Source organism: Streptomyces sp. NPDC033174 (assembly GCF_055577795.1).
In genome coordinates this window covers 113993-343032 of the sequence record NZ_JBVIPQ010000001.1, presented here as the reverse complement: position 1 = coordinate 343032, position 229040 = coordinate 113993, and the positions used below count along the sequence as shown (strand labels likewise).

At 71.5% G+C, this 229040-nt stretch carries 202 protein-coding genes, 2 tRNA genes and 3 pseudogenes (1 of these 207 cut by a window edge); 129 read left to right on the top strand and 78 right to left on the bottom strand.

The genetic code is table 11. The features are described 5' to 3' along the window. The 13 genes from ACZ5VC_RS01605 to ACZ5VC_RS01545 form a co-directional block, all read left to right on the top strand. Positions 1 to 150 carry the final stretch of a UDP-N-acetylmuramoyl-L-alanyl-D-glutamate--2,6-diaminopimelate ligase gene (locus ACZ5VC_RS01605; RefSeq protein WP_469118120.1) on the top strand. It extends 1539 nt beyond the left edge of the window, so only the last 150 of its 1689 coding nucleotides appear in the window; the start codon falls outside the window, past its left edge; it ends in the stop codon at positions 148 to 150. A gap of 3 nt (positions 151 to 153) precedes the next feature. Next, positions 154 to 1599, top strand: a complete 1446-nt coding sequence (locus ACZ5VC_RS01600) for a UDP-N-acetylmuramoyl-tripeptide--D-alanyl-D-alanine ligase (RefSeq protein ID WP_469118119.1) — start codon at positions 154 to 156, stop codon at positions 1597 to 1599. Then, positions 1596 to 2666, top strand: coding sequence for a phospho-N-acetylmuramoyl-pentapeptide-transferase (mraY, locus tag ACZ5VC_RS01595; RefSeq protein WP_468704928.1), 1071 nt, complete (start codon positions 1596 to 1598; stop codon positions 2664 to 2666). Before ACZ5VC_RS01600 ends, mraY begins: the two co-directional genes overlap by 4 nt. After that, positions 2663 to 4081 carry a UDP-N-acetylmuramoyl-L-alanine--D-glutamate ligase gene (gene murD / locus ACZ5VC_RS01590; protein WP_469118118.1) on the top strand — a complete coding sequence of 473 codons (1419 nt, stop codon included), beginning with the start codon at positions 2663 to 2665 and terminating at the stop codon, positions 4079 to 4081. Before mraY ends, murD begins: the two co-directional genes overlap by 4 nt. Before the next feature lie 50 nt (positions 4082 to 4131). Next, positions 4132 to 5694, top strand: coding sequence for a putative lipid II flippase FtsW (ftsW, locus tag ACZ5VC_RS01585; RefSeq protein ID WP_469118117.1), 1563 nt, complete (start codon positions 4132 to 4134; stop codon positions 5692 to 5694). A 6-nt stretch (positions 5695 to 5700) separates the two neighbouring features. After that, positions 5701 to 6795: an undecaprenyldiphospho-muramoylpentapeptide beta-N-acetylglucosaminyltransferase gene (murG, locus tag ACZ5VC_RS01580; protein WP_469118116.1), complete on the top strand. Its 1095-nt coding sequence runs from the start codon at positions 5701 to 5703 to the stop codon at positions 6793 to 6795. A 13-nt stretch (positions 6796 to 6808) separates the two neighbouring features. Further along, on the top strand, positions 6809 to 7606 hold the full coding sequence (locus ACZ5VC_RS01575; RefSeq protein WP_469118115.1) for a cell division protein FtsQ/DivIB: 798 nt from the start codon (positions 6809 to 6811) through the stop codon (positions 7604 to 7606). A gap of 279 nt (positions 7607 to 7885) precedes the next feature. Next, entirely contained in the window at positions 7886 to 9085 is a 1200-nt protein-coding gene (gene ftsZ / locus ACZ5VC_RS01570) for a cell division protein FtsZ (protein WP_468704917.1), read from the top strand. 17 nt (positions 9086 to 9102) lie between these two features. Beyond that, a complete protein-coding gene (gene pgeF / locus ACZ5VC_RS01565; RefSeq protein ID WP_469118114.1) occupies positions 9103 to 9819 on the top strand; it encodes a peptidoglycan editing factor PgeF in 717 nt (238 codons plus the stop codon). A gap of 6 nt (positions 9820 to 9825) precedes the next feature. Further along, complete coding sequence (locus ACZ5VC_RS01560) at positions 9826 to 10545, top strand: YggS family pyridoxal phosphate-dependent enzyme (RefSeq protein WP_469118113.1); 720 nt, start codon at positions 9826 to 9828, stop codon at positions 10543 to 10545. Positions 10546 to 10669: 124 nt separating this feature from the next. Beyond that, positions 10670 to 11293, top strand: coding sequence for a cell division protein SepF (locus tag ACZ5VC_RS01555; protein WP_469118112.1), 624 nt, complete (start codon positions 10670 to 10672; stop codon positions 11291 to 11293). A gap of 69 nt (positions 11294 to 11362) precedes the next feature. Continuing rightward, positions 11363 to 11653: a YggT family protein gene (locus tag ACZ5VC_RS01550; protein WP_469118111.1), complete on the top strand. Its 291-nt coding sequence runs from the start codon at positions 11363 to 11365 to the stop codon at positions 11651 to 11653. Positions 11654 to 11708: 55 nt separating this feature from the next. Next, complete coding sequence (locus tag ACZ5VC_RS01545; RefSeq protein WP_469118110.1) at positions 11709 to 12842, top strand: DivIVA domain-containing protein; 1134 nt, start codon at positions 11709 to 11711, stop codon at positions 12840 to 12842. A gap of 453 nt (positions 12843 to 13295) precedes the next feature. On the opposite strand, the gene ileS is transcribed toward ACZ5VC_RS01545, so the two are convergent. Then, the gene (gene ileS, locus ACZ5VC_RS01540; protein ID WP_469118109.1) at positions 13296 to 16436 is read right to left on the bottom strand and encodes an isoleucine--tRNA ligase; all 3141 of its coding nucleotides are present in this window, start codon (positions 16434 to 16436) and stop codon (positions 13296 to 13298) included. 563 nt (positions 16437 to 16999) lie between these two features. Here ileS and ACZ5VC_RS01535 point away from each other — a divergent pair. The 5 genes from ACZ5VC_RS01535 to ACZ5VC_RS01515 all read left to right on the top strand — a co-directional run bounded on the left by ACZ5VC_RS01535 (position 17000) and on the right by ACZ5VC_RS01515 (position 22178). Further along, entirely contained in the window at positions 17000 to 18352 is a 1353-nt protein-coding gene (locus ACZ5VC_RS01535; RefSeq protein ID WP_469118108.1) for a TraR/DksA family transcriptional regulator, read from the top strand. A 79-nt stretch (positions 18353 to 18431) separates the two neighbouring features. Further along, the gene (gene lspA, locus ACZ5VC_RS01530) at positions 18432 to 18998 is read left to right on the top strand and encodes a signal peptidase II (protein ID WP_469118107.1); all 567 of its coding nucleotides are present in this window, start codon (positions 18432 to 18434) and stop codon (positions 18996 to 18998) included. A 30-nt stretch (positions 18999 to 19028) separates the two neighbouring features. Then, on the top strand, positions 19029 to 19970 hold the full coding sequence (locus tag ACZ5VC_RS01525; protein ID WP_469118106.1) for an RluA family pseudouridine synthase: 942 nt from the start codon (positions 19029 to 19031) through the stop codon (positions 19968 to 19970). Positions 19971 to 19972: 2 nt separating this feature from the next. After that, positions 19973 to 20467, top strand: a complete 495-nt coding sequence (locus ACZ5VC_RS01520; RefSeq protein WP_469118105.1) for a GNAT family N-acetyltransferase — start codon at positions 19973 to 19975, stop codon at positions 20465 to 20467. Between the two features lie 124 nt (positions 20468 to 20591). Beyond that, positions 20592 to 22178 (top strand): Na+/H+ antiporter, encoded by a 1587-nt coding sequence (locus ACZ5VC_RS01515; RefSeq protein WP_469118104.1) that lies wholly within the window; start codon positions 20592 to 20594, stop codon positions 22176 to 22178. 9 nt (positions 22179 to 22187) lie between these two features. On the opposite strand, the gene ACZ5VC_RS01510 is transcribed toward ACZ5VC_RS01515, so the two are convergent. Further along, positions 22188 to 23357: a mechanosensitive ion channel family protein gene (locus ACZ5VC_RS01510; protein ID WP_469118103.1), complete on the bottom strand. Its 1170-nt coding sequence runs from the start codon at positions 23355 to 23357 to the stop codon at positions 22188 to 22190. Positions 23358 to 23388: 31 nt separating this feature from the next. Here ACZ5VC_RS01510 and ACZ5VC_RS01505 point away from each other — a divergent pair, with 31 nt between their 5' ends. Then, on the top strand, positions 23389 to 23958 hold the full coding sequence (locus ACZ5VC_RS01505; RefSeq protein ID WP_469118900.1) for a dienelactone hydrolase family protein: 570 nt from the start codon (positions 23389 to 23391) through the stop codon (positions 23956 to 23958). Positions 23959 to 23981: 23 nt separating this feature from the next. Here ACZ5VC_RS01505 and ACZ5VC_RS01500 read toward each other — a convergent pair whose 3' ends face one another. The 5 genes from ACZ5VC_RS01500 to ACZ5VC_RS01480 form a co-directional block, all read right to left on the bottom strand. Then, positions 23982 to 24977: a zinc metalloprotease gene (locus ACZ5VC_RS01500; RefSeq protein WP_469118102.1), complete on the bottom strand. Its 996-nt coding sequence runs from the start codon at positions 24975 to 24977 to the stop codon at positions 23982 to 23984. A gap of 325 nt (positions 24978 to 25302) precedes the next feature. After that, a complete protein-coding gene (locus ACZ5VC_RS01495) occupies positions 25303 to 26982 on the bottom strand; it encodes an alkaline phosphatase D family protein (RefSeq protein WP_469118101.1) in 1680 nt (559 codons plus the stop codon). 143 nt (positions 26983 to 27125) lie between these two features. Then, complete coding sequence (locus ACZ5VC_RS01490) at positions 27126 to 27941, bottom strand: DsbA family protein (RefSeq protein WP_469118100.1); 816 nt, start codon at positions 27939 to 27941, stop codon at positions 27126 to 27128. Positions 27942 to 28017: 76 nt separating this feature from the next. After that, positions 28018 to 28701, bottom strand: a complete 684-nt coding sequence (locus ACZ5VC_RS01485; RefSeq protein WP_469118099.1) for a hypothetical protein — start codon at positions 28699 to 28701, stop codon at positions 28018 to 28020. 83 nt (positions 28702 to 28784) lie between these two features. Then, positions 28785 to 30110, bottom strand: coding sequence for a DUF2252 domain-containing protein (locus tag ACZ5VC_RS01480; protein ID WP_469118098.1), 1326 nt, complete (start codon positions 30108 to 30110; stop codon positions 28785 to 28787). Positions 30111 to 30278: 168 nt separating this feature from the next. Between ACZ5VC_RS01480 and dnaE the strand changes: the two genes are divergently transcribed. Further along, the gene (gene dnaE / locus ACZ5VC_RS01475) at positions 30279 to 33818 is read left to right on the top strand and encodes a DNA polymerase III subunit alpha (RefSeq protein WP_469118097.1); all 3540 of its coding nucleotides are present in this window, start codon (positions 30279 to 30281) and stop codon (positions 33816 to 33818) included. Positions 33819 to 33928: 110 nt separating this feature from the next. Here dnaE and ACZ5VC_RS01470 read toward each other — a convergent pair whose 3' ends face one another. Further along, entirely contained in the window at positions 33929 to 34099 is a 171-nt protein-coding gene (locus tag ACZ5VC_RS01470; RefSeq protein WP_468710977.1) for a hypothetical protein, read from the bottom strand. 232 nt (positions 34100 to 34331) lie between these two features. Between ACZ5VC_RS01470 and ACZ5VC_RS01465 the strand changes: the two genes are divergently transcribed. The 4 genes from ACZ5VC_RS01465 (at position 34332) to ACZ5VC_RS01450 (ending at position 38243) form a co-directional block, all read left to right on the top strand. Continuing rightward, positions 34332 to 35594, top strand: a complete 1263-nt coding sequence (locus ACZ5VC_RS01465; protein WP_469118096.1) for an NYN domain-containing protein — start codon at positions 34332 to 34334, stop codon at positions 35592 to 35594. 28 nt (positions 35595 to 35622) lie between these two features. Further along, positions 35623 to 36594 carry an ABC transporter ATP-binding protein gene (locus ACZ5VC_RS01460; protein WP_469118899.1) on the top strand — a complete coding sequence of 324 codons (972 nt, stop codon included), beginning with the start codon at positions 35623 to 35625 and terminating at the stop codon, positions 36592 to 36594. Positions 36595 to 36748: 154 nt separating this feature from the next. Then, positions 36749 to 37564: an ABC transporter permease gene (locus tag ACZ5VC_RS01455; RefSeq protein WP_469118898.1), complete on the top strand. Its 816-nt coding sequence runs from the start codon at positions 36749 to 36751 to the stop codon at positions 37562 to 37564. A gap of 43 nt (positions 37565 to 37607) precedes the next feature. Beyond that, entirely contained in the window at positions 37608 to 38243 is a 636-nt protein-coding gene (locus ACZ5VC_RS01450) for a DUF2567 domain-containing protein (protein ID WP_469118095.1), read from the top strand. A gap of 545 nt (positions 38244 to 38788) precedes the next feature. Here the strand turns inward: ACZ5VC_RS01450 and ybaK are convergent. The 4 genes from ybaK to ACZ5VC_RS01430 all read right to left on the bottom strand — a co-directional run bounded on the left by ybaK (position 38789) and on the right by ACZ5VC_RS01430 (position 42930). Further along, positions 38789 to 39286: a Cys-tRNA(Pro) deacylase gene (gene ybaK, locus ACZ5VC_RS01445; protein WP_468710980.1), complete on the bottom strand. Its 498-nt coding sequence runs from the start codon at positions 39284 to 39286 to the stop codon at positions 38789 to 38791. A gap of 23 nt (positions 39287 to 39309) precedes the next feature. Beyond that, positions 39310 to 40050, bottom strand: coding sequence for an LON peptidase substrate-binding domain-containing protein (locus ACZ5VC_RS01440; RefSeq protein ID WP_469118094.1), 741 nt, complete (start codon positions 40048 to 40050; stop codon positions 39310 to 39312). Positions 40051 to 40061: 11 nt separating this feature from the next. After that, the gene (locus ACZ5VC_RS01435; RefSeq protein WP_469118093.1) at positions 40062 to 41105 is read right to left on the bottom strand and encodes a hypothetical protein; all 1044 of its coding nucleotides are present in this window, start codon (positions 41103 to 41105) and stop codon (positions 40062 to 40064) included. 220 nt (positions 41106 to 41325) lie between these two features. Then, positions 41326 to 42930, bottom strand: coding sequence for an oxidoreductase (locus ACZ5VC_RS01430; protein ID WP_469118092.1), 1605 nt, complete (start codon positions 42928 to 42930; stop codon positions 41326 to 41328). Between the two features lie 150 nt (positions 42931 to 43080). On the opposite strand from ACZ5VC_RS01430, the gene hisD reads away from it, so the two are divergent. From hisD to ACZ5VC_RS01380, 10 genes are all read left to right on the top strand, one after another. After that, on the top strand, positions 43081 to 44412 hold the full coding sequence (gene hisD, locus ACZ5VC_RS01425; RefSeq protein WP_469118091.1) for a histidinol dehydrogenase: 1332 nt from the start codon (positions 43081 to 43083) through the stop codon (positions 44410 to 44412). Continuing rightward, positions 44409 to 45521 carry a histidinol-phosphate transaminase gene (locus tag ACZ5VC_RS01420; protein ID WP_469118090.1) on the top strand — a complete coding sequence of 371 codons (1113 nt, stop codon included), beginning with the start codon at positions 44409 to 44411 and terminating at the stop codon, positions 45519 to 45521. The genes hisD and ACZ5VC_RS01420 overlap by 4 nt, the downstream gene beginning before the upstream one ends. Then, a complete protein-coding gene (gene hisB, locus ACZ5VC_RS01415) occupies positions 45518 to 46111 on the top strand; it encodes an imidazoleglycerol-phosphate dehydratase HisB (protein ID WP_468710987.1) in 594 nt (197 codons plus the stop codon). Before ACZ5VC_RS01420 ends, hisB begins: the two co-directional genes overlap by 4 nt. 2 nt (positions 46112 to 46113) lie before the next feature. Beyond that, positions 46114 to 46281 (top strand): hypothetical protein, encoded by a 168-nt coding sequence (locus tag ACZ5VC_RS01410; RefSeq protein ID WP_215074345.1) that lies wholly within the window; start codon positions 46114 to 46116, stop codon positions 46279 to 46281. Continuing rightward, positions 46278 to 46925, top strand: coding sequence for an imidazole glycerol phosphate synthase subunit HisH (hisH, locus tag ACZ5VC_RS01405; protein ID WP_469118089.1), 648 nt, complete (start codon positions 46278 to 46280; stop codon positions 46923 to 46925). Before ACZ5VC_RS01410 ends, hisH begins: the two co-directional genes overlap by 4 nt. Then, entirely contained in the window at positions 46925 to 47650 is a 726-nt protein-coding gene (gene priA / locus ACZ5VC_RS01400; protein ID WP_469118088.1) for a bifunctional 1-(5-phosphoribosyl)-5-((5-phosphoribosylamino)methylideneamino)imidazole-4-carboxamide isomerase/phosphoribosylanthranilate isomerase PriA, read from the top strand. Before hisH ends, priA begins: the two co-directional genes overlap by 1 nt. Then, positions 47647 to 48045 (top strand): RidA family protein, encoded by a 399-nt coding sequence (locus tag ACZ5VC_RS01395; protein WP_469118087.1) that lies wholly within the window; start codon positions 47647 to 47649, stop codon positions 48043 to 48045. Before priA ends, ACZ5VC_RS01395 begins: the two co-directional genes overlap by 4 nt. Continuing rightward, complete coding sequence (gene hisF / locus ACZ5VC_RS01390; RefSeq protein ID WP_469118086.1) at positions 48042 to 48797, top strand: imidazole glycerol phosphate synthase subunit HisF; 756 nt, start codon at positions 48042 to 48044, stop codon at positions 48795 to 48797. Before ACZ5VC_RS01395 ends, hisF begins: the two co-directional genes overlap by 4 nt. A gap of 122 nt (positions 48798 to 48919) precedes the next feature. Then, positions 48920 to 49507, top strand: coding sequence for a helix-turn-helix domain-containing protein (locus ACZ5VC_RS01385; RefSeq protein WP_469118085.1), 588 nt, complete (start codon positions 48920 to 48922; stop codon positions 49505 to 49507). After that, positions 49504 to 50745, top strand: a complete 1242-nt coding sequence (locus tag ACZ5VC_RS01380) for an MFS transporter (RefSeq protein WP_469118084.1) — start codon at positions 49504 to 49506, stop codon at positions 50743 to 50745. Before ACZ5VC_RS01385 ends, ACZ5VC_RS01380 begins: the two co-directional genes overlap by 4 nt. On the opposite strand, the gene ACZ5VC_RS01375 is transcribed toward ACZ5VC_RS01380, so the two are convergent. Next, positions 50742 to 51377, bottom strand: a complete 636-nt coding sequence (locus ACZ5VC_RS01375) for a TIGR03085 family metal-binding protein (RefSeq protein WP_469118083.1) — start codon at positions 51375 to 51377, stop codon at positions 50742 to 50744. The two genes, ACZ5VC_RS01380 and ACZ5VC_RS01375, sit on opposite strands and share 4 nt — an antisense overlap. A gap of 84 nt (positions 51378 to 51461) precedes the next feature. Between ACZ5VC_RS01375 and hisI the strand changes: the two genes are divergently transcribed. From hisI to lgt, 11 genes and pseudogenes are all read left to right on the top strand, one after another. Then, positions 51462 to 51821, top strand: a complete 360-nt coding sequence (gene hisI / locus ACZ5VC_RS01370; RefSeq protein WP_469118082.1) for a phosphoribosyl-AMP cyclohydrolase — start codon at positions 51462 to 51464, stop codon at positions 51819 to 51821. Positions 51822 to 51832: 11 nt separating this feature from the next. Further along, on the top strand, positions 51833 to 53320 hold the full coding sequence (locus tag ACZ5VC_RS01365) for an anthranilate synthase component I (RefSeq protein ID WP_469118081.1): 1488 nt from the start codon (positions 51833 to 51835) through the stop codon (positions 53318 to 53320). Positions 53321 to 53334: 14 nt separating this feature from the next. Continuing rightward, complete coding sequence (locus ACZ5VC_RS01360) at positions 53335 to 53988, top strand: TIGR02234 family membrane protein (protein WP_469118080.1); 654 nt, start codon at positions 53335 to 53337, stop codon at positions 53986 to 53988. A gap of 118 nt (positions 53989 to 54106) precedes the next feature. After that, on the top strand, positions 54107 to 54358 hold the full coding sequence (locus ACZ5VC_RS01355) for an HGxxPAAW family protein (protein WP_469118079.1): 252 nt from the start codon (positions 54107 to 54109) through the stop codon (positions 54356 to 54358). A gap of 134 nt (positions 54359 to 54492) precedes the next feature. Further along, positions 54493 to 54930, top strand: coding sequence for a DUF2752 domain-containing protein (locus ACZ5VC_RS01350; protein ID WP_469118897.1), 438 nt, complete (start codon positions 54493 to 54495; stop codon positions 54928 to 54930). Positions 54931 to 55065: 135 nt separating this feature from the next. Then, the gene (gene trpC / locus ACZ5VC_RS01345) at positions 55066 to 55875 is read left to right on the top strand and encodes an indole-3-glycerol phosphate synthase TrpC (protein ID WP_468711011.1); all 810 of its coding nucleotides are present in this window, start codon (positions 55066 to 55068) and stop codon (positions 55873 to 55875) included. 147 nt (positions 55876 to 56022) lie between these two features. Beyond that, complete coding sequence (trpM, locus tag ACZ5VC_RS01340; protein ID WP_469118896.1) at positions 56023 to 56280, top strand: tryptophan biosynthesis modulator TrpM; 258 nt, start codon at positions 56023 to 56025, stop codon at positions 56278 to 56280. Between the two features lie 339 nt (positions 56281 to 56619). Further along, complete coding sequence (gene trpB / locus ACZ5VC_RS01335) at positions 56620 to 57858, top strand: tryptophan synthase subunit beta (RefSeq protein ID WP_469118078.1); 1239 nt, start codon at positions 56620 to 56622, stop codon at positions 57856 to 57858. Next, entirely contained in the window at positions 57855 to 58670 is an 816-nt protein-coding gene (gene trpA, locus ACZ5VC_RS01330; RefSeq protein ID WP_469118077.1) for a tryptophan synthase subunit alpha, read from the top strand. The genes trpB and trpA overlap by 4 nt, the downstream gene beginning before the upstream one ends. Positions 58671 to 58707: 37 nt before the next feature. Further along, positions 58708 to 59543 (top strand): annotated as a pseudogene (locus ACZ5VC_RS01325) (DsbA family protein); the annotation flags it as partial. A 312-nt stretch (positions 59544 to 59855) separates the two neighbouring features. Beyond that, a complete protein-coding gene (gene lgt, locus ACZ5VC_RS01320; RefSeq protein WP_469118076.1) occupies positions 59856 to 60875 on the top strand; it encodes a prolipoprotein diacylglyceryl transferase in 1020 nt (339 codons plus the stop codon). Between the two features lie 120 nt (positions 60876 to 60995). Here the strand turns inward: lgt and ACZ5VC_RS01315 are convergent, their stop codons facing one another. The 7 genes from ACZ5VC_RS01315 to ACZ5VC_RS01285 form a co-directional block, all read right to left on the bottom strand. Beyond that, on the bottom strand, positions 60996 to 61790 hold the full coding sequence (locus ACZ5VC_RS01315; RefSeq protein WP_469118075.1) for an HpcH/HpaI aldolase/citrate lyase family protein: 795 nt from the start codon (positions 61788 to 61790) through the stop codon (positions 60996 to 60998). Further along, the gene (locus ACZ5VC_RS01310; protein WP_469118074.1) at positions 61787 to 63022 is read right to left on the bottom strand and encodes a CaiB/BaiF CoA transferase family protein; all 1236 of its coding nucleotides are present in this window, start codon (positions 63020 to 63022) and stop codon (positions 61787 to 61789) included. Before ACZ5VC_RS01310 ends, ACZ5VC_RS01315 begins: the two co-directional genes overlap by 4 nt. Further along, positions 63019 to 63927: a ribokinase gene (rbsK, locus tag ACZ5VC_RS01305; protein ID WP_469118073.1), complete on the bottom strand. Its 909-nt coding sequence runs from the start codon at positions 63925 to 63927 to the stop codon at positions 63019 to 63021. The genes ACZ5VC_RS01310 and rbsK overlap by 4 nt, the downstream gene beginning before the upstream one ends. Beyond that, positions 63924 to 65393: an ADP-ribosylglycohydrolase family protein gene (locus tag ACZ5VC_RS01300; protein WP_469118072.1), complete on the bottom strand. Its 1470-nt coding sequence runs from the start codon at positions 65391 to 65393 to the stop codon at positions 63924 to 63926. Before ACZ5VC_RS01300 ends, rbsK begins: the two co-directional genes overlap by 4 nt. 4 nt (positions 65394 to 65397) lie before the next feature. Beyond that, positions 65398 to 66564, bottom strand: a complete 1167-nt coding sequence (locus ACZ5VC_RS01295) for an ADP-ribosylglycohydrolase family protein (protein WP_469118071.1) — start codon at positions 66562 to 66564, stop codon at positions 65398 to 65400. Positions 66565 to 66671: 107 nt separating this feature from the next. Beyond that, entirely contained in the window at positions 66672 to 68117 is a 1446-nt protein-coding gene (locus tag ACZ5VC_RS01290) for an ADP-ribosylglycohydrolase family protein (RefSeq protein WP_469118070.1), read from the bottom strand. Continuing rightward, on the bottom strand, positions 68114 to 69127 hold the full coding sequence (locus ACZ5VC_RS01285; RefSeq protein ID WP_469118069.1) for an ADP-ribosylglycohydrolase family protein: 1014 nt from the start codon (positions 69125 to 69127) through the stop codon (positions 68114 to 68116). Before ACZ5VC_RS01285 ends, ACZ5VC_RS01290 begins: the two co-directional genes overlap by 4 nt. A gap of 260 nt (positions 69128 to 69387) precedes the next feature. Between ACZ5VC_RS01285 and ACZ5VC_RS01280 the strand changes: the two genes are divergently transcribed. The 3 genes from ACZ5VC_RS01280 to ACZ5VC_RS01270 all read left to right on the top strand — a co-directional run bounded on the left by ACZ5VC_RS01280 (position 69388) and on the right by ACZ5VC_RS01270 (position 76534). Then, on the top strand, positions 69388 to 70116 hold the full coding sequence (locus ACZ5VC_RS01280; protein WP_468711039.1) for a VIT1/CCC1 transporter family protein: 729 nt from the start codon (positions 69388 to 69390) through the stop codon (positions 70114 to 70116). Positions 70117 to 70521: 405 nt separating this feature from the next. Further along, the gene (gene gltB, locus ACZ5VC_RS01275; protein ID WP_469118068.1) at positions 70522 to 75081 is read left to right on the top strand and encodes a glutamate synthase large subunit; all 4560 of its coding nucleotides are present in this window, start codon (positions 70522 to 70524) and stop codon (positions 75079 to 75081) included. Beyond that, complete coding sequence (locus ACZ5VC_RS01270) at positions 75074 to 76534, top strand: glutamate synthase subunit beta (protein WP_468711044.1); 1461 nt, start codon at positions 75074 to 75076, stop codon at positions 76532 to 76534. Before gltB ends, ACZ5VC_RS01270 begins: the two co-directional genes overlap by 8 nt. A 119-nt stretch (positions 76535 to 76653) precedes the next feature. On the opposite strand, the gene ACZ5VC_RS01265 is transcribed toward ACZ5VC_RS01270, so the two are convergent. The 3 genes from ACZ5VC_RS01265 to ACZ5VC_RS01255 are packed head-to-tail and all read right to left on the bottom strand — an operon-like array spanning position 76654 to position 82630. Further along, positions 76654 to 77106 (bottom strand): hypothetical protein, encoded by a 453-nt coding sequence (locus ACZ5VC_RS01265; protein ID WP_469118067.1) that lies wholly within the window; start codon positions 77104 to 77106, stop codon positions 76654 to 76656. Beyond that, positions 77103 to 77432, bottom strand: coding sequence for a hypothetical protein (locus ACZ5VC_RS01260; protein ID WP_469118066.1), 330 nt, complete (start codon positions 77430 to 77432; stop codon positions 77103 to 77105). The genes ACZ5VC_RS01265 and ACZ5VC_RS01260 overlap by 4 nt, the downstream gene beginning before the upstream one ends. Next, a complete protein-coding gene (locus tag ACZ5VC_RS01255; RefSeq protein WP_469118065.1) occupies positions 77429 to 82630 on the bottom strand; it encodes an HD domain-containing protein in 5202 nt (1733 codons plus the stop codon). Before ACZ5VC_RS01255 ends, ACZ5VC_RS01260 begins: the two co-directional genes overlap by 4 nt. A 179-nt stretch (positions 82631 to 82809) precedes the next feature. Here ACZ5VC_RS01255 and ACZ5VC_RS01250 point away from each other — a divergent pair, with 179 nt between their 5' ends. Continuing rightward, on the top strand, positions 82810 to 83028 hold the full coding sequence (locus tag ACZ5VC_RS01250) for a hypothetical protein (protein WP_469118064.1): 219 nt from the start codon (positions 82810 to 82812) through the stop codon (positions 83026 to 83028). After that, complete coding sequence (locus ACZ5VC_RS01245; protein WP_469118063.1) at positions 83025 to 84182, top strand: hypothetical protein; 1158 nt, start codon at positions 83025 to 83027, stop codon at positions 84180 to 84182. Before ACZ5VC_RS01250 ends, ACZ5VC_RS01245 begins: the two co-directional genes overlap by 4 nt. 100 nt (positions 84183 to 84282) lie before the next feature. Here ACZ5VC_RS01245 and ACZ5VC_RS01240 read toward each other — a convergent pair whose 3' ends face one another. Beyond that, positions 84283 to 85008 (bottom strand): SDR family NAD(P)-dependent oxidoreductase, encoded by a 726-nt coding sequence (locus ACZ5VC_RS01240; protein WP_469118062.1) that lies wholly within the window; start codon positions 85006 to 85008, stop codon positions 84283 to 84285. A gap of 159 nt (positions 85009 to 85167) precedes the next feature. Here ACZ5VC_RS01240 and ACZ5VC_RS01235 point away from each other — a divergent pair, with 159 nt between their 5' ends. From ACZ5VC_RS01235 to ACZ5VC_RS01220, 4 genes are read left to right on the top strand one after another with little or no spacing between them, the layout of a single operon-like run. Further along, positions 85168 to 85887 carry a vWA domain-containing protein gene (locus ACZ5VC_RS01235; protein ID WP_469118061.1) on the top strand — a complete coding sequence of 240 codons (720 nt, stop codon included), beginning with the start codon at positions 85168 to 85170 and terminating at the stop codon, positions 85885 to 85887. Then, positions 85884 to 86456, top strand: coding sequence for a HutD/Ves family protein (locus tag ACZ5VC_RS01230; RefSeq protein ID WP_469118060.1), 573 nt, complete (start codon positions 85884 to 85886; stop codon positions 86454 to 86456). Before ACZ5VC_RS01235 ends, ACZ5VC_RS01230 begins: the two co-directional genes overlap by 4 nt. Before the next feature lie 57 nt (positions 86457 to 86513). Then, complete coding sequence (locus tag ACZ5VC_RS01225) at positions 86514 to 86894, top strand: VOC family protein (protein WP_469118059.1); 381 nt, start codon at positions 86514 to 86516, stop codon at positions 86892 to 86894. A 42-nt stretch (positions 86895 to 86936) separates the two neighbouring features. Next, positions 86937 to 87476, top strand: a complete 540-nt coding sequence (locus ACZ5VC_RS01220) for a pyridoxamine 5'-phosphate oxidase family protein (protein ID WP_469118058.1) — start codon at positions 86937 to 86939, stop codon at positions 87474 to 87476. 44 nt (positions 87477 to 87520) lie between these two features. Here ACZ5VC_RS01220 and ACZ5VC_RS01215 read toward each other — a convergent pair whose 3' ends face one another. Both ACZ5VC_RS01215 and ACZ5VC_RS01210 read right to left on the bottom strand, forming a co-directional pair. Next, entirely contained in the window at positions 87521 to 88519 is a 999-nt protein-coding gene (locus ACZ5VC_RS01215; protein ID WP_469118057.1) for an acyl-CoA dehydrogenase family protein, read from the bottom strand. Then, positions 88519 to 89658 (bottom strand): acyl-CoA dehydrogenase family protein, encoded by a 1140-nt coding sequence (locus tag ACZ5VC_RS01210; protein ID WP_469118056.1) that lies wholly within the window; start codon positions 89656 to 89658, stop codon positions 88519 to 88521. Before ACZ5VC_RS01210 ends, ACZ5VC_RS01215 begins: the two co-directional genes overlap by 1 nt. 55 nt (positions 89659 to 89713) lie before the next feature. Here ACZ5VC_RS01210 and ACZ5VC_RS01205 point away from each other — a divergent pair, with 55 nt between their 5' ends. The 3 genes from ACZ5VC_RS01205 to ACZ5VC_RS01195 are packed head-to-tail and all read left to right on the top strand — an operon-like array spanning position 89714 to position 92308. Then, positions 89714 to 90502 carry an SDR family oxidoreductase gene (locus tag ACZ5VC_RS01205; protein ID WP_469118055.1) on the top strand — a complete coding sequence of 263 codons (789 nt, stop codon included), beginning with the start codon at positions 89714 to 89716 and terminating at the stop codon, positions 90500 to 90502. Between the two features lie 15 nt (positions 90503 to 90517). After that, the gene (locus tag ACZ5VC_RS01200; RefSeq protein ID WP_469118054.1) at positions 90518 to 91132 is read left to right on the top strand and encodes a TetR/AcrR family transcriptional regulator; all 615 of its coding nucleotides are present in this window, start codon (positions 90518 to 90520) and stop codon (positions 91130 to 91132) included. An 18-nt stretch (positions 91133 to 91150) separates the two neighbouring features. Beyond that, positions 91151 to 92308, top strand: a complete 1158-nt coding sequence (locus ACZ5VC_RS01195; protein ID WP_469118053.1) for an acetyl-CoA C-acetyltransferase — start codon at positions 91151 to 91153, stop codon at positions 92306 to 92308. Between the two features lie 61 nt (positions 92309 to 92369). Here the strand turns inward: ACZ5VC_RS01195 and ACZ5VC_RS01190 are convergent, their stop codons facing one another. Then, on the bottom strand, positions 92370 to 93224 hold the full coding sequence (locus ACZ5VC_RS01190) for an SCO6745 family protein (RefSeq protein ID WP_469118052.1): 855 nt from the start codon (positions 93222 to 93224) through the stop codon (positions 92370 to 92372). Positions 93225 to 93381: 157 nt separating this feature from the next. On the opposite strand from ACZ5VC_RS01190, the gene ACZ5VC_RS01185 reads away from it, so the two are divergent. Further along, positions 93382 to 93585, top strand: a complete 204-nt coding sequence (locus ACZ5VC_RS01185) for a cold-shock protein (protein ID WP_005318814.1) — start codon at positions 93382 to 93384, stop codon at positions 93583 to 93585. Between the two features lie 91 nt (positions 93586 to 93676). After that, the gene (locus ACZ5VC_RS01180) at positions 93677 to 95284 is read left to right on the top strand and encodes a DEAD/DEAH box helicase (RefSeq protein ID WP_469118051.1); all 1608 of its coding nucleotides are present in this window, start codon (positions 93677 to 93679) and stop codon (positions 95282 to 95284) included. A 36-nt stretch (positions 95285 to 95320) separates the two neighbouring features. Here the strand turns inward: ACZ5VC_RS01180 and ACZ5VC_RS01175 are convergent, their stop codons facing one another. From ACZ5VC_RS01175 to ACZ5VC_RS01155, 5 genes are read right to left on the bottom strand one after another with little or no spacing between them, the layout of a single operon-like run. Continuing rightward, a complete protein-coding gene (locus ACZ5VC_RS01175) occupies positions 95321 to 96211 on the bottom strand; it encodes a tyrosine-protein phosphatase (protein ID WP_469118050.1) in 891 nt (296 codons plus the stop codon). A gap of 33 nt (positions 96212 to 96244) precedes the next feature. Further along, positions 96245 to 97294, bottom strand: a complete 1050-nt coding sequence (locus ACZ5VC_RS01170) for an NAD(P)H-dependent flavin oxidoreductase (protein WP_469118049.1) — start codon at positions 97292 to 97294, stop codon at positions 96245 to 96247. Beyond that, positions 97294 to 98019 carry a CoA-transferase subunit beta gene (locus ACZ5VC_RS01165; RefSeq protein ID WP_469118048.1) on the bottom strand — a complete coding sequence of 242 codons (726 nt, stop codon included), beginning with the start codon at positions 98017 to 98019 and terminating at the stop codon, positions 97294 to 97296. Before ACZ5VC_RS01165 ends, ACZ5VC_RS01170 begins: the two co-directional genes overlap by 1 nt. Beyond that, the gene (locus tag ACZ5VC_RS01160; protein WP_469118047.1) at positions 98016 to 98867 is read right to left on the bottom strand and encodes a CoA transferase subunit A; all 852 of its coding nucleotides are present in this window, start codon (positions 98865 to 98867) and stop codon (positions 98016 to 98018) included. The genes ACZ5VC_RS01165 and ACZ5VC_RS01160 overlap by 4 nt, the downstream gene beginning before the upstream one ends. Beyond that, positions 98864 to 99613, bottom strand: coding sequence for an enoyl-CoA hydratase family protein (locus ACZ5VC_RS01155; RefSeq protein WP_469118046.1), 750 nt, complete (start codon positions 99611 to 99613; stop codon positions 98864 to 98866). The genes ACZ5VC_RS01160 and ACZ5VC_RS01155 overlap by 4 nt, the downstream gene beginning before the upstream one ends. 67 nt (positions 99614 to 99680) lie before the next feature. Here ACZ5VC_RS01155 and ACZ5VC_RS01150 point away from each other — a divergent pair, with 67 nt between their 5' ends. Further along, entirely contained in the window at positions 99681 to 100445 is a 765-nt protein-coding gene (locus ACZ5VC_RS01150; RefSeq protein WP_469118045.1) for an SDR family oxidoreductase, read from the top strand. Position 100446: 1 nt separating this feature from the next. After that, positions 100447 to 101328, top strand: coding sequence for an SDR family oxidoreductase (locus ACZ5VC_RS01145; protein ID WP_469118044.1), 882 nt, complete (start codon positions 100447 to 100449; stop codon positions 101326 to 101328). A 115-nt stretch (positions 101329 to 101443) separates the two neighbouring features. Here the strand turns inward: ACZ5VC_RS01145 and ACZ5VC_RS01140 are convergent, their stop codons facing one another. Next, positions 101444 to 101926: a MarR family winged helix-turn-helix transcriptional regulator gene (locus ACZ5VC_RS01140; protein ID WP_469118043.1), complete on the bottom strand. Its 483-nt coding sequence runs from the start codon at positions 101924 to 101926 to the stop codon at positions 101444 to 101446. Between the two features lie 110 nt (positions 101927 to 102036). Here ACZ5VC_RS01140 and ACZ5VC_RS01135 point away from each other — a divergent pair, with 110 nt between their 5' ends. Continuing rightward, positions 102037 to 103473, top strand: a complete 1437-nt coding sequence (locus tag ACZ5VC_RS01135) for an MFS transporter (protein WP_469118042.1) — start codon at positions 102037 to 102039, stop codon at positions 103471 to 103473. Positions 103474 to 103963: 490 nt separating this feature from the next. Here the strand turns inward: ACZ5VC_RS01135 and ACZ5VC_RS01130 are convergent, their stop codons facing one another. Both ACZ5VC_RS01130 and ACZ5VC_RS01125 read right to left on the bottom strand, forming a co-directional pair. Then, positions 103964 to 105448 (bottom strand): HEAT repeat domain-containing protein, encoded by a 1485-nt coding sequence (locus ACZ5VC_RS01130; protein WP_469118041.1) that lies wholly within the window; start codon positions 105446 to 105448, stop codon positions 103964 to 103966. A 23-nt stretch (positions 105449 to 105471) separates the two neighbouring features. Then, the gene (locus ACZ5VC_RS01125; RefSeq protein ID WP_469118895.1) at positions 105472 to 106383 is read right to left on the bottom strand and encodes a hypothetical protein; all 912 of its coding nucleotides are present in this window, start codon (positions 106381 to 106383) and stop codon (positions 105472 to 105474) included. A 240-nt stretch (positions 106384 to 106623) separates the two neighbouring features. On the opposite strand from ACZ5VC_RS01125, the gene ACZ5VC_RS01120 reads away from it, so the two are divergent. Continuing rightward, positions 106624 to 107397 carry a S1 family peptidase gene (locus ACZ5VC_RS01120; RefSeq protein WP_469118040.1) on the top strand — a complete coding sequence of 258 codons (774 nt, stop codon included), beginning with the start codon at positions 106624 to 106626 and terminating at the stop codon, positions 107395 to 107397. Positions 107398 to 107501: 104 nt separating this feature from the next. On the opposite strand, the gene ACZ5VC_RS01115 is transcribed toward ACZ5VC_RS01120, so the two are convergent. Continuing rightward, a complete protein-coding gene (locus tag ACZ5VC_RS01115) occupies positions 107502 to 109277 on the bottom strand; it encodes a glycoside hydrolase family 35 protein (protein ID WP_469118039.1) in 1776 nt (591 codons plus the stop codon). Positions 109278 to 109389: 112 nt separating this feature from the next. On the opposite strand from ACZ5VC_RS01115, the gene ACZ5VC_RS01110 reads away from it, so the two are divergent. From ACZ5VC_RS01110 to ACZ5VC_RS01080, 7 genes are all read left to right on the top strand, one after another. Next, positions 109390 to 110268, top strand: a complete 879-nt coding sequence (locus tag ACZ5VC_RS01110; RefSeq protein WP_469118038.1) for a helix-turn-helix transcriptional regulator — start codon at positions 109390 to 109392, stop codon at positions 110266 to 110268. Positions 110269 to 110288: 20 nt separating this feature from the next. Continuing rightward, positions 110289 to 110618 (top strand): chorismate mutase, encoded by a 330-nt coding sequence (locus tag ACZ5VC_RS01105; RefSeq protein ID WP_469118037.1) that lies wholly within the window; start codon positions 110289 to 110291, stop codon positions 110616 to 110618. 109 nt (positions 110619 to 110727) lie between these two features. Next, positions 110728 to 110796 (top strand) — tRNA-OTHER (locus ACZ5VC_RS01100). An 88-nt stretch (positions 110797 to 110884) separates the two neighbouring features. Continuing rightward, positions 110885 to 111886 (top strand): asparaginase, encoded by a 1002-nt coding sequence (locus ACZ5VC_RS01095; RefSeq protein ID WP_469118036.1) that lies wholly within the window; start codon positions 110885 to 110887, stop codon positions 111884 to 111886. A 166-nt stretch (positions 111887 to 112052) separates the two neighbouring features. Further along, the gene (pepN, locus tag ACZ5VC_RS01090; RefSeq protein WP_469118035.1) at positions 112053 to 114545 is read left to right on the top strand and encodes an aminopeptidase N; all 2493 of its coding nucleotides are present in this window, start codon (positions 112053 to 112055) and stop codon (positions 114543 to 114545) included. 136 nt (positions 114546 to 114681) lie between these two features. Next, the gene (locus tag ACZ5VC_RS01085; protein ID WP_469118034.1) at positions 114682 to 116055 is read left to right on the top strand and encodes a pyridoxal phosphate-dependent decarboxylase family protein; all 1374 of its coding nucleotides are present in this window, start codon (positions 114682 to 114684) and stop codon (positions 116053 to 116055) included. Continuing rightward, positions 116052 to 117464, top strand: a complete 1413-nt coding sequence (locus ACZ5VC_RS01080) for a lysine N(6)-hydroxylase/L-ornithine N(5)-oxygenase family protein (protein WP_469118033.1) — start codon at positions 116052 to 116054, stop codon at positions 117462 to 117464. Before ACZ5VC_RS01085 ends, ACZ5VC_RS01080 begins: the two co-directional genes overlap by 4 nt. Positions 117465 to 117482: 18 nt before the next feature. Here ACZ5VC_RS01080 and ACZ5VC_RS01075 read toward each other — a convergent pair whose 3' ends face one another. Then, complete coding sequence (locus ACZ5VC_RS01075; protein ID WP_469118032.1) at positions 117483 to 119288, bottom strand: bifunctional metallophosphatase/5'-nucleotidase; 1806 nt, start codon at positions 119286 to 119288, stop codon at positions 117483 to 117485. 144 nt (positions 119289 to 119432) lie between these two features. Between ACZ5VC_RS01075 and ACZ5VC_RS01070 the strand changes: the two genes are divergently transcribed. After that, complete coding sequence (locus tag ACZ5VC_RS01070) at positions 119433 to 120146, top strand: SIMPL domain-containing protein (protein WP_469118031.1); 714 nt, start codon at positions 119433 to 119435, stop codon at positions 120144 to 120146. Positions 120147 to 120384: 238 nt separating this feature from the next. Here the strand turns inward: ACZ5VC_RS01070 and ACZ5VC_RS01065 are convergent, their stop codons facing one another. Further along, positions 120385 to 120984 (bottom strand): TetR/AcrR family transcriptional regulator, encoded by a 600-nt coding sequence (locus ACZ5VC_RS01065; RefSeq protein ID WP_469118030.1) that lies wholly within the window; start codon positions 120982 to 120984, stop codon positions 120385 to 120387. A 148-nt stretch (positions 120985 to 121132) separates the two neighbouring features. Here ACZ5VC_RS01065 and ACZ5VC_RS01060 point away from each other — a divergent pair. After that, a pseudogene (locus ACZ5VC_RS01060) lies at positions 121133 to 122029 on the top strand (RNA polymerase sigma factor); the annotation flags it as partial. A 139-nt stretch (positions 122030 to 122168) separates the two neighbouring features. Next, positions 122169 to 123602: a pyruvate kinase gene (gene pyk, locus ACZ5VC_RS01055; RefSeq protein WP_469118029.1), complete on the top strand. Its 1434-nt coding sequence runs from the start codon at positions 122169 to 122171 to the stop codon at positions 123600 to 123602. A gap of 99 nt (positions 123603 to 123701) precedes the next feature. On the opposite strand, the gene ACZ5VC_RS01050 is transcribed toward pyk, so the two are convergent. Next, positions 123702 to 123776 (bottom strand) — tRNA-Leu (locus ACZ5VC_RS01050). Positions 123777 to 123875: 99 nt separating this feature from the next. On the opposite strand from ACZ5VC_RS01050, the gene ACZ5VC_RS01045 reads away from it, so the two are divergent. Continuing rightward, positions 123876 to 124529, top strand: a complete 654-nt coding sequence (locus ACZ5VC_RS01045; RefSeq protein ID WP_469118028.1) for an ANTAR domain-containing response regulator — start codon at positions 123876 to 123878, stop codon at positions 124527 to 124529. 77 nt (positions 124530 to 124606) lie between these two features. On the opposite strand, the gene ACZ5VC_RS01040 is transcribed toward ACZ5VC_RS01045, so the two are convergent. The 9 genes from ACZ5VC_RS01040 to ACZ5VC_RS01000 form a co-directional block, all read right to left on the bottom strand. Further along, a complete protein-coding gene (locus ACZ5VC_RS01040) occupies positions 124607 to 125323 on the bottom strand; it encodes an ABC transporter ATP-binding protein (RefSeq protein ID WP_469118027.1) in 717 nt (238 codons plus the stop codon). Further along, positions 125320 to 126369 carry an ABC transporter ATP-binding protein gene (locus tag ACZ5VC_RS01035; RefSeq protein WP_469118894.1) on the bottom strand — a complete coding sequence of 350 codons (1050 nt, stop codon included), beginning with the start codon at positions 126367 to 126369 and terminating at the stop codon, positions 125320 to 125322. The genes ACZ5VC_RS01040 and ACZ5VC_RS01035 overlap by 4 nt, the downstream gene beginning before the upstream one ends. A 5-nt stretch (positions 126370 to 126374) precedes the next feature. Then, positions 126375 to 128111, bottom strand: a complete 1737-nt coding sequence (locus ACZ5VC_RS01030; protein WP_469118893.1) for a branched-chain amino acid ABC transporter permease — start codon at positions 128109 to 128111, stop codon at positions 126375 to 126377. 5 nt (positions 128112 to 128116) lie between these two features. Further along, on the bottom strand, positions 128117 to 129049 hold the full coding sequence (locus tag ACZ5VC_RS01025; protein WP_469118026.1) for a branched-chain amino acid ABC transporter permease: 933 nt from the start codon (positions 129047 to 129049) through the stop codon (positions 128117 to 128119). A gap of 100 nt (positions 129050 to 129149) precedes the next feature. After that, entirely contained in the window at positions 129150 to 130382 is a 1233-nt protein-coding gene (locus ACZ5VC_RS01020; RefSeq protein ID WP_469118025.1) for a branched-chain amino acid ABC transporter substrate-binding protein, read from the bottom strand. Between the two features lie 292 nt (positions 130383 to 130674). Further along, on the bottom strand, positions 130675 to 131232 hold the full coding sequence (locus ACZ5VC_RS01015) for a hypothetical protein (RefSeq protein WP_469118024.1): 558 nt from the start codon (positions 131230 to 131232) through the stop codon (positions 130675 to 130677). A 47-nt stretch (positions 131233 to 131279) separates the two neighbouring features. Then, positions 131280 to 132164, bottom strand: coding sequence for a trypsin-like serine protease (locus tag ACZ5VC_RS01010; RefSeq protein WP_469118023.1), 885 nt, complete (start codon positions 132162 to 132164; stop codon positions 131280 to 131282). Positions 132165 to 132361: 197 nt separating this feature from the next. Beyond that, positions 132362 to 132853, bottom strand: coding sequence for a PaaI family thioesterase (locus ACZ5VC_RS01005; RefSeq protein ID WP_469118022.1), 492 nt, complete (start codon positions 132851 to 132853; stop codon positions 132362 to 132364). A gap of 57 nt (positions 132854 to 132910) precedes the next feature. After that, a complete protein-coding gene (locus tag ACZ5VC_RS01000) occupies positions 132911 to 135190 on the bottom strand; it encodes an FdhF/YdeP family oxidoreductase (protein WP_469118021.1) in 2280 nt (759 codons plus the stop codon). Between the two features lie 178 nt (positions 135191 to 135368). Here ACZ5VC_RS01000 and polA point away from each other — a divergent pair, with 178 nt between their 5' ends. Further along, the gene (gene polA, locus ACZ5VC_RS00995) at positions 135369 to 138023 is read left to right on the top strand and encodes a DNA polymerase I (RefSeq protein WP_469118892.1); all 2655 of its coding nucleotides are present in this window, start codon (positions 135369 to 135371) and stop codon (positions 138021 to 138023) included. A gap of 49 nt (positions 138024 to 138072) precedes the next feature. Here polA and ACZ5VC_RS00990 read toward each other — a convergent pair whose 3' ends face one another. After that, entirely contained in the window at positions 138073 to 138945 is an 873-nt protein-coding gene (locus tag ACZ5VC_RS00990; protein ID WP_469118020.1) for a DUF4184 family protein, read from the bottom strand. Between the two features lie 248 nt (positions 138946 to 139193). Between ACZ5VC_RS00990 and ACZ5VC_RS00985 the strand changes: the two genes are divergently transcribed. The 3 genes from ACZ5VC_RS00985 to pgfA all read left to right on the top strand — a co-directional run bounded on the left by ACZ5VC_RS00985 (position 139194) and on the right by pgfA (position 142170). Continuing rightward, on the top strand, positions 139194 to 140879 hold the full coding sequence (locus tag ACZ5VC_RS00985) for a lytic transglycosylase domain-containing protein (RefSeq protein WP_469118019.1): 1686 nt from the start codon (positions 139194 to 139196) through the stop codon (positions 140877 to 140879). Positions 140880 to 141028: 149 nt separating this feature from the next. After that, the gene (locus ACZ5VC_RS00980; RefSeq protein WP_469118018.1) at positions 141029 to 141166 is read left to right on the top strand and encodes an SPW_0924 family protein; all 138 of its coding nucleotides are present in this window, start codon (positions 141029 to 141031) and stop codon (positions 141164 to 141166) included. A gap of 14 nt (positions 141167 to 141180) precedes the next feature. Next, a complete protein-coding gene (pgfA, locus tag ACZ5VC_RS00975) occupies positions 141181 to 142170 on the top strand; it encodes a cell envelope lipid trafficking protein PgfA (RefSeq protein WP_469118017.1) in 990 nt (329 codons plus the stop codon). Here pgfA and hrpB read toward each other — a convergent pair. Then, entirely contained in the window at positions 142160 to 144658 is a 2499-nt protein-coding gene (hrpB, locus tag ACZ5VC_RS00970; RefSeq protein WP_469118016.1) for an ATP-dependent helicase HrpB, read from the bottom strand. The two genes, pgfA and hrpB, sit on opposite strands and share 11 nt — an antisense overlap. A 280-nt stretch (positions 144659 to 144938) precedes the next feature. Then, a complete protein-coding gene (locus tag ACZ5VC_RS00965) occupies positions 144939 to 145742 on the bottom strand; it encodes a class I SAM-dependent methyltransferase (RefSeq protein ID WP_469118015.1) in 804 nt (267 codons plus the stop codon). A gap of 366 nt (positions 145743 to 146108) precedes the next feature. Between ACZ5VC_RS00965 and rpsA the strand changes: the two genes are divergently transcribed. Then, entirely contained in the window at positions 146109 to 147611 is a 1503-nt protein-coding gene (gene rpsA, locus ACZ5VC_RS00960) for a 30S ribosomal protein S1 (protein WP_019885395.1), read from the top strand. 138 nt (positions 147612 to 147749) lie between these two features. Here the strand turns inward: rpsA and ACZ5VC_RS00955 are convergent, their stop codons facing one another. Then, the gene (locus ACZ5VC_RS00955; protein WP_469118014.1) at positions 147750 to 148721 is read right to left on the bottom strand and encodes a right-handed parallel beta-helix repeat-containing protein; all 972 of its coding nucleotides are present in this window, start codon (positions 148719 to 148721) and stop codon (positions 147750 to 147752) included. A 244-nt stretch (positions 148722 to 148965) separates the two neighbouring features. Between ACZ5VC_RS00955 and ACZ5VC_RS00950 the strand changes: the two genes are divergently transcribed. The 3 genes from ACZ5VC_RS00950 (at position 148966) to ACZ5VC_RS00940 (ending at position 151060) form a co-directional block, all read left to right on the top strand. Then, complete coding sequence (locus tag ACZ5VC_RS00950; protein WP_469118013.1) at positions 148966 to 149904, top strand: PAC2 family protein; 939 nt, start codon at positions 148966 to 148968, stop codon at positions 149902 to 149904. A gap of 24 nt (positions 149905 to 149928) precedes the next feature. Beyond that, complete coding sequence (gene coaE / locus ACZ5VC_RS00945) at positions 149929 to 150534, top strand: dephospho-CoA kinase (RefSeq protein ID WP_469118012.1); 606 nt, start codon at positions 149929 to 149931, stop codon at positions 150532 to 150534. 163 nt (positions 150535 to 150697) lie between these two features. After that, entirely contained in the window at positions 150698 to 151060 is a 363-nt protein-coding gene (locus ACZ5VC_RS00940) for a tetratricopeptide repeat protein (RefSeq protein WP_469118011.1), read from the top strand. 26 nt (positions 151061 to 151086) lie between these two features. On the opposite strand, the gene ACZ5VC_RS00935 is transcribed toward ACZ5VC_RS00940, so the two are convergent. Both ACZ5VC_RS00935 and ACZ5VC_RS00930 read right to left on the bottom strand, forming a co-directional pair. After that, on the bottom strand, positions 151087 to 151356 hold the full coding sequence (locus ACZ5VC_RS00935) for a DUF6343 family protein (protein WP_469118010.1): 270 nt from the start codon (positions 151354 to 151356) through the stop codon (positions 151087 to 151089). 222 nt (positions 151357 to 151578) lie between these two features. Next, positions 151579 to 151941, bottom strand: a complete 363-nt coding sequence (locus tag ACZ5VC_RS00930) for a hypothetical protein (protein ID WP_469118009.1) — start codon at positions 151939 to 151941, stop codon at positions 151579 to 151581. A gap of 254 nt (positions 151942 to 152195) precedes the next feature. Between ACZ5VC_RS00930 and ACZ5VC_RS00925 the strand changes: the two genes are divergently transcribed. From ACZ5VC_RS00925 to ACZ5VC_RS00915, 3 genes are all read left to right on the top strand, one after another. Next, positions 152196 to 155072 (top strand): DEAD/DEAH box helicase, encoded by a 2877-nt coding sequence (locus ACZ5VC_RS00925; protein ID WP_469118008.1) that lies wholly within the window; start codon positions 152196 to 152198, stop codon positions 155070 to 155072. Then, positions 155069 to 156388: an SWIM zinc finger family protein gene (locus tag ACZ5VC_RS00920; RefSeq protein ID WP_469118007.1), complete on the top strand. Its 1320-nt coding sequence runs from the start codon at positions 155069 to 155071 to the stop codon at positions 156386 to 156388. Before ACZ5VC_RS00925 ends, ACZ5VC_RS00920 begins: the two co-directional genes overlap by 4 nt. A 169-nt stretch (positions 156389 to 156557) precedes the next feature. Continuing rightward, the gene (locus ACZ5VC_RS00915; RefSeq protein WP_469118006.1) at positions 156558 to 157313 is read left to right on the top strand and encodes a chaplin; all 756 of its coding nucleotides are present in this window, start codon (positions 156558 to 156560) and stop codon (positions 157311 to 157313) included. 37 nt (positions 157314 to 157350) lie between these two features. Here ACZ5VC_RS00915 and ACZ5VC_RS00910 read toward each other — a convergent pair whose 3' ends face one another. Both ACZ5VC_RS00910 and ACZ5VC_RS00905 read right to left on the bottom strand, forming a co-directional pair. After that, positions 157351 to 158007 (bottom strand): DUF2293 domain-containing protein, encoded by a 657-nt coding sequence (locus tag ACZ5VC_RS00910; protein ID WP_469118005.1) that lies wholly within the window; start codon positions 158005 to 158007, stop codon positions 157351 to 157353. A 1-nt stretch (position 158008) separates the two neighbouring features. After that, entirely contained in the window at positions 158009 to 158470 is a 462-nt protein-coding gene (locus ACZ5VC_RS00905) for a hypothetical protein (protein WP_469118004.1), read from the bottom strand. A 171-nt stretch (positions 158471 to 158641) separates the two neighbouring features. Between ACZ5VC_RS00905 and ACZ5VC_RS00900 the strand changes: the two genes are divergently transcribed. Both ACZ5VC_RS00900 and ACZ5VC_RS00895 read left to right on the top strand, forming a co-directional pair. Next, on the top strand, positions 158642 to 159109 hold the full coding sequence (locus ACZ5VC_RS00900; protein WP_469118003.1) for a cupin domain-containing protein: 468 nt from the start codon (positions 158642 to 158644) through the stop codon (positions 159107 to 159109). Between the two features lie 73 nt (positions 159110 to 159182). Further along, positions 159183 to 159827 carry a nucleoside/nucleotide kinase family protein gene (locus tag ACZ5VC_RS00895; protein ID WP_469118002.1) on the top strand — a complete coding sequence of 215 codons (645 nt, stop codon included), beginning with the start codon at positions 159183 to 159185 and terminating at the stop codon, positions 159825 to 159827. 48 nt (positions 159828 to 159875) lie between these two features. Here the strand turns inward: ACZ5VC_RS00895 and ACZ5VC_RS00890 are convergent, their stop codons facing one another. From ACZ5VC_RS00890 to ACZ5VC_RS00875, 4 genes are all read right to left on the bottom strand, one after another. Further along, a complete protein-coding gene (locus ACZ5VC_RS00890; protein WP_469118891.1) occupies positions 159876 to 160766 on the bottom strand; it encodes a carbohydrate kinase family protein in 891 nt (296 codons plus the stop codon). Between the two features lie 131 nt (positions 160767 to 160897). Continuing rightward, positions 160898 to 161806, bottom strand: a complete 909-nt coding sequence (locus ACZ5VC_RS00885) for a pseudouridine-5'-phosphate glycosidase (protein WP_469118001.1) — start codon at positions 161804 to 161806, stop codon at positions 160898 to 160900. A 100-nt stretch (positions 161807 to 161906) separates the two neighbouring features. Then, the gene (locus tag ACZ5VC_RS00880) at positions 161907 to 163166 is read right to left on the bottom strand and encodes a serine/threonine-protein kinase (protein WP_469118000.1); all 1260 of its coding nucleotides are present in this window, start codon (positions 163164 to 163166) and stop codon (positions 161907 to 161909) included. A 76-nt stretch (positions 163167 to 163242) separates the two neighbouring features. After that, positions 163243 to 164106, bottom strand: a complete 864-nt coding sequence (locus ACZ5VC_RS00875) for a hypothetical protein (RefSeq protein ID WP_469117999.1) — start codon at positions 164104 to 164106, stop codon at positions 163243 to 163245. A 311-nt stretch (positions 164107 to 164417) separates the two neighbouring features. Here ACZ5VC_RS00875 and ACZ5VC_RS00870 point away from each other — a divergent pair, with 311 nt between their 5' ends. Both ACZ5VC_RS00870 and ACZ5VC_RS00865 read left to right on the top strand, forming a co-directional pair. After that, positions 164418 to 164774, top strand: a complete 357-nt coding sequence (locus tag ACZ5VC_RS00870) for a cupin domain-containing protein (RefSeq protein ID WP_469117998.1) — start codon at positions 164418 to 164420, stop codon at positions 164772 to 164774. A gap of 259 nt (positions 164775 to 165033) precedes the next feature. Further along, positions 165034 to 165462 (top strand): annotated as a pseudogene (locus ACZ5VC_RS00865) (discoidin domain-containing protein); the annotation flags it as partial. Positions 165463 to 165509: 47 nt separating this feature from the next. Here the strand turns inward: ACZ5VC_RS00865 and ACZ5VC_RS00860 are convergent. Further along, positions 165510 to 165671, bottom strand: coding sequence for a hypothetical protein (locus ACZ5VC_RS00860; protein ID WP_469118956.1), 162 nt, complete (start codon positions 165669 to 165671; stop codon positions 165510 to 165512). Between the two features lie 215 nt (positions 165672 to 165886). Here ACZ5VC_RS00860 and ACZ5VC_RS00855 point away from each other — a divergent pair, with 215 nt between their 5' ends. Beyond that, the gene (locus tag ACZ5VC_RS00855; protein WP_469118890.1) at positions 165887 to 166837 is read left to right on the top strand and encodes a hypothetical protein; all 951 of its coding nucleotides are present in this window, start codon (positions 165887 to 165889) and stop codon (positions 166835 to 166837) included. Positions 166838 to 166940: 103 nt separating this feature from the next. Here the strand turns inward: ACZ5VC_RS00855 and ACZ5VC_RS00850 are convergent, their stop codons facing one another. The 3 genes from ACZ5VC_RS00850 to ACZ5VC_RS00840 form a co-directional block, all read right to left on the bottom strand. Next, positions 166941 to 168233: an MFS transporter gene (locus ACZ5VC_RS00850; protein ID WP_469118889.1), complete on the bottom strand. Its 1293-nt coding sequence runs from the start codon at positions 168231 to 168233 to the stop codon at positions 166941 to 166943. A 302-nt stretch (positions 168234 to 168535) separates the two neighbouring features. Beyond that, complete coding sequence (locus ACZ5VC_RS00845) at positions 168536 to 169066, bottom strand: methylated-DNA--[protein]-cysteine S-methyltransferase (RefSeq protein WP_469117997.1); 531 nt, start codon at positions 169064 to 169066, stop codon at positions 168536 to 168538. 56 nt (positions 169067 to 169122) lie between these two features. After that, the gene (locus tag ACZ5VC_RS00840) at positions 169123 to 170043 is read right to left on the bottom strand and encodes a glycerophosphodiester phosphodiesterase (protein ID WP_469118888.1); all 921 of its coding nucleotides are present in this window, start codon (positions 170041 to 170043) and stop codon (positions 169123 to 169125) included. Positions 170044 to 170334: 291 nt separating this feature from the next. Here ACZ5VC_RS00840 and ACZ5VC_RS00835 point away from each other — a divergent pair, with 291 nt between their 5' ends. The 5 genes from ACZ5VC_RS00835 (at position 170335) to ACZ5VC_RS00815 (ending at position 177454) form a co-directional block, all read left to right on the top strand. Continuing rightward, positions 170335 to 171237 (top strand): MHYT domain-containing protein, encoded by a 903-nt coding sequence (locus tag ACZ5VC_RS00835; protein WP_469117996.1) that lies wholly within the window; start codon positions 170335 to 170337, stop codon positions 171235 to 171237. Positions 171238 to 171328: 91 nt separating this feature from the next. After that, positions 171329 to 173458 (top strand): excinuclease ABC subunit UvrB, encoded by a 2130-nt coding sequence (uvrB, locus tag ACZ5VC_RS00830; RefSeq protein ID WP_469117995.1) that lies wholly within the window; start codon positions 171329 to 171331, stop codon positions 173456 to 173458. A 140-nt stretch (positions 173459 to 173598) separates the two neighbouring features. Then, the gene (locus ACZ5VC_RS00825; protein ID WP_468711160.1) at positions 173599 to 174177 is read left to right on the top strand and encodes a TerD family protein; all 579 of its coding nucleotides are present in this window, start codon (positions 173599 to 173601) and stop codon (positions 174175 to 174177) included. Between the two features lie 88 nt (positions 174178 to 174265). Continuing rightward, positions 174266 to 176248: a TerD family protein gene (locus ACZ5VC_RS00820; RefSeq protein ID WP_469117994.1), complete on the top strand. Its 1983-nt coding sequence runs from the start codon at positions 174266 to 174268 to the stop codon at positions 176246 to 176248. Positions 176249 to 176464: 216 nt separating this feature from the next. Further along, positions 176465 to 177454 carry a TerC/Alx family metal homeostasis membrane protein gene (locus tag ACZ5VC_RS00815; RefSeq protein WP_469117993.1) on the top strand — a complete coding sequence of 330 codons (990 nt, stop codon included), beginning with the start codon at positions 176465 to 176467 and terminating at the stop codon, positions 177452 to 177454. An 83-nt stretch (positions 177455 to 177537) separates the two neighbouring features. Here the strand turns inward: ACZ5VC_RS00815 and ACZ5VC_RS00810 are convergent, their stop codons facing one another. The 3 genes from ACZ5VC_RS00810 to ACZ5VC_RS00800 all read right to left on the bottom strand — a co-directional run bounded on the left by ACZ5VC_RS00810 (position 177538) and on the right by ACZ5VC_RS00800 (position 180308). Continuing rightward, complete coding sequence (locus tag ACZ5VC_RS00810; RefSeq protein WP_469117992.1) at positions 177538 to 178821, bottom strand: MFS transporter; 1284 nt, start codon at positions 178819 to 178821, stop codon at positions 177538 to 177540. A 119-nt stretch (positions 178822 to 178940) separates the two neighbouring features. Beyond that, positions 178941 to 179597: an MBL fold metallo-hydrolase gene (locus ACZ5VC_RS00805; protein ID WP_469117991.1), complete on the bottom strand. Its 657-nt coding sequence runs from the start codon at positions 179595 to 179597 to the stop codon at positions 178941 to 178943. A 21-nt stretch (positions 179598 to 179618) separates the two neighbouring features. Next, positions 179619 to 180308, bottom strand: a complete 690-nt coding sequence (locus ACZ5VC_RS00800; protein WP_469118887.1) for a maleylpyruvate isomerase family mycothiol-dependent enzyme — start codon at positions 180306 to 180308, stop codon at positions 179619 to 179621. Positions 180309 to 180527: 219 nt separating this feature from the next. On the opposite strand from ACZ5VC_RS00800, the gene uvrA reads away from it, so the two are divergent. Next, positions 180528 to 183536 carry an excinuclease ABC subunit UvrA gene (uvrA, locus tag ACZ5VC_RS00795; protein WP_469117990.1) on the top strand — a complete coding sequence of 1003 codons (3009 nt, stop codon included), beginning with the start codon at positions 180528 to 180530 and terminating at the stop codon, positions 183534 to 183536. A gap of 162 nt (positions 183537 to 183698) precedes the next feature. Here uvrA and ACZ5VC_RS00790 read toward each other — a convergent pair whose 3' ends face one another. Further along, positions 183699 to 184592, bottom strand: a complete 894-nt coding sequence (locus ACZ5VC_RS00790; protein WP_469117989.1) for a carbohydrate kinase family protein — start codon at positions 184590 to 184592, stop codon at positions 183699 to 183701. Positions 184593 to 184742: 150 nt separating this feature from the next. Between ACZ5VC_RS00790 and ACZ5VC_RS00785 the strand changes: the two genes are divergently transcribed. Next, positions 184743 to 185171 carry a Rieske (2Fe-2S) protein gene (locus tag ACZ5VC_RS00785; RefSeq protein WP_468711170.1) on the top strand — a complete coding sequence of 143 codons (429 nt, stop codon included), beginning with the start codon at positions 184743 to 184745 and terminating at the stop codon, positions 185169 to 185171. 94 nt (positions 185172 to 185265) lie between these two features. On the opposite strand, the gene ACZ5VC_RS00780 is transcribed toward ACZ5VC_RS00785, so the two are convergent. Further along, on the bottom strand, positions 185266 to 186192 hold the full coding sequence (locus ACZ5VC_RS00780; protein ID WP_469117988.1) for a hypothetical protein: 927 nt from the start codon (positions 186190 to 186192) through the stop codon (positions 185266 to 185268). A 228-nt stretch (positions 186193 to 186420) separates the two neighbouring features. Here ACZ5VC_RS00780 and ACZ5VC_RS00775 point away from each other — a divergent pair, with 228 nt between their 5' ends. The 16 genes from ACZ5VC_RS00775 to ACZ5VC_RS00700 all read left to right on the top strand — a co-directional run bounded on the left by ACZ5VC_RS00775 (position 186421) and on the right by ACZ5VC_RS00700 (position 205491). Next, complete coding sequence (locus tag ACZ5VC_RS00775) at positions 186421 to 187107, top strand: papain-like cysteine protease family protein (protein ID WP_469117987.1); 687 nt, start codon at positions 186421 to 186423, stop codon at positions 187105 to 187107. Further along, a complete protein-coding gene (locus ACZ5VC_RS00770) occupies positions 187104 to 187871 on the top strand; it encodes a hypothetical protein (protein ID WP_469117986.1) in 768 nt (255 codons plus the stop codon). The genes ACZ5VC_RS00775 and ACZ5VC_RS00770 overlap by 4 nt, the downstream gene beginning before the upstream one ends. A gap of 199 nt (positions 187872 to 188070) precedes the next feature. Next, on the top strand, positions 188071 to 190113 hold the full coding sequence (gene uvrC, locus ACZ5VC_RS00765) for an excinuclease ABC subunit UvrC (RefSeq protein ID WP_469117985.1): 2043 nt from the start codon (positions 188071 to 188073) through the stop codon (positions 190111 to 190113). Continuing rightward, complete coding sequence (gene rapZ / locus ACZ5VC_RS00760; protein ID WP_468711179.1) at positions 190110 to 191048, top strand: RNase adapter RapZ; 939 nt, start codon at positions 190110 to 190112, stop codon at positions 191046 to 191048. The genes uvrC and rapZ overlap by 4 nt, the downstream gene beginning before the upstream one ends. Then, positions 191045 to 192067, top strand: coding sequence for a gluconeogenesis factor YvcK family protein (locus ACZ5VC_RS00755; RefSeq protein WP_469117984.1), 1023 nt, complete (start codon positions 191045 to 191047; stop codon positions 192065 to 192067). Before rapZ ends, ACZ5VC_RS00755 begins: the two co-directional genes overlap by 4 nt. Beyond that, entirely contained in the window at positions 192058 to 193047 is a 990-nt protein-coding gene (gene whiA / locus ACZ5VC_RS00750) for a DNA-binding protein WhiA (RefSeq protein WP_468711181.1), read from the top strand. The genes ACZ5VC_RS00755 and whiA overlap by 10 nt, the downstream gene beginning before the upstream one ends. A gap of 233 nt (positions 193048 to 193280) precedes the next feature. After that, positions 193281 to 196232, top strand: coding sequence for a M14 family metallopeptidase (locus ACZ5VC_RS00745; RefSeq protein ID WP_469117983.1), 2952 nt, complete (start codon positions 193281 to 193283; stop codon positions 196230 to 196232). 198 nt (positions 196233 to 196430) lie between these two features. Further along, on the top strand, positions 196431 to 197438 hold the full coding sequence (gene gap, locus ACZ5VC_RS00740; RefSeq protein ID WP_469117982.1) for a type I glyceraldehyde-3-phosphate dehydrogenase: 1008 nt from the start codon (positions 196431 to 196433) through the stop codon (positions 197436 to 197438). A 113-nt stretch (positions 197439 to 197551) separates the two neighbouring features. After that, entirely contained in the window at positions 197552 to 198763 is a 1212-nt protein-coding gene (locus ACZ5VC_RS00735; protein WP_469117981.1) for a phosphoglycerate kinase, read from the top strand. Positions 198764 to 198802: 39 nt separating this feature from the next. After that, complete coding sequence (tpiA, locus tag ACZ5VC_RS00730) at positions 198803 to 199558, top strand: triose-phosphate isomerase (protein WP_469118886.1); 756 nt, start codon at positions 198803 to 198805, stop codon at positions 199556 to 199558. Positions 199559 to 199703: 145 nt separating this feature from the next. Next, on the top strand, positions 199704 to 199934 hold the full coding sequence (secG, locus tag ACZ5VC_RS00725; RefSeq protein WP_468711331.1) for a preprotein translocase subunit SecG: 231 nt from the start codon (positions 199704 to 199706) through the stop codon (positions 199932 to 199934). 110 nt (positions 199935 to 200044) lie between these two features. After that, entirely contained in the window at positions 200045 to 200380 is a 336-nt protein-coding gene (locus ACZ5VC_RS00720; RefSeq protein ID WP_003976875.1) for an RNA polymerase-binding protein RbpA, read from the top strand. A 166-nt stretch (positions 200381 to 200546) separates the two neighbouring features. Next, positions 200547 to 202208 (top strand): glucose-6-phosphate isomerase, encoded by a 1662-nt coding sequence (gene pgi, locus ACZ5VC_RS00715; protein WP_469117980.1) that lies wholly within the window; start codon positions 200547 to 200549, stop codon positions 202206 to 202208. A 4-nt stretch (positions 202209 to 202212) separates the two neighbouring features. Continuing rightward, a complete protein-coding gene (locus tag ACZ5VC_RS00710) occupies positions 202213 to 202713 on the top strand; it encodes a PH domain-containing protein (protein ID WP_469117979.1) in 501 nt (166 codons plus the stop codon). Further along, positions 202710 to 204290 (top strand): PH domain-containing protein, encoded by a 1581-nt coding sequence (locus ACZ5VC_RS00705; RefSeq protein WP_469117978.1) that lies wholly within the window; start codon positions 202710 to 202712, stop codon positions 204288 to 204290. Before ACZ5VC_RS00710 ends, ACZ5VC_RS00705 begins: the two co-directional genes overlap by 4 nt. Before the next feature lie 109 nt (positions 204291 to 204399). Continuing rightward, positions 204400 to 205491 (top strand): acyltransferase family protein, encoded by a 1092-nt coding sequence (locus tag ACZ5VC_RS00700; protein WP_469117977.1) that lies wholly within the window; start codon positions 204400 to 204402, stop codon positions 205489 to 205491. A gap of 67 nt (positions 205492 to 205558) precedes the next feature. Here ACZ5VC_RS00700 and pgl read toward each other — a convergent pair whose 3' ends face one another. The 5 genes from pgl to tkt are packed head-to-tail and all read right to left on the bottom strand — an operon-like array spanning position 205559 to position 212144. Beyond that, on the bottom strand, positions 205559 to 206341 hold the full coding sequence (gene pgl / locus ACZ5VC_RS00695; RefSeq protein WP_469117976.1) for a 6-phosphogluconolactonase: 783 nt from the start codon (positions 206339 to 206341) through the stop codon (positions 205559 to 205561). Then, entirely contained in the window at positions 206338 to 207366 is a 1029-nt protein-coding gene (gene opcA / locus ACZ5VC_RS00690) for a glucose-6-phosphate dehydrogenase assembly protein OpcA (protein WP_469117975.1), read from the bottom strand. Before opcA ends, pgl begins: the two co-directional genes overlap by 4 nt. Beyond that, a complete protein-coding gene (gene zwf, locus ACZ5VC_RS00685) occupies positions 207363 to 208886 on the bottom strand; it encodes a glucose-6-phosphate dehydrogenase (protein ID WP_469117974.1) in 1524 nt (507 codons plus the stop codon). Before zwf ends, opcA begins: the two co-directional genes overlap by 4 nt. Before the next feature lie 4 nt (positions 208887 to 208890). After that, the gene (gene tal / locus ACZ5VC_RS00680) at positions 208891 to 210009 is read right to left on the bottom strand and encodes a transaldolase (RefSeq protein WP_469117973.1); all 1119 of its coding nucleotides are present in this window, start codon (positions 210007 to 210009) and stop codon (positions 208891 to 208893) included. 32 nt (positions 210010 to 210041) lie between these two features. After that, positions 210042 to 212144, bottom strand: coding sequence for a transketolase (gene tkt, locus ACZ5VC_RS00675; RefSeq protein ID WP_469117972.1), 2103 nt, complete (start codon positions 212142 to 212144; stop codon positions 210042 to 210044). A 342-nt stretch (positions 212145 to 212486) separates the two neighbouring features. Here tkt and ACZ5VC_RS00670 point away from each other — a divergent pair, with 342 nt between their 5' ends. From ACZ5VC_RS00670 to ACZ5VC_RS00660, 3 genes are all read left to right on the top strand, one after another. Then, the gene (locus ACZ5VC_RS00670) at positions 212487 to 213434 is read left to right on the top strand and encodes a heme o synthase (RefSeq protein WP_469117971.1); all 948 of its coding nucleotides are present in this window, start codon (positions 212487 to 212489) and stop codon (positions 213432 to 213434) included. A gap of 103 nt (positions 213435 to 213537) precedes the next feature. Further along, positions 213538 to 213858, top strand: a complete 321-nt coding sequence (locus ACZ5VC_RS00665) for a hypothetical protein (protein ID WP_469117970.1) — start codon at positions 213538 to 213540, stop codon at positions 213856 to 213858. Between the two features lie 68 nt (positions 213859 to 213926). Continuing rightward, complete coding sequence (locus ACZ5VC_RS00660; RefSeq protein WP_469117969.1) at positions 213927 to 215027, top strand: amidohydrolase family protein; 1101 nt, start codon at positions 213927 to 213929, stop codon at positions 215025 to 215027. A 1-nt stretch (position 215028) separates the two neighbouring features. On the opposite strand, the gene ACZ5VC_RS00655 is transcribed toward ACZ5VC_RS00660, so the two are convergent. From ACZ5VC_RS00655 to ACZ5VC_RS00645, 3 genes are read right to left on the bottom strand one after another with little or no spacing between them, the layout of a single operon-like run. Beyond that, a complete protein-coding gene (locus ACZ5VC_RS00655) occupies positions 215029 to 216018 on the bottom strand; it encodes a COX15/CtaA family protein (RefSeq protein WP_469117968.1) in 990 nt (329 codons plus the stop codon). 47 nt (positions 216019 to 216065) lie between these two features. After that, positions 216066 to 216833, bottom strand: a complete 768-nt coding sequence (locus ACZ5VC_RS00650) for an ABC transporter permease (protein WP_469117967.1) — start codon at positions 216831 to 216833, stop codon at positions 216066 to 216068. Then, positions 216830 to 217756, bottom strand: a complete 927-nt coding sequence (locus ACZ5VC_RS00645; protein ID WP_469117966.1) for an ABC transporter ATP-binding protein — start codon at positions 217754 to 217756, stop codon at positions 216830 to 216832. The genes ACZ5VC_RS00650 and ACZ5VC_RS00645 overlap by 4 nt, the downstream gene beginning before the upstream one ends. Positions 217757 to 218169: 413 nt before the next feature. On the opposite strand from ACZ5VC_RS00645, the gene ACZ5VC_RS00640 reads away from it, so the two are divergent. From ACZ5VC_RS00640 to ACZ5VC_RS00600, 9 genes are all read left to right on the top strand, one after another. Then, positions 218170 to 218898: a helix-turn-helix transcriptional regulator gene (locus ACZ5VC_RS00640; protein ID WP_469117965.1), complete on the top strand. Its 729-nt coding sequence runs from the start codon at positions 218170 to 218172 to the stop codon at positions 218896 to 218898. Continuing rightward, positions 218895 to 220310, top strand: a complete 1416-nt coding sequence (gene sufB, locus ACZ5VC_RS00635) for a Fe-S cluster assembly protein SufB (RefSeq protein ID WP_469117964.1) — start codon at positions 218895 to 218897, stop codon at positions 220308 to 220310. Before ACZ5VC_RS00640 ends, sufB begins: the two co-directional genes overlap by 4 nt. Before the next feature lie 162 nt (positions 220311 to 220472). After that, positions 220473 to 221654, top strand: a complete 1182-nt coding sequence (gene sufD / locus ACZ5VC_RS00630) for a Fe-S cluster assembly protein SufD (RefSeq protein WP_469117963.1) — start codon at positions 220473 to 220475, stop codon at positions 221652 to 221654. Then, positions 221654 to 221971 (top strand): bifunctional 3-phenylpropionate/cinnamic acid dioxygenase ferredoxin subunit, encoded by a 318-nt coding sequence (locus ACZ5VC_RS00625; protein WP_469117962.1) that lies wholly within the window; start codon positions 221654 to 221656, stop codon positions 221969 to 221971. Before sufD ends, ACZ5VC_RS00625 begins: the two co-directional genes overlap by 1 nt. A gap of 7 nt (positions 221972 to 221978) precedes the next feature. Next, the gene (sufC, locus tag ACZ5VC_RS00620; RefSeq protein WP_468711213.1) at positions 221979 to 222743 is read left to right on the top strand and encodes a Fe-S cluster assembly ATPase SufC; all 765 of its coding nucleotides are present in this window, start codon (positions 221979 to 221981) and stop codon (positions 222741 to 222743) included. After that, positions 222740 to 223996, top strand: coding sequence for a cysteine desulfurase (locus ACZ5VC_RS00615; protein WP_469117961.1), 1257 nt, complete (start codon positions 222740 to 222742; stop codon positions 223994 to 223996). The genes sufC and ACZ5VC_RS00615 overlap by 4 nt, the downstream gene beginning before the upstream one ends. Positions 223997 to 224010: 14 nt before the next feature. Beyond that, positions 224011 to 224484, top strand: coding sequence for a Fe-S cluster assembly sulfur transfer protein SufU (sufU, locus tag ACZ5VC_RS00610; protein WP_469117960.1), 474 nt, complete (start codon positions 224011 to 224013; stop codon positions 224482 to 224484). Next, positions 224481 to 224819: a metal-sulfur cluster assembly factor gene (locus ACZ5VC_RS00605; protein ID WP_046907888.1), complete on the top strand. Its 339-nt coding sequence runs from the start codon at positions 224481 to 224483 to the stop codon at positions 224817 to 224819. Before sufU ends, ACZ5VC_RS00605 begins: the two co-directional genes overlap by 4 nt. 63 nt (positions 224820 to 224882) lie before the next feature. Further along, complete coding sequence (locus ACZ5VC_RS00600) at positions 224883 to 225248, top strand: VOC family protein (RefSeq protein ID WP_469117959.1); 366 nt, start codon at positions 224883 to 224885, stop codon at positions 225246 to 225248. Here the strand turns inward: ACZ5VC_RS00600 and ACZ5VC_RS00595 are convergent. After that, positions 225238 to 226311 carry an oxidoreductase gene (locus ACZ5VC_RS00595; RefSeq protein ID WP_469117958.1) on the bottom strand — a complete coding sequence of 358 codons (1074 nt, stop codon included), beginning with the start codon at positions 226309 to 226311 and terminating at the stop codon, positions 225238 to 225240. The genes ACZ5VC_RS00600 and ACZ5VC_RS00595 overlap by 11 nt on opposite strands. A 52-nt stretch (positions 226312 to 226363) precedes the next feature. On the opposite strand from ACZ5VC_RS00595, the gene ACZ5VC_RS00590 reads away from it, so the two are divergent. The 4 genes from ACZ5VC_RS00590 (at position 226364) to ACZ5VC_RS00575 (ending at position 228889) form a co-directional block, all read left to right on the top strand. Beyond that, positions 226364 to 226684, top strand: coding sequence for a DMT family transporter (locus tag ACZ5VC_RS00590; RefSeq protein WP_469117957.1), 321 nt, complete (start codon positions 226364 to 226366; stop codon positions 226682 to 226684). After that, positions 226684 to 227220, top strand: coding sequence for a TetR/AcrR family transcriptional regulator (locus ACZ5VC_RS00585; RefSeq protein WP_469117956.1), 537 nt, complete (start codon positions 226684 to 226686; stop codon positions 227218 to 227220). Before ACZ5VC_RS00590 ends, ACZ5VC_RS00585 begins: the two co-directional genes overlap by 1 nt. Before the next feature lie 84 nt (positions 227221 to 227304). After that, positions 227305 to 227907 carry an RNA polymerase sigma factor gene (locus ACZ5VC_RS00580; RefSeq protein WP_469117955.1) on the top strand — a complete coding sequence of 201 codons (603 nt, stop codon included), beginning with the start codon at positions 227305 to 227307 and terminating at the stop codon, positions 227905 to 227907. Beyond that, a complete protein-coding gene (locus ACZ5VC_RS00575; RefSeq protein ID WP_469117954.1) occupies positions 227900 to 228889 on the top strand; it encodes a CU044_5270 family protein in 990 nt (329 codons plus the stop codon). The genes ACZ5VC_RS00580 and ACZ5VC_RS00575 overlap by 8 nt, the downstream gene beginning before the upstream one ends. Positions 228890 to 229040 lie beyond the last annotated feature (151 nt).

Below are 229040 nucleotides of genomic sequence, written 5' to 3'. Positions count from 1 at the left end.
GGCAAGGGCCATGAACAGGGCCAGGACATCCACGGGGTGGTACGCCCCTTCGACGACCGCCAGGTCCTGCGCGAGGCCATCGTGGCGCGCGCCGCCGGCACGGAACACCCGGCGGAGCGTGCCCATCGACCCGAGAACAGTCAGGGATAAGTTGTGATCGCCCTCTCCCTCGCCGAGATCGCCGCCATCGTCGGCGGGCAGTCGTACGACATACCGGATGAGACCGTCCAGGTCACCGGGCCCGTCGTCATCGACTCCCGTGAGGTGGAGACCGGCAGCCTCTTCGCCGCCTTCGTCGGTGAACAGGTCGACGGCCACGACTACGCGCGACGCGCCTTCGACGCGGGCGCCGTGGCCGTCCTGGCCGCCCGGCCCGTCGGCGTCCCGGCCCTCGTCGTCGACGACGTCCAGCGGGCGCTCGGCGCCCTCGCGCGCGCCGTCGTGGAACGCCTGGGCACCGACGTCGTCGCCCTCACCGGCTCGGCGGGCAAGACCTCCACCAAGGACCTGATCGCCCAGGTCCTGCAGCGCCACGCCCCGACCGTGTGGACGCCCGGCTCCCTCAACAACGAGATCGGGCTGCCCCTCACGGCGCTGCGCGCGACCGGGGAGACCCGGCACCTCGTCCTGGAGATGGGCGCGCGCGGCATCGGCCACATCCGCTACCTCACCGGTCTGACGCCCCCGCGGATCGGTGTCGTGCTCAACGTGGGGACCGCGCACATCGGCGAGTTCGGCGGCCGTGAGCAGATCGCCGTGGCCAAGGGCGAGCTCGTCGAGTCCCTGCCGTCGGCGGAGGAGGGCGGTGTGGCGGTCCTCAACGCCGACGACCCGCTCGTCCGCGCCATGGCGGCGCGGACGAAGGCGCGCGTGGTCCTCTTCGGGGAGGCCGACGAGGCCGCCGTACGTGCCGAGAATGTCCGTCTCACAGAGAATGGACAGCCTGCTTTCAAGCTTCACACACCCACCGGGTGCAGCGACGTGACCTTGCGCCTGTACGGTGAGCACCACGTGTCGAACGCGCTCGCCGCGGCCGCCGTCGCCCATGAGCTGGGCATGTCCGTCGACGAGATCGCCACCGCGCTCTCCGAGGCGGACACCCTCTCCCGCTGGCGCATGGAGGTCACCGAGCGTGCGGACGGCGTGAAGGTCGTCAACGACGCCTACAACGCGAACCCCGAGTCCATGCGAGCCGCCCTGCGCGCGCTCGCGGCCATGGGCAAGGCCGCTGAGGCCCGAGGGGGTCGTACGTGGGCGGTGCTCGGTCCGATGGCCGAGCTCGGCGACTCTTCGCTCGCCGAGCACGACGCGGTCGGGCGGCTCGCCGTCCGGCTCAACGTCAGCAAGCTCGTCGCAGTCGGGGGCAGGGAAGCGTCCTGGCTGCAACTGGGCGCATATAACGAGGGTTCGTGGGGTGAGGAGTCGGTGCACGTGTCCGACGCGCGGGCGGCGGTCGACCTGTTGCGCAGTGAGCTGCGCCCGGGAGACGTCGTGCTGGTGAAGGCTTCCAGGTCGGTCGGGCTCGAGCGGGTCGCCCTGGCACTGCTCGAGAACACTGCGGCGTCCTCCGACAGCAGCGGAAAGGTCGCCGGACGATGAGGCAGATCCTCTTCGCGGGGGCCATCGGCCTCTTCCTGACCCTGGTCGGCACTCCGCTGCTGATCAAACTCCTGGCCCGCAAGGGGTACGGGCAGTTCATCCGGGACGACGGCCCGCGCAGCCACGGCAGCAAGAAGGGCACGCCCACCATGGGCGGTATCTCCTTCATCCTGGCCACGCTGATCGCGTACGCGCTCGCCAAGGTCATCACCGGTGAGGACCCGACCTTCTCGGGCGTCCTGGTGCTCTTCCTGATGGCGGGCATGGGACTGGTCGGCTTCCTCGACGACTACATCAAGATCGTCAAGCAGCGGTCGCTGGGCCTGCGGGCCAAGGCGAAGATGGCCGGCCAGCTGATCGTCGGCATCGCCTTCGCGGTGCTGTCCCTCCAGTTCGCCGACCTCCGCGGCCTCACCCCCGCCTCCACCAAGCTCTCCTTCATCACGGACTTCGGCTGGGCGATCGGGCCGGTGCTGTTCGTCGTGTGGGCGCTGTTCATGATTCTCGCCATGTCGAACGGCGTGAACCTGACGGACGGTCTGGACGGCCTGGCCACCGGCGCGTCGGTGATGGTCTTCGGCGCCTACACCTTCATCGGGCTGTGGCAGTTCCAGGAGTCCTGCGCCAACGCGGTGACCCTGACCAACCCCAACGCCTGCTTCGAAGTACGCGATCCGCTGGACCTGGCCGTCGTCGCCTCCGCGCTGATGGGTGCCTGCTTCGGCTTCCTGTGGTGGAACACCTCCCCCGCCAAGATCTTCATGGGCGACACCGGCTCGCTGGCCCTCGGCGGCGCGCTCGCCGGCCTCGCCATCTGCTCCCGTACGGAGCTGCTGCTCGCCCTGCTCGGCGGCCTCTTCGTGATGATCACCATGTCCGTGGTCATCCAGGTCGGCTCGTTCAAGATGACCGGCAAGCGGGTCTTCCGAATGGCCCCACTCCAGCACCACTTCGAACTCAAGGGATGGTCCGAAGTCCTCGTGGTGGTCCGGTTCTGGATCATCCAGGGCATGTGCGTGATCGTCGGCCTCGGTCTCTTCTACGCGGGATGGGCAGCGGACAAGTGAGTACGCCGGACTGGCAGGGCAAGAAGGTCACCGTCGCCGGACTCGGGGTCAGCGGTATCCCCGCCGCCCGCGTCCTGCACGGCCTCGGCGCGATCGTCACCGTCGTCAACGACGGCGACGACGAACGCTCCCGGGCCCAGGCGGCGGAGCTGGAGGCCGAGGGGATCACCGTCCGCCTCGGCGACGGCGCCACCCTGCCGGCCGGCACCGAACTGATCGTCACCACCCCGGGCTGGCAGCCCGGCAAGCCGCTCTTCGCGGCCGCCGCGGAGGCGGGCGTCGAGGTGTGGGGCGACGTCGAACTGGCCTGGCGGCTCAGGGGACCCGACGCGGCGCCCTGGCTCGCGGTCACCGGGACCAACGGCAAGACCACGACCGTGCGGATGCTCGCCTCGATCCTCGAGGCGGCCGGCCTGCGGACCGCGGCCGTCGGCAACATCGGCGTCTCGCTCCTCGACGCCGTCCTGGGCGAGGAGACCTACGACGTCCTCGCCGTCGAACTCTCCAGCTACCAGCTGCACTGGGCGCCCTCCCTGCGCGCCCACTCCGGGGCCGTGCTCAACCTTGCCCCCGACCACCTCGACTGGCACGGCTCCATGGAGGCGTACGCCGCCGACAAGGGCCGGATCTACGAAGGCAACACGGTCGCCTGCGTCTACAACGTCGCCGACAGCGCCACCGAGGACCTGGTCCGCGAGGCCGACGTCGAGGAGGGCTGCCGCGCGATCGGCTTCACCCTCGGCACACCCGGACCCTCCCAGCTCGGAGTCGTCGACGGCATCCTGGTCGACCGCGCCTTCGTCGAGAACCGGCAGAAGCAGGCCCAGGAACTCGCCGAGACCGGGGACGTCAACCCGCCGGCCCCGCACAACATCGCCAACGCGCTCGCCGCGGCCGCCCTGGCACGCGCCTTCGGCGTCACGCCGGCCGCCGTACGGGACGGACTGCGGGCCTTCCGCCCGGACCCGCACCGCATCGAGCACGTCGAGGAGATCGACGGCGTCAACTACATCGACGACTCCAAGGCCACCAACACGCACGCGGCCGAGGCCTCCCTGGCGGCCTACGACCCGATCGTCTGGATCGCCGGAGGCCTCGCCAAGGGCGCGACCTTCGACGAGATCGTCGAGAAGGCGGCGAAGCGTCTGCGCGGTGTCGTCCTGATCGGCGCCGACCGGGCCCTGATCCGGGAAGCCCTGGCGCGACACGCGCCCGAGGTCCCGGTCGTCGACCTCGACCGGACCGACACTGGGGCGATGTCCGCGGCGGTCCAGGAAGCGGCACGTCTCGCCCGGCCCGGAGACACGGTGCTGCTGGCCCCGGCCTGTGCCTCGATGGACATGTTCGTCAACTACAACAAGCGAGGCGAGGCGTTCGCGGACGCGGTCCGCGCTCTCGCCGCCACGCGCGGCTGACCAGCCATCAGGTCCGGCCGCGCCGGGCACGACTGGAGGGGACAGCGACCATGCCGCCGGACGACACCGCCCAAGGCCCCGCCGGTGGGCGTCCGCACGCCCCCGGGCCCATCCCGGCCGCCGGCCGGCCGGCGGCCCTCCAGGCCGCCACGACGAGCGCCACGGACGCGGTACGCGCCGGCGCCCGCGCACTCGCCGACCGGGCGGCCGCGGCCCTCCGGGCCCTCGTCCCCGCCCCCGTCCCCGCGCTCGCCGGCGCGCCCGGCCTCGCTCTGCGCAGCGGCACCGCGGGCACCGGCAGGCCGCCCGCCGCACGCGGCGGCGCACGCGGCACCGGCGGCTCCTCCGGCGGGCCGCGCGGCAGCGGCATCCGGCGCGCCTACGAGCAGGCGCGCCGGGCCTGGGACCGGCCCCTGACCGCGTACTACGTGATCCTCGGCGCCGGCCTCCTCATCACCGCCCTGGGCCTGGTGATGGTCTACTCCGCGTCCATGATCAAGGCGCTGGAACTGGCCAAGCCCGCCACCTACTTCTTCCGCAAGCAGTTCCTGGCCGCCGTCATCGGCACCGGACTGCTGCTCCTCGCCTCCCGGATGCCGGTCAAACTGCACCGCGCGCTCGCCTACCCCCTGCTGATGGGCACCGTCTTCCTGATGATCCTGGTGCAGATCCCCGGGATAGGAATGTCCGTCAACGGCAACCAGAACTGGATCTACCTGGGCGGTCCGTTCCAGCTCCAGCCCAGTGAGTTCGGCAAGCTCGCCCTGATCCTGTGGGGAGCCGATCTGCTCGCCCGCAAGCAGGCCAGACGGCTGCTGACCCAGTGGAAGCACATGCTGGTACCGCTCGTCCCCGTCGCCTTCCTGCTCCTCGGGCTCATCATGCTCGGCGGCGACATGGGCACGGCGATCATCCTCACCGCGATCCTCTTCGGTCTCCTGTGGCTGGCGGGGGCGCCCACCCGGCTCTTCGCCGGGGTGCTCGCGATCGCCGGTGTGGTCGGTGTGCTGCTCATCAAGACGAACGCCAACCGGATGTCCCGGCTCGGCTGCGTCGGCGCCATCGACCTCGGACCCAAGGGCGAGTGCTGGCAGGCCGTGCACGGCATCTATGCTCTGGCGTCGGGCGGATGGTTCGGTTCCGGTCTGGGTGCCAGTGTGGAAAAATGGGGCCAACTGCCGGAACCGCACACCGACTTCATCTTCGCCATCACCGGGGAGGAACTGGGTCTGGCGGGGACGCTGTCGGTACTCGCCCTGTTCGCGGCTCTAGGCTATGCGGGTATCCGCGTGGCCGGACGCACGGAGGATCCCTTCGTCAGGTATGCCGCGGGAGGCGTGACCACCTGGATCACGGCCCAGGCCGTGGTCAACATTGGTGCGGTGCTCGGTCTGCTGCCGATCGCCGGTGTCCCGCTCCCGCTGTTCTCCTACGGCGGATCGGCCCTGCTGCCGACCATGTTCGCCGTCGGGCTGCTGATCGCCTTCGCGCGAGAGGAGCCCGCCGCGAAAGCGGCCCTGGCCATGCGCCGGCCCGGAATGGGCAGGCGAGCCGGGATGAGATGGAAGTCGATGCGACGGCGCGTCAAGAAGCGTCCGTCCGGAGAGCGGTGAATTTCGGTGCATGTCGTACTCGCTGGTGGGGGGACCGCCGGCCACATCGAGCCGGCGCTCGCCCTCGCCGATGCCCTGCGCAGGCAGGACCCCAGTGTGGGAATCACGGCCCTCGGGACGGAGAAGGGGCTGGAGACCCGGCTGGTGCCCGAGCGGGGCTACGAGTTGGCGCTCATCCCCGCCGTACCGCTGCCCCGTAAGCCCACCCCCGAGCTGATCACCGTGCCCGGACGGCTGCGCGGCACCATCAAGGCCGCCGAGCAGATCCTGGAGCGCACCAAGGCCGACTGCGTCGTCGGCTTCGGCGGCTATGTGGCCCTGCCCGGTTATCTCGCCGCCAAGCGGCTCGGAGTGCCGATCGTCGTCCACGAGGCCAACGCCCGGCCCGGACTCGCCAACAAGATCGGTTCGCGCTACGCGGCCGGGGTGGCCGTCGCCACGCCGGACAGCAAGCTGCGCAACGCCCGCTACATCGGCATCCCGCTGCGCCACTCCATCGCCACGCTGGACCGCGCCCGGGTCCGCCCCGAGGCACGTGCCGCCTTCGGCCTCGACCCCGGTCTGCCGACGCTGCTCGTCTCCGGCGGCTCGCAGGGCGCCCGGCGCCTCAACGAGGTCGTCCAGCAGATCGCTCCGGTGCTCCAGCGCTCCGGGATCCAGATCCTGCACGCGGTCGGCCCGAAGAACGAACTGCCGCGCGTCGACAACATGCCCGGGATGCCGCCCTACATCCCGGTACCGTACGTGGACCGGATGGACCTCGCGTACGCGGCGGCCGACATGATGCTCTGCCGCGCGGGCGCGATGACCGTCGCCGAACTCTCCGCCGTGGGCCTGCCCGCCGCATACGTCCCGCTGCCGATCGGCAACGGCGAACAGCGGCTCAACGCCCAGCCGGTGGTCAAGGCCGGCGGCGGACTGCTGGTCGACGACGCGGAGCTGACCCCGCAGTGGGTCCAGGGCAATGTCCTGCCCGTGCTCGCCGATCCGCACCGGCTGTACGAGATGTCCCGCGCCGCCGCCGAGTTCGGCCGCCGGGACGCCGACGATCTGCTGGTCGGCATGGTGTACGAGGCGATTGCGGCACGCCGGCAGGCGTGAGAAGGCAGGGAGCATGGCCGGACCGACGACCGCCGAGCGGGGCGCACGGACACCGAAGGGCTCGTCGGCCCGGCCACCGCGTCAGGCGGCGCCGCCCCACCGCCCCCTGCTGCCCGCCGGCCGTGCGCTGCTGCTGACGGCGATCGCGATCGCGCTCGCCGCCGGCGGAATCTGGTTGCTGTACGGCTCCTCGTGGCTCCGGGTGGAGCACGTGGAGACCACCGGCGTAGAGGTTCTGACGCCGGATGAGGTCGAGAGCGTCGCGGCGGTCCCGATCGGCGCGCCGCTGATTTCCGTCGACACGGGTGCGATTGAGGAACGTCTGCGGGAGAAATTGCCCCGTATCGACTCGGTCGACGTCGTCCGTTCCTGGCCGACCGGTATCGGCCTGAAGGTGACCGAGAGAAAGCCGGTTCTCCTTGTTGAAAAGGGCGGAAAGTTCATCGAAGTGGACGCGAAGGGTGTGCGTTTCGCCACGGTGGACAAAGCCCCGCAAGGCGTGGCGCTGCTCCGGATGGCGGCCGACGGGTCCCCGAGTCTGCGCCGCTTCGACACCGCCCGGCTGCTGCGTGAGGCAGTAGGCGTGACGGGCGAACTCCCCGAGAAAATCGCGAAGGACACCCGTGTCGTCAGGGTGGTCTCGTACGACTCCATCACCCTGGAGCTCGGCGGCGGGCGCACGGTGTTCTGGGGCAGTGGTGAGGACGGCGAGGCCAAGGCCCAGGTCCTGACCGCCCTGATGAAGGCGGTGCCCAAAGCGGGGCACTTCGACGTCAGCGCTCCGAGTGCCCCTGCGGCGTCGGGGAGTTGACGCGCATCGCCGCTGGCCAGCACCCTGGTTGGTCAGCGCTATGGGTGATCACATAGGGTGAAAAGAAAAACGGGAGGTTCGGCGTGTTCGTTGAACGTGCGCCACTTGTCGACTTAGTGTCCTGTTCGGAAGAGTCCAGCGAACAGACACACTGGTAACCCTAAACTTCAACGTTAGGGTTTGGGTCGGCGTTTCGGACCGTCCCATCGGCATCCGTCGTCGCGACGCGACTAGCACCGCGCAGCGACGACACGTAACTCGAGGCGAGAGGCCTTCGACGTGGCAGCACCGCAGAACTACCTCGCAGTCATCAAGGTCATCGGTGTCGGCGGCGGTGGTGTCAATGCCATCAACCGAATGATCGAGGTCGGCCTCAAGGGCGTCGAGTTCATCGCGATCAACACCGATGCGCAAGCTCTGTTGATGAGCGACGCCGACGTCAAGCTCGACGTCGGCCGTGAACTGACCCGTGGCCTCGGCGCCGGGGCCAACCCCGCAGTCGGTCGCAAGGCGGCAGAGGACCACCGTGAGGAGATCGAGGAGGTCCTCAAGGGGGCCGACATGGTCTTCGTCACCGCCGGCGAAGGCGGCGGCACCGGCACCGGCGGCGCACCCGTCGTCGCCAACATCGCGCGCTCGCTCGGCGCCCTGACGATCGGTGTGGTCACCCGCCCGTTCACCTTCGAGGGCCGGCGTCGCGCCAACCAGGCGGAGGACGGCATCGCCGAGCTCCGCGAAGAGGTCGACACCCTCATCGTCATCCCGAACGACCGACTGCTGTCGATCTCGGACCGCCAGGTGAGCGTGCTCGACGCGTTCAAGTCGGCGGACCAGGTCCTGCTGTCCGGTGTTCAGGGCATCACCGACCTCATCACCACCCCGGGTCTGATCAACCTCGACTTCGCCGACGTCAAGTCGGTCATGTCCGAGGCCGGATCGGCGCTCATGGGGATCGGCTCCGCCCGCGGGGACGACCGCGCGGTGGCCGCCGCGGAGATGGCGATCTCCTCGCCGCTCCTGGAGGCGTCCATCGACGGCGCCCGCGGTGTCCTGCTCTCCATCTCGGGTGGCTCGGACCTCGGTCTCTTCGAGATCAACGAGGCAGCCCAGCTGGTGAGCGAGGCCGCCCACCCCGAGGCGAACATCATCTTCGGCGCGGTCATCGACGACGCGCTCGGCGACGAGGTGCGGGTCACCGTCATCGCGGCCGGCTTCGACGGCGGACAGCCGCCGGCCCGCCGGGACAACGTCCTGAGCTCCACCTCCACCAAGCGCGAGGAGCCGGCCCCCGCGTCGCGCACCGAGTCGCGCTCCCTCGGACTCGGCTCGGTCACCCGCGACGAGCCGGTTCAGGCCGAGCCCGTCCCGGCGGCGAGCGACAGCTCGCTTCCGCCGGCCGTCCCGCCGGTGGTCCCGCCGGCCCGTCCGTACCCGGACACCCAGGCCGAAGAGCTGGATGTCCCGGACTTCTTGAAGTGATAGAGCAGCGCCCGCGCGTGGGCACTGCGAGCGGCGCGCACTTCGCCTTCACCGACAGGTGGGGCGGGGTGAGCGCCGTTCCGTACGAGGAGCTCAATCTCGGGGGAGCCGTGGGCGACGACCCGGCGGCCGTACGCGTCAATCGCGAGCGCGCCGCCGCGTCCCTGGGCATCGACCCGGCGCTGGTCGTCTGGATGAACCAGGTCCACGGCCGGGACGTCGCGGTGGTGGACGGGCCGTGGGGCACGGGGGACATTCCGTCCGTGGACGCGGTGGTGACCGCGAGACGCGGACTTCCGCTCGCCGTCCTCACCGCGGACTGCACCCCGGTTCTCCTCGCGGACCCGGTCGCGGGGGTGGTCGCTGCGGCCCACGCCGGCCGGCCGGGCATGGTCGCGGGAGTCGTCCCGGCCGCCGTCGGGGCGATGGTCTCGCTCGGTGCCGAACCGTCCCGCATCACCGCCCGGACCGGGCCCGCCGTCTGCGGACGCTGCTACGAGGTCCCGGCGCAGATGCGGGACGAGGTCGCGGCCGTCGAGCCGGCGGCCTGGTCGGAGACCAGCTGGGGCACCCCGGCCGTCGACGTCACCGCCGCGGTCCACGCCCAGCTCGAAGCGCTCGGCGTGCGGGACCGGCAGGCGTCCGAGGTCTGCACGCTGGAATCGCGCGACCACTACTCGTACCGCAGGGACCGCACCACGGGGCGGCTCGCGGGATATGTCTGGTTGGACTGATAGGTGATGACGGATCGCAGGACTCAACTCGCCGAGAACCTCGCGCGGGTGGAGGAACGTATCGCCGCCGCGTGCGCGGCCGCCGGTCGCAAGCGGGCGGAAGTGACCCTGATCGTGGTCACCAAGACCTACCCGGCGAGCGACGTCCGGCTGCTGCACGAGCTCGGGGTGCGGCACGTCGCCGAGAACCGGGACCAGGACGCGGCACCGAAGGCCGCCGCGTGCGCGGATCTGGATCTCACTTGGCACTTTGTGGGTCAGTTGCAGACCAACAAAGTCCGGTCCGTGGTGGGTTATGCCGATGTGGTGCAGTCTGTCGACCGGATCAAGCTCGTCACCGCACTGTCCGGCGCGGTGGTGAAGGCGGAGCGGGAGCTCGGCTGTCTGATCCAGGTGGCGCTCGACGCGGAGTCGGGCGAGCGGGGCGAGCGGGGCGGCGTCGCGCCCGACGGCATCGAGGAGTTGGCCGTGGCGATCGACGACGCGCCCGGTCTGAGACTTGACGGGCTGATGACGGTGGCGCCGCTCGCGGGCCCCTATGCGGGCCGCCAACGTGCGGCGTTCGAGCGGTTGATGGAATTCTCATCCGGCCTGCGCACGACTCGTCCGGCTGCGAACATGGTGTCGGCGGGGATGAGCGCGGATCTGGAAGAGGCCGTGGCGGCCGGAGCGACACATGTGCGCATCGGTACGGCGGTACTCGGAGACCGACCCCGCCTCGGGTAACGTCGCCAAACAAGTCGGACCACAGCAGAAAATATGGTCATTCCCGCCGGAAGGTGGGCAGACCGAGTGGATCGCGGGCACTTGGTGACGAGGCCGATCCACCACAGAGCGGAGGACTCAGAGAATGGCCGGCGCGATGCGCAAGATGGCGGTCTACCTCGGCCTCGTGGAGGACGATGGGTACGACGGCCGGGGATTCGACCCCGACGACGACTTCGAACCCGAGCTGGAGCCGGAGCCCGAGCGGGACCGGCGACGCCACCAGCCCCCGCATCAGGTCGAGCGGGAGGAACCGGTACGAGTCGTACAGCCTCCGGCCCCGCGTGAGTCGGTGCCGCACGCCGCCCCGGTACCCGTGGAAAGCGGACGTCCGGCGCGAATCGCCCCCGTGGCATCCATCACACCCGAACGCCCGAGCCTGGAGAAGAACGCACCGGTGATCATGCCCAAGGTCGTGTCCGAGCGGGAGCCCTACCGCATCACCACGCTGCACCCGCGGACCTACAACGAAGCCCGTACCATCGGGGAACACTTCCGCGAGGGCACCCCTGTGATCATGAACCTCACCGAGATGGACGACACCGATGCGAAGCGACTTGTCGACTTTGCCGCGGGACTCGTCTTCGGCCTGCATGGCAGCATTGAGCGAGTGACGCAGAAGGTGTTCCTGTTGTCGCCTGCTAACGTCGATGTCACGGCGGAGGACAAGGCCCGCATCGCAGAGGGCGGATTCTTCAACCAGAGCTGAGAACAGACACCGGGAACAGCCCGGCCGTGAGGCCGGTGAGACGAGAGCCAGGGGAGAGGGAAGCACGGGATGGGCGTGGCACTGCAAGTGGTCTACATCGTGCTGATGTGCTTCCTCGTCGTGTTGATCTTCCGGCTGGTCATGGACTACGTCTTCCAGTTCGCCCGCGCATGGGAACCTGGCAAGGCGATGGTGGTCGTTCTCGAGGCCACCTACACTGTCACCGATCCACCGCTCAAGCTTCTGCGGCGGTTCATTCCGCCGCTGCGTCTCGGGGGCGTGGCACTCGACCTGTCCTTCTTCGTTCTGATGATCATCGTCTACATCCTGATCTCCATCGTGAGCGGCTTCGCGAGGTGAATGTGGACGATACGGTCTTGCCGACTGCCGACGACTACGTAGAGGTGAAGAAGAGATGCCGCTGAGCCCCGAGGACGTGCGGAACAAGCAGTTCACGACCGTCCGCCTCCGAGAAGGCTATGACGAGGACGAGGTCGATGCCTTCCTCGACGAGGTCGAGGCCGAACTGACCCGCCTGCTCCGCGAGAACGAGGACCTGCGCGCCAAGCTGGCCGCCGCGACCCGTGCCGCGGCGCAGAACCAGCAGCAGGGTATGCGTAAGCCGCCCGAGCAGCAGGACCGTCCCGTCGGTCCGGGTTCTCCCGTGCCTGCCGCCATATCCGGACCGCCGGTCCAGCAGCAGCCCCCGCAGATGGGCCCGCCGCAGCTGCCGTCCGGTGCTCCGCAGCTGCCGGCCGGTCCCGGTCACGGTCCCGGCCCGATGCAGGGCGGCCCGCAGGGCCCGCACGGCCCCGGCCCCATGCAGGGCGGCCCGATGGGTGGCCCGATGGGCGGACCCATGGGCGGCACGATGGGTGGCCAGATGGGCCACGCGCCGCAGATGCAGCAGCAGCAAATGCAGCAGCAGCAGATGCAGCAGCCCGGTCAGGGCCCCGGTGGCGACAGCGCCGCGCGTGTCCTCTCGCTGGCCCAGCAGACCGCCGACCAGGCGATCGCCGAGGCCCGCTCCGAGGCGAACAAGATCGTCGGTGAGGCGCGCTCGCGCGCCGAGGGCCTGGAGCGGGACGCCCGCGCCAAGGCGGACGCGCTGGAGCGGGACGCGCAGGAGAAGCACCGCGTCGCGATGGGCTCCCTGGAGTCCGCCCGCGCCACGCTGGAGCGCAAGGTCGAGGACCTGCGGGGCTTCGAGCGCGAGTACCGCACGCGTCTGAAGTCGTACCTGGAGAGCCAGCTGCGTCAGCTGGAGACCCAGGCCGACGACTCGCTTGCCCCGCCGCGGACGCCGGCCACCGCGTCGCTGCCGCCGTCGCCGTCCATGGCGTCGGCCGGTGCGAGCGGGCCGTCGTACGGCGGCAACCAGACGATGGGCGGAGGCCCCTCGATGGGTGGCCCCTCGTACGGGAACCAGCAGCAGATGTCGCCGGCGATGACCCAGCCGATGGCACCGGTCCGGCCGCAGGCGCCGCAGCCGATGCAGCAGGCACCGTCGCCGATGCGGGGCTTCCTGATCGACGAGGACGACAACTGACGGGGGCGGGGCGCGCGTCGAGCGCGTAGCCGTCGGCAGGCTGAGGGCCGGGCCCGGGACACTTGTCCCGGGCCCGGCCCTTTTGGTGGCGGGGGCGGCCCCTGCGGCGGGCTGTCCCCCACCCCGCCCCTTCCCGAAACCGGGCTCCGCCCAGACCCGAGGGGGCGGCGGCTTCGCCCGCGGGGGCGGGGGCCAGGTGCCCGCTGTCGGGCTCGTGGCTCCCCGGGGCGCGGGTGCCCGCTGTCGGTTTCGCGGTTCCCCGGGGCGCGGGTGCCCGCTGTCGGGCTCGCGGCTGCCCGGGCACAAGGCGCCCGTGGCTCCCGGGGGCGCAGGGCGCCGCGCCTCCCCCCACGTCTCGCGCCGCCGCCGCCCTCGCAGAGTTCCGGGAAGGGGCGGGGTGGGGGAAAGAGAAAGGCCCGGCCCCTCTCGGGGGCCGGGCCTTTCAGGAGCGTGTTACGCCTTGCGGAGGTGGAACGTCAGGGACAGGGACTCGTCCGTGAAGGCCGGGCCGTAGGTGGAGTCGGCCGGGCCGGTGGCGTAGTCCGTGGAGAGGACCTCGTCCGCGATCAGGGACGCGTGGGCCGTCAGGGCCTCCGTGGTCTCCGGGGAGTCCGAGGACCAGCGCAGGGCGATGCGGTCCGCGACGTCCAGGCCGCTGTTCTTGCGGGCCTCCTGGATCAGGCGGATCGCGTCACGAGCCAGGCCCGCCTTCCGGAGCTCCGGGGTGATCTCCAGGTCGAGTGCGACCGTCGCGCCCGAGTCGGAGGCGACCGACCAGCCCTCGCGCGGGGTCTCGGTGATGATGACCTCCTCGGGAGAGAGGGTCACCTCCTCACCGTTCACCGACACCGTCGCGGTCCCGGAGCGCAGCGCCAGGGAGAGCGCCGCCGCGTCTGCCGCGGCGACCGCCTTCGCGACGTCCTGCACGCCCTTGCCGAAGCGCTTGCCCAGCGCCCGGAAGTTCGCCTTCGCCGTCGTGTCGACGAGCGAGCCGCCCACTTCCGACAGCGACGCCAGCGAGGAGACGTTCAGCTCCTCCGTGATCTGTGCGTGGAGCTCCGTGGAGAGGGACTCGAAGCCCGCCGCCGCCACCAGCGCCCTGGAGAGCGGCTGGCGCGTCTTCACGCCCGACTCCGCACGCGTCGCCCGGCCCAGCTCCACCAGACGGCGTACCAGGGCCATCTGGGACGAGAGCGCCGGGTCGATGGCGTCCAGGTCGGCCGTCGGCCAGGTGGAGAGGTGGACGGACTCCGGGGCGCCCGGCGTCACCGGCACCACCAGGTCCTGCCAGACCCGCTCCGTGATGAAGGGGGTCAGCGGGGCCATCAGACGGGTCACTGTCTCGATGACCTCGTGCAGCGTCCGCAGCGCCGCCTTGTCGCCCTGCCAGAACCGGCGGCGCGAGCGCCGCACGTACCAGTTCGACAGGTCGTCGACGAACGCCGACAGCAGCTTGCCGGCCCGCTGGGTGTCGTACCCCTCCAGCGCCTGCGTCACCTGGTCCACCAGCGCGTGCAGCTCGCTCAGCAGCCAGCGGTCCAGCACGGGACGATCGGCCGGCGCCGGGTCCGCCTCCGACGGGGACCAGCCCGCCGTACGGGCGTACAGGGCCTGGAAGGCCACCGTGTTCCAGTACGTGAGAAGCGTCTTGCGGACCACTTCCTGGATGGTGCCGTGGCCCACCCGCCGCGCCGCCCAGGGGGAGCCGCCCGCCGCCATGAACCACCTCACGGCGTCCGCGCCGTGCTGGTCCATGAGCGGGATCGGCTGCAGGATGTTGCCCAGGTGCTTGGACATCTTGCGGCCGTCCTCGGCGAGGATGTGGCCCAGGCAGACCACGTTCTCGTACGACGACTTGTCGAAGACGAGCGTGCCGACCGCCATCAGCGTGTAGAACCAGCCACGCGTCTGGTCGATCGCCTCGGAGATGAACTGCGCCGGGTACCGGCTCTCGAACAGCTCCTTGTTCTTGTACGGGTAGCCCCACTGGGCGAACGGCATCGAGCCCGAGTCGTACCAGGCGTCGATGACCTCCGGAACGCGCGTCGCCGTCTCCTGGCACGTCGGGCACGGGAACGTCACGTCGTCGATGTACGGGCGGTGCGGGTCAAGCGACGACTGGTCCTCGCCCGTCAGCTCGGTCAGCTCCGCGCGTGAGCCGACGCAGGTGAGGTGGTTCTCCTCGCAGCGCCAGATCGGCAGCGGCGTGCCCCAGTAGCGGTTCCGGGAGAGCGCCCAGTCGATGTTGTTGTTCAGCCAGTCGCCGAAGCGGCCGTGCTTGACCGAGTCCGGGAACCAGTTGGTGTTCTCGTTCTCCTCGAGGAGCCGGTCCTTCACCGCGGTCGTACGGATGTACCAGGACGGCTGCGCGTAGTAGAGCAGCGCCGTGTGGCAGCGCCAGCAGTGCGGGTAGCTGTGCTCGTACGGGACGTGCCTGAAGAGCAGGCCCCGGGCGTCCAGGTCCGCGGTCAGCTGCTCGTCGGCCTTCTTGAAGAAGACCCCGCCCACCAGCGGCACGTCCTCCTCGAAGGTGCCGTCGGGGCGGACCGGGTTCACGACCGGCAGGCCGTACGCGCGGCAGACCTTGAGGTCGTCCTCGCCGAAGGCGGGGGACTGGTGGACCAGGCCCGTACCGTCCTCCGTCGTCACGTACTCGGCGTTGACGACGTAGTGGGCCGGTGCCGGGAACTCGACGAGCGAGAAGGGGCGTTCGTACGTCCAGCGCTCCATCTCGGCGCCCGTGAACGACTGGCCGGTGGCCTCCCAGCCCTCGCCCAGCGCCTTCTCCAGCAGCGGCTGCGCGACGACCAGCTTCTCCCCGCCCTCCTCGCCGGCGCGGCGGGCGACGACATAGGTGACCTCGGGGTGGGCCGCCACGGCGGTGTTGGAGACCAGGGTCCAGGGGGTCGTCGTCCAGACCAGCAGCGCCGCCTCGCCCGCCAGCGGGCCGGAGGTCAGCGGGAAGCGGACGAAGACCGACGGATCGACGACCGTCTCGTAGCCCTGCGCCAGCTCGTGGTCCGACAGGCCGGTGCCGCAGCGGGGGCACCAGGGGGCGACGCGGTGGTCCTGGACGAGCAGGCCCTTGTTGAAGATCTCCTTCAGGGACCACCACACGGACTCGATGTACGAGGGGTCCATCGTCCGGTACGCGTCGTCGAGGTCGACCCAGTAGCCCATACGGGTCGTGAGCTCGGCGAACGCGTCCGTGTGCCGGGTCACCGACTCGCGGCACTTGTCGTTGAACTCGGCGATGCCGTACGCCTCGATGTCCTTCTTGCCGGCGAAGCCGAGCTCCTTCTCGACGGCGAGCTCCACGGGCAGGCCGTGGCAGTCCCAGCCGGCCTTGCGGGCCACGTGGTAGCCCCGCATGGTCCGGAAGCGCGGGAAGACGTCCTTGAAGACGCGGGCCTCGATGTGGTGCGCGCCGGGCATGCCGTTGGCGGTCGGCGGCCCTTCGTAGAACACCCACTCGGGGCGGCCCTCGGACTGCTCGAGGCTCTTGGCGAAGACCTTGCTCTCGCGCCAGAAATCGAGCACGGCGTGCTCGAGCGCGGGCAGGTCGACCTGGGCGGGCACCTGGCGGTACGTCATCGATCTTCCTCCGGCGGATGCTTCTCGTTCCGTCCGGAGGGACGAGAGCGCCGTGCTGCGCGGCTCCCGCGGTACCACCCTCCTTGGCCCAGGACGCATGGCCCCGAACCCCCTCATTGGGGCGCGATGCCGGGTCTACTGGCCGCGGGGGCGTCCCCGTGACGTTCTTCCGGCGGCTCCGGGGTGATGCTTCACATCGGGCTCGCCCCCGGGCTCTCACCGTCCCCGGGTCGCTCATGGCTGCGTACGACGCTACTCGTCCCCATCCAAGCCTTTCGCTGGGCCCAGTGTACGGGCCCGGGCGGGGGTCGGCCGACCGTATATCGGCGGGGCGCCCCCGGGTCCCGGCGTGACCCGAATGGTCATACGGGCGAGGGTGGGCTCCAGGGGGCCGGTGGGGCGGATTACAGGGCGGGGAGCTGGGCACAACGGATGCAGGCTCGCCCGACCGGGGCAGAGGCGGGCCCCGACCGGCGGCGTGCCCCGTTGCCGCGGGGCTGGGGTCGATTTATCGTCCCAGCACGATGCGCGAGCAAGATCACAAAATGTGAAGGGGCCGCGACATGGTGGCGAAGAAGACCGCCGCGAAGAGGACGCCCGCCGGGTCCACCGCGGCGGGCGCGACGGCCAAGGACGTGACCGGCAAGAAGAGCACGGTCGCGAAGAAGGCCGCCGCGAAGAAGACCGCGGCTCCGAAGAAGACGTCGGTGGCGCGGGAGCGCGTCGCGAAGAAGACCACCTCCACGAAGCGCGCGGCGGCCGGGAAGGCCTCCGCGGGGGCGGACGCCGCCGACGGCGCGGTCGGGGGGACTGGGGCGGCGCCCCCGGCCGGAAAGTCGCCTCCGGACTCTCCGTCACACCGGGAGAAGAGTGCGGAGAAGACCCAAGGGAAGAAGGCCACGGGGAAGAAGTCCGCGAAGAAGGCGGTGGCGAAGAAGGCGGTGGCGAAGAAGGGCGCCGCGAAGAAGGCCACGGCGAAGGCGCCCGCCAAGTCCGCCGAGAAGAAGTCCGTTGAGAAGGCTGCCTCCGGGAAGGCCACCGGGAAGAAGACCACCGCGAAGGTCACGGCCAAGAAGGCCGCAGCCAAGAAGACCGTGCCCGCCGCCGCCTCGGCGAAGAAGGGCCCGTCCGACAGGACGCCGGCCGAGAAGGAAGTGTTCGAGAAGGTCACGGCCGAGGGATCACCCGGCGGGGCCCCGGCCAAGAAGTCCGCCGCCGGGAAAACGCCAAGAACGCCAACAACGCCAACAAAGAAGCCCGCAGCGAAAACGACCGCAGCTAAGAAGACCGCAGCAAAGAAGACCGCAACAAAGCAGACCGCAGCGAAGAAGTCCGCGGCCAAGAAGTCCGCCGCCAGTAAGACCGCCGAGAAGGCCGCGCCTGCGGCCGTGGAGCAGACGGGAGCCAGCACGGTGGCAGCGAAGAAGACCGTGGACGTGACCACGACAGCCGACCTCGACGCCGAGGGGGGCGCGGCGGCGAGTGCCGTGCCGCTTGTCCGCGGCGTCGGGGCCGATCCCGGAGAGCTCGCCGTACGCCCGGGCGAGGAGCCATGGACCCCCGAGGAGGTCGCCGAGGCGAGGGCCGAGCTGGAGGGTGAGGCGACGAGGCTCAGCAATGAGATCGCCGCGTCCGAGGCCGCGCTGACGGGCCTCATGCGGGACTCCGGGGACGGCGCGGGCGACGACCAGGCCGACACCGGCGCCAAGAACATCACGCGCGAGCACGAGATCGCGCTGGCCGCCAACGCCCGCGAGATGCTGGAGCAGACCGAGCACGCGCTCCAGCGGCTCGAAGCGGGTACGTACGGACTGTGCGAAATCTGCGGGAAGCCGATCGGCAAGGCCAGGATGCAGGCCTTCCCGAGGGCCACCCTCTGTGTCGAGGACAAGCAGAAGCAGGAGCGGCGGGGCTGAGAGATCCCGGGCCGGGCCCGGTCCGTACAGGTGTGCCGTACCCTCGTGCACAGTCAGGCACCTAGGTTGAGGGACTCACGTGGCAGAGGCGGAGAGCGTCATCGGTACGCCGGATTCAGCAGGAGCCGACGAGGCCGCGGCGCCGGCCGAGCGGCCGCGGGGCAGGCGCCGGATCGCCGTGCTCTTCGCCGTGGCGACCGTCGCCTACCTGTTGGACCTGGTCAGCAAGATGATCGTGGTGGCCAAGCTGGAGCACCACGAGCCGATCGAGATCATCGGTGATCTGCTGAAGCTCGCGGCGATCCGCAACCCGGGCGCGGCCTTCGGGTTCGGCGAGGCCTTCACCGTGATCTTCACGGTGATCGCGGCGTCCGTGATCATCGTGATCGCCCGGCTGGCGCGCAAGCTGTACAGCCTGCCGTGGGCCATCGCGCTCGGACTGCTCCTCGGTGGCGCGCTGGGCAATCTCACCGACCGTATCTTCCGTGCTCCGGGAGTCTTCGAGGGCGCGGTCGTCGACTTCATCGCCCCCGCCCACTTCGCCGTCTTCAACCTGGCGGACTCGGCGATCGTGTGCGGCGGCTTCCTGATCGTGATCCTGTCGTTCAAGGGTCTCGACCCCGACGGAACCGTCCACAAGGACTGACGTGTCGGTGGCGTCCGGCATACTCGACGGGTGAGTACGAGTCCCGAGATCAGAACCCTGCCCGTTCCCGATGGCCTGGAGGGCGAGCGCGTCGACGCCGCCATCGCCCGTATGTTCGGGTTCTCCCGTACGAAGGCGGCCGAGCTGGCCGCCTCCGGGAAGGTCCAGGTCGACGGCTCGGTGGTCGGCAAGTCCGAGCGCGTGAGCGGCGGCGCCTGGCTCGAGGTGGAGATGCCCGGCGCCGCGGCGCCGGTGCAGATCGTGGCCGAGCCCGTCGAAGGCATGGAGATCGTCCACGACGACGACGACATCGTCGTGATCGTGAAGCCGGTCGGCGTGGCCGCGCACCCCAGCCCCGGCTGGACCGGGACGACGGTGATCGGCGGCCTCGCGGCGGCCGGATACCGCATCTCGACCTCGGGCGCGGCGGAGCGCCAGGGCATCGTGCACCGGCTCGACGTCGGCACGTCCGGCCTGATGGTCGTCGCCAAGTCCGAGCGCGCGTACACGCTGCTCAAGGCGCAGTTCAAGGAGCGGGTCGTCGACAAGCGCTACCACGCGCTGGTGCAGGGCCACCCGGACCCCATGAGCGGCACGATCGACGCACCCATCGGCCGCCACCCCAACCACGACTACAAGTGGGCCGTGACGGCGGAGGGCAAGCCGTCGGTGACCCACTACGACCTGATCGAGGCGTTCCGGGCGGCGTCGCTGCTCGACATCAAGCTGGAGACGGGCCGCACGCACCAGATCCGGGTGCACATGTCCGCGCACCGGCATCCCTGTGTCGGCGACCTGACCTACGGCGCCGACCCGACGATGGCCAAGCGCCTGGGACTGACCCGGCAGTGGCTGCACGCGGTGCGCCTCGGCTTCGAGCACCCGTCGGACGGCCAGTGGGTCGAGTACGAGAGCGGCTACCCGGCCGACCTGCAGAGTGCGCTGGAGAAGATCGCGGCGGAGAGCCAGTGAGCATGGCGCCGACGTCCTCGCCCTCGCCCTCCCCTGCGTCCTTCGTCGTACGGGAAGCCGTGGACCCGGCGGACCGGGAGGCGTGCTACGCCGTCCGCAGGGACGTCTTCGTGGTTGAGCAGGGGGTGCCGAGCGAGATGGAGTACGACGCGTACGACGCGACGGCCGTGCACGTCCTCGCGGTGCGTGGGGACGGGCTGCCGCTGGGGACCGGGCGCCTGCTGCACGGGGCCGCCGCGGCCGGCAAGACGGGCGGCGACGAGGGCGTGGGCTCGCTCGGCCGGCTCGCCGTCTCGAAGGCGGCGCGCGGCCTCGGGGTCGGCGTGGCACTGGTCCGGGCGATCGAGGACGCGGCGCGGGAGCGCGGTCTGACGGCCGTCGACCTGCACGCGCAGACGCAGGCGCTCGGCTTCTACGAGCGGCTGGGGTACGAGGCGTACGGTCCCGAGTTCTTCGACGCGGGCATCACGCACCGCGCGATGCGCCGGCCCCTCTAGCTACACCCGCGCGGTGTGATCGGCGTGATCGGCGTCGCAGGGGTGATTCATGGGGATTCGGGAAGGCGCATGGCAGGGTTGAGGCCCTGATCATCGACCTGCTGAAGGGCCGGAGGGCTTCCCCGTGGATCAACTGGCGCTGCTGTTCGTGCTGTTGCTCGGCGCCCTGCTGACCGTACCCCTCGGCGAACGGCTCAGGCTGCCCGCGCCCGTGCTCATGACGGTCGCCGGTGTCGTCCTCGCGTTCCTGCCCTTCGTGCCGAACGTCGACATCCCGCCGGAGCTCATCCTCCCGCTGGTCCTGCCGCCGCTGCTCTACGCCACCGTGCAGCGCACCTCATGGCGGCAGTTCGCCGCCAACATGCGCCCCATCTTCTTGCTCGCCGTGGCGCTGGTCTTCGTCACGACGGCCGCCGTCGCCGCCGTCGCCAACGCGCTCGTCCCGGTGCTGCCCCTTGCCGCGGCCGTCGCGCTCGGGGCGCTCGTCGCGCCGCCCGACCCGGTCGCCGCCACCGCCGTCGCGGGGTCGCTCGGACTGCCCCGCAGGCTCGTGTCGATCCTGGAGGGCGAGGGGCTGTTCAACGACGTCACCGCCATCGTGCTGTACCACGTGGCGATCGCGGCCGCCGTCAGCGGAACGTTCTCGTGGCCCCGCGCGGTGGGGGAGCTCGTCCTCTCCGCCGTCGTCGCCGTCGTCGTGGGCCTCGCGCTGGGCTGGGTCACCAACAAACTGATGGGGCTGCTCGACGACGCCACCCTCCAGACCGGCCTGACGCTACTCGTCCCCTTCGTCAGCTATGTCCTCGCGGAGGAGCTGTTGGGCTCCGGCGTGCTGGCCGTGCTGGTCACCGCGCTCTTCCTCGCCGAGCACGCCCTCGACGCAGACGACGTGATGGGACGGCTCGCCGGACAGACGTTCTGGCAGATCGTCGACACGCTCGTAACCGGCATCGCCTTCGGTCTCATCGGGCTGGAACTCCACCATGTCTTCGGGCTGGCGGACGGCCGGGAGCTGGAGATGTTCGGCTGGGGCGCGGCGATCGTCGCCGTCGTGATCGGTGTACGGCTGCTGTGGCTGCTGCCCGCGACCTGGGCCGCGAAGAAGCTGCACAAGCGCCGGGATTACGACGAGGAGATCCCCACGACCTGGCGGGAGACCGTCGTGATGTGGTGGTCGGGGATGCGGGGCGTGGCCTCGGTGGCGCTCGCCCTCGCCATTCCGCTCCGCACGGATTCGGGTGAGCCGTTCCCGGGGCGCGACGAGATGGTCTTCATCGCCTTCTGCGTGATCATGACGACCCTGGTCGTCCAGGGCCTCACCCTGCCGTGGCTGGTGAGGAGGCTCGGCGTGCGCGCCGACACGGACGCCGAGCGGGAACTGGAGCGCGACCTCGCGATCCGAGCCGCCAAGGCCGCCAAGCGCCGGCTCAAGGAGATCGAGGAGGTCGAGGAGCTTCCCGAGGAGGTGCAGGAGCGTCTGCACCGCGGCGCCTTCGACATCGGGGCGCGGATCAGCCCGGACATGCTGGACGAGGAGCGGCGGGCGGCCCTCGCGCAGCGCGGCGAACGGTTCAAGGCCGTGCAGCGGATCCAGCGCGAGATGATGTCGGCCGCCCGCCACGAGGTGCTCTCGGCTCGCAGCGAGCCCGGCGCCGACCCGGAGGTCGTCGACCGGGTGCTGCGGCAGCTGGACGTGCGCAGCCTGCGCTGAGGTCCGGGGTCAGCCCCGTCCGGTGCGCGGCGGCTCCCCGTTCTCCTTCGCGGCGGCGTCCACATAGGCGTCGGCGTTGTTGCTGTGGATCTCCGAGGGCCGCGGTGGCCGCAGGTCGGGGCCCGCGCCGCCGCGCTGGGGCACCAGCGCGGCCTGCGCCGTCGCGACCCTGGGCAGCGCGTACGGGTGGATCTCGTGGAGCCAGGCGATCATCTGCTCGCGTACGGTGCACCGCACCGTCCAGACGTCGTCCGCGTCCTTCGCGGTGACCACGGCCCGTACCTGCAGGGTGGTGGGCGTGGTGTCGGTGACCGCGAGGCTCCAGTCGCGGCCGTCCCAGGCCGGGCAGTCCGCGAGGATGTCCTTGAGCTTGTCGCGCATCTCCGGCAGCGGCGCGGAGTGGTCGAGGTGGAAGAAGACCGTCCCGGTCATCTGGGCGCCGCCGCGCGACCAGTTCTCGAAGGGCTTGCTGGTGAAGTACGACACCGGCATCGTGATCCGGCGCTCGTCCCATGTCCGTACGGCGAGGAAGGTGAGCGTCACCTCCTCCACCACGCCCCACTCGCCGTCCACCACCACGGTGTCGCCTATGCGCACCATGTCGCCGAAGGCGATCTGGAAGCCGGCGAAGAGATTTCCGAGCGTGGACTGCGCGGCCACACCGGCGACGATGCCGATGATGCCCGCGGAGGCCAGCATCGACGTGCCGATGGTGCGGAAGTCCGGGAAGGTCAGCAGCATGGCGGCGACGGCCACCACGGCCACCACGGCGGTCACGATCCGCATGATCAGGGTGACCTGGGTACGGACCCGACGGACCCGGGCGGCGTCGCGCGTGGTGGACGCGTACCGGGCGTAGGTGGACTCGACGACGGCGGCGACGATATGGATCACCAGCCAGGCGCCGGCGCCGATCAGTATCAGGGTGAGGAACCGGCCGATACCGGTCTCGTGCTCCTCGATCACCCGCCAGTCGCTCTGCCGGAACAGGCCCCGGAGCAGGCCGGTCAGCAGGACCACCTGGAGGGGCACCCGGCAGCGGCGCAGCAGCTCCCACAGGGGTGTGTCGTGATGCTTGGCGGCGACTCGGCGCAGCAGCAGGTCGACAAGCCAGCCGACCGTGAGCGTGAGCAGGACCGAGCCACCGAAGACGGTCAACGGGCGCAGCACGTTATCCATGTCTCCGTCGCTCAATGGCAGGATGACCGGTATGGACATCATGCTCTTCCATTCGGTCTACGGTCTGCGCCCGGCCGTGCACGCGGCAGCCGAACGGCTGCGCGAGGCCGGGCACCACGTGCACGTGCCCGACCTCTTCGACGGTCAAACCGCCGAGACGATCGAGGAGGGTCTGGAGCTCAGGGAGCGGATCGGCAAGGAAGAGCTGCTGAAGAGGGCCATCATGGCCGCCGCGCCCTACTCCGAGCGCGGCCTCGTCTACGCCGGTTTCTCGCTCGGCGCGTCCGTCGCGCAGACCCTCGCGCTGGGCGACGACAAGGCGCGTGGACTTCTGCTGCTGCACGGCACGTCCGACCTCGCCGAGAACGCCTCGGTCGACGAGCTGCCGGTCCAGTTGCACGTCGCCGACCCCGACCCGTTCGAGTCGCACGACTGGCTGACCGCCTGGTACCTGCGGATGCAGAGGGCCGGCGCGGACACCGAGGTGTACCGCTATCCGGGCGCCGGGCACCTCTACACCGATCCCGATCTGCCCGACTACGACAAGGCCGCGGCCGAGCAGACCTGGACGATCGCGCTGGCGTTCCTGGAGAGCCTGTAGGGCGTGGTGGCTCTCCGGGAGGGTCAGCCCGCGCGGTACGCGGTCCAGCTGTCGTTCATGCGCGTCACCTGGCCCGCGGTGAACTGGTACATGCAGGCGTCGTAGGTGTAGTCCATGAAGTTGTGGATCGGGTCCACACCGGCCTTGGAGGTGCAGGTGTCACGGCCGGTCGGGCACTGGTACGCGGCGCTCTTCTCGGCCGGCGTGTCGGCGACGTAGTCCCCGTTTCCAGTGCAGCCGCCCTGGAAGGTGTGGTACAGGCCCATCCAGTGGCCGACCTCGTGGGTGGCCGTGTCGCCCTCGTCGTAGTTGGCGGCGGAACCGCCGGGCAGCGAGGTGTCGAGGACGACCACACCGTCCTGGGACGGGTTGGAGGCGTACGACGACGGGAAGGTCGCCCAGCCGAGCAGCCCGCCGCCGAGGTTGGCGGTGTAGAAGTTGAGCGCGCCGGCGCCGCCCTTGCGCAGGGTCGACTTCATCTGCTTCTCGGCGGTCGAGCCCGAGGTCAGGTTGTACCAGGAGGCGTTGTCGGTGTAGTCCGTCGCGGCCAGTGTGAACTGGAAGTTGGAGTTGACGTTGCCCGTGCCCTGGCCGGCGTAGGCCGCGTTGAGAACCGCCATCTGGTTGTTGACGGCGGTGGCGCTGAGCTTGCCGGTCGTACCGCTGTGGATGACGTGGAAGTAGACCGGGATGTTCGTGACGGTGGCCGCGTCGAGCGCGTTGCCGCTGAGGCGGCCCTTGGCGCGGGCAGCGTCGAGTCTCTTCTTCAGGTCGGCGTCCATGGCCTTGGCCTTGGCCTCGGTGACCTCGTTGGGCTCATTGACGTGGGCGCCGCCCGAGGGGCGGGACTCACGGGCCGTGGCGCCGGCGCCCGTGCCCTCGGCGCACTCGTCGGAGGTGGTGCCCGTGGCGGCAGCGGTGGTCGGGGCCGAGGCGGCCGCTACTCCGGTGGGGGCGGAGAGCGGGGCCAGGGCCAGGGATCCGGCCAGGGCTGCCGTACCGAGTATGCGACGTGTCATACGCGGTGAAATTCGGGCAAGAGCACGCATGGTGACTCCTCGCGGGGGGTGTGTGGGAGGGCTTTCCTCGCCACCGCGGGGACATTACGGGGCCATGACAGATCTTGATGAGGATTGATCAGGCCCAATCAATCATGGGGGGAATAGGGACATCCGGAAGAAATTCTCTTGCCCGTTCCGGAGTTTGAGATCTGCACGTAACGAAACCGGCTACCGAGGCGGGTGGTGTGTCCGGATTCGATCGCCCGAACACCCCACCCGCCGTAGCGATGTGATCTTCTGTTAACGGAAGATCAACTGGCTGAAAATCGCCTCTGCCGACCCGTCAGTTCACCGGGCGGTACACCCGCTCGACCTTCTGCGTTCCACTCAGCGTCCGATAAGAGCGGATCCATGCCGCCGTGGCGTCCGGCTTCGCCTTGTCCGAGAGTGTGTAGTAGTCCATCTGCGCCTGGGCCGCCGTGACATCGAGTACGCCGTACCCGTGATGGTCCATGTCCAGCCACTTCACATGACGGTTGGCGGCCTTCACCGCGGTGGCCGCGACCAGCGAGACGGTCCCCGGCGCGACGTGCAGGATGTCGTCGAGGTTGTCCGAGGTCACCGACGTCACCACGAACTCGGTGGCCGCCGACGGGGACAGCGGGTACGTCGCCGCCTTCACCGGTACGTCATTGGCCCAGGCCATATGGATGTCACCGGTGAGGAAGACGGTGTTCCTGATCCCCTGCCCGGTCAGATGCGTCAGCAGTTCCCTGCGGTCGTCGGTGTAGCCGTCCCACTGGTCGACGTTGACCGCCAGGCCCTCCTTGGGCAGCCCCAGCAACTCGCCGATCGGCCCGAGCAGATGGGCCGGCACGGACCCGAAGGCGACCGGCGAGATCATCACTGAGGTGCCGACCAGCTTCCAGGCCGCGTCCGAGGAGGAGAGCCCCGCCTTCAGCCAGTCCAGCTGCGCCCGGCCGGTGAGCGAGCGCTCCGGGTCGTCGACCTTTCCGCTGCCCACCGAGGCCTGCTGCGAGCGGAAGGTGCGCAGATCCAGCAGGTGCAGATCGGCCAGCCTGCCGAAGCGCAGCCGTCGGTAGACCGTGCCCTCGGTGGAGGCGCGGACCGGCATCCACTCGAAGTACGCCTGCTTCGCGGCTGTCGCGCGCGACGCCCACTCGCCCTCGGCGCCCGGTGTGTGGTTCTCCGCGCCGCCCGACCAGGCGTCGTTGGCGAACTCGTGGTCGTCCCAGATCGCGATGACCGGATGGGCGGCGTGCAGCGCCCGCAGATCGGCGTCCGTCTTGTAGTGGCCGTGCCGGGTGCGGTAGTCGGCGAGCGAGACGATCTCGTGCTTCGGCTCGTGCTGCCGGACGACGTACTTCTCGGCCGGGTAGCCGCCGGTGGCGTACTCGTAGATGTAGTCGCCGAGATGGATGACCGCGTCGAGGTCGGCGCGGGCGGCGAGATGGCGGTAGGCGGAGAAGTGGCCCGACTCCCAGTTGGCGCAGGAGACCACGCCGAAGCGGACACCGGGCGTGGTGGTGTCGACCGCCGGGGTGGTGCGGGTGCGGCCCACCGGCGAGAGCGTTCCGCCGGCCGAGAAGCGGTAGTAGTAGGTGGTCGCCTGGCTCAGGCCCCTGACATCGGCCTTCACGGTGTGGTCCGAGGACGCCGTCGCGGTGGCGGTTCCCCGGGCGGTGATCCGGGTGAAGTCCTTGTCCTCGGCGACCTCCCAGGTCACCTCGGTGTCCGGGCCCAGGCCGGAGCCCGGCACCGCGTCGGCGGACGGGGTGACGCGCGTCCACAGAAGGACGCCGTCGGGGAGCGGGTCGCCCGAGGCGACGCCGTGGAGGAAAGCCGGCGCCGTGGTGCCGGCGAGGGCGGGGGAGGCGGCGGCCGCAAGGACGGGGGCCGCCACTGCGGTGGCTGCAGCGGCCTTCACGACCGTACGGCGACTGGGTCTGCCGCCGAGGCCCTCGTGAGCAGGGCGTATGTGGGGTATGTGTCGACTGGTCACGGGCAGTCAGATTACTCATGGGTAAGCCGAACGGGCAGGCGAAAACCGGAAGTTCGCCTGCCCGTCGGCCGGGAGCGGTGCTCAACTACCCCGCTCGTCCTTCAAGGACCGCCCCGAAGTGCCCCGAAGTGCCCTGAAGTGGCTCAGCCCTTGAGAGCCTTGGCGATCGCGGCGCTGTACTGCTCCACCGTCATGGGCGCGTTCTTGGCGCCCTCCGCGGTGATCGTCTTTCCGTCCATCTTCAGCGTCGGCGTGCCGGTCACGCCGCTGTCGTCGAACGCGGCCGACATCTTCATGGCCCAGGCGTCGAAGGTCCCGTCCTCGACGTTCTTCCTGAACTCCGCGTTGCCCTTGAGCGCGGTGACCGAGTCGGCCACCTCCAGCAGGTAGGAGTCCTTGGCGAACTTGTCCTGGCTCTCCTCCGGGTGGAACTTCGCGGAGTACAGCGCGGCCTTGTACTGGAGGAAGGCCTCAGGGCTGACATTGAGCGCCGCGCCCAGCGCGGAGAGGGCGTTCTTCGAGCCCTCGCCCTGGCCGGGGTTGTCGATGAAGGTGGCGCCGATGTACTTGATCTTGTACTTGCCGGCGTCGACGTCGCGCTTCACCGTCTCGCCGACCGCCTGCTCGAAGGTCGCGCAGATCGGGCAGCGCGAGTCCTCGTACAGTTCCAGCGTCTTCTTGGCCGTCGGCTTGCCGATGACGACGGTGGTTCCGTTGGTGCCCGAGGTGTTCTTCGGCGCGGTGACGGCGGTCTGCTTCTTGGCGGCTTCCCAGTGGCCCGGCTTGTTGGCCTGCGTGATGGCGTAGCCGATGCCGCCGGCGACGGCGAGGACACCGACGATCGACACGCCGACGATGATCTGCCGGCGCGTCCTGTCCTTCTTGGCCTGGCGCTCGCGCTCGGCGCGCAGCCGCTCGCGGGCGGCGGCCTTGTTGGCGTGGCTGTTGCGTGCACTCATGATCGTGTTCTCCGTGGACGTGAAAGAGAAGAGAAGAAGAGAAGGGCGGACCGCGGGGCATGGCGGACCGCGGTGCTCAGGCGAGGACGAACCCCGGGCGGGGAGGTCCCCGGCGTCCCACGGAGTGCACGAGGAAGCGGGTACGGGAAGAGCGCGGCCGGTCCACCGGCCGCCCGCCACGCCGCACGGCCGGGCGGGGCGCGCCGGACAGGGCCGCCACCAGCGACAGGGGCCGGAAGGCGAACGCGGCCACGGCCCCGGCGAGCCGGGCGAGCGCCGACTCACCGCGGCGCAGCCAGGCCGCGGCGACCAGGCCCACCGAGACATGGGCGGCCAGCAGCAGCCAGGGCAGCGCCGGGTCCGGGGAGCTGAGCAGGGCCGCCGCGCCGCCGTCGGGCGCGACCACGCCGGGCAGCGGGGCCCCGACACCGCCGCCGCACAGCACGTCGACGCCGACGGACCGCAGGGAACCCGCCACGGGGCCGCCGGCCGGGCCGTAACAGACGTGCTGGCCGGTGGTGAACACGGTGTCGGCGGCGAGTTCCAGCAAGACGAGCAGCCCCGCGATGGGCCAGAAGCCGCGCTCCCGGCCGGCCAGGCCGTACGCCACGGCGAAGACACCGGCCGACACGAGCGCCACCGTCGGCAGCGGCAGCGGGACCCGGGACAGCAGCACATGGGAGGCGGCGGACAGCGTCACGACCACTGCCGTGAAGAGCGCCGCCCGCAGCCCCCTGAGCCGCGTCCCTGATATGTCCATCGGCGAGAGTGTGCCATGTCCGGCGGTAAGGGGTCCTTAAGGGAATCCTGAGGAAACCCTGAGAAACCCGCCGCTCGGCAGGGCTAGAGGCCTGGGATCCGCCCGTTGCGGAACAGGTCCACGAAGATCTGGTGGTCCGCGCGCGCCCGGGCGCCGTAGCTGTGCGCGAAGTCCACCAGCAGGTCCCCGAAGCCGTCCTCGTCGGCGGCGATCGCCGCGTCGATGGCCCGCTCGGTGGAGAACGGCACCAGCGAGTGGCCGCTCTCGTCGTCCGCCGCCGCGTGCATCGTGGCCGTCGCCCGGCCGAGGTCGGCGACGGTCGCCGCGATCTCCTCCGGGTCGTCGACGTCGGACCAGTCCAGATCCACCGCGTACGGCGAGACCTCGGCGACCAGCTGGCCGGAGCCGTCCAGCTCGGTCCAGCCCAGCCACGGGTCGGCGTGCGCCTGGAGAGCGCGCTGCGAGATCACCGTGCGGTGGCCCTCGTGCTGGAAGTACTCCCGCACCGCCGCGTCCGTCACATGGCGCGACACCGCCGGGGTCTGGGCCTGCTTCATGTAGATCACGACATCGTTCTCCAGGGCGTCGCTGTTGCCCTCCAGAAGGATGTTGTACGAGGGGAGCCCGGCCGAACCGATGCCGATGCCGCGCCGCCCGACGACGTCCTTGACGCGGTACGAGTCGGGGCGGGTCAGCGAGGACTCCGGCAGGGTCTCCAGATAGCCGTCGAAGGCCGCCAGGATCTTGTACCGGGTCGCCGCGTCCAGCTCGATCGAGCCGCCCCCGGAGGAGAACCGGCGCTCGAAGTCCCGGATCTCGGTCATCGAGTCGAGGAGCCCGAACCGGGTCAGCGAGCGGGCGTCGCGGAGCGCGTCGAGCAGCGGCCCCTCGGCGGTGTCCAGCGTGAAGGGCGGCACCTCGTCGTTCTTGGCGCCGGTCGCCAGGGCGTGGATGCGCTCGCGGTAGGCGGCGGCGTAAATCCGCACGAGCTCGGTGATCTGGTCGTCGCTGAGCGCCTTGGTGTAGCCGATGAGCGCCAGCGAGGCGGACAGCCGCTTGAGGTCCCAGGTGAAGGGGCCGACGTAGGCCTCGTCGAAGTCATTGACGTTGAAGATCAGCCGGCCGTTGGCGTCCATGTACGTGCCGAAGTTCTCGGCGTGCAGATCGCCGTGGATCCAGACCCGGCCGGTGCGCTCGTCCAGGTACGGGCCGCCGTGCCGCTCGCGCTCCAGGTCGTTGTAGAAGAGGCACGCCGTGCCCCGGTAGAAGGCGAAGGCCGAGGCGGCCATCTTCCGGAACTTCACCCGGAACGCCGCCGGGTCGGCGGCCAGGAGCTGCCCGAAGGCGGTGTCGAAGACGGCGAGGATCTCCTCGCCGCGCTCGCCGGCCGTGGGCTGGTGGACCGACATCGCTGGGTGCCTCCTGGTGCAAGCTGTACATGAACGAACGGGACGTGTGCGCGTCCCTCTCCAACGCACGAAGGTACTCGCGAGTGCCCGGCGTCTGTCAGTGGGGCGACGTAGACTTCCACGCTGTCCCCCCAGACTGTCGCCCACTGTTTCCGGAGGCCTCGCACCGTGACCAAGCCGCCCTTCACGCACCTTCACGTCCACACCCAGTACTCGCTGCTGGACGGTGCCGCGCGGCTCAAGGACATGTTCAACGCCTGCAATGAGATGGGCATGACGCACATCGCCATGTCCGACCACGGCAACCTGCACGGCGCGTACGACTTCTTCCACTCGGCGAAGAAGGCGGGGGTGACCCCGATCATCGGCATCGAGGCCTATGTCGCCCCGGAGTCCCGGCGGAACAAGCGGAAGATCCAGTGGGGACAGCCGCACCAGAAGCGCGACGACGTCTCCGGTTCGGGCGGTTACACGCACAAGACCATCTGGGCGGCCAACGAGAAGGGGCTGCACAACCTCTTCCGGCTCTCCTCGGACGCGTACGCCGAGGGCTGGCTGCAGAAGTGGCCCCGGATGGACAAGGAGACCATTTCCCAGTGGTCCGAGGGGCTCATCGCCTCCACCGGCTGCCCCTCCGGCGAGGTCCAGACCCGGCTGCGCCTGGGCCAGTTCGACGAGGCCGTGCAGGCGGCCTCCGACTACAAGGACATCTTCGGCGAGGGGCGCTACTTCCTCGAGCTGATGGACCACGGCATCGAGATCGAGCGCCGCGTCCGCGACGGGCTCCTGGAGATCGGCAAGAAGCTCGGCATCCCGCCGCTGGTCACCAATGACTCGCACTACACCTACGCGCACGAGGCGACCGCGCACGACGCCCTGCTGTGCATCCAGACCGGCAAGAACCTGTCCGACCCGGACCGCTTTCGGTTCGACGGCACCGGCTACTACCTGAAGTCCACGGACGAGATGTACGCCATCGACTCCTCCGACGCCTGGCAGGAGGGGTGCCGTAACACCCTCCTGGTGGCCGAGCAGGTCTCGACCGACGGCATGTTCGAGGCGAAGAACCTCATGCCGAAGTTCGACATCCCCGAGGGCTACACCGAGGTCACCTGGTTCCAGGAGGAGGTTCGCCGGGGCATGGAGCGCCGCTTCCCCGGCGGTGTCCCCGAGGACCGGCAGAAGCAGGCCGAGTACGAGATGGACGTCATCATCCAGATGGGGTTCCCGGGGTACTTCCTCGTTGTCGCCGACTTCATCATGTGGGCCAAGAAGCAGGGCATCGCGGTCGGTCCGGGCCGTGGTTCGGCGGCCGGCTCGATCGTGGCGTACGCCATGGGCATCACCGACCTCGACCCGATCCCGCACGGTCTGATCTTCGAGCGGTTCCTCAACCCCGAGCGCGTCTCCATGCCCGATGTCGACATCGACTTCGACGAGCGCAGGCGCGTCGAGGTGATCCGGTACGTGACCGAGAAGTACGGCGCCGACAAGGTCGCCATGATCGGTACGTACGGCAAGATCAAGGCCAAGAACGCGATCAAGGACTCCGCGCGCGTGCTGGGCTACCCGTACGCGATGGGCGACCGGCTCACCAAGGCCATGCCCGCCGACGTCCTCGGCAAGGGCATCGACCTCAGCGGCATCACCGACCCCTCCCACCCGCGCTACAGCGAGGCGGGCGAGATCCGGGCGATGTACGAGAACGAGCCGGACGTGAAGAAGGTCATCGACACCGCCAAGGGCGTCGAGGGACTGGTCCGGCAGATGGGTGTGCACGCGGCCGGCGTGATCATGTCCAGTGAGCCGATCGTCGACCACGCCCCCATCTGGGTGCGCCACACCGACGGCGTCACCATCACGCAGTGGGACTACCCCCAGTGCGAGTCGCTCGGCCTGCTGAAGATGGACTTCCTGGGCCTGCGGAACCTGACCATCATGGACGACGCCGTCAAGATGGTGAAGGCCAACAAGGGCATCGACCTCGACCTGCTCGCCCTGCCGCTGGACGACCCCAAGACCTTCGAACTGCTCCAGCGCGGCGACACCCTCGGCGTCTTCCAGTTCGACGGCGGGCCCATGCGGTCCCTGCTGCGGCTCATGAAGCCCGACAACTTCGAGGACATCTCCGCCGTCTCGGCCCTGTACCGGCCGGGCCCGATGGGCATGAACTCGCACACGAACTACGCCCTGCGCAAGAACGGCCAGCAGGAGATCACGCCGATCCACCCGGAGCTGGAGGAGCCGCTCAAGGAGGTCCTCGGCGTCACCTACGGCCTGATCGTGTACCAGGAGCAGGTGCAGAAGGCCGCCCAGATCATCGCCGGGTACTCCCTGGGCGAGGCCGACATCCTCCGCCGCGTGATGGGCAAGAAGAAGCCCGAGGAGCTGGCGAAGAACTTCACCATCTTCCAGGCCGGCGCCAAGAAGAACGGCTACAGCGACGAGGCGATCAAGGCGCTCTGGGACGTCCTGGTGCCCTTCGCCGGATACGCCTTCAACAAGGCGCACTCCGCCGCGTACGGCCTCGTCTCCTACTGGACGGCCTATCTCAAGGCCAACCACCCCGCCGAGTACATGGCCGGGCTGCTGACCTCCGTCAAGGACGACAAGGACAAGTCGGCCGTCTATCTGAACGAGTGCCGGCGCATGGGCATCAAGGTGCTGCCGCCCAATGTGAACGAGTCCCAGGCGAACTTCGCGGCCCAGGGCGACGACGTGATCCTCTTCGGCCTCACCGCCGTGCGCAACGTCGGTACCAACGTCGTCGAGTCGATCATCAAGTGCCGCAAGACGAAGGGGAAGTACAGCTCCTTCCCCGACTTCCTCGACAAGGTCGAGGCGGTGGTATGCAACAAGCGGACCGTCGAGTCGCTGATCAAGGCCGGCGCCTTCGACGAGATGGGCCACACCCGAAAGGGCCTGGTCGCCCACCACGAGCCGATGATCGACAACGTGGTGGCGGTCAAGCGCAAGGAGGCCGAGGGACAGTTCGACCTCTTCGGCGGCATGGGGGACGAGACCGCCGACGAGCCGGGCTTCGGCCTCGACGTCGAGTTCTCCGACGTCGAGTGGGAGAAGTCGTATCTGCTCGCCCAGGAGCGCGAGATGCTCGGCCTCTACGTCTCCGACCACCCGCTCTTCGGTATCGAGCACGTCCTGTCCGACAAGACCGACGCGGCGATCTCGCAGCTCACCGGCGGTGAGCACAGCGACGGCGCGGTCGTCACCATCGGCGGCATCATCTCCGGCCTGCAGCGCAAGATGACCAAGCAGGGCAACGCCTGGGCCATCGCGACGGTCGAGGACCTGGCCGGCTCCATCGAGTGCATGTTCTTCCCCGCCACCTACCAGCTGGTCTCCACCCAGCTCGTCGAGGACACGGTCGTCTTCGTCAAGGGCCGGCTCGACAAGCGCGAGGACGTGCCGAGGCTCGTCGCCATGGAGCTGATGGTCCCGGACCTGTCCTCGGCGGGGACCAACGCGCCGGTGGTGCTCACCATCCCGACGGTGAAGGTCACCCCTCCGATGGTCAGCCGCCTCGGCGAGATCCTGAAGCACCACAAGGGCAACACCGAGGTACGGATCAAGCTCCAGGGCCCCCGGTCGACGACCGTGCTCCGGCTCGACCGGCACCGGGTACAGCCGGACCCGGCCCTCTTCGGCGATCTGAAGGTGCTGCTCGGCCCGTCCTGCCTGGCCGGCTGAGCCGCCTTCGCCGCGGTACGACACGTCAAAGGGGCGCGCCCGTCGTTACGGGTGCGCCCCTTCCGGCATCGCGCGCTGTCACAGGGCAGCGGTCAGCGAGGCGCCGGCACTCAGTTGTGGCCGAACCGCTTCTGCCGGCCCTTGTGGGCGAGATCGGCGGGCGTGACCTGAGTGGCGCGCTGCTCGGACTGCGACTCCATCGACGACTTCTGCGCCTGCTGCTGGCCGCGCTCGGCGGCAGACTGCTTCTGCGGCTGGCTGCGGTTCTTGTTCTTGGCCATGGTGGTGCCTCCTGTGGGGTATAGGGGCCAGGGCCGCGTTCAGACTCACATACGTACATAATCCCCGCATTTCGTACCATTGCGCACCGTAGTCGGGCCTTATCCGGACGGCGGGGAGCGATCCGCCACGCCGATGATCCAGTTCCGGCCGTTAACCCTCCGGCCTTCGGGCAGACTCGAAGGAAACCCGAAGCACTCCCGATCCCGAGGTTCCCGAAAGAGGGTGGAACACGTGGACCGCTGCGTCGTTCTGGTGGACGCCGGCTATCTGCTGGGCGCCGCCGCGAGCCTTCTCGCCGGGGAACCGGCCCGCTCCAGGATCACCGTCGACCACGCGGCCCTCATCCAGGGACTGCGCGAGCGCGCCGAGGCCGACACCGAACAGCCTCTGCTGCGCATCTACTGGTTCGACGGCGCCCCCGACCGGGTTCCCCAGCCCGAACACCGCCGGCTGCGGGTCATGCCCCGGGTCACCGTCCGGCTGGGCGCCCTGACCCGCAGCGACGGCCGCTGGGCCCAGAAGGGTGTCGACGCGGCCATGCACGCCGAGCTCACCGAGCTGGCCCGGAACCGCGCCTGCTCGGACGTCGTCCTGGTCACCGGCGACGGCGATCTGCTGCCCGGGCTGATGTCGGCCAAGGAACACGGCGTCGCCGTACACCTCTGGGCGGTACAGGCCGCCGACGGCGACTACAACCAGTCCGAGGACCTCGTCGCCGAAGCCGACGAGCGCCGCGTCCTCGACCGCGCCTGGATCACCCGGGCCGTGCGCGCCAAGGACCTCAGCGGCGTCTGCGCCCCCACCCCCGCGCCCCGCCCCGAGATCGCCGCGATCCTCTCGGCCCCGCTGCCCGAGTCGGCGCTCGCCGCGTCCGCCGAACGAGCCGCCGAGGCCGCCGCCGCGGCGGCCGTACGCAACGGCTCACCTGCGTCCACCACCGCCGCCAACGGCTCCACAGAGGCCACCGCCGCCTCCCCCGGCGGCACCAAGGGCGTCCCGACGCCCAAGGACCTCGCGGGCCTGCGCGCTCCCGGTCTCCCGGCCGCCGCCCCGCACCCGGCCAACGCCACCCTGCGCTGGTCCTCCGACAAGGGCTGGATCGAACGCCCCGGCACGCTCGGCGAGCCTCCCGAGACCGCGTCCCTGCCCACCCTCGCCCAGCTCACCAGCGCCGAGCAGCGCTGGGCCGACCGCGAGGAGGACATCACCACGGTCGGCGGGGACCCCTTCGAGGTGGGTCAGGTCTTCGCCCGGCGCTGGATGGAGCGGCTGCCCGACCAGGGCCATGTGCAGAAGCTGTCCACGATGTACCCGCGCATCCCGCACCGCATCGACGGCGAACTCCTCCGCTACGCGGCCCGGTTCGGTCTGCTGGCCCACAAGGACGACCAGATCGACGAGCACGACCGCTACGCGATCCGGGCCGGTTTCTGGCGCGAGATCGACGTGCGGGCCGCCGCCGAACACGCCCCCGCGGGGGAGCAGGCCCGATGACCCCGTAGGCTCATCCCTCGTGAGTACGGTGTGCGTGGTGCGGGATCTGGTCAAGACGTACCCCGCCGCGCGCGGCAGGCGCGGGACGCCCGCGACCCCGGAGGTGCGGGCCACCGACGGTGTCTGCCTGGACGTCGGGCGCGGTGAGATCTTCGGCCTGCTCGGGCCCAACGGCGCCGGAAAGTCCACCCTCGTGCGCCAGCTCACGGGCCTGATGCGCCCCGACTCCGGCACCGTCGACATGCTCGGCCACGACCTCGTACGCCACCCGGAACGCGCCGCGCGGCTCATCGGCTACCTCGGGCAGGAGTCGACCGCCCTCGACGAGCTGACCGTCGCGCTCGCCGCCGAGACCACCGGCCGGCTCCGCGGGCTCTCCGCCCGGGACGCGCGCGCCGCACGTGACGCCGTACTGGACGAACTGGGCCTCGGCGACATCGCGGGACGGCCCCTGAAGAAGCTGTCCGGCGGGCAGCGGCGGCTCGCCTGCTTCGCCGCCGCGCTCGTCGGCGAGCGGCCCGTCCTCGTCCTGGACGAGCCCACCACCGGTATGGACCCTGTCGCCCGGCGGGCGGTCTGGGCGGCCGTCGACCGGCGCCGTGCCGAGCACGGGGTGACCGTCCTGCTGGTCACCCACAACGTCATCGAGGCCGAGACGGTCCTCGACCGTGTCGCCGTCCTGGAACGCGGGCGGGTCATCGCCTGCGACACCCCTGCCGGACTCAAGGAGCACGTCGCCGGAGAGGTCCGCGTGGAGCTCGTATGGCGCGAACGCGCACCGCTGGACGTCCCCGAGGTCGCCGCGCTCCGGGCCTCGGCCCAGGAGTCGGGGCGCCGCTGGGTGCTGCGGCTCGCCCCCGACGAGGCGCGGGCGGCGGTCGGGGCGGTGACGGGCGGCGCGGCGTTCGCGGCGCTGGACGACTTCACGCTGGCGACGCCCAGCCTGGAGGACGTGTACCTGGCGCTCGGCGGGGCGGCCAAGGGTCTGGTGAAGGCATGAACGCGCGCGCAGACAAGGGACCGGTGAGCACCCCCGGGCGCTCGTGGCGGCCGGTGGCGGCCCCGGGCCGCCCCTCCCCGCTCCGGCGGGTCGTGCCCCGGCAGTCCGCAGTGAACAGGAGCAGTGCCCAGTGAGCATCGTGCCCGCGCAGGCGATGACGCGCAGCGTCCCGGTGACCGGCGACGGCCGCGACCTCACGCAGGAGGCGGACGGAGCCGCGCCGCTCGCGCCGCGCGCCCGGCTCCTGCCCGCGCTCGCCGCCGTGTACCGCGCGCAGCTCTCGCGGGCTCGCGTCTCCCGTATCCCGCTGCTCTTCGTCGCGACCTTCCAGTCCGTCGGGATCATGATCCTGATGCGCGGGGTCGTCGACGGCGGGTCGGAGGCCCGCGCGGTCGTCGCCGGTTCCGCTGTGCTCGTCGTCGCCTTCGTCGCCCTCAACCTGCTCGCCCAGTACTTCGGACAGCTCCGGGCGGGGGGCGGCCTCGACCACTACGCGACGCTGCCCGTGCCGCCCGCGGCGGTCGTCCTCGGCGCGGCGGGGGCGTACGCCTCCTTCACCGTGCCCGGGACCGTCGTGACCGCGGTCGCCGGCTCGCTGCTCTTCCAGCTGCCGCTCACGCACCTGTGGATCCTGGCCGCCGTCGTGCCGCTCGCCGGAGCCGCGCTCGCCGGTCTCGGCGCGGCCCTCGGCCTGCTCGCGCCGCGCCCGGAACTGGCCACCCTCCTCGGCCAGCTGGGCATGTCCGCGACGCTGCTCCTGGGCGTACTGCCGGCGGACCGGCTGCCCGCGCCCATCGCGTACGCACGGGACCTGCTGCCGTCGACCTACGGTGTGGAGGCGCTGGCCCGCACCTTCGACGCGCGTCCCGACTGGCCGCTGGTCGCCTTCGACCTGGCGGTCTGCGCGGCCGTCGGCGTCCTCTCGCTGGCCGTCGCGACCTGGGCGTACCGGCGGGCCGCCGTCAGGTGAGTCCGGTGCGGCGGCGCCCGGGCGGGCCTGGCACGATGGCAGGGTGACCGCACCTCTGACGCCGCCTCACCAGCCGCCTCCGCAGAACTCCTGGCCCTCGCCGTACCCCGAGCCGGCCGACGAGGACGGGCCGGTCCTGCGCACGGAACTGAAGTACTCCGCCGTGGTGGCGGGCGCCTCGACCCTGGCCGGCGTCCTGCTCGCGCTGCTGTGGGTGTGGCTGGCTCCACGGGTGCCGCTGATCTCCGACGGCAAGGCCGTCTTCCTGAAGGAGAGCGAGGGGGAGTCGGCGATCGCGGCGGACGGGACGTTCGCTCTGCTGGCGCTGGGCTTCGGCCTGGTCGCCGCCGCAATGGTGTTCCTCTTCGAGCGGCGGGGCGGAGTGGCGCTGGTCATCGGACTCGCGCTGGGCGGAATCCTGGGTTCCGTGGTGGCCTGGCGTCTGGGAGTGCTGCTCGGCCCGACGGAAGACGTGGTCGCCCACGCCCGTGCGGTCGGCCAGGGCGTCACCTTCGACGCCCCGCTCAAACTCCACGCCTGGGGCGCGGTACTGGCCTGGCCGCTCGCGGCCATGGTGGTCCACCTGGGACTGACGGCCCTCTTCGGCCCCCGGGACCCGGAACCGGAGTGGAACGACCACCCGACCCCACCGCCCGCCGACTCGTCGACCGACGCGTAACGCTCTGCCGGGGTCCCGGGGGCGTGAGCGTCGCGCGCCGTCGTCGCCGGCCTGCCGGGCGCCGGCCCGAGCCGATGAGCGCCGGCAAGCCGGGCGGCGGGGCCGGCACCGCGTGATCGCCTCCTCCGCCGTGGGCAGGTCGCCGGGACGGGTGCGGCTACCGCCGGCATCGGGGCGGCCAGGTCGCTCGGGCACGAGCGTCGCGCGCCGTCGTTCGGGCGCCGGCCCGAGCCGATGGGCGCCGGGCGGGGCCGCTGAGCGCCGGCACGCAGGCGTCACGGCGGCAAGGGCGTCCGGCGTCGGCATCGTGCGATGTCATTCGGCCGCCGGCCCGGGCCATGAGCGCTGCCATGCCGGGCGCTCGGGCGGCCGGTTCGCTCGGGCGCGGGCCGGCCGGCCTGCGGGTGGCGGACATGACGCCTTGCGGGTGCCGGCCCGGGCCGATGAGGCGTCACAGCCGCCAGGGCGTCCGGCGCAGGCGTCGCCCGATGAGCGCCGGGCGTCAGGGCGGCGGGCCTCCACCGCGTGATCGCCCCCGACGGAGGCTAGCCGCGGCCGATAGGGGCCAGGACCGCAGATGTCAGGGTTGCCAGGTCGGTGGGGGCGAGTTCGACCTCCAGGCCGCGGCGGCCCGCCGAGACGCAGATCGTCGGGTGGGTCGAGGCCGACGCGTCGAGGACCGTGCGCAGGCGCTTGCGCTGGCCCAGGGGGGAGATGCCGCCACGGACGTAGCCCGTCGTGCGCTCCGCCGCCGCCGGGTCCGCCATGGCCGCGCGCTTGCCGCCCACCGCCGAGGCGAGTGCCTTCAGATCCAGCTGGCCGGCCACCGGCACGACCGCGACCGTCAGTTCGCCGTCGACATCGGCGACGAGGGTCTTGAACACACGGTCCGGGGAGACGCCGAGCGCCTCCGCCGCCTCCTCGCCGTACGACGCCGACGCCGGGTCGTGGTCGTAGGCGTGCAGCGTGAACGCCGTGCCCGCCGCCGTCAGTGCCACCGTCGCCGGAGTGCCGGCCGCCTGCTTCTTCTGCTTCTTCGCCACCGGGCGCCCCTCGTCGGTCGGTGTCAGTTCGGGCTGGTCGGGTTGCGCGTAAGATCCGTCGCCGGCAGCGACGGCAGGTGCCGAAGCACCGCCGTCTCCGCGCGCAGCAGCTTCAGTTCCTCCCGCAGCCGCGTCGCCGTGTCCGGCGCCTGCAGCAGCCGCTGCTTGGCCGGGGTGTCCAGAACGGCCGCCGCCGCGACCAGGTAGGAGACCACCGACGGGTCGTCCGGCAGCTCCGCCCCCGTCGTCAGTGAGCGCTCCCGCGCACCGGCCAGCCGCTTCTGGTACGCGCGGAAGGCCCGCAGCACACCCTCCGCGAGCGCGCCCGCGTCGTCGCCCTGCTCCTCCTCCAGCTCCTCCAGCTCCGCGGTGAGGAACGGCCCCCCGGCGTCGACCGACAGCAGCTTCACCCGCCGGGTGCCGGTGGCCATCACCTCGAAGCTTCCGTCCGCGCGCTCCCGGATGGAGGCGGCGTCGGCGATGCAGCCGACCCGGTGGAACGCCTGGAGGGGATCGGAGCCGAAGCCGGCTGCGGGGCCCTTCTCGGGCAGAGCGGTCTGGTCGGGCATCCCGGGGGCGGTCGGCGCCACCTCCCGCCCGTCGCGGATCGCGACGACGGCGAAGCGGCGCGGCTCGGACTCGTCCGTCGTGAGCAGCTCCCGCATCATGGCGCGATAACGCTCCTCGAACACGTTCAAGGGCAGGACGAGGCCCGGGAACAGAACCGAGTTCAGCGGGAAGAGAGGCAGGCGAGCGGTGGTCACAGCGGTCAAGCCTAATGGCCGATCGTGCCGCCCTGTCCGGCCCGTCCGCGCAGCGGGATCCTCGCCGCCACCCGGAGGCGTACTGCGTCCCTCGCGTCGAGGAACCGGCCCAGTGGATCGTCACTCAGCGATGTCCACGGGAAGGAGGTGGCGTACGGGCCGATCTGCCGGAACTGGCTCAGCGCGTCGGCCCACCTCGCGCGTCCCACCAGCACGTACGCCAGCAGATTGCGCACATCGGCCGGCCACGGGTCGGCCGCCGGATACGCGGCGGACAGTGCGATCGCCCGGTCCGCCGCCGCGTCGATCCGGTCGCCGTCGACGAAGGACCCGGCGGACCCCGCCGATCCGCTGTTCTCGCTCAGCTGATGCGCGAAGGCGGCCCGTACCGGCAGCGCCTGCGCCAACGAGCCGGGCAGCGCGTCCTCGGCGGCCTGCTCGGCGAAGTCGAAGCACTCGCGGTGCGAGCCGTACCAGTGCGCCGAGAGATAGGTCAGGGCCGAGACATGACAGCCGTAGTGGTGCGGGGCCCGCCGTACGGCCTGCTCCCACAGCGACTCGAACGCGGTGTGCGTGGCATGGGTGCCCCGCGCGTGGTCGAGGGCGATCCGCCACGGGACCGGGTCGCCCGGCGCCGCCTCTGCCGCCGCGTCGATGAGCGGGCCGAGCTCGCGCAGCCGCTCCGCGCGGGCCGGTGACAGCCAGGCCCTGCGCACCGCCAGCTCCGCCTTGAGCAGCAGGGCGTCGGGGTCAAGGGGCGCGGCGGCCAGCCAGTCGGTCAGCCAGGCGTCCCGGTGGAGGGCGAACGCGGCGAGACGTACGGCATAGCGGTCACGGTTCTCCCACTCGGCCGCGTCCCGCGTGGTGGCCAGCAGCTTGGCCGCCGGTTCGAAGTCGCCGAGGGCGGCGGCCACCAGGGCCGGGCCGAGCCGCTCGTCGGGCGCGTCGAGCAGGACCGCGTCGTCGGGCGGCAGCCCCCGGTCCAGCCGCGGGGTGTGCCGGGCCCCGCGGACGGTGCTGATCAGAGCGCGCAGCAATGACATGGTGCGGACCATTGAAAACCGCAGGTGGGAGCCGCACCAGGGGGGCGGCTGTGAAGCTTTGGTGGCGGCGGAATGGTTGTTCTGCCGGTAGTCAAGACCCCGCAAAGAAAGAGGTGGAGCTGCGATACCCGCGCCCCTGCTGCCCCCGCCGCTCCCAGCGCCCCTGTCGCCCCCGGCGCCCCGGCCGCCCCTTGAGGCAGGCGCGCCTCCCGGGTCCCGTCATCAGGTCCCGTCAGCCCCTCCGCAACAACCTCGACGCACCCGCCGCCACCGTCGTCGCGAGCACCCACCCGAGCAGGATGAGCGCCGCCGACACCCACTGCCAGCCGCCCTCCAGCCGCCAGTACCCGTCCTGCCCCAGATTGATCACCGGCAGCAGCAGATCCAGGGCGTACAGCGACGCGCTCCAGTTCGGCGCCTCGTCCGCCTTGATGGCGACCGGGTCGTACCGCGAGAACGCCAGCGTCCCCGCCGCCCACAGCACCGCCATCCACAGCGCCGCCCGGCCCGGCCGGTAGCCGTACGCCACCGTCCAGTCCTGGAGGAAACCCCACAGCTTGGCGGCCAGCGGCAGGGTCTCCCGCCGCCTGCGCTGCTTGGCGAGCAGCACCTCGCGGGCGTCCGCGTCCTCGCCGCTGCTGCGCAGCACCGCCGCGAGCCGCTCGTACGGCTCCGGGGCGTACTCCGGCGTCGCCGCCGCCACCCACTCCAGGCGGCGGGTCAGCGGGAAGTGCCCGTACGGCACGAGGTTCTCGTAGACGAAACCGCCCATCGCGAGCCCGCCGGGCCCCGGCCAGCTGGTCGAGAGATCGATCAGGGTGACGATCTTCGCGCCGTTCAGCACGACCCGCCCCTCGGCCGGGCGCTCCGCGTTGAAGCGCAGCTCCGGAGTGACGATCCTGCGCAGCGACAGCTCCTCGCGCCGGGCCGTCGACAGGACGAACCTGGCCCGGTGCAGATCCACCGCGTCACCGATCCGGCCGTCGTCGAGCCGCACGCCGCCGATGCACTCGAAGGGCTGCCGCCGCTGTCTGCGCCCGCGGCCGTCGCTGCGGATCCCGAACGGGGGAGTGGTCCCGGCGTCCCCCGTGGTGTCGTCCACCCAGGCGTACGACAGATAGAGCGACCGCTCCACCGTCAGCTGCGGCGCGTTGAGCGCCCGGCGCTCCGCGGTGCCGCGCAGTGTGCTGCCCCGCAGGCTCAGCGACACGCCGATCTTCGCCCCGCGCAGACTCACCTCGCCGTGCGTCTCGATCAGTTCGGCCTGGAGGTCCTGGGCGACGGACATGCCGTCCGCGGTGATCGCCCGGCCGCGCGAGTCCGGCCGCACATGGATCTGGTTGATCAGCAGATCCGTGCCGATCTGCGCGTCCGTCAACCGGATGCCCCGCTCCACCCGGCATCTCGGCAGATGCAGATCGCCCTGGGTGTGCAGTCGCGCGGCCTCCAGGCGCGGGATCGCGCAGCCCACCATCCGCAGGGTCGTGAAGTGCGCCTCGGGCAGCACCACCTCGTTGTCGAAGCGACATCCCGCCAGCTCCACATAGGGGGCTATCGTGCCGCCGGCCAGTGTGAGCGTCCCCGTGATCCGCACCCCGCGCAGCTTCAGCGCCGCGACCCGCCCGGCCAGCGCGGGCGGCCCGTCGAGCAGCAGCAATGCCACCACCGAGGCCCGGACACTACGCTCCGCGGGCCAGGGCCGGGCGGCGAACGGATCGTCGAGTACCGCATTGCCTGTGCTCATGTCGCAGGTCGCGCCGATCCGGAACGCCTGCCACATGGTCTGTTCCGCGCGGGTGAGATCGCCCGGCATGCCGTCGTCGTGCGGCTCGGTCAAGGCCGCCCCCTCGCTTCCCCTGTTTCGTACAGCCGTTCTTCCCGCTGAGTGACGGACTGAACGCTAACGGTCAGGTGGGGCGGCCGGGACGTGTATCAGCCAGTGATACGGGCGACCAAACGCGCGAAACGGTCTGAGAGAATTGCTTACGTGATTTCTCGAATCGATCTGCGCGGCGACGCCCTCCCCGAGGGTGGCGCTCTGCGCGACCTGCTGCCCCGTGCCGAGTTCGACGTGGAAGCCGCCCTGGAGACGGTGCGGCCGATCTGCGAGGACGTGCGCCATCGTGGCTCGGCGGCGGTGATCGAGTGGGGAGAGAAACTCGACGGAGTGCGCCTGGAGTCGATCCGGGTGCCCGTCGCGGCCATCACCGCGGCCCTGGAGCAGCTCGACCCGGCCGTCCGCGCCGCCCTCGAGGAGTCGATCCGCCGCGCCCGTCTGGTCCACCGCGAGCAGCGCCGCACCACCCACACCACGCAGGTGGTGGCCGGCGGCACGGTCACCGAGAAGTGGGTGCCGGTCGAGCGCGTGGGTCTGTACGTGCCCGGCGGGCGCTCGGTGTACCCCTCGTCCGTCGTGATGAACGTCGTCCCGGCCCAGGAGGCCGGCGTCGAGGGCGTCGCGATCGCATCGCCTCCGCAGAAGGACTTCGGCGGCCTGCCGCACCCGACGATTCTGGCCGCGTGCGCGCTGCTGGGCGTCGACGAGGTGTACGCGGCCGGCGGCGCCCAGGCCGTCGCGATGTTCGCGTACGGCACCACGGGCGCCGACGGCTGTCTGCCCGTCAACCTGGTGACCGGTCCGGGCAACATCTACGTCGCCGCCGCCAAGCGGCTGCTCAAGGGCCGTATCGGCATCGACGCCGAGGCCGGCCCCACCGAGATCGCGATCCTCGCCGACTCCACCGCCGACCCGGTGCACGTCGCCGCCGACCTGATCAGCCAGGCCGAGCACGACCCGATGGCCGCCGCCGTCCTCGTCACCGACTCCGAGGAACTGGCCGCCGCCACCGAGGCCGAGCTCAAGACCCAGGTCGCCGCCACCAAGCACATCGAGGACCGGATCGTCCCGGCGCTGGCCGGCCGGCAGTCCGCGATCGTGCTCGTCAACGACCTGGAGGACGGCCTCAAGGTCGTCGACGCGTACGCCGCCGAGCACCTGGAGATCCAGACGGCCGACGCAGCCGCGCTCGCCGACCGGGTCCGCAACGCGGGCGCGATCTTCGTCGGCCCGTGGGCGCCCGTCTCGCTCGGCGACTACTGCGCGGGCTCCAACCACGTCCTGCCGACCGGCGGCTGCGCCTGCCACTCCTCGGGCCTGTCCGTGCAGTCCTTCCTGCGCGGCATCCACATCGTCGACTACACGCGCGACGCCCTCGCCGAGGTCACCCACCACGTGGTGACGCTGGCCGAGGCCGAGGACCTGCCTGCCCACGGAGCGGCCCTGAAGGCGCGCTTCGGCTGGAAGGTGCCGCGGCGATGAGCGAGATCCGGATCGACGACCTCCCCATCCGCGACGAGCTGCGCGGCAAGTCCCCATACGGCGCGCCCCAGCTCGACGTGCCCGTCCAGCTGAACACCAACGAGAACCCGTACCCGCTGCCCGAGCCGCTCGTCGCCCGGATCGCGGAGCGGGTCGCCGAGGCGGCGCGCGGTCTCAACCGCTACCCCGACCGGGACGCGATCGAGCTGCGCACCGAGCTCGCCCGCTACCTCACCCGTACCGCCGGGCACCCGGTCTGCCTCGGGAACGTCTGGGCCGCGAACGGCTCCAACGAGGTCCTCCAGCAGCTGCTGCAGACCTTCGGCGGACCGGGACGCACCGCCATCGGCTTCGAGCCCTCGTACTCGATGCACGGCCTGATCGCGCGCGGCACCGGCACGGGCTGGATCTCCGGCCCCCGGGGCGACGACTTCACGATCGACGTCGAGGCGGCCGAGCGGGCCATCGCCGAGCACCGGCCGGACGTCGTCTTCATCACCTCGCCCAACAACCCCACCGGCACGGCGGTCGACGCCGGGACGGTCCTCGCGCTGTACGAGGCCGCCCAGGCGGCGAAGCCGTCCCTGGTGGTGGTCGACGAGGCGTACGTCGAGTTCAGCCACCGCGACTCGCTGCTGCCGCTGATCGAGGGCCGCCCCCACCTCGTCGTGTCCAGGACCATGTCCAAGGCCTTCGGCGCGGCCGGGCTGCGCCTGGGTTATCTGGCCGCCCACCCCGCCGTGGTCGACGCGGTGCAGCTCGTCCGTCTGCCGTACCACCTGTCGGCCGTCACCCAGGCGACCGCGCTGGCCGCGCTGGAGCACACCGATACGCTGCTCGGGTACGTGGAGCAGCTCAAGAGCGAGCGCGACCGGCTGGTCGCCGAGCTGCGGGCCATCGGCTACGAGGTCACCGACTCCGACGCGAACTTCGTGCAGTTCGGCCGGTTCGAGGACACCCACGGCGCCTGGCAGAAGATCCTCGACCGGGGTGTCCTGGTCCGGGACAACGGCGTGCCTGGATGGCTGCGGGTGACCGCCGGGACCCCCGAAGAGAACGACGCGTTCCTGGAAGCGGTTCGCGCACTGAAGAAGGAGCAGCAGGCATGAGCCGCATCGGACGGGTGGAGCGCACCACCAAGGAGACCTCGGTCGTCGTCGAGATAGACCTCGACGGCACCGGAAAGGTCGATGTCGCGACCGGCGTCGGCTTCTACGACCACATGCTCGACCAGCTCGGCCGCCACGGCCTGTTCGACCTCACGGTCAAGACCGACGGCGACCTGCACATCGACACCCACCACACCATCGAGGACACGGCCCTCGCGCTGGGCGCCGCCTTCAAGCAGGCCCTCGGCGACAAGGTCGGGATCTACCGGTTCGGCAACTGCACCGTGCCGCTGGACGAGTCGCTCGCCCAGGTCACCGTCGACCTCTCCGGCCGCCCGTACCTGGTGCACACCGAGCCGGAGAACATGGCGCCGATGATCGGCACCTACGACACGACGATGACCCGCCACATCTTCGAGTCCTTCGTCGCCCAGGCGCAGATCGCGCTGCACATCCACGTCCCGTACGGGCGCAACGCCCACCACATCGTGGAGTGCCAGTTCAAGGCGCTGGCCCGCGCCCTGCGGTACGCCTCCGAGCGCGACCCGCGCGCGGCCGGCATCCTTCCCTCCACGAAGGGCGCCCTCTAGCCGTGACGGGTCTCTCGACCATCCTGATCGTCGTCGGGCTCTTCCTCGCCGGCGGCGTGTACTCCTTCGTCAAGCAGGAGATGCCCAAGGGCCTCATCGTGCTGGTCTCCATCGCCTCGGTGATGTGCCTGGTGGCCGGCGTCCTGCGGATCCAGGGGATCTGGGAATGAGCGCAAACTCTCCGAAGAAGGTCGTGGTCTTCGACTACGGCTTCGGCAACGTACGGTCCGCCGAGCGGGCCCTGGCCCATGTGGGCGCCGACGTCGAGATCACCCGCGACTACGAGACCGCCATGAACGCCGACGGGCTCCTCGTCCCCGGCGTGGGTGCCTTCTCGGCCTGTATGGACGGGCTCACCAAGGCCCGCGGTCAGTGGATCATCGACCGCAGGCTGTCCGGCGGCCGCCCGGTGATGGGCATCTGCGTCGGCATGCAGATCCTCTTCGCCCGGGGCATCGAGCACGGCGTCGAGACCGACGGCCTCGACGAGTGGCCCGGCACGGTCGAGCCCCTCAAGGCCCCGGTCGTCCCCCACATGGGCTGGAACACGGTCGACGCGCCCGAGGACAGCGAGCTCTTCGCCGGCCTCGACGCCGACGCCCGGTTCTACTTCGTGCACTCCTACGCGGTGCGCGAGTGGGGCCTGGAGGTCACCAACCCGGCGATTCGCGCGCCCCGGGTCACCTGGGCGACCCACGGCGAGCCGTTCGTCGCGGCCGTCGAGAACGGCGCCCTGTGGGCGACCCAGTTCCACCCCGAGAAGTCCGGCGACGCCGGCGCGCAGCTGCTCACCAACTGGATTGGCACTCTGTAATGGCGAAGCTCGAACTCCTCCCCGCCGTCGACGTCCGCGACGGCCAGGCCGTACGCCTCGTGCACGGCGAGTCCGGCACGGAGACCTCGTACGGTTCCCCGCTGGAGGCCGCCCTCGCGTGGCAGCGCTCGGGCGCGGAGTGGCTGCACCTCGTCGACCTGGACGCCGCGTTCGGCACCGGCGACAACCGTGACCTGGTCGCCGAGGTCACCGGCGCGATGGACATCAAGGTCGAGCTGTCCGGCGGCATCCGTGACGACGCCACGCTGGCCGCCGCGCTCGCCACCGGCTGCACCCGCGTCAACCTGGGCACGGCAGCCCTGGAGACCCCGGAGTGGGTCGCCAAGGTCATCGCGGAGCACGGCGACAAGATCGCGGTCGGCCTCGATGTGCGCGGCACGACCCTGCGCGGCCGCGGCTGGACCCGCGACGGCGGCGACCTCTACGAGACGCTGGCCCGCCTCGACTCCGAGGGCTGCGCCCGCTATGTCGTCACCGACATCGCCAAGGACGGCACCCTCCAGGGCCCGAACCTCGAGCTCCTCAGGAACGTCTGCGCCGCCACCGACAAGCCGGTCGTCGCCTCGGGCGGTGTCTCCTCCCTGGACGACCTGCGGGCCCTGGCCGGGCTGGTCCCGCAGGGTGTCGAGGGCGCGATCGTAGGAAAGGCGCTGTACGCCAAGGCGTTCACCCTGGAAGAGGCGCTGGCGGCGGTGGCCTCATGACCGACTCCGTACGCAAGGTGGTCACCGGGGCCCCGTGGGAGGACACCTTCGGCTACTCCCGGGCCGTGGAGCTTCCGAACGGTCTGGTGCTGGTCTCCGGCTGCACGTCGGTGGTCGACGGCCAGCTCGCCGACGGCGGCCCGTACGACCAGGCGATCAACTCCTTCAACGTGGCCTTCGACGCGCTGGCGAAGCTCGGACTGGGCGCCGAGCACGTCGTACGGACGCGGATGTACCTCACCCACGCCCGGGACGTGGACGACGTCGGCCGCGCCCACAAGGAGCTCTTCGACGCCGTGCGCCCCGCCGCGTCGATGATCATCGTTTCCGGCTTCGTCGACCCCCGTCTGGTCGTCGAGATCGAGATCGAGGCCTACCGGGGAGGCTCCGCATGACGCTCGCGGTACGGGTGATCCCCTGCCTGGACGTGGACAACGGCCGGGTCGTCAAGGGCGTCAACTTCCAGAACCTGCGCGACGCGGGCGACCCCGTCGAGATGGCGAAGCTGTACGACGCCGAGGGCGCCGACGAGCTGACCTTCCTGGACATCACCGCCTCCTCCGGTGACCGCGAGACCACGTACGACGTGGTGCGCCGCACCGCCGAGCAGGTCTTCATCCCGCTCACGGTGGGCGGCGGTGTCCGCAGCGCCGACGACGTCGACAAGCTGCTGCGCGCGGGCGCGGACAAGGTCGGCGTCAACACGGCGGCGATCGCCCGGCCCGAGCTGATCCAGGAGATCGCGGAGCGGTTCGGCCGGCAGGTGCTGGTGCTGTCGGTGGACGCCCGCCGCACCCCGGAGGGCACCTTCGAGGTCACCACGCACGGCGGCCGCCGGGGCACCGGCATCGACGCCGTCGAGTGGGCCCACCGGGCGGCGGAGCTGGGCGCGGGCGAGATCCTGCTCAACTCGATGGACGCCGACGGGACGAAGGACGGCTACGACACCGAGATGATCGCGGCGGTCCGCAAGCACGTCACCGTCCCGGTGATCGCGTCCGGCGGAGCGGGCAGCCTGTCCCACTTCCCGCCGGCGATCGCGGCGGGAGCGGACGCGGTGCTGGCGGCCTCCGTCTTCCACTTCGGGGACCTGCGGATCTCCCAGGTCAAGGACGCTCTGCGGGAGGCGGGCCACCCGGTCCGCTAGCGCCGCTCGGTGCAGGGCCCCGGCCGGTGACCCGGCGGGGGCCCTTCTCCTTCTCCGAATCCGCAGGATTATTTGTGCAATTTATATTGCGCAAGTTTTCCTTCGTATCTACGGTGAGGCGCATGCCCACACCCGAAGGCCGCCGGATCACCGACCTCGGCACGCTGAAGGCCATCGCCCACCCTCTGCGGATGCGGCTCTACCGGGCCCTGTTCGTCGCCCGCGTCGCCACCGCTTCCCAGCTCGCCGACCAGGTCGACGAGGCCGTCTCGCTCGTCAGCTACCACCTGCGCAAGCTCGCCGACCACGGCCTGATCGAGGAGGCGCAGGGCCAGTCGGCCGACGGCCGCGAGCGCTGGTGGCAGCCCAGCTCCTACGGATTCAGCGTCCAGGACGAGGACCTCCGCGACGCTCCCGAGAAGGCCGCCGCCGGGGCCGCGCTCAACCGCACCGTCAGCGAACAGCGCGCCGAGCTCTACCGCCGCTTCCTCGACGAGCGGCTGACCTGGCCGCAGGAGTGGCGCTCCGCCTCCCTCAGCTCCGAGTGGCTGCCCCGGCTGACCGCGGCCGAACTGGCCGCACTCGGCGAGGAGTTGGAGGCGGTGCTGAGGAAGTACGACCAGCTGGCCCGCGCGGCGGAGCAGGCGGGCGACACCGAGGGCCGCGAGAACGTCGCCGTGCACCTCCACGGCTTCCCGTTCCGCTCATGACGACGCTCAGCGAGACACCGGCCGTCGAGCGGCTCGCCCACCGCGACCCCAACGTCCTGCGCTGGGTCGGCGCGTACACCGCCTCCACCATCGGCGACAGCGTCTACTACCTCGCCCTGTCCTGGGCGGCCGTCCGAGGCGGCAGTGCGGGACAGGCCGGTCTGGTCCTCGCCGTCAGCGCCGTGCCGCGCGCCCTGCTGATGCTCGGCGGCGGGGTCGTCGCCGACCGCTTCGGACCGCGACGCGTCGTCCTCGTCTCCGACACCGTCCGCTGCGTGCTGGTCCTGACCGTCGCAGCCGTGCTCCACGCGACCGCCCCCGGGCTCTGGCTGCTCGCCGGCCTCGCCATGGTCTTCGGCGCCGTCGACGCCCTGTTCATGCCGGCCGTCGGCGCACTGCCGCCCCGGATCGTCCCGCCCGGCCAGCTCACCCGCGTCCAGGGGATGCGCGGGCTCGCCCATCGCGCCGCCCTCGTCCTCGGCGCCCCGCTCGGCGGCCTCGCCGTCGCCCTGGGCGGCTCCGCGGGAGCGTTCGCCGCCGCCGGGCTGCTGTTCGCCCTCTCGCTCCCGCTGCTCGCCGGCCTCCGGGTCGCCGCCCTGCCCACCGGCGCCGGCGGAGGCGAAGGAACCCCGTGGCGCGACCTCGCGGACGGGCTGCGCTACCTGCGCCACCACCGCGTCCTCGGCCCGCTGACCGTCGTGATCGCCCTCAGCGACCTGGGATTCGTCGGCCCGCTCAACGTCGGGCTCGCCCTCCTCGCGGACGCGCGCGGCTGGGGCCCCTCGGGCATCGGCTGGGTCCTCGCCGGCTTCGGCACCGGCGCGGCGGCGGCCTCCTTGCTGCTGACCGTACGGGGCTGGGTCCCGCGCGCCGGGTCCGTCATGGCCTGGTCGCTGATCGTCGGCTCCGCGGCGATCGCCGCCCTCGGCCACCTGCCGCACCTCGCCGCGGCCGTCGCGGCCGCCGTGACCCTCGGTCTCTTCGCCGGGTTCAGCGGCTCCCTGTGCGGGGCGCTCACGCAGAGCGTGTGCGACCCCGCCTACCTCGGCCGGGCCACCTCGGTCGCCCACTTCTTCAGTCTCGGCGTCGCGCCCCTGACGTTCCCGCTCACCGGCGCGGCCATCGGCGTCTGGGGCGCCGCGCCGGTCTTCGCCGCCGGCGCCGCGGTCTGCGCCCTGGGCGGTGTCTACGGGCTCGTCGTGCGAGCTCTGCGCCGCGCGGAACTGCCGAAGACCTAGATCCCGAGCTGTTTCGTCTCGTGGAGCCGGGCCACCGCGTCCTTGTCGCCCTCCACCTCGACCCGCGCCGCGTCCTGCCGGCCGAACAGGAACAGCGTCAGCTCACCCGGCTCCCCGGACACCGTCACCACCGGGGTGCCGCGGTGGGCCACCACCGTCTGGCCGTTCGGACGCCGCAGCACCACACCCACCGGGGACCTGCGGCCCAGCAGCCGGGCCGACTTCTCCAGCCGGGACCACAGCACGTCCGAGAAGACCGGGTCCAGCTCGCGCGGCGACCAGTCGGGCTGCGCCCGGCGCACGTCCTCCGCGTGCACGTAGAACTCGACCGTGTTCGCCCCCTCGTCCACCTGCTTGATGGTGAACGGCGACATGCGCGGGGGGCCCGTACGGATGAGCTGGATCAGCTCCTCGTACGGCTTCGCGGCGAACTCGGCCTGCACCCGCTCCAGCCGGTCCTTGAGCATCGGCAGCAGCACACCGGCTGCCGCGTCCGGGCGGCGCTCGCGCACCACCACATGGGCCGCGAGATCACGGGTCTTCCAGCCGTCGCACAGGGTCAGGGCCTCGGGACCCGCCGCTTCCAACAGGTCGGCGAGAAGGAGCCGTTCACGCTTCGCATGGGTCGACATGCCCGCCAGGGTACGGCGGCCGTCACCGGTCCGCCCAGTGGACGCACCGCCGGGCAAAGGCCCCACCCACGGCACAATGGCGTCATGACCAGCACGCCCAGCAGTCTCGACCCGGCCATCGCCGCCCGCCTCAAGCGCAGCCCCGACGGTCTCGTCCCCGCCATCGCACAGCAGTTCGACACCGGCGAGGTGCTCATGCTGGGCTGGATGGACGACGAGGCGCTGCACCGCACCCTCACCACCGGGCGCTGCACCTACTGGTCGCGCAGCCGCCGGGAGTACTGGGTCAAGGGCGACACCTCCGGCCATGTCCAGCACGTCAAGTCCGTCGCGCTCGACTGCGACGCCGACACCGTCCTGGTCAAGGTCGACCAGGTGGGGGCCGCCTGCCACACCGGCGCCCGCACCTGCTTCGACGCCGACGTGCTCCCGCTCTCCCAGTAAGGTCAGCCGCCATGGACCTCGAGACCTTCCGCAAGCTGGCGGCCGACCGCCGCGTCATCCCCGTCAGCCGCCGGCTCCTCGCGGACGGCGACACCCCGGTCGGGCTCTACCGCAAGCTCGCCGCCGAGCGCCCCGGGACCTTCTTGCTGGAGTCCGCGGAGAACGGCCGCTCCTGGTCGCGGTACTCCTTCATCGGCGTCCGCAGCGACGCCACCCTGACCGCCCGCGACGGACAGGCCCACTGGCTCGGCACCCCGCCCGTCGGCGTCCCCGTCGACGGCGACCCGCTGACGGCCCTGCGCGCCACCGTCGAGGCCCTGCACACCCCACGTGACCTGGCCTCCGGTATGCCGCCCTTCACCGGCGGCATGGTCGGCTACCTCGGCTACGACATCGTGCGCAGGCTGGAACGGATCGGCGAGCACGGCCGCGACGATCTGAAGCTGCCCGAGCTGACGATGCTGCTCACCTCGGACCTCGCCGTCCTCGACCACTGGGACGGGACGGTCCTGCTGATCGCCAACGCGATCAACCACAACGACCTGGAGACGGGCGTCGAGGACGCGTACGCGGACGCCGTCGCCCGCCTCGACGCCATGGAGGCCGACCTCGCGCGCGCCGCCGGGACCGCGCCAGCCGCCCTGCCGCCGTCCGAGCTGCCCGAGTACACCGCCCTGTGGGGCGGCCCGGCGTACCAGGACGCCGTCGAGGACATCAAGGAGCGGATCAGGGCCGGCGAGGCCTTCCAGGTCGTGCCCTCGCAGCGCTTCGAGACCCCGTGCTCCGCGAGCGCGCTCGACGTCTACCGGGTCCTGCGGGCCACCAACCCCTCCCCGTACATGTACCTCTTCCGCTTCGACGGCTTCGACGTCGTCGGCTCCTCGCCCGAGGCACTGGTCAAGGTCGAGGACGGGCACGCCATGGTCCACCCCATCGCCGGGACCCGCCCGCGCGGCGCGACCCCGCAGGAGGACCAGGCCCTCGCCGACGAGCTCCTCGCCGACCCCAAGGAGCGCGCCGAGCACCTGATGCTCGTCGACCTCGGCCGCAACGACCTGGGGCGGGTCTGCGAACCCGGCTCCGTCGAGGTCGTCGACTTCATGTCGATCGAGCGGTACTCGCACGTCATGCACATCGTCTCGACCGTCACCGGCCGGGTCGCCGAGGGACGCACCGCCTTCGACGTCCTCACCGCCTGCTTCCCCGCCGGCACCCTCTCCGGCGCGCCCAAGCCCCGCGCGATGCAGATCATCGAGGAGCTGGAGCCGTCCCGGCGCGGGCTGTACGGCGGCTGCGTCGGCTACCTCGACTTCGCCGGGGACTCCGACACCGCCATCGCCATCCGTACCGCCCTGCTCCGCGACGGCACCGCGTACGTGCAGGCCGGAGCGGGTGTCGTCGCCGACTCCGACCCCGTCGGCGAGGACAACGAATGCCGCAACAAGGCCGCGGCGGTACTCCGCGCCGTACACACCGCCAACCGGATGAACGGCGCATGACGGCGTAGGGGATAGTGGGGTACGTGAGTGCCGTACCCGTACCCCAGCCCCGCGCCGCGAACGCCGGAGCCGCCCCGGCCGCCGGCGGTGGCCGCCGCAGCCTCGCCGCAGCCCTCCTCCTGGGTGCCGTCGGAGCCACCGTCGCACTGCTCTCCTCGGGCCAGATCTGGGCCGAGGGCACGGCAGCGGTCGGCGGCGGCACCGTGCCGCTCGAAGCCCAGGGCGGCGATGTCACCGGCGTCCCGTCGGCGCTCGCCGTCGTCGGTCTCGCCGCCCTCGTCGCCGTCTTCGCCGTCCGCAGCGGCGGCCGGCTCCTGGTCTCCGGCCTCCTCGCGCTGAGCGGCGCGGGCGCGGCCGCCGCGGCCCTCCTCGGCGCCTCCGACAGCTCCGCGCTCGACGAGATGGCCGCCCGCACCACCGGTGACGCCGGCGCCGGCGTGGACGCGCTCACCCATACGGCCTGGCCGTACGTGACCGCCGCGGCCGGACTGCTCATCCTCCTCGCCGGTCTCCTGGCGCTGCGCTACGGCAAGGTGTGGCCCGCCATGTCCGGCCGCTACGAGCGCGAGGGCGCCCCGCGCGCCCGCAAGGCGCGCCCGTCCCAGGACCCCGACCGGCCCGAGGAGCTGTGGAAGGCCCTGGACCGGGGCGAGGACCCGACCGGCTGATCCCGGACCCCCACGTCACGCGCCCCGGCCGGGTGCGTGACAATGGGCGACGAGCGTCCGCATCCGGCGCGACCTCACCCAAGCCTCACCACAGAGCGACAGCAACGAGGAGCAACTCATGGCGGGCAGCGCCCACGGACACACCCCGGCCGCCTGGACGGGTGTCATCATCTCCTTCATCGGCTTCTGCATCGCCGGTGTCTTCATGGTGGCCGCCAACCCGCTCGGCTTCTGGGCCGGAATCGCCGTCATCCTGCTCGGCGGCGTCGTCGGCTGGGCGATGCGGCTGGCCGGACTCGGCGCCCCCAAGGAGACCGACGACCGCGTCCAGGCGCGTGCCGCGGCCAGTCAGTCCGCCTCCGCCTCCTGACGGCTCACGACGCACCGGCAGCCGGTCCCACCGGCCGCCGTCCCGAGTCACTCGCGACCTCACCGGAAGGCGCGGCACGGCAGGCCCGTGCTGCGCCTTCCGGCGTCAGTGGGCACAATCGCCGGGTGGACCCCCTGACGACCCCCGCCGCCCCCGCCCCCTCTCCCGCCCCACCACCGCTCTCCCGGCGCCTCCTGGCCCCGCTGGGCACCCTCGCGGGCGTCGCGGCCGCCTTCGCGTACGTCGGGACCGTGGACCCGAACGAGCCCGGGCACTACCCCGTCTGCCCCCTCCTGCGTTTCACCGGCATCCTCTGCCCCGGCTGCGGCGGGCTGCGCAGCGCCCACGCCTTCATCCACGGCGACCTCTCCGCCGCGTTCGGCGCCAACGCCCTGGCTGTCATCGGCTACGGGATCTTCGCGGCGCTGATGGTCGTCTGGCTGATTCGCGCCGTACGGGGGCTCCCCGTACGGGTCACCCTCGGCCCGGCCTGGTGGTGGGCCCTCGGCGCCGTCCTGCTGGCCTTCACGGTGATCCGGAACCTTCCGTTCGGCGCCGTGCTCGCTCCGTGACGATCCGGTGAAGTCCCAGGTAGTGGGACGCAAGTCAACCGGATGCGGGCGCTACGCCGTCCTGCGGATACCATCGAGATGGCTGATCCTGGCTCAACACGACCGTCATCACCGTCCCGGAAGGGGGCCTCTCGCGTGAGTGTGCTCGACGAGATCATCGAAGGCGTACGCGCCGACCTCGCAGAGCGGCAGGCGCGGGTCTCCCTCGACGAGCTCAAGGAGCGCGCAGCGAAGGCACCGCAGGCCAAGGACGGAGTGGCCGCCCTGCGCGGCGACGGCGTCAAGGTCATCTGCGAGGTCAAGCGCTCCAGCCCGTCGAAGGGCGCACTCGCCGCGATCGCCGACCCCGCGGGTCTCGCCGCCGACTACGAAGCGGGCGGCGCCGCCGTCATCTCCGTCCTCACCGAACAGCGTCGCTTCGGCGGCTCGCTGGCCGACCTGGAGGCCGTCCGCGCCCGGGTCGACATCCCGGTGTTGCGCAAGGACTTCATCGTCACCGCGTACCAGCTGTGGGAGGCCCGGGCGTACGGCGCCGACCTGGCGCTCCTCATCGTCGCCGCGCTGGACCAGGAGGCGCTCGTCTCCCTGATCGAGCGTGCCGAGTCCATCGGCCTCACCCCGCTGGTCGAGGTGCACGACGAGGACGAGGTCGAGCGTGCGGTCGACGCCGGCGCGCGGATCATCGGCGTCAACGCGCGCGACCTGAAGACCCTGAAGGTCGACCGCTCCACGTTCGAGCGCGTCGCCCCCGAGGTCCCCGCCCACATCGTCAAGATCGCCGAGTCCGGGGTGCGCGGCCCGCACGACCTCATCGCGTACGCCAACGCCGGCGCCGACGCGGTGCTGGTCGGCGAATCCCTCGTCACCGGCCGCGACCCCAAGGCCGCCGTGGCCGATCTGGTCGCCGCCGGCGCCCACCCGGCCCTGCGCCACGGCCGGAGCTGACCTCCGCCCATGTCCACCCGCCGCCCGCTCCCGACGCCCCTGGGTCCGCCCCGGGGCGACTCGGGCATGCGTGCGGCCACCGCGGCGGACGCCCTGCCGCGCGCCTCGGCCGAGCACGTCGAACCGCCGGCCGGGGGTGCGGGCGTCCTGCCCGCCCCCCGACCGGCCGGTCGGCCGCGCTCCGGCGACAGGGCGGCCGGCGTCCTCCGGGCGAGTGCCGGCGCGTCGGCTCCCGCCCGGGATCCGCACGCCCCTCTGGCCCGTGGCTGCCGCCCGCGCGGCTGCCGCGCCCCCGCCCGCCGCGTGCACGGCCGGCGCGTCCGGTACGTGATCGGTGACGAGCCCGGACAGGTCAACGGCATGCGATGGCGCGGGCGCCTCGCGCGCCCCCACCGCTGCCGTTAGGCTCCGCCGCGTCCGAGGACGCACGGCGCCGGCCGCGCCGCCGCCGACCCGGGATCGCCGGGCCCGCCGTGTCCGCGTCCGGGGCCGTCGGAGCCGGTCCCACCGGCCCCGTCCCGACAGCCACCGCGCCGTCCGGCGAGGCCGCCGGGTCCCCGACGTGCCCGGTGGGCCCGCGGCCGCGGCCGCCGGTGCCGTCCGGTTCCGTACGGTCCGTACACCACGGGTCCGATGCCGGCACCCGGACCGCCGTGGCAGCCCGACCGCGGCGGCGCGCGCGCATACCGTGACCACCTTCAGCCCGTAGTCCGGGGCAACCGCGCCCCGCGAGGAGCATGTCGCATGTCCAGCGAGTTCTTCATTCCGGACCCCGAGGGTCAAGTCCCCAGCGTCGAGGGTTACTTCGGCGCGTACGGCGGCAAGTTCATCCCGGAGGCCCTGGTGGCCGCCGTCGACGAGGTCGCCGTCGAGTACGACAAGGCCAAGTCCGACCCGGCCTTCGCCGCCGAGCTCAACGACCTGATGGTCAACTACACCGGCCGCCCCAGCGCCCTCACCGAGGTGCCCCGGTTCGCCGAACACGCCGGTGGCGCACGGATCTTCCTCAAGCGGGAGGACCTCAACCACACCGGCTCGCACAAGATCAACAATGTGCTCGGCCAGGCCCTGCTCACCAAGCGTATGGGCAAGACCCGCGTCATCGCCGAGACCGGCGCCGGGCAGCACGGTGTCGCCACCGCCACCGCCTGCGCGCTCTTCGGCCTCGAATGCACCATCTACATGGGCGAGATCGACACCCAGCGCCAGGCGCTGAACGTCGCCCGGATGCGGATGCTCGGCGCCGAGGTCATCCCGGTGAAGTCCGGCAGCCGCACCCTCAAGGACGCCATCAACGAGGCGTTCCGCGACTGGGTCGCCAACGTCGACCGCACGCACTACCTCTTCGGCACGGTCGCCGGCCCGCACCCCTTCCCGGCCATGGTCCGCGACTTCCACCGCGTCATCGGGGTCGAGGCCCGCCGCCAGATCCTGGAGCGGGCCGGACGGCTCCCCGACGCCGCCATCGCCTGCGTCGGTGGCGGCTCCAACGCCATCGGTCTCTTCCACGCCTTCATCCCGGACACGGACGTCCGCCTCATCGGCTGCGAGCCGGCCGGGCACGGCGTCGAGACCGGCGAGCACGCGGCGACCCTGACCGCCGGCGAACCCGGCATCCTGCACGGCTCCCGGTCGTACGTCCTCCAGGACGACGAGGGCCAGATCACCGAGCCGTACTCGATCTCGGCCGGCCTCGACTACCCGGGCATCGGCCCCGAGCACGCGTACCTCAAGGACGCCGGCCGGGGCGAGTACCGCGCGGTGACCGACGACGCGGCCATGCAGGCCCTGCGGCTGCTGTCCCGCACCGAGGGCATCATCCCGGCCATCGAGTCCGCGCACGCGCTGGCCGGTGCGCTGGAGGTCGGCAAGGAACTCGGCAAGGACGGGTTGATCATCGTCAACCTGTCGGGCCGCGGCGACAAGGACATGGACACGGCCGCCCGCTACTTCGGGCTGTACGACGGGGAGGGCTCCAAGTGAGCGGCAACATCCAGCTGTTGAGCGACACCCTGGCACGGGCCACGTCCGAGAACCGGGCCGCGCTCATCGCCTACCTCCCGGCCGGCTTCCCGACCGTCGACGGCGGCATCGAAGCGGTCAAGGCCGCCTTCGACGGCGGCGCCGACATCGTCGAGGTGGGGCTGCCGCACAGCGACCCGGTCCTCGACGGGCCGGTCATCCAGACCGCCGACGACATCGCCCTGCGCGGCGGCGTCAAGATCGCCGACGTGATGCGCACCGTCCGGGAGGCCTTCGAGGCGACCGGGAAGCCGGTCCTCGTCATGACGTACTGGAACCCCATCGACCGGTACGGCATCGCCCGGTTCACCGAGGAGCTGGCGGCGGCCGGCGGCGCGGGATGCATCCTGCCCGACCTGCCGGTCCAGGAGTCCGCGACGTGGAGAGAGCACGCCGACAAGCACGGTCTCGCCACCGTCTTCGTCGTCGCGCCGAGCAGCAAGGACGCGCGCCTGGCCACCATCACGGCGGCCGGTTCCGGCTTCGTCTACGCGGCCTCGCTGATGGGCGTCACCGGTACCCGTGAGTCGGTCGGCGAACAAGCCGCCGACCTCGTGCGCCGGACGCGTGCCACCTCGTCGCTGCCCGTCTGTGTCGGCCTCGGCGTGTCGAATGCCAAGCAGGCCGCCGAGGTCGCGGACTTCGCCGACGGCGTCATCGTCGGCTCCGCCTTCGTCAAGCGGATGCTGGACGCCGACGACCACGCGGCCGGCCTCGCGGCCGTAAGGGAACTGGCGGCCGAACTCGCCGAGGGCGTACGCCGGGTTCGGTAGCCCATAAGGGTGGAACTGGGACCGGGGAGGCGCGCAGGTGCCTCCCCGGTTCGTTGCTGTGGCGTGAGCGACAACAACCGTGAAGAGAAGCGGAGCGCGCGGGAGCGGCTCCAACAGGAGCGCGAGCGGGAGAAGGCGCGCGAGAAGCGCCGGCGTCTGCTGATCGTGTCGTCCGCCGTGGTGGGAGTCCTCGGACTCGCCGCCGTCGTCGGGCTGATCGCGGCCAACAGCGGAGGCAAGGGCGATTCGACCGCCACCGGACCCGTCGTCGCCCCCACCGGCGCCAACGGCGACGAGCAGCTGGCGATCCCGACGGGCGCCGCCGACGCCCCGTCCACGCTCACGGTCTGGGAGGACTTCCGCTGCCCGGCCTGCGCCTCCTTCGAGAACGCGTTCCGGGACACCATCCACGAGCTGGAGGCCAAGAAGCAGCTCAAGGTCGACTACCACCTCGCCACCATCATCGACGGCAACATGGGCGGCAGCGGCTCGCTGCGCGCGGCGAACGCCGCCGCGTGCGCGCAGGACGCCGGGAAGTTCACGCCGTACCACGACGTGCTCTACCGCAACCAGCCGCCCGAGACCGACGACGCGTTCGCCAAGAACGACAAGCTGATCGAGCTCGCGGCCAAGGTGAAGGGTCTCGACACCCCCGCCTTCCGCAGCTGTGTGCAGGAGGGCACGCACGACGCCTGGGTCACCAAGTCCAGCGAGGCTTTCCGCAAGGGCGACTTCCAGGGCACCCCGAGCGTGCTGCTCAACGGCGAGTCGGTCTTCCCGGCCAAGGGGAACGAGCAGATCTCCCCGGAGAACCTGAAGAAGTGGGTCGCGCAGGCCAACAAGGGCAAGAAGCCCGCGGCGGGCGGCGACAGCGACGCGGACTCCCGCGAGCAGGCCGATTCCCCTGAGGACGGCGATTCCCGCGAGGACACCGGCTCCGGCTCCCACCAGGGCACGGGCGCTCACGGGGACGCCGGCACCCGCAAGAGCTCGGGCATCCACGAGAATCCGGGCTTCCCCCAGGGGGCGACCACTCGTGAGGGGGCGGGCGCGCCGTCCGCCGGCTGAGCCTCCCGTCCGGGCGTTCCGGGGCCCCCGCGGAGTCGTCTCCCGGGGGTCCCCGCAAAGGAAAGCGGGGGGAGGGTTGCCCCACAGCCCACCCGGCACGGTAGCGTCGGGTCTGCCATGGACCTTGCCTACATTCCCAGCCCGTCGACCGGAGTGCTCCAGGTCGGACCACTCCCGCTGCGCGGCTACGCCTTCTGCATCATCATCGGTGTCTTCGTCGCCGTCTGGTACGGCAACAAGCGCTGGATCGCCCGGGGCGGTACAGCCGGCACCGTGGCCGACATCGCCGTCTGGGCGGTGCCCTTCGGCCTCGTCGGCGGCCGTTTGTACCACGTCATCACCGACTACCAGCTGTACTTCAGCGAGGGTGAGGACTGGGTCGACGCCTTCAAGATCTGGGAGGGCGGCCTCGGGATCTGGGGCGCGATCGCGCTGGGCGCGGTCGGCGCGTGGATCGGCTGCCGGCGCCGCGGGATTCCGCTGCCGGCCTGGGCCGACGCGCTGGCCCCGGGTGTGGCCTTCGCGCAGGCCATCGGCCGCTGGGGCAACTGGTTCAACCAGGAGCTGTACGGCAAGCCCACCGACCTTCCCTGGGCGCTCAAGATCACCGCGAGCGCGAACCGCGAGGCCGGGCTCTACCACCCGACGTTCCTGTACGAGTCGCTGTGGTGCGTGGGTGTGGCACTGCTGGTGATCTGGGCGGACCGCCGCTTCACGCTGGGACACGGCCGGGCCTTCGCGCTCTATGTGGCGGCGTACTGCACGGGCCGGGCGTGGATCGAGTACATGCGCGTCGACGAGGCGCACCACGTGCTGGGCCTGCGGCTCAATGTGTGGACCGCGATGATCGTCTTCGTGCTGGCGGTGACCTACATGGTGATCTCGGCCCGGATGCGGCCCGGCCGCGAGGAGATCGTGGAGCCGGTGAAGGACACGGACGCCACGGCGAAGCCCGAGGACCCGAAGGACGCGAGCCCGAAGGACGAGGGCACGCAGGCCCGGGACGAGGAGCCCGCGAACGGCGCGGGCGACGACCCCGGCACGGTGGAGGACGCGGGTCCGCAGGCCGGTCCGGAGACTTCCTCCGAGGCAGCGACTGCCGACGCCGACGCCACCAAGCCGGCCCAGAAGGGCTGACAGGCAGCGGTTTCCGTACGGGGCCGCCGGGACCGAGAGGTTCCGGCGGCCCCGTACGCGTGTGGGGCACGGTGAGAGCCGGTCGGGCGGCGTGAGTGTGTGGGGCGCGGTGCCGCGTGCTCAGAGCCGGTCGGCCAGCGTGAGTGTGCGGTACGCGAGCGCCACCAGGGCCGCGTCGACGAACCGGCCGTCCGGGAGGGCCTGGGCGCCCTCGTCGACGGCTGCCGCCCTGACGATCTCCTCCGCCGACGCCACCTCCCCCTCCGTGGGCAGATACGCCCGCTCGATCACCGGCAGCTGACGCGGATGGATCGCCGCGCGCCCCACGAAGCCCAGCGCCCGGCCCTCGGCGCAGCTCGCCGCGAGCCCCTCCAGGTCGCGCACGTCGGGGTGCACCGACTGGGCGGGCGGCGGCAGACGCGCCGCACGGGCGGCCACCACGACCCGGCTGCGCGGCCAGGCGAGCCCGGCGTCGTTCCGTACCCCGAGGTCGGCGCGCAGGTCCGCCTCGCCGAGCGCGAGGCCCTGGACGTCGGGGTGGGCGGTGGCGAGGGCGTAGGCGTGCTCGACGGCGAGCGCGGATTCGATGAGCGGGAGGAGCGGCGTGCCGGGGGCGAGCCGGGCGACGTGGTGGACCTGGGCCGGGACATCGGTCTTCGGCAGCCGCAGACATGCCAGACCGGGCAGCCCGTGCAGGGCGGTGATGTCCGACGCGGCGTGGACGCGGACGTGGACGGGGACCTCGTGCGGGGCGGCGAGGAGCTCGACGGTGGCGGCGAGCGCGTACGCCTTGCGGTCCGGGGCCACGGCGTCCTCCAGGTCGACGACGACCACGTCGGCGCCGCTGGAAAGGGCCTTGCGGACGGTGTCGGGACGGTCGCCGGGGGCGTAGAGCCAGGTCAGGGGGATCGTCATAGCGCGCCTTCGGTGGACAGGGCGGTGATCTCGGCGGGGGAGAGACCCAGCTCGGCGAGGACCTCCGCGGTGTCCGCACCGTGCGGGCGGCCGGCCCAGCGGATGGCGCCCGGGGTCTCGGAGAGCCTGAAGAGGACGTTCTGCATCCGGATCGGGCCCAGTTCGGGGTCGGCGACCTCGGTGACCGTGTCCAGGGCGCGGTACTGCGGGTCGTCCATCACGTCCCGGATGTCGTAGACCGGCGCGATCGCCGCCTCGGCCTTCTCGAACGCGGCCATCACCTCCTCCCGGGTGTGCCGGGCGACCCAGGAACCGACGGCCTCGTCGAGGACGTCGCAGTGCGCCGCGCGGGTCGTGCCCTCCGCGAACCAGGGCTCGTCGATCAGCTCCGGCCGGCCGACCAGCCGCATCACCCGCTCGGCGACCGACTGGGCGGAGGTGGAGACGGCGACCCAGCAGCCGTCGGCGGTGAGGTAGGTGTTGCGGGGGGCGTTGTTGCGGGAGCGGTTTCCGGTGCGCGGCTGGACGTAACCGAGCTGGTCGTACCAGAGCGGCTGGGGGCCGAGGACCGCCAGGATCGGCTCGATGATCGCCATGTCGACCACCTGACCGCGCCCGGTGGCGGTGCGGGCGGCGAGCGCGGTCATCACCGCGTAGGCCGTCGCCAGCCCCGCGATCGAGTCCGCGAGGCCGAACGGCGGCAGGGTGGGCGGGCCCTGAGGCTCCCCGGTGATGGCCGCGAAGCCGCTCATCGCCTCGGCCAGCGTGCCGAAGCCGGGGCGGTGCGCGTACGGGCCGAACTGGCCGAAGCCGGTGACCCGCGTCAGCACCAGCCGCGGATTGACGGTGGAGAGTTCCTCCCAGCCCAGCCCCCACCGCTCCAGGGTCCCCGGGCGGAAGTTCTCGATGACGACATCGGCGGTGGCGGCCAGTCTGAGCAGGGTGTCGCGGCCGCCGGAGGTGGAGAGATCCAGGGTGACCGTGCGCTTGTTGCGCCCCAGCACCTTCCACCAGAGGCCCACGCCGTCCTTGGTGGGGCCGTGGCCCCGGGACGGATCGGGCCTTCGGGGATGCTCGATCTTGATGACATCGGCTCCGAAGTCGCCGAGCATCGTGGCGGCGATGGGCCCGGCGAAGAGCGTGGCGAGATCGAGGACGCGCAGGTCCCGGAGCGGCGCGGCCGGCTCGGCCGCCGGCCCGGTGGTCGTGTCGGTGATCGGCTCGGTCGTCATACGGCGTCCACCTCGGTGTCGGCCTCACTGTCGATCTCGGAGCGGTACGGCATCGAGGACGAGGCCCCCGGGCGCTGTACGGAGAGCGCGGCGGCCGACGAGGCCCAGGCGAGCGCCCGGGGCACCGGGCGCCCCTCGCCCAGTGCGACGGCCAGCGCCCCGACGAACGTGTCGCCCGCCGCTGTCGTGTCGACGGCGTGGACACGCGGCGCGGGGACGGTGACCGGGTCGGTTCCGCGGGCCGCGTAGAGGCTGCCCCGCGCGCCGAGGGTGATGACGACCTCGGGGACGTCCCGCAGCAGCGCCTCGGCCGCCGCATACGGGTCCGAGAGGCCGGTGAGGGCGGCGGCCTCGTGCTCGTTCGGCACCAACAGGTCGATGGCGGCGAGCAGTTCGGACGGCAGGGGCTGAGCGGGCGCGGGGGTCAGGATCGTACGGACACCGAGGCGGCGGGCCGCCCGCGCGCCGTCGGTCACGGCGGACAGGGGCAGCTCCAGCTGGAGCAGCAGGGCGTCGGCCGTGCCGATGAGTGCCTCGTCGCCGGGGGTCAGGGAGGTGACCGAGCCGTTCGCGCCGGGGATCACCACGATGGCGTTCGACCCCTCGTCGTCGACGACGATGTGGGCGGTGCCGGAGGCGCCCTCGGCGGTGCGCAGCAGATCGGTGTCGACGCCGGCTCCGTCGAGCGAGGCGCGCAGCCGTACGCCGAAGTCGTCCGTGCCGACGGCGCCGATGAGCGCCGCATCGGCTCCGGCGCGGGCGGCCGCCACGGCCTGGTTGGCGCCCTTGCCGCCGGGGATCGTACGGAACTCCCGTCCGGTGACGGTCTCTCCGCGCGCGGGGGCCCTGGGCACGTACGCGACGAGGTCCATGTTCGTACTGCCGAGCACGACGATGCTGGTCATGCGGTCCGTACCTCCCGGTGGGTGAGTTCTGCGAGGGTGTCGAAGCCGATGCCGTCGAAGGTGGCGACGGAAGTGGAGAGGCGGTTCTTCAGCGGCGCCGTCCAATGGTCGGGGACGCGGTCGGGGCTGCCGGCGAGGAGACCGGCGACGGAGCCGGCGGTGGCGCCGTTGGAGTCGGTGTCCCAGCCGCCCGAGACGGCCGCGCAGACGGAGCGGGAGAAGTCACCGTCCGCGTGGGTGAGGGCGGCGGCGAGGAGCGCGGCGTTGGGGACGGCATGGACCCAGTGGTACGTGCCGAGGGCGGAGTGCAGGCGGTCCACGACGGCGTCGAAGTCGCGGTGCGTGGCCGCGGTCTCGATGCCGAGACGGACCGCTTGGGCCAGACGCGAGCGGGGCGGGACGACGAGGAGGCCCGCGGCGAGCGCCTGATGGACGTCGGCGGTGCCGCTCGCGGCGGCGGCGAGGGTCGCGGCGACGAACATGGCGCCGTACACGCCGTTGCCGGTGTGGGTGAGCGCGGCGTCCCGGTACGCCTGCTCGGCGGCCGCGGCCGGATCGCCCGGGTGCGTCCAGCCGTGGACGTCGGCCCGGATCTGGGCGCCGATCCACTCCCGGAACGGGTTGCGGCGCGAGGCGGTGAACGGCGGCTCGACGCCGTCGAGGAGATTGCGGTACGCGATCCGCTCGGCGGTGAACGTCCGCCCGGCCGGCAGCTCGTCCAGCCAGAGGCGGGCGACGTCGGCGGTGGTGAAGCCGGGGCCGTGGCGCTGCAGCAGCAGCAGATTGAGCAGCGGGTAGTTGAGGTCGTCGTCCTCGGGCATCCCGTCGATGTTCTCGGCGAGGGAGGTGGCCGCGGACCGGCGGTTCCAGGGATGGGCGGCCTTGAGCTCCTCGGGGACCCCGCGGGCGGTGAACCACGTGGTGAGCGGCCAGTTGCCGGTGGCGCGGGCGAGGGCCCGGATGGCGGGGAGGGGGAGCTTCTCGACGGGCTTGCCGAGCAGACAGCCGACGGCGCGGCCGAGCCAGGCGGCGTGCAGCCGCTGGAGGAGGGTGGGTTCCGCCGCCGTCCCGCCGGGAGCCGCGTGGCCGGGTGCGGAGGGCTCCGGCGCGGTCGCGGAGAGGGCCGACGGCGGCCGGAGGCGACCGGTGGGGTGGGGCGCGGGGGTGGCGGGCAGTCCGGCGTCCGGCCAGTTCGGGCAGGCGTCCTTGATCGCGCCGAAGGGCGTCGGCTCGCTGCGCGACAACGGGCTCGGCAGCACGGCGAGTTCGTCGAGCAGGCGCTCCGCGAGCGCGCGGAGGTGGGGGGAGGGCTCCGGGGAGGTGCCCGCCGTCGCGGGGGCGGGCCGGCCGCCGGCCGAGCGCCAGCGGGAGGCGACGGCCCGGGCGTCGCGGCCGTCCTCGTCCGCCTGGCGCAGCTCGTGCCCGAGCAGATCCTCCGGCTGCACCCAGGTGAGACGCAGCGTCATTCCCTCACGCCCCCGCCAGCCGGCCGAACGCGGACTCGTGGGCCCGGCGGCGGTCCGTGTCGCGGGCGAAGATCTCCCGGGTCACCTCCGCCAGTACCCCCGCGGGGGCGCGCAGATCCAGACGGCTGGCCTCGGCGACCCGCTCCGCCCACGCCCCGGGGACCGCCGCCTCGCCGTGCAGCGCACCCGCCACGGCGCCCGCCATCGTGGCGATCGAGTCGCAGTCGCGGCCGTAGTTGACCGCGCCCAGGACCGTACGGCTGTAGTCGCCACCGCCGATCAGCAGCATCCCCAGGGCGACGGGGAGCTCCTCGATCGAGTGGAGGCGGGAGGGCCGCCGGGCGCCCAGCGACGGGGCACGGTAGTCCGGGCCGACCGTGTCGAACGGGGCCACCGCCTCGCGCAGCGGACCCAGCGCCGGCTCGAAGTCCGTATAGCGTTCGGCCACTTCGGCCACGGCCTCGATCGCCGCGCAGGTGCCGTCCTTGGCCAGGGACAGCACGGTGTCGAGGACCGACGCGGGCGTGGCGCCGGGGACGCACGCCGCCGCGACCGCCGCCGCGAAGACCCCCGCCGCCTCCCGGCCGTACGAGGACTGGTGGGCGCCGGCGATGTCGAGGGCCTCGGCGTACGCGGCCTGCGGGTTGGCGGCGTTGACCAGCCCGACGGGGGCCATGTACATCGCCGCGCCGCAGTTGACCATGTTGCCGCTGCCTGCCTCGCGCGGGTCGACATGGCCGTAGTGCAACCGCGCGACCAGCCACTTCTCGGCGAGGAAGATCCGCTGGAGCGGCAGCGCCTCGGCCTCCAGTTCCGGGATCCAGCGGGGTGTGGAGATGAGGTCGGGGACGAGGTGGTCGGCGACGGCGTACGCGTCCAGGTGGTCGCGGACCGTCCCGTACACCCGGACCAGCGCATGGGTCATCAGGGTGTCGTCGGTGACGTGCCCGTTTCCCTTGTGGTACGGCGCGATCGGGCGGGCGGTGCGCCATGCGTCGCCGTTCCACGGGCCGACGATGCCGGTGACACGGCCGCCGTGGCGCTCGGCGATCTGGTCGGGGGTGTATCCCTCGACCGGGCCGCCGAGCGCGTCACCGACGGCCGCTCCGACGAGACTGCCCGTGATCCGGTCTTCGAGAGTGAGCGTGGGTGTGGTCAGTACGGTCGTCATGTCGGGATTGTCCACCCGGGGTGACCGTCGGCGGGGAATCTCGCGCCGGGGATCGCCGTGGAGTCGGATCGGCGGCGCGGGGAGGGGCCGGGGGAGGCGCGGGCGGGTTACGGCGCGGGGTGCTGGGCCCGGTCGGCCCGCGCGTGCGGATCCGGGTGGGGGCGCGGGTGTGACAGATGCGCGAGGCGCTGGGCGAGGAGGACGAGATCCGTACCGGCGAGGCGGGGCAGGGCGCAGCCCGCCAGCGTGCGGCAGGCATCCCGCCAGGTGGCCGGGACGGAGTCCCCGCCGCCGAGCGCGCCGGTCAGCGCCCCGGCGAGCGCGGGCGCGGAGTCCGCGACCCGGGACAGGCAGGCGGCGGCGGGTACGGCCCCGGCGACCCGGCCGCGCGAGGCGACGGCCAGGGCGAGGGCGACGGGGACGGTCTCGGCGGCGGCGATGCCGTAGCTGTAGACGTGGTCGACGATCTGGTGCTCCAGGATCGGGACCAGTTCGAAGGCGTCGGCCGCGTCGCGCGCGGTCTTCACCGCGTGCTGGGCGTTGCGGCCGATCTCGGTGGCGGGCGGGAGCTGGGCCAGGGCGGCGTCGACCGCGTCGTCGACCGGCGCGCCACCGAGCGCGGCGGCGACGGCCGCGGCCATGGCACGGGCGCCGTGCACCCCGTCGCCGTCCTGGGTGTAGCGGGCGTCGAACTCGGCGAGCTCGGCAGCGGCGTGGGGGTCACCCGGATGGACCACGGCGAGGACGGCGGCGCGGACGCAGGCGGCGTCGTCGAAGTAGTGCGGGTTGTCGTGGCCGGTGGCGGGCGGGCGCAGGCCGGTGGCGAGGTTGCCGAGACCGGCGCGTACGGAGATCCGGGCGCGGAGGGGAAGCACCGCGGACTCGACCTCGGGGGCGCGGTCGGCGGCGGCGGCGATCTGGCCGGCGAGGGAGTTCCAGGCGAGATCGACGGCGGCGCGCAGGCGGTGGGCGGGGGAGAGGCCCCGGAAGAGACCGCCGGCGGCGGAGAGCACGGCCTCGGCGGTGAAGGCGGCCCATTCGGCGTCGTCGGAGGGGCCGAGGCGGAGGGGCTCGGGGGGCTGGTTGAGGGCGATGGGCACGGGGAGCGTCGTCGTGGCGTTCTGCTCGGCGAAGGTGTCCAGCTCCCGGGTCAGCCGGCGTGTCCACTCGGGCATCCGCGCGGCCCGATGCCGCGCGGCGGGCCACCCGGCGGCGTCCCCGGCGGCGAGCCCGAGCAGCAGCCCCTCAATCCGCGACGCGGCCCCGGGCCCCGCCTGGGGGGCGGTCGCCGGGGTGGGGGCGCTCGTCCGTGCGTCGGTCGCCCGGGCGGAAGCCGGGGTCCGGAGCCGGACGCCCTCGGCGACGGCGCCCGGCCCCCAGGCGGGGCCCGGGGCGTCGGCGCGGGCGTCGTCCGGCTCGGCGCCCCGCCTCCACGAGGGCCCCGGGGCCTCGGGGCGGGCAGCTCCAGTCACGGCGTCCCGCTCCGGGGGGCGGGTCGGCTCGTGTCGTCCGGGGGCGTCGGCGCCCACAGCCGTGGTGGTGTCCTCGGTCATGACGCCGCCTCCTCGTCCGGGGTCAGCAGGTCCGCGATGTCCAGGACGTGGTAGCCCCGCATCGACGGGAGGCAGCTGCCCCGCACCGGGCCGATCGCCGACGCCCAGTCCGGCGGGATCGCCGCCTCGCCGGACATCGCTCCGGCCAGGGCGCCCGCGACCGCTGCCGTGGTGTCGGCGTCGCGGCCCATGTTGACGGCCGTCAGTACCGCCGTACGGAAATCGCCGCGGGCCGACGCGAACGCGCCGAACGCCAGGCCGACCGCCTCCGGCGCCAGGTCCGTCCACGGATAGCCGCCGATCACCACCGCGGAGCGGACCGCGCGCTCCCGGCTGAGGGCGTCCGGCTGGACGCGCTGCGCCGCGACCACCGCGCGGCGCATCGAGCGGGCCGTCCAGGAGTCCATCGGCACGACGGACAGGGCCGCGGCGATGACCGAGGCCACGCCCGCGCCGGACATCGCCGCCGCGACGCCCGCCGCGACGGCCTGGCCGCCGTAGATGCCCTCGCCGTCATGACTGACGCAGCCGTCGATCGCGACCAGCCGCGCCGCCTCCGCCGGTCGGCCCGGCGCGAAGACCCCGAACGGCGCCGCCCGCATGGCCAGCCCGTCGCTCCAGGCGTGGCGGTGCTGCGCCGAGATGGGCGCGGCGAGCCCCCTGCGCAGGTTCTCCAGCGTTCCGCGTTCGCTGAATCCCGCCCCCCGGAAGGGGCCTTCGTCCAGGTCCGCGATCCAGTGGTGCCAGGCCTTCTCCACGTGCGGCACGGTGAGCGCCGAGCCGTGCCGGGCCAGCAGCAGCCCGGAGAAGATGGCGTACTCGGTGTCGTCCGTGCCCGCCGGGTCGTCCGTGACGAACCCTTCGATGCGACCCCACCGACGGCGGATCTCGGAGGGCCGCATATTCTCGGCGGGCGCTCCGAGCGCGTCGCCGACGGCCAGCCCCAGCAGCGCGCCCCGGGCACGCTCGCGGAGATCGTGTGCCGTGAGTACGCCTGCGATCGACTCCATCGCGTGGTCCCTTCCCGCGCGGTACCGCGCACCTCGGGTTCCTGGATCTGTGCCACGCGCGAGGGCCGGGGAGTCTGACAAACGCCGGTGTCACCCGCCTGACACTGCGACGGACAAGGCGACGGATACTGAGGCACACCTTCGTAAGTAAGGCCTTGCTTGCTGGCGGGACCCTTACATCGGGCGTATTTTCGAGGAAGTCGAGGGGGAGCGGGGCTTGTTACCGGCAACCGGAACCCGCTGAGAGCAAGGGGAGAGCTGTGTCCATCATCGAGACCGAGGCAACACTTCACGCGGCGCACCGCGACAATCACACGCACCGCGATGTGAACGGCGGCTGGCTGCGCCCCGCGGTGTTCGGCGCGATGGACGGGCTCGTCTCCAACCTGGCCCTGATGACCGGTGTCGCGGGCGGCGCGGTCTCCCAGCAGACCATCGTCATCACCGGCCTCGCCGGACTCGCCGCCGGCGCCTTCTCCATGGCCGCCGGCGAATACACCTCCGTCGCCTCGCAGCGCGAGCTCGTCCAGGCCGAACTGGACGTCGAGCGCCGCCAGTTGCGCAAGCACCCCATCGACGAGATGGAGGAGCTGGCCGCGCTGTACGTGTCCCGGGGCGTCGAGCCCGCGCTGGCCCGCGAGGTCGCCATGCAGCTGTCGAAGGACCCCGAGCAGGCGCTGGAGATCCACGCCCGCGAGGAGCTCGGCATCGACCCGGACGACCTGCCGTCGCCGACCGTCGCCGCCGTGTCGTCCTTCGCCTCCTTCGCGCTGGGCGCGCTGCTGCCCGTACTGCCGTACCTGCTCGGCGCGACCGCGCTGTGGCCCGCGGTGCTGCTGGCGCTCCTCGGCCTGTTCGCGTGCGGTGCGCTGGTGGCCCGGGTCACGGCTCGCAGCTGGTGGTTCAGCGGGCTGCGCCAGCTCGTCCTCGGCGGCGCCGCGGCGGCGGTCACCTACGGCCTCGGCATGCTCTTCGGCGCGGCGCTCTAGCCGCACCCCAGGCGTCGGCCCCCTCCCCGGAGGGGGCTTTGCCGTGTCCACGGGGCGCCGCTGTGACGAATCTCCCTGGGCGGAATGGCCGTGTCGGTGAGACACTATGCATGCAACGGCATAGGTAGTCGTAACCCGGTGGTTTCGATTCCTTAATCACCGGGCATGAGGCGTAAGCGCTGCGGGCAATGAAGCCTGCTCTGTGACGGGTCGCCGGAGATCCCGGATCACCGATTCGTCCCCGTGTGACCCCAACTCAGCCGCCCATGCGCGGTGTCCGCATGTTGGAATGAGCTATCCGTTCCCCGAGAAGCCAGCCATCATGTAACTTGCACGAAATTTCAGCTTGAGGGCCAACGTCGTCCCTCGGCACTTGCACATGCCACGACGACGACGGGAGAGCCCATGCGTTCCGACGCCTGGTCGCCCATGGACGGTCGCCCCGCTCCGCAGGGGATGTACGACCCCCGTAACGAACACGACGCCTGTGGCGTCGGGTTCGTGGCCACCCTCACCGGTGTTGCCAGCCACGCGCTGGTCGAGCAGGCGCTGACCGTACTGCGCAATCTGGAACACCGAGGCGCCACCGGCTCCGAGCCCGATTCCGGTGACGGCGCGGGCATCCTGTTCCAGGTCCCGGACGCGTTCCTCCGCGAGGTCACCGACTTCGACCTTCCCGCCGCCGGCTCGTACGCCGTCGGAATCGCCTTCCTTCCCGCCGACGGCTCCGCACAGGCCGTCGAGCGGATCCAGGCGATCGCGGCCGAGGAAGGCCTGACCGTCCTCGGCTGGCGCGACGTCCCCGTCGCCCCCGAGCTCCTCGGCGCCTCCGCGCGCGCCACGATGCCGGTCTTCCGCCAGCTCTTCGTCGCCGACGGCGCCAGCGAGGGCATCGTCCTCGACCGCAAGGCGTTCCTGCTGCGCAAGCGCGCCGAGCGCGAGGTCGGGGTCTACTTCCCGTCGCTCTCCGCCCGCACGATTGTCTACAAGGGCATGCTGACCACCGGCCAGCTGGAGCCCTTCTTCCCGGACCTGTCGGACCGCCGCTGCGCCACCGCCGTCGCGCTGGTCCACTCCCGGTTCTCGACGAACACCTTCCCGAGCTGGCCGCTCGCCCACCCGTACCGCTTCGTCGCGCACAACGGCGAGATCAACACGGTCAAGGGCAACCGCAACTGGATGGTGGCCCGCGAGTCCCAGCTCGCCTCCGACCTCTTCGGCTCGGAGAAGCTCGAGCGGATCTTCCCGGTCTGCACCCCGGACGCCTCCGACTCCGCCTCCTTCGACGAGGTCCTGGAGCTGCTCCACCTCGGCGGCCGCTCGCTGCCCCACAGCGTCCTGATGATGGTCCCCGAGGCGTGGGAGAACCACGACTCCATGGACCCGGACCGGCGCGCGTTCTACCAGTACCACGCCACGATGATGGAGCCGTGGGACGGCCCGGCGTGCGTCACCTTCACCGACGGTGTCCAGGTCGGCGCGGTCCTCGACCGCAACGGTCTGCGCCCGGGTCGCTACTGGGTGACCGACGAGGGTCTCGTCGTGCTCTCCTCCGAGGTCGGTGTCCTCGACATCGACCCCGCCAAGGTCGTCCGCAAGGGCCGCCTCCAGCCCGGCAAGATGTTCCTCGTCGACACCGCCGAGCACCGCATCATCGAGGACGACGAGATCAAGGCCGGCCTCGCCGCCGAGCTCCCGTACAAGGAGTGGCTGGAGACCGGCGAGATCGAGCTCGAGGACCTCCCCGAGCGCGAGCACATCGTCCACACCCACGCCTCGGTCACCCGCCGCCAGCAGACCTTCGGCTACACCGAGGAAGAGCTGCGCGTCATCCTCGCGCCGATGGCCCGCACCGGCGGCGAGCCGCTCGGCTCGATGGGCACGGACTCGCCGATCGCCGCGCTCTCCGAGCGCCCCCGGCTGCTGTTCGACTACTTCACCCAGCTCTTCGCGCAGGTCACCAACCCGCCGCTGGACGCCATCCGCGAGGAGCTCGTCACCTCGCTGCGCTCCTCGCTGGGCCCCCAGGGCAACCTGCTCGAGCCGACCGCCGCGTCGTGCCGCAGCGTCACCCTGCCCTTCCCGGTGATCGACAACGACGAGCTGGCCAAGCTCATCCACATCAACGCCGACGGCGACATGCCCGGCATGAAGGCCGCGACCCTGTCCGGTCTCTACCGGGTCTCCGGCGGCGGCGACGCCCTCGCCGCCCGCATCGAGGAGATCTGCGCCGAGGCCGACGCCGCCATCGAGGGCGGCGCGCGCCTGATCGTGCTCTCCGACCGGCACTCCGACGCCGAGCACGCGCCGATCCCGTCGCTGCTGCTCACCGCCGCGGTCCACCACCACCTCATCCGTACGAAGCAGCGCACCCAGGTGGGTCTGCTCGTCGAGGCCGGTGACGTCCGCGAGGTCCACCACGTCGCGCTGCTCATCGGCTACGGCGCCGCCGCGGTCAACCCGTACCTGGCGATGGAGTCCGTCGAGGACCTGGTCCGCGCCGGCACCTTCATCGAGGGCCTGGAGCCCGAGCAGGCCATCCGCAACCTGATCTACGCGCTTGGCAAGGGCGTCCTCAAGGTCATGTCGAAGATGGGCATCTCGACCGTCGCCTCCTACCGCGGCGCCCAGGTCTTCGAGGCCGTCGGCCTCGACGAGGCCTTCGTCACGAAGTACTTCAACGGCACGGCCACCAAGATCGGCGGCGCCGGTCTCGACGTCGTCGCCAAGGAGGTCGCCGCCCGCCACGCCAAGGCGTACCCCGCCTCCGGCGTCCCCTCCGCGCACCGTGCGCTGGACATAGGCGGTGAGTACCAGTGGCGCCGCGAGGGTGAGCCGCACCTGTTCGACCCGGAGACGGTCTTCCGCCTCCAGCACGCCACGCGCACCCGGCGCTACGACATCTTCAAGAAGTACACCGAGCGGGTGAACGAGCAGTCCGAGCGGCTGATGACGCTGCGCGGCCTCTTCGGCTTCGCCTCCGACCGCCCGTCGATCCCCCTCGACGAGGTCGAGCCGGTCTCCGAGATCGTCAAGCGCTTCTCCACCGGCGCCATGTCGTACGGCTCCATCTCCCAGGAGGCGCACGAGACCCTCGCCATCGCCATGAACCAGCTGGGCGGCAAGTCCAACACCGGTGAGGGCGGCGAGGACCCGGAGCGCCTGTACGACCCGGCGCGCCGCTCCTCCATCAAGCAGGTCGCCTCCGGCCGCTTCGGTGTGACGAGCGAGTACCTGGTCAACGCGGACGACATCCAGATCAAGATGGCCCAGGGCGCCAAGCCCGGCGAGGGCGGCCAGCTGCCCGGCCACAAGGTCTACCCGTGGGTCGCCAAGACCCGGCACTCCACCCCGGGTGTCGGTCTGATCTCCCCGCCGCCGCACCACGACATCTACTCCATCGAGGACCTGGCTCAGCTGATCCACGACCTCAAGAACGCCAACCCGGCCGCGCGCATCCACGTGAAGCTGGTCTCCGAGGTCGGTGTCGGCACCGTCGCCGCGGGTGTCTCCAAGGCCCACGCGGACGTCGTCCTGATCTCCGGCCACGACGGCGGCACGGGCGCCTCGCCGCTCACCTCGCTGAAGCACGCGGGCGGCCCCTGGGAACTCGGCCTCGCCGAGACCCAGCAGACGCTGCTGCTCAACGGCCTGCGCGACCGGATCGTGGTGCAGACCGACGGCCAGCTCAAGACCGGCCGCGACGTCGTCATCGCCGCGCTGCTGGGCGCCGAGGAGTTCGGTTTCGCGACCGCGCCGCTCGTCGTCTCCGGCTGCGTCATGATGCGCGTCTGCCACCTGGACACCTGCCCGGTCGGTATCGCCACGCAGAACCCGGTGCTGCGCGACCGGTTCTCCGGCAAGGCCGAGTTCGTCGTCAACTTCTTCGAGTTCATCGCCGAGGAGGTCCGTGAGCTCCTCGGCGAGCTGGGCTTCCGTACGATCGAAGAGGCCGTCGGCCACGCCGAGCTGCTCGACACCAGCAACGCGGTCACGCACTGGAAGGCCCAGGGCCTCGACCTCGAGCCCCTCTTCCACGTGCCCGCGCTGCCCGAGGGCGCCGTGCGCCACGCGCTGATCGAGCAGGACCACGGCCTGGAGAAGGCCCTCGACAACGAGCTGATCGAGCTCGCCGCCGAGGCCCTGAACGCGGACTCCGCCGAGGCCGCCCAGCCGGTCCGCGCGCAGGTCGCGATCCGCAACATCAACCGGACGGTCGGCACCATGCTCGGCCACGAGGTGACGAAGAAGTTCGGTGGAGCGGGCCTGCCCGACGACACCATCGACATCACCTTCACCGGCTCCGCCGGCCAGTCCTTCGGCGCCTTCCTGCCGAGCGGCGTCACGCTCCGCCTGGAGGGCGACGCCAACGACTACGTCGGCAAGGGCCTCTCCGGCGGCCGCGTCATCGTCCGCCCGGACCGGGGCGCCGACCACCTCGCCGAGTACTCGACGATCGCGGGCAACACGATCGCGTACGGCGCGACCGGCGGTGAGCTGTTCCTTCGGGGCCGCACCGGCGAGCGCTTCTGCGTCCGCAACTCCGGCGCCACCGTCGTCTCGGAGGGCGTGGGCGACCACGGCTGCGAGTACATGACCGGCGGCTACGCGGTCGTCCTCGGCGAGACGGGCCGCAACTTCGCGGCCGGTATGTCGGGCGGTATCGCGTACGTCATCGACCTCGACCGGGACAACGTCAACGCCGGGAACCTCTCCGCCGTCGAGACGCTCACCGAGGCCGACCAGGTGTGGCTGCACGATGTCGTGCGCCGTCACCAGGAGGAGACGGGCTCCACCGTCGCCGAGAAGCTCCTTGCCGACTGGTCCGCGAACGTGGACCGCTTCAGCAAGATCATCCCGACCACGTACAAGGCAGTGCTCGCCGCCAAGGACGCCGCTGAGCTCGCCGGTCTCTCCGAGCAGGAGACCACCGAGAAGATGATGGAGGCGGCGACCAATGGCTGACCCCAAGGGCTTCCTGACCACCGGCCGCGAGGTCGCCAAGACCCGCCCCGTCGGTGAGCGGCTCAGGGACTGGAACGAGGTCTACGTTCCCGGTTCCCTGCTGCCGATCATCAGCAAGCAGGCCGGACGCTGCATGGACTGCGGCATCCCGTTCTGCCACAACGGATGTCCGCTCGGGAACCTGATCCCCGAGTGGAACGACTACGCCTACCGCGAGGACTGGTCCGCCGCTTCCGAGCGGCTCCACGCGACCAACAACTTCCCGGAGTTCACCGGGCGGCTGTGTCCGGCTCCCTGCGAGTCGGCGTGTGTCCTCGGCATCAACCAGCCGGCCGTCACCATCAAGAACGTCGAAGTCTCGATCATCGACAAGGCGTGGGACTCCGGTGACGTCACCCCGCAGCCGCCGGAGCGCCTGTCCGGCAAGACCGTCGCGGTCATCGGCTCGGGCCCGGCGGGTCTCGCCGCCGCCCAGCAGCTGACCCGCGCCGGTCACACGGTCGCCGTGTACGAGCGGGCCGACCGCATCGGCGGACTGCTGCGCTACGGCATCCCCGAGTTCAAGATGGAGAAGGTGCACATCAACCGCCGCATCGAGCAGATGCGCGCGGAGGGCACCAAGTTCCGTACCGAGGTGGAGATCGGCGTCGACATCGACGCGGCGAAGCTGCGCCGCCGGTACGACGCGGTGGTCATCGCGGCCGGTGCGACCGTCTCCCGCGACCTGCCCGTCCCGGGCCGTGAGCTGAACGGCATCCACTTCGCGATGGAGTACCTGCCGCTCGCCAACAAGGTGCAGGAGGGCGACTTCGTGGCGCCCCCCATCACCGCCGAGGGCAAGCACGTCGTCGTCATCGGCGGCGGCGACACCGGCGCGGACTGCGTCGGCACGGCCCACCGGCAGGGCGCGGCGTCCGTCACGCAGCTGGAGATCATGCCGAAGCCGGGCGAGGAGCGTACGGCGGGCCAGCCCTGGCCGACCTTCCCGATGCTCTACAAGGTCACCTCCGCGCACGAGGAGGGCGGCGAGCGGGTCTACTCCGTCTCCACCACCCACTTCGAGGGCGACGAGGACGGCAACGTCCAGTTCCTGCACCTCGTCGAGGTCGAGTTCAAGGACGGCAAGCTGGAGCAGAAGCCGGGCACCGAGCGGAAGATCCCGGCGCAGCTGGTCACCCTGGCCATGGGCTTCACGGGCACGGACCAGTCCAACGGCCTGGTCTCCCAGTTCGGCCTGGAGCTGGACGAGCGCGGCAATGTGGCGCGCGACGCGGACTTCGCCACCAACGTCGACGGTGTCTTCGTCGCCGGTGACGCGGGCCGCGGTCAGTCCCTGATCGTCTGGGCGATCGCCGAGGGCCGCTCGGCGGCCCGCGGAGTCGACCGGTACCTGACGGGCGCCAGCGAGCTGCCGGCTCCGATCCGCCCGACGGACCGGGCCCTGACCGTCTAGCCCACGCCGTACGACCCCACGGATGTCCCGTACAACGGCGTACGGAACTGATCGCGGCGCCTGCCGAGTCCCCGACCGGACCGATGGCAGGCGCCGCGGCGCGTCCCGGGGCGGACGCCCTACGCGGACGAGGGGGCGACCCACGTGACGAGTACCGCCGCCGCCACGCACAGCACCCCCATCAGACCGAGCCAGCGAGCCCACTCGATCAGCTTCCAGATCGTGCGGGCTCGCTTCGTCTCGTAGCGCAGGATCTGGGTGGCCTCCAGGACCCTGGTCTCGCCGGGGCGGCCGTGGACGGCGGAGACGGCAAGCCAGGACGCGAGGATCAGTGTGACGAACGCGGCGACGAGCAGCCCGATCACCCAGAGGCGTGGCCCGTGCGGCAGCTTGCTCAGGTTCTCCTGGCCCTTGAGCACGAAGACCGTGGTGAGCAGCCCGGTGAGCGAGGTCAGGAAGTTGCGGTACCCCTCGGCCTGTGTCCTGGCGCCCTCCAGCTGACGCCTCGGCTCACCCATCTCCCGGGCCCTGCGGTCGGCGTCCCGCAGCTGCTGGGGCGTGAACTCGCTCATCGGGGAAGCCCGGCGGGAGGCAGCGCGATGTACAGCCCGGCCCCGCAGCCGTCCTCGCCCGCGGGCCGTCCCATGTGCAGCGAGCGGCAGGTGCAGACCGTGTACCACGGCTTCGACGCGTCCGGACCGGCCTCCCGGCCCAGGAAGCCGCCCTTGGCGACGGTGTGCTGCCCGACCGGCCAGCGCTTGGTCATCGCGCACTGGCAGACCGGGCAGGTGCCGGTCGCCTCGTACCGGTCCTGCCCGACGCGGTGACGGGCCCACGCGAAACCGGTCTGGGGCGGGTCGTGAGTCACGGAGTCGTCGTACGGGATCAATGAACTCATGCGTTCCGGCCCTCTGTTGTCGGGAGAGTGAGCGAGAAGAGGTTCGCGTAGAGCCCGAGCCGCTCCCGCACCTCGGCCTCCGACAGATCGGTCTCCTCGGCACACAGCACGATGTGATCGGGGTCGACGGTTCCCATGAGCGCGGGGGCACGTCCGGTCAGCTGCCGGGTGAGGATGACGACGTCCCGCCAGTCGGGGACAAGGGCGGCCTCCCGGGGGGAGGGCGGGGAGACGGTGACGTCGACGCCGAGGCAGCGGTAGGGGGCGTAGCGCTCGTAGGCAGCGGCCAGCGTCCAGTCGAAACGGCCCGCGATACGGACGAGTTCGAGGGGGCCGAGGGTGTCCGAGGTGATGAGGTCCTCCTCGAAGGCCGCCTGGTCGAGGGCGGTGGGAACCAGGCCGGCGAGTGCGGTGGCGTCGTCGCCGGTGAACCCGCCGGGCACCGGAGGGGCACCGAGGGTGGAGTAGGCGGCGATGGCGTCCACCGCCCTGCCCAGGGTGACGGCCCGGCTTTCGCAGTACGCCAGCAGCTCGGCGATGGTCAGCCGTTCCTTGAACCTGATGGAACGAACCGTGGTGTCCAGCAGAAGCCCCACCTGGTCCATCCTGGGCCGCAGGGCGAGGGCTGCGGGCGGAACCTTCGCCACCTCCAGCGGGAGCTCGGCCGGCAGTTGGCCGAACCGAATGACGATCTCTCCCAGGGAGACGGCGTGATGAGCCGCGGCGGCCGTCAGGATGGCGAGGGTGGCACCCGCCTGGTCGAGGGCCGGGAGGAAGTTGAACATGTCCCTGCTCATGCCTGAGCCGAAGGAGCGGCCCGACGCCGGGGTCGTGAACAGAGCCATCACCTGAGTCAGGTGCTTCTGGATCACCTCCACCTGCGAGCGGCAGTCCGGGGTGAGCATCCCGCACGCCTCCAGGAGCTCCAGCTCCGCGGACAGTGAAGTCCGCGGCTTCGGCTGGGGCCGGGACGGGGAGCCGCGGCGCAGGCGCGGCGCCCTGTGGCTGTCGATGACCTCCCACGGGCCGATCGGCCGGCCCGGCTCGCCGCGGGCATGGCGACCGAACGAGGCCCAGGGCGGCGCCTCGGCTTCCGGGTCGATACCCGCGAGCTCCGGGGCGCGCACGCCGGTGACCTCGCTGAGGCGGTTGATGGTGTCGACCACGGCCCCCATGGTGGTCTCCTTGTCGGCGGAGCAGCGGAGCACATGCGTGATCGGAACAGTGCCGCGGCACCAGGGCTCTTCGGCGTCGATGTCCTCGGACAGCAGTTCCTTCTCGTACGAGGACAGGGGCGGCGCGTTGAGCGTGGCCTCGGACGGCTCGTCGTCGAGGGAGAAACCGAGCGCGGCGAGGTGCTGCAGACGCTGGGCCAGATGGGCCCGGGTCGCGGGGTCGTCCGCGCGCTGGATCAGGGTGAGGGAACAGACCTCCCCCGCCACCCACGAGTGCTGCTCCTCGTCGTCGGGTGGCGAACCCGCGATCAGCTCAACCTCGGGCATGGAGAACCGCTCGCCGAGCAGACCGGGTTCGAGCCGGGGGGCCGGGGGCAGTGTCGTGTCGACCGACCTGAGCGTGTGCAGTGCTTCGAGGGCCTCCTCCAGGGTGACGTCGTACTCACCGGAGATCATGACCAGCGGGGCATGGGTGGCGGCGGAGAGGCCGCGGCGCTGATAGCCCGCGGAGTCCTTGTAGGCGGAGTGGAGACGCGCCTCGAGTGTGCCGATGCCCACGGAGCGAAGCGCCCGGATGTCCGCGACCGCCGGGACGGTCACGCCGACGATCGCGTAGCGCCGCAGGGCGCGCACCAGCTCGCTCAGCGGTACGTCGAGCGAGGCCGCCGCGCGGATCAGTCCTTCCCAGTCGGCCACGGGGGCACGCTCGGGGAAGAGGACGAAGTCGAGCGGAGCGGGCGAGGGATAGCCCCGCGGCTGGAACGGTTCCTGCCACGGGTCGCTGAGCAGGGTCTTCCGCCAGGCCGACAACGTCGTCTGGAGGTCCATCAAGTGCGACCCCCGGTCGCGGATGACCTTGTCGAACGGCAGGCAGCCGACCTCGGAGAGGAGGAACGTCCCCACGAGGTCCCCACCCGTGTCGAAGTCCCCGTCGTCCTCCTCCAGCACACACATGGTGTCCTCGGCCAGTTCCTCCAGAACGCGCAGCGCCAGACGTGGTTCCGCGGGCGCCAGGGCCCAGAGCCAGTTCAGCGAGACCTCGCCGCATCCCTCGAGCGCCGCCGGCACCGAGTCCAGCAGGGCCCCCATGACCTTGCCCTCGTCGTACGAGATCAACTGGTTGCGGTTGACGCTCAGTTCGGGGCTGTGTGCCTCGCGCAGATTGAAGACGTAGCCGTACTTGTCCGGAGAGTCCTTGATGGTGACACCGTCGAAGAGGAGCCTTCCGGGACCCTGGACGAGCCAGGTGTCCGCTCCTGACGCCATCTGGTCGTACCGCTGCTGTCTGGGCCGCAACACCCCCGGACGCCAGCGCGAGCTCCGCACGCACCGTCCCGGCTCCTCCTGCGCGAACTCCTTCGCCGTCACCTCGTAGTCGCTCACCCACAGCAGCGACTTCAGGGTGTCCACCAGCGAGGGCAGCGGCTCGTCCTGGGCCGTGAGGTAGAGCCGGACGCGGGTGCCCCCGCTGACCGGGGCGTCGGCGGCCGGCCGGATCTGGAGGAGGTTCGACCCCGCGTGGATGTCCGCGCGCAGGGCCCCGTTCGCCACGGGCAACCCGTGGAAGTCGACCGGTCCGGTCCAGACGACCACCTCCTCGGCGAGCATGAAGTAGCTGAAGACGCCGATGCCGAACCGGCTGTTCATCGCCACGTCCTCGATGCCGTAGCGGCGCCAGTTGCGGCGTTCCTGGACGAAGTCCGGGTCCTGTTCGTACCGCTTGCCCGCCCGGGCGAACATCGAGGTCAGCTTCTCCCGGCTCATGCCGATGCCGTTGTCCTCGCACTGGATGTACGGGCGGCCCTCCTCGTCCCAGCCCTGGGTGAAGGTGATCCTCCCGCGCCACTCCGGGTCCGGGCGCCCCCGCCGGATGCCGTAGGAGGTCCGCATGTCCCGGTAGCGGCAGGCGTCGAGCGCGTTCTGGTACAGCTCCCGTACGGCGAGGGTCCGGTCCCCGTAGAGCGGGGTGCCCATGAGCAGGGGGCGGATCTCGTCCTCCGCCAGCCGCAGCCGTTCGAGCGGTTTGGTGTACTCGCCGTGGTGCGGCACCAGATGCTCGGTGGTGACCTCGACCGGGACGCCGCGCAGCAGGGCGGGCAGATTCGTGCCGCGCTTCTTCTTCCAGTAGCCGTGCAGGGAGCGCACCGACGCGTCGGCGCTGCCCGCGAGTTCCTCGATCGCGGCGTGCAGGGCGGGATGGGGGCAGCGGAAGCGGACGGCCAGACCGTACTCCTCGCTCTCGGCCGCCGCCCGCGTGTCCTCGTAGGCGAATTCGGAGGAGAGCGCGGCGACCACGTCCCGCGGGACCAGCGGCTTGTGCGCGACGAGGTGGTCGATCAGCACGCTGGACATCCGCCGGGGGTCCGCAGCGAGCAGACCGGCCGTCCACAGCAGGTGGGCGAGGTCGCGGCCGCGCCACTGGCTGCCTCTGACGGGCGGGTAGTTGCTCCAGTCGTCGTCCTGGTGGGCTTCGTTGATCCGGGGGCTGCTGCCGGGACGCACCGTCAGGTGCCCGAGCACTTGGCGTACCTGGCGGTCGATGCCGTGGCGGTCGCTCTCCGTCGGTGCCCGGGCGGTGAGGTCCTCGGCCGAGGCGATGACGGCGTCCACGGTCAGGGAGACGAGGTGGTCGACGCTCGGGTAGTCGCCGGTGCGTTCCCAGAGCCGGTCCCAGTCCGCGATGTACCGGTGGCGCAGCCAGTGGTCCGCGGCGAGGGCGGCTTCCGGCAGCCGGCGACGGCCCAGCGCCTCGGTCGTGCGCTGGACCCGTGAATGGGCGCGGCACACATCGGTGACCCCACTGCGGACCAGCTTCTGATGGTCGGAGAGCGGGCACGACTGGCCGTCCGGTGACGGGACGGCGTCCACGCGGTCGCCGAAGAGGGTGGCCAGCTCGCCGAGCGCCACGGCGACCGCGCCTTCGTAGACCACGGGCGCGGCGAGCAGGACGGCGGTCTCGGCGGGCGACAGGCGCTCCATGTCATGGTGCGAGGCCCTGCGTACTAAGTCGGCGAGGTGCCGTTCGACCCGGACGGGGAACGCCGGGTCCCCCCACGGGTCGTCCAGATGGGCGCCGGCGCCGGAACGGGCCTCGGCGACCTGGAGAACGAGGTCGGTGAGCCGGGCCTTGACACGTTCGTGGAGGTCGGAGCTTCCGCTCGTGTGGTCCCAGAGCCCCGACTCGGTGATCGAGCGCGTCCAGCGCAGCGTCTCCTGGGAGCCGTCGCAGAGGACGAGTTCGGTGGCGGTCTCCCGGCGCTGGTGCGGGAAGTACTGCTGGATGTCGGGAGCCGGGTGCGGGAGGTCGCGGGCGAGCCGGCGCGCGGTCTTGCGGGTGTACTCGACGATGTCGCCGAAGGTCGTCGGCGGGCTGGTCGGGGAGAGCGCTTCGCCCAGTGCCCGGCCGAAGTAACTGCCCTCCGTCGCATCGGCGAAGGACTGCTGCCCGCGTCCGCAGCTGTGCAGCCAGAACACGTCCTCCCCGCCGGCGACCAGCAGGGTCTCCTCGATCTCCGCCGCGGGGCGCGCACCGGCCGTGCGGCACATGTCCAGGCAGATCACCGCGGTCACGCCCGGCTTGAGCCCATGGAGCAGGTCGCGCGGGTCGGCGGCGAGCAGGGTGCCGTGCAGCAGGCCCCTGGTGCCGTCGTCGTGCAGCGCGCCCGGCTGCGCGTCGGCCGGTACGAGGTAGTCGCGCCCGTTCACGGACTCGCCGTGGCAGGAGAGATAGACGAAGGCGGTGTCGCCGGGCTCGCAGGAGGCGAAGAGATCGTGCAGCCGGCCCAGGACCGTTCCCCGGCCCACGTCCCGGTGGAGCGGGTCCCGGTGGCCCGGGTGGTGGGTGCTGACCTCGTACCGCGACTGTTCCAGCGCCTTGGCGATCAGCTTGACGTCCTGGTCGGCGCAGGAGAGGGGCGGAAACCGCTTGGCGAGATCCGGCACCTGCTGGAGCGAGGGAGTCTCGGTGATGCCGATGAGAAGTGCCCGCCGGCGGCCGCCGGCGCCGTTGATCCCGTGTGCCACGCTCGATCGACTCCGTGCTTCTCGGCTGCCTCGCCGCGTCCCGCCGGTTTTCACCTCCCGATCGTACGAGCAGATGGGCGCCCGCCGACCCGGAACGGCCTTCCTCCGCCGGTATTGACTAAAAGTCAATTCCCCTCCACGCTCGGGACCGAGCCGCCGTCCGCCCACCGGGAGGTCCCGTGAGCACCGCAGCACTGACGCGTCTGGGTACGGAACTGGGCGGACCGCCGCCCGACAGCCTCCGTGGCCTGACGGAGGATCAACTGACCCTGCTGAGCGACGCGCTGGCCCGCGAGCGGGAGTCCAGGGCCGCGGGGCTCGAGGAAGCGGCCGAGCAGGCCCTCACGCTGGTGCCCGCCCTCGCCCGCGGGCCCGTTCGCCGCATCCTCTTCAAGTGAGCGGAGTCGACGTCATGGACACACTGCGCGGCACGGCCGAGATCCAGAAGGTCGCCGCACTCCTCGGAGAGACACCCGAGCGGCTCGTGTTCCTCCAGGCCCTGCCCGTCGAGGACCTGCGGCGGCTGCGCGAGCAGGCGGTCGCCGCGCTCTTCGACGGGCAGCCCGAGATGCTCGACCGGATCGCCGGGGCGACCAGGCTCGTCCCGGCGGGGGTGGCCGCCGCCATCTCGCAGAAGGCGCTCGGACCGCGGCTCGCCGCCGCCGTCGCCGGGAGGCTGGAGCCCGCCCGGGCCGCCGACATCATCGAGAAGCTGCCGGTCGCGTTCACCGCGGAGTCCTGTGCCCACCTGGACCCCCGGAAGATCGCCGGGATCGTCGACCGGCTGGACGAGCAGCTGCTGATACGGATCGCCGTCACCCTCGCCGAACGCGGCGACCACCTCACCATGGGCCGCTTCGTCGGCCATCTGCGCGACTCGGCACTGGAGCGGATCCTGCCGCAGGTCGCCGACGACGTGGTGCTGCGCACGGGCGCCGCCATCGACCTGCCCGAACGGCTGGGCACGATCGTGGAGTTGATGGGTGAGAAGCGGCTGGAGCGGGTTGTCGGCTCGGCGAGCGAGGCGGGACTGTGGCCGGAGGCCCTCGCCGTGGCCGGGATGGTCACCGGCGAGCAGCGCGGCAGGATCGCGGCGCTGGCCGCCCGCCGGCCCCAGGAAGAGCTCGACTCCCTGGTGCGCACGGTGGCCGAGCGGCAGCTCTGGGAGTCACTGCTCCCCCTCGTCGCCCTGCTGGACGACGAGGACCGGCGGGCCGTCGCCGTACTGCCGTCGCTGAGTGACGCGGCCGTGCTCGGCGGGATCGTACGGGCCGTCGTGGCGACCGGACTGTGGGCGGAGTTCCTCCCGCTGGTCGAGCTGCTGCCGGAGGAGTCCCGTACGACCGTGGCGAAAGCCGCCGCCGCGCTCACGGACGGCGAACTCGACGCGCTGGCCCGCGAGGTCGAACGGCAGGACCTGTGGGAACTGGTCCTGCCCCTGGTCGAGTCGATGGACGACACGGGCAGGCAGCGGATCTTCGCCCTGCCCGCGTTCCAGGACCAGGGCCGGGACCAGGGCCGGGACCAGGGCCGGGACCAGGGCCAGGGTTAGAAGCACGGGTGGAAGCAGAAGCGTCACCAGGACCGGGGCGGCCGAGGGGGCGGCCGGGCGGGCGCGGTGGCCGTCGCCGGGACGGCGGCCACCACGCCGCTCAGCCCGTCGTCAGCCCCCCGTCCACCCTGAACTCCGCCCCCGTCACATACGACGAGGCGTCCGACACCAGGAACAGGACCAGCTCCCCGGCCTCTTCGGGCCGTCCCATCCGCCCCAGTGGTACATGGGACCAGTCCTTGCCGGTGACGGCCGCCGTCATCGGGGTGTCGATCGCGCCGGGGTGCACCGAGTTGACCCGGATCCCGTAGCGCGCGAGATCCAGTGCCGAGGAGCGGGTCAGACCCCGCAGGCCGAACTTCGTCGACCCGTAGGCCGCGTGCCCGGGGATGCCCACCAGTCCGGCGGTCGAGGACACATTGACCACCGATCCGCCCCCGGCCTCCTTCAGCGCGGGCAGCACGGCCTGGATGCCGAGGAACGGGCCCAGCAGGTTGACCCGGATCAGCGTCTCGAAGTTCTCGTACGTCTCGTCCTCGACGGAGGCCGTACGCCACAGGGCGGCGTTGTTGACCAGCGCGTCGATCCGGCCGAACGCGGCGAGCGCGGCCGACACCGCCTCCGCCCAGCTCGCCGCCGAAGCCACGTCGTGGCGCACGAACAGACCGTGCCCGCCCAGGGAATCGGCGACGGCCCGGCCCTCGTCCTCCCGGACGTCGGTGACCACGACCCGCGCCCCGGCCTCCGCCAGCATCCGTGCCTCCGCCGCGCCCTGGCCGCGTCCGGCGCCCGTGACGACGACGATCTTGCCGTCCAGAGAGGTCATGCCATCCCCCAGCCCTCGGCCGTATGACGAACAGTCATATTCCTAGCAGGCATGGCCGCAACAGGGAACGGCCGCGGAGTCCGGGGGCGACGGCCGGGCACGGCCACCCGACGATCACGTACCCTCGACATCCCCGTACGCCGAAGGGAGGCCGCGCCCATGGCCCTGAGTCTGCGCAAGGTCGAGGAGACCGCGCCGGCGCTCGTCAGCCTCTACAAGAGCGCTGGTGTCTCCCTGCGCAAGCACGGCCTGGACGGGCAGCGCGTCGCCGTCTATCTGGTGATCGACTACTCCGGTTCGATGAAGCCGTACTACAAGGACGGCACCGTCCAGGCGCTCGCCGACCGGGTCCTCGGGCTCTCCGCCCATCTCGACGACGACGGACGCGTACCCGTCGTCTTCTTCTCCACGGATGTCGACGCGCAGACCGACATCGCGCTCGCGGAGCACGAGGGGCGGATCGACCGGATCGTCGCCGGGCTCGGCCACATGGGCAAGACCAGCTATCACCTGGCCATGGACGCGGTGATCGACCACTACCTGGACAGCGGTTCCACCGCTCCCGCCCTGGTCGTCTTCCAGACCGACGGCGGGCCCATCAACAAGCTGGCCGCGGAACGGTACGTGTGCAAGGCGGCGCGGCTTCCGCTCTTCTGGCAGTTCATCGGCTTCGGCGACCCGGGCAGCAAGCAGTTCGACTTCCTGCGCAGGCTCGACGAACTGGCGGTCCCCGCGAAGCGACCGGTCGACAACGCCGGTTTCTTCCACGCCGGCCAGGACCCCCGGCGGGTCTCGGACGGGGAGCTGTACGACCGGCTCGTCGCCGAGTTCCCCGCCTGGCTCACCGCCGCCCGCGCGCGGGGGATCGTCGGCTCATGACCGTACGGGTGCTCAGAGCGGCGGACCGGGTGGCCGCGCCGTGGAAGAACGGCGGCGGGGTGACCCGGGAGATCGCCGCGGGACCCGAGGGCGCCGCCATGGACGACTTCGCCTGGCGGGTCAGCCTCGCGGACGTCACGGCGGACGGGCCGTTCTCCACGTTCCCGGACGTGGACCGGATCCTGACCGTCGTCGAGGGCGGGGGCATGGACCTCACCGTCGGTCGCGAACGGCATCCGGTCGACGAGCCGTTCGCGCCCCGGCCCTTCCCCGGCGACGTGCCGACCGAGGGCCGTCTGATCGAGGGCCCGGTCGTCAACTTCAATGTCATGTACCGCCGGGGCGCCGTCATGGCGGCCGTCGCCGTCGTCCGGGGACGGATCCCGGTCACCGTCCCGCCCGGCGGGACGGTCCTGATCGTCGCGCTCGACGGGCCGGCGGAGATCGGCGGGCCCGCGCGGAGCGGTCGGGTGGAGCTCGGCCCCTACGACGCCGCGGTCTGCACGGACACCCCCGGCACGCTCAGTACCCGACGCCACGCGGCCGTCGTCACCCTCACCGGCGGCTGACCCGCCCCGGCCGAAAACCCCTCGCCGCCGAGCCCGTCGACCGGGGATAGTCGCGCCATGGCATCCCTGATGAGACACGTGACGGTCGACTGCACGGACGCGTATGCCCTGGCCGGCTTCTGGGCCGCCGTGCTCGACGCCCGCCTCTCCGACGAGGACGAGCCCGGTGACCCCGAGGCCCTGGTGGAGGCCCCCGGCGTCGGCGTCCTCTTCGTCACCGTGCCGGAACCGAAGAAGGCGAAGAACCGCGTCCACTTCGATGTGCAGCCGACCGACCGCACCCGCGACGAGGAGGTCGAGCGCCTCCTCGCGCTCGGCGCCATTCTCGTCGCCGACCACCGGCGCGAGGACGGCCTCGGCTGGGTGACCCTCGCCGACCCGGAGGGCAATGAGTTCTGCGTCGAGCGCAGCGCCGCCGAGCGGAAAGGGTCTCTCTGAAACCGGACAGAAGATGTCGGGTATCGCCGGTTCAATGAACCCATGCACACGCACCTCACTGACACCACGGGCACCGGCTGGACCGACTTCGGGACGGCGGAGCCCGACTTCGCCGAGACGGTACGGCAGCGCTTCGAGAAGTACACCCACCATGTCCTCGCCACCCTCCGCAAGGACGGCTCGCCGAGGGTGAGCGGGCTCGAAGTGAACATCCGCTCCGGAGACCTGTGGCTGGCCATGATGCCCAACAGCCGCAAGGCGCAGGACCTGCGGCGCGATCCGCGCTTCGCCCTGCAGGCCAACCCCGGAGGCGGTACGGACATGGACGGAGGGGATGTCCGGATCGCCGGCCGGGCCGTCGAGGTCACCGACGCGGACACGGTGGAGCGGTTCGCCTCCGAGGTGGGAGCACCCCTGCCGTTCCATCTCTTCCGCGTCGCGCTGACGGAGGTCGTGAGGACCTCCGTCGAAGGGGACGACCTGGTCGTACGGGCCTGGCGGCCGGGGCAACCACTGCGAACGGTCCGGCGCGGCAACGACGACAGCGCGCCGCGCGAGGACGGCGCCCGGGCCGCTTTTTGATCAAGGCACGCGAGCCCGGCAAGATCCGAAAGACACTCCCTGGGCTAGGAACGCCATGCCTCCAGCACCCTCGCCCTGCACCGCGCGGGCGTGCCCCAGGCGTCCCGCAGCGGACGGGCCTTGCGCAACCACAAGGAGAGGTCGAGCTCCTCGGTGTAGCCGACCGCGCCGTGCAGTTGGAGCGCGGCGCGGGCGGCCGCGTATCCGGCCTCGCCCGCGGCGGCCTTGGCGGCGGCGACGTCCCCGGGATCGAGCGTCACGGCCGCGCCGTAGAGCAGCGGACGGGCGAACTCCAGGCCGAGCAGGGTGTCCGCCAGCCGGTGCTTGACCGCCTGGAAGGAGCCGATCGGTGTTCCGAACTGGGTGCGCTGCCGCACGTACGCCACGGTGCGGTCCAGCAGTGTCAGTCCGACGCCGAGGGACTGGGCGGCGGTCGCCAGCGCCGCCCAGTCGGCGGCGCTCCGGGCGGCCTCGGCCACCGCGGGCCCAGCGGCCAGGAGCTCCCCGCCCGGCGAGGGCACGGCGAGTCGCCTGGCGGGGTCGGCGGAGACCTGGACGGGCCCGTGTCCGGGCGCGAGCCGCAACTCGTTCCGGTCCGCGCCGGTCACGACCAGGGTGACGTCCGCCGCGTCCGCGTCCAGGACGTACGGTCCGGCGTCGGGCAGTGTCAGCGTCGCCGTCAGCTCCCCGGCGGCGAGCGACGGCAGCAGCCGCTTGGCGGGCGCGTCCTCCCCGAGCGCGGCCAGGCCGTCCAGCAGCGCCGCCGCGGCGGCCGTCTCCACCACGGGCCCCGGCACCGCGTGGCGTCCCAGCTCCACGAAGGCGATCACGGTCTCCACCGGCAGCGGCCCCACGCCCTCGTACGCCTCCGACGCGGCGAGGGAGAAGACCCCGGCCCCGGCCAGCCTGGTCCACACCCCGCGTCCGGGCCCGGGGTCTCCGGCGGCCCAGGCCCTGACGGCCCCGGGCAGGTCGGCGGCGCTCAGCATCGCGTTCAACGAGTGCCCGAACGCCTGTTGCTCCCCGGTCGGCAGGAACCTCATCAGCGGCGGCCCTTCGGAAGGCCGAGCAGCCGCTCGGCGATGATGTCGCGCTGGATCTCGTTCGTCCCGGCGTAGATGGGGCCGGCGAGCGAGAAGACATACCCCTCGGCCCAGTCGCCGTCGGCCAACTCCCCGTCGTGTCCCAAGAGTTCGAGCGCCGTTTCGTGCAGCTCGATGTCGTACTGGGACCAGAAGACCTTGTTGAGGCTGGACTCGGCGCCGATGGTCTCCCCGGCCGCGAAGCGCGACGCGCCCGCCGCCGTGAAGAGCTGATAGGCGCGGGCGCCGATCACCGCGTCCGCCACCCGGTCACGGACCCCCCGGTCCTCGCCCCGCTCGCGCCACAGCGCCACCAGCCGGTCGGCGGCGGCCAGGAAGCGGCCGGGGGAGCGGAGCGTCAGCCCCCGCTCGTTGCCCGTCGTCGACATCGCGATCCGCCAGCCCTGCCCCGGCTCGCCGATGACGTCCTCGTCCGGGACGAAGACGCGGTCCAGGAAGAGCTCCGCGAAGGCAGGCTTCCCGTCGAGGCGGCCGATGGGCCGGACCGTCACGCCGGGTGCGCGCAGGTCGAACATCAGATAAGCGAGGCCCTGGTGCGGCTTCGCCGCTTCCGGGTCCGTACGGAAGATCCCGAACGCCCGGTCGGCGAACGCCGCCCGCGACGACCACGTCTTCTGGCCCGACAGCAGCCAGCCGCCCTCCGTCCGTTCCGCCCGGGACGTCAGCGACGCCAGGTCCGAGCCCGCCTCGGGTTCGGACCAGGCCTGGGCCCAGATGACCTCGCCGCGCCCCATCGACGGCAGGACGCGCGCCCTCTGCTCCTCGGTGGCGTGGTCGAAGAGCGTGGGGGCGAGCAGGTTGATGCCGTTCTGGGAGACGCGGCCCGGTGCCCCCGCCGCGTAGTACTCCTCCTCGAAGACCAGCCAGGCGAAGATGTCGGCGCCCCGGCCGCCGTACCGCTCGGGCCAGGAGACGACCGACCACCGGTCGGCGGCCAGCTCCGCCTCCCACGCCCGGTGCGCCTCGAAGCCCTCGGCCGTCTCCAGCGAGGGAAGCGGCTCGGCCGGCACATGGGCCGCGAGCCACTCCCGCGCGGCGGCGCGGAACGCCTCGTGCGCGGCCGTGTGCTGAAGATCCATCAGGCGCCCGCCCCCTCTATTCCCTAACAAGTGTTTGGTAGGTTAACGTGTGGCCGTGACGGACAACAAGGCTCAGTACGTCCCTGGACACGGGCTGCTGGAGGGCCGTACCGCGGTGATCACCGCGGCGGCCGGAGCCGGCATCGGCGGCGCCACCGCCCGCAGGTTCCTGGAAGAGGGCGCCCGGATCCTCATCGGTGACGCCCACACCCGCCGCCTCAAGGAGACGGAAGCGGCGCTCGCCGAGGAGTTCGGCAGCGACCACATCTCCTCGCTGCCCTGCGACGTCACCGACGAGGCACAGGTCCAGGCGCTCTTCGACGAGGCCGTCCGGCTCCACGGCGGCCTGGACGTCGTCGTCAACAACGCCGGACTCGGCGGCACCGCCGAGCTGGTCGACATGAGCGACGCACAGTGGACCCGGGTCCTCGACGTCACCCTGAACGGCACCTTCCGGTGCACCCGGGCCGCCCTGCGCCTCCTCAAGGACGCCGGCGCGGGCGGGGTGATCGTCAACAACGCCTCGGTCGTCGGCTGGCGCGCCCAGGCGGGCCAGGCCCACTACGCCGCCGCGAAGGCCGGCGTCATGGCCCTCACCCGCTGCGCCGCGATGGAGGCCGCGCCCTACGGCGTACGCGTCAACGCCGTCTCACCGTCCCTCGCCATGCACCCCCACCTGGTGAAGGTCACCTCCGCCGAACTCCTGGAGGAACTCACCGCGCGCGAGGCCTTCGGCCGGTACGCCGAGCCCTGGGAGGTGGCCAATGTCATCGTCTTCCTCGCCAGCGGCTATGCCTCGTACATGACAGGTGAGACGGTCTCCGTCAGCAGTCAGCACGCATAGGACCAGAATGGACCCGTGCCGACGAACAAGAAGAAGACCCAGGTGACCGCCTCGCCCGAGCGGCGCCGCGAACTGCTCGACACCGCGGCCGAGGTGTTCGCCGCGCAGGGGTACAACGCCACGACCGTCCGCGAGATCGCGGACGCCGCCGGGATGCTCGCCGGCAGCCTCTACTACCACTTCGATTCCAAGGAGTCGATGGTCGACGAGATCCTCTCCACCTTCCTCGAGGAACTGTGGAACGGCTACGACGCCGTCCTCGCCGCCGGACTCGGCCCCAGGGAGACCATCGAGGCGCTCGTCACCGAGTCCTTCCGGGAGATCGACCGGCACCGGGCCGCCGTCGCCATCTACCAGAAGGAGTCCAGGCACCTCGCCGCACAGCCCCGCTTCCACTACCTCTCCGACTCGCAGCAGAAGTTCGAGAAGGCATGGCTCGGCACGCTGGAGCGCGGAGTGGCCGCGCGGGTCTTCCGCGCCGACCTGGACATCCGGCTCACCTACCGGTTCGTGCGCGACACCGTATGGGTCGCCGCGTCCTGGTACCGCCCGGGCGGACAGCACAGCCCCGACGAGATCGCCCGTCAGTACCTGTCGATGGTGCTGGACGGGATCGCCGTGCGTACGTAAACCCCTCAAGGAGTGGTCATGGCCGAGGCCTACATAGTCGAAGCGGTACGGACCCCGGTGGGGCGGCGAGGGGGCGGCCTGGCCCGCGTCCACCCCGCCGACCTGGGCGCCCACGTCCTCAAGGCACTGGTCGAACGGGCCGGGATCGATCCGGCCGCCGTCGAGGACGTCGTCTTCGGCTGCCTCGACACCGTCGGCCCGCAGGCCGGCGACATCGCCCGTACGGCATGGCTGGCCGCCGGACTCCCCGAGGAGGTGCCCGGCGTCACCGTCGACCGGCAGTGCGGATCCTCCCAGCAGGCCGTCCACTTCGCGGCCCAGGGCGTCCTCTCCGGCACCCAGGACCTGGTCGTCGCGGGCGGCACCCAGAACATGTCGATGATCCCGATCGCCTTCGCCTCCCGGCAGGCCGCGGAGCCGCTCGGTCTCACCGAGGGGCCCTTCGCGGGCAGCGAGGGCTGGCGCGCCCGGTACGGCGACGCCCCCGTCAACCAGTTCCACGGCGCCGAACTCATCGCCCGCAAGTGGGGGATCACCCGCCGCGATCAGGAGGAGTTCGCCCTCCGCTCCCACCAGCGGGCGCTGCGCGCCATCGACGAGGGCCGCTTCGTGCGCGAGACCGTCCCCCACGGGGGCGTCACCCTCGACGAGGGGCCGCGCCGCGACACCACCCTGGAGAAGATGGCCGGTCTCAAGCCCGTCGTGGACGGCGGGACGATCACGGCGGCGTGCTCCTCGCAGGTCTCCGACGGCGCGGCGGCGATGCTGCTCGCGAGCGAACGCGCGGTGGCCGAGCACGGCCTCACACCGCGCGCCCGGATCCACCACCTCTCCGTACGCGGCGAGGACCCGATCCGGATGCTGTCGGCCCCGATCCCGGCGACGGCGTACGCGCTGAAGAAGACAGGCATGTCGATCGACGACATCGACCTGGTCGAGATCAACGAGGCCTTCGCCCCGGTCGTCCTGGCCTGGCTCAAGGAGACCGGGGCGGACCCCTCCCGCGTCAACGTCAACGGCGGCGCCATCGCCCTGGGTCACCCGCTGGGCGCGACCGGAGTAAAGCTGATGACGACGCTGCTGCACGAACTGGAGCGCACGGGGGGCCGCTTCGGCCTGCAGACCATGTGCGAGGGCGGGGGCCAGGCGAACGTGACGATCATCGAGCGGCTCTGAGCGTTTGAGCGGCTCCGCTGCGGGGGCCGGCGGCGGCCCAGGGCGGAGGCTTTGGCGAGGCTCAGGTTCTGTTGTCCGGGACGCCGATCGGGTTGGGGAAGCGCAGGGTCGACGCGCACGCCGCCGCCAGGGGGCCGAGGACCGACGCCAGCTTCGTCAGCTCGACCTTCGACAGGCACTGCCACGGCCGCGCGGCTGCCCGGTCCGTGGCCGCCTCGACCTCCTCATGCGTACGCCGGCCCTCCCGCGTCGCCCGCCCGCCCCCGGCCAGCAGACCGCGTCGGGTCAGCCGCGCGGCCGCCGCCTCCCACTCCTCGTCCGACCAGCCCCGGTACTGCTGAAGCTCCGCACGCGGCATGTCGAGGCCCGCCCGCAGGACGAGTGCTTCGCAGCCGTCCAGGCCCGCCGCGACCAGCGCCGCCACATGGCCGTCGCCGCGATGCTCCCGGAGCACCGTCGTGGCGTGCCAGAGAAGGTCCAGCGGGTCCTCGGGCCGGGGCAGCGCCGCGTTCACCGCGGCCAGCGGGCGGCCCGCGCAGTCGAGACCCGGCAGCCGGGCGGCGAGCAGCCGCGCCGCCTGGGCCACCTCCGCGTCCAGCCCGGCCAGCAGCCGGACCAGCGCCGCCCTCGCCCCCGCACGCCGCACCCGCAAGGCCTCCTCCGGCGGGACCAGCTCCCATACGGAGGGCAGCGCGCGCGCCACCATCGACGGGGCGAACGAGAAGAAGGACGAGACGACCGGCTCCGGGCCCACGGGCCCGAGCGGGGCGCCGCGGCCGGCGAAGTAGCCGCGCCAGAAGCCCCGCAGTCCGGCCTCCTCGAAGGCGGCCTGGCACTCGGGAGCGAAGTAGCTGACGGCGTGGACCGGCTCGATCAGAGGCCAGAGCGCGCGGGCGACGGATGCTGTGGAGTCCATGCCCCGAGTCTCGCCGACGGCACATGCTAAGGTGGTCAGGTTGCAGTTTTGGTACCCATGAACTTTATGCGCGCCTGACGGGAATGTTCCTCAGGCGCATTATTGTTTTTCCGGATTTTCTCCGGGGTGGGGCCTCGACCATTCAGGAGAAAAAAGCATGGCTACTGGAACCGTGAAGTGGTTCAACTCGGAAAAGGGCTTCGGCTTCATCGAGCAGGACGGTGGCGGCGCCGACGTGTTCGCCCACTACTCGAACATCGCGACCTCCGGCTTCCGTGAGCTTCAGGAAGGCCAGAAGGTCACCTTCGACGTCACGCAGGGCCAGAAGGGCCCGCAGGCGGAGAACATCCTCCCGGCCTGATCGCCGGACGCTCTCTCGCAGCCGGGGCCCGCACCTTCGCGGTGCGGGTCCCGGCTTGTGCTGTGCCCAGGCCCAGGAAGGCATTTCCCATATGACTCGCTCCGAACGCCCCATCCGAAAGCGCCCCGCGAAGGCCGCGGCCAAGGCGCCCGCCCGCAGTGCGGGCCGTCGCCCCACCGCCCCACCGCCGCCGCGCGAATTCACGCTGCCGGAAACCCGGACTCCCGCGCTCCCCGCGGTCGAGGCGTTCGACGAGCTGGACATGCCCGCTGGCCTGCTGAAGACGCTCACCGCCCAGGGCGTCACCGAGCCGTTCCCGATCCAGGCCGCCACCCTGCCCAACTCCCTCGCGGGCCGGGACATCCTCGGCCGCGGCCGCACGGGCTCCGGCAAGACCCTCGCCTTCGGCCTGGCGCTGCTCGCCCGCACCGCCGGCCGCCGCGCCGAACCCAAGGCGCCCCTGGCCATGGTCCTGGTGCCCACGCGTGAGCTGGCCCAGCAGGTGACCGACGCCCTCACCCCGTACGCGACCGCCGTCAACCTGCGCGTCGCCACGGTCGTCGGCGGCATGTCGATCACCAAGCAGGCCGGTTCGCTGCGGCGCGGCGCCGAGGTGCTGGTGGCCACCCCCGGCCGCCTCAAGGACCTCATCGAGCGCGGCGACTGCCGACTGGACCAGGTCGCCATCACCGTCCTCGACGAGGCCGACCAGATGGCCGACATGGGCTTCATGCCGCAGGTCACCGCGCTGCTCAAGCAGGTCGAGCCGGACGGCCAGCGACTGCTCTTCTCCGCGACGCTCGACCAGAACATCGACCGGCTCGTCCGGATGTTCCTGACCGACCCGGTCGTGCACTCGGTCGACCCGTCCGCCGGCGCGGTGACGACCATGGAGCACCACGTGCTCTACGTCGCCGACGAGACCGACAAGAAGGCCGTCACCGTGCGCATCGCCGCACGCGACGGCCGGGTGATCCTCTTCCTGGACACCAAGCGGTCGGTGGACCGGCTGGTCAAGAAGCTGCTCGCCGAGGGCGTACGGGCCGCGGGTCTGCACGGCGGCCGTTCGCAGCCGCAGCGCAACCGCACCCTGGACCAGTTCAAGAACGGCCAGGTCACCGCGCTGGTGGCGACGAATGTCGCGGCCCGCGGCATCCACGTCGACGACCTCGACCTGGTCGTGAACGTCGACCCGCCGGTCGACCACAAGGACTATCTGCACCGCGGCGGCCGCACGGCCCGGGCCGGTGAGTCGGGCAGCGTCGTCACGCTGGTCCTGCCGGACCAGAAGCGTGACATGAGCCGGCTGATGGCCAACGCGGGTATCACCCCGCAGTCGGCCCGGGTCTCTTCGAGCGACCAGCAGCTGGCCGACGTCACCGGCGCGCGGCAGCCCTCCGGCATACCGGTCGTCATCGAGGTGCCGCAGCCCGCGCAGGCGCCGTCCGCGCCGAAGCGGCCGCGTCGCAGCGGCTCGGGCCGTCCGCGCACCGGCGGCGGTGCCGGCCAGACCGGCGGCCGTGCGGCAGCCGGGCGCACCACCGGTGAGGCGCGTACCGGCGAAGGCCGTGGCGCCGCCGCCGGCCGCACCGGCACGGCCCGCAGCGCGGGAGGCCGCCCCACCGGCGGCGGTGCCCGCACCCGCGGCACGGGCCGACCGGGCCGCGGATCCCAGGCCGGCCGCCGCGACGCGGCCTAGCGTCTTTCGTTCAGATCAGGCCGGACCGGGCCGTCGTCAGTCCACCAGCCGGGCCTGGAGCGCCGCCAGCGTGCGGAGGTCCAGGCCCAGGCCGGTCGTGAGATAGCGGTAGAGGCTGCCGTACCCCGACCGCACCTCGGCGAGCGCCGTCTCCAGGTACTCTGTGCGGACCTCCTGGAGCGGGATGATCAGGTCGGGGTTCCGCATCAGGCCGCCCTGCTTCAGCCCGTCCCGCACCTTGGCGTCGTACGCCGCCCGGAAGGTGTTCGACGCGAGGTAGTCCTCGACCACGGCCTGCTCCGGTACGCCCAGCACGGTGAGCAGCAGAAAGCTCATCCAGCCCGTACGGTCCTTGCCCGACGTGCAGTGGTACATCAGCGGTGCCGCATCCGACCGTGCGATGTCACGCAGCGTCGTGGCGAACCGGGCGCGGTTGGCGGCGCTGGTCACGAACGTGCGGTAGACCTCCCGCATGAACGCGGCGGCCCTGCCGCTCCCCAGCATCTCCTCCTGCCGCACCGGGTCCCGCGACCCGATCGCGGTGAGCAGCTGCCCGTACAGACCGTTGTCGGTGACGGGCCGGGAGACCGGGACGGGCCCGGACGGAAGCCGGTCGGGGCCGTCGTACTGGACCTCCAGGGGGACGCGGAAGTCGACGACCGTCCCGAGCCGCAGCCCTTGGAGCGTGGTGAGATCGGCGTCGGTCAGCTTGTTCAGGGCGTCGGCCCGGTAGACGAGCCCGAGCCGGACCCGGTCGCCGCCGTAGGTGCGACAGCCGCCCAGATCACGGACGTTGACCGCGCCCTGGAGCGGGATGTGGCGCAGCTCGGTGGCGCTCCTTCTCCGTCGGGGCGCGCCGAGGGCGGGGGAGGCGACCGCAACCAGAGCGGTGGTGGTCGCGGTGGACAGCAGTGCGCGTCTCGTCATTGACATGACGGAACTCCCGTGCGGGCAGAGGGATCACCCTGGTGTCGGCAGGGTGCGGAGCACGTGCTCGGCCTCGGACATGACCCGCAGGACGAGTTCCTCGCAGCTCGGGAGGTCCTCGATCAGCCCCGCGACTTGTCCGGACGCCATCACGCCGAGGTCCGTACGGCCCTCGACCATGGACGCCTTGAGGAGCATGGGGGTGTTCGCGGCGAGCAGGACCTGGCTCCAGGACAGGTCCTTGCCGTGTTTCATGGCCAGGCCGTCGCGGACCATCCGCGCCCAGGACAGCCCGGAGATTTTCCTGAACCCGGCGGCCCGGCGGACGGCCTGCGCCAACGCCCGCACGCGGCCCGCCCGTTCGAGGGCGGCGACCATCTCCGTACGGAGCATCCGGTGCGGCAGCCCGTCGACGGCGGTGGTCACGGTCACGTCCTTGACCGAGGCGGCCAGATACTTCGCCTTCACGGCGTCCGGCACGGTCGAGTCGGAGGTGAGCAGGAACCGGGTGCCCATGGCGACGCCGGCGGCGCCGAACGCCAGCGCCGCGACCAGGCCCCGGCCGTCGTGGAAGCCGCCGGCCGCGATCACGGGGATGTCGACGGCGTCCACGACCTGGGGCAGCAGGACGGACGTCGCCACCTCCCCGGTGTGCCCGCCGCCCTCGCCGCCCTGCACGATCACCGCGTCCGCGCCCCAGGCCGCGACCTTCTCCGCGTGCCGACGGGCGCCGATCGACGGGACGACGACCACACCCGCGTCCTTCAGCTCGGCGATCAGCTCCTTCGACGGGGCGAGCGCGAAGGAGGCGACCCGTACATCCTCCTCGACGATGATCCGCACCCGGGCGCGGGCATCGCCCGCGTCGGCCCGCAGGTTCACCCCGAACGGCGCCTCGGTGCGCGCCTTGACCTCGCGGACGGCCGCGCGCAGCTGCTCGACGGTCATCGTGGCGGAGGCCAGGATGCCGAGCGCCCCGGCGTTGGCGGTGGCCGAGACGAGCCGGGGCCCCGCCACCCAGCCCATGCCGGTCTGGACGAGGGGATGCCGGACGCCGGTGAGGTCGGTGAGCGCGGTCCGCATCAGGCCCTGACCTCACGGTCGCGCAGCCCCGCGGGATCGATGACCTCGCGGATCAGCCGCAGCTCCTCGGCGGTGGGTTCGCGGGTGCACGGGACGTCGTCCCCGATCACCAGGTCGAAGCCGGTGGCGTCCCGGACCGCGTCGACGGTGACCCCGGGGTGGAGCGAGACCAGCCGCATCGAGTGGTCGGGCGTGGCGAAGTCGAAGACGCCGAGGTCGCTGACGACGCGAGGAATGCGGTGGTGGCGGGTGACGCCGGCTTCCGCCGCGCGGTCGTGGCCCACCCCGCTGACCATGTCGACCCGCTCGACGAAGACCCGTGGAGAGTGCCTGGGAACCCAGTAACTCGTCGGATTGTTGATTGTGTTGACGGGGGCTCCGCGCACTCCGAGCAGCTGGCGGGTGGGTTGGCGCCAGTCGCCGATGCAGGAGATGTTCTGGTTGCCGAAGCGGTCGATCTGGCTCGCGCCCATCATCACGTGCCGCTTGCCGCCGGTGACCATGGTGAGGTGGCGACGGTACGGCAGCCAGCCCTCGACGGTCCCGTCGAGACCGACGAGCATCGCCTCGCCGTCGGTGAGCAGCAGGTCGGGGGAGAAGGTCCGCTTGGCGAGCCGGGCGCCGAAGGAGGACACCGGGGCCATGGTCGCGGCGAGCACCTCGCCGCTGTCCCGCCACGCCTCGGCGCAGGCGACGACGCAGTATTCCGAACGGCTCGCGGTCACCGCTGCTCCTCCTGCCAGGCGCGTACGGCCCGTTGGTAGTCGTGCTCGGTGGCGCCGGAGAGGAAGCGCTCGGCGAACTCGGGCCAGGGAGTGGTCGCGTACAGCTTCTGGAATGCCTCGTCGCGGCCGTAGTCGGGAGCGCAGGAGGTGAAGTGCGCGCCGTTCGGGGCCTCGACCACTCCGGTGACGCTGTGGCGGCCGACCAGGAGGGTCTGCGGGGCGGCGTCCTTGGTCAGCTCGGCGGTCTCGACCATCTGCTCGCAGGAGACGTACGCGGTGTCGGCGGCCTCGCAGAAGAGGTCGTCGAAGTACGGGTCGGGGCCCAGGTACTGGCCGTTGCCGAGGCGGTCGGCGCGATTCAGGTGGACGAGTGCCGCGTCCATGCGCAGGGCGGGTACGGCGACGAACTCCTCCCCGTCCTCGTACGGTGACGTGACGGTCCGCAGCGCGGGGTTGACCTTCATGACGTCGGAGCCGAGGCCCGCGCGGACCGGCAGGAACGGCAGCCGGTTGGCCGCGGCGTGCAGGCCCCACATGAACATCGCCTCGTCGATTTCCCTCATCTCGAAGGCGCCGGACTCGCGGGCGGCGCGGAAGTGCGGTTCCAGGGGGATGGAGTCGAGGGTGGCGAAGGCGGCGACGAGTGTGCGGATACGGCCGGCGGCGGCGAGGAGTCCGACGTCGGGGCCGCCGTACGAGATCACGGTCAGATCGGTGATCTCGGACCGGAGCAGTGCTCTGACCAGGGCCATCGGCTTGCGGCGCGAGCCCCAGCCGCCGATGCCGAGGGTCATGCCGCTGCGCAGCCGGCCGACCACCTCGTCCGGTGTCATGGTCTTGTCGGTCATGAGCGCTCCTCGGTGCCGAAGCCGGCGCGGACCCGGTCGGCGACCCCGCTGAGGTTCGCCTCGAAGGTGAAGCCCTGCTCGAAGCGGTAGCTGCGGCGCACGTCAACCGGGTCGATGCCGTTGATCGCGGCCTTGGCGAGCCGGATCAGCGAGCCGTCCTTCCGGGCGATCTCCCCTGCCAGCTCCAGAGCGGCCTCCAGAAGCCGGTCACGGGGGACGACCTTCCAGACCGACCCGTGGGCGTGCAGCTCGGCGGCGGTGACGGTGCGGGAGGTGTAGTACAGCGCCCGCATCAGATGCTGGGGAACCAGCCGGGCGAGATGGGTGGCGGCGCCGAGCGCGCCCCGGTCGAGCTCCGGCAGCCCGAAGGTGGCGTCGTCGGAGGCGACGATCGCGTCGGCGTTGCCGACCAGTCCGATGCCGCCGCCCAGGCAGAAGCCGTGCACGGCCGCGACGACCGGCACCTCGCATTCGTAGACCGCCGAGAAGGCGTCGTAGCAGCCCCGGTTGGCGCCGATCAGCGCGGTGTGGGAGGTGTCGCGCTGCATCTCCTTGATGTCCACGCCCGCGTTGAACCCGCGGCCGGCGGCGGCGAGGACGACACAGCGGTTTCCGGGGTCGCGCCCGGCGGCGCGCAGGGCCTCGGCCAGGTCGTACCAGCCCTGTACGGGCAGCGCGTTGACGGGCGGGAAGTCGACGGTGACAAGCGCGACGCCCTTGTCCGGCGTTGAGGTGGAGACACCCATGAGCGGATCAGCTACCTTTCCACCAAACGTTTGTTAGGTGACTGCGTGGTGAGGAAGGTAGCAGCCGATGGAGCTGGGCGGGAGGGTCGTCGTCGTCACCGGGGGCACGCGCGGGGTGGGCGCGGGCATCGCGCGGGCCTTTCTGCGGGCCGGCGCGCGGGTCGTCGTCTGCGCCCGGCGGCCGCCTCCCGCGCCGGTCGAAGAGGCGGGCCGCACGGCCCTGTTCGGCGCGCTCGACCTGCGCGACGGGGCGGCGGTCACCGGGTTCTTCGCGGATGTCGCCGCCACCCACGGGCGCCTCGACGTCCTGGTCAACAACGCGGGTGGAACGCCGTACCGGCTGCTCGGGGAGGGCGAGCCGGAGCGGCACGCCCGCGTGGTCGCCCTCAACCTCACCGCGCCGCTGACCGCCTCGCTCGCCGCGTATCCGCATCTGCGGGCGGCGCGCGGCTCGGTGGTGATGATCGGCAGCGTGAGCGGCACCCGCCCCTCACCGGGGACCGCCGCCTATGGCGCGGCCAAGGCGGGTCTGGAGAACCTGGCCCGCTCCATGGCCGTGGAGTGGGCCCCGGACGTACGGGTGAACACCCTGGTCCTCGGCATGGTCCGCACCGAGCTCGCGCATCTGCACTACGGCGACGAGGAGGGCGTCGCGGCGGTCGGCAGGACCGTACCGCTGGGGCGGCTCGCCGAGCCGTCCGACATCGGCGACGCGGCGGTCTTTCTCGCCTCGGACCGCGCCGCGTACGTCTCCGGGGCCTCGCTTCTGGTGCACGGCGGCGGCGAGCGCCCCGCCTTTCTGGACGCCTCAACCGCCAACAAGGAGAGCTGAGATGGGTATCTGTGACGGCCGGGTCGTGATCGTGACCGGCGCCGGACGGGGACTGGGGCGGGCGCACGCGCTGGCCTTCGCCGCGGAGGGGGCGCGGGTCGTCGTCAACGACCTGGGGGTGGGGCTCGACGGGACGGCCGGATCCGGCTCTCCGGCCCTCCAGGTCGCCGAGGAGATCCGCGCGGCCGGCGGCGAGGCCGTCGCCCACGGCGGCGACATCGCCACCGGGGAGGGCGCGGCCTCACTCGTCGCCCTGGCCCTCGACACCTACGGCCGCCTCGACACCCTGGTCAACAACGCGGGATTCCTGCGCGACCGGATGCTCGTCAATCTCGACGAGGACGACTGGGATGCGGTCGTGCGGGTGCATCTCAAGGGCCATTTCCTGCCGTTCAGGCATGCGGCCGCGCACTGGCGGTCCGAGGCGAAGGCCGGACGGGAGGTGGCGGCCCGCGTCGTCAACACCACCTCGGGCGCGGGGCTGTTGGGCAGCGTCGGGCAGGGGAACTACGCGGCGGCCAAGGCCGGCATCGTCGGTCTGACGCTGGTGGCGGCGGCGGAGACGGGCCGGTACGGGGTCCAGGTCAACGCGATCGCCCCGGCCGCCCGCACCCGCATGACCGAGGAGGCCTTCGCCGGCCTGGAGGGTGAACCGGAGGACGTCTCGCCCCTGGTGGTCTGGCTCGGCTCGGCGGCGAGCGCGGGCGTGACGGGCCGCGTGTTCGAGGCGGAGGCGGGCCGGATCACGGTCATGGAGGGCTGGCGCCCGGGGCCCTCGGCGGACAAGGGAGCCCGCTGGACGCCGGGGGAGGCGGGGGAGGCGGCGCTGAAACTGCTGGCGGGGTCGGCGGAGCCGGGGCGGGTGTACGGGGCCGGGGGGTGACGGGCGGGCGCACGGGGCCGGAGTGACGGGCGGGGTCGCGGGCCTTACGGGCCGGGGGTGAGGGACCGGCGTACGGCCGGGGGTGAGGGGCGGGTTCGCGGGCCGTGCGGCCGGTTCAGTCGGTGAGCCGGCGTGCCGCCTCGCGCTGGCGGTGGGTGGCCCCGGTCAGGAAACGCGTGACGGCCTCCAGCTCCTCCGTGGTGAACTCCTCGTAGAGTTCGCGCACTTCACGCGCCCAGTCCTCGAAGAGCGGTTCCAGTTCGGCCAGTTTCTCGGGCCGCGGCTCGATGACCACCCGGCGCTTGTCCGTCGGGTGCTTCACCCTGCGGACGAACCCCTTGGCCTCCAGGCGGTCCACCAGGCCGGTCACCGAGGCGGGCGCGAGGCCGGAGCGTTCGGCGAGCTCCTTGGCGGTGAGGGCGCCATGGCGCTGGAGGAGATCGAGGGTCTTGGTCTCCGTGGCGCCGAGCCCCTGCTTGGCGGCGACCGCCGTGTGAAAGGCGACCGACGCGGCGCTGGAGTCCCGCCCCGCTGCGGTCAGGGCCTCGATCACTTCGGCCCGTCGTGAGCTGTCGTCCCTGGTCATGGGGTCAGTCATGACGGCACCCTAGCAAAATATTTAGTTCGAGCGAACGAAAGACTTGCGCCGGCCGCTCTCCGGGTGCAAGTCTTTCGTTAGGTCGAACGAAATAAATTTGGGAGTCCGAGATGACCGCGACCACCGTCGCCACCGCACCCACCGGCGTCCCCGCCGCCCACCCGCGCCGCTGGGCGGCCGCCGTCGTCATGATGGTCGCCGCGCTGATGGACCTCATCGACGTGACCATCGTCAACGTCGCGCTGCCGTCCATCGGACGGGGCCTCGGCGCGTCCGAGAGCGCCCTCCAGTGGACCGTCTCCGCGTACCTGCTGGGGTTCGCCGCGACGCTGATCGTCGCCGGGCACCTCGGCGACCGGTACGGGCGCAAGGTCCTGTTCCTCGCCGGCACCGCCGGGTTCGGCGCCGCGAGCCTCGCGTGCGGCATCGCGCAGAGCCCCGGGCAGCTCATCGCCGCCCGGGCCGCGCAGGGGGTGATGGCCGCCGTGCTGATGCCCCAGGTCCTCGGGTCCTTCCACACGCTCTTCCAGGGCAAGGCCCGGGGGAAGGTCTTCGGGATGTACGGGGCCGTCGCCGGCTTCGCCTCCGCCGTCGGACTGCTCCTCGGCGGCGTCCTCACCGACGCGGACCTCTTCGGCCTCGGCTGGCGCAGCGTCTTCCTGGTGAACGTGCCGGTCGCCGTCCTCACCCTCGCCGCCGCGATCTTGCTCGTACCGGCGACGCGCGAGCGTGCGGCCGGGCGCCCCGACGTCCTCGGGAGCCTGGTGCTCGCGGGCGGACTCGTGGCGATCGTGCTGCCGCTGGTCCAGGGACACAGCGACGGCTGGCCGCTGCGGGGGTGGTTCCTGCTCACCGGGGGCGTCCTGGCGCTGGCGGCTCTGGCGGTCGTCGAGGCCCGGCGGCGGGGGACGACGACCGCCCCGCTGCTGCCGGGCCGGCTGTTCAGCGTCCCCGCGTTCTCCTTCGGGCTCGCCGTCCAGCTGCTGTTCGCCCTCGGGATGCAGGGCTTCTTCCTGGTCCTCGCGATCTGGCTGCAGGGCGGGCAGGGCTACTCGCCGCTCCAGGCCGGCGTCCTGATGGTCGCCTTCTCGGCCGGCGGCTTCCTCACCGCGCCCGCCGCCGACCCGCTCGCGGTCAGGCTGGGCCGTGTCGTCCTCGCCGCGGGCGCGCTCCTCATGGCGGCCGGCTTCGCCTGGGCCTGGTACGCGACCGCCCACGCCGCCCCCACCCACACGGGCGCCTGGCCCCTGGTCCCCGGCCTTGCCGTCGCGGGCGCCGGCCTCGGGTTCCTGGTCGTCCCTCTGGTCAACGTGGTCCTCTCCGGCGTGGAGCCGGAGCGGGCGGGCGGGGCGTCGGGCATCTTCTCCACGGCCCAGCAGTTCGGCGGCGCGCTCGGAGCGGCGGTCATCGGCACGGTCTTCTTCACCCACCTGAAGGCCGGCCCGGAGGCGGGCATGGGGGCGGCGATGCCGTGGGTGATCGGGGCGTACGGGGTGGCGGCGATCCTGTGCGGGGCGCTGCCGCGGAGGGCGGTGGCGCGGGACTGAGGGTGCGTGGGCGGGTCGGGTTCTCCCCCACCCCGCCCCTTCCCGAAACCCTGCCGGGGGCGGCACGACACCGGCGCCCGGACCCGGCCGCGCCCGGCCGGGCACGCCCTCCGGGGCGGGGCCGGCCCCGGGGTCGGGGCTGAGGCGCCGAGGCCCCCCGACAGGCCGGGCTCCGCTTCGCTCACCCGGCGGGCCGCCGCCGGGGAGCCCGCCGGGGGAGTCGGCTGACCGCGACCAAGTGGGGTCATGACACCGCCCGGGTGACGCATCGTCACCCGGGCGGACCCGCCCGGCGGTCCCGCGCCCGGCGGTCCCGCGCCCGGCTGCCGCCGGGGCGCGGCCCCAGAGAGGCGGAGACAGTCGGTGGCATGGCCCGTCGCAGTCCCCCGGCACGGCCCCCGGAAGGCAGGGCCGACGCGCGGAAGCCCCCGCAGACGACCGGCCCCAGTGGTGAGGCGGTGCCCCCGTCGCTCAGGGGGACGCCGCGACCTCACCGCAGGCGGGGCGTCGTCCATTCCAGGCGGGTTCTCAGAGTGTCGTCGCGGATGTGGACCAGGGCCGAGAGGGCTGTCGCGCGGGCGGAGGTGTCCGGGGCTTCGTCGGCCAGGAGGCGGGTCAACGGCGGGACGGCCAGGGGGTCCTGGCGGATGGCCAGGCCGCGGGCGGCTTCCGCGACGACGTCCGGGCTGGGGTCGTCCAAGCGGGCCGCGAGGGCCGAGCGGAGGGCCGGGGAGTCGTCGTCCGTTTCCGCGAGGGCGAGTGTCGCCCAGTCCCGTACGCCGGAGTCGGGGTCGCCGCTCAGGGCGATGAGCGTGGCGACGGCCTCCTCGTGGCCGCCGGGCACCATGCCGGTCAGGGCGACGGCGACCCGGCGCCGGACGTCGGGCTCCGGATGCCCGGCCCGGGACAGCAGCTCGGGGAGTGCCGCCGGGTCGCCGTACTGGCCGAGGCCGGTGACCACCGCCCGTAGCAGCTCGTCGTCGTCCGTCTCCCGGGCCAGCTCCCGCAGCAACGGCACCGCACGCGCGGCGAAGCCGAGCCCGCTCAGCACCTCCACCCCGAACGTCTGCCGCAGCGGATCCCCGCCGGCGCACCACGCCGCTGCCGCCTGGAAGGTCTCCTCGTCGCCGCGCCGCCGCAGGACGTCCACCGCTTCCAGCCAGTCGTCCTGCTCCGGGTCCCCGCAGGCGAGCGCCCGCGTCGCCAGTTCCTCGTACGAGGTGCGGACGCCGAGCCGCTCCTCCAGCATCGTCACGATGGCCGGGTGCCCGGTCTGCTGTTCCTGGCCCGCCGACGGTTTGCCGTCCCGCAGCAGCTCGACGACGACCGTGACACCGCCGTCCTCCGGGACGTGCCGGGCGACCAGCTCGTGTTCCTCGCCGTACGTCTGCGCGAGGGACTCCCGCAGGGTCCGCTCCACATCTACGCCCAGCCACCGCCGGGCCTCCGCGAGCGCCTCCCTCAGGGTCTCCGGGGCGTCGTCCCCCGCCCCGTGCCGCAGCAGCGCCCGTACGGTCGAGGCGGAGCCGCGCCGGGCGGCCGCCACCAGGGGCGGCGAGCCGTCGGGGCCGGGCAGGGAGGGGTCCGCGCCGTGCTCCAGGAGCACCTCCACCGTGTCGGCGTGGCCCTGCGCCACCGCCCATGTCATCGCCGTCCAGTCGTACGACTCCCGCTGGTCGACCCGCGCCCCGGCGGCCAGCAGCGCCCGTACGACCTCCGTGTGGCCGCCGCACGCGGCCCCGCACAGCGGCAGCTCACCGGCGTCCTCGCCGCTGCCGAGGCCGGGGTCCGCCCCCGCCGCGAGCAGCAGCCGGACGATCCCCGGCTCATTGGTCACCGACGCCCGGTAGAGCGGGGTCTCCCCGTCCTCCCCGACCGCGTCGGCGGGGACGCCCGCTCGCAGCAGCCGCACGACGGCGTCCTCGCCCTCATGGACGGCTTCGAACAAATCAGGGGCGCCCAGGTCGTTCGTCATGCCCCGACCCTACGGAAACCGGCTCAGGTGTCGCATTCGAGAATGGTCCGGCAGAGCGTGCAGCGGGCCCGCACCCGCCCCCGCACCGGCACCCGGATCCGCTGGTGGCAGGTGGGGCAGGGAAAGGAGACCCGCAGCTCCCCGCCCCTCGCGGACTCGAAGGCGTACGGCGGTCCGGCGGCGGACCCGGCGGCGGCCGCGGGGCCACGCGGGTTGTCCCTGGCGTGCCGCCGGTCCTTGGCGTACCGGTGGCGCCCCGCCCACCCGGCGGCGACCAGCGGCGGCTGCCGGCCGTCCAGCAGGGCGCGGGCCCGGCCGCTGACGTACGCCTGGTACGCCTGCGGGCTGGTGAACCAGGGAGAGGGGTCCTCGCCGAAGGCCAGCGCTCGCTTGGCAAGCACGTAACCGAATTCCTCCGGCGTGAGGTATCCCAGCTTCTGGCTGGTCAGATCGTCCTCGCGGTACGCGTCGAGCAGCAGCCAGCCGGCGCCGAGGTAGGTCGTCACCGTGTCGGTGAGGATCTCGTTGTCGCGGGTGCCGGGGAACTTGAGGTCCAGCCGGTGCAGCAGGACATGGGTGACCTCATGGGCGAGCGCCGCCCCGATGTCCCTGCGATGGGTGCGGAAACGGTCGTTGAGTTCGACGAAGTACTCGGGGCCCGCGGTGAGTTCGACGCTCGCCGCGTGCGTCATCCCGCGGAACGAGACGACGATCCGCGCCTCGGGCAGCCGCAGATGCCGCACCAGTGCGTGGGCCACCCGCTGGGCCCCGAGGTGCAGGTCGTCCTGGTCGCTGAACGCGACGTCCACGGGGGCGACGCTGGTCGCGTACTGGCCCAGGCCGTCGGGCGACAGTCGCCTGTAGAGCGCCGTGACGGCCGCCCGCACCGTGTCGAGATGCGGGTAACCGCGTGCGACCCCACTGCCGTTCACCACGTCCGGTACCCCCACACGTGAAAGATCCGACGCTCGGCCCATTCCACTGTACGGGCCCGGGCCGCGACGGCGCCCGGCCCGGCCGAGTCACCCGGGATGGCCGAAAACCCCTCCTTGTGACGGCTGCGGCGCCCTCCTCATAATCCGGACCACGACTTGACGGGCCCATGTCATCGAACTGCCTGGGGCGTGGCCGCCGTCCTGTCCGCACGGCTTCAACCCCCCACGAAAGGCAGACCCTTGAACATCGTCCGTACGCTCAAGAGATGCGCCGCCACCGCGGCCGTACTCCTCGCCGCGGTCAGCCTCCAGCCCGTGAGCGCCGCCTCCGCGGCCCAGGCGCCCGTCGTCGGAGGCACCCGCGCCGCCCAGGGCGAGTTCCCCTGGATGGTCCGGCTCTCCATGGGCTGTGGCGGCTCCCTGCTGACCCCGCAGGTCGTGCTGACCGCCGCCCACTGTGTGAGCGGCTCCGGCAACAACACCTCGATCACCGCCACCGCCGGAGTCGTGGACCTCCAGAGCGGCAGCGCCATCAAGGTCCGGTCGACCAAGGTCCTCCAGGCCCCCGGCTACAACGGCAAGGGCAAGGACTGGGCGCTGATCAAGCTCGCCCAGCCCATCAACCTGCCGACCCTCAAGATCGCCGATACCACCGCGTACAACAACGGCACGTTCACCGTCGCCGGCTGGGGAGCGACCCGCGAGGGCGGCGCCCAGCAGCGCTACCTGCGCAAGGCCCAGGTCCCGTTCGTCACCGACGCCTCCTGCCAGGCGTCGTACGGCAGCGACCTCGTGCCGAGCGAGGAGATCTGCGCCGGTCTGCCCGAGGGCGGCATAGACACCTGCCAGGGCGACTCCGGAGGCCCGATGTTCCGCCGTGACAATGCCGGAGCCTGGATCCAGGTCGGCATCGTCAGCTGGGGCCAGGGCTGCGCCCGGCCCGACTACCCCGGCGTGTACACCGAGGTGTCCACCTTCGCCTCCGCCATCAAGTCCGCGGCGGCCGGGCTGTAACAGCCACTGAGAGCGAGCGCGGGGGGAGGGGCGGCCCGGCGGGTCCGCCCCTCCTGCCTGCGCCGGACGTACCGCCGCCGCCCGGCTGGGCCCGCCCTTCTGCGCTACGCCAGACGTACGTCCCCGCTCCCGCCGTCGCCCCCGCCCTCCAGCTCCAGCACCCACACCTCGTTGACGCCCTCGCGCAGCACCGGTCCCGGTACGAACAGGGACTCCTGCGGTCCGGCCGACCAGTACCGGCCCAGACAGAAGCCGTTCACCCAGGCGAACCCGCGGGTCCAGCCGGGCAGTTCAAGCCGCGCATCACCGCGTACGGTGACATGGCACGCGCCACGGAACAGCCCCGGTCCGCGTCCCGGCCCCGGTTCCGTCGCCCGGAACGGCACCTTCCCGACCGCCTCCGCCTCGAACGCGTCCAGCCGCAGCCCCCGCGCCCGCACGCCGTGCAGATACTGCCGCTCATGGCGCACCCCGCCCGTGATGCCCTTCGGCTCACCCAGCCGCGGCCCGTAGTTGACCCGCCCCAGCGACTCCACCCACAGCTCCACGGCCGCCGGCCCCGCCACCGCCGCGCCCGGCTCGGTGCGCTCGCCGTCCACGTACATCACCGCCAGGTCCCGCACCCCCGTCACCGTCAGCGGGTACGGCTTCCGGGGGCCCGGCACCTCAAGTCGGTACCGGACCAGCCCCCGGTCGATCCCGAGCTCCTCGAAGGTGGGCGGCACCGCCGTGCCGGTCTCCTCGTCGCCCAGCGTCTCCAGCACGTCGTCCAGCGGCGCCCACTCGTCCAGTACGGCGGTCACCGGCGCGGGCACCCGGGCCGGCGGCTCCGGCGGCTCCGGCAGCGGCCCGTCGGAGTACGGCGCGAGTACCTCACGGAACCGCCAGAACTTCTCGGTCGGCCGGCCCTCCTCGTCGATCGGCGCGTCGTAGTCGTACGACGTCACCGTCGGCTGGAGCGGTCCGTCGTGCAGGTCGCCGGAACGGTTGGCCCCGGCCCAGCCGGCGAAGTTCGTCCCGCCGTGCGCCATGTACACGTTGACCGAGGCGCCGATCTCCAGGATCTCCGACAGCGCCTCCGTCGCCTCCCGGGCGTCCCGCGCGGCCGCCTTCTCGCCCCAGTGGTCGAACCAGCCGCACCAGAACTCCATGCACATCAGCGGGCCCCGCGGCTGGTGGCGGCGCAGCACGTCGAAGGCCGCCCGGGCGCCGGAGCCGAAGTTCACCGTCGCCAGGATCCCCGGCACCGAACCTCCGGTGAGCATGTGGTCCTCGGGCCCGTCCGAGGTGAACAGCGGGACGCTCACTCCGCAGGAGCGCAGGAGCCCGGTGAGATGCCGCAGATAGCCCCGGTCGGAGCCGTAGCTCCCGTACTCGTTCTCGACCTGCACCATGATCACCGGGCCGCCGCCCCGACCGCCCCGGCCGCCCGGGTCACCGTCACCGCCCCGGTCGCACTGTCGTTCCACGACCTGCGGCAGCAGCGTGCGGAACCACTGCTGCACATGCTCCAGATACTCCGCGTCGCCTGTGCGCACCCGCCGGCCGAGCCGGCCGGTCAGCCAGTGCGGCAGCCCGCCGTTCTCCCACTCGGCACAGATGTACGGGCCGGGCCGCACGATCGCCCACAGCCCCGCCTCACGCACCGCGTCCAGGAACCGGCCGAGCGCGTCCACGTCCCGGTAACGGCCCGGCGCGGGCTCGTGCAGATTCCACGGGACGTAAGTCTCCACGCAGTTCAGACCCATCGCCCGGAGCATCGCGAGCCGGTGGCCCCACTGCTGCTCGTGCACCCGGAAGTAGTGCAGCGCGCCCGACAGCAGCCGCACCGGCCTGCCGTCCAGCAGAAAGTCCTCGTCCCCCACCCTGAAGTCGGCCACCGTCCCCGCCCGTCTCTCTGGTCATGTACCGCGACCAACCCTGGGCTCTGGCGGCGGGCCGGTCCATGGACAAAGATCAGCGCTGTTTGGACGCAAGGGGAGGCGACGGCGGATGTATCACACGTGGATGCGCTATTTCACTCCCAGCCCGGTCCACCTGCGGCTCGGGTTGGTCTGTCTCGGCGTCGGTCTGCAGCACGGCGCCCTGCCCATGGTCGGCCCGCGCACCCTCGACCACCATGTCGCCGTCCTCGTCAGCGCGGGCGGCGGCTGGTACAAGAGCGCCGACGGGCGGCGCACCGCGGTCACCGCGCCGGCCGTGATCTGGCTGACCCCCGGCGTCCCGCACCACTACGCGGCCGACCCGGGTACCGGCTGGGACGAGAGCTTCGTCGACTTCACCGGACCGGCCACCAGCACGTACACCGAACTGGGTTACATAGAACCCGACCGGCCCGTCGTCCCCCTCTCCGACGCGGCCCCCGCCCGCGCCGCGATCGGCCGCATCGCCAGGGCCGCCAGGCGCGGCAACCCGCTCCTCGAAGTGGAGACGGGCGCCGCCGTCCATGAACTCCTGGTCGCCCTGCGCCGCGCCCGCGCCGACACCAACGCCGACGGCGACCCGGTCCTCTCCTCCCTCGCCCGCGACGCCTGCCGGCCGCTGTCCGTCACCGAGCACGCCGCCCGCCACGGCATGACCCCGGCGGAGCTGCGCACCGCCGTGCGCCGCAGCGCGGGCTGCAGCCCCAAGGACTATCTGCTCTCGATCCGCCTCGGACGCGCGAAGGAGCTGCTGGCCGCCACCGATCTGCCCGTCGCGGCCGTCGCCCGCCGCGTCGGCTACGACGATCCGGCGTACTTCTCCCGGCTGTTCACCCGCCGGGTCGGCACCGCGCCGATCCGCTTCCGCGAGCAGCAGGGGCGGGCCGTCCCCGGGGGCTGGAGCAACCGGATCCCGGATCCCGAACACCCTCCGACCATCACCACATGATCCGTCTAAGCTCGCTGCCCATGAGCACCAGTGACACCCCCGGCGCCGTCGACGCCTCCGTACGCGCCGAACTGACCCGACTGCGGGAGAGCATCGACAACATCGACGCGGCCGTCGTCCACATGCTCGCCGAGCGCTTCAAGTGCACCCAGCAGGTGGGCCACCTCAAGGCCCAGCACAGCCTCCCGCCGGCCGACCCGGCGCGCGAGGCGAGGCAGATCACCCGGCTGCGGGAGCTGGCGGAGAACGCGAAGCTGGACCCCGCCTTCGCGGAGAAGCTGTTGAACTTCATCATCGCCGAGGTGATCCGCCACCACGAGACGATCGCGGGCGGCACGGCCGCCGAATAGGGCGAAATCGGGCGCGCGACAACGCCAATGGGGCGCGCGGCCCCCGGGACCGACAGCGCCGCCGGACAATCGCTGCGCGCCACGGCCGCCGACCGATACGCTCACCGAGCCCGGTGCGAAGGCAACAGCTGCTTCACCTGCAAAGTGAGCAACGCGGGTTCGAATCCCGCCGCCGGTTCCGGCCGGTGTCGTCCAGCGGTCCAGGACGCTGCGTCGCTGTCGCCGACCCTGATCTCGGGCACTCAACTTTCACAGAAGGTGAGCGCATGTCCTCCGGTCCGGCGGTCGTCACCGTCTTCACGCTCGGTGGCACCATCTCGGCCAGGGGCGGCGACGCCTCCCGGATGACCGGCGCCGAGGTGCTGGCCGCTGCGGGCGTCCCGGCCTCCGTCGACATCGAACTGCGCGACTTCCGGCGCGTACCCAGCTCCTCGCTCTCCTTCGAGGACCTGACCGCGCTCGCCGAGGAGATCGACAGGGCGACGGCCGCCGGCTCCGGGGTAGTCGTGGTGCAGGGCACCGACACCCTGGAGGAGACCGCGTTCCTCCTCGACCTGGTCTGCACCGCACAGCGGCCGATCGCCGTCACGGGCGCCATGCGACGCCCCGATCTGCCGGGCGCCGACGGCCCGGCGAACCTCGCGGGAGCGATCGCCGCCGCCGCCGACCCCGCCTGCCGGGGCCTCGGTGTGCTGGTGGTGCTCGCCGACGAGATCCATGCCGCCCGGCACGTACGCAAGACGCACACCACCTCCATCGCCACCTTCGCCTCCCCGGGCGCGGGACCCCTCGGCGCGATCGTCGAGGGCCGGCCGCGGGTCCTGCTGAAGCCGGCGCGACCCGTCGTGGAACGCCCGCTGAGACTCACCCGCGAGGTCCGGGTCGGGCTCATCACCCTCTCCCTCGGCGACCGCGGTGAACTGCTCGACCTCGTGGACGACCGCTTCGACGGCCTCGTCGTCGCGGCGTTCGGCGCCGGGCACGTACCGATGTGGCTGGTCGAGCCGCTGGAGCGGCTCGCGGCCCGGATGCCGGTGGTCCTCGCCTCCCGTACCGGCTCCGGCGCGATGCTCACCGGGACCTACCGGGGCCCCGGCTCGGAGTACGACGTCCTCGGCCGCGGTCTGATCTCCGCGGGCACCCTGGACGCCCCCAAGTCCCGCCTCCTGCTGCACGCGCTCCTGGCGGACGGGCCGGACGGCACGGCCGACCGGCGGCCCGCGATCGCCGCCGCCTTCGCCGCCCTCACCGGCGGTACGGCAGCCTGAGGGTCCGCTCCCGGACACCCGCCACGAGCGGTGCCCGGTCACCGGCTTGCACCCCCCACCCGGTCACCGCACGACCCGCGCGGGCGCTCCCCGCGCCCCTCGGGAGCGCCCACGCCCTCAGCGAATCCCCCTGCCCCGGCCACGGCCGATCGGGCAGCATGGCCCCATGTCCGTACTGACGCGCGACGAAGCGCAGACCCGTGCCCAGCTCCTCGACGTCCACCGCTACACGATCGACCTCGATCTGACGACCGGCGACGAGACCTTCGACTCCCACACCGTCATCCGCTTCACGGCCCGCACGTCGGCGGACACCTTCGTCGAGCTCAAGCCCGCCACCCTGCGCTCGGTCACCCTCGACGGACAGCCCCTCGATCCGGAGAAGCTCGACGAGAACCGCCTCCCGCTCACCCTCACGGAGGGCGAGCACGAGCTGCGGATCGACGCCGCCATGCGCTACTCCCGCACCGGCGAGGGCATGCACCGCTTCACGGATCCCACCGACGGCGAGACCTACGTCTACACGCAGCTCTTCATGGAGGACGTCCAACGCGTCTTCGCCGCCTTCGACCAGCCCGACCTCAAGTCCGTCTTCGAGCTGACCGTCACCGCCCCCGACGGCTGGACGGTCCTCTCCAACGGCATCACCAAGCAGCAGGCGGACGGCCGCTGGAAGGCCGCCGCCACCCCGCTCATCTCCACCTACCTCGTCGCCGTGGCCGCCGGCCCCTGGCACTCGGTCCGCACCGCGCACGCGGGCCTCCCCTTCGGCATCCATTGCCGGCGCTCCCTCGCGCCCTTCCTCGACGCCGACGCCGAGGAGATCCTCCAGGTCACCCGGCAGTGCTACGACCGGTACCACGAGAAGTTCGAGGAGCCGTACCCCTTCGACTCCTACGACCAGGCCTTCGTCCCCGAGTTCAACGCCGGCGCCATGGAGAACCCCGGCCTGGTCACCTTCCGCGACGAGTTCATCTACCGCTCCGCCGTGACCATCACCGAACGCCAGACCCGCGCCATGGTCATCGCCCACGAGATGGCCCACATGTGGTTCGGCGACCTCGTCACCCTGCGCTGGTGGGACGACATCTGGCTGAACGAGTCCTTCGCCGAGTACATGGGCTACCAGACCGTCAACGAAGCCACCACGCTCTTCCCCGACACCTGGGTGGACTTCGGTGTCGTCCGCAAGGCCTGGGGCTACGACGCCGACCAGCGGCCCTCCACCCACCCCGTCGCGCCCGACCCCGACGCCGTCCCCGACACCGCCTCCGCTCTCCTCAACTTCGACGGCATCTCCTACGCCAAGGGCGCCTCCGCCCTGCGCCAGCTCGTCGCCTGGATGGGCGAGAAGGACTTCCTCGCCGGCATCAACGCCCACTTCGCCCGGCACAAGTTCTCCAACGCCACCCTCGCCGACTTCATCGACAACCTCGCCTCCGCCACCGACCGCGACGTCCACACCTGGGCCGAACAGTGGCTGCGCACCACGGGGGTCGACACCCTCACCCCGCAGATCGGCGAGGCGGAGGGCTACTGGCACCTCCATGTCGACCAGAACGGCAGCCGCCCCCATCGCGTCGCCGTCGGCGCCTACGACCGCGACCTGGTCGACGGCCGCAGTCTCACCCTGCGCGAGCGGTTCGAGATCGACGTCCCCCAAGGGGAATCCGTCAGCGTGCGCGCCGGCCGGCGCCCCGCCCTCGTCGTCCTCAACGACGGCGACCTCACCTACGCCAAGATCCGTCTCGACAAGGGCTCCGAGGAACCTGCCCTGCGCACCCTCTCCGGAGTCCCCGACGCGCTCACCCGCGCCGTCGTCTGGAACTCCCTGCGCGACATGGTCCGCGACGGCGAACTCGAACCCACCACCTATCTGGAGACGGCCCGCGCCCACCTCCCGGAGGAGTCCGACCTCGCCATCGTCCAGGGCGTCCTCGGCTTCGCGGCCACCCAGATCGCCGGACGCTACCTGAGCGCCGAGGCCCGCCCCGCCGCGCTCGCCCTGCTCAGGGACCTCACCCGCGACCTGATCCGGCGCACCGAGGACGGCAGCAACCCCGGCCTGCGCCTCACCGCCGTACGCCACTTCATCGACGCGTCCGCCCAGCCCGGCACCCTGCAGAGCTGGCTCGCCGACGGCGCCGTCCACGGCGGCCCCGAGCTCGACCCCGAACTGCGCTGGCGCATCCTCGGCCGCCTCGCCGTCCTCGGCGCCACCGACGAGAGCGCGATCGCCGCCGAACTCGACCGCGACCCGAGCGCCACCGGCCAGGAAGGCGCCGCCCGCTGCCGTGCCGCCCTCCCCACCTCCGAGGCCAAGGCGGCCGCCTGGGAGCTCCTCTTCACCTCCGACACGCTCTCCAACTACCTCTTCACGGCCGTCGCCCAGGGCTTCTGGCAGCCCGAACAGGCCGAGCTCGTACGGGAGTACGTCCCCCGCTACTACCCCGCCGCCATCGACCTCGCCACCCGCCGGGGCCCCGCGATCGCCGAGGCCGCCGGGCGTTACGCCTTCCCGGTGTACGCGGTCGACGCAGAGTCCCTCCGCACCGGCGAGGCACACCTCGACGACCCCCGTCCGACCCCGGCCCTCCGCCGCAAGCTGGTCGACCAACTCGACGACCTGCGCAGGGCCCTGGCGGTACGCACCGCCTGACGACCGCGGGCGGGGGCAGCGGCCCCGCCCGCCTCCAGCACCACGGCGCCGTCCCACGCAACACCCCTGTCCCCCTTTCGGGTTGCCCTCGGGCGCTCGGGGGACATACCCACCGAACCCCCGGCAGGGTGGTGTCATGCACACCCCGCCCCTCGCCGGAGGCCCCGCAGGGTCCGACGCGCTCCGGCCCCTGCTCGGCACCGTGCTCGACGCGCTGCGCGCCGGGGCCGAGCGGCGCGGCGGGCCACTGCCCGCCGGGGGCCCCGGCGTGGTCGGCGAACGGCTGCGGACCGCGCTCGGGCCCGTGCTCCCCGATACGGGAACGGGCGCCGAGGAAGCCCTCCGTGCGCTCGTCACCGCGCTGGCGGAAGGCGCCGCCGACCCCGCGGACCCGCTGTGCGCCGCGCACCTCCACACACCGCCGCTCGCGCTCTCCGCCGCCGCCGACCTCGCGGCCTCCGCGCTCAACCCGTCCATGGACTCCTGGGACCAGGCCCCCGCCGCCTCGGCCCTCGAAGCCCTCGTGACCAGGACACTCGCCGCCGAGGTCTATCCGGGGGCGGACCACCCCGACGCCCTCGTCACCACCGGGGGCACCGAGTCCAACCAGCTCGCGCTGCTCCTCGCCCGCGAACGCCACGGCCCCGTCACGGTCGTGTGCGGCGCCCACACCCACCACTCCGTCCACCGCGCCGCCTGGCTCCTCGGACTGCCCGAACCGGTCACCGTCCCCACCCCCGACGGCACCCTCGGCCTCGCGGCGCTCGACGACGCCCTCGCCGGACTGGCCGGCCCCGTCCTCGTCACCGCCACCGCGGGCACCACCGACACCGGTCGCATCGACCCCCTCCCCGAGATCGCCGACCTCTGCGACCGCCACGGCGCCGAACTCCACGTCGACGCCGCCTACGGAGGCCCGGTCCTCTTCTCGCCCACGCACCGGGCCCTGCTCGCCGGACTCGACCGCGCCCGGTCGGTCACCCTCGACCTGCACAAACTGGGCTGGCAACCGGCCGCCGCCGGTCTCCTCGCGGTCGCGGACACCAGCCGCCTCGCCCCCCTGGGCCACACCGCCGACTACCTCAACGCCGACGACGACACCGAGGCCGGCCTCCCCGACCTCCTGGGCCGTTCCCTCCGCACCACCCGCAGGCCCGACATCCTCAAGACCGCCGTCACCCTGCGGGCCCTCGGCCGCACCGGCCTCGCCGGCCTCGTCGACCAGGTCGTCGCCGCCGCCCAGCACCTCGCCGACCTCGTGGACAAGGCCCCCGCCCTCGAGCTGTACGAACGGCCCACCCTCACCACCGTTCTGTTCCGGCCCGCCGGCGCGGGCGACGACACCGTCGCGGCGATCCGCCGCACCCTGCTCACCGAAGGCCGTGCCGTCCTCGGCCGGGCCCGCGCCGACGGCCGCCTCTGGCTCAAGGCGACCCTGCTCAACCCCCACGCCACCCCCGGCGACCTCGAAGAGATCATCACCCTCGTGGAAGGCAGTACCGTCCGATGACCGGCACACCCCAGCACGACATCGACCAGCCCCACGACCTGGTGGGCATCGGCATCGGCCCGTTCAACCTCTCGCTCGCCGCCCTCGCCCACGGCGTCCCCGGCGGCCTCGCCGCCGCCTTCTACGAGCAGCGCCCCGCCTTCCACTGGCACCCCGGTCTCCTCATCGAGGGCGCCACCCTCCAAGTCCCCTTCCTCGCCGACCTGGTGACCCTGGCCGACCCCGCCAGCCCCTGGTCGTTCCTCAGTTACCTCCGGTCCCGCGACCGGCTCTTCCCCTTCTACTTCGCCGAGAAGTTCCACATCCAGCGCGCCGAGTACGACGCCTACTGCCGATGGGTCAGCGACCAGCTCCCCGGACTGCACTTCGGCCACCAGGTCGACGCCGTCCGCTGGAACCCCGAGCGCGACCTCTTCGAAGTCGACTTCACCCAGCTCGACGCGGCCGGCGAGGCCGAGGCTCTGGGCCGCGCCCACACCCGGCACATCGCCCTCGGCGTCGGCACCGAGCCGTACGTCCCCGAACCCCTGCGGCCGCTCGCCGACGCGCCGACCGTCCCGGTCATCCACTCCGCCGACTATCTCGCCCACCGCGAGCGGCTCCTCGCCGCCGAGCACATCACGGTCATCGGCTCGGGCCAGTCGGGCGCCGAGATCTTCCTCGACCTGCTGCGCGCCCGCCCCGCCGGAGCCGAGAAGATCCACTGGCTGGCCCGCACGGAGGCCTTCGCGCCCATGGAGTACTCCAAGCTCGGCCTGGAGCACTTCACCCCCGACTACACCCGCTACTTCCACGCCCTGCCCGAATCCGTACGCGACGGACTCGTGCCCCGCCAGTGGCAGCTCCACAAGGGCATCGACACCGACACCATCGCCGCCATCCACGACGAGCTCTACCGCCGCACCCTGCACGGCGGCTGGCCCGACGCGGTCCTCACCCCCGGCGTCCGCGTCCGTACCGCGGGACGGGTCGCCACCACCAAGGTCGAACTGCATCTGGAACACGTCCAGCAGGCCACCCGCTCCCGCCTCACCACCGACGCCGTCGTCCTCGCCACCGGCTACCGGGAACGCCCCCTCGACCGGATGCTCGCCGGCCTCGACCCGTACGTCCGCCGTGACTCCTCCGGGCGCCCGCGCATCGACAGCGAGTTCCGGCTTGTCCTCGACAGCTCCGTCATCGGCTCCGTGTACGTACAGAACGCCGAGAAGCACACTCATGGCGTCGGCGCCCCCGACCTCGGCCTCGCCGCCTGGCGCAGCGCCGCCATCCTCAACTCCCTCACCGGCAAGGAGCCCTACCCCCTGCCCCGGCGCACCGCCTTCACCACCTTCGGCCTGGAGCGGCGAGAGGCGCCGCGCGTCCCGGCCCGGGGCCCGGAGCTGACGCCTCTCGCACAGAACCTCTGAAGCTCCGGAGGACACTCCCTAGAAGACCGGAACCCCGTCCCGCGTCAGCTTCCAGTCCACCGACGCGAACTGCGCCGGGTCGACCGTCCCCTTCGCCCGCACCCACTGGATGATGGTGTTGCGGATCTCGTCCGAGTTGGCCCACAGCTGCGGGGCGGACGCGACATGCGGAAACGCTCCGCCGCCACTCGCCCGGTAGTTGTTGACCGCCAGCACGAACTGCGCGGCCGGGTCGATCGGCTTCCCTTGGAAGGACAGGTCCACGATCCGGGAACCGGCCGGCTTGGCGATGTCGATCGTGTACGTCAGCCCGGACACGGCGTCGTAGTTGTAGTCGGGAGTGTTCTCGGCGTTGGTGAGCTTCGCCGTGTCCACCGGCGCGCCCGGCGCGGTCCGGACGTAGTACTTCGCCGAGTACTCCAGGTACGCCTTCAGCTGGGCGCCGGTCAGCAGCCGTGCCTCCAGCGTGTTCTCGAACGGGTACAGACCCGCCGCGTCCTTGATGGTGACCTGCCCGGCCGGAATCGCCGCCGTACGGGAGAAGCAGGACGCCTGGGAGAGCACCGGCAGCGCCGCGTACGGGCCGCCGGCCAGGGCCGCCTTCACGGTCTCCGCCTGGACGTGGTTGATCAGATCGATGATCGGCTCGTCCTTCCAGGCCGCCTCGGCCGTGGTCATCGACGCCGTCGACGTCCCGATCGCCTGGTTGACGTACGCGACGACCTTCGTGTGCTCGTCCTCCAGGAGCCGTACGACCTTCGGGTCCTCCGGCACCGTGTTGGAGTTGAGGACCTTCGCGCCGACCTTCTCGACGGTCCAGCGGCCCTTGCCCCACACCAGCTCGAAGTCGAACAGCGTCAGCCGCTGCCCCCACTTCAGCGGCTCGGACAGCACGACGTCCTTGCCCGTCTCCTTGTTGGTCACCCGGTACTCGGGGATCTCCGTGTGCGCGTGGCCCACGAGGATCGCGTCGATGCCCGGCACCTGCTCGGCGACGAGCGCGGCCGCGTTCTCGATGTACGGCAGCTGGTCGCCGTACGACGACGTGCCGCTGGACCCGCTGTGCGCCGACACGATCACCACATCGGCGCCCATGGAGCGCAGCTTCGGCACCCACTTCGCGGCCTGCTCCTCGAGGCCGGGGAACACCATCTTGCCGCTGACGTTCTGCTTGTCCCAGATCGCGATGCCGGGGTTCGTCAGGCCGAGTATCGCGACCCGCACATCGCGGCCGTGCGGCGTGCACAGCCGGTGCATGCTGTACGGGCGGAAGGCCGGCCGCAGTGTCTTCGCGTCCAGGGCGTTGGCGCCGAGCAGCGGGAAGTCGCACTGCTCCTCGAACTTCCGCAGCACCGGAATGCCGTAGTTGAACTCGTGGTTGCCGAGCGCGGCGGCGTCGTAGCCGATGGCGTTCATGGCCTGTGCCATGGGGTGGACCGGGCCGCGTGCGGCGGTGATCGGGTCGACCTTGGCGTAGTAGTACGACAGCTGGGTGCCCTGGATGGTGTCGCCGGCGTCGATGAGGAGGGTGTTGCGGGCCCCCTTCTCCTTCCGCACCTGGTTCACCAGCGTCGAGATCTTGGCCAGGCCGACGTCGTTGTGGCTCTTGTCGTCGAACTCCCGGTCCGTGAAGTAGTCCCAGTTGAAGACGTTTCCGTGCAGATCGGTCGTCCCCATGACGGTGAACGCGTACCGCTTCGGCGGACGTCCGGTGGTGGCCGGCACGGTGCCGGCCTGCGCGGGGGCGGCGAGCCCTCCGGTGAGGGCGGCGCCGGCTCCGGCGACGACCGATCCCTCCAGGAACGTCCTGCGGTTCAGCGGCATCTGATCTCCTTGGTTCAGTAGTGCACAACGCGCGTAGATTCTGGCCCACGGGACCCTCCGGGCAACACCCCTGACGGCCATTCCGGTGCGAGAGTGTTCCGAGAGAGTCGCCGTCACTGCCGCCGCCGTACGAGGGAGCCCGTCGTGACCACCGAAGAACCGACCCCCGCCGCCGTCCCGTACGGCACCCCCGAGGCACCGCGCGTCGCCGTACTGGGCGAAGCCCGGCTGGAGTTCGACCCGGAGATCGCCCGCATCGGCGTCACGGTCAGCGCGCGCGGCACCGACCGGCGTTCCGCGCTCGACGACCTGACCCGGCGCAACACGGAGGTCGTCGACCTCATCAAGTCGTACGGCGAATCGGTCGAGAAGCTGGAAACCGGGGCGTTCTCCATCAGTCCGGAGCTGACCCGGCACGGCCGCGCGGAACGCGTCCGCGCGTACCACGGGCGCGTCCACCTCACGGCCGAGCTGGCCGACTTCACCGCCCTCGGCGAACTGACGACCCGCCTCGCCGACCTCGAACTCACCCGCGTCGACGGCCCCTGGTGGTCCCTGCGCCCCGACTCCCCGGCGCACGGCGAGGCCCGCCGCCAGGCCGTGAAGGAGGCGGTCCAGCGAGCCCGCGAATACGCCGAGGCCCTCGGCACCCACCTCGCGGCCCTGGTGGAACTGGCCGACCTCGGCGCCGAAAACGCCGGGGCCTACGGCGGGATGCCCCCCGCCCCCGGCACCCTCCGCATGGCCTACGCGGCAGAATCCGCGGACGCCCCGCCCCCCTTGGACCTGGAACCCCAACGCCAAACGGTCTATGCCCAGGTGAACGCCCGCTTCACGATGGCCCCACCGACATTGTGACGTGCGACGAGAGGGCCTGGGGCACTGTGCGCGAGCGCGGCCGGCACCCGCCCGGGGCCGGGGGAGCCGCCCGCCCCGGAGCCGGTACCTGCTCGCCTGAGCGGCGCGAAGCCGCCGCCCAGGCGCCCTGGCCCCGGGCCCGTCCCTCGCCCCCGGCAGGGTTTCGGGAAGGGGCGGGGTGTGGGATCAAGCGCCCCGCAGCCTCCCGCCCGGCCGGCCGCCCAAGGCCCGGGCCCCCTCACCGCAGCAGCCCGAACACCCTCTCCGCCTCCTCCTCGTGCGCCTTCGCCGTCTCCTCCGCCGGCGCCCCCGACAGCACCCGCTCCAGCAGCCGCCCGAACAGCACCCGCAGCGCCCCGCCCAGGCGTGCCGCCTCCGCCAGGGGGGTGATGTCGCCGGGGGGCCAGTCCTCCGCCAGGACGGATGCCACCGCAGCCTCCCGCTGCTCGTGGAACTCCCGCAGCCGCGCCAGCAGTACGGGACTCTCCGTCAGCATCCGCGCGAACGGCTCCGGCGCGAATCCGATAACCGGGTCCCGGCGCCGTACCGCCGCCAGATAGTCCTCCCGCAGCGCCTCCACGGGAGACACGCCCCCGGTCCGCGCCGCCGCCACCACCCGTGCCGGACCGGAGACGAACTCCTCGCTCAGGTCGAGGACGAGGTCCTCCTTGCGCGGGTAGTAGTTCGTGACCGTCATCTTCGCCACGCCCGCCGCAGCCGCGACGTCCGCGATCGTGACCTGGTCGAAGCCCCGCTCGATGAACAGGCCCGTCGCCGCGTCGGAGATCGCCTGCCGGGTCTGTCGCTTCTTCTGCTCCCGCAGGGTCGGTGCGCTCATGAAACCACCCTCTCATAGGTCGAACCTAAATCTATGCTTGACCTAGAGCATAGGTCCGACCTAACTTTAGGTCCATCACAAAAACCAGCTGAACCCGACCGAGAGGCCCACCTCCTTGCCCACGCTCACGCGCTCCTCGCACGAGACCGACCAGGTCCGCGACTACCTCCGTCAGATCGCCCGCATCCCCCTCCTCACCGCGGAACAGGAAGTGCGCCTCGGCCACCGCGTCCGGGCGGGTCTCGCCGCGGAGGCGGAGATCGCCGCCGCCGGTCTCCCCGACGCCGAGCTGGAGCGCGTCTCCCTCGACGGCCGCCGCGCCAAGAACCACATGCTGGAGGCCAACCTCCGCCTCGTCGTCTCCATCGCCAAGCGCTACACCGGCCGAGGAATGCTCTTCCTCGACCTCGTCCAGGAGGGCAACCTCGGCCTGCTCCGCGCCATCGAGAAGTTCGACCCCACCAAGGGGTTCAAGCTGTCCACCTACGCCACCTGGTGGATCAAGCAGGGCATCGGACGCGCCCTCGCCGACCAGTCCCGCACCATCCGCGTCCCCGTCCACATGGTCGAGGAGATCAACCGCCTCGCCCGGACCCGGCGGGAGCTGGCCGCGACGCTCGACCGCGAGCCCACGGTCGAGGAACTCGCCGCCGCCCTCGACGTCACGGTCGAGCGGATCGTCCAGGTGAAGGGCTACGACCGCACCCCCGTTTCCCTCCACACCCCTCTCGGCGACGGCGACGGTGGCATCGGCGCCGAACTCGGAGACGTCATCAGGGACTCCGCTGCCCCCGCTCCGGAAGACATCGTCGGCGCGGACCTCCTCAGGTCCCAACTCCGCTCGATCCTCGCCAAGTTCACCGAGCGCGAGGCCGGTGTCATCACCCTGCGGTACGGACTCGACGGCGACGACCCGCGCACCCTCGAAGAGATCGGCAGGGTCTACGGCGTGACCCGTGAGCGCATCCGGCAGATAGAGGCCAAGACCATGTCCAAGCTCCGCCACCCCTCCCGGCTGCGCGCCCTCAGCGGCTATCTCGCCTGAGCGGTCCGGGCCCTCGATCCCGCTCATCGGAGCGACCCTGCGCACAATTCAACACTTGTCAATAACCCTTCACCGAAAGGTTGTTGAGTAGTCATGCGTGACCAATTCTCTACCCACCGGTAAGGCCTAGGCTCACACCATGCGCCGAGCAAAAATCGTCTGCACCCTGGGCCCCGCCACCGACACATACGACCAGATCAAGGCACTGGTCGAAGCCGGAATGGACGTCGCCCGCCTCAACCTCAGCCACGGCACCTACGCCGACCACGAGGAACGCTGTCAGCGCGTACGCAAGGCCTCCGACGAAATCGGCCGCAGCGTCGGCGTCCTCGCCGACCTTCAAGGCCCGAAGATCCGTCTCGGCCGCTTCGCCGAAGGACCCGTACTCCTTGAACGCGGTGACACCTTCACCCTCACCGTCGAGCCCGTGGACGGCGACCGCCACACCTGCGGTACCACCTACGCCGGCCTCGCCGACGACGTCACCGTCGGCGAGCGCATCCTCGTCGACGACGGCCGTGTGGCCCTCGAAGTCACCGAGGTCGACGGACCCCGCGTCCACACGACCGTCATCGAGGGCGGCATGGTCTCCGACCACAAGGGCCTGAACCTCCCCGGCGTCGCGGTCTCCGTCCCCGCCCTCTCCGAAAAGGACGTCGAGGACCTCCGCTGGGCGCTGCGCACCGGCGCCGATGTCATCGCCCTCTCCTTCGTCCGCAGCGGACGCGACATCGAGGACGTCCACCGCATCATGGACGAGGAAGGCCGCCGCCTCCCCGTCATCGCCAAGATCGAGAAGCCCCAGGCCGTCGAGAACATCGACGACATCGTCGCCACCTTCGACGGCATCATGGTCGCCCGCGGCGACCTCGGCGTCGAAATGCCGCTGGAGCAGGTCCCGATCGTCCAGAAGCGCGCCATCAAGCTCGCCAAGCGCAACGCCAAGCCGGTCATCGTCGCCACCCAGATGCTCGACTCGATGATCGACAACTCCCGTCCCACGCGCGCCGAGGCCTCCGACGTTGCGAACGCCGTCATCGACGGCACCGACGCCGTGATGCTCTCCGGGGAGACCAGCGTCGGCAAGTACCCCGTCGAGACCGTCAGGACGATGAGCCGCATCGTCGAAGCGGCCGAGGAGGACGTCCTCGACAAGGGCCTCCCGCCCCTGACCGACCGGAACAAGCCCCGCACCCAGGGCGGCGCCGTCGCCCGCGCCGCCGCCGAGATCGGCGACTTCCTCGGCGCGAAGTTCCTCGTCGCCTTCACCCAGTCCGGCGACACGGTCAAGCGGCTCTCCCGCTACCGTTCACCCATCCCGCTGCTCGCCTTCACCCCCGACGCCGCCACCCGCTCCCAGCTGAACCTCACCTGGGGAGTGGAGACCTTCCTCGGCCCCCACGTGGACTCCACGGACGCGATGGTCGCCCAGGTCGACGAGGAGCTGCTGAGGATCGGCCGCTGCCGGAAGGGTGACATCGTGGTGATCACCGCCGGCTCCCCGCCCGGGGTGGCGGGCTCCACCAACCTGGTCCGCGTCCACCACATCGGCGAGGACGACAGCCCGAAATAGCCGCAGAGGCAGGGCGGGTGCGGGGCCGCTCGGGCGGAACAACGCTCGGACGGGCGACCGTGGGGCACGCATCGCGTGACCATGGAATCGAAGTAAAAGTGCCCCAGGTGGGATTCGAACCCACACTGTCCGCTGTTTGAGAGCGGCCTCTCTGACCAGTTGGAGTACTGGGGCCTACGAAAGAAAGGGCCAAGGGAACCCTGTGCGGAACTACCTTACAGGAGGTGGGTAGGCTCATGGGGAGCTGTATCTGCCGTGGAACGAGGAGCCCCCGTGACCGCCCCCGAGTCGCCCCAGCCCGCCGCCGACGACGACCAGTCGCACGTCCCGCCGCTGACGACCCGTGTCGTCATCGCCGAGGACGAGGCCCTCATCCGCCTCGACCTCAAAGAGATGCTCGAGGAAGAGGGCTACTCGGTCGTCGGCGAGGCCGGTGACGGTGCGCGGGCTGTCGAGCTCGCCCGGGAGCACCGGCCCGACCTGGTCATCCTCGATGTGAAGATGCCCGTCCTCGACGGGATCTCCGCCGCCGAGAAGATCGCCGGTGAGTCCATCGCCCCGGTGCTGATGCTCACCGCCTTCTCGCAGCGCGACCTCGTCGAGCGTGCCCGGGACGCCGGAGCCATGGCGTACCTGGTGAAGCCCTTCAGCAAGAGCGATGTCGTACCGGCCATCGAGATGGCCGTGTCGCGGTTCGCGGAGCTGAAGGCGCTGGAGCAGGAGGTCGCCGACCTCTCCCAGCGGCTGGAGACCCGCAAGCTCGTCGACCGGGCCAAGAGCATTCTGCAGACGCAGTACGGACTGAGCGAGCCGGCCGCGTTCCGCTGGATCCAGAAGACGTCGATGGACCGGCGCATGTCGATGCAGCAGGTCGCCGAGGCGGTCATCGAGGACGCCGAGGAGAAGAAGGCCGCGAAGGGCCAGTAGCCGCCCCCGCCGGCGCCCGTACGTGAGAAGGCCCGCCCCACTACGTTGTGGGGCGGGCCTCCTCGTACAGGGGCTGCTCAGTCCTCGCCGAGATATGTCTTGCGGACCTCGTCGTTGTGCAGCAGTTCCTGGCCGGGACCGGACAGCTTGATCGTGCCGACCTCCAGGACGTACGCCTGGTCGGCGAGCGAGAGCGCCGCCTGGGCGTTCTGCTCGACCAGCAGGATCGTGGTGCCGTCCGCCTTGAGCGCCGCGATGGTCTCCATGATCTTCTGCATCATGATCGGGGAGAGGCCCATCGAGGGCTCGTCCAGCATCAGCAGCTTGGGCTGGGACATCAGCGCCCTGCCCATGGCGAGCATCTGCTGCTCGCCGCCGGAGAGGGTGCCGGCGGCCTGCTTGCGGCGCTCTCCCAGGATCGGGAAGAGGTCGTAGGCGCGCTGGATGTCCCGCTCGATGCCGTCCTTGTCACTCCGCAGAAACGCTCCGAGCTGGAGGTTCTCGGCGATGGTCAGGCGGGGGAAGATGTGCCGGCCTTCGGGGGAGTGGGCCATGCCGAGGGCGACGATCTTGTGTGCGGGGATGCCGTTGAGGGGCTTCCCGTCGAACATGATCGTGCCGCCGGAGGGCTTGAGGAGTCCCGAAAGGGTGCGCAGGGTGGTCGTCTTGCCGGCGCCGTTGGTGCCGATGAGGGTGACGACCTGGCCGGCCTCGACGCTGAAGGAGATGCCCTTGACGGCCTCGATCTTGCCGTAGGCGACCCTGAGGTCCTTGACCTCGAGGAGTGCGGTCACTTGGAGTCTCCTTCTGTGGTGCTGGGCGCCTCGGCGGCGGTCTCGCCGTCGCCCTCGCCCTCGTCGTCGCCGTCGGAGTCGGCGTCCGGAGCCTCGGCCTCGGCGTCGGCGTCCGGAGCCTCGGCCTCGGCGTCGGCGTCCGGAGCGTCGCTCCCGGCCTCGGGTGCGTCGGCCGCGGGGGTGGCTTGCGCCTCCGCCTGTGCCTCCGCCGCCTCGACCTCGGCGACCTCCTCCCCGCCCGGAGCGCCCTCGAAGGGCGTACCGAGATAGGCGGCGACGACGCGCTCGTCGCCCTGGACGACCTCGGACGTGCCCTCGACGAGCTTCTCGCCCTGGACGAGCACGGCGACGCGGTCGCACAGGTTGAAGATGAAGCGCATGTCGTGCTCGATGACGAGGACGGCGATGCCCTGGTCCCGGATGGCGAAGATGAGCTCTTCGGTGGTCCGGGTCTCGTTCTGGTTCATGCCCGCGGTGGGCTCGTCGAGCAGGAGCAGGCCGGGGTCGCTGGCGAGCGCCCGGGCGATCTCCAGCTTGCGCTGCTCGCCGTAGGGGAGGTTGCGCGCGAGGTGGTCGGCCTTGTGCTGCAGGCCGATGAACTCGAGCAGTTCCATGGCGCGTGCGTGCGACGCGGCTTCGGCCTTCTTGAAGCCGGGGCCGCGCAGCAGCGCCGACCAGAGGCCTTCCTTGGTCCGGGTGTGACGCCCGACGAGGACGTTCTCGAGGACCGTCATGTTGGCGAAGAGCCGGATGTTCTGGAAGGTGCGGGCGACGCCGGCCTTGGTGACCAGGTGCGGCTTGGGCGGCAGGACCGTGCCCTTGTAGCTGACCTTGCCCTCGGTGGGGACGTACAGCCCGGTGAGGCAGTTGAAGAAGGTCGTCTTGCCGGCGCCGTTGGGGCCGATGAGTCCGACGATCTCGCCTTCGCGGACGGTCAGGTCGACACCCTTGACGGCGGTGAGTCCGCCGAACCGCATGGTGACGCCGCTGGCCTCGAGCACGGTGGCGGCGGTGGCCTTCGCGGTGGTGGTGGTCGTGGTGGTCATGATGGTCACGCCCCCGCCTTCGTGGTGCCGGCCGTGGCTGCGGTGCCCAGGCCTTCGGTGGGTACGTCGAGTTGGCCGGTCTCGTGGAACTCGAGTTTGGCCCGACGGTTGGCGATGAGGCCCTCGGGACGGAAGCGCATCAGCAGGATCAGCGCGATTCCGAAGCCGAGCAGCTGGTATTCCTGCAGGAACTGGAGCTTGGCCGGGATGAGGTAGAGCACGGACGCACCGAGCAGCGGGCCGGTGATGGTGCCCATGCCGCCGAGGATGACGGCGGCGAGGAGGAAGGCGGAGTTCGGGGGCACGGGGCCGGCGAACTGGTACATCTCCGGGACGACGGTGCTCTGTACGTGTGCCTGCACGGTCCCGGCGAGACCGGCGAGGGTGGCGCCGAGGGCGAAGGCGATCAGCTTGACGCGGAAGCCGTTGATGCCCATGGCGGTGGCGGCGGTCTCGTCCTCGCGGATGGCGACCCAGGCACGGCCGATGCGGGAGTTCTGCGACCGGCTGAACACGACGACGACCAGGATCATCGCCAGCAGCATCAGCAGGTAGTAGTTGGCGTAGGAGCCCAGTTCGATGCCGAGGACGGTGTGGGGCTGGCCGAAGTCGAAGCCGAACAGGTTGAGGTCCGGCACGTTCGGGACGCCGTTGGGTCCGTTGGTGATGTCCGGGCCGTTGTCGCCGTCGAGGTTGTTGACGGTGATGCGGAAGATCTCACCGAAGCCGAGGGTCACGATGGCGAGGTAGTCGCCACGCAGCCGCAGGGTCGGGGCGCCGATGATGACGCCGAAGATCAGGGAGACCAGGGCACCGAGGAGGACGGACGCCCAGAAGGGGAACTGGACGTCGAACGCGGAGGCGGTCGATCCGGAGACGAGGGCGGCCGTGTAGGCGCCGACGCCGAGGAAGGCGACGTACCCGAGGTCGAGCAGTCCGGCCAGGCCGACGACGACGTTCAGGCCGAGAGCGACGGTCGCGAAGATGAGGATGTTGACCGCGACCAGGGTGTACTGGTCGGTGCTCTGGGTGAAGGGGAACGCGGCGGCGGCGACGAACCCGGCGATGACCGCGATGCTGCGGTACTTCTCCGTGAAGGCCGAGAGCCGCGCGATGAGACCGGCCTTGAAGAGCGCCGCGACGGCGAACCCGGTGGTGATCAGGTAGCCGATGAAGAGCTCGGCGTACTCGGTGTCGATGCCGTAGGTGACGACGAACATGCCGACACCGAAGGACGCGACGATGATCAGGATCTCGGCCCAGGAGGGGAGTTCCCTGGCCGCGGGGGCCTTGCGGGAGTCGTCGGGGAGCTGGAACGCGGCCAGCGGGATCAGTACCGCGACGAAGGCGACGAAGCCGCCGGGCTCCAGGTGGGCGAGGCCGCCGAGCTCCCACGCGATGGCGAGGACGGTGTACCACGTGGTGCCGAGGGCGCCGAGGGCGAGCAGGCGCAGGGCCTTGGTGCTGCCGGTCGGTGCGAGCCAGCCGAGGCCCTTGATCCCGGCGCCGGCCAGGGCGAAGAGCACGAGCAGGGCGCCGGCGACGAGGGTGAGGACCTGGAGGCCGCCCGGGTAGCCGGTGACGGTGAGGTCGCCGGGGAACTCGTCGGTGTACGTCCAGGCCAGGAAGGTGCTGGCGAGGGTGGCGACGCCGCCGAGGGCGACGATCCAGTGGTACAGGCTCGCGACGGCGGAGGGGGTGGCCGCGGCGGGTCCGGGGGTCTTGGTGAGGTCTGTTGTCATCGTGCTCACGCCCTGTCCGCGACGCGCTCGCCGAGTAGGCCTTGTGGCCTGAACAGCAGCACGAGGATGAGGAGGGAGAAGACCCAGATGTCCTTCCAGGCGCCGCCGCCGAACTGCTCCATGCCCGGGATGTCCTGGACGTAGGCGATCGAGAGGGTCTCGGCGATGCCGAGGACGACTCCGCCGACCATGGCGCCGTAGATGTTGCCGATGCCGCCGAGGACAGCCGCGGTGAACGCCTTGAGTCCGAGCAGGAAGCCCATCTCGAAGCGGATCTGGCCCTTGTCGAGGCCTTCGGCGACCGCGGCGACTGCGGCGAAGGCCGCGCCGATGGCGAAGGCCATCACGATGATGCGGTCGGTGTTGATGCCCATGAGCTTGGCCGTGTCCGGGTCCTGGGCGGTGGCCTGCATGGCACGGCCGCTGCGGCTCTTGGAGACGAAGAAGCCGAGGGCGAGCATGCAGACCGGGGCGGCGACGAGCACGAACGCGTCGGCGCGGGAGACCGACAGACCGTCGAGGATCTGGAAGGAATCGCCCTTGAACTCGGGGAAGCTGACCGGGCTCTTGGCTCCGGGGTAGAAGCCCCAGACGAGCTGCTGGAGCACGATCGAGAGGCCGATTGCGGTGATGAGCGGGGCCAGGCGTGGCGCGCCCCGGAGCGGGCGGTAGGCGAAGCGTTCCGCGGCTGTGGCGACGGCGACGGAGACGACCGCGCCGCCTATCAGCATCACGGGTATCGCCAGCACGAGGGGCGTGCCGTCGGGCAGGATCGTGTACGCCGAGAGGGCGCCGAAGCCACCGATCATGAAGATCTCGCCATGGGCGAAGTTGATGAGCTGGACGATGCCGTAGACCATCGTGTAACCGATGGCGATGAGGCCGTAAAGGGCCCCGAGGGCAAGGCCGTCGGCCAGCTGTTGCGGCAGTTCGTTCACCGCAGGGCCTCCGATGAGCGTGTCGGATATGACACCGCGCGAGGGCGCTGTTTGCGCCCTCGCGCGGCTTGGTTCAGATGGTGCGGGGCGGTGCGGTGGATCAGTCTTCGAACGTGGCGGACTTGACGTCGGCCCACGCGCCGGCCTTGACCTGGTACACGGTGAGCTGCTTGTTGGTGGTGTCACCGAACTCGTCGAAGGAGACCTTGCCGGTCACGCCGTCGAAGGAGACCTTCGCCATGGCAGCGGTGACCTTCTCGCGGGCGTCCTCGGGGAGCTTGCCGCCGTTCTCGTTCACGACCGCCTTGACGGCCTGGATGATCGCCCATCCGGCGTCGTAGGAGTAGCCGCCGTAGGCCGCGTAGGGGTCCTTGTAGCCGCCGGCCTTGTAGTCGGCGATGAACTTCTTCGCGGTCGGGAGCTTCTCGACGGGGTAGCCGACCGAGGTCGCGAGGTCACCGTCGTTGGCCTCGCCGGAGGCCTTGATGAACTGCGGGTCGTAGATGCCGTCGCCACCCATGGTGGGGATCTTCGCTCCGGCCTTCTTGACCTGGTCGGAGAGGAGGCCGCCCTCGGGGTACTGGCCACCGAAGTAGACCGAGTCCGCCCCGGAGCTCTTGATCTTGTTGGCCGTGCCGGAGAAGTCGGTCTCCTTCACGGTGACGCTGTCCGTGCCGACGACGGTGCCGCCGAGGCGCTTGAACTCGTCGGAGAAGATCGCGGCGAGGCCGGCGCCGTAGGTCTGCTTGTCGTTGACGACGTAGACCTTGGTCTTCTTGGCGTCCTTGTACAGGTACTGCGCGGCGAACTTGCCCTGGACGACGTCCGTGGTGGCGGTACGGAAGTACGTCTTGAACGGACGCTTCTTCTCGCCCTTGCCCCAGTTGTCGCCCTGGCTCAGCGACGGGTTCGTGTTGGCCGGGGAGACCTGGGTCAGGTTGGCCTTGTCGAAGACGCCCTGCATGGACTGGGAGACGCCGGAGTTCAGCGGGCCGACGACGCCGAGGACGTCCTTGTTGCCGACGAGCTTGGTGGCGTTCTGCTGACCGGAGGCCGGCACGGCCTGGTCGTCGAGGGCCTCGAGCTTGAAGGTGACGCCCGGGACCTCGTTGTTCTTGTTGGCGGTCTGTACCGCCAGGTCCACGGAGTTCTTGATGCCCTGACCGAGTGCCGACAGCGAACCGGTGAGCGGGGCGTCGACGCCGATGACGACGGTGGTGCCCTTCTTGCCGCTCTCGCTGCCGCCCTTGTCGTCGCGCGAACCGCAGGCGGTGAGAGTGAGTGCTCCCGTGGTGATCACGGTGGTGAGTATGAGCAAGGAACGGTGTCGCACGATGAATCCTTTCCCTGGCGCGGCCCCCTCGAGCTGAGGTGTGCCGTGTAGCTGAGGTGCCGTTTCGATCGCCGGGCCGTACTGGGGGTCGTACAGGGCCGTGCAGCAGACGCGCCCGGCGGCGCGGTGACTGGCGGTGACTCTAAGCGCAGGTGGGGGGCTCGGGGAGCGGCGAGGTCAGGATGTGACTGTCTTGTTATGCCGACGGGGAGAGACGGTGCGCAAGGGGTGTGCAAAACAGGACATAAACACCACAAACCCGGTGTCCGCATGATGAGAATGCCCAGTTCCGCTAAGGGGCTTGAGCGGATCTTGGTGCTGACTGGCCGTTCTGTGACCTCTCCGGATACCGGACAAGGCGGATATCGCTGGTGTACACGTCGGCCCCGGGCCTCTCGTGCCTCTCTCCGGGGTGGACGTTACGGAGCGTGACGGAAGGGCCGGGTGTTCCGAGGCCGGCCGCGCGCGGCGGCCGCCAGTTCTCCGAGCTGCCGGTGGCCCCGTTCGCCGCCTCGCAGCGACGCCGGCCGAGCCGGTCGGCCAGCTCCTCCGCCGCCTCGCGCCCGCGCACCCGCTCCACGGCGCGCGCCTCGGCGAGGACGTCGTCGTGGATGACCAGCTGCTCGTTGGACAGGCCCTTCTGTTCCCAGTCCAGCCCCGCCCACTTGCTGCCCCTGAGCGCCTCTTTCACCCAGTACGAGACGAGGCCGGCGCAGACGTCCGCCGGTGTCGTCGCGGCGGGGCGCTCGGCGGGCCGGCCGGCCGAACAGCCGCCGGCCCCCGCGAGAACGAGGCCGGCCAGGACCGCACGGACGGCGATCCTGGCCGGATAGCGTGCCGGATGCCCCATGGGGACACGCTAAGCGGTCACCCCACGTGACACAACTGCCGTCAAAATCAAGGCAGTTCTATGAACGGGTCGAGGAAGGCGCGGGCGCCCGGAGTGTCCAGCCGATACGTGACATTGGTGGCATAGCAGGGAGTGTCACCCGTGATCGTGGTGGCGACCAGGGTGAGCCTGCCGCCCAGTGTGGCGAAGTTCGGCCCGCCCGAATCGCCGTAGCAGGCACCGCCGTTGCCCTGAGGCGCGGTCATGGACAGCCGTATCCACGCGTCATTGAGCGAGTTGAAGGTGACCGGCGCCTTCATCCGCACCCCGCCGCCGGGATGGGTGTGCCCGCCGGGGCCGCGCCGGGCCTCCTGGGTGCCGTATCCGGCGACGAGGAACGAGGTGTCGTTCAGGGCCTGCGGTCCGAGCGCCGAGAGGGCCCCGGCGCGGGGGAGCGCGGCCGGGGTGAAGGACCAGCGTGCCTTCATCGCGGCGGCCGGCACCTCGACCACGGAGATGTCGTGGGTGTCCGAGGCGGGGCCGGGATAGGACGGGTGACTGTGAGCGGAGCCCTGGACGGCGACGGCCCGCGCGACGGCGTCGGGGTCGCCCGGGTGCTCGGCCGCCGCCTTGTCGAGTCCTGCCTGGACGTCCTGGTCCAGCGAGACGAAGAACGTCACATTCGCCGGCCAGTCGGTCGTGCAGTGCGCGGCCGTCAGGAACGTATCCGCGCCGATCATGGTGCCGGAACAGACCCAATCGACCCGGTCGGGCGTCGCGGGGTCGTCGTCGTTGTCCCAGGTGGCGACCAGCGCGCCGACCTCGGTGCGTTCGGGCGCGGGCGTCGCGTGGTACGAGTTGATCGCCGAGGAGGGAATCGCGGTGGCGAGAACGGCGGCGCAGGCCGCGGCGGTTACCGCGGTCGCTACGGCAGTGGCACGTACGGCGGTCAAGGAAGAACCCCCTGGTGTGTGGTGGGCGGGCTTCTCCTGTGGGGGACCGCCAGTGAAACCGCACGGTCCGCCCCGCGACAAGAGGGCGTGCGGGTGCGGATGTCGAGCACCGGGGCGTGAGGGGCTCCTGGGGCGTGCGCGCGCACCTGGCCGGCGGGCGGCGACGTCACGCCGCCGCCGCGCCCGTGAGGGCCGGGTCAGGCCTTCGCGCCCGGGACGTTCTCGGCGTCCTTCGCGCCGACGTCACGCAGCAGACAGGTCAGACGGGCCGTGCAGACCCGCTTGTCCTGCTCGTCGGTGATCACGATCTCGTACGTCGCGGTCGAGCGGCCGCGATGGACCGGCGTGGCGACACCCGTCACCAGGCCGCTGCGGACACCGCGGTGGTGCGTGCAGTTCAGATCGACGCCCACGGCGATCTTGGACACGCCCCCGTGCAGCATCGAGCCGATCGAGCCGAGCGTCTCGGCGAGCACGGCGGAGGCGCCGCCGTGCAGCAGTCCGTACGGCTGGGTGTTGCCCTCCACGGGCATGGTGCCGACGACCTTCTCGGCCGAGGCCTCCACGATCTGCACGCCCATCCGGTGGCCGAGGTGCCCCGCGGAGAACAGCGCGGGCAGGTCGACGCCCAGGGAGGCGTACTCGTCGATGACCTCTTGCGGGAACTTCACAGCGGTCTGCTCGCCCATGGGCCCGGCTCCGTTCGTCTTCGTACGTCGTCAGTCGTCAGCTGCCTGAGCAAACGCTTAGGCGGTCGGTGATTGTTCCAGACGCACGACCACGGACTTGCTGGCGGGGGTGTTGCTGATGTCCGCGGTCGAGTCCAGGGGCACCAGCACATTGGTCTCCGGGTAGTACGCGGCGGCGCAGCCGCGGGCCGTCGGGTAGTGCACGACCCGGAAGCCGGGCGCGCGCCGCTCTCTGCCGTCCTTCCACTCGCTGACCAGATCGGTGTACGCGCCGTCCGCCAGACCCAGTGCGCGGGCGTCCTCAGGGTTGACCAGGACGACCCGGCGGCCGCCCTTGATGCCCCGGTACCGGTCGTCGAGACCGTAGATCGTGGTGTTGTACTGGTCGTGCGAGCGCAGCGTCTGGAGCAGCAGCCGGCCCTCGGGCAGCGCCGGGTACTCGACCGGCGCGGCGGTGAAATTGGCCTTGCCGGTGGCCGTGGGGAAGCGGCGCTCGTCGCGCGGGGCGTGCGGCAGCGCGAAGCCCCCCGGACGCGCGATCCGGGTGTTGAAGTCCTCGAAGCCCGGAACGACCCGCGCGATCCGGTCCCGGATCGTGGCGTAGTCCTTCTCGAACTCCTCCCACGGAGTGGCCGAGTCCGCCCCTAGGACGGCGCGCGCCATCCGCGCCACGATGGCCGGCTCGGAGAGCAGATGCGGGCTCGCCGGCGGCAGGTTGCCGCGCGAGGCGTGCACCAGCCCCATCGAGTCCTCGACCGTCACGAACTGCTTTCCGCTCTTCTGTACGTCCTTGTCCGTGCGGCCCAGCGTCGGCAGGATCAGCGCGCGCGTGCCGGTGACCGCGTGCGACCGGTTGAGCTTGGTCGACACATGGACGGTGAGCCGGGCGCGGCGCATAGCCGCCTCGGTCACCTCGGTGTCGGGCGTCGCGCCGACGAAGTTGCCGCCCATCGCGAAGAACACCTTCGCCTCGCCGTCGCGCAGCGCCTGGATGGAACGGACCACGTCGAAGCCGTGATGGCGCGGCGAGGTGATCCCGAATTCCTTGTCCAGCGCGTTGAGGAACTCGGCCGCGGGCCGCTCGAAGATCCCCATCGTGCGGTCGCCCTGCACATTGGAGTGCCCGCGCACCGGGCAGACGCCCGCGCCGGGACGCCCGATGTCGCCGCGCAGCAGGAGGAGGTTGACCACCTCACGGATGGTCGGCACGGAGTGCTTGTGCTGGGTCAGGCCCATCGCCCAGCAGACGATCGTCCGCTTCGAGGCGAGGATCATGCTCAGTGCCCGCTCGATCCCGTCGCGGTCGAGCCCGGTGGCCGCCAGCGTCTCGTCCCAGTCGGCGGCCCGGGCCGCCTCGGCGAACTCCTCGTAACCATGGGTGTGTTCGCGGACGAACTCCTCCTCCACCGCGCCCGGTGTGTCGAGGATCAGCTTGTTGAGCAGCCGGAACAGGGCCTGGTCGCCGCCGATGCGGATCTGGAGGAACAGATCGGTGAGCGAGGCGCCCTTGAACAGCCCCTGAGGGGTCTGCGGATTCTTGAACTTCTCCAGGCCCGCCTCGGGCAGCGGATTCACCGAGATGATCTTCGCGCCGGCGGCCTTGGCCTTCTCCAGGGCGGAGAGCATCCGGGGGTGGTTCGTGCCCGGATTCTGGCCGGCCACGATGATCAGGTCGGCCTGGTGCAGATCCTCCAGGGAGACACTGCCCTTGCCGATGCCGATGGTCTCCTTGAGCGCCGAACCGGACGACTCGTGGCACATGTTGGAACAGTCCGGCAGGTTGTTCGTGCCGAACTCGCGGGCGAAGAGCTGAAGGAGGAACGCGGCCTCGTTGCTCGTGCGTCCCGAGGTGTAGAAGAGCGCCTCATCGGGGGAGGCCAGGGCCGTCAGCTCCTCCGCGATGATCGAGAACGCCCGCTCCCAGGTGACCGCCTCGTACCGCTCGGCACCCTCGGGCAGATACATCGGCTGCGTGATGCGGCCCTGCTGACCGAGCCAGTACCCACTGCGGGCCGCCAGGTCCGCCACCGGGTGCTCTGCGAAGAAGTCGGGCGTGACCCGGCGCAGTGTCGCCTCCTCGGCGACCGCCTTCGCGCCGTTCTCACAGAACTCCGCCACATGCCGCTTGTCGCCCTCGGGCCAGGCGCAGCCGGGGCAGTCGAACCCGTCCTTCTGGTTGACCTTCAGCAGCGTCCGCGCCGTGCGACGCACTCCCATCTGCTGCTGCGCGATCCGGAGCGTATGAGCGACGGCGGGCAAGCCCGCGGCGGCATGCTGGGGCGCCTCGACCTGCGGAGCGTCCTGGACCGGGTCACCTGCGGGCGGCTTGCTGGCCATCGCGCTCTCCCTTGAGCGTTCGTCCTGTGCGGTACGCCCCCGATCCTTTCACGGGCCACCGACAGCGGCCGTCCCCCGGCGGCCGGGGGCGGGAATGTCAGTGGTCCGTGGCAGGATCGTGTCCGTGGCTGAGACAGCATCGAAGAAGACCGAGACCCCCCGTCCGCGCCTGCTCCTCATGGACGGGCACTCCCTGGCGTACCGGGCGTTCTTCGCGCTGCCCGCGGAGAACTTCACGACCGCGAGCGGCCAGACGACGAACGCCATCTACGGCTTCGCCTCGATGCTGGCGAACACGCTGCGCGACGAAGCGCCCACGCATTTCGCCGTCGCCTTCGACGTGTCCCGAAAGACATGGCGCTCCCAGGACTTCCCCGAGTACAAGGCGAACCGTTCGAAGACCCCGGACGAGTTCAAGGGGCAGGTCGAGCTGATCGGCGAGCTGCTGGACACCATGAACGCCGAGCGGTTCGCGGTGGACGGCTTCGAGGCCGACGACGTCATCGCCACCCTCGCCACACAGGCCGAGGCCGCCGGGTTCGAGGTACTGATCGTCACCGGCGACCGCGACTCCTTCCAGCTGGTCTCCGACCATGTGACCGTGCTCTATCCCACCAAGGGCGTCTCCGAGCTGACCCGCTTCACCCCGGAGAAGGTCGAGGAGAAGTACGGCCTGACCCCGCAGCAGTACCCGGACTTCGCCGCCCTGCGCGGCGACCCGTCCGACAACCTGCCCGGCATCCCCGGTGTCGGTGAGAAGACCGCCACGAAGTGGATCAATCAGTTCGGCTCGTTCGCCGAGCTGGTCGAGCGCGCCGACGAGATCAAGGGCAAGGTCGGGCAGGCGCTGCGCGACCACCTGGAGTCGGTCAAGCTCAACCGCCACCTCACCGAGCTGGTCCGTGACGTGGAGCTGCCCAAGGGCGTGACCGACCTGGAGCGCGCGCCCTACGACCGGACGGCGCTCAAGGGGTTCCTGGAGGTCCTGGAGATCCGCAACCCGAGCCTTCGCGAGCGGCTGCTCGCCGTGGACCCGGGCGCGGAGGAGGAAGCGGCCCCCGTTCCCGAGGCCGGTGTCGAGCTGGACGGCAGTGTGCTGGGCGCCGGAGAGCTGGCGGCCTGGCTGGAGCAGCACGGCGGGCAGCCGCTCGGCATGGCCACCGTCGGCGCCTGGGCCCTGGGCGTCGGGAACGTCAGCGAGATCGCGCTCGCGGCCGCCGACGGCAAGGCGGCCTGGTTCGACACGACCCGGCTGGACGAGGCCGACGAGCGGGCGTTCGCCGCCTGGGCCGCCGACCCGTCCCGGCCGAAGGTCGTGCACAGCGCCAAGGACGCGCTGCGGGTCTTCCCCGAGCACGGCTGGCACCTCGACGGCATCACCATGGACACCGCGCTCGCCGCGTACCTGGTCAAGCCCGGCCGCCGCTCCTTCGCGCTGGACGCCCTGTCCGTCGAGTACCTCCACCGGGAGCTCGCCCCGGCCGCAGCCGACGGACAGCTCGCCTTCGGCGCGGACGACACAGCCGAGGCCGAGGCGCTGATGGCGCAGGCCCGGGCCGTCCTCGACCTCGGCGACGCCTTCGGACAGAAGCTGGCGGAGGTCGGTGCGGTCGACCTGCTCCACGAGGTGGAACTGCCCACGTCCGTGCTGCTCGCCCGGATGGAGCGGCACGGCATCGCCGCCGACCGCGCCCATCTCGAAGCCATGGAGCAGCAGTTCGCCGGCGCCGTGCAGCAGGCGGTCAAGGAGGCGCACGCCTCGGTGGGCCACGAGTTCAACCTCGGCTCGCCCAAGCAGCTCCAGGAAGTCCTCTTCGGGGAGCTCAACCTCCCCAAGACGAAGAAGACGAAGACCGGGTACACGACGGACGCCGACGCGCTGGCGTGGCTGGCCGGGCAGACCGAGCACGAGCTGCCGGTGATCATGCTGCGCCACCGTGAGCAGGCCCGGCTGCGCTCCACGGTCGAGGGCCTCATCAAGACCATCGCGGCCGACGGCAGGATCCACACCACCTTCAGCCAGACCGTCGCGGCGACGGGGCGTCTGTCGTCCACCGACCCGAACCTGCAGAACGTGCCGGTCCGCACCGACGAGGGCCGCGCGATCCGCCACGGCTTCGTCGTCGGCGAGGGGTACGAATCCCTCATGACCGCCGACTACAGCCAGATCGAACTGCGCGTGATGGCACACCTCTCGGAGGACGAGGGCCTGATCGAGGCGTTCACCTCCGGCGAGGACCTGCACACCACCGTCGCCTCCCAGGTGTTCGGCGTGGAGCGCTCCGCCGTCGACGCGGAGATGCGCCGCAAGATCAAGGCCATGTCGTACGGCCTGGCCTACGGCCTCTCCGCCTTCGGCCTCTCCCAGCAGCTCAACATCGACGCCGGCGAGGCGCGCGTCCTGATGGACACGTACTTCGAGCGCTTCGGCGGGGTCCGTGACTATCTGCGCCGGGTCGTGGACGAGGCCCGCGCGACCGGATACACCGAGACGATGCTCGGCCGTCGCCGCTATCTGCCCGACCTGAACAGCGACAACCGCCAGCGCCGCGAGGCCGCGGAGCGGATGGCGCTCAACGCGCCGATCCAGGGCACGGCCGCGGACATCGTGAAGGTCGCGATGCTGGGCGTCGACCGGGCGCTGAGGGAGGCGGGCCTCAACTCCCGGATGCTGCTCCAGGTCCACGACGAAATCGTGCTGGAGCTGGTGCCGGGGGAGCGGGAGCGCGTCGAGAAGATCGTCCGTCACGAGATGGCGACGGCGGTCCAACTGCGGGCTCCGCTGGACGTCTCGGTGGGCGTGGGCCCGGACTGGGAGTCCGCGGCGCACTAGACCTCGGGCGGGAGGGGCCGGGGCCTGCGACCCCGGCCTCTCCCGTCCGTCATCCGCCCTGGCGGTCGGGAGTCCGCAGGGGCGTGGGCGAGGTGGCGCCCAGGGGCGCCGGCTCCGCGAGGGCCCGCGACGTGCGCAGCCACCGCGCTGCCGCTCCGTACAGCACCAGCCCCACCGCCAGGCCCGCGCCCGCGCCGAAGCAGGCCGTCGGGATGATGTCGAGGGGCGTCTCGATGCGGCCCCAGTAGGCGTACCAGCGCACACAGCGGTGGACCACGCCGGCCAGCACGCACGCCGCCAGCAGTCCGGCGGCCAGGACGCGGTCGCGGTGGCTCAGTCGGGGCAGGCCCGGCACCACGGTGTCCGGCGAGCGGCGCAGGCCGGTCGTCGTGAACCAGGTCAGGGCGATCAGGGCCAGCGCCGAGCCTCCGTACTGGGCGTACAGGTAGACGGGGAAACCGGCGACGATCTCGCTCAGGAAGGGGATCGCCCGGGTCCCCCACCGGTCGAGATGGGTGAAGGCGTCCCACACCACATGGGTGGCCGCGCCCAGTACCGCCGACGCGTAGAAGAGGAGCGCGAGGGCGAGCGGCGGCCGGCCGCGCCAGGGCCGACCGCGGAGGAAGGCGAACACCCGCCCCTGCCACCGCGCGGGCAGCAGCGCGAGCAGCGGCTCACGCACCATCAGCCACAGCCCCACGAGCGCGAGGGCGATCAGCGGATCGACGGTGAGGACGCCCAGGGGCGCGTGGGTGACGTCGCCGAAGAACATCGCCTCCGGCACGGCGGTCGCCGCGAAGTACGTCATGTCGGGCGCGAACGACCCCATCACGAGCGCGGAGGCGAGCAGCGGACCGCGTGCGGTGCCGTCCCTCCGTATGCCCGGCAGTACCGCCGCGGCATGGCTGAGCGTGAACGGCATGAATGCGCCCCCATGGTGTGGTGTGAACCATCTCGTCCCCGTGCGGCCGTCATTGACCCCCTCTGGGAGCACACCGGCCGGCGACGCCCAGTATGCGCGATGCGCCTGGTCCGGATTCCGGGCGGGGAGTGGTGACGAAAGAGTGAAAAGCGGTCAGGGCGCGGTGTGCCGGAGTGCCGAGTTGACGTAGGGTCGCCTGAGTCCGCGCTGGGGAGCGCGGCAGCCGTCGACGGGGAGGGACCAGACGCATGGCACCGCACATCGGCCGCCGGCTGCGCAAGCGAGCAACCACCACAGCCATAGCCGCGGCGGCGGTGGCCGCGCTGACCGCCTCCCAGGGCCCGGGCGTCAACCCGCCGGCCACCGAGGCCTCGGCGGGCGGCGACCAGCCCTCGTCCGGCACGACCCCCGCACCGGACGGTTCGGCCACCGGCGACTCCCCGTACTACACGGACCTGCCGCCCCTGAACACGCCCAACAAGCCCGACGCGCCCGGCACTTCCATAGACCTCCCGGTCGTCACCGGCCCCGCGGAGGCGGGCATACCCGCGACCGTGCTCGCCGCGTACAAGCAGGCCGAGCAGACGCTGAAGGCCGACGACCCGGGCTGCAACCTCCCCTGGCAGCTCCTCGCGGGCATCGGCAAGGTCGAGTCGGGACAGGCGCGCGGCGGCCGGGTGGACGCCAACGGCACGACTCTCTCCCCGATCCTCGGACCGGTCCTCAACGGTGTCGGCTTCGCCAACATCTCGGACACCGACAAGGGCCAGTACGACGGCGACGCGACGCACGACCGGGCCGTCGGCCCGATGCAGTTCATCCCCTCGACCTGGGCGACCTGGGGCCGCGACGCCAACGGCGACGGCCGCAAGGACCCCAACAACGTCTACGACGCCGCCCAGGCCGCGGGTCTCTACCTCTGCGCCAACAACCGCGATCTGGCCGTGAAGGCCGATCTGGACAAGGCGATCCTCAGCTACAACCGCTCGACCGAGTACCTGCGCACGGTGCTGTCCTGGTTCGAGTACTACAAGCGCGGCACGCACCAGGTCCCGGACGGCGCCGGCCAGGTGCCCGGCGGCCGCAGCGACGACCCCGTCACGCTCCCGGACCCGACGCCGAGGCCCACGACGCCGGCCACGCCGAAGCCGACCGCCCCGGCCACGCCCAAGCCCACCACGCCGCCGAAGCCGACGACTCCGCCGAAGCCCACCACGCCCCCGAAGCCCACCACGCCGCCTCCGGCGCCCGTGGCGGTCACGATCAAGGACGGCGGGACGGGCGCGCTGACCGCGACCGCCGGCGGCTCGTTCGCCGAGCGCGCCATGGTGGTCGCGCTCGACTCCCGGGGCAAGCCGGTCGCCAAGGCGCCGGTGCGGTTCGAGATCGTCACGGACACCGACGCCCGCTTCGACGGCGGCCTCAAGACGGTCACCGTCAGCACCGGCGCCGACGGCAGGGCCACCGCCCCCGCGCTGCGGGCGGGCGAGAAGACCGGCGAGTTCACCGTCCGCGCCACCCTCGGCGGCCGTACGGTCTCCGCGGTCGACTTCACCGCGACGGTCACCGCCCGCCAGGCCGACACCCTGGTCAGGACGGGTGACAAGGAGCTGATCGCCGCGCCCGGCACGGAGTTCGCCGAGCAGGTCCAGGTGAAGGCCACGAACAAGGGCGTCCTCGCCCCCGGAGTCGCCCTCACCGCCACGATGATCACCACGACCGAGGACCCGAAGGACGCGAAGCCCAACGACAAGGGCCCGTACTTCGAGGACGCCGACGGCAAGCCGATCCGTACCCTCGCGGACCTCAAGACCGACGAGAACGGTGTGCTGACCCTCCCGAAGATCTTCGCGGACGACACCACCGGCACCTTCCTGCTGCGTCTCGAAGCGGCCGGCGGCGCGACGCTGACCCTCGAACTCAAGGTCGCCTGACGCCCCTCGCCTCCCACCGCCCCTCCGCCCTCCGAGGCGGAGGGGCGGTGGCATGTGTTCTGAGTGCAACGTGTTCTCATCTCGCGGCCGCGTTGCTACGGTGCCCCCGCCCTGACGCCGTATCAGATCCAAGCACCGGGAGGCCGACCTTGCGCGCCGTCGTAGCCGCCGCCATCGGCCTCGCCCTCGCCCTCGCGCTCGTCCTCGGCATCTCGGCGGCCGGGGCGCCCCCCGGCGAGACCTCCCCCGAGCCCCTGCTCACCACCGTCCCCGGCCCCAAGAAGTAGGAGGGTCGACCGACATGCGCCGCACCGCGAGCCTGGTACTCCTCGCCCTCGCCGTCTTCTTCGCGGCGCTGGCGCCCCTGCTGCGCTGGTACGCCTTTCCCCGGCTGGCCAAGATCCCGCCCAGCCAGTACCAGGAGATGGTCCTGGAGGCGAAGCCCGCGACGCTGCTCGACTACTCGACCCTCAAGGCCAAGGAGGTCGAGAAGATCACCATCGTGCAGACCCTCAAGGGCAACGTCGAGGAGTCGGCGAGGATCGAGCGCGACGCCGGCCGCGACGTCGTCGTCTGGGACGCGCTCTCCTACGTCGTCGGACCGGACGGGAAGATGGTCTCCCGGATCCCCGAGCGCTACATCTTCGACGCCCACAGCCAGGCCCCCGTGCACGCCACCGGAGAGATGGTCGACGGTGACCGGGTGCGGCGCGAGGGCATCGAGTTCAAGTGGCCCTTCCTGACGGAGAAGCGGGACTACGAGTACTTCGACGCCCAGACCCGTACCGCCGCGCCCATCCACTACAAGGGAACGCGGACCTTCCGGGGGTTGGAGGTCTACTACTTCGAGCAGACCATCCCCTGGACCAAGGTCCCCATGCCCAAGAAGATGCCGGTCGAGGGTGTCACGCCCGAGATCGTCGCCAAGACCGGCATGACCCGCTGGTACACCACCAAGCGGATGTTCTGGGTCGAACCGGCCACCGGAGCGCCCGTCAACGGCGAGGAGATCCACCGGGAGGAGATGCGTAACGCGAAGGCGATGCTCGGCCAGGACACCGTCACCGCGTTCGCCGGCCATGTGAAGATCCGCGAGGACTACCTCGACGACACCGTCGAGCTGGTCAAGGCCAACCGCCTCATGGTCCTGATGCTGGTCTCGTACCTGCCCTGGAGCTTCGTCGCGCTTGCCGCCGGCCTCCTTGCCCTCTCCCTCTGGCTCGAGGCCCGCGGCCGCCACCGTCCCGACGATCCCGCCACGGAGCCCCTGCCCGAGCAGGTCAGCGCCTGAGCCGCGCGCTCGTGTGCCGGGTCGCCTCGGCCGTCGCGGGGTCCTCCGGCCACGGATGCTTCGGGTAGCGGCCGCGCAACTCGGCCCGCACGGAGCGGTAGCCGTCCCTCCAGAACGACGCAAGGTCGGCGGTGACGGCGGCCGGGCGGCCCGCGGGGGAGAGGAGATGGACGAGTACGGGAACCCCCGCGACGCGCGGCGTCTCGGCGAGGCCGAACATCTCCTGGAGCTTCACCGCCAGGACCGGCTGCTCGCCGTCGTACTCCACCCGGATCCGCGACCCGCTCGGTACCTCGATCCGCTCCGGCGCCAGCTCGTCCAGCCGGGCCGCCTCGCCCGTCGCCCAGGGCAGCAGCCGCCGCAGGGCCTCCCCGGCGTCGATCCGCCCCAGATCCGCCCGGCGCCGGGCCCGGGACAGCTCCGGCTCCAGCCAATCACCGGCCCGCTCCACCAGCGACTCCGCGTCCATTTCCGGCCACGGCCCGCCCACCGCCCGGTGGAGGAAGGCGAGCCGGTCCCGCAGGGCCCGCGCATCCCGCGTCCAGCGCAGCAGGTCCAGCCCCTCACGCCGCAGCCCGTCGAGCAGAGCAGCCCGTACGAGCGCCGGGTCGGGTTCCTTGAGCGGCTGCACGGCCAACTCCACCGCGCCCAGGCGCTCCACGCGCCGCGCGACCACGTCCCCGCCCTCCCAGTGGACCTCCTCGCCCGCCGACCGCAGACGCGCGGCGGCCTCCCGCGCGGTCTCCTCTTCGACGAGCGCGGCCAGCCGGACCCGGGCGGAGGCGGCGTGCGCGGGCCGGTCCGCGACCGCGACGGCCAGCCACGGCGCGCTGCGCAGGCGCGACCCCTCCCCGAGCTCCGCCCCCGTCCCGGACACCATCAGAAACGCCCCTTCACCCCGAGCCCGCGCGACCCGCTCGGGGAACGCGAGCGCGACGACCAGCCCGGCGGCCACGTCGTCGGTCGGCCCGGACCCCTCCGACGGCCCCGCCGCGCGCATGTCGGTCCCGACCGACGACGCGAGCCGCCTCGCCTCCAGGCGCCAGCGGGCGCCGTACGCGTCGCCGCCGCGCCGGGCCGAGCGCCACGCCTGCGCCAGATCGTCGCCGTACTCGCGGGGCGGCTCCTCGCTCAGCAGGGCGACCACCTCCGCCGCCCGTCGCACACCCACCACCGGCGCGCCGTCCAGCAGGGCACGCGCCAGCCGCGGATGCAGTCCGAGCCCGGCCATGCGCGCGCCGCGGTCCGTCGCCCGCCCCGTCGCGTCGACCGCCCCGATCGCGGACAGAACGGAACGGGCCGCCGCCATCGCCCCGGCCGGCGGTGCGTCGAGCAGCGCCAGCCCCGACGCGCCCGGGTCACCCCACACGGCCGCCTGCAGCGCGAACGCCGTCAGATCCGCGACCTTGATCTCCGGTGACGGGAACCGTGCGAGACGCCCGTCCTCCGCCTCCGTCCAACAGCGGTAGACGGCGCCCGGCGCCTCGCGCCCGGCCCGCCCCGCCCGCTGCCGGGCCGCCGCCCGCGAGGCCCGCAGCGTCGTCAGCGCGCTCAGGCCCCGCGCGTGGTCGACCCGTGGCTCACGCGCCAGACCGGAGTCCACCACCACCCGCACCCCCGGAACGGTCAGCGACGACTCGGCCACCGAGGTCGCCAGCACCACCCGGCGGCGGTCGCCCGGAGCCAGTACGGCGTCCTGCACCGAGGCCGGCGCCCGGCCGTGCACCTGAAGCACCTCGGCGTCCACCGGCCCGAGCGCGCCCGCCACCCGCGCGATCTCCCCGACCCCCGGCAGAAAACAGAGCACATCACCGGTGCGTTCGGCGAGCGCCCGCCGCACCACCGACGCCACATGCGTAAGCATCGCCGGATCCACCCGCATCCCGTGCGGCGGCCGCACCGGCGCGGAGGGCGGCGCCCACACCACCTCCACGGGATGCGCGACACCCTCCGCCTCCACCACGGGCGCGTCGCCCAGCAGCCGGGCCCAGCCCTGCGCGTCCGTCGTCGCCGAGGCCGCCACCAGCCTCAGCTCGGGCCGCAGGTTCTCCCTTACGTCCAGCAGGAACGCCGCGACCGTGTCCGCGTCCAGATGACGCTCATGGCACTCGTCGAGGATCACCACATCGACCCCGGCCAGCTCCGGGTCGCGCTGCAGCCGCTGGAGCAGCACCCCCGTCGTGACCACCTCGACGACCGTCTCCCGCGACACGACACGCTCGCCGCGCACGGTGAAACCCACCCGGCCGCCGGTCTTCTCACCCAGCAGCCACGCCATGCGCCGCGCCGCCGCCCGCGCCGCGATCCGGCGCGGCTCGGCCACCACGACCCTGGCCCCGCCCGCGGCGAGCACCAGTGGCACGAGTGTCGTCTTGCCCGTACCGGGCGGCGCGCACAGCACGGCGGCCCCGTGCTCCGCCAGCGCCCGCTCCAGGGCGGGCAGCGCGGTACGTACGGGAAGCCGGTCCATCTCAGCGGTACGGATCACCCACTCAGTGTCGTACGCCCGCGCCCGGCCACGGTCCCGGCCCCGGGTCCAGGGCCTGATCCAAAAGATCGGCCCTAGGTCGTCCGTAAAGTCTCGCCTGGCCCGCGACGCCCCGCACGCACTCCTCCGTAGTCCTTCGGGCACGGGAGGTGCCTCCACGCTGCGTTGCCCAAAGGCCCAAGTGGCTCCGCTACGAGGGCATCCCGGCGCCTTGCGATCGCCCGCACCGGACGCCGCAGGCCCCGCCCTCCGCGCGGACGGCGATACTTTCGGACACTCCCTAGTCCCGTTCGCACACGAAGATCGCCGTCCCCGGTATCAGATTGCCCCGCAGCGGCGACCACCCGCCCCACTCCTGACTGTTCCAGGCCGGCCACTCCGGCTCGACCAGGTCGATCAGCCGGAACCCGCCCGCCACCACATCACGGACCCGGTCCCCGATCGTGCGGTGGTGCTCCACATATACGGCCCGCCCCTGCTCGTCCTGCTCCACATAAGGAGTGCGGTCGAAGTAGGAGGCGGCCACACTCAGGCCCTCGGGGCCCGGCTCGTCCGGGAAAGCCCAGCGGATCGGATGGGTCACCGAGAACACCCAGCGCCCACCGGGCCGCAGCACCCTTCTGACCTCGCGGAACACCTGCACCGGATCGGCGACGAAGGGGACGGCGCCGTACGCCGAGCACGCCAGGTCGAAGGAACCGTCGGCGAAGGGGAGCGCCCCCGCGTCCGCCTCCACCAGCGGAACCCCGCCGCCGATCCGCAGCGCGTGCTGGAGCTGGCGGTGGGAGAGGTCGAGCGCGACCGGAAGGGCGCCCTGCGCGGCGAGCCAGCGCGAACACTGCGCCGCCCCCGCGCCGATCTCCAGCACGTGCATGCCCGTGAGCCCGGCGGCCGGCCCGAGCAGTCGGGCCTCCGCCTCGTCGAGTCCCTCGGGACCCCAGACGAACCGGTCGTCACCGAGGAACGGACCGTGCTCGCTCTGGTACTCGTCGGCGTTGCGGTCCCACCAGCCCCTGCTGGCCCGGCTGCTCTCCGCACCGCCGGCGTCACGCCGGGTCGCTTCCGGTTCGTACTCTTGGTTCATCTGCCCCGCCGTTGTAGTTTGCGCACAGCGTCATCGCGCCGCGGCCGCACCGGCCGCGCGGTAGCGACGCGCGGCTGCGCCGCGTGGATTTGTGTGCCGGGTATGTGAGGTTCGCCCCGGGTGTGCGCCTTCGCGCATTGACCCTGTCCGGCCGTCCCCGTATGCTAAAGGTTGCGCTGCGGGCCTGCGCGCCTCAGACGGAGCAGGTCGCGCTCGCATCTGTATGTATGTCCCCTCGGTTCACGAGGCGCCACCCCTTACCCGGGAAGGCGCTTCCAAGGCTGTCCGGTCTTCTGCAGCTGCGATACGGGCTCCCGGCGTAGCAGTACCTACGACTTTCTGTCCGTAACCGGAGCCCTTTCCCACATGACGAGCAGCACCGAGACCACCGCCACCACCCCGCAGGTTGCGGTCAACGACATCGGTAACGAGGAAGCTTTCCTCGCCGCGATCGACGAGACGATCAAGTACTTCAACGACGGCGACATCGTCGACGGCGTCATCGTGAAGGTCGACCGGGACGAGGTCCTGCTCGACATCGGTTACAAGACCGAAGGCGTCATCCCCTCCCGCGAGCTCTCGATCAAGCACGACGTCGACCCCAATGAGGTCGTCAAGGTCGGCGACGAGATCGAGGCCCTTGTTCTCCAGAAGGAGGACAAGGAGGGTCGTCTCATCCTGTCCAAGAAGCGCGCTCAGTACGAGCGTGCCTGGGGCACGATCGAGAAGATCAAGGAAGAGGACGGCATCGTCACCGGTACCGTCATCGAGGTCGTCAAGGGTGGTCTCATCCTCGACATCGGCCTCCGTGGCTTCCTGCCGGCCTCCCTCGTCGAGATGCGCCGCGTCCGCGACCTCCAGCCCTACGTGGGCAAGGAGCTCGAGGCGAAGATCATCGAGCTGGACAAGAACCGCAACAACGTGGTCCTGTCCCGCCGTGCCTGGCTCGAGCAGACCCAGTCCGAGGTGCGCCAGACGTTCCTCACCACCCTGCAGAAGGGTCAGGTCCGCTCCGGCGTCGTTTCCTCGATCGTCAACTTCGGTGCCTTCGTGGACCTGGGTGGCGTCGACGGTCTGGTCCACGTCTCCGAGCTGTCCTGGAAGCACATCGACCACCCGTCCGAGGTTGTCGAGGTCGGCCAGGAAGTCACCGTCGAGGTCCTCGACGTCGACATGGACCGCGAGCGTGTCTCCCTGTCGCTGAAGGCGACGCAGGAGGACCCGTGGCAGCAGTTCGCCCGTACGCACCAGATCGGTCAGGTCGTCCCGGGTAAGGTCACCAAGCTGGTTCCGTTCGGTGCGTTCGTCCGCGTGGACGAGGGCATCGAGGGTCTGGTCCACATCTCCGAGCTGGCCGAGCGCCACGTGGAGATCCCGGAGCAGGTCGTCCAGGTCAACGACGAGATCTTCGTCAAGGTCATCGACATCGACCTCGAGCGTCGCCGGATCTCGCTGTCCCTGAAGCAGGCCAACGAGTCCTTCGGTGCCGACCCGGCGTCGGTCGAGTTCGACCCGACCCTGTACGGCATGGCCGCGTCCTACGACGACCAGGGCAACTACATCTACCCCGAGGGCTTCGACCCCGAGACCAACGACTGGCTCGAGGGCTACGAGACCCAGCGCGAGGCCTGGGAGACCCAGTACGCCGAGGCGCAGCAGCGCTTCGAGCAGCACCAGGCTCAGGTCATCAAGTCCCGCGAGGCCGACGAGGCCGCCGCTGCCGAGGGTGGCGCCGCCGCTCCGGCCGGTGCCCCGGCGGGTGTCTCCGGTGGTTCGTACTCCTCGGAGTCGGACGACAACTCCGGCGCCCTGGCGTCGGACGAGGCCCTGGCTGCCCTGCGCGAGAAGCTGGCCGGCGGCCAGAGCTGAACGCTCTGACCACCAGCTGACTGGCTGAAGACACAAGGCCCGCTCCCCTTTCGGGGGAGCGGGCCTTGTGCCGTTCACAGCCCTCCGAAGGCGCCTGCGGTCCGGCGGCTCAGGTGGGTGAGGTTCAGGGGGCGAGGTTCAGGGGGTGACGGGGATGTTGGTGAGGCCCTTGCCGCCGGTGACCGAGTTCGACGCGTACACCGTCGTCCGGCAGCCGCCGCCGCTGTTGGTCACATTGATCGCGAGCTGCTTGGACCCGGTGGCGCCGGTGAGATCGGAGCGATTGCCCCGGAAGACCGTGCCGCAGCCCCAGCCGCTCTGCTGAGTGTGCGTCTCGTAGCCGTTGTTGAGCGTGTTGCGGCCCGTGTTGTTCTCGACGAGGACGTTGTTGCCCTTGACGTCGACCCATGAGTCGTCGAAGTGGGCGCCGGTGAGGCCGCGGCCGTCGAAGGTGTTGCCGACGACCTTCGTGCCGGTCGTGCCCTCCTTGATGTCGATGCTCTCGCCGCGCACCTGCGGGCCGATGGTGTTGTTCAGGACCTGTACGTTGTCGCTCTTGTCGGCGAGCGTGTTGGCGGAGCCGACGTAGACGCCCTCGCCCATGCCGCTGCCGTCGTTGCCGGTGTCGTAGATCCGCGAGTTCTTGATGACCCCGTTGCGGGACGAGGTGCGGAAGTGCACGCCTTCCATGTCCAGGCCGTGCACGGTGACGGAGTCGATCACGACGCCGTCGGCGGAGTCGGTCATGATCCCCTTCTGGCCGCCGGTCACGGTGAGGCCTTTGACGGTCCAGTAGGAAGCCCCGTTGAGATGGAGTCCGTAGCCTCCGCCGGCGGTGAGAACCGCCCGGGAGGACCCGGTGAGGGTGATCCGGGAGCCGGCGGTGCCCGGGGTCGTGGCCTTGAAGTTCCCGTTGTACGTGCCGTCGGTGAGCCGGATCGTGTCACCGGGGCGGGCGGCCGTGAGGGCGGCCTTCAGCTGGGCGGCGGTGTTCACATCGACGACCGCCGCGCCCTGGGCGGCGGAAGCGTGCCCCGTGAGGCCGACAGTGAGACCGGTGGTCGCAAGGGCGCCGGCCAGGAGGGAGAGGAGCAGGAATCGGGTGCGCATGGGGGTGGCCTTCCCGTCGAGTGCTGGGGAGATCTCGTGGGTGTTCCTGTATGTGTACGTCGGGCGAGTGGGTGAACCAACTCGCCACGTGACGGTAGGGATGGTGCATGGGCATGTCAAGGTCTGGACCAGTGGGTCAACGTCCGCGCGGTTACCGAGAAATGGGCGTACGGAAGGCGGCCGAGGGGAATGCTGGTGCCTCCCCCGGCGTTCTTCCCTACGAACACGAGGAGGAGCGGTAATCGTGCTTGAGCCCCAGGATTTGTACGCATGGGAGCCGAAGGGCCTGGCGGTCGTCGACATGGCGCTCGCCCAGGAGTCGGCCGGCCTGGTCATGCTCTACCACTTCGACGGCTACATCGACGCGGGAGAGACCGGCGAGCAGATCGTCGACAGCCTGCTGGAGACCCTGCCCCACCAGGTCGTGGCCCGCTTCGACCACGACCGGCTCGTGGACTACCGCGCCCGCCGGCCGCTGCTGACGTTCCGGCGCGACCGCTGGACCGGGTACGAGACCCCGAGCATCGAGGTCCACCTCGTGCAGGACGCCACCGGCGCGCCCTTCCTCCTGCTGTCCGGCCCGGAGCCGGACGTGGAGTGGGAGCGGTTCGCCGCCGCCGTCCGCCAGATCGTCGAGCGGCTCGGTGTGCGCCTCTCGGTGAACTTCCACGGCATTCCGATGGGCGTTCCGCACACCCGACCCGTCGGCATCACCCCGCACGGCAATCGCACGGACCTGATGCCCGGTCACCGCAGCCCCTTCGACGAGGCGCAAGTCCCCGGCAGCGCCGAGCAGTTGGTCGAGTACCGGCTGATGGAGGCGGGTCACGACGTCCTGGGCGTCGCCGCGCACGTGCCGCACTACGTCGCCCGCTCCTCCTACCCCGACGCCGCCCTGACCGCCCTGGAGGCGATCATCGCGGCAACCGGCCTGGTCCTGCCGGGCGTCGCGCACTCCCTGCGGACCGAGGCCCAGCGCACCCAGACCGAGATCGAGCGCCAGATCGGCGAGGGCGACGAGGAACTGGTGTCGCTGGTCCAGGGCCTTGAGCACCAATACGACGCGATGGCCGGCGTGGAGACCCGCGGCAGCCTCGTCGCCGAGCCGGTGGACCTGCCGTCGGCGGACGAGATCGGCCGCGAATTCGAACGCTTCCTCGCGGAGCGCGAGGGCGAGGGGTGAGCGGCCTGGCGTAGGCTGCCGCGCATGCTGAAGGTGGGCCTGACCGGCGGTATCGGCGCCGGTAAGAGTGAAGTGTCACGGCTGCTCGTCTCGTACGGGGCCGTGCTGATCGACGCGGACCGGATCGCCCGCGAGGTCGTCGAGCCCGGGACTCCCGGGCTCGCGGCCGTGGTGGAGGCCTTCGGGCCGGGGATCCTGGCGGCGGACGGCACGCTGGACCGGCCGAAGCTCGGCTCGATCGTCTTCGCCGACGCCGAGCGCCTCGCCACGCTGAACGCCATCGTCCACCCTCTCGTCGGGGCCCGCTCGGCCGAGTTGGAGAGCGCGGCAGGACCGGACGACGTGGTGATCCACGACGTACCGCTGCTGACCGAGAACGGCCTGGCGCCGCTGTACGACCTGGTGGTGGTCGTGGACGCGTCGCCCGAGACCCGGCTCGACCGGCTCGTGAGGCTGCGGGGCATGACCGAGGCCGAGGCCCGGTCGCGCATGGCGGCCCAGGCCACGAGTGAGCAGCGGCGTGCGATCGCCGATCTCCTCATCGACAACGACGGCCCGCTGGAGGCCCTGGAACCGCAGGTCGCCAAGGTCTGGTCGGAGCTGGTCGAACGGGCCGCGGCGGGCAGCTAGGGCCTGCCTTCGGATCTCGCCGGGCTCGGACGTGTGGGCCCTGGAGCGGACACCGGGCTCCCCCGGTCCGTGACGCCGGGGGAGGTGCCGGGGCAGGTGCCGGGGTAGGAATAGTGCCGGTGCGCCCGCTGTTGAACCGCCGGAGCCAGGGAAGGATGGAACCGTGTCCGAGAGGAATCCGGAGACCCACGTCATCGACTTCCGCGCGGCCGAGCACCTGCTCGCCGCCCGGGATCCGCGCGGAGCGGTCAAGCTGCTCGACTCGGTGATCGCCGCCCACCCCGAGAACACGGCGGCCCGCCTGCTGCGTGCCCGCGCCTTCTTCGCCGCCGCCCAACTGCGGCCCGCGGAGCTCGAGTTCGAGCTGGTCCTGGAGCGTGAGCCGGACAACGCCTTCGCTCATTTCGCCCTCGCCCGCACTTTCCAGCGCTCCGGCCGCCCGGAGCAGGCCAAGCGTCACTTCCGTCTCGCGGCGGCTCTGGACCCGAAGCCGGAGTACCTGGAAGCGGCCCGCTTCGAGGGCTGATCGCACGCGGGGGCCGATCGCGGCGGTCACCGGCCGTGGCCGCCCCGATCCGGCTCGTAGGGCGGGATGTCGGGGCCGGGCTGATAGTGCGGCCCCTGATGAATGTGGTGCACCACCACCGTCAGATCGATCAGTGTGACGAGGAGCAGAGCCCCGCAGGCCGCCGCCCATCCAGGCCGCCCGACGACCGCGAAGACGGCCGTGCCGAAGGCGGCCCACATCAGCCCCCACACACTCAGCCAGAACCGGAACCGCAGGGGACTGCGTGCGGTCGCGGGTTCACTGCCAGTACGCATGGCGCTCGCCTCTCCTCCTCCAGGGTGTACCCGAAACCCCTGGGGAAGTTCGTCCCCGGGCGATGAGTTCCGGGACCCGAGCCCTTCGAACCCGGGCCGACCGGCTGCTCTCAGCCGGTCGGCCGCCTGCTGTTCGGAGGGAAGGGCCGGGGAGGGATTGGCCAGGAAGTGCGTCCGGGACCACGCGTCCGCTGATCACGCGTCGCGATCACCTGTCCGGGATCAGTGGACGACGTTGTAGCTGAGCCAGGGCTTGGCCCCCCGCACGATCGTGTCCATCGCGTTGGTGGGCACATAGGCCGAGGACTTGCCGGTGCAGTCCGGAGTCCCGTACATCCGCATGTCGACGAGCGTCCGGTTCTCCACCCTGACGGCGCCGGACGGGCCGAGCCTATGGCAGCCCTTGACCGGAGGGCTGGTCACGGTGATCTCGCGCTCCTTCTCCGTCTCGTACGTGATCGTGCCCACGGCGCTCCGGCCGAGGCCGGAGCAGCCCGCAGCGGCGAGGGAGAGGAGCGTGGCCGCGGCGGCGATGCCGAGACGCCGTGGACCTCTGTGGCTGCTGTGGCTCCTGCGGTCGGACATGGCGAGTCCTCGTCTGTACGGAACGGAGAGGGCAAGGAGAAGCCCCTGGCCTGCCTCAGGCCACCATGCCGTGCGCGCGGTGAGGTGTCACCAGGGGATGGGCCGGGCGGAGTAGGCAGCCCCGCGCGGCGGTGTGCCGGGCGCTGAGGGGCGTTGTGGGGCTGGTTGTCAGACCCCACCCGTAAGGTCGTAGGTCCAGTCGGGATCATCTCCGGATCCCGGCACACGAACCACGGCGGGGAGGTGACACGGCCATGGCGGGGACCGCACCGCACATGTGTGCCGCCGTCTTCCTGCCCGCCTCCGTGCCGCGCGAGGGCCGGGTCGCCTTCTGGTCGCCGGACGGTGGCCCTCCGCCGGCCCTCTCCGATCCCCCGGCCGCCGAGCCCGCCGGGCAGGTCATTCCGGCCGGGCAGACCGACACCGCGGCCGGGGACCCGGGTGCCACCACCCTCACCGTCGTGCGACGCCATGGTGCGGGAGGCCGCAGACGTACGGTCCCCGCGCTGGTCCTTCCCGTCTCCGAGGCCCTGCCCCTCCTCGTGGACGCCCGGCACCGGGCCGACGCGCACCCGGCGGCGGCCTGTTGGGGCGCGGCCGCTCTGCACGCCCTGCATCTGGCCGCGCGCGGCCGGTTGCTGCCGGGCCTTACGGCCGAAGACGTCGACGCCTGGCGGGCGGGCCCGCTGGACGCCGACGACATCGCCCATCTGAGGGCCGTCGCCGCCGCCATGCCCGTCGAGGCCCACGCCGCGCCCCTGCCCGGCCTCGGTCCGCTCCGGCTGCCGGAGCCGGAAGCGCTGGTGCGGGCGTTCCTCGACGCCGTCGCCGACACCCTGCCCCGCACGCCGGCGGCCGCGTACGCGGCCGGGGAGCCGTTCGCCGCCCGCGAGCCTCAGCACCTGCCCCACGCGCGGGCCTGGGCGGCCGAAGCGGCGGCCGGGATGGACGCCGGGGTCCGCGTCTCGCTGCGCCTGGACCTGTCCGGGTACGAGCTCTTCGACACCAGCCACGAGGGCGGGGAGGAGCGGCAGGCCGCCGCGGCGCTCCTGCAGGTGCACAGCCTCGCCGATCCGACCCTCGTCATCGACGCGGCCGCGCTCTGGGCGGGCGACGGCGACGAGCTGTTCGGGCCGCGAGCCCGTATCGACGCCGTACTGGCCCTGCGCCGGGCGGCCCGCGTCTGGGCGCCGCTCGGCGGGCTCCTCGAGCGGGACGTCCCCGATGTGCTGCCGCTGAGCGAGGACGAGCTCTACGAACTCCTCGGCCCGGCCGCGACCCGGCTCGCCGCCGCCGGGGTCACCGTCCACTGGCCCAGGGACCTGGTGCGCTCGCTCGGCGCCACCGCCGTCGTCCGCCCGGCGCCCGGGTCCGCCACCGACGGCACCGCCTTCTTCGACAGCGCCGAGCTGCTGCGCTTCAACTGGCAGCTGGCCCTCGACGGCGACCCCCTCACCGAGCGAGAGATGGACTCCCTCGCCGAGGCACACCGGCCGATCGTGCGGCTGCGGGACCAGTGGGTGGTGGTCGACCCCGGACTCGTACGGAAGGCACGCAAGCGCGAGCTGGGCCTCCTGGAGCCCGTGGACGCGCTGGCCGTGGCCCTCAGCGGCACGGCCGACGTGGACGGCGAGACCGTGCGGGCCGTCCCGGTCGGGGCCCTCGCGACGCTCCGCGACCGGCTCACCGCCGGCCCGGGGACCGTGCCCCCGCCACCCGGTCTGCACGCCACGCTCCGCGACTACCAGCTGCGCGGGCTCGCCTGGCTGGACCTGATGACCTCGCTCGGTCTCGGCGGCTGCCTCGCCGACGACATGGGCCTCGGCAAGACCGTCACCCTGATCGCCCTGCATCTGCGGCGGGCGCGCACCGCGCCGACCCTGGTCGTGTGCCCCGCGTCGCTGCTCGGGAACTGGCAGCGGGAGATCACCCGGTTCGCGCCCGGCGTCCCGGTGCGGCGTTTCCACGGCACGGACCGGTCCCTGGACGGCGCCGACGGCGGCTTCGTCCTGACCACGTACGGCACGATGCGTACGAGCGCCGAGCAACTGGCCTCGCAACAGTGGGGGATGGTCGTCGCCGACGAGGCACAGCACGTCAAGAACCCGTTCTCCGCCACGGCCAAGGCGCTGCGCACGATCCCCTCGCCGGCGCGGGTCGCCCTCACCGGCACGCCCGTCGAGAACAACCTCTCCGAGCTGTGGGCGCTCCTCGACTGGACCACGCCGGGACTCCTCGGCCCGCTCAAGACCTTCCGCGCCCGCCACGCCCGCGCCGCCGAGAACGGCGAGGACGAAGAAGCCCTGGAGCGGCTGTCCCGGCTGGTCCGCCCGTTCCTGCTCCGGCGCAGGAAGTCCGACCCCGGCATCGTCCCCGAGCTGCCGCCCAAGACGGAGTCCGACCACCCGGTCCCGCTCACCCGCGAACAGGCCTCGCTCTACGAAGCGGTGGTGCGCGAGGCGATGGCGCACATCGAGAGCTCGGAGGGCATGGCGCGGCGCGGTCTCATCATGAAGCTGCTCACGTCGCTGAAGCAGATCTGCAACCACCCGGCGCAGTTCCTGAAGGAGCGCGCCACGGGCGGAGCTCCCCGGTTGGCCGGACGCTCCGGGAAGCTGGCGCTTCTCGACGAGCTCCTCGACACGATCCTCGCCGAGGACGGCTCGGTCCTGGTCTTCACCCAGTACGTCACGATGGCCCGGCTGCTCGCCGACCACCTGGCCGCCCGCGCGGTCCCGTCCCAACTCCTGCACGGAGGCACGCCGGTGCCCGAAAGGGAGCGGATGGTCGATCGCTTCCAGTCCGGAGAGGTCCCCGTCTTCATCCTCTCCCTGAAGGCCGCCGGCACTGGCCTCAACCTCACTCGCGCCGGGCATGTCGTGCACTTCGACCGCTGGTGGAACCCGGCCGTCGAGGACCAGGCGACGGACCGGGCCTACCGCATCGGCCAGACCCAGCCCGTCCAGGTCCACCGGCTCATCGCGGAAGGCACCGTCGAGGACCGCATCGCGGAGATGCTGCTCGCCAAGAAGGCCCTCGCGGACGCGGTCCTGGGCTCCGGCGAGGCCGCCCTCACCGAACTCACCGACAGGGAACTGGCGGACCTGGTGTCGCTGAGGAGGCCCTCATGACCCGCCCCGGACCCGGCCGTCCCGGGGTCTCACCGTCCGGGCTCTCACCGTCCGGCCCCTCCCGCTCCGGTCCGTCGCGGCCCGACCCGCGCCACGACGACCTGCGCCGCACGTTCCCGCCGTTCGAGCCCCGGCAGTCCGCCGACGGCCGGTTCGCCTCCACCTGGTGGGGCAACGCCTGGGTGGGGGCCCTGGAGGACACCGCTCTCGACCCCGCGCGCCTCGCCCGCGGCCGGGCCTACGCGAGCCGGGGGCACGTCGACGCGATCACGGTGACACCGGGCAGGGTCGTCGCCTATGTCCACGGCACCCGCCCCCGCCCGTACCGTACGGAGATCCGGCTCCGCACCCTCGGCGACGACCACTGGGAACGGTTCCTGGACGCGGCCGCCGCCCGGCCCGACCACATCGCCGCCCTCCTCGACAAGGACGTCCCGCACGCGCTGGCGGCGGTGGCGGACCTGCTGCCCGCGGCGGGCGACCTGATCCCCGACTGTTCCTGCCCGGACGACGGCTACCCCTGCAAGCACGCCGCCGCCCTGTGCTACCAGTCGGCGCGTCTCCTGGACGAGGACCCGTTCGTCCTGTTCCTGATGCGCGGCCGCGGAGAGCAGGAGATCCTCGCCGACCTCACCCGCCGCAACGCCGCCCGCTCCGCCGCCGAAGCGTCGACCTCGACCCCCCTGATCCCCACCGTCCCGGCCCGGACCGCCCTGGCCGACCGCACCCTGCCCCCACTGCCGCCCCCGCTCAAGGCCCCGGTCCATCCGGGCCGTCCGCCCGCGTACCCGCCGGGTCCCGGCGCCCCCGACCCGCTGTCCCTCGACCTCCTCGCCACCGAGGCGGCGGCCCGCGCCCATACGTTCCTGACCACCGGCCAGGACATGGTCGCCTCCCTCACGCCCTGGCAGGACGCCGTCCGTCTCGCGGCCGCGCACCCCGGCTCGGGCCTCACCGCGTCGACCCGCGCCCTCTACCGGGACCTCGCCACCGCCGTGGACCGAACGCCCACCGACCTGGCCCGCGCCGTCGCCGCCTGGCGCCAGGGGGGCCTCGCGGGCCTCGCCGCCCTCGAAGACATCTGGGACCCGCCCGCCGGCCCCTTCGACCGCGCCCGCCCCGCCCTGCTCGCCGCCGACCAGCCCTCGTTCCGCCCCTGGCACAACCGCCTCTCCACCCGTTCCCTGCAGCTCCGTTACGGCCGCGACGGACTCTGGTACGGCTATGAATCCGACCTCGACCGCGAGGACTGGTGGCCCCGCGGAACCCCGGACGCCGACCCGGTGGGCGCTCTCACCGCACTCCTCGGAGGCTGAGATGATCCCTCCAGGCCAGAGGCGTTCGCCCAGGCAGGAGTGGAACAGTTCGTTCGAGGGCGAGCACCCGAACAGGTGAAAGGCGCGGGAGTCATAACCACGGTCCTCCCGGGGCGTTATTTCCGGTACGGGCGGATGCCCGTGGAAAAACTCCGGAAGGCAGGAAGCCATGAGGCAGATTCGCCGAAGTGGTCTGGCCACTCTGATGGTCACGGGCGGCGCACTCGCCCTGTCCGCGGGATATGCGACCGCCGACTCCCATGCGACGGGCGAAACGGTCAATTCGGGGGGCGTGGGCTCCGGCAACGCCGTGCAGCTGCCGGTGCACTCCCCGGTCGATGTCTGCGGGAACACGGTCAACGTCGTCGGGCTGCTCAACCCGGCCATCGGCAACCGATGTGAGAACGGCGGCGGCCACTCCCACAAGGACAAGCCCGGCACCCCTCGCGGCGGCCACGGCGACGAGAGCGGCCCCGGCAAGGGCCCTGGCAAGGGCAATGGCAGCGGCAGCAGCAATCAGGGTGGCGGTTCCCACGCCGAAGCCGTGACGACGAACTCGTCCGGCATCCTGTCCGGGAACGGAATCCAGCTGCCGGTGGACGCCCCGGTCAACGTCAGCGGCAACTCGGTCAATGCCGGCGGCGTGCTCAACCCGGTCATCGGCAACAGCGCGTCCAACGGGCCGGGCGAGTCCGTGACCCCGCCCAGGCACGGCAAGCCCGCCCAGCCCGTCAAGCCGGGCAAGCCCGCGCCCGGCCAGGTCGTGAAGCCCGCCGCGCCGGTCCCCGGCCCGCAGAGCAGCTCGGCGTCCCTCGCCGAGACCGGTGCCGGCCTGGCCGGTATCGCCGTACCGGCGGGTGCCGCGATGCTCCTCGGTGGTGTGCTCCTCTACCGCCGCAACCGCGCGACCGGCGACCAGGGCTGACCGGACGCCGACCGGCACGTGACCCTCGGGTCCGGCCTCAGCGGGACCAGGCCCGGAGCACCGCCTCGATGACAGGCGCGACCCTCGTCCGGGCCTGGTGACGGGGGACGCCCCGCATCAGCAGCGTGTCGTACTCGGTGTCCACATGGCGCACGGACGCCCGCACCGCCGCCCTCACGGCCCCGGCGTCCAGCGCCCGGCCCGCCGCCGTGCGGCCGACCCGGCCACTGCCCCGCAGGGAGGCGTGCGCCGCGATCTCGCCGGCCCGGTCGGGCGGGCATCCGGGAAAGCGCCGCAGGATCTCCGCGGTGAGCAGGGCCGTGAACCGTACGTCGTCCGCGGCCCGCCGGGCCGCATCGCGCTCCCGCCGCCGGGCCCGGGCCTCCGCGTCGGCCAGACAGGCCGCCTCCGCCCGGGCCAGCGCCGCCTCCTCGACGAGCAGGCCCTGGCGTTCGTAGCGCGTACGGCGCCGGTTGTGACGCAGCACCACCGCCCACAGCGAACTGCCCTCGCGCGCCCGGCGGGTGAGGGCGGCTTCGCCTCGCGGCAGATAGACCAGGTGTCCGAGATCGGCGCAGTCCAGGCAGTACGGGTGGTTGAACTCCAGCACGAGCATGGCCAGCGGCCCCGTGCGGCACTCGGCGCAGCTGCGGCGCTTGAGCGGCTGGATCACCACCAGCGGGTCGGCGCCCATCTCAGTGCACGCCCGGAGCCGCCGCCTCGATGAACTGGGCCAGAGCCTTCTTGGCCTGTTCCGAGCGGTAGGCGCGGTCCTGCTCGCCGGCCGCGTCATGCATACAGTTCGTCATCTCGAATGCGTCGGCCGCCAGTTGGCGCGTCTTGCGGTCGTTGCAGACCAACTGCACCTGGAAGAGCGCCTGCCGGGCCGCGGTGCGCTGCCGGTACGACTCGTGGCGGGACTCCTCTGCCGCGGGCGAGCCCGGCCCCTGCTGAAGTGCCCGGAACCAGCGGTCGTTCTGACTGTGCCGGTAGTCGATGAGGGCCCCCGCGAAGGCGCTGTACGTGGAGATGCGCTCCTGCCGCAGCTGCTCCTCACGGGCCAGAGCGGCGGCGCGCTCGGCGGTACGGCTCTGGAAGAAATGGGTGACGGCCGCACCGAGCAGGGTGCCGAGCACGGCTATCAGGGCCGCATCCATCGTGCGCTCTCCTCAAGGGTGTTGGCCGGTGACGACATGATCACTCCACTCGATTCTGCCAGTCGACCCCGAAGGTGTTTTGCCCTTTCGGAGCGCCGGAGCCGGGGCAGCGAGTAGCGTGTGGCCGTTTTCGGCCACCGTTCGAGCAGACGCAGGGGATGGGGATACGCAATGGGGACACGTATCGGCATACGCAAGGCAATGGTCGTGGCGGGGTGTGTGGCGGCGGTCGGGATGGTCCCGTCGGCGGCGCTCGCCACGCCCGGCAGCGGGGTCACCGGCACCGTCCTGGCCAAGGGCACCTCCGACGGCCGCCTGAAGATCAAGGAGCCCAAGGGCGACACCGATGTCGTCGTCCGGACCATCACCATCGCGCCGGGCGGCTCCACCGGCTGGCACCACCACCCCGGGCAGCTCGTCGCCGTCGTTCAGGCGGGCACACTCACCCGGATCATGGACGACTGCTCGGTCGAGACGACGAGCGCCGGTCACGCCGTCATCGAACAGTCCGGACACAAGCACCGGCACATCGGGCGCAACCTGGGCACCGAGCCCGTGGTGCTGTACGTGACCTATCTGCTCCCCAAGGGCGCGCCGTTGTCGGTGGACGAGGAAGCCCCGGAGTGCGCCAAGGGCTAGCCCCGCACCCGCTCCCCGCGTCGCGGCCCGGCGCCGGCCGACAGTGCGCGGCGTCGGATGACAAGGTCTGATCATGCGATTCGAAGCGATCACCTGGGACCGGATGGCGGCCGGCGTCGCCGCCCACCTCGACGCGACGGTCCCCGCCGACGGCAGCGACTGGATCAAGGCCGGCTTCGACGGGGCGCCCGCCGCGCGGACGGGGGACGTGGCCGGGCGGGTCGCCGAGGAGCTGAGGCTGCGCGGACGGGCCGTGCTGGTGGTCGGGACCGAGGGGTTTCTGCGGCCGGCGTCGCTGCGGTACGAGTACGGGAAGGAGGACCCCGACACGTACTACAGCGGCTGGTTCGACACCGGAGCGCTGTGGCGGGAGGTCTTCGGGCCGCTGGAGCCGGGCGGCGGCGGACGTGTGCTGCCCGACCTGTGGGACCCGGTCACCGACCGGGCCACCCGCAGCCCGTATGTCGAACTTCCGCCGGGCGGGGTGCTGTTGGTGCACGGACCGTTTCTGCAGGGGCACTGGTTCCCCTTCGACCTGACCGTGCATCTGCGGCTGTCACCCGGCGCCCTGGCGCGCCGTACCGAACACGCCTGGACGCTGCCCGCCTTCGAGCGGTACGAGAGCGAGGCTGCCCCGAGCGAGTCCGCCGACGTCGTCGTGCGCGCCGACGATCCGTTGCACCCGGCCTGGACGGGGATCCCGGCGGGCGGGGAGTGAGCCCCGGGGCGGGCGGGGGCCGTGCCCAGTGGTGGCGGGCCGGTGGGGCTAGTCCGGATCCGGGGGCTGGGGCGGGCGGCCTCCCGGTCGTGTCACCGCATCGGCGCCCGCCCCGCAGCCCCGGGAGGCGGCGGCGGGACCGTCCGCGCCGGCCAGCCGGGCGGCCAGGAACGCGCCCGTGAAGGCGTCGCCCGCCCCCGTCGTGTCCACGGCGCGCACGGCGGGCGCCGGGACCCGGGCGAGGATATCGCCGTGCGCGGAGAGCAGCGCACCCCGCGCCCCCAGTGTCACCGCCACCAGCGGGAACTGGCGGCTCAACTTGACCGCCGCGTCCACCGGTTCGTCCAGACCCGTCAGCAGGCACGCCTCGTCGGCGTTGGGGAACAGCACCTGCGCGCCCTGGGCCGCCGCCAGGAAGCGGTCCACCCCGAAGCCCGCGAGGAACCCGGTCGAGGCCGGATCGACGCTCACGGGGATCCCGGCCGCACGCGCGTCCCGCAGCGCGAGCCGGGCCGTCTCCCGGCTCGTCGCCGCGAAGAAGAGATAGCCGGACAGATGCAGATGGGCCACCCCGTCCAGTAGACCGGGGGACCAGTCGGCGGGGGAGAGGCGGAGCGCCGCCCCGCTGTCGGTGAGGAATGTGCGCTCGGCGGCCGCGTCGACCAGCGCGATCACGGTCGCCGTCGGGGCCCCGGGGTCGGTGACGAGCAGCGGCCGCACTCCGGCAGCGCGCAGTGCCCTGTCGTGCCAGGCGGCCGAGTCGCTGCCCACACGGGCGAGCAGCCGGACGTCCCCGTACCCCGAACGCGCCGCCCAGCAGGCGGCGTTGGCGCCCGCACCGCCCGGCAGCGTGCGGATCTCGGCCGCCGTGTCCGTCGCGGGGGCGAGCGGCGCGCGGTGCCGGGCGACCACATCGGTGACGACGTCCCCGACGACCAGGAGTGCGCCCGGAGCCCCGCCGGAAGCCCTGTCGGGGTCCGTACGTCCACCTCGGTCCGTGTCCGGGTCCCTATCCTCGTCGCGTCCGGTGCCCGCGCCTCGGCCGCCCCGGTTCGCTCGCCCGCCCTGGTTCACAGCGCCGCCGCGATCCGCGCCGCCAGCCGCACATTCCCCCGTACCGCCGCCAGATTCGCCTCCAATGACGCCCCTTCCGTCTGCCGCATCATCTGGTCCAGCAGGAACGGCGTCACCGCCTGGCCGGTGATCCCCCGCTCATGGCACTCGTCCAGGGCCCGTGCCAGCACCCGGTCGTGCAGCTCCGGGTCCAGCTGGTCCTCCACGGACACCGGATTGGCGACGATCAGCGCGGCGTACGGCTCACCGAGAGCGTCCTGGGCCCGCACGACGGCCGCCACCTCCTCCGGCGTGCGCAGCGTCCAGTCCACCCGCTCACCCGAGGAGGTCAGATAGAAGCCGGGGAAGTACTCCGTGTCGTACCCGACCACCGCCACACCCAGGGTCTCCAGGCGCTGAAGCGTGGCCGGGACGTCGAGGATCGACTTGACCCCCGCGCAGACCACGGTGATGCCGACCTGGGCGAGCAACCGCAGATCCGCCGACTCGTCCTGTGCCTCCGTCCAGCCCCGGTGGACCCCGCCGAGTCCGCCGGTCGCGAACACCCGGATGCCGGCGGCGTCGGCGAGGAAGGCGGTGGCGGAGACCGTCGTCGCCCCGCTCGCGCCGGTCGCGACGGCGAGGGCGAGGTCGCGGTGCCCCAGCTTCCGCAGACCGGTGTCGCCGGCGACCCGCTCCAACTGCTTCTTGTCCAGGCCGACCTGGGCCCTTCCGTCGAGTACGGCGATGGTGGCGGGGACGGCGCCGCCGGACCGTACAAGACCTTCCAGCTCCTCCGCGACGGCCAGGTTGCGCGGCCGGGGGAGGCCGTGCGCGATGATCGTCGACTCCAGCGCGACGACGGGCCGGCCGGCGTCGAGCGCCTCCCGTACCTCTTCGGACAGCACCACTGTGGTCTCAGGCATGTCCCATCCTTGGCGCGGCGGCGCCCCGCGCAAACATCGTTTCCGGCCGCGCCCCCGCCCCGGCCCCGGCACGTGCCCCGGCCCGGACCCGGCCGCGCTCTCAGTGGCAACCGGGCAGCTCCGGCAGCCGGTCCACGCGCGCGACGCGGATCACCGAGCGGGAGCTCGCCGCCTTGGCGTTCCCCTCGCTGTACGCGACGGCCAGTGTTCCGTCCCTGGCCTGGGCGTAGCCGTACCGAGGGGTGATCCGGGTGTACGACGCCGAACGCAGATCGAGGGCGTACGAGGTCTCCGGAGTGCGCCAGGTGATCAGCCGGCCGCTGATCCGCAGCTGGTCGATGCCGTCGACGGCCGGGGACGCGGAGACGGCCGCGGCGGGGGCGCCCTGCCCGGCCCGCCACACCATCAGACGGGGGCGTTCCTCACCCGCGACCCACGCCCAGGTCGTCCCGTCGGAGACGACGGAGCGGATGTCGCGCAGTGCGGCGATCGGGGCGGGAAGCAGAGGGGAGGGCGGACTGGAGGGTGGACCTTGGAGAGGCTGCCGGCCCTGCCCGGTGGGCGGCGCCCGGTGCGACGCGGGGAGTGCGACGGCCGTGAGGCGTGTCCCGGCGCCGGCGTCGACCGGCTTCCGCCACACGAGCAGCCGCCCGGCGGCGAACGGCGTGTCCATCACGCCGGTGCGGACGGCGCGCGGGGTGCCGCCCGCCGCCGGGACCGCGAAGACCGTCGCCCTGCCGCCGCCGACCCCCTGCGCCCAGAAGGCCGTCCCGCCGCGCAGAACCGGCTGCGGAAACGGTCCGGGCAGATCCGCTCGGGCGATCCGGCGGGCCCGGCCGGTCGCCGCGTCCCAGACGTACAGGCTCCAGGGGCTGGTGAGGGTCCGGCCCTCCAGCACGGCGAACGCGGCGTGGCGGCCGTCGAAGTCCGCACCGAGCAGCTGGTGTTCGGCGGGATCGGCCAAGGTGAGCAGAGTGCGGAGGGTGGGGCCGTCGTGCGCCCGGCCGGGCTCGCCGCCTGCGCGGGACGCCTGGGTCGCCCTGTCGGTCCGGCCCGCCCTGCCCGCCCCGCCCGCGTCGTCGGTCAGGGCCCCGCTGACGAGGACCGCCCGCCGCTGCCCACCGGCGGTGAGCTGCACGGCGATCCAGCCGGCACCGGCCTCCGCGAGCACGACCCGCGCACCGCCCGGCGGGCGGAGTTCGCCCGCGCCGAGCGCGGCGCGCCATGTGCCCGGCAGCGGAACCTCACAGGCGTCCGCCACCGCGCTCGCCGAGGCGCCGGGCGATTGCGGAGCCGGGGCCCGCGCGGGGGCGGGCGGCGACGAGCACCCGGCCAGTACGACCCAGATGCTCGCCAGCACAAAGAACCCTTGCACGTGGAGGCCCTGCAGGCGGAACCCTTGCACGCGGAGCCCCGGCACGCGGAGCGTGAGGCGGCTACCAGACGTAGCCACGGCCGCCCATGATGGTGGTGAGGGTGTCCGCCGAGATGTGCGCCGACTTGGGAACCGAGCCCGCCCAGGAGATGACGCTGGTGCTCACCCCGCCCACCGGGTCCAGGTAGTTGACCTGAGCGGCGGCCGTGTCGGTGTTGTAGCCGTCTATCGAGACCCAGTGGAAGATCTCGATGTTGGGGTGCCCGACCAGGTGGGGGCCGCCCGGCACCTCCCACGCGTTGCCCGCGATGGCGTAGTCGTTGTCGGTGTTGTGCGTGATGTGCTGCTTGAAGGTGGCCTTGTCGGTGGCGGTGGGCGTGTACGGCAGCGCCTTGGGTACGTAACCGGCGCCCGGCAGCCGGTAGTTGAGCGCGTCGGCCACCGGATACCCCGTCGGGTTGGGGACGTTGATGTTGATCCCGTACCAGGCCGTGCCGTTGCTGGTGGTCTTGAGGAGCGTCGCGGCGTCCTGTTGCGAGCGCCCCGCGACCTCGTCGTGGGCGGACTGGGTGATCACCAGGGTCGCCGGGCCGCACCAGTAGGAGGTCTTCTGCGACTGGTGCAGTCCGCCGGAGAGCTTGTAGCCGGCGAGCGCGCCCCGGTTGCGCAGCGCGTCGTACGATCCCGCCGCCCCGGCCTGCTTGAGTGCGGCGGTTCTGCGCTGGTCAGCGGTGAGGCGCTGGGGGCCGAGGGTGTCGTGGGCCGCTTTGTAGCCGGCGCCCGGCGCGGTGTCCGAGGCGGGCGCCGTCGGGACTCCCGTGGTGGCGGACGCTGCCGGAAACGCGGCGGCGGTGGCGGCGGGTGTGGTGGCGGCGGTCAACAGTCCGGCGGCGACGAGGGCGGCACGGGGTAACAGGGCTGACATCGCACTCTCCTGTCCTGGACGGGGGTGTCGGTGGGGGAGGAGCGGAGGCGCTCAGCGCGAGTTTGACGGGTTCACGCCATTGATGTCAGGGGGCTCGGAGCAATCCCCCGGAGCAACATTGGGCGTACCAAAGGCGCCGCACCCGACCTGCGGCAACGCAGAGCGGCGGGCCCCGCGCGTGCTCCGGTTTTCGGCGGCGGTCACCCGCCCCGGGCCTGTTCGGGCGCGGTCCGTCCAGCCGGCGCCCGGCGCGGTGTCCGGCAGCCGGTACTGGTCGCCGGGCGCCGCGCGGCCCCCGCTACAGTCCCGCCATGACGACACATGATCAGCCCTCGTTCGCCGTTCACATCCCCGACGCGGCTCTCGAGCCGGAGCCGCTGGACCCCGGCCAGATCGTCTCGGGCGATCCCGTCGTGACCGGCAAGGTGCTGTGGGAGTCCGCCGACGGCAAGCAGATCCGGGGCATCTGGCAGATCACTCCCGGCGTGGTCACCGACACCGAGGCGAACGAGCTCTTCGTGGTCGTCAGCGGACGCGCCACGGTGCAGATCGAGGACGGGGACACGCTGGAGATCGGCCCCGGCGACGCGTGCGTCCTGCGCGAGGGCGACCGGACGACCTGGACGGTGCACGAGACGCTCCGCAAGGCGTACCACATCTCGCTCTAGCGCCGGCCCTTGCTCCGAATCCTTTCCGGAGTCGGCGAGTTGGGGATCTGGTAGGAAACCTTCCTGTCGGCTAGCATCCGGGCGGCGGCTTGGCGCGGCGCCCGCCCCCCTGGTCCATGAACGGGCGTGACGCGCTCAGCGAGAGCTCTGACCCGGCCGCCCAGCGCTGCGGCCTGCCCTCTGTCCCCCCGGAGGGCGGGCACGGCGCCCTCCGCACGGAGTCCAGCTCTCGCCGTCCTCATGGCCAAGGAGCCCAGGTATGCGCCTGAACCCCTCCGCCCCACCCCGCCCCCTGCGCACCACCACCCTCGCCCTCACCACTCTTCTCGTCCTTGTCGCCGGTCTGCTGCTCGCCGATCCCGACCGCGCCGACGCCGCCGACCCGCTCATCTCCCGCTCCAAGCCCGCCACCGCTTCCTCCGTCGAAGACTCCGCCCTCGGCGCCGAGAAGGCCTTCGACGGCGACCCGGCGACCCGCTGGGCCAGCGCCGAGGGCAAGGACCCGCAGTGGGTCCGCGTCGACCTCGGCGCCGCCGCCACCGTCAGCCGGGTGCGCCTCTCCTGGGAGGCCGCGTACGCCAAGGCCTACCGGATCGAGGTGTCCGCCGACGGCGTCACCTGGACCAGGATCGCGGGAGAGACCGCGGGCAACGGCGGCAGCGACGACTGGACCGGGCTCAGTGGCAAGGGCCGCTACCTCCGCGTGTACGGGACCGCGCGCGGCACCTCGTACGGCTACTCGCTCCACGAAGTGGAGGTGTACGGCAGCCTGGACGACACCCCGCCGCCCACCGGCGCGTTCACCGTCGTCGCCGCCGGGGACATCGCCGCGCAGTGCACCGCCTCCGACAGCTCCTGCGCCCACCCGAAGACCGCCGCGCAGGCCCAGCGGATCAACCCGAAGTTCTATCTGACGATGGGCGACAACCAGTACGACGACGCCCGCCTCTCCGACTACCGCGCGTACTACGACAAGACCTGGGGCGCGTTCAAGTCCAGGACCCGCCCGGTACCCGGCAACCACGAGACCTACGACCCGGCGGGGGCCCTGGCCGGCTACAAGTCCTACTTCGGCGCCCTCGCCTACCCCCAGGGCAAGCCGTACTACAGCTATCCTCGCCGTCGCCGTCGTCCTCCTCGCCGCCGGTGCCGTCGCCTACACCCTGCGGGCCGCCGACCGCGCCGGCGCCGGTGGGCGCCCGGCCGTGGCCGCCGACCCGGCGTTCACGATCGTCGGCCCCCGGCTGTACGTCCGCGACGGCCGGAGCGGCCGCCTCGCCCACCAGAGCCTGGTCGGGCGAGGGGCGCAGCGCGCGACCGGCGGCCCCCGCTGCGACCGCTTCTACGCGGCCGGCCCGGCCGCGCTGTGCCTCCAGCGCCGCCCCGGCGTGCCGCCGCGCTCCTACGCCCTCGTCCTCGACCGGAACCTGCGCGAGACCCGCCGGATCGCCGTACCGGGGATCCCCAACCGCGCCCGGGTCTCGGCGTCCGGGCGAATGCTCTCCTGGACGACCTTCGCGACGGGCGACTCGTACGCCACGTCCTCCTTCTCCACCCGTACGTCGATCCTGGACCTTCGCACCGGATACCTGGTCAAGAACATGGAGCAGATCCCGCTCACCCTCGACGGCCGTCGTCACTTCGCGCCGGACATCAACTACTGGGGTGTCACCTTCGCCCGTGACGACAACCGCTTCTACGCGACCGTGTCGACCGCCGGCCGGACGTATCTCGTCGAGGGCGACATGAGGAAGTGGTCGGCGCGCGCCCTGCGCGAGAACGTCGAATGCCCCTCCCTCTCACCCGACAACACCCGTGTCGCGTTCAAGAAGAAGGTCTCGGACGATCCGGCCGCGCCCTGGCGGCTGTACGTACTGGACCTGCGCACCATGAAGGAGCACCCGCTCGCCGAATCCCGCAGCGTCGACGATCAGGCCGCGTGGCTCGACGACCGGACGCTCGCGTACGGGGTCGACGGGGGAGTGTGGAGCGTCCCGGCGGACGGCTCCGGCCAACCGGGCCTCCGCGCGTCCGGCGCGTCCTCACCCACCCCCGTCGATTGACTCGGCAGACGGTGCCGTCGCCGGCGGGCCGGGCCTCCCACGAGGGACGGCCCCACGTGGCGAGCTGCCGCCTCCCGAGCGTCCGGGCCGCGCCCGCTCCCGCCTACTCGCCGGAGGTTTCCGGGCGCGGCGTACCCCGGCGCATCACCCCGCGCAGCGTGAGGGCCGCCAGTGGCAGGAGGAGCGCCGCCGCGACCACGTTCAGCCAGCCGTAACTCGCGCGGGCGACGATCAGCCCGGCCGCCGCGCCGCCGAGGCCCGCCGCCGTGTTGCTGATGAGGTCGGACAGGCCTTGTGCGGCGGCCCGGGCGGCCTGCGGCACCGAGTCCGTGAGCAGCGCCGAGCCGGAGACCAGACCCGCGGACCAGCCGAGACCGAGGAGGAAGAGACCGACGGCTGTCTGGCCGTGTCCTGCGCCCGCCGTGCCGGCGAGCAGCGCTGCGCAGGTCAGCAGTCCCACCGCAAGGCCGATGACCGCCGGCCGGCCGAGCCGGTCCGACAGCCGGCCCATCACCGGCGAGAACGCGTACATGCCCGCGATGTGACCGCTGATCACCAGGCCGATCAGCTGGATCCCGGCCCCGTGGTGGCTGAGCGCGACCGGGGTCATCGACATGATCGACACCATCGCCGTGTGCGACACGGCGACGGTGACCAGGGCGAGCCGGGCGCGCGGCGACTCCCGTACGGCGCGCACGCCCGCCCGCAGCGAGCGCCCGGCCTTGGAGCCGTCGTCGGCGGGGCCGGCCAGAGCACGCGCGGTGAGCAGGGGGTCCGGTCGCAGGAGTACGGACACCATGACGGCGGAGACGAGGAACACCCCGGCCGCCCAGAGGAACGGTCCGGCGGCCGGCGGGATGCCGAGCCCCGCGACCGAACGGCCCGCGGGCCCGGCGATGTTCGGACCGAGGACCGCGCCGATCGTGGTGGCCCACACCACGGTGGAGATCGCCCGGGCGCGCCGCTCGGGCTGCGCGAGGTCCGCCGCCGCGAACCGCGCCTGCAGGTTCGCGGACGAGCCGGCACCGAACCCGGCCATGCCGGCCAGCAGCAGCGGGAAATTGCCGAGGACCGCTCCCAGGACCACCACCACGGCCCCGAGCGCGCCCACCAGATAGGCGAGCACCAGCCCGGGCCGCCGGCCCCGGGCCGTCATCAGCGCGGCCAGCGGCATGGACAGCAGCGCCGTGCCGGCGACCGTGGCGGTCGGCGCGAGCCCCGACAGCGCCTCCGTCCCGCTGATCTCCTGCGCCAGGACGGTGGCGAGAGCGATTCCGGTGGCCACTCCCAGCCCGCCGAGGATCTGACTGGCGACGAGCACGGCCGTGATGCGCCGTCGCAGCGCGGGCAGCTCCTCCGCCGTGACGGACGGCGCCCCGGCCTTGGCCGTCGGTATCGGTGCGGAGGAATCGGGAGCGTCAGGGTGCGTAGTCACCGAGGCAGTGTGTCAGTCCTTACGAGGGTGCGGAATGTCCTCCGCCCGTAGCCCGAGCCACAGAGGTGCGGGGGCGGCCGGGGGTGCGGGGGCGGTCCGGACCGTGACCTCGGGGCAGCGGCTCGGCGTCCGGGAAGGGTCCGGTCAAGACCCGCTGCGCCGCCCGCAACCGGTCGGGAGGCCGGCGAGCAGCACGGGCGTGACCCCGACCGGACCGACCGCGGACCCCGGTCCGGGCCGCGCCTGGAACATTCGGGCCGCGCCTAGAACAGCGGCTGCGGCAGCACCCCCTCCAGCCCCAGCAACTGCCGCTTCGTCTCCAGCCCGCCGCCGAAGCCCCCGAGTCCCCCGTCGCTCTCCACCACGCGGTGGCAGGGCACCACGACCGGCAGTGGATTGGCCCCCATCGCCGCACCCACGGCCTGCGCCGCCCGGGGCTGTCCCACCCGCTCGGCCAGCTCGCCGTACCCCACCACCGTGCCGTACGGCACGCCCGCCGCCAGCTCGCGCAGCACCTGCCGGTTGAAGCCGGTCGTCAGGGACCAGTCCAGCGGCAGCTCGAAGTCCCGCAGTTCCCCCGCGAAGTAGGCCTCGATCTGGCGTATGGGCTCGGCCGCGCGGCCCGCAGGGTTCTCGACGAGCTCGCCGCCCAGCTGCGCCGACAGCCTTCCGAGCGCCTTGTCCCGGACCGCGGCGTGGGCGTGGAAATACACGCTCACCAGCCCCTCGTCCGTCGCGGCGAGGAGCAGCGGCCCGATGTCCGTGCCGAGGGTGGCCCACTCGATGCTCTTCATGCGGACCACCGTACGGCCGCCCACTGACACCACCCCCTGCCCGCCCGGCCGGGGGCTCAGCCAAGGGCGTCCCGCACCACGTCGGGGTTGTTGGTGATGATCCCGTCCACGCCGTAGTCGGCCACCCTCCGCGCGCCCTCCGCGTCGTTGACCGTCCAGGTGATGACCCGCAGCGGCAGACCGTGCGCGCCCTTGAGCCGGTGGACGGCCGCCACGTAGGCGCCGCCGATCGTGGTGTGCGAGGGGTTGATCCGGTCGGTGAACCGCGCGTAGGCGGGCAGCTCGCCGAGCGGGGGTGTTCCGAGGAATCCGGTCGTGACGTCGGGCCGCTGCGCGTGGACCGCCTTGACGCTGTCCGCGCCGAAGCTCTGGATCACCAGCCGGTACCTGACGTGCCCCCCGTCCAGCCAGCCACGCTCGTCGAGTACGCGCAGTGTGTCCCGTTCGATCCCGGGATACAGCTCGGGCTTCTTGATCTCCAGGAGAAGACTCTGATCGTTGCGGTCGACCTGGTCCAGGTACTGCGCGAGCGTCGGCACCCGTGCCCCGGCCCACCTCTCGCCGAGCCAGCCGCCCGCGTCGAGCGTGGCGATCTCCGCGGCGGTGAAGTCCCGGACCTTCCACGGCGAACGCCCGGGGAAGCGTTGCTCCACATCGGTGGTCCTGGCCAGGCTGTCGTCGTGGATGACGACCAGGGTCCCGTCCTTGGTGCGCTGCACGTCGTTCTCCACCCAGGCGAAACCCATCTCGGCGGCCAGGTCGATCGCCGCGAGCGTGTTCTCGGGGGCGTACGCCGAAGCGCCCCGGTGGGCGAGGACGAGCGGCCTGTCGTACTCGGCCGGCCTGGTCCCGGAACCGGGGCTCGGGGAGCTGGAGGCCGCGGGAGTCGTGGAGACCCCGCCGGGCGCGAACAGGGCGCCTGCGCCCAGGAGCGTGGCGGCCGCGGCGGCGGCGGAACGGAGGGCGGGGCGGACCAGGGGGAAGCGGAGCAGTGAGGAGGAGTGGGCGCGGGGGGAGCGGACGGCGGTGGGGCGCAGGGACACGGGAACTCCTCGCGTCATGTGGTCCCGGATGGCTCCGAGAGTGGCAGTACGTGGCCAACAGGTGACGGACAGAGGATGGCCACGGCGGGAACGGCGGCGGCCCGGAGAGCCTCAGGGCGCAGTATCCCTGTCGACAAAACGACCCGCACGCGTTGGCTCGGGAGCCCACGCGCCATAATCTCGCCGGGGACGACCGGGGAAACAGGGCGGCGAGGACGTGAGGCCATGCAGGGCACGGTGGACGGATTCAGCTACGGCCTGGTGACCCCCGTGGCCGCCTACCTCATGGCCTGTCTCGGCGGCGCGCTCGGCCTGCGCTGCACCATCAGATCCCTCCGGACCCACGGCTCCTTCAAACCCGGCTGGCTGGCCCTCGGCGCCACGTCCATAGGCAGCGGCATCTGGACGATGCACTTCATCGCCATGATGGGCTTCACCGTCCAGGAGACCCCCCTCACCTACGACCGGCCGATCACCTTCGCCAGCCTCGGCGTCGCGATCGTGATGGTCGGCATCGGCATCTTCATCGTCGGCTACCGGGGCGCGACCCCGCTGGCCCTGGTCACCGGAGGCACCATCACCGGTCTGGGGATCGCCACCATGCACTATCTGGGCATGGCCGGCATGCGGCTCCAGGGGCAGGTCGAGTACGACACCCTCACCGTCGCCCTGTCCGTGGTCATCGCGGTCGTGGCGGCCACCTCGGCGCTCTGGGCCGCCGTCTCCGTACACGGCTTCCTGGCGAGTCTGGGCGCGAGCTTGGTGATGGGCCTCGCGGTGAGCGGCATGCACTACACGGCCATGGCCGCGGTCAGCGTCCACCTGCACGGGGCCGCCCCCGCCGGCAGCGGCGACACCGCCGCGGGGCTCATCGCCCCGATGCTGGTCGGCCCCGCGGTCTTCCTGCTGGTCGCCGCCGTGGTCGTGATGGTCGATCCGCTGCTGGTGACGGGGGACCGGCGCGATCCCCCTCGTGCGGACCTCCGCCCCGGGGTCCCCGCGCAGCGCCGGCCCCAGGCGTACGGAGAGCCCGCCAACTGGTCGGCGTCCCGCTCCGCCGGCCGCTCCGGGAGCCGCGTCCTCGGCCGCGCCTCACGCCGCGCCGACCAGCGCCCGCGCGACTACTGACGGGGCCGCCGGAGCGCCGCCGCGGCCCGGAAGCGACGTCCGCGCGGGCGATCGCCACCCGACTGTCAGTGGGGGGTCGTACGGTGGTTGCATGCGGCCCGTTTCCAAGATCGAACGCACGGTGGCGCCTTTCGAGGTCGTCAGCCCCTACCAGCCCAGCGGCGACCAGCCGGCGGCCATCGCCGACCTGGAGCGACGCATCCGCGCGGGTGAGAAGGACGTCGTCCTGCTCGGCGCCACCGGCACCGGCAAGTCGGCGACCACCGCCTGGATGATCGAGAAGCTCCAGCGCCCCACCCTGGTGATGGCGCCGAACAAGACGCTGGCCGCTCAGCTGGCCAACGAGTTCCGGGAGCTCCTGCCGAACAACGCCGTCGAGTACTTCGTCTCGTACTACGACTACTACCAGCCCGAGGCGTACGTCCCTCAGTCGGACACCTACATCGAGAAGGACTCCTCGATCAACGAGGAGGTGGAGCGCCTGCGCCACTCGGCGACCAACTCCCTGCTGACCCGCCGGGACGTCGTCGTGGTCGCCTCCGTCTCCTGCATCTACGGCCTCGGCACGCCGCAGGAGTACGTGGACCGGATGGTCCCCCTCAAGGTCGGCGAGGAGATCGACCGCGACCAGCTGCTGCGCCGCTTCGTCGACATCCAGTACACCCGCAACGACGTGGCGTTCGCGCGCGGCACCTTCCGGGTCCGGGGCGACACCATCGAGATCTTCCCGGTCTACGAGGAGCTGGCCGTCCGGATCGAGATGTTCGGCGACGAGATCGAGGCGCTGTCCACGCTCCACCCGCTCACCGGCGAGGTGATCAGTGAGGACCGCGAGCTGTACGTCTTCCCCGCCAGCCACTACGTCGCCGGCCCCGAGCGCATGGAGAAGGCGGTCAACGGCATCGAGCGCGAGCTGGAGGAGCGCCTCGCCGAGCTCGACAAGCAGGGCAAGCTCCTGGAGTCCCAGCGGCTGCGCATGCGCACGACGTACGACATCGAGATGATGCGGCAGATCGGCTCCTGCTCCGGCATCGAGAACTACTCGATGCACTTCGACGACCGCGAGCCCGGCTCCGCCCCCAACACCCTCCTCGACTACTTCCCCGAGGACTTCCTCCTCGTCATCGACGAGTCGCATGTCACCGTCCCGCAGATCGGCGCCATGTACGAAGGCGACGCCTCCCGCAAGCGGACCCTCGTCGACCACGGCTTCCGCCTGCCGTCCGCCCTCGACAACAGGCCGCTGAAGTGGGAGGAGTTCCAGCAGCGGATCGGCCAGACGGTCTATCTCTCCGCCACCCCCGGACAGTACGAACTCTCCCGTGGCGACGGTTTCGTCGAGCAGATCATCCGCCCCACCGGTCTCGTCGACCCCCAGGTCGTCGTCAAGCCCACCGAGGGCCAGATCGACGACCTCGTGCACGAGATCCGGCTGCGCACCGAGAAGGACGAGCGGGTCCTGGTCACCACGCTCACCAAGAAGATGTCCGAGGACCTCACGGACTACTTCCTCGAACTGGGCATCCAGGTCCGCTATCTGCACAGCGATGTCGACACCCTGCGCCGCATCGAGCTGCTGCGTGAACTGCGCTCCGGCGAGTACGACGTCCTCGTCGGCATCAACCTGCTCCGTGAGGGTCTCGACCTGCCCGAGGTGTCCCTGGTCGCCATCCTCGACGCCGACAAACAGGGCTTCCTGCGCTCCGGCACCTCCCTGATCCAGACCATCGGCCGCGCGGCGCGCAATGTCTCGGGCCAGGTCCACATGTACGCGGACACGGTCACCCCGGCGATGGAGAAGGCCATCGACGAGACCAACCGCCGCCGGGAGAAGCAGATCGCGTACAACACGGCCAACGGCATCGACCCGCAGCCGCTCCGCAAGAAGATCAACGACATCGTCGCGACCATCGCCCGCGAGGAGATCGACACCGAGGAGCTCCTCGGCACCGGCTACCGCCAGGCGAAGGACGGCAAGGGAGCCAAGGCGCCCGTGCCGTCGCTGGGCGCGCACGCCGCCAAGCGTGGCAGGGCCGCGAGCAAGGGCGAGATCGTCAGCGACCGCCCCGCCACCGAACTGGCCGGAATCATCGAGGAGATGACGGACCGGATGCGGGCCGCGGCCGCCGAGCTGCAGTTCGAGGTCGCCGCGCGGCTGCGCGACGAGGTCGGCGAACTGAAGAAGGAGCTGCGCCAGATGAGGGAGGCGGGGCTCGCCTGACGCCGGGGAGCCGGTGCTGTGTTGCAAGACCGACACAAAAACCGACCGTACCTGCTGCGGTGTCAGTGGCCCTGCGTAGGGTGCTGCCAACCGCATGCGGAGAGACGCCCGCGGGGGATCGCAACGAGAGGGGACAGCGCGTGACGGTCAATATGACCAAGGGTCAGGCCATCAGCCTGGAAAAGCGGGGCGGGGGCACCCTTACCGCGGTACGGATGGGGCTCGGCTGGCAGGCGGCCCCGCGCCGCGGCCTGTTCGGCTCCCGCACCCGGGAGATCGACCTGGACGCGTCAGCGGTGCTGTTCGCCGACAAGCAGCCGGTGGATGTGGTCTTCTTCCGCCACCTCGTCAGCGATGACGGCTCGGTGCGCCACACCGGGGACAACCTCGTGGGCGGCGCGGGCCAGGGCGGCGACGACGAGGCGATCCTCGTCGACCTGCCCCGGGTCCCGGTCCACATCGACCAGATCGTCTTCACGGTGAACTCCTTCACCGGCCAGACGTTCCAGGAGGTGCAGAACGCCTTCTGCCGCATCGTCGACGAGACGAACGGCCAGGAGCTCGCGCGCTACACCCTGGACGGCGGCGGCCAGTACACCGCGCAGATCATGGCGAAGGTGCACCGCGACGGAGCCGGCTGGAAGATGACGGCCCTGGGCAACCCGGCCAACGGGCGCACCTTCCAGGACCTGATGCCGGCGATCCTGCCGCACCTGTAGGACGGCCCACGCCGTACACGCAGCTCCCGGAGGCGGCAGGCCGCCGGGAGCTGCGCTGCTCGACCGACGAACGAGGGGGACAGAGGCGATGACGGCCGAGCTGGTCCGGGGGCAGAACCACCCCCTGCCGCACACCCGACTGGAGATCCGGGTCTCGGCGGGCCATCCGGTGGTTGCCGGCGCCACCCTCGGCGACGAGGACGGCACGGTGGCCGGCCCCGAATGGATCGCCCACCCCGGCTCACCGGCGCTGCCCGGGATCGAGGTTTCCCAGCAGGCCGCCGCCGACCACCGGCTCGCCCTGGACCTCGGCGCGCTGCCCGGGGGCGTCCACCGCGTGACCGTCCTGCTCGCCCTGCCCGTGGGGGTCGGCGGCCCGGTCCGCTTCGGCGACGTCGCCGCGCCCTTCGTGGCGGTCACCGGTCTCGACGGCGACGAGGTCGCCACATACACGATCACCGGCCTGACCGCCGAGTCCGCCGTCGTCGCCATGGAGCTGTACCGCCGTCAGGGCGCCTGGAAGGTCCGCGCGGTCGGCCAGGGGTACGACGGCGGGCTCGCCGCGATGCTCCAGGACCAGGGCGTGGAGCGGTCCGCCGAGATCGCGACGACCATTCTGGAGGCGGTGGCCCGGGGGATGGCCCGATCGGTCTCGGCGCCTCCTCCGCGCGTCCCGGAGGCGGACCGGGTCCGCCACTCCGCGCCGGTCGCGGGCTCCGACCACCAGGGCGGACGGCCGGGCGGCGCGGCCGGACAGAACACCCAGCCCCTGCCCGCGCAGCCGGCCGTCGGGCCGTCCGACGCCGCCACGGTCCCCGCGGACGTTCCCGAGCCCGCTTCCGCACCGGGTGGCATCGACTACGCGCACCCGCGCCGCCAAGCCGCCGCGCCTCCGACGCCGCCGCCCACCGTGCCGCCCGCGCCCCCCGGGCAGCCGCCCGTGCCGGTCGCCGGCGACGCCACCGGCTGGTCCATGGACGAGCGGCTCTACAACCAGGTCTGGGGCATGTTCGAGGACCTGGCCCGCACCACCGCCGCGTACCGCAGTGCCCTCGACTTCGCCGAGTCCCGGATGGACCAGGAGCTCGACCGCGTTCTGTCCGATCCGCGCAGCCGCATCGGCACCAGCGGGGACGAGGCCCGCGCGGCGGCCCGCGCCAAGCACGACGAGCTCACCGAGCGCGCCCGCGAGGCCCTGGACCGCGATCTCGCGCAGCTGGCCGCCGAGGCCGGGGTCGTCGAGCCGGCGCTCCCGGCTCCGTACGCCCGGTGGGACAATCCGGTCTGGCACGCCTACCGCGTTCCCATGGAGATCCCGATGGCGCTGCGCCTCGGCGATCTCCACCTCCCCGAGTGCCCGGATCTGCGGATCCCGATGCTCGTACGGCTCCCGCTGGAGCGCGGGCTGTGGGTGGACAGCGGACGCGGCCACTCCGAGGCGGCCGCCTTCATGGACGAGGCCCAGCTGCGCCGGCTCGCCATGGACACGGCCGTCTCCCATGCCGCGCGGCTGCTCGCGGTCTACCCGGCTGGTGAGTTCACCGTCCATGTCATCGACCCGGCCGGTTCCGCGACCGCCTCACTGGCCCCCCTCACCGACGCCGGCGTGCTTGACGGCCCTCCGGCCTCGGGCGCGGCCGGCGTCGCGGCGGTGCTGGCCAAGCTGACCGAGCGGATCGATCTGGTGCAGATGGCGATCCGCGCGGGCGCCGCCGACTCGCTGCCGCCCGGCCCGGACACCGCCGAGCAGCTGCTGATCGTCAACGACTTCCCGCACGGCTTCGACGACCGCTGCGTCACCCAGCTCCGCTATCTCGCCGACGAGGGCCCCGCCGTCGGCGTCCATCTGATGATGGTCGCCGACCGGGAGGACGCCTCGGCCTACGGCCCGGTCCTCGATCCGCTGTGGCGCTCCCTGCTGCGCATCACCCCCGTCCCCGACGACCACCTCGCCGATCCTTGGGTGGGGCACGCCTGGACGTATGAGCCGGCGGTTCCCCCGCCGGGCAGTCAGGTCCTCCGCCAGGTTCTGGCGCAGGTCGCCGAGGCCCGTCGGGTATGGGGCCGCTGACCTGGCTATTTGAGCTCCCTTTACCCTCGTCTTTACCGTTTCTTGGTTCTTCCGGTAATGTACTTGGTGCGGAGGGGAGTACTCCCGACTGCGGCGTACCCGTCAATACGGACAGACGAATCGGTCTGATCCCGGGGCGCCGGCCCGGACCACCGGGCGGAAGAGACCTCCGGCAGCGACGACGCTGATCACGAGCCGTACGACGCCGGAGGCGCAGTGGACGTTTCAATGACCCTGTGGGTGCTGACCATTCTTGGTCTGTCCGCCCTGATCGCTATCGACTTCCTCATCGGGCGCAAGCCCCATGACGTGTCGATCAAGGAGGCCGGTACCTGGACGGTCGTCTGGATCGTCCTCGCCGCCCTCTTCGGGCTCGGCCTGCTGTTCTTCGGCGACAGTCGGGCGTCCGGCGAGTTCTTCGCCGGCTTCATCACCGAGAAGTCGCTCAGTGTCGACAATCTCTTCGTCTTCGTCCTGATCATGGCGAAGTTCTCGGTGCCGTCCCACCTCCAGCAGCGGGTGCTGCTGATCGGTGTCCTGATCGCCCTCGTCCTGCGCGCCGTCTTCATCGCCGCGGGCGCCGCGATCATCGCCAGCTTCGCCTGGGTCTTCTACATCTTCGGCGCGTTCCTCATCTTCACCGCCTGGAAGCTCATCCAGGAGGCACGCAGCGACGAGGGCGAGGAGGAGTTCGAGGAGAACCGTCTCCTCAAGTCCATCGAGAAGAAGTTCGGCGTCGCCGACAAGTACCACGGCACCAAGCTCTTCCTCCAGGTCAACGGCAAGCGGGTGCTGACGCCGCTGATGGTCGTCATGCTCGCGATCGGCACCACCGACGTGCTGTTCGCCCTTGACTCCATCCCGGCGATCTTCGGCCTCACGCAGGACCCGTACATCGTCTTCACCGCCAACGCCTTCGCCCTGATGGGTCTGCGCCAGCTGTACTTCCTCATCGGCGGTCTGCTGAAGAAGCTGGTCCACCTCAGCTACGGCCTGTCGGTGATCCTCGGCTTCATCGGAGTGAAGCTGGTCCTGCACGCCCTGCACGAGTCGGGGGTGCACGTCCCGGAGATCTCCATCCCGTTCTCGCTCGCCGTCATCTGCGGCGTCCTGGTCATCACCACGATCACCAGCCTGATCGCCTCCAAGAAGCAGGCGGAGCGCGAAGCCGCCGAGGAGACCAGCAAGGCGGGCGTCGACGCCTGACGCGGCACGAACACACGCACCGGGGCCGGTGCGGGCGGCAGATCACCGCCCTGCACCGGCCCCGGTGCGTCCAGGTCCCGGATTCACACCGGCGCGACCTCCCGGGGCTCGGCCCCGGCCCGCGCCGGCAGGGTCTCCGGCAGCAGCGCGAAGCACCCCAGACTCAGCAGCGCCACGACCGTCAGATAGGCCGCCACTCCCCACGGCGGCCCGCTGCCCCCCGAGGCCGCCGTCGCCACGATCGGGGTCAGCGCACCGCCCAGGACGCCCGCCAGGTTGTAACCGACGGCCGCCCCCGTGCAGCGCACCTTCGGCTCGTACAGCTCGGGCACGTACGCCCCCACCACCGAGAACATGGTGATGAACGCGAGCATCGAGCCCAGGAAACCGAGGAACATCAGCACCGGCTCGGCGGTGTGCAGCAGCGCCACCATCGGGAACATCCACAGCGCCGATGCCGCACACCCCGCCAGACACAGGGGCCGCCGCCCGTAGCGGTCGGCCAGCATCGCGGCGAACGGCGTCACCGCGCCCTTGATCGCCACCGCCGCCATGATGCAGACCAGCATCACCGTGCGGCTCACCCCCAGACGCTCGGTGCCGTACGCCAGCGCCCAGGTCGACACGGCGTAGAACACCGCGTAGCCGACCGCGAGCGCCCCGGCAGTCAGCAGCACCAGCCGCCAGTGGCCGCGCGCCACCTCCGCCACCGGCGCGCTCGCCCGGCCGCCCGACGCGGCCAGCTCCGTGAACTGCGGCGTCTCCTTCAGCGACGACCGCAGCAGCAGCCCGCCGGCGGCCAGCAGCCCGGCCGCCCAGAACGGCACCCGCCAGCCCCACTCACGGAACTGGGCGTCCGTCAGCCCCGCCGACAGCGCCAGCATCACCCCGTTCGCGAGCAGGAACCCGACCGGGGGACCGATCTGCGGAAAGCTCGCCCACAGCGCCCGCCGCCGCTCCGGGGCGTGCTCGGCGGTGAGGAGGACCGCACCCCCCCACTCGCCGCCGAGGCCGAGACCCTGGAGGAACCGCAGCACCAGGAGCAGCACGGGCGCGGTGACGCCCAGCGTCGCGTACGAGGGGACGAAGCCCACCGCGACCGTGGCGAGGCCGGTCAGCAGCAGCGACGCGAACATGACGGGCCGCCGCCCGTGGCGGTCACCGATGTGCCCGAAGAGGGCGGAACCGAGCGGACGCGCGACGAAACCGACGGCGAACGTGCCGAAGGCAGCCAGTGTCCCGGCGACCGGCGAGAACGTCGGAAAGAACAGCGGCCCGAGAACGAGGGCCGCGGCGGTGCCGTACACGAAGAAGTCGTAGAACTCGACGGCGGTCCCGGCGAGCGAGGCGGCGGCCAGTCGCCTCATGGAAGGGGACGGGGGCGGACACGGAGTGTGACTATTGGGCATGTCGCGCCAACTACCCGTGCGGCCCAGCGGTTACGGGGGCGTACGGAAGCGCACGCCCCACCGGCCGCGCCCCGGGGTCACCAGCCCCGTGCGTGCCACTCCGGCAGCTTCGGCCGCTCGTCACCGAGCGTCGTGTCCTTGCCGTGGCCCGGATACACCCATGTCTCGTCCGGAAGCACCTCGAACAGCTTCGTCTCCACGTCGTGGATCAGGCTGGCGAACGCCTCGGGGTCCTTCCAGGTGTTGCCGACCCCGCCCGGGAAGAGGCAGTCACCGGTGAAGACATGAGGGTGGCCGTGCGGGTCGTCGTAGACCAGCGCGATCGAGCCGGGCGTGTGCCCCACCAGATGCCGTGCGGTGAGCTCGACCCGGCCGACCCGGACCGTGTCGCCGTCGGAGAGGAGGACGTCGGTGGGCACCGGGATGCCCTCGGCGTCGTACTCACCGGCATGGGTCCGGGCCCCGGTCGCCGCCACGACCTCCGCCAGCGCCTGCCAGTGGTCGCCGTGGCGGTGGGTGGTGACGACGGACGCGATGCCGTCGTCACCGATCAGCCGGAGCAGCGTCTGCGCCTCGTTGGCCGCGTCGATCAGCAGCTGTTCGCCGGTGGCGCGGCAGCGCAGCAGATAGGAATTGTTGTCCATCGGGCCGACGGCGACCTTCGAAATCATCAGGTCGGCCAGCTCATGCACATCCGCCGGCCCGCCGGCCCTCACCGCACCGCTGTATGTCATGAAGGCAGCGTACTCAGCCGACTACAGAGGCGGCAGCGCGGGCAGCGTGCCGCCCGTGGCCTCCAGGTCCGAGCCGTCGCGGCGGCCGCACAGCCAGCCGAGGAGGTCGGGGGCCGAGCCCCGCACCGCGACCGTCGGGCCCTGCGCGCCGCCGCCCGTGGTCCAGACGCGGCCGTCGTCGCTGGACAGGCCGGTCGACGGTACGTCCTTGTGGTCGCGGAAGCGCTCGCAGAGGAAGTCGATCTCCCGTTCCACGAACTCCGCCGGCAGGTCCTCCAGCTCGTAGCCGACGCCCAGGTCGACATGGTGCAGCTCGACCTCGACGAGGCGGCGGAAGGGGACGCGGGAGGCCCGGTCGGTGACACCGTTGCGGAGTTCCACGGTCCGGTCCCAGTCGGCCGGGACGCGGCCCTCCGCGTCGAAGCCAGCGGCGGTCTCGCGTACGTCGTCGAGCTGGGCGTCGAGCGGCCTGGGCGCGTCGCGCTCGATGTCGGCGTCGCGCGTCGCGGCGTCGGCGTACATGGGAAGGCCGCGCAGGACGTTCACCAGGGCGTCGGCGTTGCGGGCGACGTGCGCCAGCACATGGCCGCGGGTCCAGCCCGGGAGCCGTGACGGCTCACCCACCGAAGCGTTGTCCAGCTTGGCGGCTGCGCTGAGGAGCCGCTCGGTCGCTTCCCGTACAGAAGCCAGGTCATGCACGTGGTCGATCATGGCGCCGACGATAGCGCTGCCACTCATTCGGGTGAAGGTGGCAGAGCGTGGCCGTAAATCGAATGCGCGTGCTATACGCTCGGTGGAGGCATCAGGCATCCTTGGTTGTTGGACTTCATCCTCCGGCGGCCCCCATGGACCCGATACGGCTCACTCGAGCCCGTGCCGATCCAGGACGGGGCTGTGCCCCCGCTTCTCTCAAGAAAGGTGCGGACCGGCGTGGCCGACCGTCTCATCGTTCGTGGCGCTCGCGAGCACAATCTCAAGAACGTCTCGCTCGACCTCCCGCGTGACTCGCTCATCGTCTTCACCGGGCTCTCCGGGTCGGGCAAGTCCTCCCTCGCGTTCGACACGATCTTCGCCGAGGGGCAGCGCCGCTACGTGGAGTCGCTCTCCTCCTACGCCCGCCAGTTCCTCGGCCAGATGGACAAGCCGGACGTGGACTTCATCGAAGGCCTCTCGCCGGCGGTCTCCATCGACCAGAAGTCGACCTCACGCAACCCGCGCTCCACGGTCGGCACCATCACCGAGGTCTACGACTACCTGCGCCTGCTCTTCGCGCGCATCGGCAAGCCGCACTGCCCCGAGTGCAACCGCCCCATCTCCCGCCAGTCGCCCCAGGCCATCGTCGACCGCGTCCTGGAGCTGCCCGAGGGCAGCCGCTTCCAGGTCCTCTCCCCGCTCGTGCGCGAGCGCAAGGGCGAGTTCGTCGATCTCTTCGCCGACCTCCAGACCAAGGGCTACAGCCGCGCGCGCGTCGACGGACAGACCATCCAGCTCAGTGAGCCGCCCACGCTCAAGAAGCAGGAGAAGCACACCATCGAGGTGGTCGTCGACCGCCTCACCGTCAAGGACAGCGCCAAGCGCCGGCTCACCGACTCCGTCGAGACCGCGCTCGGCCTCTCCGGCGGCATGGTCGTCCTGGACTTCGTCGACCTCCCCGAGGACGACCCCGAGCGCGAGCGGATGTATTCGGAGCACCTGTACTGCCCGTACGACGACCTGTCCTTCGAGGAGCTGGAGCCCCGCTCCTTCTCCTTCAACTCGCCCTTCGGCGCCTGCCCCGACTGCACCGGCATCGGCACGCGCATGGAGGTCGACCCCGAGCTGATCGTCCCCGACGAGGACAAGTCGCTCGACGACGGCGCCATCCACCCGTGGTCCCACGGCCACACCAAGGAGTACTTCGGCCGGCTGATCGGCGGGCTCGCCCAGGCCCTCGGCTTCCGCACGGACATCCCGTTCGCCGGACTGCCGCAACGGGCCAGGAAGGCCCTGCTCTACGGTCACAAGACCCAGGTCGAGGTCCGCTACCGCAACCGGTACGGGCGCGAGCGCGCCTACACCACCCCCGCCTTCGAAGGCGCCGTCTCGTTCGTCAAGCGGCGGCACACGGAGGCCGAGAGCGACTCCAGCCGTGAGCGCTTCGAGGGGTACATGCGCGAGGTGCCCTGCCCCACCTGTGAGGGCACCCGCCTCAAGCCGATCGTCCTGGCGGTCACGGTGATGGACAAGTCCATCGCCGAGGTCTCCGCCATGTCCATCAGCGACTGCGCCGAGTTCCTCGGCCGCCTCACGCTGAACGCCCGCGACAAGAAGATCGCCGAGCGGGTCCTCAAGGAGGTCAACGAGCGACTGCGCTTCCTCGTCGACGTCGGCCTGGACTACCTCTCCCTCAACCGGGCCGCCGGCACGCTCTCCGGCGGCGAGGCCCAGCGCATCCGGCTCGCCACCCAGATCGGCTCCGGCCTGGTCGGCGTGCTCTACGTACTGGACGAGCCGTCCATCGGCCTCCACCAGCGGGACAACCACCGGCTGATCGAGACCCTCGTCCGGCTCCGCGACATGGGCAACACGCTTATCGTCGTCGAGCACGACGAGGACACCATCAAGGTCGCCGACTGGGTGGTCGACATCGGCCCCGGCGCGGGCGAACACGGCGGAAAGGTCGTGCACTCCGGGTCCCTGAAGGAGCTGCTGGCCAACAAGGAGTCGATGACCGGGCAGTACCTGTCGGGGAAGAAGTCCATCCCGACGCCCGACATCCGCAGGCCCATGGACCCGTCCCGCCGTCTCACCGTGCACGGCGCCCGTGAGAACAACCTGCGCGACATCGACGTGTCGTTCCCGCTCGGGGTGCTCACGGCCGTCACCGGTGTCTCCGGATCGGGCAAGTCCACGCTGGTCAACGACATCCTCTACACGCACCTGGCCCGCGAGCTGAACGGCGCGAAGTCCGTGCCCGGCCGGCACACCCGGGTGGACGGTGACGACCTCGTCGACAAGGTCGTCCACGTCGACCAGTCGCCGATCGGCCGCACGCCCCGCTCGAACCCGGCGACGTACACCGGCGTCTTCGACCACGTGCGCAGGCTCTTCGCCGAGACGATGGAGGCGAAGGTCCGGGGCTACCTCCCCGGCCGGTTCTCCTTCAACGTCAAGGGCGGCCGCTGCGAGAACTGCTCCGGCGACGGCACCATCAAGATCGAGATGAACTTCCTGCCCGACGTGTACGTCCCGTGCGAGGTCTGCCACGGTGCGCGCTACAACCGGGAGACCCTGGAAGTCCACTACAAGGGCAAGTCCATCGCTGAGGTCCTGGACATGCCGATCGAGGAGGCCCTGGACTTCTTCGAGGCCGTCCCGACCATCGCCCGTCACCTGAGGACGCTCCACGAGGTCGGCCTCGGCTATGTCCGCCTCGGCCAGTCCGCGCCGACCCTCTCGGGCGGCGAGGCGCAGCGCGTCAAGCTCGCCTCCGAGCTCCAGAAGCGCTCCACCGGCCGTACGGTCTACGTCCTGGACGAGCCGACCACGGGTCTGCACTTCGAGGACATCTCCAAGCTGATCAAGGTGCTGTCCAACCTGGTCGACAAGGGCAACACCGTGATCGTCATCGAGCACAACCTGGACGTCATCAAGACGGCGGACTGGGTCGTCGACATGGGCCCGGAGGGCGGCAGCGGTGGTGGCCTCGTCATCGCCGAGGGAACCCCGGAAGAGGTCGCGGGCGTCCCGACGAGCCACACCGGCAAGTTCCTGCGGGACATCCTCGACGTGAACCGCATCAGCGACGCGGCCATCCCGGCGGCGCGGAGCCGGTCCAGGGCGGCCGCCAAGAAGACGGTCGCGGCGAAGGCGCCGGCGAAGAAGACGGCGACGGCGAAGACGGTCAAGACCGCGAACTCGACCCCGGTCAAGAAGACGGCCAAGGCCCGCAAGGCCTGAGCGACCAGGGCCCGCAAGGCCTGAGACGTCGGTGTGGCGGGCCGCTCCGGAGCTTCCGGGGCGGCCCGCGACGGCCGTTCGAGGCGGCACGGCGCGGGGGGAGGGCCGGCGCCCGAGGCTTGTCTTTTCGGATCCTGCCGGGCCCCGTCCCCAGGACACTCCTTAGCTGTCCATCTCCGACGCGTACGGCGGCTCCGCCCCCGCGCGCGAGCAGGTCACCGCGGCCGCCCGCGCCGCGTACGACAGCAGGTCCCGCCAGGCCGATGCGTCCAGGGCGCCGGCGTCACGTCCCGCCAGCCCGTGCAGCAGCGCCGCGTTCACCGTGTCGCCCGCGCCGATCGTGTCCACGACGCGCACCGGGGCCGCTGTCACCGTCACCGTCACCTGCCGGGTCACCACCGTCAGCCCCGCCGCGCCCCGTGTCAGCACCACCGCAGACGGGCCCCTGGTGAGCCACTCCTCGGGTGAGCCGCCCAGCCACCGCGCGTCCTCCTCGGACAGCTTCAGCAGCGACACGGACGGCAGCCAGCTCCTGAACCGCGTCCGGTACGCCTCCGCGTCCGGGATGAGGCCCGGCCGGACATTGGGATCGAGCAGGGTGAAGACCCCGCGCCCGGACTCCCGCCGCAGCAGTGCCTCGTACGCGCTCGCCCCCGGCTCCAGCACCAGCGAGCACGTGCCGAACGCCATTGACTCCACGCCCTCCGGGAGCCGCTCCGGCAGTGCGAAGCGGCGGTCGGCCGTGCCCTCGGCGTAGAAGCCGTAGCCCGCTGAACCGTCCACGCCGACCGAGGCGACCGCCAGTGTCGTCGGCTCCGGGCCGCGCTGGACGAGGGAGGTCGCCACGCCCGCCGCCCGCAGACCGCCCACCAGCGCCTGCCCAAAGGCATCCGTGGAGACGCGGGAGCAGAAGGCCACCTCGGCGCCGAGGCGGCCGAGCGCCACCGCCGTGTTGTAGGGGCCGCCGCCGAGCCTGGGCACCAGCGGCGGCAGGGGAGCGGCGGACGCCCCCTGCGGGACCAGATCGATCAAGGACTCACCGGCGACGACGATCACGAGCGTGAACGTAGCCCATCGCTCCGGGGCGGAACAGCCCCGCCCCGAGCGCCGCCGTCACCCGCCGGTATCGTCGACGGGGTCACCTCGAAGCGGCGGGCACCTCGCCGCCGCTGACACCCGACAACCGATCCGTACCGTGGAGCTCACATGTCCGGCCAGTCGCCCGCCCGCCGTACCGTGCTGAAAGGCGCAGCCCTCGCCGGAGCGGCCGGGCTGGGCGTCGCCGCCTGCTCCACCGACTCCAAGCTGGGCCATGCCCAGACGCCCACGCCGACCGCGCCGGTGACCCTCGGCGCCCCGGACGAGGTCCCGGTCGGCGGCGCGAAGCTCTACGCCGAGCAGCGTGTGGTGGTGAGCTGCCCGGCGAAGGGCCAGTACAAGGCCTTCAGCGCCCAGTGCACGCACGCGGGCTGCCTCCTCGACAAGGTCGAGGGCACGGAGGGGAACTGCCCCTGCCACGGCAGCCGCTTCGACGTCACCACCGGCAAGGCGCTGCACGGCCCGGCGACCGTGCCGTTGCCCGAGGTCCCGGTCGTCGTCAAGGACGGCAAGCTGGTGGCCGGCCCGGACGCGTAGCCGCCGTCGCCCGGCGCCTGGAGCAGACGCCGCCCAGGCCTTCACGCCAGGTCTTCACCCTCCGGCCTTCACCGCCAGGTCTTCCCTCGGGCCTTCACTCCCAGGCCCAGTCGATCCCCAGGATTCCCGGTCGTACGCCCTGCTCCACCAGGTGCACGGTGCGGTGCCGACCACTGAGCGTCAGGTCGGCGCGGGCGCCGCGCGGTGCCCCCGCCGACACCTGCGCGAAGCGCCGGCACCGCACCGGTAGCGCCGTCTCGTCGAACCTGACCTGCAGCACGTACTGGCCGCCCGCGAAGCTGAACCCGCGCACGTACTCCGTGCTCGCCCCGGCCGTCCCGTCCTCGAAGCCGTACGAGAAGAGAAAGGTCTCCCCGGCCCGCAGCCGGGCGTCGAAGAGCAGCTCCGCGACGACGACCCCGGTCTCGCCGTGTCGGCGGACCCGGCCGGTCCGGCAGTTCTCCACGGCCCGCACCTCCACCCGCGACGGGTCGCAGCCCGGGTCCCCGTGGTGGATGGCGAGGTAGCGGTCGACGCCGTCCCGGTGGGCGCGCACCAGATGCTGCGATTCGCGTCCCACTAGCTCGCGCCGCGCCCCGATCCGTACCCGCTCCTGGTGGCCCACCGTGTGCAGCCCGCCGTCCACCGGGGACTCCAGCTCGGCGAGGAGCTGCTCGACGGCGCCCGACGCCTCCACCAAGGAGCGGTACGAACGGGTCGCGGGCCGCTCCACCTCGGGGCGCCCGCCCTCCCCGGTGAGCAGCCGCAGCAGCGAGTTCTCGGGGAGCTGGAGCACCTCCTCAAGGGCGCGCACGGCCTTCAGGGACTCGGGCCGCTGGGGGCGCCGGGCGCCCTGCTGCCAGTAACTCAGGCTGGTCACCCCCACCTTGACGCCCCGGTGCGCCAGATGGTGCTGGACCCGCTGGAGGGGGAGCCCGCGCGCCGCCAGCGCCGTGCGCAGCGCCAGATGGAACGGCCCGGTGTGCAGGACCTGCACCAGATCGGCCTCGGTGTGCCCCATGGGGACTCCTCAGTGAACGTTCACGACTGGCCGGCGTGACGCTGCGCCGCTGAGGGTGGTGGTGCAGGTGAGCCGGGGGTGACTGTTCACACGGTGGTTGAACCGTTCACAGTGTGATGTCACCCAGCATTGAAGCGTGTTGACCTGCTCCCGACAACGCCTGATGCTCCTCACCAGCGTCCGGACGCGCTCCTCCACCCCCACACCCCCCGCTTCGGGAGGAACGCGATGCGCAAGAGAACAGACCGACCAGGAGGGCTTTCCCTCGCGGCGCTGCTCGCCGTGGCCCTCTTCACCCTGCCGACCGCCACGGCAACCGCCGCCACCTCGGGCGCCGCCGCCACCCACGGCGTCGCCACCCCGTCCTCGGACACCCCGTCCGCAGCCACCACCCGCACCGCCGCCGGCCCGGCGACCGACGGCATGTCCGCCCTCGCCTACAAGCGCCTCGACATCACCATGCAGGCCCAGCAGAAGACCAACTGGTGCTGGGCTGCCGCCGGAAACACCATCGCCACCTGGTTCGGCCGCGGTTACACCCAGAACCAGTTCTGCAACGCCGCCTTCAACCGCCAGCAGGGCTCCGAGTGCCCCAACAACCAGGCCACCCTCGGCAATGTGCAGAACGGCCTCAGCTGGGCGGGCATCAGCCCCGGCTCGTACGTCACCGGCTGGCTGCGCTACTCGACCGTGCAGACCGAGATCAACAACAACCGCCCCGTCGAGACCCGCATCCAATGGTCGAGCGGAGGCGGCCACATGCACGTGATCTACGGCTACGACGACGCCAACAGCTGGGTCTACTGGGGCGACCCCTGGCCCTCCAGCGACCGCTACAACTGGGCCTCCCACGCCTGGTACGTCGACAACAACTCCTTCTCCTGGACCCACTCGCTCTACCGGATAGGGGCGTGAGCGCGATGACCGGACGTTCCGCAGCCGGCGCCGCCGCGGTCGCCGCCGTACTCCTCGGCCTCGCCGCCCCGGCCGCCGCCGCGGCCGCACCCCCGCCCGCCCCCACGCCCCAGGCCGCGTCAAGCGCGCCCGAGGTGCTGGACACCCTCTCCCGGTTCTTCGCCCGCGACGGCGCGGTGGCCAGGGCCGCCGCCCGTCCCCGCATCGAGGGCGCGACGGTCCCGGTGCGCTTCCTCTCCGCGGACTTCGTCGCGGGAAAGCCCGGTGCGCCCGTCGCCGAGCTGCAGTTCTACGCCGCCGGGGCCGTGTCGTCGGACGGACAGCGGGCGTCGGTCTGGACCGCCCGGCAGGGCGCCGGATGGCAGGTGGTGAACATCGCCACCGGCGACGACGAGACGCGCTACGCGGCCCAGGGCGCCCGCAGGCTCCCCGGCGGGACGGTCTTCCGCGAGCCCCAGATCGACGCCTGGTACGTCCACAAGGGAGCGAAGGTGCTCCCGCTGGACGAGGACGCCGTCCGCGCAGTGGGCGCCAGCGGCACCACCCTCACCGCCTACCGGGCCAGGGTGACCAAGGCGTACGCCGACAAGCTCCCCGGCTCCGCGTACGCGAAGAAGGGCACGGCGGGCGGCTACGACCGGCCGGACCCCGCGACCGCCCCGGCGGTCACCCTCGCCTCGGTCACCGCCGGCGCGGGCGCCGTCGTCGCCCTCGCCCTGATCACGGCCGCCGCTCGGCGCCGCCGCACCGCCTCGCCGAGCTGACCCGAGCCCGGGCGGGGCGCCCCCACCCCACCGGGACCGTTCCGGGGGGCGCCCCGCCCGGCACACCGCCGGCGCCCGGCACGGCGGCCGCGACTCCCCTCGCGGCCCGCCGTCCGGGCGGCCGGCCCCCATCCGTCCCGGCCGCCTGCTCCCACCCATCCCACCCGAGGTGTCAGCCCTCGCAAGTAGGGTGTGGGACATGGCAGACCCCTCCAGCTACCGCCCCAAGCCGGGACAGATCCCCGACTCGCCGGGGGTCTACAAATTCCGTGACGAGCACCGCCGGGTGATCTACGTCGGGAAGGCGAAGTCCCTGCGCCAGCGGCTCGCCAACTACTTCCAGGACCTGGCGGGCCTGCACCCGCGCACGCGCACGATGGTCACCACCGCCGCGTCCGTGGAGTGGACCGTGGTGTCCACCGAGGTCGAGGCGCTCCAGCTCGAGTACTCCTGGATCAAGGAGTTCGACCCCCGGTTCAACGTCAAGTACCGCGACGACAAGAGCTACCCCTACCTCGCGGTCACGCTGAACGAGGAGTTTCCCCGCGTCCAGGTCATGCGCGGCCACAAGAAGAAGGGCGTGCGGTACTTCGGGCCGTACGGCCACGCCTGGGCGATCCGCGAGACCGTCGATCTGATGCTGCGCGTCTTCCCCGTCCGTACGTGCTCCGCCGGGGTGTTCAAGAACGCCGCCCGCACCGGACGCCCCTGCCTCCTCGGCTACATCGGCAAGTGCTCGGCGCCCTGTGTCGGCCGGGTCAGCCCCGAGGAGCACCGCGAACTGGCCGAGGAGTTCTGCGACTTCATGGCCGGCCGCACCGGCACGTACATCCGCCGCCTGGAGAAGGACATGATGGCGGCCGCCGAGGAGATGGAGTACGAGCGGGCGGCCCGGCTCCGCGACGACATAGGGGCCCTCAAGCGGGCCATGGAGAAGAGCGCCGTGGTCCTCGCCGACGCCACCGACGCCGACCTGATCGCCGTAGCCGAGGACGAGCTCGAAGCCGCCGTGCAGATCTTCCACGTCCGCGGCGGCCGGGTGCGCGGCCAGCGCGGCTGGGTCACCGACAAGGTCGAGGCGGTCGACACTGCGGGCCTGGTCGAGCACGCCCTCCAGCAGCTGTACGGCGAGGAGAGCGGCGACGCGGTCCCCAAGGAGGTCCTCGTCCCGGCGCTCCCCGAGGACGCCGACGCCGTCACCCAGTGGCTCACCGGCCGCCGCGGCTCCCTCGTGTCCCTGCGCATCCCGCAGCGCGGCGACAAGAAGGACCTGATGGCGACCGTCGCGCGCAACGCGCAGCAGGCACTCGTGCTGCACAAGACCAAGCGGGCCAGCGACCTCACCACCCGCTCCCGCGCCCTCGAGGAGATCGCGGACGCCCTCGCCCTGGACTCGGCGCCGCTGCGCATCGAATGCTTCGACATCTCGCACCTCCAGGGCGAGGACGTCGTCGCGTCCATGGTCGTCTTCGAGGACGGGCTGCCCCGCAAGAGCGAGTACCGGCGCTTCCAGATCAAGGGCTTCGAGGGCCAGGACGACGTCCGCTCGATGCACGAGGTGCTCACCCGCCGCTTCAAGCGCTACATCGCCGAGAAGGAGAAGACCGGCGAATGGGGTCTCCCCGCCGAAGGCAGGGGACGGACGGCCGAGGACGGCGAGGAGGCCGGTGAGCTCTCCCTCGGCGGCGAGGTGCCGGCCGGACCGCTGGAGGACGACGGCAGACCGAAGCGGTTCGCGTACCCGCCGCAGCTCGTCGTGGTCGACGGCGGGCAGCCCCAGGTGGCCGCCGCCCAGCGCGCCCTGGACGAGCTCGGCATCGACGACATCGCCGTCTGCGGTCTCGCCAAGCGCCTGGAGGAGGTCTGGCTCCCGGGCGACGACGACCCGGTCGTCCTGCCCCGCTCCAGCGAGGGGCTGTATCTGCTCCAGCGGGTCCGTGACACGGCTCACGACTTCGCCATCCGCTACCAGCGCACCAAACGCCACAAGCGCCTGCGGACGAGCCCCCTGGACGCGATCCCCGGCCTCGGCGACACCCGCAAGCGGGCGCTCATCAAGCATTTCGGCTCGGTGAAGCGCCTGAGGCAGGCGACAATCGAGCAGATCTGTGAGGTCCCGGGCATGGGCCGCAAGACGGCCGAGGCCGTGGCCGTGGCTCTCGCACAGGCGGCCCCGGCCGCGCCCGCCGTGAATACGGCAACAGGAGAGATCATTGAAGACGACGGGGGCAGCACAGCATGACTGAGCACGACCGAGAAGACGGAGCAGGAGACGTGAGTACGGGCACGAAGGAGGCCGGTGGGGCCGCCGAGGCGGCCATCCCCGAGCTGGTGATCATCTCCGGCATGTCGGGCGCGGGTCGCAGCACCGCGGCGAAGTGCCTGGAGGACCTCGGCTGGTTCGTCGTCGACAACCTGCCGCCCGCGCTGATCCCCACCATGGTGGAGCTCGGCGCCCGCTCCCAGGGCAATGTCGCCCGGATCGCCGTCGTCGTGGACGTCCGCGGCCGGCGCTTCTTCGACAACCTCAGGGAGTCCCTCGCGGACCTCGAGTCCAAGCAGGTCACCCGGCGCATCGTCTTCCTGGAGTCGTCCGACGAGGCGCTGGTCAGGCGCTTCGAGTCGGTCCGCCGCCCGCACCCCCTGCAGGGCGACGGCCGGATCGTGGACGGCATCGCCGCCGAGCGCGACCTGCTGCGCGAGCTGCGCGGCGACGCCGACCTGGTGATCGACACGTCCAGCCTCAACGTCCACGAGCTGCGCGCCAAGATGGACGCCCAGTTCGCCGGCGACGAGGAGCCGGAGCTTCGGGCCACCGTCATGTCCTTCGGCTTCAAGTACGGCCTGCCCGTCGACGCGGACCTCGTCGTCGACATGCGGTTCCTGCCCAATCCCCACTGGGTCCCCGAGCTGCGCCCCTTCACCGGGCTCAACGAGGAGGTCTCGGCGTACGTCTTCAACCAGCCGGGCGCCAAGGAGTTCCTGGACCGCTACACCGAACTGCTCCAGCTGATCGCCGCGGGCTACCGCCGCGAGGGCAAGCGGTACGTGACGATCGCCGTCGGCTGTACGGGCGGCAAGCACCGCTCCGTCGCCACCTCCGAGAAGCTCGCCGCCCGGCTCGCGTCGGAAGGGGTCGAGACCGTCGTCGTCCACCGGGACATGGGGCGCGAGTGAAGCCGTACCGCCGGCGTACGAGCACCCTCTCGGTCCGTACGCTCCGCAGGCGCGGCGCCCAGCCCAAGGTCGTCGCGCTCGGCGGCGGCATGGGCCTGTCGGCCTCGCTCGCCGCGCTGCGCCGCATCACCGGCGACCTGACCGCCGTGGTCACGGTCGCCGACGACGGGGGCTCCAGCGGCCGGCTCCGGGAGGAGCTCGGTGTCCTGCCCCCCGGCGACCTGCGCAAGGCCCTCGCCGCGCTGTGCGGCGACGACGACTGGGGCCAGACCTGGGCCAGGGTCATCCAGCACCGCTTCCAGTCCCAGGGCGACCTGCACGAGCACGCGGTCGGCAATCTGCTGATCGTGGCCCTCTGGGAGCAGCTGGGCGACCATGTGCAGGCCCTGGACCTGGTCGGCAGGCTTCTCGGCGCGCACGGCCGGGTGCTGCCGATGTCCGCCGTGCCGCTGGAGCTCCAGGCCCTGGTCAGGGGCCATGACCCGGCGCGCCCGGACGACCTCGACACGGTCCGGGGACAGGCGACGGTCGCGCTCACCCCCGGCGAGGTGCAGTCCGTGCACCTGGTGCCGAACGACCCGCCCGCCGTACCCGAGGCCGTCGCCGCGGTCCTCGACGCGGACTGGGTGGTCCTCGGCCCGGGTTCCTGGTTCTCGTCGGTGATCCCGCACCTGCTCGTCCCCGAGCTGCTCGACGCGCTCGTGGAGACGAAGGCCCGCCGGGTGCTGTCCCTGAACCTCGCGCCGCAGCCCGGAGAAACCGAGGGGTTCTCTCCGCAGCGTCATTTGGAGGTTTTGGGGCGACACGCCCCTAAACTCGCCCTGGACGTGGTGTTGGCCGACGAGGCCGCCGTGCCCGACCGCGAGTCCCTCATAGACGCTGCCAAGCGGCTCGGCGCCGCGGTCGAGCTGGCGCCGGTCGCCCGGTCCGACGGCTTCCCGAAGCACGACCCGGAGCTGTTGGCCGCCGCGTACGACCGTATTTTTCGGATGCATGGAAGGATCGGCCCATGGCGATGACGGCAGCGGTGAAGGACGAGATCTCCCGGCTCCCCGTCACCCGGACCTGCTGCAGAAAGGCGGAGGTCTCGTCGATCCTGCGGTTCGCGGGCGGGCTGCACCTGGTGAGCGGCCGCATCGTGATCGAAGCGGAGCTGGACACCGCGATGGCGGCCCGCCGCCTCAAGCGCGACATTCTGGAGATCTTCGGGCACAGCTCGGAGCTGATCGTGATGGCCCCCGGCGGCCTGCGGCGCGGCTCCCGCTTCGTGGTACGGGTGGTGGCGGGCGGTGACCAGCTGGCCCGGCAGACCGGACTGGTCGACGGCCGCGGCCGCCCGATCCGCGGGCTTCCCCCGCAGGTCGTCTCGGGCGCCACGTGCGACGCGGAGGCCGCGTGGCGCGGCGCGTTCCTGGCCCACGGCTCGCTGACCGAGCCGGGCCGCTCGTCCTCGCTCGAGGTCACCTGCCCCGGCCCGGAGGCGGCGCTCGCCCTCGTCGGCGCGGCCCGCAGGCTGTCGATCCCGGCGAAGGCCCGTGAGGTGCGGGGCGTGGACCGCGTGGTCGTACGGGACGGGGACGCGATCGGCGCGCTGCTGACCCGGCTCGGTGCGCACGACTCGGTGCTGGCCTGGGAGGAGCGGCGGATGCGCCGCGAGGTCCGTGCCACCGCCAACCGCCTCGCCAACTTCGACGACGCCAACCTGCGCCGCTCGGCGCGGGCGGCGGTCGCCGCGGGCGCGCGGGTGCAGCGTGCCCTGGAAATCCTCGCGGACGAGGTGCCCGAGCACCTCGCGGCCGCGGGCCGGCTGCGGATGGAGCACAAGCAGGCGTCCCTGGAGGAACTGGGCGCGCTCGCGGACCCGCCGCTGACGAAGGACGCGGTCGCCGGCCGTATCCGCCGCCTCCTCGCGATGGCCGACAAGCGGGCCCAGGACCTCGGCATCCCCGGCACGGAGTCCAACCTCACGGAGGAACTGGACGACAGCCTGGTCGGCTGAGGAGGACGCCGACGCCGCAGAGGGGGCTCTCCGTGCCGGAGGGCTCCCTCTCCTCCAAGGCCCTCCGGCATGGAACGCCCGTTGGCCGCACCGCTCAACTCGCCCCGTCGCGCTCCCACTTGACGTGCCGTGCACGGGGTCCTGACACCCTGTTCGCGGCCTTGACATGATCATGGACTGTCAAGAGCCTGGCGTCTGTCCACTCACGTGGCACACAACAGCAAGGGGGGCTCATGAGACGCAGAGCGAGATCGATCCTCGCCGCGGCTTCACTGCTGATCGCCGGACTCGCGGCGGCACCCGCCGCCGGTGCCCAGCAGAGCAACGACGACGGGGGCGGCGACGGCCTCTCCGTATGGCGGGCGCAGGTCGGCAAGGAGCAGGTGCCGCTGCTGCTCGAGGCCGGGACCGACGGGCACGAGCTGAGCGAGCGGGTACCCGCGACCGGCACCGCCACCGTCGAGCTGTATCTGACCGACGAGCAGGCCGGGCAGCTGCGCGCCAAGGGGCTCCGCCTGTCCGAGCACTCCCTCTCCACCGGGGCCGAGAAGCGCGTGGCCGCCGCCGGTGACGGCGTCTTCCGCCCGTACAGCGGCGAGAGCGGCCTCAAGCGGGAGATCCTCGCGACCGCGCAGGCCAACCCCGGCCTCACCAAGGTCGTCAGCATCGGCAAGACCCTCAAGGGCCAGGACATCCTCGCGCTCAAGCTCAGCAAGGGCGCCAAGAAGTCCAGGGACGGCTCCAAGCCCGCCACGCTCTACATGTCCAACCAGCACGCCCGCGAGTGGATCACCCCCGAGATGACCCGCCGGCTGATGCACTACTACCTGGCCAACTACGGCAAGGACCAGCGCGTCACCAGGATCGTCGACTCCACCGAGCTGTGGTTCGTGCTCTCCGCCAACCCGGACGGCTACGACTACACCCACTCCCCGGACGGCGATCGCCAGTGGCGCAAGAACCTCCACGACAACAACGGCGACGGGAAGATCACGCCCGGGGACGGCGTCGACCTCAACCGCAACTTCGCCTACAAGTGGGGCTACGACAACGAGGGTTCGTCCCCCGACCCGGCCGATGAGACCTTCCGCGGCACGGGCCCGATGTCCGAGCCCGAGACGAAGGCCCTGGACGCCTTCCAGAAACGCATCGGCTTCCAGTACGGCGTCAACTACCACTCCGCCGCCCAGCTCCTGCTGTACGGCGTCGGCTGGCAGGTCGCCACCGACACCCCCGACGACGTGGCGCTCAAGGCCCTGGCCGGCACCCCGCAGAAGTCCGCCGTCCCCGGCTACCGCCCGCAGGTCTCCTCCGAGCTCTACACGACCAACGGCGAGGCCGACGGCCACGCGGCCAACGTCAACGGGATGCAGATGTTCACCCCGGAGATGTCGACCTGTGCCACCGCGTCCAGGATCGATCCCGACGACGCCTGGAACCCGGCCGACTGCGAGTCCGTGTTCACCTTCCCGGACGACGAGAAGCTGATCCAGCAGGAGTTCGCGAAGAACGTCCCCTTCGCCCTCGCCGTCGCCGAGTCCTCCGCCCACCCGGACAGGCCCGTCTCCACGACCGGCGTCGAGGCCCCCGACTTCACGCCGGACGCCTTCACCACCTCCTACGCGCGCGGCGAGCAGACGGTCTCCGTCACCGCCCGCAGGTCGCTGCGCGACAAGGAGCTCAAGTACCGCGTCAACGGTGGCCGGACGCACGACGAGGACCTCGAGGCATGGAAGGGCGGCGAGACGTACGGCGGCGACGACAACCTCTACTTCGACGAGTACCGCGCCGAGGTCGGGGAAACCCGGCCCGGCGACAAGGTCGAGGTCTGGTTCACGGCCCGCACCCGTGACGGCCGGCGCACCTCGTCGACGCCGTTCACCTACACGGTCGCCGAGCGGCCGCGCGCCGACACCCTGGTCCTCGCCGAGGAGGGCGGCACCACCGCCGCCCTGCACACCGCCGCGTACGCCAAGGCCCTCGCCGACAACGGCCGTAGGGCCGCCGTCTGGGACACCGCGACACAGGGCGTCCCGCACCCGCTCGGCGTCCTGAGCCACTTCAGGACCGTCGTCTGGTACACCGGCGCCAACCGCCCCTCCGTCGGGAACACCCTCGCCGTGCGCGACTTCGTCAACGAGGGCGGCAAGCTGATCAACGCGGGTGAGCAGGCCGGCGGTCTGGTCGACCTCGGCGGCGCGCTCTCCAACGACTTCGCCCAGTACTACCTCGGTGCCTACAACAGGGCCGGGCTCAAGTCCCCGCCGTCCTTCGCGGGGTCGGGTCCCTTCGCGGGCACCACCGCCGCCCTCGGCCCGGTGGCGGACAACCCGCTGGACAACGCCGGCGCGTACACGGTCACCTCCGACACCCTGAAGCCGGAGCGGTTCCCGCAGTTCCGCAGCTCCTCCGCGGGCGACTACCCCGGCTTCCCCACTCCCTTCGAGCCCTACGAGGGGCAGTACTTCGGCGCGGCCCGCCACGCCGACGACGCCTGGATGCGGCTCGGCCGGACGGTCGATCTGACCGGCGTCGACGCCTCGGCGAAGCCGTCCCTGAGCTTCCGGGTCAGCTACGACACCGAGGAGGGCTACGACAACCTGGTCGTCGAGGCGCACACGGTCGGCCAGGAGGACTGGACGACCCTGCCCGACTCCAACGGCGGCACCTCCGCGACCCCGCCCGCCGACTGCTCCGAGGGCTACTACGTCCGCGGTCACCCCTTCCTCGCGCACTACCTGACCGTCGGCGAGGACGACTGCGCGGCCACCGGCACGAGCGGCGCCTGGAACGCCTTCACCGGCGCCTCCAACGGCTGGCAGCAGGCCTCCATGGACCTGAGTGCCTACGCGGGCAAAAAGGTCGAGCTGTCGATCTCCTACATCTCCGACCCCGGCACCGGCGGGACGGGCGCCTTCGTCGACGGCACCAAGCTGGTCGTCGGCGGCACCGACCGGGACAGCGAGGGCTTCGAGACCTCGCTCGGCGCGTGGACCGTTCCCGGCCCGCCCGCCGGCAGCCCCGGGAACGCCGGGGACTGGGCCCGCTCGCCGGGACTCTTCCACTCCCAGGCCGCCGTCACCACCCGTGACACGGTGCTCCTCGGCTTCGGTCTGGAGCACGTACCGGGCGCCGCGGACCGGAAGCGGCTCGTCGGAAAAGCGCTCGCCACCCTGCGCCGATAACGCACAGTAGTCGAACTGAGAGACCCCCGATGGCCTGTACCCGCTGGTAGGTACGGGCCATCGGCCATTCGGGGCGTATATGGCTCCGCTTCGATGTCACTCATGGGCGTCGGGAGAGGTAGGGTCATAAGCGGTCGGGGACATCCCATACAACTCGCCGGCGTCGAAAACCGGCGTACCAACGAGGAGATCGGTTTCGTGACGATCCGCGTAGGCATCAACGGCTTTGGCCGCATCGGTCGTAACTACTTCCGCGCGCTGCTGGAGCAGGGTGCTGACATCGAGATCGTGGCTGTCAACGACCTGGGTGACACCGCCACGACGGCTCACCTTCTGAAGTACGACACCATTCTGGGTCGTCTCAAGGCCGAGGTCACCCACACCGCCGACACGATCACGGTCGACGGCCACACCATCAAGGTCCTCTCCGAGCGCAACCCGGCCGACATCCCCTGGGGTGAGCTGGGCGTCGACATCGTCGTCGAGTCGACCGGCATCTTCACCAAGAAGGCCGACGCAGAGAAGCACATCGCCGGTGGCGCCAAGAAGGTCCTCATCTCGGCTCCGGCCAAGGACGAGGACATCACCATCGTGATGGGCGTCAACCAGGACAAGTACGACGCGGCCAACCACCACGTCATCTCCAACGCCTCCTGCACCACGAACTGTGTGGCGCCGATGGCCAAGGTTCTCGACGAGAACTTCGGCATCGTCAAGGGCCTGATGACGACGGTCCACGCGTACACCAACGACCAGCGCATCCTCGACTTCCCGCACTCGGACCTGCGCCGCGCCCGCGCCGCCGCCGAGAACATCATTCCGACCACGACCGGTGCCGCGAAGGCCACCGCCCTGGTCCTGCCGAAGCTCAAGGGCAAGCTCGACGGCATCGCGATGCGCGTGCCGGTCCCGACCGGTTCGGCCACCGACCTGGTCGTCGAGCTGGAGCGCGAGGTCACCAAGGACGAGGTCAACGCCGCGTTCAAGAAGGCCTCCGAGGGCGAGCTCCAGGGCATCCTGGCGTACACCGAGGACCAGATCGTCTCCTCGGACATCGTCAGCGACCCGGCGTCCTGCACCTTCGACTCCTCCCTGACCATGGTCCAGGAAGGCAAGTCGGTCAAGATCCTCGGCTGGTACGACAACGAGTGGGGCTACTCCAACCGTCTCGTCGACCTCACCGCCTTCGTCGGCGGCCAGCTCTAGTCCACTTAGGGCAGGCACCTCGATGTGAGCCCAGGGCTCGGACAGCGCAATGACGCGCTGATCGGGCCCTGTCGCTTGTCTCGACCTTCTGATCTTCCTAGGAGACCGTACAGATGAAGACGATCGACGAGCTTCTCGCCGAAGGCGTCGCCGGTAAGCGGGTATTCGTCCGCGCCGACCTCAATGTGCCGCTCGACGGCACCACGATCACCGACGACGGCCGCATCCGCGCCGTCCGGCCCACCGTCGCCAAGCTCGCCGAGGCCGGCGCACGCGTGATCGTCGCCTCGCACCTCGGCCGCCCCAAGGGCGCGCCGGACCCGGCCTTCTCCCTCGCTCCGGCCGCCGCCCGCCTCGGCGAACTGCTGGGTGCCGACGTGGCGTTCGCGACCGACACGGTCGGCGAGTCCGCCAAGGCCGTCGTCGCGGGCCTCTCCGACGGCCAGGTGGCCGTCCTCGAGAACCTCCGCTTCAACGCCGGGGAGACGTCCAAGGACGACGCCGAGCGCGGCGCGTTCGCGGACAGCCTCGCCGAGCTGGCCGATGTGTACGTCGGCGACGGCTTCGGCGCCGTGCACCGCAAGCACGCCTCGGTCTTCGACCTCCCGGCGCGGCTCCCGCACGCCGCCGGCTACCTCATCGCCACCGAGGTTGCCGTCCTGAAGAAGCTCACCGACGACGTCAAGCGTCCGTACGTGGTCGTCCTCGGCGGCGCCAAGGTCTCCGACAAGCTCGCCGTCATCGACGAGCTGCTCGGCAAGGCCGACCGCCTCCTCATCGGCGGCGGCATGGCGTACACCTTCCTCAAGGCCAAGGGCTACGAGGTCGGCATCTCCCTCCTCCAGGAGGACCAGCTGCCGAAGGTCAAGGAGTACATGGAACGCGCGGAGAAGACCGGCGTCGAGCTGGTGCTCCCGATCGACGTCCTGGTCTCCTCGGACTTCCCCGACCTGAAGACCAAGGCCCCCGCCGACTTCGAGATCGTCGACGCGGACAAGATCCCGGCGACGAAGGAGGGCCTGGACATCGGCCCGAAGACGCGTGAGCTGTACGCGTCCAAGATCGCCGACGCCGAGACCGTCTTCTGGAACGGTCCGGTGGGTGTCTTCGAGCACCCCGACTACGCGGGCGGCACCACCGCCATCGCGCAGGCGCTCCTCGAAAGCAGCGCGTACACCGTCGTCGGTGGCGGCGACTCGGCCGCGGCCGTGCGCACGCTCGGCTTCGACGAGAACGCTTTCGGACATATTTCGACCGGCGGTGGCGCCAGCCTCGAATACCTCGAGGGCAAGACGCTCCCCGGCCTCGCCGCACTGGAGGACTGAACAAAAGTGACTGTTTCTGCCCAGGGGCGCACCCCGCTGATGGCGGGCAACTGGAAGATGAACCTCAACCACCTCGAGGCCATCGCGCACGTCCAGAAGCTCGCCTTCGCGCTCGCCGACAAGGACTACGACGCCGTCGAGGTCGCCGTCCTGCCGCCCTTCACCGACCTGCGGTCCGTCCAGACCCTGGTCGACGGCGACAAGCTCAAGATCAAGTACGGTGCCCAGGACGTCTCGGAGCACGACTCCGGCGCGTACACCGGCGAGATCTCGGGCGCGATGCTCGCCAAGCTGAAGTGCACGTACGTGGCCGTGGGCCACAGCGAGCGCCGCCAGTACCACGCCGAGACCGACGAGATCTGCAACGCCAAGGTCAAGGCCGCGTACAAGCACGGTCTGACCCCGATCCTCTGCGTCGGCGAGGGCCTGGACATCCGCAAGGCCGGCAACCAGGTCGCGTACACGCTCGCGCAGCTCGACGGCGGCCTGAAGGACGTCCCGGCCGAGCAGGCCGAGTCGATCGTCATCGCCTACGAGCCCGTGTGGGCCATCGGTACGGGCGAGGTCGCGACCCCGGAGGACGCGCAGGAGGTCTGCGGAGCGATCCGTGGCCGTCTCGCGGAGCTGTACTCCCAGGAGCTGGCCGACAAGGTCCGCATCCAGTACGGCGGCTCGGTCAAGTCCGGCAACGTGGCCGCGATCATGGCGCAGCCCGACGTGGACGGCGCCCTGGTGGGCGGCGCCGCGCTGGACGCCGACGAGTTCGTCAAGATCGTCCGCTTCCGCGACCAGTGAGTATGCGGTAGGGCGGATCCGTCGTACCCTTGCGGGGGCCTGAGGCTCACAATGTCCATACGCGGCCCTGCCGCGTGGTGAGCCCGGGCCCCCGCGTCCGTGAGAAGTCCGAGAGATTGCCAGGAAGTAGGGTCCAGCCGTGGTTATGGGGTTCTCGATCGCCCTGATCATCTTCAGCGCGCTGATGATGCTGCTGGTGCTGATGCACAAGGGGAAGGGTGGCGGCCTCTCCGACATGTTCGGTGGCGGAATGCAGTCGTCCGTCGGTGGCTCCTCGGTCGCCGAGCGCAACCTCGACCGCATCACCATCGTGGTCGGTCTGTTGTGGTTCGCGTGCATTGTCGTACTTGCTCTGCTGATGAAGCTGGACAGCTGAGCAGTGGTTGTCGCGTCCCTCGGTGGGGTGTAACTCCTATCGCTGGACGCGCGTTGGGCCTTACGTAGACTGGGGCATCTTCGAGCACCATCACGCAGGGAGTTACGACCGTGGCAAGTGGCAACGCGATCCGGGGAAGCCGGGTCGGAGCGGGGCCGATGGGTGAGGCAGAGCGGGGCGAGTCCGCGCCGCGCCTCCGCATCTCCTTCTGGTGCTCGAACGGGCACGAGACGCAGCCGAGCTTCGCCAGCGACGCGCAGGTCCCGGAGACGTGGGACTGCCCGCGCTGTGGGTTCCCGGCCGGCCAGGACCGGGACAACCCGCCGGACCCGCCGCGCACCGAGCCGTACAAGACGCATCTCGCGTATGTGCGCGAGCGGCGCAGCGACGCGGACGGTGAGGCGATTCTCGCCGAGGCGCTCGCCAAACTGCGCGGCGAAATCTGAGAAGTGGACGAACGGGCCCCGCCCGCGAAGTGAATTCGCGGCCGGGGCCGTTCTCGTCGGCCCACCCACTGACCTGTTCACGCTCGCCCTCGCATCGTGCGCTCCCCTGATCAATTAGGTTGGAGTGGCAGCGGGGCAAGCAGGCAGGTTAGAGAAGAAGTGGGCGATGTCCGAGATGACTACAGAAGGCCGTTCCAGGCTCAACCAGCTGCCCGAGTGGGCCGCACTCGGCAAGCACCGTGAACAGCTGGGGCAGACGCGTCTGCGGGAGCTGTTCGCCGCCGACGCGCAGCGCGGCACGCGGTACACGCTGCGGGTCGCCGATCTGTATCTCGACTATTCCAAGCACCTGGTGACCGATGAGACCCTCACGCTGCTGCGCGAGCTGGCCGCCGCCACGGGCGTGGCGGAGCTGCGGGACGCGATGTTCCGGGGCGAGCGGATCAACACCACCGAGAACCGTGCCGTCCTGCACACCGCGCTGCGCGCCCCGCGCGACGCGGTGATCGAGGTCGACGGGGAGAACGTCGTCCCGGCCGTGCACGCCGTCCTCGACAAGATGACCGCCTTCTCCGAGCGCGTCCGCTCCGGCGAGTGGACCGGCCACACCGGCAAGCCGATCAAGAACATCGTCAACATCGGCATCGGTGGCTCCGACCTCGGTCCGGCGATGGCGTACGAGGCGCTGCGCGCCTACACCCGGCGTGATCTGACGTTCCGCTTCGTCTCGAACGTCGACGGCGCCGATCTGCACGAGGCCGTCCGTGACCTGGACCCCGCCGAGACGCTCTTCATCGTCGCGTCCAAGACCTTCACCACCATCGAGACCATCACCAACGCCACCTCGGCCCGGGACTGGCTGCTCACCGGCCTGAAGGCCGGTCAGGAAGCCGTCGCCAAGCATTTCGTGGCCCTGTCGACCAATGCCGAGAAGGTCGAGGACTTCGGCATCGACACGGCGAACATGTTCGAGTTCTGGGACTGGGTCGGCGGCCGCTATTCGTACGACTCCGCCATCGGCCTCTCGCTGATGATCGCCATCGGGCCGGACCGCTACCGGGAGATGCTCGACGGCTTCCACCAGGTCGACGAGCACTTCCGGACCGCCGCCCCCGAGGAGAACGCGCCGCTGCTGCTCGGCCTCCTCGGCGTCTGGTACGGCGCGTTCTTCGACGCTCAGTCGCACGCGGTGCTGCCGTACTCGCACTACCTGTCCAAGTTCACCGCGTACCTCCAGCAGCTCGACATGGAGTCCAACGGCAAGTCCGTGGACCGCGACGGCAACCCCGTCGACTGGCAGACCGGACCCGTCGTCTGGGGTACGCCGGGCACCAACGGGCAGCACGCGTACTACCAGTTGATCCACCAGGGCACCAAGGTCATCCCGGCCGACTTCATCGGCTTCGCCAGGCCGGTCGCCGATCTCGAACCGGGTCTGGCCGCCCAGCACGACCTGTTGATGGCCAACTTCTTCGCCCAGACGCAGGCGCTCGCCTTCGGGAAGACGCCGGAGGAGGTACGGGCGGAGGGCGTGGCCGAGGAGCTGGTGCCGCACAAGACGTTCCGCGGCAACCACCCCACGACCACGATCCTCGGCGACGAACTGACGCCGTCCGTCCTCGGTCAGCTCGTCGCGCTGTACGAGCACAAGGTGTTCGTCCAGGGCGCCGTCTGGAACATCGACTCCTTCGACCAGTGGGGCGTCGAGCTCGGCAAGGTCCTCGCGAAGAGGCTCGAACCGGTGCTGACCGGGGCGGAGGGCGGCGACCGGCTCGACGGGTCCACCGCCGCGCTGGTGGCCACCTACCGGGCGCTGCGGGGGAACTGATCCGATGACGGGGGAGAACACGGTGCGGCTGCGGCCGCCGAGCGAGGCCCTGAACGAACGGGCCGTCGGCTGGTGGACCACGCAGTGGCTGGTGACGACCGTGGTGCCGGTGGCCGTACTGGCCGTGCTCGCCGCGTTCCTGCCGGCCGCGCGGCCCTGGCTGCTGCTCGCCGCCGGGGCGTCGGCGGTCCTCGGGCTGGCGTGCGCCGTGTTCTTCCCACGCTGGTGGTACCGCGTGCACCGGTGGGAGATCACCGACGACGCGGTCTACGTACGGACAGGGGCGTTCTGGCAGGAGTGGCGGATCGCGCCCATGTCCCGCGTCCAGACCGTGGACACCGTGCGCGGTCCGCTGGAGCAGGCATTCCGGCTGGCCACGGTGACCGTCACCACCGCCTCCGCCAAGGGCGCGATCAGGATCGAGGGCCTCGACCACGAGCTGGCCGCGGAGCTGGCCGAGCGGCTGACCCTGATCACGCGGGCGACGCCGGGCGACGCGACATGACGGCCGCCCCCGAGGCCGGCGACGCGCGGGAGACGGCGCCGGCGGCGCAGGTACGGACGGAGGCAGGGGCGGTCGGCGAGGGGGACGGCTGGCGGCGCCTCGACCGGCGCACCGTCCTCGTCACCGCCGCCGTCATGGCCGGCGTCGCGGGGGGCGCGGGACTGCCCACCGCCCTCGGCCTAACCGGCGGGATGCCACCGTGGCAGGCGTTCGCGTGGGTGCTGACCGGCGCCGTCCTGCTCATCGCGGGGGGTGCGGCCGCGGACTACGTGCGCTGGCACCGCACCCGCTACCGCATCGGCCCCGAGCGGGCCGAACTCCATACGGGTCTGCTGCTCGTCAAGCGCCGCTCACTGGCCCGTGAACGCATCCGCAGCGTCGATCTGACTGCCCACCCACTGCTGCGGGTCCTCGGCCTGGTGAAGGTCCGGATAGGCACGGGCGAGCACACCGGCGGCGAGTCCACGCTGGAACTCGATCCGGTCACCAGGGCCGAGGGCGAACGGCTGCGCCACGAGCTCCTGACCCGCGCCACCGAGCCGGACGCCCGGCACGACGGAGCGCTCGCCGGGTTCGACCTCCGCTGGGTCCGCTACGCCCCCGTCTCGTTCGTCGCTCCGCTGCTGGGTGGCGCGGCGGCCGGCGCCGTGATGCAGGTCAGTGAATGGTTCGGCGCGCAGGGCGAGGTCATCGCGTGGGTGGGCGACCGCTTCGACGACACTCCGCTCGTCTGGATGATCGCCGTCCTCGTCGCCGCGGCCGTCCTCGCCGGTGTGGTCGGCGCGCTCGGCCTGTGGGTCGAGATGTGGTGGAACTACCGGCTGGAGCGCGAACCCGGCGGCACGCTCCGGGTCCGCCGGGGCCTGTTCACGGCCCGCTCGATCTCCATGGAGGAGCGGCGGCTGCGCGGCCTGGAGATCGTCGAACCCCTCGGCGTACGGATATGCGGAGCGGCCCGCGTCGACGCGATCGCCACCGGTCTCGTCAAGGACGACGACGACAAGCACGCCGACCTCAAGACCCTGCTGCCGCCCGCGCCCCGGGCCGTCGCCGACGAGGTCGCGGCCCGCGTCCTGCGCGTGAGCGCCGCCCCCACGGCCACCCCGCTCACCGCCCACCCGCGTGCGGCCCGCACCCGCCGTCTGCGCTGGTACCTGGCGACGGTTCTGCTCCCGCTCGCGGTCCTCGCCGTCCTCGGAGCCGTACTCACCCCGGTGCTCCTGTTCGTCGCGGCGGGCGCCGCGGCCGTCCTCGCCCCGCTCGCCCTCCTCCTCGCCCGCGACGCCTACCGCAGCCTCGGTCACGGCCTCACCGGCGCGTACCTGGTGACCCGCTCGGGCTCGGTCCGCCGCGCCACGGTCGCGCTCCAGCGCGGCGGCGTCATCGGCTGGACGCTGAAGCAGTCCTGGTTCCAGCGCCGAGCGGGCCTCCTCACCCTGACGGCGACGACGGCCGCGGGCGACGGGGCGTACGCCATTCCCGACGCCGACGGCGCCGAGGGCCTCGAGTTCGCGGCGGAGGCCGTTCCGGGCCTGCTGGACCCCTTCCTGGACAGGGCCCCTGTGCGCGAGTCATGACGGCCGGCACGTAGCATGTGCGGCTGCACGGGACGTGGTTGCTCATGACAACCCGCCTGCCCACCGGAGAATGGAGCCCCTCTTGGGCGCGCCGACACAAGAGGCCCCCTTGCTCGAAGCCCCCGTCGTGGACGCCGGACGGAAGCTTCCGACGCCCGGCGCGGGTGGGCAGCTGCCCTCATTGACCGGTATGCGGTGGGCCGCCGCGTTCATGGTGTTTCTGTACCACATACGTAACTTCGGCTACTTCGGCGGTGAGAAGAAGTCCCTCGTCGACTGGGCCTTCGGGCCCGGACTGGTCGGGGTCAGCTTCTTCTTCATCCTCTCCGGCTTCGTGCTGACTTGGTCGGCGCGGCCGGGTGACCGTGTCATGGCGTTCTTGCGGCGCAGACTGGCCCGTGTCTACCCCGTCCATCTGGTGACGGCCCTCATCGCCCTGGCGCTCGGGTTCACCCTGCTGCCGAAACTCGAGCCGCGCGGCTACCAGGAGGTCGTCGCGAACCTTCTCCTGGTCAGCTCGTGGGACCACGGGTGGTGGCAGGTCGTCAATCCCGTCAGCTGGTCCCTGGTCTGCGAGGCCTTCTTCTACGCCTGCTTCCCGCTGATCTTCGCGGTTCTGCGCCGGCTGGGCCCGCGCGTGCTCACCGCCGTGGTCGTCGTGGCCATGGTGACGGTGGTCTACCTCCCGAAGCTCCAGCCGCATCTGGAAGCCGGGTTCGTGCTGAACACCCACCCCGCCGGGCGGATTCCGGAATTCATCCTCGGGGTGGCCGTCGCCAGGCTGGTGCAGCTCGGCCGCTGGCGCGGTCCGGGCCTCGAAGGAGCCCTGGCCATCACCCTGGTCGGATACTTCATGTACCCGTACATCCCTGGCTCGTACGGAGCGACCACCGTCGTCGGCTTCGCGCTCCTGATCGCCGCCGCGGCCGTCGCCGACATCGAGGGCAGGCCCTCGATGTGGCGCGGGGCCTGGCTCGTGCGGCTGGGGGAGTGGTCCTTCTCGTTCTACATGGTCCATCTGCTGGTCCTGCTGCTCACCGTCCCGCTGTTCGGGAAGAAGCCCCATTTCGACACCCTCACGGCTCTGACGGCGACCGCCGCCGTCTTCGCGGTCGCCCTCGCCCTCTCGGCGGCCCTGTACTACGCCGTCGAACTGCCCGGAAGACGGCTGCTGCTGGGGAAGGGCCGCCGACGCGGCTGACGGCCGCCACCACGCCGAAGGCCCGGTTCACCGAGAGGGTGAGCCGGGCCTTCGTGTGCCGCCTCCGTCAGGGAGACGCCGGGGGGTACAGCGACCGGGGGAGCTGTGAGGCCGCCGCCGCGTCCAGGAGCCACAGGGTGCGCGAGCGGCCGTGAGCGCCCGCTGCCGGGGCCTGGATCTCGCCCGCGCCCGAGAGGGCTATCGCCGCCGCCCCGGCCTTGTCCTCGCCGGCCGCCAGGAGCCAGACCTCGCGGGCCGCCCGGATGGCCGGGAGGGTCAGCGAGACACGGGTGGGCGGCGGCTTCGGCGCGCCGTGGACGCCGACCACCGTGCGCTGGGTCTCGCGGACCGCCGGGTGCTCCGGGAAGAGCGAGGCGACATGGGTGTCCGGGCCGACGCCCAGCATCAGGACGTCGAAGGTCGGCACGGCGGCATGGTCCTCCGGGCCGGCCGCAGCGGCCAGTTCCGCCGCGTAGGCCGCCGCGGCGGAGTCCACGTCGGTGCCGTACACGCCCTCCGACGCGGGCATCGCGTGCACCCGCTTCGGGTCCAGCGGAACGCTGTCGAGCAGCGCCTCGCGGGCCTGGGTGACATTGCGCTCCGGGTCGCCCTCCGGCAGGAAACGCTCGTCACCCCACCACAGGTCCAGGCGCGACCAGTCGATCGCGTCCCGGGCCGGCGCCGAACTCAGCGCCGCCAGAAGGCCGTTGCCGTTGCGGCCGCCGGTGAGCACGATCGAGGCGGAGCCGCGGGCGGCCTGTGCGTCCACCACTTTCGTGATCAGCCGTGCCGCCGCCGCCTCGGCCATCAGCTCCTTGTCGCGGTGGACGACGAGCTGAGGCGTACTCACTTCGAGGCCGCCTTCTTCGCCGGAGCCTTCTTCGCCGGCGCGGCCGCGGAGTCGCCGGCGGACGCCGGGGCCTCGGGCGCCTTGCCGGCTCCCTCAGCCCCCTCGCCGAGCCGCTCCACTCCGAACCGCAGCGCCGAGGCGTAGGTGTCGTCCGGGTCCAGCCGCCGCAGTTCCTCCGCGATCAGCTCTGCCGTCTCGCGGCGCTTCAGCGCCACCGCGCGGTCCGGCTGCCCCTGGATGGACAGGGTCGCCAGCGAGCCGTCGGGCCGGTCGAGGACGATCGGACCGCCGGAGGTCTCCATGCGTACGGCCGTCAGGCCCGGGCCGGACGACACGGAGCGCCGCACCGGAATCTTCAGCCGTTCGGCCAGCCACATGGCGAGCAGCTCGACGCTGGGGTTGAACTCCTCGCCCTCCACCTCGGCGCCGGTGACCTCGCAGACGACCTGGTCCAGGGCCGCCGCGAGCATCGAGCGCCACGGCGTGATCCGGGTCCAGGACAGGTCCGTGTCACCGGGGGTGTACGCCTCCGCGCGGGACTTCAGCTCCTGGGCGGGGTGTTCGGCCGCGTAGGTGTCGGTGACCCGGCGCTGGGCAAGGGCGCCCAGCGGGTCGTTCGCCGGGTCGGTCGGCGCGTTCACCGGCCACCAGACGACGACCGGCGCGTCGGGCAGCAGCAGCGGGAGCACCACGGACTGGGCGTGGTCGATGATCTCGCCGTACAGCCGGAGTACCACCGTCTCGCCGGTGCTGGCGTCGGCGCCGAGGCGCACCTCGGCGTCGAGGCGCGCCTTCGCCCGGTCGCGCGGCGAGCGCGAGACCCGCTTGATGACGACCAGGGTGCGCGACGGGTGCTCGCGGGAGGCGTCGTTGGCGGCCTTCAGCGCGTCGTAGGCGTTCTCCTCGTCGGTGACGATGACGAGGGTGAGCACCATGCCGACGGCCGGGGTCCCGATGGCCCGCCGCCCGAGCACCAGCGCCTTGTTGATCTTGCTGGACGTGGTGTCCGTAAGGTCGGTCTTCATGGCCGGCGCCAGCTCCGTCCGTCTCGTGCGAGCATTTCGTCCGCCTCGACCGGACCCCAGGTCCCCGCCGGGTACTGGGCCGGCTTGCCGTGCCGGTCCCAGAACTCCTCGATCGGGTCGAGGATCTTCCAGGAGAGCTCGACCTCCTCGACCCGCGGGAAGAGGTTGGAGTCACCGAGCAGCACGTCGAGAAGGAGCCGCTCGTACGCCTCGGGGCTGGACTCGGTGAAGGACTCGCCGTACGCGAAGTCCATCGAGACGTCCCGGACCTCCATCGACGTGCCCGGCACCTTGGAACCGAAGCGCATCGTCACACCCTCGTCCGGCTGGACGCGGATGACGAGCGCGTTCTGCCCGAGCTCCTCCGTGGCCGTGTGGTCGAAGGGGGAGTGGGGGGCGCGCTGGAAGACCACCGCGATCTCGGTGACGCGGCGGCCGAGGCGCTTGCCGGTGCGGAGATAGAAGGGGACGCCCGCCCAGCGGCGGTTGTCGATCTCCAGCTTGATGGCCGCGAAGGTGTCGGTCTTCGACTTGGGGTCGATGCCCTCCTCCTGGAGGTAGCCGACCGCCTTCTCGCCGCCCTGCCACCCCGCCGCGTACTGACCGCGGACCGTGCTCTTGGAGAGGTCCTTGGGCAGCTTCACCGCGCCCAGCACCTTCGTCTTCTCGGCCGCGAGCGCGTCCGGGTCGAAGGCGGCGGGCTCCTCCATCGCGGTCAGTGCGAGCAGCTGGAGAAGGTGGTTCTGGATGACGTCACGGGCGGCGCCGATGCCGTCGTAGTACCCGGCGCGGCCGCCGATGCCGATGTCCTCGGCCATGGTGATCTGGACGTGGTCGACATAGGACCGGTTCCAGATCGGCTCGAAGAGGGTGTTGGCGAAGCGGAGCGCCAGGATGTTCTGGACGGTCTCCTTGCCCAGGTAGTGGTCGATCCGGAAGACCTCGTTGGGCGGGAAGACCTCGTGGACGACCGAGTTGAGCTCCTTCGCGGAGGCCAGGTTGTGGCCGAAGGGCTTCTCGATGACCGCCCGGCGCCAGGAACCGTTCTTCTGGTCGGCGAGTCCGTGCTTCTTGAGCTGCTGGACGACCTTGGGGAAGAACTTCGGAGGCACGGACAGATAGAAGGCGAAGTTGCCGCCGGTGCCCTGGGCCTTGTCCAGCTCCTCGACGGTGGACTTCAGCTGCTCGAAGGCGTCGTCGTCGTCGAAGTCGCCCTGGACGAAGCGCATCCCCTGGATCAGCTGCTGCCACACCTCCTCGCGGAACGGTGTGCGGGCGTGCTGCTTGACGGCCTCGTGGACCTCCTGCGCGAAGTCCTCGTCCTGCCACTCGCGGCGCGCGAACCCGATGAGCGCGAAGCCCGGCGGGAGCAGGCCGCGATTGGCCAGGTCGTAGACGGCAGGCATCAACTTTTTACGGGACAAATCGCCCGTGACACCGAAAATGACCAGGCCCGACGGCCCCGCGATACGCGGGAGCCGTCGGTCTGCGGGGTCACGCAGCGGGTTGCTGCTTGACAAAGTGCTACGCCTCCGAAGGTGCGAGGCGCTCAAGCTCCGCCTCGGTCGACTTGAGCAGGTCGTTCCAGGACGCCTCGAACTTGTCGACGCCCTCGTCCTCCAGTACCTGGACCACGTCGTCGTACGAGATGCCGAGCTTCTCGATGGCGGCGAGCTCGGCGCGGGACTGGTCGTACGTGCCGTGGATCGTGTTCCCGGTGACCTCGCCGTGGTGGGCGGTGGCCTCCAGCGTGCCCTCCGGCATGGTGTTCACCGTGCCCGGGGCGACCAGGTCGACCACGTACAGGGTGTCCTTGTACGCCGGGTCCTTGACGCCGGTCGAGGCCCACAGCGGACGCTGCTTGTTGGCGTGCGCCTTGTCGAGGGCGGCCCAGCGCTCCGAGCCGAACACCTCCTCGTACGCCTCGTACGCCAGACGGGCGTTGGCCAGCGCGGCCTTGCCCTTCAGCGCCTTGGCCTCGGCGGTACCGACCCCGTCCAGACGCTTGTCGATCTCGGTGTCCACACGGGACACGAAGAAGGACGCCACGGAGTGGATCCTGGACAGGTCCAGCCCGCGCTCCTTGGCCTTCTCCAGCCCGGCCAGGTACGCGTCCATGACCGCGCGGTAGCGCTCCAGCGAGAAGATCAGCGTCACATTGACGCTGATGCCGAGGCCGATGACCTCGGTGATCGCCGGCAGGCCCGCCTTGGTGGCCGGAATCTTGATCAGGGTGTTGGGGCGGTCCACCAGCCACGCCAGCTGCTTGGCCTCGGCCACCGTCGCCCGCGTGTCGTGCGCCAGCCGCGGGTCCACCTCGATGGACACCCGGCCGTCCTGGCCCTCGGTCGCGTCGAAGACCGGACGCAGGATGTCGGCGGCGTCACGGACGTCCGCCGTCGTGATCATGCGGATGGCCTCTTCGACGGTCACCTTGCGGGCGGCGAGGTCGGCGAGCTGCTGCTCGTACCCGTCACCCGACGAGATGGCCTTCTGGAAGATCGAGGGGTTGGTGGTGACACCCACGACGTGCTGCTGGTCGATCAGTTCGGCGAGGTTGCCGGACGTGATCCGCTTGCGCGACAGGTCGTCCAGCCAGATCGCGACGCCTTCGTCGGAGAGGCGCTTGAGTGCGTCTGTCATGAGAATTGCTCCTAGTCGTACGTATACCGGCGTCAGCGCGCGGCGGCGGCAATCGATTCCCGGGCGGCGGAGGCGACCGCGTCGGCGGTGAATCCGAACTCGCGGAAGAGGACCTTGGCGTCGGCCGAGGCACCGAAGTGCTCCAGCGAGACGATCCGGCCGGCGTCACCCACGTACTTGTGCCAGGTCAGACCGATACCGGCCTCGACCGCGACACGTGCCCTGACCGACGGCGGCAGGACGCTGTCCTTGTACGCCTGGTCCTGCTCCTCGAACCACTCCACCGACGGCATCGAGACCACCCGGGTCGGCACACCGGCCGCCTGGAGCTGCTCGCGCGCCTCGACGGCCAGGTGAACCTCGGAGCCCGTACCGATCAGCACGACCTCGGGCGCTGCGTTCTGCCCGGAGGGCCCTTCGGCGTCGAACATGACGTAGCCGCCCTTGGCCGCGTCCTCGTTCCACGGGTACGTCGGCACACCCTGGCGGGTCAGCGCGAGGCCGTGCGGGGCGCCCTTGCCGAACACCTTGGTGTGGCGCTTGAGGATCTCGCGCCAGGCGATCGAGGTCTCGTTGGCGTCCGCCGGACGGACCACGTTCAGACCGGGGATCGCGCGCAGCGACGCCAGGTGCTCCACCGGCTGGTGCGTCGGGCCGTCCTCGCCCAGACCGATCGAGTCGTGCGTCCAGACGTACGTCACCGGCAGGTGCATCAGCGCGGAGAGCCGCACCGCGTTGCGCATGTAGTCGGAGAACACCAGGAAGGTGCCGCCGTAGATCCGGGTGTGACCGTGCAGCGCGATGCCGTTCATCTCCGCGGCCATGGAGTGCTCGCGGATACCGAAGTGGATCGTGCGGCCGTACGGGTCGGCCTCCGGCAGCGGGTTGCCCTTCGGCAGGAACGAGGAGCTCTTGTCGATGGTCGTGTTGTTCGAGCCGGCCAGGTCGGCGGAGCCGCCCCACAGCTCGGGGATGATCGCGCCGAGCGCCTGCAGCACCTTGCCGGACGCGGCACGGGTGGCGACACCCTTGCCCGTCTCGAAGACCGGAAGCTGCTTCTCCCAGCCCTCGGGAAGCTCGTTGGCCTGGATGCGGTCGAACTCGGCGGCGCGCTCCGGGTTGGCGGTGCGCCACTCGGACAGCGACTTCTCCCACTCGGACCTGGCCTCGCGGCCGCGGTCCAGAGCGCCACGCGTGTGCTTGATGACCTCGTCGGAGACCTCGAAGGTCTGCTCCGGGTCGAAGCCGAGGACGCGCTTGGTGGCCGCGACCTCCTCGTCGCCGAGCGCCGAGCCGTGCGCGGCCTCGGTGTTCTGGGCGTGCGGGGCGGGCCAGGCGATGATCGAGCGCATCGCGATGAACGACGGCCGCTCGGTCTCGGCCTCGGCGGCCCTGATCGCCGCGTACAGTCCGGCCGGGTCGAGGTCGCCGTTCTCCTTGGGCGCCACGCGCTGGACGTGCCAGCCGTACGCCTCGTACCGCTTGAGGGTGTCCTCGGAGACGGCCGTCTCGGTGTCGCCCTCGATCGAGATGTGGTTGTCGTCCCACAGCAGGATCAGGTTGCCGAGCTTCTGGTGACCGGCCATCGAGGACGCCTCGGCGGAGATGCCCTCCTGGAGGCAGCCGTCACCGGCGATCACGTAGACGTTGTGGTCGAACGGCGACGTGCCCGGGGCCGCGTCCGGGTCGAACAGGCCCCGCTCGTAACGGGCGGCCATCGCCATGCCCACGGCGTTCGCGACACCCTGGCCCAGCGGGCCGGTGGTCGTCTCCACACCCGCGGTGTGTCCGTACTCCGGGTGGCCCGGGGTCTTGCTGCCCCACGTGCGGAAGGCCTTGAGGTCGTCCAGCTCCAGCCCCCACCCGCCGAGGTACAGCTGGGTGTAGAGCGTCAGGGACGAGTGGCCGGCGGACAGGACGAAACGGTCACGCCCGACCCACTCCGGATCCGCCGGATCGTGCCGCATCACCTTCTGGAAGAGGGTGTACGCGGCCGGGGCCAGACTCATGGCCGTACCAGGATGGCCGTTGCCGACCTTCTGTACGGCGTCCGCGGCCAGGATGCGAGCGGTGTCCACGGCCCGCTGGTCCAACTCGGTCCACTCGAGGTCTGTGGTGGTCGGCTTGTTGCTCACCCTGAGTCAGGGCTCCTCTCCACATGTTCGAAACCCGGTGACTGAGGGCGCACCGGCGTTGTCGAGCCTACCCTTGCGTCAGCGTGCATCTTTTCGAGTGCATGTCCCACGAAAAAGAAGACACAGCCAGACTGAGGGCGACTGTGTCACTTCGCCTCCCGGCGGGGTCCACCGCTGGTCCATCCCCGGTCCATTCCATGCGGCGAGGGCCTCCAACACGAGCCCACCCCGGCGAAGAACGGCGTATGGGCAACGTCTACAGTGGCGTGGTACGCGCAAGTATTTACCGGGCCTTCACACGCGCCCGGGCAGCTTGCTGGGAATTCTCTGTCAGGGGTGTGCGTGACGGCCGTCGAGTCCCGACCCGCAGGGGTCGTCTTGACTCCCAGCCCGGGGGGCCACAGGCCATTCGGTGCCCGCGTCAAGGCATTCGTGGCGCTGACCAAGCCGCGGATCATCGAACTGCTGCTCATCACCACCGTTCCGGTGATGTTCCTCGCCGAGCAGGGCGTGCCGAACCTGTGGCTGGTCGTGGCCACCTGTGTCGGCGGCTACCTCTCGGCGGGCGGCGCCAACGCGCTGAACATGTACATCGACCGCGACATCGACGCCCTGATGGACCGCACCTCGCAGCGTCCGCTGGTCACCGGGATGGTGTCACCGCGCGAGGGGCTGGTCTTCGGCCTCACCCTCGCGGTGGTCTCCACGGTCTGGTTCGGCCTGCTGGTCAACTGGCTGTCCGCGGCGCTCTCGCTCGGTGCTCTGCTCTTCTACGTCATCGTCTACACGATGATCCTCAAGCGCCGCACCGCGCAGAACATCGTGTGGGGCGGCATCGCCGGCTGTCTGCCGGTCCTGATCGGCTGGTCGGCCGTCACCAACTCGATGTCCTGGGCCGCGGTCATTCTCTTCCTCGTCATCTTCTTCTGGACGCCGCCGCACTACTGGCCGCTGTCGATGAAGGTGAAGGAGGACTACGCGCGCGTGGGCGTGCCGATGCTCCCGGTCGTCGCGAGCAACAAGGTCGTCGCCCGGCAGATCGTCCTCTACAGCTGGGTGATGGTCGCCGTCTCGCTGCTGCTCCAGCCGCTCGGCTACACCGGCTGGTTCTACACGGCGGTGGCGCTGGCCACCGGCGGCTGGTGGCTGTGGGAGGCGCACGCCCTCCAGGCCCGCGCCAAGTCCGGCGCGACCGGGGCGAAGCTCAAGGAGATGCGGCTCTTCCACTGGTCCATCACCTATGTCTCGCTGCTCTTCGTGGCGGTCGCGGTGGACCCCTTCCTGCGCTGACGTCCGCACGACGCGAGAAATCGTCCGAACGGGCGGGTGACGTGGTCAAGGCCACGTGACCCGCCCGTCGCCAGTCGATCTACCCGTCGGTAGCATCCTGCTCATGGCAGACACCAAGCAGGCAGAGCGCAAGGCGGCCAAGCTCGCCCAGCGGATCCAGGCGTTCTCCAAGGAGCACGGCGGCGCCGAGGGGCAGCTCGCGTACATCGGGCAGGGGGGCACCCGCATCGTCCTCGTCGGCGAGGACGGCGGCTGGGGCGACCTGGTGGCCCCCACGCACGACGTCGCGCGGAGCGCCGCCGAGAAGGCCGGTCTCACCCTCCACGAGAACTTCGACGGCGAGTTCGCCGCGAAGGTCGTCACCGGCCGGTACGAGTGGACCCGGATGGCCGGCATCCAGATCGGCGGCCCCTCCAACAACTGAGGCAACACCTCGCGCGGGGCTCACCCGTTAGGACGTGTGGAAGCGCGTCCATCGCAGGGAGCCCCCGAATGATCGACACCCCGACCCTGGTGGACCAGTACTGCCACGGGGTGCTCCGCACGGAGCTCGGCCTCGGCACCTTCGAGGCGCACCTCGGCAGGACCGCCGGGCCGCCCGCGCCCGGCACCACGTACTTCGACACCCAGACGGGGTTCGCGGTACGGCGCTGGTGCCCGCCGCTGCTCGGCCTGGAGCCCCACTGCCCGCCCGCGCGCTATCTGGCCCGCAGACGTGAACTCGGCGTCCTGGAGTCCGGGCGGCGGCTGCTGCGGGCCAGCGGGATCTCCACCTACCTGGTGGACACCGGCGTTTCAGGGGATCTGACCGGACCGGCCGAGATCGCCGCGACGGGCGCCGCCGAGGCCCATGAGATCGTCCGCCTGGAACTCCTGGCCGAGCAGGTCGCCGACACCTCCGGCACGGTCGACTCGCTGCTCGCCAATCTCGCCGAGGCCGTGCACGGCGCCGCCGTCTCCGCCGTCGCCTTCATCTCCGTGGCGGGCCCGCGGTGCGGCCTCTCCCTCGCCCCCGAACCGCCGGGCCCCGGCGACGTGCGCGGCGCCGCCGGACGCTGGCTGTCGGGCCGGCCGGTCGGAGGCCGGCTGACCGACCCCGTACTGCTGCGGCATCTGCTGTGGATCGCGATCGCCTCGGGGCGACCGCTCCAGCTCCATGTGGGTGTCGAGGACCCGACACCGCTCGCCGGATTCGCCGAGGCGACCGCCGGGCTCGGCGCCGATCTGATCCTGCTGCACGGCTATCCCTACCACCGCCAGGCCGCGCATCTGACGAGCGTCTTCCCGCATGTGTACGCCGATCTCGGTCCCGTCCTCGCCCAGACCGGGGCGCGGGCGGCGGCGGTGCTCGCCGAGATCCTGGAGCTCGCCCCGTTCGGGAAGCTGCTCTTCTCCAGCGGGGCGCACGGGCTGCCCGAGCTGCATGTGGTGGCCGCGAGCATCTTCCGGGAGTCGCTGGGCCGGGTGCTCGACGAATGGACTGCCGCCGGCGCCTGGTCGCGCGCGGACGCGCTCCGGGTCGCCGGGATGATCGCGGCGGGCAACGCCCGTCGCGTGTACGGACTCCGCCAGGGCCCGAAGGACAGGTCCTAGGCTAGGCCCTGGCCATCTCGGTGTCGGGCTGGGACGGGATCTCCACCGACGACACCGGGCGCTCACGCAGGCTCAGCGCGAGGCGCACCACGGCGATCCACATCAGCGAGGAGCCGAGCATGTGCAGGGCGACCAGGACCTCCGGGACCTGGGTGAAGTACTGGACGTAGCCGATCACGCCCTGGGCGAGGACCACGATCAGCAGATCGCGGGCACGGGCGCGGGTGTCGTCGGGGGCGTCCACGACGCGCAGCACCAGCCACATCGCCACCGCGAGCGCGCAGACCACCCAGGCGGCGATCGCGTGGACGTGGGCGGCGTCCGTCCAGTCCCACGGCATCCGCGGTACGTCGCTGCTGTCACCGGCGTGCTTGCCGGAACCGGTCACCGTCGTCCCCAGCGCGATCAGCACCGCCGAGACGATCGTGATCGCCCACGACAGCTTCCGTACCGGTCCCGGTACGCGCGGGCGGGGGGCGCCGTCGCCCTCGCGGGCGCGGAGCCAGGTGATCGTCGCCACGGTCAGCAGCGCGTTCGCGGCGAGGAAGTGCCCCGCCACCGTCCACGGGTTGAGGCCCGCCCAGACGGTGATGCCACCGATGACGGCGTTGCTCATCACGATCCAGAACTGCGCCCACGCCAGTCGGGTCAGCGCGCGGCGCCGGGGCTTGGCGGAGCGCGCCGCGATGATCGCCCAGCCCACGGCCGCGCTCAGCACGTACGTGAGCATGCGGTTGCCGAACTCGATCGCGCCGTGGACGCCCTGCTCGGGCGTGGCGAAGAGACTGTCGTCCGTGCACTTGGGCCAGGTGTCGCAGCCGAGACCGGAACTGGTCAGCCGGACGGCGCCACCCGTGATGATGATGACCACGCTCATCACGACGGCGGCGAGCGCGGCACGCTGGAGCGTTCGTGGGGTGGCAGTCCAGCGCCGGGCGATATAAGCGAGGGGGGTCAACACGGGCTCCATCGTAGGCGGCCGCTTGTGCATGGATTCACGAGGGGGTGGCCCCGGGGCGGGCGCGGCCGCCACCGGGCTCACTCCCAGCGGAAGAACCGGGCGGCGGCGCCCAGACCGAGCACCGCCCACACCGCGAGGATCCCGAGGTCGCCCCACGGCATACCGGACCCGTCCTGGAGGACCGCGCGCAGCCCGTCGGAGAGCGCCGAGATCGGCAGCAGCTCCAGGACCGAACGGGCCGCCTCCGGGAACTTCTCCAGCGGCACGATCACCCCGCCGCCGACGAGCAGCAGCAGGAAGACCAGATTGGCGGCGGCCAGCGTCGCCTCGGCCTTGAGCGTGCCGGCCATGAGCAGCCCGAGACCGGAGAAGGCGGCGGTGCCCAGCACGAGCAGCAGGACCACCGTGACCGGGCTGCCCTGCGGCGACCAGCCGAGCGCCAGCGCGATCACGGTCAGGAGCGCGATCTGGAGCACCTCGGTGACCAGGACCGACAGGGTCTTGGCGGTCATCAGCGCCCAGCGGGGCAGCGGGGAGGCGCCGAGCCGCTTGAGGACTCCGTACCTGCGCTCGAAGCCGGTGGCGATGGCCTGGCCGGTGAAGGCCGTGGACATCACGGCGAGGGCCAGTACACCTGGGGTCAGGAAGTCGACGGACTTCCCCGCTCCGGTGTCGACGACGTCGACCGTCGAGAAGAGGACCAGGAGAAGGGACGGGATGATCACGGTGAGCAGCAGCTGCTCACCGTTGCGCAGCAGCATCCTCGTCTCGAACAGGGTCTGCGCGGTGATCATCCGCCCCAGGGGCGCGGCCCCCGGGCGGGGTGTGTACGTGCCGGCGCTCATGCCCGCAGCTCCTTACCGGTCAGCCCCAGGAAGACGTCTTCGAGGGAGTGGCGCTCCACGGCGATGCCCTCGGGCATCACGCCGTGCTGCGCGCACCAGGTCGTCACCGTCGCCAGCAGCTGCGGGTCGACCGTTCCGCTGATGCGGTACGCGCCCGGGGTCACCTCCGCCGCAGCGGTGCCGTCCGGGAGCGCCTTCAGCAGCGAGCCGACGTCGAGGCCGGGGCGGCCGGTGAAGCGCAGGGTGTTCTCGGCGCCGCCCCGGCACAGCTCCTCGGGGCTCCCGTGCGCGACGACCCGGCCCGCGTCGATGATGGCGACGTCGTCGGCCAGCTCCTCGGCCTCGTCCATGAAGTGCGTGGTCAGCACGGTCGTCACCCCGTCGGCGCGCAGCTCGCGGACCAGGTCCCAGGTGGAGCGGCGGGCCTGCGGGTCGAGGCCCGCGGTCGGCTCGTCCAGAAAGACCAGCTCGGGCCGGCCGACGACCGCCATGGCGAGCGCGAGGCGCTGCTGCTGGCCGCCCGAGAGCCGGCGGTAGGTGGTCCGGCCGCAGGAGCCGAGGCCGAGGCGTTCGATCAGCGCGTCCACGTCGAGCGGGTGCGCGTGCAGCTTCGCCATGTGGCGGAGCATCTCGTCGGCGCGGGCGCCGGAGTAGACGCCGCCGGACTGGAGCATCACGCCGATCCGGGGGCGCAGTCGCGCGGCGTCGGCGACCGGGTCGAGCCCGAGGACGCGAACCGTGCCGGCGTCGGCCCGGCGGTAGCCCTCGCAGGTCTCGACCGTGGTGGTCTTCCCGGCGCCGTTGGGCCCGAGGACGGCGGTCACCGTGCCCGCGCGGACGTCGAGGTCGAGGCCGTCCACGGCGGTCTTGGATCCGTACCGCTTGACCAGGCCCCGGACCTGGACCACGGACTCGTTCTTCATGACGGGAAGTCTAGAGAGGGCGCGCGGGCCCCCGGAGCGCGGGGCGTCCCCCGAGGCCGACGGGCCGGGAATGGCCTGAACCGGCACACGGCCGCCGTATCGGACGGCGATCGACACCCGGCGCCACGAAGGCGTCCGCGGACACGCGCGGTGACATCCGCAGCCGGCGGCGCCACCGCGCTCCCCACGACACGCCGGTCGGCGGAGCGGATGGTCCGGCGCGTCGAGGACCGGTCCGACCAGCTGATACGCCCTCGGCGGGATGTCGGACGCCTCCTTCGGGAGCGCGCTCGACGTGTGCCGAAACGATCATTTCCGCAGGTCACCTTAGGTATACCTAAGTGATGTACCGCACCGGCTGTTGATCGGGACGCGGGTTGTCACGGTCGAAGGAATTACGCAACAATGGCGTTGTGAAAAACGTCGGCGAGGCTCCAGTGGAGGAACTCGCGACCGGTGAGCGGTCCACCCGCAACCGGGTCGCGCGCTCCATCCTGGACCACGGCCCGTCCACGGTCGCCGATCTCGCGAAGCGTCTCGGCCTCACCCAGGCGGCCGTCCGCCGGCATCTCGACTCGCTCGTCGCCGAGAACGTCGTGGAAGCCCGCGAGCAGCGCGTGTACGGCGCCCGCACCCGCGGCCGCCCCGCCAAGGTCTTCGCGCTCACCGACTGTGGCAGGGATGCCTTCGACCAGTCCTACGACTCGCTCGCGGTGGACGCCCTGCGCTGGATCGAGCGGAACGCCGGGGGAGAGGCCGCCGTCGCGGCCTTCGCCCGCGACCGGCTCGAGGCCCAGGCGGAGACCTACCGCGAGGCCGTGGAGGCCGCCGACCCCGAGGACCGGACCGAGGCGCTGGCCAGGGCCCTGTCGGCCGACGGGTACGCTGCAACGGCGCGGAACGCGCCGGTCGGCGAACAGCTGTGCCAGCACCACTGCCCGGTCGCCCACGTCGCCGAGCAGTATCCGCAGCTGTGCGAGGCGGAGACGGAGGTCTTCTCCCGCCTGCTCGGAACGCATGTGCAGCGGCTGGCCACGATCGCGCACGGCGACGGGGTGTGCACGACCTTCATCCCCCACAGCGCCCCACAGACCACCACACCATCAGCATCCGCAAGTACGGCCGGGAGGAACCCCGCATGACCACCGAGATCAGCCACCCCGAGCTCGAGGGCCTGGGTCGGTACGAGTACGGCTGGGCCGACTCGGACGCGGCCGGTGCCACCGCCAAGCGCGGCCTCTCCGAGGACGTCGTCCGCGACATCTCCGCGAAGAAGAACGAGCCCGAGTGGATGCTGAAGCTGCGGCTCAAGGGTCTGCGGCTCTTCGGCAAGAAGCCCATGCCGAGCTGGGGCTCCGACCTGTCGGGCATCGACTTCGACAACATCAAGTACTTCGTGCGGTCCACGGAGAAGCAGGCGGAGTCCTGGGAGGACCTGCCCGAGGACATCAAGAACACGTACGACAAGCTCGGCATCCCCGAGGCGGAGAAGCAGCGCCTCGTCGCCGGTGTCGCGGCCCAGTACGAGTCCGAGGTCGTCTACCACCAGATCCGGGAGGACCTGGAGGAGCAGGGCGTCATCTTCCTCGACACCGACACCGCGCTCAAGGAGCACCCGGAGCTCTTCCAGGAGTACTTCGGCACGGTCATCCCGGTCGGCGACAACAAGTTCGCGTCGCTGAACACCGCGGTGTGGTCCGGCGGATCGTTCATCTACGTCCCCAAGGGCGTGCACGTCGAGATCCCGCTGCAGGCCTACTTCCGTATCAACACGGAGAACATGGGCCAGTTCGAGCGGACGCTGATCATCGTCGACGAGGACGCCTACGTCCACTACGTCGAGGGCTGCACCGCCCCGATCTACTCCTCGGACTCGCTGCACAGCGCCGTGGTCGAGATCATCGTCAAGAAGGGCGGCCGCTGCCGCTACACGACCATCCAGAACTGGTCGAACAACGTCTACAACCTGGTCACCAAGCGCGCCGTGGCCTATGAGGGCGCGACCATGGAGTGGGTCGACGGCAACATCGGCTCCAAGGTGACCATGAAGTACCCGGCCGTCTACCTCATGGGCGAGCACGCCAAGGGCGAGACGCTGTCCATCGCCTTCGCGGGCGAGGGCCAGCACCAGGACGCCGGCGCCAAGATGGTCCACATGGCCCCGAACACCTCCTCGAACATCGTCTCCAAGTCGGTGGCGCGAGGCGGCGGCCGCACCTCCTACCGCGGTCTGATCGAGATCGGCGAGGGTGCCCAGGGCGCCAAGTCCAACGTGCTCTGCGACGCTCTTCTCGTGGACACCATCTCCCGCTCCGACACGTACCCCTACGTGGACGTGCGTGAGGACGACGTGTCCATGGGCCACGAGGCGACCGTCTCCAAGGTCTCCGACGACCAGCTCTTCTACCTGATGAGCCGGGGTCTGACCGAGTTCGAGGCGATGGCGATGATCGTGCGTGGCTTCGTCGAGCCGATCGCCAAGGAGCTGCCGATGGAGTACGCGCTGGAGCTCAACCGGCTGATCGAGCTGCAGATGGAAGGCTCGGTGGGCTAGCCCGCCCGCAGCAGCCCGGATCCAGTCCCCCGGCTCACCCCGTGAGCCCTGTGACCCCGAAGGGCGCCCGGCCGCTTGCCGGAGCAGCAGGCTCCGGCCAGGCGGCCGCGCCCCGCAGGGCGAGCGAACGTACCGAAGCAGAAAGTGAGCACGACGACAGCCATGGCTGAGGCTCAGAACATCCCGGCGGGCTCCACCACCGCCGGCTCGATCGCGGTGGCCGCCGAGTCGACCGTCGCCACGCGCATGAGCGCGCCCCCGTCCTTCGACGTCGCGGACTTCCCCGTCCCGCACGGCCGCGAGGAGGAGTGGCGCTTCACGCCGCTGGAGCGGCTGCGCGGCCTGCACGACGGCACCGCCGTCGCGAACGGCGAGGGCCCCAAGGTCGAGATCGAGGCGCCCGAGGGTGTCACCGTGGAGACCGTCGGCCGCGACGACGCGCGCCTCGGCAAGGCCGGTACGCCGGTCGACCGGGTCGCCGCGCAGGCGTACAGCGCCTTCGAGAAGGCCTCCGTCGTCTCCGTGCCCAAGGAGACCGTCCTCACCGAGCCCATCCGGATCGCCGTGCACGGCCAGGGCGGCACCGCCTTCGGCCACCAGGTGATCGAGCTCGGCGCGTTCGCCGAGGCCGTCGTGGTCATCGACCACACCGGCGACGGCGTCCTCGCCGCCAACGTGGACTACGTCCTCGGTGACGGCGCCAAGCTCACCGTCGTCTCCATCCAGGACTGGGACGAGAAGGCCGTCCACGTCGCCCAGCACAACGCGCTGGTCGGCCGCGACGCCTCCTTCAAGTCGGTCGTCGTCACCTTCGGCGGTGACGTCGTGCGCCTGCACCCCCGCGTCGCGTACGCGGGCACCGGCGGCGAGGCCGAGCTCTTCGGCCTGTACTTCACCGACGCCGGCCAGCACCAGGAGCACCGCCTGCTGGTCGACCACAACACCCCGCACTGCCGCTCCAACGTGGCGTACAAGGGGGCTCTCCAGGGCGAGGCCGCGCACGCCGTCTGGATCGGCGACGTGCTGATCCAGGCCGCCGCCGAGGGCACCGACACCTACGAGCTCAACCGGAACCTGGTTCTGACGGACGGCGCCCGCGTCGACTCCGTACCGAACCTGGAGATCGAGACCGGCGAGATCGTCGGCGCGGGTCACGCCTCCGCGACCGGCCGCTTCGACGACGAGCAGCTCTTCTACCTGCAGTCCCGTGGCATCCCGGCCGGCGAGGCCCGTCGCCTCGTGGTCCGCGGCTTCTTCGCGGAACTCGTCCAGCAGATCGGTCTGCCGGACCTCGAGGAGCGCCTCATCGCCAAGATCGATGCGGAGCTGGAGGCGTCCGTCTGATGGCCTTCGTCCGAGTCTGTGGGCTGAGCGAGCTGGAGGAGAACACCCCGAAGCGGGTGGAACTCGACGGCACGCCGGTCTCCCTCGTCCGCATCGACGGCGAGGTGTTCGCGATCAACGACATCTGCTCGCACGCGAACGTCTCCCTGTCCGAGGGCGAGGTGGAGGACTGCTCCATCGAGTGCTGGCTGCACGGCTCCAGCTTCGACCTGCGCACCGGCAAGCCCTCCGGCCTTCCCGCGACGCGCCCCGTCCCCGTATACCCCGTCAAGATCGAAGGGGACGATGTGCTCGTCTCCGTCACCCAGGAGTCCTGAGTCACCCATGGCTACGCTTGAAATCCGCGACCTGCACGTCTCCGTCGAGGCCGAGAACGGCCCCCGTGAGATCCTCAAGGGCGTCGACCTGACCGTGAAGCAGGGCGAGACCCACGCCATCATGGGCCCCAACGGCTCCGGCAAGTCGACCCTCGCGTACTCGATCGCGGGTCACCCCAAGTACACGATCACCAAGGGCACCGTGACCCTCGACGGCGAGGACGTCCTCGAGATGTCCGTCGACGAGCGCGCCCGCGCCGGCATGTTCCTGGCCATGCAGTACCCGGTCGAGGTCCCCGGCGTCTCGGTCTCCAACTTCCTGCGCACCTCGGCCACGGCGATCCGCGGCGAGGCGCCCAAGCTGCGCACCTGGGTGAAGGAGGTCAAGTCCGCGATGGAGCAGCTCCAGATGGACCCGGCCTTCGCCGAGCGCAATGTCAACGAGGGCTTCTCCGGCGGTGAGAAGAAGCGCCACGAGATCCTTCAGATGGAGCTCCTCAAGCCGAAGATCGCGATCCTCGACGAGACCGACTCCGGCCTCGACGTCGACGCGCTGCGCCAGGTCTCCGAGGGCGTCAACCGGGTCCGCGAGACCGGTGAGGTCGGCACCCTGCTGATCACGCACTACACCCGGATCCTCCGTTACATCAAGCCCGACTTCGTGCACGTCTTCGCGCACGGCCGCATCGCCGAGTCCGGCGGCGCCGAGCTCGCCGACAAGCTGGAGAACGAGGGTTACGAGTCCTACGTGAAGGGTGGCGCTACCACGTGATGCAGCTGCCGGGCCTCCTCGACACCGAAGCGATCCGCAAGGACTTCCCCCTGCTGGATCGTGTGGTCCACGACGGGAAGAAGATCGTCTACCTGGACAGCGCTGCGACCTCGCAGAAGCCGCGCCAGGTCCTCGACGCGCTGAACGAGTACTACGAGCGGCACAACGCCAACGTTCACCGCGGCGTGTACACGGTCGCCGAGGAGGCCACGGCGCTGTACGAGGGCGCCCGCGACAAGGTCGCCGCCTTCATCAACGCGCCGAGCCGCGACGAGGTGATCTTCACCAAGAACGCCTCCGAGTCGCTCAACCTCGTGGCCAACATGCTGGGCTGGGCGGACGAGCCGTACCGCGTGGACCACGAGACCGAGATCGCCATCACGGAGATGGAGCACCACTCCAACATCGTGCCGTGGCAGCTGCTCTCGCAGCGCACCGGCGCGAAGCTGAAGTGGTTCGGCCTCACCGACGACGGCCGTCTGGACCTCTCCAACATCGAAGAGGTCATCACCGAGAAGACCAAGATCGTCTCGTTCACGCTGGTCTCGAACCTGCTGGGCACGATCAACCCGGTCGAGACAATCATCCGGCGCGCGCAGGAAGTCGGCGCGATGGTCTGCATCGACGCCTCGCAGGCCGCCCCGCACATGGTGCTGGACGTGCAGGCGCTCCAGGCCGACTTCGTGGCCTTCACCGGCCACAAGATGTGCGGCCCGACGGGTATCGGTGTGCTGTGGGGCCGCCAGGAGCTCCTGGAGGACCTTCCGCCGTTCCTCGGCGGCGGCGAGATGATCGAGACCGTGTCGATGCACTCGTCGACGTACGCGCCGGCGCCGCACAAGTTCGAGGCGGGTACGCCCCCGATCGCCCAGGCCGTCGGCCTCGGCGCGGCCGTGGACTACCTGTCGGCGATCGGCATGGACAAGATCGCCGCTCATGAGCACGCCATCACCGAGTACGCGGTGCGACGCCTGCAGGAGGTCCCCGACCTGCGGATCATCGGCCCGGTGACGGCCGAGGACCGCGGTGCCGCGATCTCCTTCGTGCTCGGCGACATCCACCCGCACGACGTGGGCCAGGTCCTGGACGAAGAGGGCATCGCCGTCCGCGTCGGACACCACTGCGCGCGGCCGGTCTGCCTGCGGTACGGAATTCCTGCGACCACGCGAGCGTCGTTCTATCTGTACTCCACGCCGGCCGAGGTCGACGCCCTGGTCTCCGGCCTGGAGCACGTACGGAACTTCTTCGGCTGAGGGGCTGCTGGGACGTGAAGCTTGATTCGATGTACCAGGACGTCATCCTGGACCACTACAAGCACCCCCACGGGCGCGGTCTGCGGGACGGCGACGCCGAGGTGCACCACGTCAACCCGACGTGCGGTGACGAGATCACGCTCCGTGTGAAGTACGACGGATCGCGGATCGAGGACGTCTCGTACGAGGGTCAGGGCTGCTCGATCAGCCAGGCCTCGGCCTCCGTGCTGAACGAACTGCTGGTCGGGAAGGACCTGGCCGAGGCGCAGACGATCCAGGGCACCTTCCTGGAGCTGATGCAGTCCAAGGGCAAGATCGAGCCGGACGACGCGATGGAGGAGATCCTGGAGGACGCGGTCGCGTTCGCCGGTGTCTCGAAGTACCCCGCCCGGGTGAAGTGCGCTCTGCTGAGCTGGATGGCGTGGAAGGACGCGACGGCCCAGGCTCTGGGAGAGCGACCCGAGAACGCAGTGAGGAAGTCGGCATGACCGAGAACGCAGAGGCCACCATGAAGCCGGCCTCCGAGGAAGAAGTCCGCGAGGCGCTGTACGACGTCGTGGACCCCGAGCTGGGGATCGATGTCGTGAATCTCGGCCTGATCTACGGCATCCACATCGACGACTCCAATGTCGCGACGCTGGACATGACCCTGACGTCGGCGGCGTGCCCGCTGACCGATGTGATCGAGGACCAGGCGAAGGCCGCGACCGACGGCATCGTCAACGAGCTCAAGATCAACTGGGTCTGGATGCCGCCGTGGGGCCCGGACAAGATCACGGACGACGGTCGCGAGCAGCTGCGCGCGCTCGGTTTCAACGTCTGACGCCAGGCGTCCCCGGCGTCCACGACGCGCGAACGGCCATGCCCCCCAGGCAGACTGGGGGGCATGGCCGTTCGCATGTACCACCTTGTCGTCGACGCCCACGATCTGCCCGCCCTGGCCCGGTTCTGGTGCCAGGTGCTCGACTGGAAGGTGCTCTTCGAGGCCGAGGACGAGATCGTCATCGGCGCGGACGAGTACGCGATGCCCGGCATGTGTTTCGTCCCCGTCCCGGAGACCAAGACGGTGAAGAACCGGCTGCACATCGATCTCGCCCCCGACGACCAGGCCGCCGAGGTCGAGAGGATCCTCGGCCTCGGGGCGCGGCGGGTCGATGTCGGGCAGGGTCAGGACGTCGGCTGGGTCGTCCTCGCCGATCCGGAGGACAACGAGTTCTGCGTACTGCGGCCGAAGACGTCGCTCACGGACTGAACGGCGGCGGCGGGGTCACCCCGGCCGCCTGGGCGAGCGCCGGGGCCAGATTCTCCTTGCGGATGCGCAGGTCGACGTAGACCAGGGCGGTGACCAGCGGCGGGAACGTCGAGAAGACGATCTGCCCGATGAACTGGCCGACCATCAGGATGATCAGGCTCGTACCGACCGCTGCCAGGACCTGCCCGGTAGAGGGGGACGACCCGAGATCCATCGTGCTCATGCTGCCCGGAATCGACGCGAAGGCGGCCACGAGCTGCTGGACCAGCATGTTCGCCACGCCCGCCATCGTCCCGGCCAGGAACGTGATCCCGAAGACGCGCCACCAGGAGCCCTGGATCAGTCGCGAGGAGCGCTTCATGGCGGCGAACGCGCCCTGGCCCTCGAAGACGGCGGCCGACGGGGCGAGGCTGAACTTCACCCACAGCCAGATCGCCAGCGGAGTGACCGCCAGGGCGCCCAGGAACGCGAGGAAGGGGACGACGAGCGGGCCCGTGCCGGCGTCCAGCAGGACCACTGCGAGTGCGGTGAAGGCCGCGATGAACAGCCCGAGGGGCAGCAGCATGATCAGCCCGGTCAGGAAGACCGTGCCGAGCACGGCGGGGACCCGGGCCCAGGCGCGTGCCCAGACGGCGCGGAAGGTGGTCGGCGCGCCGAGGACCGCGTCCTGGAGCACGGTGGGACTGGCCGCGTAGACCACGCTGCTCGCGAGCAGCAGCACCACCATGGCCACGACCCAGACACAGGCCAGGGCTATGAGCAGCGGGCGGCCGTCCTCCCAGGAGCTGCCGCCCCGCGGCGGATCGAAGATCGCGGGCAGATGGTCCCCGACCGCCGCGTAGGCGATCGCGACCGCCGCGCAGACGATCAGCGACGCCGCGCCGTACGCGGCCAGGGCCGTGCCGAGCAGCGGTTTCCAGTAGCGGCCGACCGCCGCGAAGGCCCCGCTCAGAAGTTCACTCGTCTTGAGGGGAGCGAGGGGAATCACTCCGGGCTTCGGGGGCGGTGGAGGTGTCCACCCGTACGGACCCGGCGGTACGCCCCACCCCATGTTCTGCGTCATGCGGGACACCGTAGCCGTACGGGTGTACGGGCCGTTGTGTACGGTAGTACGCATGGGATACGGACTGCTGGCCGGGGCCATCGCGGCGGAGATCGTGGGCACGACCGCCATGAAGTACAGCGAGGGCTTCACCCGGCTCTGGCCCTCGCTGATCACCGTCGTCGGATATCTGATCGCCTTCACCCTCCTCGCCCAGACGCTGAAGACGCTCCAGATCGGCACCGCGTACGCGATCTGGTCGGGTGTCGGCACCGCGGCCGTCGCCGCCATCGGCATGTTCTTCATGGACGAGTCCACGAGCTTCGCGAAGATCGTTGGAATCCTACTGGTCATCGCGGGTGTCGTAGTCCTGAACACCGGCGGCGCGCACTGATGGCCCGCCGCTACGACCCCGACCGCCGACAGCGCATCATCGACGCGGCGCTGCGGGTCGTCGGCCGCGCCGGCCTCGCCGGCCTGAGCCACCGCAGGGTGGCCGCCGAGGCGGACGTGCCGCTGGGCTCCACCACGTACCACTTCGCCTCCCTCGACGAACTCCTCGTCGCCGCCCTGCGCCAGGCCGACGACGGCTTCGCCCTCACCCTGCGGGAGAGCGGCGCGCTCGCCGACCCGGAGACGGACCTCGCGGAGGAGCTGGCCCGGCTGATGGGGGTGTGGCTGGCCGGCGAGCGCATCCGCGTGGAGCTGGAGTACGAGCTCCATCTCGCGGCGCTGCGCAGGCCTGCGTTGCGCCCGGTCGCCGCGGAGTGGACCGACGGCGTGACAGAGTCGCTGGGCCGCCGCACCGACCCGGCCACCGCGCGGGCGCTGGTCGCGCTGATGGACGGGATCTGTCTGCAGGCGCTGCTGACTGACGCGGCGTACGACGAGGAGTACGCACGCGAGATGCTCGGGCGGCTCCTGCGCTGAGCCGGGGCCGGGGCCCGTGAACCCTTTCGGCGCCATCGGGCAACAAGGGGTGTGACAGCAACCGACACCACGAGAAGAGGGCCAGTGGCAGGACCACCGGCCCCTGACGATTCGGCGGTCATAGCCCAGTCGCTCGAACGGCCCGAACTCTTCGCCGAGCTGTACAACCGGTACGCCGCCGACATCCACCGCTACGCCGCGCGCCGGCTCGGCGACACGGCAGCCGACGACATCGCGGCGGAGACCTTCCTCGCCGCCTTCCGGGCGCGCTCCCGCTACGACCTCGCCAGGGCGGGCGCCCGGCCCTGGCTGTACGGCATCGCCGCCAACCTCATCGGCAAGCAGCGCCGCACCGAGGTCCGCGCCCTGAAGGCCCTCGCCCGCACCGGCCACGACCCGGTCGCCGAGTCCTGGGCCGACGGCGCGGTGGACCGCGTCGCCGCCCAGGCCGTCCACGCGCCCCTGGCCTCGGCGCTCGCCGGCCTGTCCGCGGGCGACCGGCACGTACTGCTCCTGGTCGCCTGGGAGGACTTCACGTACCAGGAGGTCGCGGAGGCGCTCTCCGTCCCCGTCGGGACGGTCCGGTCCCGGCTGAACCGCGCGCGGCGCAAGGTGCGCGAGGTGCTCGGCGACACCGACCCCACCCTCGTGCACGACATCGCCCAGGAGGCGATCAGCCATGGATGAGATGAAGACACTCCAGCAGTTCCGGGCCGACGCCCCCGACCCGGACCGGGCCAGGCTGGCACCTGGGCGACAGCGCCTCCTCGACGGCATGGCCCGCCGCCGCAGCCCTCGGGTCCACTGGAAGCTCGCGTCCCTCGGCGCCGCCGCGGCGATCACCGCGGCCGCGGTGCTGGCGACGCAGCTCGGGAGCCAGGGGCCGGAGCAGGAGCCACGGCTGCAGAGCGTGGCGGCGGCCAGGATGGAGCAGGCGGCCCGGACCGTCGGACAGCGCCAGGCCGAGCGGCCGGACGGCGCGTGGCTCTACCGCAAGGTGCTGACCAAGCAGGAGCCGTACGCGGTCTCCTTGGCCTCGGTATCCGGGCTCCTGGTCGGGCCGATCCGACGGGAGCCTCACGCGGCGGCTCTGCGCACCGTCGAGACGTGGACGCACCTGCGCACCGGTGAGAACTGGATCAACATGGCAGCCGGCGGCGAAACGCCCCCCCTGCGCGTGACGCCGAAGGAGTCGCCCGAGGAACTTCGAGACAAGATCGCCGAGCTGCCCGCCGACCCGGAGGGACTGTTCCAGGCCCTCGAAGAGATCGTTCCCGCCGTCCCCGCGCGGGGAGGCTCCGAGGCCCTCGCCAACTACCAGCGCGTCCAACGCGTGCTGTCCGACGTCGACATCATCCCTCCGGAGGTGCACGCCTCTCTCTTCCGCGCCCTCGGCACGCTTCCCGGGATCACGATCGTCGAGGACGCCAGGGACGCGTTGGGGCGCCCCGCTCTGTCCGTCGTCATGCCGGATCCGCGTCTCGCCAAGGACGCGAACCTGAGGAGCGACCTCATGCTCGACCCGGTGACCTATGAGTACCGGGGTGAACAGCGTGTCTTCCTCGCCGGCGGAGTGGTGGACGGCAAGCTGAGCACGAAGGACATCGTGCTCATGACCAGTTCCCCGTCGGCGCAGGACTACGTCGACAAGCCCGGTCGGCGGTCCTGACCGTGCGCGCGAGGCCCCGCCGCCGCCCCGGCCCTTCCGGAGCGGCGGGGGGGGGACGCGTGGGGAAACGGGATCACCCGGAACCACACCCAACCCCGGGAAAAGCGTCCCCCTACCACCCCCCCCAGCTGTGGTTTCCCCCCCCGCGAAA

Bases quoted from the DNA above. Each gene is read 5' to 3' on its own strand.
- mraY (WP_468704928.1), top strand. From the start codon at position 1,596: ATGAGGCAGATCCTCTTCGCGGGGGCCATCGGCCTCTTCCTGACCCTG.
- ftsW (WP_469118117.1), top strand. From the start codon at position 4,132: ATGCCGCCGGACGACACCGCCCAAGGCCCCGCCGGTGGGCGTCCGCAC.
- ACZ5VC_RS01575 (WP_469118115.1), top strand. From the start codon at position 6,809: ATGGCCGGACCGACGACCGCCGAGCGGGGCGCACGGACACCGAAGGGC.
- ACZ5VC_RS01560 (WP_469118113.1), top strand. From the start codon at position 9,826: ATGACGGATCGCAGGACTCAACTCGCCGAGAACCTCGCGCGGGTGGAG.
- ACZ5VC_RS01555 (WP_469118112.1), top strand. From the start codon at position 10,670: ATGGCCGGCGCGATGCGCAAGATGGCGGTCTACCTCGGCCTCGTGGAG.
- ACZ5VC_RS01550 (WP_469118111.1), top strand. From the start codon at position 11,363: ATGGGCGTGGCACTGCAAGTGGTCTACATCGTGCTGATGTGCTTCCTC.
- ACZ5VC_RS01545 (WP_469118110.1), top strand. From the start codon at position 11,709: ATGCCGCTGAGCCCCGAGGACGTGCGGAACAAGCAGTTCACGACCGTC.
- ileS (WP_469118109.1), bottom strand. From the start codon at position 16,436: ATGACGTACCGCCAGGTGCCCGCCCAGGTCGACCTGCCCGCGCTCGAG.
- ACZ5VC_RS01535 (WP_469118108.1), top strand. From the start codon at position 17,000: ATGGTGGCGAAGAAGACCGCCGCGAAGAGGACGCCCGCCGGGTCCACC.
- ACZ5VC_RS01520 (WP_469118105.1), top strand. From the start codon at position 19,973: ATGGCGCCGACGTCCTCGCCCTCGCCCTCCCCTGCGTCCTTCGTCGTA.
- ACZ5VC_RS01510 (WP_469118103.1), bottom strand. From the start codon at position 23,357: ATGGATAACGTGCTGCGCCCGTTGACCGTCTTCGGTGGCTCGGTCCTG.
- ACZ5VC_RS01505 (WP_469118900.1), top strand. From the start codon at position 23,389: ATGGACATCATGCTCTTCCATTCGGTCTACGGTCTGCGCCCGGCCGTG.
- ACZ5VC_RS01500 (WP_469118102.1), bottom strand. From the start codon at position 24,977: ATGACACGTCGCATACTCGGTACGGCAGCCCTGGCCGGATCCCTGGCC.
- ACZ5VC_RS01490 (WP_469118100.1), bottom strand. From the start codon at position 27,941: ATGAGTGCACGCAACAGCCACGCCAACAAGGCCGCCGCCCGCGAGCGG.
- ACZ5VC_RS01485 (WP_469118099.1), bottom strand. From the start codon at position 28,701: ATGGACATATCAGGGACGCGGCTCAGGGGGCTGCGGGCGGCGCTCTTC.
- ACZ5VC_RS01480 (WP_469118098.1), bottom strand. From the start codon at position 30,110: ATGTCGGTCCACCAGCCCACGGCCGGCGAGCGCGGCGAGGAGATCCTC.
- ACZ5VC_RS01470 (WP_468710977.1), bottom strand. From the start codon at position 34,099: ATGGCCAAGAACAAGAACCGCAGCCAGCCGCAGAAGCAGTCTGCCGCC.
- ACZ5VC_RS01455 (WP_469118898.1), top strand. From the start codon at position 36,749: ATGACGCGCAGCGTCCCGGTGACCGGCGACGGCCGCGACCTCACGCAG.
- ACZ5VC_RS01435 (WP_469118093.1), bottom strand. From the start codon at position 41,105: ATGGTCCGCACCATGTCATTGCTGCGCGCTCTGATCAGCACCGTCCGC.
- ACZ5VC_RS01420 (WP_469118090.1), top strand. From the start codon at position 44,409: ATGAGCGAGATCCGGATCGACGACCTCCCCATCCGCGACGAGCTGCGC.
- hisB (WP_468710987.1), top strand. From the start codon at position 45,518: ATGAGCCGCATCGGACGGGTGGAGCGCACCACCAAGGAGACCTCGGTC.
- hisH (WP_469118089.1), top strand. From the start codon at position 46,278: ATGAGCGCAAACTCTCCGAAGAAGGTCGTGGTCTTCGACTACGGCTTC.
- priA (WP_469118088.1), top strand. From the start codon at position 46,925: ATGGCGAAGCTCGAACTCCTCCCCGCCGTCGACGTCCGCGACGGCCAG.
- ACZ5VC_RS01395 (WP_469118087.1), top strand. From the start codon at position 47,647: ATGACCGACTCCGTACGCAAGGTGGTCACCGGGGCCCCGTGGGAGGAC.
- hisF (WP_469118086.1), top strand. From the start codon at position 48,042: ATGACGCTCGCGGTACGGGTGATCCCCTGCCTGGACGTGGACAACGGC.
- ACZ5VC_RS01385 (WP_469118085.1), top strand. From the start codon at position 48,920: ATGCCCACACCCGAAGGCCGCCGGATCACCGACCTCGGCACGCTGAAG.
- ACZ5VC_RS01380 (WP_469118084.1), top strand. From the start codon at position 49,504: ATGACGACGCTCAGCGAGACACCGGCCGTCGAGCGGCTCGCCCACCGC.
- ACZ5VC_RS01375 (WP_469118083.1), bottom strand. From the start codon at position 51,377: ATGTCGACCCATGCGAAGCGTGAACGGCTCCTTCTCGCCGACCTGTTG.
- hisI (WP_469118082.1), top strand. From the start codon at position 51,462: ATGACCAGCACGCCCAGCAGTCTCGACCCGGCCATCGCCGCCCGCCTC.
- ACZ5VC_RS01365 (WP_469118081.1), top strand. From the start codon at position 51,833: ATGGACCTCGAGACCTTCCGCAAGCTGGCGGCCGACCGCCGCGTCATC.
- ACZ5VC_RS01355 (WP_469118079.1), top strand. From the start codon at position 54,107: ATGGCGGGCAGCGCCCACGGACACACCCCGGCCGCCTGGACGGGTGTC.
- trpB (WP_469118078.1), top strand. From the start codon at position 56,620: ATGTCCAGCGAGTTCTTCATTCCGGACCCCGAGGGTCAAGTCCCCAGC.
- lgt (WP_469118076.1), top strand. From the start codon at position 59,856: ATGGACCTTGCCTACATTCCCAGCCCGTCGACCGGAGTGCTCCAGGTC.
- ACZ5VC_RS01315 (WP_469118075.1), bottom strand. From the start codon at position 61,790: ATGACGATCCCCCTGACCTGGCTCTACGCCCCCGGCGACCGTCCCGAC.
- ACZ5VC_RS01310 (WP_469118074.1), bottom strand. From the start codon at position 63,022: ATGACGACCGAGCCGATCACCGACACGACCACCGGGCCGGCGGCCGAG.
- rbsK (WP_469118073.1), bottom strand. From the start codon at position 63,927: ATGACCAGCATCGTCGTGCTCGGCAGTACGAACATGGACCTCGTCGCG.
- ACZ5VC_RS01300 (WP_469118072.1), bottom strand. From the start codon at position 65,393: ATGACGCTGCGTCTCACCTGGGTGCAGCCGGAGGATCTGCTCGGGCAC.
- ACZ5VC_RS01295 (WP_469118071.1), bottom strand. From the start codon at position 66,564: ATGACGACCGTACTGACCACACCCACGCTCACTCTCGAAGACCGGATC.
- ACZ5VC_RS01290 (WP_469118070.1), bottom strand. From the start codon at position 68,117: ATGACCGAGGACACCACCACGGCTGTGGGCGCCGACGCCCCCGGACGA.
- ACZ5VC_RS01285 (WP_469118069.1), bottom strand. From the start codon at position 69,127: ATGGAGTCGATCGCAGGCGTACTCACGGCACACGATCTCCGCGAGCGT.
- gltB (WP_469118068.1), top strand. From the start codon at position 70,522: ATGCGTTCCGACGCCTGGTCGCCCATGGACGGTCGCCCCGCTCCGCAG.
- ACZ5VC_RS01270 (WP_468711044.1), top strand. From the start codon at position 75,074: ATGGCTGACCCCAAGGGCTTCCTGACCACCGGCCGCGAGGTCGCCAAG.
- ACZ5VC_RS01265 (WP_469118067.1), bottom strand. From the start codon at position 77,106: ATGAGCGAGTTCACGCCCCAGCAGCTGCGGGACGCCGACCGCAGGGCC.
- ACZ5VC_RS01260 (WP_469118066.1), bottom strand. From the start codon at position 77,432: ATGAGTTCATTGATCCCGTACGACGACTCCGTGACTCACGACCCGCCC.
- ACZ5VC_RS01240 (WP_469118062.1), bottom strand. From the start codon at position 85,008: ATGACCTCTCTGGACGGCAAGATCGTCGTCGTCACGGGCGCCGGACGC.
- ACZ5VC_RS01235 (WP_469118061.1), top strand. From the start codon at position 85,168: ATGGCCCTGAGTCTGCGCAAGGTCGAGGAGACCGCGCCGGCGCTCGTC.
- ACZ5VC_RS01230 (WP_469118060.1), top strand. From the start codon at position 85,884: ATGACCGTACGGGTGCTCAGAGCGGCGGACCGGGTGGCCGCGCCGTGG.
- ACZ5VC_RS01225 (WP_469118059.1), top strand. From the start codon at position 86,514: ATGGCATCCCTGATGAGACACGTGACGGTCGACTGCACGGACGCGTAT.
- ACZ5VC_RS01220 (WP_469118058.1), top strand. From the start codon at position 86,937: ATGCACACGCACCTCACTGACACCACGGGCACCGGCTGGACCGACTTC.
- ACZ5VC_RS01215 (WP_469118057.1), bottom strand. From the start codon at position 88,519: ATGAGGTTCCTGCCGACCGGGGAGCAACAGGCGTTCGGGCACTCGTTG.
- ACZ5VC_RS01210 (WP_469118056.1), bottom strand. From the start codon at position 89,658: ATGGATCTTCAGCACACGGCCGCGCACGAGGCGTTCCGCGCCGCCGCG.
- ACZ5VC_RS01195 (WP_469118053.1), top strand. From the start codon at position 91,151: ATGGCCGAGGCCTACATAGTCGAAGCGGTACGGACCCCGGTGGGGCGG.
- ACZ5VC_RS01190 (WP_469118052.1), bottom strand. From the start codon at position 93,224: ATGGACTCCACAGCATCCGTCGCCCGCGCGCTCTGGCCTCTGATCGAG.
- ACZ5VC_RS01185 (WP_005318814.1), top strand. From the start codon at position 93,382: ATGGCTACTGGAACCGTGAAGTGGTTCAACTCGGAAAAGGGCTTCGGC.
- ACZ5VC_RS01180 (WP_469118051.1), top strand. From the start codon at position 93,677: ATGACTCGCTCCGAACGCCCCATCCGAAAGCGCCCCGCGAAGGCCGCG.
- ACZ5VC_RS01175 (WP_469118050.1), bottom strand. From the start codon at position 96,211: ATGACGAGACGCGCACTGCTGTCCACCGCGACCACCACCGCTCTGGTT.
- ACZ5VC_RS01170 (WP_469118049.1), bottom strand. From the start codon at position 97,294: ATGCGGACCGCGCTCACCGACCTCACCGGCGTCCGGCATCCCCTCGTC.
- ACZ5VC_RS01160 (WP_469118047.1), bottom strand. From the start codon at position 98,867: ATGACCGACAAGACCATGACACCGGACGAGGTGGTCGGCCGGCTGCGC.
- ACZ5VC_RS01155 (WP_469118046.1), bottom strand. From the start codon at position 99,613: ATGGGTGTCTCCACCTCAACGCCGGACAAGGGCGTCGCGCTTGTCACC.
- ACZ5VC_RS01150 (WP_469118045.1), top strand. From the start codon at position 99,681: ATGGAGCTGGGCGGGAGGGTCGTCGTCGTCACCGGGGGCACGCGCGGG.
- ACZ5VC_RS01145 (WP_469118044.1), top strand. From the start codon at position 100,447: ATGGGTATCTGTGACGGCCGGGTCGTGATCGTGACCGGCGCCGGACGG.
- ACZ5VC_RS01140 (WP_469118043.1), bottom strand. From the start codon at position 101,926: ATGACTGACCCCATGACCAGGGACGACAGCTCACGACGGGCCGAAGTG.
- ACZ5VC_RS01135 (WP_469118042.1), top strand. From the start codon at position 102,037: ATGACCGCGACCACCGTCGCCACCGCACCCACCGGCGTCCCCGCCGCC.
- ACZ5VC_RS01130 (WP_469118041.1), bottom strand. From the start codon at position 105,448: ATGACGAACGACCTGGGCGCCCCTGATTTGTTCGAAGCCGTCCATGAG.
- ACZ5VC_RS01110 (WP_469118038.1), top strand. From the start codon at position 109,390: ATGTATCACACGTGGATGCGCTATTTCACTCCCAGCCCGGTCCACCTG.
- ACZ5VC_RS01105 (WP_469118037.1), top strand. From the start codon at position 110,289: ATGAGCACCAGTGACACCCCCGGCGCCGTCGACGCCTCCGTACGCGCC.
- ACZ5VC_RS01095 (WP_469118036.1), top strand. From the start codon at position 110,885: ATGTCCTCCGGTCCGGCGGTCGTCACCGTCTTCACGCTCGGTGGCACC.
- pepN (WP_469118035.1), top strand. From the start codon at position 112,053: ATGTCCGTACTGACGCGCGACGAAGCGCAGACCCGTGCCCAGCTCCTC.
- ACZ5VC_RS01085 (WP_469118034.1), top strand. From the start codon at position 114,682: ATGCACACCCCGCCCCTCGCCGGAGGCCCCGCAGGGTCCGACGCGCTC.
- ACZ5VC_RS01080 (WP_469118033.1), top strand. From the start codon at position 116,052: ATGACCGGCACACCCCAGCACGACATCGACCAGCCCCACGACCTGGTG.
- ACZ5VC_RS01075 (WP_469118032.1), bottom strand. From the start codon at position 119,288: ATGCCGCTGAACCGCAGGACGTTCCTGGAGGGATCGGTCGTCGCCGGA.
- ACZ5VC_RS01065 (WP_469118030.1), bottom strand. From the start codon at position 120,984: ATGAGCGCACCGACCCTGCGGGAGCAGAAGAAGCGACAGACCCGGCAG.
- pyk (WP_469118029.1), top strand. From the start codon at position 122,169: ATGCGCCGAGCAAAAATCGTCTGCACCCTGGGCCCCGCCACCGACACA.
- ACZ5VC_RS01035 (WP_469118894.1), bottom strand. From the start codon at position 126,369: ATGACCACCACGACCACCACCACCGCGAAGGCCACCGCCGCCACCGTG.
- ACZ5VC_RS01030 (WP_469118893.1), bottom strand. From the start codon at position 128,111: ATGACAACAGACCTCACCAAGACCCCCGGACCCGCCGCGGCCACCCCC.
- ACZ5VC_RS01015 (WP_469118024.1), bottom strand. From the start codon at position 131,232: ATGGGGCATCCGGCACGCTATCCGGCCAGGATCGCCGTCCGTGCGGTC.
- ACZ5VC_RS01005 (WP_469118022.1), bottom strand. From the start codon at position 132,853: ATGGGCGAGCAGACCGCTGTGAAGTTCCCGCAAGAGGTCATCGACGAG.
- ACZ5VC_RS01000 (WP_469118021.1), bottom strand. From the start codon at position 135,190: ATGGCCAGCAAGCCGCCCGCAGGTGACCCGGTCCAGGACGCTCCGCAG.
- polA (WP_469118892.1), top strand. From the start codon at position 135,369: ATGGACGGGCACTCCCTGGCGTACCGGGCGTTCTTCGCGCTGCCCGCG.
- ACZ5VC_RS00990 (WP_469118020.1), bottom strand. From the start codon at position 138,945: ATGCCGTTCACGCTCAGCCATGCCGCGGCGGTACTGCCGGGCATACGG.
- ACZ5VC_RS00985 (WP_469118019.1), top strand. From the start codon at position 139,194: ATGGCACCGCACATCGGCCGCCGGCTGCGCAAGCGAGCAACCACCACA.
- pgfA (WP_469118017.1), top strand. From the start codon at position 141,181: ATGCGCCGCACCGCGAGCCTGGTACTCCTCGCCCTCGCCGTCTTCTTC.
- ACZ5VC_RS00965 (WP_469118015.1), bottom strand. From the start codon at position 145,742: ATGAACCAAGAGTACGAACCGGAAGCGACCCGGCGTGACGCCGGCGGT.
- rpsA (WP_019885395.1), top strand. From the start codon at position 146,109: ATGACGAGCAGCACCGAGACCACCGCCACCACCCCGCAGGTTGCGGTC.
- ACZ5VC_RS00955 (WP_469118014.1), bottom strand. From the start codon at position 148,721: ATGCGCACCCGATTCCTGCTCCTCTCCCTCCTGGCCGGCGCCCTTGCG.
- coaE (WP_469118012.1), top strand. From the start codon at position 149,929: ATGCTGAAGGTGGGCCTGACCGGCGGTATCGGCGCCGGTAAGAGTGAA.
- ACZ5VC_RS00935 (WP_469118010.1), bottom strand. From the start codon at position 151,356: ATGCGTACTGGCAGTGAACCCGCGACCGCACGCAGTCCCCTGCGGTTC.
- ACZ5VC_RS00930 (WP_469118009.1), bottom strand. From the start codon at position 151,941: ATGTCCGACCGCAGGAGCCACAGCAGCCACAGAGGTCCACGGCGTCTC.
- ACZ5VC_RS00925 (WP_469118008.1), top strand. From the start codon at position 152,196: ATGGCGGGGACCGCACCGCACATGTGTGCCGCCGTCTTCCTGCCCGCC.
- ACZ5VC_RS00920 (WP_469118007.1), top strand. From the start codon at position 155,069: ATGACCCGCCCCGGACCCGGCCGTCCCGGGGTCTCACCGTCCGGGCTC.
- ACZ5VC_RS00915 (WP_469118006.1), top strand. From the start codon at position 156,558: ATGAGGCAGATTCGCCGAAGTGGTCTGGCCACTCTGATGGTCACGGGC.
- ACZ5VC_RS00910 (WP_469118005.1), bottom strand. From the start codon at position 158,007: ATGGGCGCCGACCCGCTGGTGGTGATCCAGCCGCTCAAGCGCCGCAGC.
- ACZ5VC_RS00905 (WP_469118004.1), bottom strand. From the start codon at position 158,470: ATGGATGCGGCCCTGATAGCCGTGCTCGGCACCCTGCTCGGTGCGGCC.
- ACZ5VC_RS00900 (WP_469118003.1), top strand. From the start codon at position 158,642: ATGGGGACACGTATCGGCATACGCAAGGCAATGGTCGTGGCGGGGTGT.
- ACZ5VC_RS00895 (WP_469118002.1), top strand. From the start codon at position 159,183: ATGCGATTCGAAGCGATCACCTGGGACCGGATGGCGGCCGGCGTCGCC.
- ACZ5VC_RS00885 (WP_469118001.1), bottom strand. From the start codon at position 161,806: ATGCCTGAGACCACAGTGGTGCTGTCCGAAGAGGTACGGGAGGCGCTC.
- ACZ5VC_RS00875 (WP_469117999.1), bottom strand. From the start codon at position 164,106: ATGTCAGCCCTGTTACCCCGTGCCGCCCTCGTCGCCGCCGGACTGTTG.
- ACZ5VC_RS00870 (WP_469117998.1), top strand. From the start codon at position 164,418: ATGACGACACATGATCAGCCCTCGTTCGCCGTTCACATCCCCGACGCG.
- ACZ5VC_RS00845 (WP_469117997.1), bottom strand. From the start codon at position 169,066: ATGAAGAGCATCGAGTGGGCCACCCTCGGCACGGACATCGGGCCGCTG.
- ACZ5VC_RS00835 (WP_469117996.1), top strand. From the start codon at position 170,335: ATGCAGGGCACGGTGGACGGATTCAGCTACGGCCTGGTGACCCCCGTG.
- uvrB (WP_469117995.1), top strand. From the start codon at position 171,329: ATGCGGCCCGTTTCCAAGATCGAACGCACGGTGGCGCCTTTCGAGGTC.
- ACZ5VC_RS00820 (WP_469117994.1), top strand. From the start codon at position 174,266: ATGACGGCCGAGCTGGTCCGGGGGCAGAACCACCCCCTGCCGCACACC.
- ACZ5VC_RS00810 (WP_469117992.1), bottom strand. From the start codon at position 178,821: ATGAGGCGACTGGCCGCCGCCTCGCTCGCCGGGACCGCCGTCGAGTTC.
- ACZ5VC_RS00805 (WP_469117991.1), bottom strand. From the start codon at position 179,597: ATGACATACAGCGGTGCGGTGAGGGCCGGCGGGCCGGCGGATGTGCAT.
- ACZ5VC_RS00800 (WP_469118887.1), bottom strand. From the start codon at position 180,308: ATGATCGACCACGTGCATGACCTGGCTTCTGTACGGGAAGCGACCGAG.
- ACZ5VC_RS00785 (WP_468711170.1), top strand. From the start codon at position 184,743: ATGTCCGGCCAGTCGCCCGCCCGCCGTACCGTGCTGAAAGGCGCAGCC.
- ACZ5VC_RS00780 (WP_469117988.1), bottom strand. From the start codon at position 186,192: ATGGGGCACACCGAGGCCGATCTGGTGCAGGTCCTGCACACCGGGCCG.
- ACZ5VC_RS00775 (WP_469117987.1), top strand. From the start codon at position 186,421: ATGCGCAAGAGAACAGACCGACCAGGAGGGCTTTCCCTCGCGGCGCTG.
- uvrC (WP_469117985.1), top strand. From the start codon at position 188,071: ATGGCAGACCCCTCCAGCTACCGCCCCAAGCCGGGACAGATCCCCGAC.
- rapZ (WP_468711179.1), top strand. From the start codon at position 190,110: ATGACTGAGCACGACCGAGAAGACGGAGCAGGAGACGTGAGTACGGGC.
- whiA (WP_468711181.1), top strand. From the start codon at position 192,058: ATGGCGATGACGGCAGCGGTGAAGGACGAGATCTCCCGGCTCCCCGTC.
- ACZ5VC_RS00745 (WP_469117983.1), top strand. From the start codon at position 193,281: ATGAGACGCAGAGCGAGATCGATCCTCGCCGCGGCTTCACTGCTGATC.
- ACZ5VC_RS00735 (WP_469117981.1), top strand. From the start codon at position 197,552: ATGAAGACGATCGACGAGCTTCTCGCCGAAGGCGTCGCCGGTAAGCGG.
- tpiA (WP_469118886.1), top strand. From the start codon at position 198,803: ATGGCGGGCAACTGGAAGATGAACCTCAACCACCTCGAGGCCATCGCG.
- secG (WP_468711331.1), top strand. From the start codon at position 199,704: ATGGGGTTCTCGATCGCCCTGATCATCTTCAGCGCGCTGATGATGCTG.
- pgi (WP_469117980.1), top strand. From the start codon at position 200,547: ATGTCCGAGATGACTACAGAAGGCCGTTCCAGGCTCAACCAGCTGCCC.
- ACZ5VC_RS00710 (WP_469117979.1), top strand. From the start codon at position 202,213: ATGACGGGGGAGAACACGGTGCGGCTGCGGCCGCCGAGCGAGGCCCTG.
- ACZ5VC_RS00705 (WP_469117978.1), top strand. From the start codon at position 202,710: ATGACGGCCGCCCCCGAGGCCGGCGACGCGCGGGAGACGGCGCCGGCG.
- opcA (WP_469117975.1), bottom strand. From the start codon at position 207,366: ATGAAGACCGACCTTACGGACACCACGTCCAGCAAGATCAACAAGGCG.
- tal (WP_469117973.1), bottom strand. From the start codon at position 210,009: ATGACAGACGCACTCAAGCGCCTCTCCGACGAAGGCGTCGCGATCTGG.
- ACZ5VC_RS00665 (WP_469117970.1), top strand. From the start codon at position 213,538: ATGGCAGACACCAAGCAGGCAGAGCGCAAGGCGGCCAAGCTCGCCCAG.
- ACZ5VC_RS00660 (WP_469117969.1), top strand. From the start codon at position 213,927: ATGATCGACACCCCGACCCTGGTGGACCAGTACTGCCACGGGGTGCTC.
- ACZ5VC_RS00655 (WP_469117968.1), bottom strand. From the start codon at position 216,018: ATGCACAAGCGGCCGCCTACGATGGAGCCCGTGTTGACCCCCCTCGCT.
- ACZ5VC_RS00650 (WP_469117967.1), bottom strand. From the start codon at position 216,833: ATGAGCGCCGGCACGTACACACCCCGCCCGGGGGCCGCGCCCCTGGGG.
- ACZ5VC_RS00645 (WP_469117966.1), bottom strand. From the start codon at position 217,756: ATGAAGAACGAGTCCGTGGTCCAGGTCCGGGGCCTGGTCAAGCGGTAC.
- sufB (WP_469117964.1), top strand. From the start codon at position 218,895: ATGACCACCGAGATCAGCCACCCCGAGCTCGAGGGCCTGGGTCGGTAC.
- sufD (WP_469117963.1), top strand. From the start codon at position 220,473: ATGGCTGAGGCTCAGAACATCCCGGCGGGCTCCACCACCGCCGGCTCG.
- ACZ5VC_RS00625 (WP_469117962.1), top strand. From the start codon at position 221,654: ATGGCCTTCGTCCGAGTCTGTGGGCTGAGCGAGCTGGAGGAGAACACC.
- sufC (WP_468711213.1), top strand. From the start codon at position 221,979: ATGGCTACGCTTGAAATCCGCGACCTGCACGTCTCCGTCGAGGCCGAG.
- ACZ5VC_RS00605 (WP_046907888.1), top strand. From the start codon at position 224,481: ATGACCGAGAACGCAGAGGCCACCATGAAGCCGGCCTCCGAGGAAGAA.
- ACZ5VC_RS00600 (WP_469117959.1), top strand. From the start codon at position 224,883: ATGGCCGTTCGCATGTACCACCTTGTCGTCGACGCCCACGATCTGCCC.
- ACZ5VC_RS00595 (WP_469117958.1), bottom strand. From the start codon at position 226,311: ATGACGCAGAACATGGGGTGGGGCGTACCGCCGGGTCCGTACGGGTGG.
- ACZ5VC_RS00590 (WP_469117957.1), top strand. From the start codon at position 226,364: ATGGGATACGGACTGCTGGCCGGGGCCATCGCGGCGGAGATCGTGGGC.
- ACZ5VC_RS00585 (WP_469117956.1), top strand. From the start codon at position 226,684: ATGGCCCGCCGCTACGACCCCGACCGCCGACAGCGCATCATCGACGCG.
- ACZ5VC_RS00575 (WP_469117954.1), top strand. From the start codon at position 227,900: ATGGATGAGATGAAGACACTCCAGCAGTTCCGGGCCGACGCCCCCGAC.